This window comes from Salinigranum marinum (assembly GCF_024228675.1).
Classification (GTDB): Archaea; Halobacteriota; Halobacteria; order Halobacteriales; family Haloferacaceae; genus Salinigranum; species Salinigranum marinum.
This window is the reverse complement of record NZ_CP100461.1, coordinates 460,139-682,333: the sequence shown is the minus strand read 5'-3', so window position 1 is coordinate 682,333 and position 222,195 is coordinate 460,139. Positions and strand designations below refer to the sequence as shown.

Sequence of the window (222,195 nt, the reverse complement as noted above, 5' to 3'; positions counted from 1 at the left end):
CTTCGGGATCACCGACGAGAAGGTCCGCGTCGATTTCGCCACGTCGACCGACATCGACGACGCGACGCTCGTCGAACTGGAACGGCTGGTGAACCGGACGGTGTGGGACTCTCGTCCCGTGTCGTGGGAGCAACTATCCACCGAGGAGGCTCACTCCCGCGAGGACGTCGCGTTCAACACGAAGACCGAAGAGGGCGTGATGGCCGGATCGGACACGGTTCGGATCGTGACCGTCGACGGCTGGGACGTCGCCGCCTGTGGCGGGACCCACGTCTCCAACACGGAAGAGATCGGCCCCGTCGAAGTGCTCGATCGGTCGAATCCAGGGGAGGGGCTCACCCGCGTCGAGTTCGCCGTCGGCGAGCCGGGGATCGGCCGCCGCGCGACGGTTCACCGGGCGGCGCTCGACGCCGCGAGCGAACTCGGTGTCGCCGTCACCGATCTCCCGGAGACCGTGGTCTCGCTCCGTGACGAGAACGAGCGGCTGTCGGCGCAGCTCTCGGAGCTCCGTGGCGAGGTGCTCGACGGCCGCGTTCGGTCGTTCGAGAGAGTCGATCACGACGGCGCGACCTGGCGGATCGGGACGGTTTCGGGGTTCGATGCGAACGAGGCGGGTGAGGCCGCCAAACGGGTCGCGGGCGACGGGAACGACGTCGTCGCGACGGTCGGCGACGGGGAGCGTCCGTTCGTCGTGGTCGCGTCGTCGGGGGCGGTCCACGCCGGCGACGTGGTCGACGCGGTGACGGAGGCGTTCGGCGGCGGCGGAGGCGGTGGCCCGCCGTTCGCGCAGGGCGGCGGTCTCGACGCCAACCCCGAGGAGGTCGTCACGTTCCTCCGCGGATACGACCGTTCGGCCTGAGCGGGCGGTCGTGACGACGGGCTACTCGTCTTCCCCGCCCTCCGTCCACTCCTCGTCGACTCCACCCTCTGTCCACTCGTCGTCGGTCCCGCCCTCCGTCCACTCGTCTTGCCCACGTCGCCGCCGGAGGAGGACGAGCGCGAGCACGACGCCGAGCGCCGCGAGCACGGCGAACGGGGCGAGCGACCGCAGGCCGAAGCCCCCGTCCCCGGCGGGTGCCGCCGTATCGACACCGGTCGTCACGACATCGGCGTCCGTCTCCGCGGCCCCCGTCGACCCTTCGCCGACGCCGCGGACGGTCACCGCCGTCGAGGTCGCCTCGCCGCGGCGCGCACGGAGTTCGTGGTCGCCGGCCTCCTCGATCCGGACGGCTGCCTCGCCGCCAGAGTCGGTCTGTCCCACGCGTTCGCCGTCGAGGAGGAGCGCGACACCCCCGGCGGGTTCGCCGTAGGCGTTCGTCACCTCCACGGCGACGACCTCGCCGACCACGACCCGCTCGTTCAGTGTGGTGAGCGACAGCGACGGCTCACGGCTGAGCGAGAACGACGCCGATCCCTCGCTCTCGTTGACGGTGATCGTCTCGGTCACGGTCCCGTAGCCCGCCTTCGAGACCCGGACGCGGACGTCGCTGTTCACCGGGACGAGCGTGCCGACGGCTCCGCGTTCGTCCGTGGTGCGGTTCCCGACGCCCTCGATCGAGACGGTCGCGTTCGCGACCGGTTGGGCGGGGTCGAAGTGGGGATCCTCGACGGCGATGTCGTAGTCGACCCGGCCGCTCTCGATGTTGACGGTCTGTTCGGGCGAGCCGGCGACGACGATGTCCGTCGTCGTCCGGTAGTAGCCCGGACGCACGACGGAGAGCGTGTACCGGCCCTGCGCGACGGTCCCGCTCTGGAACCGCCCACTCGAATCCGTCCGCCCGGTCGCGACCGCGAGGTCGTCCTGCCGGAGCACGACGCGGGCGTCCCCGACGGGACCCTCGGCGTCGCGGACGACGACGTCGAGCTCCGCCTTCCGGGCGACCTCGATGGTGTGTTCCCGCTCGGTTGCGACGCGGATGCGGTAGGGCTCGTTCCGTGTGTAGTCGGAGTCGCCGATCGTGATCTCGACGGTCGCCGCCTCCGGGACGTCGAGGAACGCGCGGCCGTTCGACGCGGTCGTGGCGGTCGTCTGTCCGCCGTCCCAGCGGGCGACGAGCTCCGCGCCGCCGACCCGCTGGTTCGAGGAGGGGACCACCAGTTCGACCGTCAGCGTGACCAGCTCCGACTCGGACTGAGACTGTGCTCCGACCGGTCCCGACGCGCCGGCGAGCGACGCGACGACGACCAACGTGACAGTCAGTAGGGTACGCCACTGCATGGATACGTGACAGTCAGACATCCACGATTATAGTCGTGCGCGTTCCGTAAGTCACGTTGACGTGTGACGATATCTTGTGGTTCCGGTCGTGTCGCCGACGTCCGACAGGACGGGCGCAGGTTTTTCTTCGCCCGGTTGCGTGGGAGCCACATGGCACTGGCAACGACGGGCACACTCTCCGAGGAACAGCGGGCGATCCGCGACCTCGTCCGCGAGTTCGCCGTCGAGGAGATCCGGCCGACGGCGCGGGAGTCGGACGCGACCGAGACGTTCCCCGAGGCGGTGTGGGACGGGCTCGCGGACCTCGATCTGACGGGGCTCACGACGCCGGAGCGGTACGGCGGCTTCGACGTCGACCGCCTCACCTACAGCGTCGTCAACGAGGAGGTCGCCTACGGGCAACTCGCGGTGGCGACGGCGCTATCGGTCCACTGTCTGGCGACGTCGTGCATCGCCGAGTTCGGTGGCGAGCGCCTGAAGGAGCGGTACCTCCCCGACATGGCCGCGGGCCGTCCGGTCGGGATGTTCGCGCTCTCGGAGCCGGGTGCGGGATCGAACCCCGCCGAGATGACGACGGTCGCGAGGAGGGAGGGAGATGAGTACGTCATCACGGGCGAGAAGCAGTGGATCACGAACGGCGAGCGCGGCGAGGTGTGTATCGTCTTCGCCAGGACGGATCCCGACGACCCCGGCTCGGTGACGCAGTTTCTCGTCCCGAAGTCGGCGGGCATCGAGGTCGGGCCGAAAGAGCACAAACTGGGGCTCCGGGCCTCGGACACGACGGCCCTGACGTTCGACGAGGTCAAGATACCGGCCGAGAACCGCCTGACACCGGAGGGGAAGGGCCTATCTGCGGCGTTTCACATCCTCACCGGGGGTCGGATCGGGATCGCGGCGCAGGCGGTCGGGCTCTCGCAGGCCGCCCTCGACGAGGCGGTCGCCTACGCCAACCAGCGCGAGCAGTTCGACGGCCCGATCGCCGACATCCAGGCCGTCCGGCACAAACTCGCCGACATGGCCACGCGGGTCCACGCCTCGCGGCTGCTCGTCTACGAGGCGGCCCGCCAGGCCGACGCCGGCGCGGACCCCCGGATCGCGGCGTCGATGGCGAAGTACTTCGCCAGCGAGGCGGCCGTCGACGTCTGTAACGAGGCGGTCCAGGTCCACGGCGGGTACGGCTACACCACCGACTTCCCCGTCGAACGGTTCTATCGCGACGCGAAGATCCTCACCATCTACGAGGGGACCTCCGAGATACAGAAGGAGATCATCGCCCGCGGCGTCGTCGACTGACGGGTGGATGGGGCGGAGGGCACGGCCGAACCCGGCGAACGAAGCGCTCTTGCTCCCGTCGCCCCTGCGACGAGGTAGTGACCGACTCCGATCTCACGGCCGAAGCCCGGACGCTCGACTCGTTCGACGCGGTCGTCTACGATCTCGACGGGACGCTCGTCCGTCTCGTCGTCGACTGGGACGCCGTCGCCCGCGACGCCGCCGCGCGTTTCGAGACACACGGCGTCGACGCCGCCGGGTACGACCTCTGGGCGATGCTCGACCTCGCGGACGAGCGTGGACTCCGGGCCGAGATCGAGGCCGTCATCGCCGACCACGAACGGACTGGCGCGCGGGACTCCCACCGACTCCCGCTGGCTGACCGACTCCTCGACCACGACACCCCCGTCGGCGTCTGCTCGCTCAACTGCGAGGCGAGCGTCCGGATCGCCCTCGAAACGCACGACCTCCGGGACGGCGTCGACGCCGTCGTGGGGCGCGACACGGTCGCGACGCGCAAGCCGGATCCCGAACCGCTCTTGGCGACGCTCCGGTCGGTCGACATCGCCCCCAACCGTGCGGTGTTCGTCGGCGACTCGCCACGGGACCGGACGACCGCCGAACGCGCCGGCGTGGCGTACCGGTCGGTCGACTCGTTCTGACTCGCTGCGCACGCCGACGGGGACGCTCGCCCCGGAGACGGGGACGGCCGACCACCGGGTCGATACTCTTCGCGATTTGTCGGGTCGGGTTCGAGTACGTCCGCCAGTGGCGATACAACCGAACCGACGTCCCTGTGGACTCTCGGTCGTCGATCGTACCGCCACGAGCAGACGGACGTCTCGATCCGCTTCCCCACCATTTATACAACTGTGTTTGTGTTACTACAATCAATGTTGACTTTCAACCTCGTTCCAGGGAGTGACCCTCCCAGTGATCGCCAACCGATCGCGGGCCGGTCGCGACGGCGGGCGCACCGATGACCCGGGGAAGCGCCGTCAGCGGCGTCGTCCTCGTCGTGGCGCTCGTCACCGTCGCCGCCGCACCGGGACTCGGTGCCGCGGCGGGGATCGGCGAGTCGTCGATCACCCCATCGACTGTCGAGACCGGCGTCCCGACGACGCTGTCGATCGAGGTACCGGTCACGGGCGTGAACACCGGCGACGGGACCACCGACGGACGCGTCACCGTCGAACTGCCCGACGCGGTCGATCTGTCGGGGGCGAGCGTCACGAGCAGCGTCGCGACGCCGAACGCGACCGACGTCTCCGGGGCCGTCGACGCCGACGCTGGGACCGTCTCGGTCACCTGGGACGACGACGCCGGCAGCACGGAGGAGACGCTGACGGTCCGCCTCGCGGTCGACGGCGTCGCCGTCGACCGAACCGGGACGTTCGACGTCTCCGCTCGGGTCGACGCCGACGCGGACGGGACGGCGGACGTGACGACCGCAGTCGGCGAGATCACCGCGGCCGCTCCCGGCAGCGACCGGAGCGTCACCGGCACGGAGGGGACGCTCTACCTCGGCGAACGAGGCGTCGACGTGACGGGGCTCGACGGCGCGAACGCGGCGGGCGAGAGCCAGCAGTTCTACGGCGTCGGTGGCGACGCCGACGGCGTCGTCGCGGCGACCGATACGACGCTCTCGGTCGACGTCACCGCGGCGAACCGGTTCGTACCGGGATCGTACGCGCTCTCGTCGGCGGCTGACGACCCCGTCGTCTTCGTCCGGCGGCCGCGCGTGACCGACCTCTCGCTGTACGCAGGTGCGTCGACGTCCGCGCCCGACGTGACGAACCGGTCCGTCCCACAGGGGACCGACACGCTGACCGTCGAAGCCGGGTTCACCTTCGACGACGCGGAGAACGTGACGGTCTCCGTCGACGACTCAGACGGACTCGACGTCACCGAGCAACTCACGGCGTCGCCGACGATCACGGCGTCCGGTGGGACGGTCGCACTGGACGTGCGCGATCTGCCCGTCGGCCGGTACGAGGTGACGGCCGAGGGGGCCGACGACCTCGACAACGCCTCGCGGACCGTCCCGTTCCGGATCCGCGACCCCGAGAAGGCCGTCACGCTCTCCAAGACGCGGGTCGTCAGGGGGGAGAACACGATCGTCGCGGTGGCCGGCGCGCCCGGCGACGTGCGCTACCTCCGGCTCTCGGGGACGGCGCTTCGGGCCGGAGAACTGCTCAACACGGCCACCGCCCGCGAGGTGTTCGACCGAACGGGCCAGGTCCAGTCCGTCGGGGTCGACACCGACGCGAACGTCCTCTACGCCGTGGTGGCGCTCGACGACGACGGGATCTCCGAAGTCCGGCTTCGAACGGATCGACTCGTCAGCGACTCGGTCGACGTGGAGAGCGCGCCGGAGATCGACGCCCCTGTCGAGGACGACGTCACGCTCACCGTCGAGGAACGGGCCGTCACGGTCGCGTCGCCCCCGCCCACGGCGGTCGGCGACGACGTCACAGTCACTGGAACGGCACCGGAGAGCGAGCGGGTGAAACTGTACGCGGCGGTCGACGGGGCGTACGTCCCGCTGTACGACGATGCCGACGCGGAGACGCTCGCAGAACCCGAGGTCGCGGGCGACGGAACGTGGGAGACGGACGTCGACACGTCGGCGGTCGTCGACCTGCCGGAGACGTACCGCGTCGTCGCCGTCGGGGACCCCGATCCGGCGCGACTCGGGGGGACCGAGCCGATCGACTCCGAGACGCTCCGGGAACTCGATCCGCGGGAGTCGGCCACGCTCACGACCGTCGAGGGCGCGCTCTCGCTCGTCGCGTCACGAACCACCCTCGCGGCGACCGGCACGGACGAGTTCACGCTCTCGGGAGCGGCCGTTGCCGGGCGTGACGACCCGCGGCTGTACCACGTCGGTCCGCGCGGGACGGTCGACGCCCGCACCGTCGACGCCTCCGCGGACGGCTTCGAGGAGACGATCGACGGGATCGAGACGCGAGGGGTTCACACGTTCGTCGTCGTCGACCAGGGCCGCGACGGCGCGTTCGCGTACGCCGACGGCTCCGGTCCGTCGCCCGACGAACTCCTCTCGGGCCGCGAGACCCGGTCGGCCGCCGTCGCAACACTCCTCGATGCGTACACACAGCCCGGCTCCGACGATCCGATCGCCCGGGTCAACGTCACGGGCGTCGATCCGTCGGTGTCGGTGTCGACGCCGACCGACGGCGACCCGCTCCCAGCCGCGGCCGTGCCGGTCTCGGGCCAGTCGACCGCCGAGGACGGCACGACGGTGTTCGTCGAACTGATCGGCGGCGACGGGACGGCCGCGCGCACCGCCGAAGCCCCGGTGACGAACGGGACCTGGAACGCGACGCTCGACCTCTCGGGGGTCCAAACGGGGTCGTACCGCCTCGCCGCCGACGACGGGGCGGCCAGGGACTCGGCCGCGGTGACCGTCGCCGAGGACGTGACACCGGGGTCGAACTCGGCGGCGGGCGGGTCGACACCGGCCGAGGTCTCGACGACGGGGGAGGCGACGTCGACTCCTGCCGGCGCGACGTCGACTCCCGCCGGCGCGGCGACGACGACGGAGAGCGAGGCGCGGACCGGGCCGACGACGACCACGGCCGCGACCGCCTCGTCGACGTCGTCGACGAGGTTCCCCGGACTCGGGGTGGGTTCTGGTATCGGTGCGGTCGTGATCGTCGTTACCGCACTCGCCGTCCGATCGTGGCGCCCGCGTCGCCGGCGCTGAACGCGCCGTCGGGAGTAGCGACCCCGGAGAGGGCTGTTATCCCGGCGTTCACTGTTCGCTGCCCTGCGCCGGCTGGTCGGGCTGGAGCGCCTGCCCGGTGGCGGTCACGTTGCCCGCGTCGGTCGCGACGGTCACCTCGTACTGGCCCGCCGGCCCGAGGAGCCAGGCGCGACCGTTGACCGTCCGGCCGGCGGGTTCCCCGTCGAGAGAGATCGCGCCGTCGACGGCGTCTCCCGTCGTCGCGTCCGTCGTTCGAACCTGGATCGGGCCTCCGACGAAGCTCTGGTTCACCCGGAGCGTCGTTCCGTTCTCTTCGACCGTGACGGGCCGACCGTTCGGCATCCGGCTGACCGACTTGTACTGGATCTCGCGGAAGACGTCCTGGGTGCTCCCGTCGACGTAGCTCGTCAACTGCCCGTGCGTGTGATCAACGCTGATGCGGTAGAAGCCGTTCTCGAAGTTGGTGTACGTCCGAACGGAGGAGGTGTCGCTCGTCCAAGCCCAGGGGTACAGCGTGCCGATTCGATCGATGACCTCTCCCTCCGACGCGAACTGGTCCGACGCCCCGTCGTCGAGGTTCGCCGGGTCGGTGGCCTCCCTGATGTAGGTGTCGCCACGGAGCATCGAGAGCGCGACGGCCTCGCCGGAGACGGTGACGTGGACTCGCGTCGGGGCTTCGTCCCCGCGGAACACCTGCCCCGCGTGCGCCCGGACGGGGCCGTAGAGCGTCGCCAGTTCGACCTGCAGCGACTGGAGTTCGTCCGCCGTCGCCGAGACGAACTGGACCTGTGACGTCTCGTCTTGGAGGAGCGAGACGAGTTCGTCGGCCCGTCGGGCCTCCGTGTCGACCGTCGCGAGGACGCGGAGGAGTTCCTCCGCGGAGATCTCGCCGCGCTCGTACCGCGCCAGGGCCCGCTCTTCGGCCCGCTGGAGGTCGGCGACCTCCTCGGCGAGTCGTTCCGTCTCCTGTCTGAGCACCTGCCGCCGCCGGTCGACGGTCGAGGCGTCCCGGAGGCGGTTCTGCACGACGCGCTCTCGCAGGTCGATGCCGACGACCCCCCGCGCCGCCCCGACGACGGGCGCGATGTCGACGACCGACTCGGCGTAGCCCGTCGTCGTCTCGCCGGTGAGAAGCAGGACGCTCGTGGTGTTCTCCTCCGAGAGGGGCTGGACCTGTGCGGGTTGTGTGGCGGTGCCCGGCGCGTCGGAAGCAGCGCTCCCGACCAGCGGCGTCGACGCCGGGAGGAGGGCGACGACCACCAGGAGGGCACAGAGTAGTCGCAGGGACCGAATCATACTCTTCGTACGACACTGTTGCGGCGTAAAACTAGTGGTTCGTGGGCTGACACCGGTGTGGGTCGACGGCCGTCGACACGGGCGGGCGGGGCCGTCGGCCGTCCGGTCGCGACGAGGCTGAGGTGCACGGCTCGACGACGCCCCGGCACTCCCTGGCCACCCGGGCGAGCTGATCGCGGTGTCTCGCCAGGGAATCAGGCGCGAAACTCGGCCCACAAAGGTCTTACCTGTCGGTCGACAGGGAACCCCATGTATCGTTCTCGTGCCCTCGTGATGGCCGTCTGCGTCGCGGTTCTCACGGGCCTCCTGGCACCCGCGGTGGCGTCGCCGGTCGGAGCGAACGACACCGCTGCGACCGGCTTCGGCGCGGGCACCTACGAACAACAGGCGGGTGACGTCGCTCGATTCGGCCTCTCCGTGCCGAACGGTTCGACGACGACCCTCACGGTCACCGGGCCGGCGTACCACGCCCAGGTCGACGCCGTCGACGTCGACGGTGACGGTCACGTCGTCGTCCGTCTCAACACGTTCCTCGCCGGCTGGCGAGCCACGGAACGGCCCGCGTACGAGGCTGCCGGTGACGACCGGATCGCCGGCGTCTCCCGGGAGTCGCCGCGGCGACCCGCCCCGCTCGCCGCCGGACCGTACGCCCTCCGGCTGAGCGGCCCGGTCGACGACACCGCCGAGTTGGAACTCACGGCAGCCAGCTTCGACGCCGCAGTCCCGTACGCGGTCCCCGCGGACGCCCGTCCCGGGGGGCCAGCGGACCTCCGTGCGCTCACCGCCCCGAACCGGACGGTCGCCGACGGTGACTGGGCGGTCGTGACGTTCCACGCGAGCGGCCTCGGCGGCGTCGCACGCCCCGACGCTCCCCCGGCGGCGAACCTCGTCTACGCGACCGAGAGCGCGCCCGGGGCGGCATCGACGCACGTCGTCCGGCACGACGTCGCGGTGAACGGGTCGCCGTCGACGGTGACACTCGACTACGGCGCCGGCGACGGCGGGATGCCGGGCGGCTTGGCCCGGGTCTCGGAGGCCGCGCTCGCCGTCGGCTACGACACCGACGGCGACGGACGGATCGACGTGGACGTCACGCCGGCGATCAGACACGTCACGGTCCCCCGGTCGGGCACCCTCTCGATCGCGCTCGCGGACGCGCCACCGGCCGCCGCGGGCGACGTGCTCGTCGTCGAGCTCCCGGTGACGAACCCCAAGGCGGAGCGCGCCGACGACGTGGCGGTCTCGGTCGACGGCCGCCGGACGGTCGGCACGGTCGAGTACGGTCTCGCCGGGAGCGGCGCGCTCGGCAACGGGCTCGACCTCCGTCTCGCACCAGTCGGTGGTGATGGCTCGGTCGGAACGGCCGAGACGGTCTCGCCGGCGATCCACGAGGTCGTCCTCGACGAGCGACGCGACACCCTCTCGGTCGTCTTCGACACACGCGCGCTCGAACGAGGCACCCACGCGGCGACGCTGTCGCTGACGCCGGCGAACCCCACCGTGAGCACCCCCCGGAGCCTCACGACGACGTTCACCGTCGTCGACCGTCAGGTCTCGTTCGTCCGACCGGCTCCGTCGTTCGTCGTCGACGGCGACCCCGTCCCCGTGGCGGTCGAGACCACGCTCGCCCCCGGCTCGGAGCTCACCCTCCACGTCACCTCGCAGTCGAACCGGAGCGTGCTTCAGGTGTACGTGCTGACGGTCGACGCGAACCGCACGGCCTCCGTCGACGTCACGCTCGACCCCCGACTCGCGGACGACGAGGTCCGGTTCGTCGTCCGTGACGACGGCGTGGTCGTCGCCGGACCGCGCGTCGGCGGGCCCGCGTAGGCACCCGGCCCCACCCTCGATTAACTCAATTCCGTATAACAGTAGTATTATAACACATGCGGGCATACGTGCTGGTGATGCCCGAAATCACCGTCTCAGACAGTCTCTACAGACAGCTCGTCGACGCGTCCGGTGGAGAAGAGCTCGACCAGACGATGTGGCGGATGGTCCACAAGTACCAGCGCGGTAACAGCCCAGGCGAGTAAGTCACCCTCATTCTGCTCTCGACCACTCGGTTCGACAGCCGGCCGCATCGGCCGTCCGCGACGACGACACCGAGCGGGTCGTCGGTCGATACCGAACGATTCGTCGGTCGAGATCCGTGCCGGGCAGGCGCTCGAGCGGCCCGCCCGTCCCCGCCTGCGCCGGAATTCGTCGCCCCAGGCGGACACGACTCACCGCGCAGCGTGACGGAGCGCCGACGCGCGCGTATATCTTCGCTGGCGTCGTAGACCCGCCGTGGAAGAGAAGGACCACAAGCGCCTCGGATCCGTCTCGGGTCTCCCGGAGGAGTTGGGGATCGACGCGGACCTGGGTCGCGCCCAGCAGCGTCTCGTCGTCCGACACGACACGCGGCGGTACGGCAAGCCGGTGACGGTCGTCGACGGCTTCGACCTCGACGTGACGGCGCTCAAACCCGTCGCCTCCGAGCTGAAGCGCCGACTCGCCGTCGGTGGGAGCGTCGCGGACGGGCGAATCGAACTCCAGGGCCGACACGACGGGCGGCTCCGCCAGGCGCTCGACGATCTCGGCTTCGTCGTCGCCGACTGAGTACTACTGTCTCGGGGGTCGCCCGTCCGTGGACCGGCGAGCGGGTGGAAGCCTACCGCCGTTATCCAGCCGCGTGCGGGCGGCGGCCGGCCTCACCGAAGGAACGCCGTGACCCCGAGGCTCTCGGCGACGAGCCACGCGATGAACACGCCGTACAGGCCGAGGAGGACGTACGACTCGCGCGTCGTGAGCATCATCTCCGTCCGGAGGATGGCGAAGAAGGCGATGGAGCCGAAGGTGAGAAACGTCATCATCGGGACGACGGTTCCGAGGTCGACGGTCACCGCCCCGGCGGCGAGCACCCCGGCGGGGAGCGCGACCAAGAGCGCGAAGATGTTCGAGCCGAAGACGTTCGCGAGGCTCACGGAGGAGTTGCCGACCCGGGCGGCCGCGACCGAGACGAACGTGTCCGGGATGCTCGTCCCCGCCGCGACGACGGTCAACCCCCAGAGGAACGTCGAGGTGCCGAAGACCTCGCCGAAGCCGACGGCGGCGCGGACGAGCAGTTCCGCGCCGACCAGGATGACCACGAGCGACCCCGCGAGGATGGCCCACTGCTTGCCCACGGCGACCTGCTGTCGGGTCGCCGTCCGGCGGTGGTCGACGCTGTCGTGGTACTGGATGAAGACGTACAACCCATAGAGCGACAGCGGGACGAACGCGAGCAGCCACGTCATCGTTCCGTCGAGGGCGGCGGTCTCGGGGAGGGGATTGTACAGCACCGAAAGCGTAAACGCGAGGAGCACCACGGCGAGCGCGAGCAGGTAGAACTGCGCCTCCTTGTAGACGAGATCGCGGTTCGACGCCAGCCGTCCCTCGCTGGCGAGCGCCGACACCGCCGGGATGACGAGGATGTTGTACACCGCCGAGCCGATCACGGCACCGACGCCGAGTTCGAACGCACCGTACTGGACGGTGGCGATGACCGTGCTCGACAGCTCCGGAAACGACGATCCGACCGCCGCGATGACCGCTCCCTGGACGACCGGCGGGAGCCCGTAGTGGCCGCCGAGTCGCTCGGACGACCGGACGAGGTAGTCGCCGCCCTTCCAGGCGAGCACTCCCCCCGCGACCGCGAAGAAGGTGAGCAAGAGGAGGGTCGAAGCGCTCGGCACGGTCCCTTCGAGGGGAGGGGATGGGAAAAAACCGCCCCGTTCGTCGGCAGGGTGGCGGCTGTCGGAGTGGCTCAAAGCGGCGTCGGAGCTACCCGAAGTTCTTTCTCACGAGCCGCCGGCCAGCCGGGTATGCGATACGGCGTGCTTCTTGCCGTCGTCGTCCTCACGCTCGCCGGCTGTACCGGCTCCGTGACCGAGCAACCGACTTCGATCCCGAGCGCCGAGTCGTCCGTGGACGGCTCGCCGACAGACCGGGCGACGGACGCCGCGTCCGTGGCCGGAACCCCCGGCGTGTCGGACGAGGCGGCGGGCGAGCGGGCTATCGCCGCCGAGAAAGCTCGCGTCAGGAACGCCACGGCCTCCTGGTCGAACCTCACCGACCTCAGCTTCGGCATCCTCCGACCGGCCGAGTACGAGGTCCAGACGCGGAACGCCTCCGGCGTCGTCGTCCGGGTGACCGTCGGCTACAGCACGAGCTACGACTGCGGGCTCTCGGCCGACGGTGCCGCCACCGAGACGCGGTACTTCGTCACGCCCGAGCGGACACATCTCGTCGCCGTCGAGCAGGACGTCCCCGACTCGCCCGGATACTGCGAGTGACCGGTCTGCCGTCTCGTCTATGTGGTCCGACTGCTGCCCCCCACTGTGCGTGGGTCTCAGAACCGCTCCCTGAGGTACGGCTCCGGCGTCTCGCGCGGGAAGAGCGCATCGAGCCGCGCCGCCGCGTCGGCGTCGCCGTCGACGGCACCGAGCGTCGCCAGCGACGATGCGGACCGCGAACCAACCACGAGCCGCGAGAGCGCCCCGATCCCAACCGTGACCCCACCGTCGACCGACCCGCCCGCCGCAGCCCCGCCCTCTTCGATCCGGCGACAGGTCGTTTGGCCGCCGTCGGCGTCGACGACGAACGCCCCGTTGTTCCAGTCGTGGCGTGGCTCGCGGACATGAATCACGACACGTTCGTCCGCGGCCGGCGTCGGGAGTCCAGACAGCGCTGCTTCGACGTCGACCACGCGGACCATCGGCCCCGGCCGGACCGTCGTGTCGGCGCCGTCGGGGTCCGACAGCCGGTCGAGGAGGCTCGCGTCCCCGGCGGCGAGTCGAACCGTGGTGACCTGCGAGTCGTGGTTGCGGAGGAACGCGAGCAGGTGCCGGAGGGCTTCGTCGTCGGTGGCCCCCCAGTAGTCGACGACGAGACGGCGGCCCTCGTCGCCGGCGTCGCCGTCTTCGATGCGATAGGCGAGATACGACCGGAGCGTCTCCGCGTCGTCTTCCCACCCGTAGACGTAGCGCTCGTCGGTCCACGACCGGAAGATCCGGAGTCGCCACCAGTCGGCGGACCGGCGAAGGGCGAGGGGTTCGGACGCGGCGGCCTCGTGGAGCGTCGACAGCCCGTCGACGTCGTTGACGGAGAGCCGACGGGTCGTTCCCTCCTCCGAGGGCGTCGCCGCCGGTGCGTCGAGCGCCTCGGGCGGGAACTCGTGGGCGACGTCGTCGTTCGTCCGGCCGTAGCCGAACCGTCGGTAGAAGGGGTTCGAGAAGGGCCAGAGAGCGGCGAACGCGACGTCGCGCCCGCGGAGTTCGGTGTGCATCCCGGCGAGGAGCGTCCCGACGTGGCCGCGGCGGCGATGCTCCGGCGGCGACGCGACCGCGGAGATGCCACCGACTGGCCGCCACTCCCCGCGGATCCGCATCCGGAACGCCAGGAGCGCCCCGCAGACGACGAGGGCCGAGGGGTCGGCGTCGGCGACCGGCGGATGACCGTTCGTCGCGTCGGACGTTTCTGCGACGGCGTCGTCGGACCGGACGTACAGCCCCCTCGGCTCGAACTCGTCGGGTCGCTCGGGCGGGTCGTCGTCGTGGCTGGGCCCCCGCTGGGGCGCGAACGCGTACTGGAGGAGGCGGCGGTAGGCCGTCCGGTGGGCGTCGTCGTCGGGGACGGTACGGTACTCCAGGGGCATGGTTCTCGGACGAGCGCCACGCACAAAAACCGTCGCGTGCCTCGAACCGAGGGATTCAGGTTCGTCCGGTTCCGATTGCAGATATGGCAGACAGCGTCGACAGCACGGACGAGGACGGCGGCTTCTTCACCCGCGACAAGTTGCTCCTCGCCGTGATCATCGTGACCGGGATCGTCCTCCCGGGGCTGGCCCGGCGGTTCCTCGGCGAGGCCGGCTACGACGGCGTCGGCGCCGTCGTGTTCGTCCTCGGATACGCGGGGATGATCTTCCTCGTCTGGTACGGCTGGATCCGCCCGCTGGAGCTCACGGGACCGGTCGATCGCTGAGTCGCCGGCGCCGCCGATCCGCCACCGCGAATCGCGTGGGGACCGCCGCGCCGACCAGTCAGTCCTCCTGCTCCGTCGGTGAACTGGCCCGTGTCTCCCGTCCGGAGGCGCGATCCGCCGCGAGGTCGTCCTCGTCGTCGCGTCGGTCGCCGTTCCTGAGGGCGACCTGTGCGATCCCGCTGGTGTCGTCGAACACGTGGTGCTGGTGGGGGTAGGCCATCTCGACCTCGTCGCCGTCGGATTCGAGCAGCGCCCCGAGGTTCGTCAGCACACGCGAGCGGACGGTCCCGAGCTTGTACGGCTTCTTCGCCCAGTATCGGAGCGTGAGGGTGATGCCGTTGTCGGCGTACTGGTCGATGTACGCCGTCGGTCGCGCGGGGTAGCGCGCGCTGCCGATCCGGATGTCCGGACCCCCCTCGATGACTAGGTTGCACTGCCGGCCGGCCCGTTCGAGCAGGCCCCGCGCCTTGTCGATGTCCGACTCGTACGTCACCAACACGGGGAGTGAGAGGCGGGTCCGCTCGTCCTCGGCGGAGTAGTTGGTCACGTCGCGCTCGCGGATCGTGGCGTTCGGGATGACGAGGAACGTATTGTCGAGGGTGAACATCTTGGTGTACCGGAGCGTGATGTCGTCGACGAACCCTCGGGTTCCGTCGTCGAGTTCGATCATGTCGCCGATCTCGTACGGCTGATCGGCCAGGATGAACAGCCCGTTGATGACGCTCCCGATGATCGGCGCGAGGACGATCCCGATCACCGCCGAGAACACCGTCACCGAGAGGACGATGTTGCCCAGTTCGATGCCGACGACGTTGAGCCCGAACGCGCCCGCCAGGAGGATCGTGAGCACGCGGACCAGTTTGAGCATCGTCTGTGCGACGCTCTGGCGTCTGAACCGTCGCGCGATCGGTCGGCCGGCGAGACGGACGACGTACTTCGAGGCGTACGCCCCGACCACGAGGACGACCACGACCACGACGAGCCGCCAGCCGGGGAACTTGGCCCACGCCGGCAACAGATCAGCGAGCGTCTGGCTCTCGTCGATCGCGGTCTGCAGGGCCACGGCGACGGTGTCCATGCGCGAGGGTCGAGGTGTCCCGAAAAAAGGGTTGTCCTCCCGTCGTTCGCTCGCTTCGTGTGCCGCGGCAGACGGCCCGGTCTTCGCTCTGGGATCCGACACGACGCGGGGCACCGCTCCGGCCAGGGACGAACAACTAAGCGAGACGTGGTCGTACCTCGTGTACATGATCGATCCGGCACAGACGAGGCCCGACTTCAGTGTCTCACACGACGCCGAGCCGAGCGGCACGATCCTCGCGGGCTTTTCGACGTTCGGTCTCGCCGGTCTCACGGCGGTCGACTTCCTCATCGACCACCTCGACCTCGAACAGCACGGACACGTGACCGTCGAGGGGCTCCCGGCGATCACGCCCTTCACCGACGGACGGCCCCGCCACCCCACCCGGCTCTACTCGCGAGCGGACCTCGACGTCACCGTCCTCGTCGGCGAACTGTTCGTCCCCGTCTCCGTCGGGCGCGCCTTCGCCGACGCCGTCCTCGACTGGACCGAAGGCGGCGGCGTCGAGGAGGTCGCCGTCCTCGCCGGTGTTCCCGTCCCGCACGGACCCGACGCCCATCGGACGTTCCACATCGCGACCGAGGACTACTACGAACGCCGCCTCGCGGGCGGCGAGATCCCGCCGATGGGGAGCGGCTTCCTCGACGGGGTCAACGCGGCGCTGATGGCGCGGGGACTTGGCTCCCCGCTCGGCGTCTGCGTGTACGTCACGCCGGTTCACGCGCAAGCGCCCGACGTCGACGCGGCGATCCGGCTCGTCGAGGCCGTCGAAACCGTCTACAGTCTCGGGATCGACCCGGCCCCGCTCGCCGGGTTCGCCGAGCGGGTCCGGCGGTACTACGCCGACCTCGCCGCGCGGATGGAGACCCAGGAGACCGACACGCCCGAGGACCGGATGTACATGTGAGCGGCGGAACCCAGCTAGCGTCGCACCGTTCGATCCACCTGCCGCCCTGAGGGCGGGCACGCCGAAGACGCCGGAACCGACGGCGTCGTGTCAACTCACAAAATACGAAAACGGGTTCTCGTAACACTGTGCTACTCGATATATAATAAATGTTTTATCCGAGAGGACCAACGTCCGCGTATGGTAGACGATCTGCGGACGACACTGGAGCGGGTGGGCGACCGCTTCAACCTCGGGGAGTACGAGATCGAGGCGTACCTCGCGGTGCTCGAACACGGCCAACTGACGGCGAGCGAGATCGCGGATCGGACCGACATCCCCCAGCCGCGGGTGTACGACACCGTCCGGTCGCTCTCGGACCGAGGGCTCGTCGAACTCCGGGAGTCCCGGCCGATGAAGATCGTCGCCGTCGACCCCGACGACGCCTTCGGGAGCATCCAGACGTCGCTGACCGAGCTGGTCTCGGAGTTGGAGGCGCGCTACACCGCACCCGCTCGCGACACGGAGGCGGTGACCCTGGTCAAGTCGCGGTCGACCATCCTCCGGTACGTCGAGGAGATCATCGAGACCGCCGAGTACGAACTCGTGCTCTCGCTGACGCCGGATCTGCTTCGGCGGTTCCGCGACGACCTCGCCCGACAGATCGACGCGGGCGTGAGCATCGACCTGCTCGTGACGCCCGCCTCGCGCGCCCCCCACCCCGACGAGTTCGACTACCTCGACGTCGCGACCGTCGCCCGCGCCCGCCGCGGCATCACCACCCCGGTCCTCGCGGTCGCCGACGGCGACTACTCCATCTACGCCACCCAGGACGCGCTCAGGGACGACCGCGACCGCTACGGCGTCATCTTCAACCGCTCGGCGCTCGGCTTCCTCGTGAGCGGCTTCTTCGGCACCGTGCTGTGGACCACCGCCGAGACGCTCGACACCGACGGCAAGCGCCGGCCGTTCCCCCGGCGGTACGCGTCGATCCGCCGCGCCGTCAAGGACGTCCGCGAACTGGAGGGGCCGTTTTACGCCTCCGTCTCCGGCCGCGACGTCGAGACCGGTGAGGCCATCATCATCGAGGGTCGCGTCGAGACGTACACCTTCGAGGACACCGAGGAGGTGGCGTCGTTCGTCGTCGAGACCGACGACGGCCCCGTCGACGTCGGCGGCCTCGTCGCCGCGCTTGAGTCCGTCGAGGCCCAGGAGATCCTCCTCGGCCGCGACGGCGTGCCGGACCGGACGTCGCTGGACTGAGCGGGGCCGACGGACGGCGGACGGTTGCGTCGCGGTGACGTGGTCGACCTCCCCGAGCCGATCCTGTCGGTCACGGCGACCGCGTACGTGGCTCACTGGAAGTGCGATGCCACGCACCACCGCGCCGTGGTTTCGATCGCTCACCACGACGCGTCGGCGTACTATCCATCTCAGAGGACTCCCTCCGGCCGGCCTCAGAACTCGTACAGCGGTTCGCCGCAGTCGGCACAGGCGAGCACGGGCGTCTCTGGGTTGTCGTAGACGCCAGCCGTCCCGCCACAGCACGCTTTCACTGTCGTCTCCTCGACCGTTCCGCCACACACTGGACACGTCTCCAGGAAGAGCCGCAGCGGCGTCGCGGCCCGTGCGGCCGTCAGTGCATCGACGCGGTCGCCCACGGCGGCCACCACGGCCGTGTCGGCGATGGCGTGCGCCCGCGAGAGCCACACCTCGTCGCCCGCCTCGCCGTCGGGCGACCCGTCGTCTCCCGTCTCAGCCGTTCGCGTCACGACGACCCAGTCGCCGTCGCCTTCGACCCGCCCGTCGGCGGGGAACGGGGCGGCCGAGGCGGTCGCCGCCGCGAGTTCCCCCGCCGAGACGGTGCGGAGGCGGTCCATCCCGGCCCCCCACCGCCGACGGATCCCGTCCGCGAGGAACAGATCGCCCGACTCGTCGGCTGTCACGACGCCCGCCTCCGCGAGTCGACGGACGAGCGCGTCGCCGTCGACCTCGTGGTCGCCCGTGAGTGACTCCGACTCCCGACCGCCGTCGGCCCGGGGCGGGTGATCGAAGCCGAGGTCGACCGGGAGTTTCGCGACGAGCCGCGGCGCGAACGCGGGGGTGTACGGAACCACGTAGCCGCGGAGCGCGACCAGCGCGAACCCACAGACGAGCGCCACGGCGCCCAGCGGGATCGAGACGACGCCGAGGAGTCCGGCCGCGACGAGGACCACGGCGGCGTTCACGACGGTACAGGGCCAACACCGGTTCTCGCCGGTGTACGCCGGGCGGCGAAGCGTGGACGGGAGCATGACCGGACGTGCGGCGTGCGGCGGTTTGAACCTGTCTCTCGGCGGGCCCGTCGCGGGGTGGGTCGGCGGACGACGAGCGGGTCTCTCAGCCGACCGGCTTGAGCACGCGCCAGGCGACGCCGGGGCGCAGCAGTGTGGTCGGTGGGCGCTCCATCATGAGCACGCGGACGAACGCGTCCGTCAGCGTGCCGTCGGTGTGTGCGTGTCGGAGGAGTCGCCCCAGATACCAGTTGAAGAAGGCCGCTCCGCGGGGCTCGTCACCCTGCGTCTCCGGAAACCCGAAGTCGGCACCGACCGCCAGCGCCCACGCAACGTCGACGATCGCCGCGGCGCGGTGGAAGAACCGGGGGGCGAGGTCCTCGTGACCGTCCGCCAGGACGTGGTGGAGGACGACGGCTTCGAGGGCGGCGACCGACATACCCTGTGCGTACACCGGATTGAAGCTGGCGACCGCGTCGCCGACGACGAGCAGGCCACGAGGGAACCGATCGAGGTCCTCGTAGCGGTGGCGTCGGCTGGACGGGAAAGGGTACCGCTCGACCGAGTCGGACGCCCACGGGTGTTCGTCGACGAGACGCTGCAGCGCGGGGGTCGGGAGGCTCCCCGCGAACGCCGAAAAGTCCGCTCGGTCGGTCGGGGGGGCCGTCCCGTGGACGCCCTGGAGGTTCACGATCCAGCGGTTCCCCTCGACCGGAGCGGCCATCCCACCGCGGGTCCGGGGCGGTGAGGGCGGCACGAGGTACGTCCGACGGTCGCCGGCGGGTCGGTCGACGAACGTCGTGCTGTATCTCATCTCGATTCGAACCTCGTCGACCGCGGGCCGTGGGTAGCCGTGGGTCGCCAGCCAGGCCGGCGTCCGACTCGTCCGGCCGGTGGCGTCGACGACCAGGTCGGCGGCGAGTTCTTCCGGCCCCGCGTCCGTCCGCACCTCGACGCCCTCGACGGTCGTCCCCGCGTCGTCGAGCACGTAGTCCGTGCAGTGGCACCCAGTTCGGATCCGGACCCCTTCGAGGTCGGAGACGTACCCCCGGACGACGTGTTCGAACAGCGGTCGACTCGCCGAGATCGTCTCCAGCGGCACCGGCCCCTCTGCGAGGAACGCCCCCTCGTTGTAGAAGCCGACGTCGCTCGCGAAGTCGGTCACCACGCCGCCGGCCGCAACGACCGCCTCGCCACAGCCCGGAAAGAGGTCCTCGATCGTCGCTCGCCCGGCCTCCAACAGCGCGTGCGGGTGCCGATCCTGCGGGACGCCCCGGCGCGGGACCGGTTCGTCGGGCAGTCGGTCGCGGTCGACGACCGTGACCGCGGCGAACGCGTCGGCCAGGACGCGGGCCGCGAACAGCCCGGCCATGCTCGCGCCGACCACCACCGCGTGCGCACCCCACTGGGGAACCCGAGCGCCGTCGTACCGCGGGACGGTGCGGAGCGTCACGGCGACCACCCGCGTCGGTGTATCCGTTCGCTCCTGTCCCCGTGACGACTGGTCCGGTCGCCTCCCCGGCGCGGTCCGATGCGGTTCGTGTCATCCATCGCACTCTACACTCGCCCGGGAAGCGACATAGCCGTAATCAGCAGCCAGTTACTGTAATCTATCTTTTACTTCTCGGCGGACGATTCGCTGCGAGTCCGACAGGACGTCCGTCGGCACCCGCTAGCGTGGTGGATCCGGTCCCCGGGTCGCGTCCGGGTCCACGTCGACGACGGTGGCCGTCTCGTCGAGCGTGAGGTGGAGGCGATCACCCCCGTGTGTGACGGTTAGCCGGAGCGAGACCGGATCCGTCGCGAGGAGTTCCTCGCGCCACGCCAGGCCGCGGCTGATCGCCGCCCACGTGCAGGGGACGTGTTCGATCCCGTGGTCGTCGTAAAACGAGACGAGAGCCGGATGGCGAGAGACCGGCGCGTAGCTGGGGCTCCGCCAGGCGAACTTGCACGACTCACAGACGAAGGTGGCGATTCCCAGGAACTGCGAGCCGCAGGCGTCACAGACCCCGTCGCCGGCGTGGTGGTCCGTGCACACCGCGAGCGAGGCGTCGACGGCGGCGCTGCACTCCGGACAGACGCCGTGGACCATCGTCTCGAACCGGTGGATGGAGTAGACGAGGGTCGCGTCGAGGATCTCGTCGGCATCACGGTCGCGGAGCCCCGCGGGCGGGAGGCTGAACCCGAGGATCTCCCCCCTCGCTGTCGCCAGTAGCCCTCGCACACGGTGCACCGCGCCCACGTGGTTCCGTCCTCGTACGTTATCTCGACCGACCCCCCACACCGCTTGCAGGTGATGTCCACCGGCGTCGACGCCAGCGTCGGATCGCCGGTGACTCCGCCGGCGACGACCGCACGGACGATCCTGAGCCCGGGCGCGGCCAGTTCGTACCCGCCCTCCGACCGGCGGACGAAGTGATCGGCCAGTTTGCTCAGGTGGTAGTTGAAATTGCCCGTGTCGTCGACGCCGACCCGGTCGTAGAGGTCAGAGAACGAGACCGCGTTGTCCGTCGCGTACGGGTCGTAACAGTCCCAGAGCGCCTGCAGGATCCCGATTCGCGTCTCGTTCCCGAGGAGCGCGAACACGCGGTCCGGCGAGTGCGCCAGCGACTCCCCGTCGTCCACGTCCACTGTCATGTGTACACGTACCACGAACGGGCGAATAAATCCCACTCCCCACACCCTCTCGTCCGGTCGATCACCTCCCGGCGACGAACCCGACGCCGTCTCCGGGCCGATCTCAGTCGTCGAGGCGGACCGAGCGCCCCTCGGCCGACGAGCGGTAGATCGCGTCGATGACACGCTGGACCGCGAGTGCCTCGTCCACCGTGTTCCGGGCGAGCGTCCCCGCCTCGACCGCGCGGACGAACGCACGCTGTTCCTCTCGGTGAGTCACCGACTCCTGCGTGTCGACGGTCGCCGTCGAGAGGTGGTTGGCCCCGCCGACGCCGCCGTCGTACACCGTGAGTTCGTGGCTGTTGCGGTCGAGTCGCGCCCCGGCCTCGGTTCCCCGAACGACGAACTCGTCGGTGTTGGGACGGTTCGCCGCCCACGCGACTTCGAGCGAGACCGTCCGCCCGTCGGCACACCGGATGAACGCCGACGCCGAGTCCTCGACGTCGAACCCGCCCGGCCCCTCGTCGGTCCCCCACTGCCGGAGGAACGTGTAGTCGTCGCGGGTGCCGAACTCCGCGCGGGTCGTCCCCGACACCTCGACCACCTCGGGGAAGCCGAGGAAGTACAGCGCGAGGTCGATGGCGTGGACGCCGATGTCGATGAGCGCGCCGCCGCCGGCGACGTCCTTCGAGGTGAACCACGAGCCACGGCCGGGGATGCCGCGGCGGCGGACGTAGTTGGCCTCGACGTGCGTCACGTCGCCGAACCGTCCCGCCCGGAGGTCGTGTTTCAGCACCTCGACCGGGTTCGAAAAGCGGTTGTTGAAGCCGACCATGCAGATCGCCTCCGCGGCGTGGGCAGCCTCGACGATCCGTTCGGCACTCTCGACCGTGTGTGCGAGCGGCTTCTCCAAGAGGACGTCGACGCCCGCCTCCAGCGCCGCGACGGCGTACTCCTCGTGGAACCGGTTCGGCGTCGTGACGATGACGGCGTCGACCACCGAGAACAGCTCCGCGCGGTCCTCGTACGTCTCCACGTCGTACTCCTCGGCGAACGAACGGCGCGCCGTGGCGTCGATGTCGAGTCCTGCGACCACGTCGGCGGCGTCGACGTCCCCGAGGAATTCGGCGTGATAGCCGCCGATGTTCCCCAACCCGATGATTCCGATCCGAACCAGTCCGTCGTCTTCGGCGGTCATGCATCACCCGATACGGGCGTGGTGGTTACGTGTTGCGTGTTCGTCGCCCCGTGTCAACACTTCTCGAAGAGTTCGCGCCGTCGGGTGGCGACGCCGTCAGTACAGCTGCCGTTCCTTCTCCTCGCGTTCTTCTTCCTTCTTCTTCTCCTCTTTCAGCCGCCGCCGCCCGCGCACGTACTGTCTGCCCTTGGGGATGTAGATGTTCTTCACGTCCATGAGGAACCGGACGATGCCGTACGCCCAGAAAAAAAACAGCAGGGTCATGCCGCCCAAGAAGAGGTACCCCTCTTGCGTGACCATGGCCGGCGTTGGGTCGGGCGATACTTATATGTCGGTCATCGGATCGGCGAGCGGGACGGCGGACGCCACGGGTGCGACGGACACGAACGACCGTTACAATATTTTACTCAATATCGAGTTAATTCTTCGGAACGCTTATTACGAGCGGCGGCGTACCGTGAAATATGAGCCAGACACCAGTACAGAACCAGAAGCAGCGACAGTCCGGTCTGAACAGCGTGCTCGTCGCGCTCGGCCCGAGCGACGCCGACCGCGTCGAGCGCCTCGCCGAGGAAGCCATCGACATCGCGGGTCCCGCCGACGCGACCGTCGTCATCGGCCACGTGTTCACCCGCGAGGAGTTCGATGATCGCGTCGACGCGCTCGGCTTCGACCGCGAGGCCGCCGAGGTCGACCCCGACGACGTCGCGGGCCGGTACTCGTCGGTCCGAGAACTCGTCGCCTTCCTCGACGAGGCCGGCGTCGCATACGAGATCCACGGCCTCGTCGGCGACTACGCCGACGGCGTCGTCGCGCTCGCCGAAGAACGCGACGCCGATCTCGTCCTCGTCGGCGGCCGCAAGCGCTCGCCGACCGGCAAGGCCGTCTTCGGCAGCGTCGCCCAGGAGGTCATGCTGTCGGCCCCTTGCCCGGTGACGTTCGTCCGCGCTGACACGAAGTAAGACGCTCCGGCTCGACCCTCCCGTTTTCGGTTCGGAAGCCAGCCCGATAGCGCCGCCTACGGGCGGCTCCCCAGCTCACGTCCTCATGAGCGCGCGGTCCCGTGGGCGTGGTCCCGCCGTGGTGGGACGGCCGTGCCGCTCGACACGTTTTATCTGTCGCGCCGCGAACCACGCGGCGTGATCGTCGTCGCCACTGCCGACTTCGAACTCTACCACGAGGTCGTCGCCGAACTCCGCGACCGGGGGACCGTCTTCACCACGGTCGAACCCGGTGATCCGCTCCCCGACCGGGCGCGCGTCGTCGTCGTCTCCCCCGACGACCTCGACGCCGTCGACGTCCCGACGGGGACCGAGCAGGTGGTCGCGAGCGGCGACGACGCGCGGCGGGCGGTGGACGAGGCGCTGGCGACACTGCGCGGCGGCGGGGGCCGGACGGTCGTGGGCGTCGACCCCGGGACGCGACCCGGGATCGCGGTCCTCTCCGGCGAGGTGGTCGTCGCGGCGTTCCACGTCCCCCTGGCGGAGACGGTCGACACCGTCCGCCGGGAGATCGACGGCGAGGTCGACCCCCTCGTCAGGATCGGCGACGGGGCGCGGCTTCAGGGGGCACGCATCGTCAACGACCTCGACGACGTCCCGGTCGAACTCGTCGACGAGACCGGGACCACTCCGTATCTCGGCACCGGTGCACGCGGGATGGGCGACGTGCTCGCGGCAGTGAACATCGCCCGCCTCGACGGCGAACGCGTCGACTCCCGGGAGATCGAGCCCACGGCGGGCGAACTCCAGCGGATCAAAGACGAGTCCCGGCAGCGGTCGGGCGGGGACCGCACGATCGACGAGGAACTCGCGCGGCGCGTGGCGTCGGGGGAGCTGAACGTCGACGAGGCGCTCGACGAGCACGCCGGGAATGCCGACACCTGAGCCGCCGCGCGTCCGCCCGTCACACGGAAAGTCCCGCCGCTGCGATGCCGACACGCTCATCAGGGCTCCCGCGCTACCAACTGCCGAATGCCGCCCACCGCCGTCGCGTTCGACCTCGACGACACGCTGGCGGTTCCGACGCGGGATCGCCGAACCATTCTCCGCGAGGCCGCGCAGGTCGCGGGCGCGCCGCCGCTCTCCCGGCAGGCGTACCTCGCCGCCCACGCCGACTGTCTCACCGAGGAGACGCGCGAACCCATCTTCGCCGCGTTGCTGTCGGACCACGACACGTCTGCGTCGCCCGCCGCGGTGGCGCGCGCGTACCGCGAACTCACCGCCGAGGCGCTCAGACCCGTCCCCGGTGCCGAGCCCCTGCTCGACCGCCTGCAGGGGACGTACCGCGTGGGCCTGCTGACGAACGGTCCCGTCGTCGCCCAGCACGACAAACTCCGGGAACTCGGCTGGAGCGGAGCGTTCGACGCCGAACTCGTCACTGGCTCGCTCGCCGCGGGCAAGCCCGACGCCCAGGCGTTCGAGGCGCTGCTCTCGGAACTCGACACGGCCCCCGCGGAGACGGTGTACGTCGGCGACGACGTCCACGCCGACATCGAGGGTGCCGCCGGCGTCGGGATGGTCCCGATCCAGGTGCTGTTCGAGGGGAGCGCCGACCCTCACCCCGAGGCGGCCGCGTTCGTCGACCGCGACGAGCTGGCCACGGCGCTCCCGGGGGTACTGGACGAACTGTAGTCACGGCGCTCCCGGACGCTTACCCGCGGCGCTCGGCGTCCCCGACCGCCGCGACGACCGCCTCGAACACGGCGACGGCCCGCTTGACCGCGGCCCCGTCCTCGACGAAGACGAGCGTCCTGGGTGGCCGGACCGCCTTCGGGCGCACCCGCAACCCCTCGGCGTCGCCGGTCGCGGCGGCGACGTCCTGCGCCGCGACGAACTCCACGCGGGCGCGGTTGGGCTGGACGAAGACGACCGCGAGCTCTCGGACCCCGGGCGAGTCGTCGGCGTCGTCGGTGTCGTCGGCGTCTTCAGTCGACCCGCCACCGTGGAGCGTGACCCGGTAGGCGTACGCGCCCTCCGGCGTGGCCGCGGCGTCGCGGTCGGCGTCACCCACCGCGACGGCCGCGAGTTCGTCGCCGAGGCCGTCGAGTTCCGAGGCGAGCAGTTCGGCGATGCGTCGGCCGTCCGTGAGGCGGTCGTCGACCATTACTCCCCCACGAGCGACCGCCGCACCTCGCCGGTGAGGCCCCCGAGGTCGATCCCGCGGCGGCGGGCGGCGAGGACGGCGGCGGTCTCGATCGTCACCCCGAGTTCGTGCTGGAGGCGGTTGACGGCCGCGACGGCCTCCCGTTTGTCGACGCCGTCGGCGACGAGCGTCCCGAGGAGGCGCTCGAACAGCGACTGCGACTGGAGGATCGACTCGTCGGGGACGAACCCGTCGGGGATCTCGACCGCGCCGGGAGTGAACGTCGCCACCAGGTCACCCCCGTCGCGTTCGAGGAGGCCGCGGCCGGCGGCGATGTCGATGAGACGTTTCGCCTGGTCGGGCGAGAACCACTCGCGATCCAGCGAGAGCGCGACGACGAACTCGCCCTCCCCGAGGCGGTCCGTCCCGTGCTGTCGGAACGGCGTGGCGACCGTCACCTCGATACTCATACCCACCACCGTCCGTGCGAGGCGGTTAACGGTTGTGCCTCGGCCGAGACGACGCTGTGGCGTGTTCGCACGGCACGATCGAGAGGGGTGAAGTCGTGCGATTCAAGTAGTCGCTGGCTCTCTGACCACGCATGAAGTACCAGGGACGCTCCACGACGAAGCGGACGGGCGGTCGGATCAAACCCTCGCGGAACAAGCGCCGGTCGGAACTCGGCCGCGAACCCAGCGAGACGACCGTCGGCGAGCCGCGGTTCCAAGTTGTCGACGCCCGCGGCAACGGCACCAAGACGCGCGCGCTGTCGACGAACGTCGCACAGATCGCCGACGGCGACACCGCCGCGGAAGCGGAGATCCTCGGCGTCGAGGACAACCCCGCGAACGTCAACTACAAGCGACGGAACATCATCACGAAGGGTGCCATCATCACGGTCGACGTCGACGGCACCGAGCGGACCGCGCGCGTCACCTCGCGTCCCGGACAGAACGGCCAGGTCTGCGGCGTCCTCGTCGACGAGTAACGGACAACGGACGTGGTCGGCGGTCGGCCCGGCCGGTCTCTTCTCCTGTTCGGTCGCGCGCCGGAGGCGGCGTTGGGATGCAGTTCGAACCGGATTCGGATCAGAGAGCCCGCGGCACGGTCGTCGACCGGAGCGACGCGAGAACAGTCGAGAGCGGCACGGCGGAACGCGCGTAGTGAGACGAGACGTCTGCGGAGGAGCCTACGGCGTCGGCGCGGCCTTCTGCAGCGCCGTCTCGGCGATGTTGCCGCCGTAGTCGGCGCTTCGGGAGACCGAGTCGACGATGAGCCCGAGCACCTGCGCGCGGGCGGGGTCGAGGTCGCGCAGGTGTTCGTCGATGCTGCGTGCGCGCTCGTCGATCGCCTGGACGGCCTCGCGCGTCTCGTTCGCGAGGCGGGTCGCCTCCGAACTGTCCTCCTCGAACAGCGCGTCCATGCCGCCGTTGACGACGGCGGCGGCCTCCTCGTGTAGCTCTTCGAGCGCCGCGGTGATCTCCTCGGGCACCGGCCGTTCGAGGTTCAGCGTCAGGTGGGCGATCTTCGTCGCGTGGTCGGCGATGCGTTCGAGCTGGCGGGCCGCCGACTGGTAGTCGAAACACATCTCCCGGGGGAGGCCGAGTTCCTCGGCGGCCTTCGGCGTTCGGAGCGTGGCGCGGAAGATGCGCGAGACGACCATCCAGAGCCGGTCGACGTCCTCGTCACGCTGGATGACGTCCCGGGCCATGTCCTCGTCGAGGTCCTTCAGTGCCGCGAGGGCGTCCTCGAGCATCGATAGCGCGATGAGGCGCATCCGGGTGACGGCGTTGTGGATCGAGAGCTCGGAGGAGTCGAGCAGGTCGCGGATGACGACCCGGTCGCGCGTCTCCTCGAGTACCTCCAGTCCGACCAGGCTCTGAGTGGCCTTCCGGATGGTCCGGCGCTGGTCGGTCGTGATGCGCGCGCTCTCCAGGGCGATGATGTCGAAGCCCGAGACGTACATCGTCATCACCGCGCGCGTGAGTTCGTCGCCGGAGAGGTCCGTGACGTCGAGCGTCCCCTCGGTACGTTCTTCCTCGGATCGCGGCGTCAAGAACAGCGAGTCCCCCTCGGGGTAGAACTCGACCTCACTGCCGGCTGAGACGCCGTTCTCTGTCGCCCACCCTTTCGGGATCGACACGGTATACGTCGACCCGCCCGTGACCTGGACCTTGCGCGTTTCGACCATGTCGTCCGGTGGTCGGCACTCCACTATAAATTTGGCTATCGATATATATCAACCCGTCTCGGTGGGTACTCTTCTCGTCATGTGGGTTTTGATCGTCACGACAGGGGTCGGAACCGACGAAGTACGGAGACGCGCGATCGGGCGAAATCGACGTCTGGGTGGCTCTTGGCGGTGTAATTCGTCTATACTTATCAATCGTTCACGATACCGTTCACCACTAACCAATACTCAAACATAGAACTATATATCTATATTAGTAGAGTATTTACTTCACACTCGGCTCACCACAGACGATGACACACGAGGGCGATTCCGTCTCGCGGCGCAGGTTCGTGATCGGTGCTGGTGCGGTCGGTGCGGCCGGCCTCGCCGGCTGTACGCGACAGAACACGGGCGGCGGCTCGGGCGGATCGTCCGGCGGGTCGGACGGATCCGCCGGCGAGGATGAGACGGCGGCGTCCGACGGCGAGCTCTCGGGGCCGATCGACATCGCCGGCTCGTCGACGGTGTTCCCGCTGGCGACCGCGTTCAGCGAACTGTTCAAAGAGGAACACCCGGACGTCGAGTTCAGCCTCCAGTCGACGGGCTCCGGCGGCGGCTTCCAGAACTTCTTCTGCGTGGGCGAGACGGACTTCAACAACGCCTCCCGGCCCATCTCGCCCGAGGAGGAGGAACTCTGTGCGGGGAACGACGTCGAGCCCGTCGAACTCACCGTCGCCACCGACGCGCTCACCGTCGTCGTCAACAACGACAACGACTGGGCGGAGTCGCTCACCGTCGAGCAACTGCGGGAGATCTGGTCCGCCGAGGAGCCGCCGACGACGTGGTCCGAGATCGACCCCGAGTGGCCCGACGAGGAGCTCGAACTGTTCGGCCCCACCGACGCGTCGGGGACCTACGACTACTTCATCGAGGCGGTGCTCGGCGAGGAGGGACCGGGCCACCGCCAGGACTACTCGCCGACCGAGCAGGACCGCACCATCATCCGGGGAGTGGAGGGCTCGCAGTACGCGATGGGCTACCTCGGCTTCGCGTACTACAGCCAGAGCGCCGACCAGGTGAAGGCGGTCGCGATCGACGACGGCGACGGTCCCGTCGAACCGTCGCTGGAGACGGCGAAGTCCGGCGAGTACACGCCGCTGTCGCGACCGCTTTTCACCTACCCCGCGACGGCCTCGCTCGCCGAGGAGCAGGTCGCCGCCTTCGCCCGCTTCTGGATGGAGAACACGACCAACGAGGAGGTCGTCGCGAACGAGGTCGGCTACGTCCCGCTCGACGAGGAGCAGCAACAGGCACAGCTAGACGCGCTCGAAACAGCCATCGAAGCCGCACAGTCGAACTGAGCCGGGGTCCGGAGACCGACACACGAATAACGAGGCTTTTCAGTAGGCCACATACGATATATAGCTAAATGAGCACCGACGACATCACGAACGACCTCACGCGGAACACGGAGAACGCACCGCAAGAGCTCCTGACACGCTCGTTCTTCTTCCTGTGTGCGGCGCTCTCGATCGTCACGACGATCAGCATCGTGCTGTTGCTCGTGACCGAAGCGGCGAAGTTCTTCACCGTCACGGCACCGCTCATGGGTATCGAGGGGCCGACGGCGTCGATCGTCGACTTCCTCACCGGAACGACGTGGCAGATCAACAACAACGAGTTCGGCGTCCTCGCTCTGGTGTCGGCGACCCTGATGATCACCATCGGATCGGCGATCGTCGCGCTCCCGCTCGGGGTCGCCACGGCGATCTACCTCAGCGAGTACGCAAAGCCCCAGCATCGGGCCGTTCTGAAACCGGCGCTCGAGGTGCTGGCCGGCATCCCGACGGTCGTCTACGGCTTCTTCGCGCTCATCTACATCACCCCCGCCATCCAGACGGTGCTCCCGGGAGTCGGGACGTTCAACCTCATCTCGGCGAGTCTCGTCGTCGGCATCATGATCATCCCGATGGTCGCCTCCATCAGCGAGGACGCGATGTCGGCGGTCCCCGACGAACTCCGACAGGCCGGCTACGGCATGGGCGCGACGAAGTTCGACGTCTCGACGGGCATCGTCGTCCCCGCAGCGCTGTCGGGAATCTTCTCGTCGTTCATCCTCGCGCTCTCGCGGGCCATCGGCGAGACGATGGCCGTCACGGTCGCCGCGGGGTCGCGCGCGCAGTTCCTCAATCCGCTCAACCCCGCCGCGTACCAGGAGGGTGCGCTTCCGATGACCGCCGCGATGGTCCAGCTCCTCCTGGGAGACATCACCGGCGGCGGGCTCGCGTACCGCAGCCTGTTCGCCATCGGCCTGACACTGTTCGTCATCACGCTCGTCATGAACGTCATCAGCGACTTCGTCGCCCAGCGCTACCGGGAGGAGTACTGAGATGGCCACCGGGAGCGGGGACCTCATCGAGGGGTTCGGTCAGGTCGACAAGACCGTCGGCACCGTCTTCCAGTACGTCCTGCTGGCGGCGACGATGTTCGGGCTCGTCACGCTCGCCGTGCTGTTGGTGTTCGTCGCCAACGACGCGATCCAGCCGCTCACCGCCGACCCCGGCTGGCATCTGGCGTTCTTCCTGACGCTCGTCGTCCCGACGCTCGCGGTCGTGGGCTCTCTCGCCGTCCGTGACTCGTCCGCGCTCACCTTCGGGGTGATGGCCGTCAGCCTGCTCGGCGTCAGCCTGCTGTTCAGCGGCGGCGTGGCGATGGTGTTCATCGACATCGTCTCGCCGGTCACGTGGTTCGGCTACCTCTTCGCCCTCGCGGTGCCATCGGCGCTCGTCGTCGGTCTCGAACGGACCCGACGCCTCCCGTTCACCGTCAAACTCGGGCTCACGACCGTCCTGTTTTACCTCTCGCTGTTCGGCCTCCCCGGCCCCGCCGGTGGCGTCGTCGGCGCACCGACGCTGGTCCCGAGCGTTCCGGCGGTCTTTTCGACCCTTCCCGTTCTCCCGGTCGACTGGGTGCTGCTCGCGGGCTCGATCGGGCTGATCGCCGCGGCCGCCGTCGGCCTCTACGCGAAGACCCTCCGTGACGGCCGCGTCGGCGCGCTCGCCGGCGTCGGGACGCTCGCACTCGTCGCGGGGTGTGCGGTGGCCGGTCCGTTCGTCGGTATTGACCCCGTCCCGGCGACCGTGCTCGCGAGTGTGACCGTCGTGCCCACCCTGGCGTACACGATCGGCGGCGCGGTCTCCCGGCCCGCGGACCGCCCCGGCCTGCTCGTCCCCGTCGTCGTCGTCGGTGGTGCGCTGGTCGGCGCGCTCGTCGTCGAGACGATGGGCTACGCGGGCCCCCAGTCGTGGGTCGACTGGCAGTTCCTGACGAGCCCACACAGCCGCAACGCCGTCGACGCCGGTCTCTACCCGGCGATCGGCGGCTCGATCCTGCTGATGATCACCGTCGCCATCCTGGCGTTCCCCCTCGGCGTCGGTGCCGCGGTCTACCTCGAAGAGTACGCGCCGGACAACCGCTTCACCCGCTTCATCGACGTCAACATCTCGAACCTCGCGGGCGTTCCGAGCGTGGTGTACGGCCTGCTCGGCCTCGGCGTGTTCGTCACCTACCTCGGCCAGCCGACCGGGACGGTCGCCATCGGCGGAGCGACGCTCGCGCTGTTGATCCTCCCGATCGTCATCATCTCCTCGCGCGAGGCGATCCGGAGCGTTCCGAACGACCAGCGACAGGCCTCCTACGGCATGGGCGCGACCAAGTGGCAGACGGTGCGGCGGGTCGTCCTCCCGCGGGCGTTCCCGGGGATCCTCACGGGGACCATCCTCGCGCTCGGCCGCGCGATCGGCGAGACCGCGCCGCTCATTATGATCGGCGCGCCGACCGTCGTCTTCTCGCTCCCCACGGAGTTCTCCGCGAAGGCCAGCGCGATGCCGCTGCAGGTGTTCGCGTGGGCGAGCCTCTTCGCCAGCGAGGACTTCTACACCCAGGCCGTGCCTGCGGGCGTCGTCGTCCTGGTGAGCGTCCTGCTCGCGATGAACTCCATCGCGATCGTCCTCCGGAACAGGTTCCAAACCGAACAGTAACCGACTAGTATGACTGACGAAGAGACACAGACGACGATGGCCGAACGGACACACAACGAAACCGCGGACCCCTCGGACGACGACATGCTCGTTCAGACCGACGTCAGCGAGAGCGTCGAAGGGGGGAGAAGACCGCCGACGGAGACGGTTATTCGCGCCGAGGACATCAACGTCTACTACAACGACGTGCAGGCGCTGTCGGACATCTCGCTGGAGATCCCCGAGAACCGCGTCACCGCGATGATCGGTCCGTCCGGCTGCGGGAAGTCGACGTTCCTCCGGTGTATCAACCGGATGAACGACCTCGTCGACGCCGCGCGCGTCGAGGGCAACCTCTACCTCCGCGGGAAGAACGTCTACGACCGCGACGTCGACCCCGTTGCACTCCGACGGCGGGTGGGGATGGTGTTCCAGAAGCCGAACCCCTTCCCGAAGAGCATCTACGACAACGTCGCGTACGGGCTGGAGATCCAGAACAAAGGGGGCGACTACGACGCCATCGTCGAGGAGTCGCTCAAGCGCGCCGCCCTCTGGGACGAGGTGAAGGACAAGCTCCACGAGTCCGGGCTCGACCTCTCGGGAGGCCAGCAACAGCGGCTCTGTATCGCCCGTGCCATCGCCCCGGACCCCGAGGTGTTGCTCATGGACGAGCCGGCGTCGGCGCTGGACCCCATCGCCACCTCGAAGATCGAGGACCTCATCTCAGATCTCGCCGAGGAGTACACGGTCGTGATCGTCACGCACAACATGCAACAGGCCGCCCGCATCTCGGACAAGACGGCCGTGTTCCTCACCGGCGGCGAACTCGTCGAGTTCGACGACACACAGAAGATCTTCGAGAACCCCGCGAGCCAGCGCGTCGAGGACTACATCACCGGCAAGTTCGGGTAGCTCACGTCGTGTCCCCGCGCTGTCCGTCGCTCTCCCGTCACCCGTCGCTTCACCTTTTGCTCTCGCCCGGCGTCGGCCCACCAATCCGTCGGTCGGGGTGGTCACCACGCGTCCGTCCCCGGTAACCAAACAGTAATCCGTCGCTCCGGACAACCGGGTGACATGCCCCGCGACGCGTATCAGGAGGAACTCGCGACGCTCCGCGACGACGTCGTCGAGTTCGGAGCGACGGTCTCGGCGCGGCTCGAAGACGCGCTCGTCGCCATCGAGACGGACGACGACGGCCTCGCCACCGCGGTCATCGACGGTGACGAGGAGATCAACGAGCGGTATCTCGAACTCGAATCCCGCTGTGTCGACCTCTTCGCGCTCCAGCAACCGGTCGCCGGTGACCTCCGGTTCGTCACCGCCTCGTTCAAGATCATCACCGAACTCGAACGCATCGGCGACCTCGCCACGAACCTCTCGGCGTACGTCCACTCGGTCGCAGAGCCGCATTTCCCGGAGATGAGTCTCCTCGACGTGGGCCGGCTCGCCCGCCAGATGGTCGACCAGTCGCTCGACGCCTACGCGACCGACGACGAACGCCTCGCCGCGACGGTCGTCGAGCGCGACGACGAACTCGACGGCCTCTGCGAGCGCGTCGCCGAGACCGTCGTCCGCGACCTCGTCGAGACCACGACCACGTTCGAAGGCGAGGAGATGCAGCGGCTGCTCACCGAGGTGAACCGGCTGCTACTCACGCTCCGGGACATCGAACGCGTCGGCGACCACGCCGTCAACATCGCCGCGCGGTCGTTCTACATGGTCACGAACCGGACGACCCACCTGTACTGATCGCCGGCCCGGTCTCCGTATCCTGCGGACCATTGCAATAAATAGGCCTAAATAGCAATATTGTTCCGTGGGAAAGGGTTTTATCACCGGACCGACTCGACTCGCGTATATGGCCCGCCAGCAGTACCAGTCCCGCCTCCAGGGACTCCGCGACGACGTCCTCTACATGAGCGAACTGGTCGCCGAACAGCTCCGTCGGGGGCTCGACGCCCTCGACGAGAAGGACGAACGCCTCGCCCAGGAGGTCATCGAGGGCGACGGCGAGATCAACCGCCTCTACCTCGAACTCGAGAGCGAGTGCATCGACCTCATCGCGCTCCAGCAGCCGGTCGCCGGCGACCTCCGCTTCATCGCCTCGTCGTTCAAGATCATCACCGATCTCGAACGCATCGGCGACCTCGCCACGAACCTCGGCGGCTACGCGCTCTCCGCGGAGCGCGAGGCCTACCCCGAGGTCGACATTAGACAGATCGGCGACGCGACGCTCGAGATGGTCGAGCAGTCGATGGAGGCGTACGCGAACGAGGAGACCGACCGCTGTTTCGCCCTCGCCGAGCGCGACGACGAGGTCGACGCGATGTGTCAGGCAGCGAGCCAGACCGTCGTCCGTTCGCTCCTCGAAACCGACGCCTTCGACGAGGAGAGCGTGGTCGACGAGACGTTCCAGGACGTCTCACGGCTCTTTCTCACGATCCGCGACCTCGAACGCGTCGGCGACCACGCGGTCAACATCGCCGCCCGGACGCTGTACATGGTCGAACAGAACGACGAACTGCTGTACTGACGCCGCATCGCCGCCGGCCGAGCGGTTCGGTCGCGCGTGACTCGCGGCGAACCTGGACGAACCGACGGCGCTCGCGGCGTGACGGAAGCTATAACGACCCGCCGCGGCAACCCCCGACCGTACATGAGTCAGGAGGACAGCGAGCGCCCGCCGGATCGAATCGCTGGCCGACCGCTGGACGACGCCGTGGACGCGGTCGTCGCCGAGGACGACGCGCGCGACCCCTCCGAGGTGCGCGGGACGCTGTCACACGTCGCCGAGGACGGGATCGTGACGACCGACGCCGTCGACGAGGCGCTGTCGTACCTCTCGAACGTCGTCTCGACCCCCGAGACCCGCGCGGAACTGGCCGCGATCGAGCTATCGGACGCCCGCGAGGCGGCCGAGCCGGTCGCGGACCTCGACACCGTGCAAGCGCGCCTCGACGCGTTCGCGGCGCGGCTCGACGCGGTCGAGGCGCGGCTGCCCGAACTCGGGGCGGACCTCAGGGCGCTCGTCGCCGACGGCGCGGCGCACGACGATCTCTACGAGACCGCAGCCGAGATCCGGCGGCTCACCGTCGCGGCCAACACCGTCCAGGGGGCCGCCGACGAACTCCAGGTCGACGTCGAGGAGTTCGAGCGGTGGCTCGCGGATCCGACAGTGCGGTTCGAGGCGTTCGCCGAGGAACTGGACGCCCTCGACGGCTCGCTCGCCGACCTCGCCGAGGCCGTCGGATCGGTGACCGACGCCGAACGCGGGGCACACACGGTCGACGAGGCCGAGCCCGCCGTCGCGTGGGCCGACACGACGCTCCGTCATCGGTCTGTCGGGCTCCTCTTTCCCGACCTTCGGGCGGAGCTCGCGGACCTCCGCGTGTGGAACGAGCGCGAGGGCATCGACGCCGCCGACCGAACCGCCGACCTCGAACGTCGACTCGACGACCTCCACGACCGATGGCAGGCGACGGGCGACCGCCTCGACGACGTCGCCCGGCCGGCGTGGCGCGAGCGGTTCGGGGACCGGCTGTCGGCGTTCGAGGCCGCGCTCGACGCGTTCGAGCCGCCGATCGACTGGGGGACGGTACAGACGGAGATCGACGAACACCGGGCGGCCATCGACGAATCGACGTAGCGACCGTCGGAATCGTCGGAACCGTCGTCGAGGCATCTGGCGGTTCGACCGAAACGAAGCCGTCGCGTTCGACGGCGGCGACCCACTCACAGGTTCTCGGTCCGCGTGCGTGCCCGGAGCGCAACGTCGGCGACCGCTGCCCCGTAGTCGAGCGTCCGCACGAACGAGTCCAGCGTCCGCGCGACCGCGATCGCGTCGGCGGCGTCGGCGAGGGCGTCGGTCCACTCGTCTGTCAGCGTATCGTCGAGCGCGTCGAGCCGTGCCCGCGCCTCGTCGCGAGCGTCGAGCACACGGTGGACCGCGTCGAAGTCGCCCCCGTCGAGGACCGCGCCCGACGCGTCCTCGACGACCGTTCGGGCCGTGTCGGCGGCCGCTGCCACGTCGTCGGCGACCCCCTCGGGCAGGGGCCGGGAGAGCCGTCTCGTCGCCCGGGCGATGCCGACGCCCTCGCTGGCGACCGCCCGGAGCTGTCGGGCGGTCTCGTAGTAGTCGAACAGCTCCGGGCGGGTGGTCCCGAGCCGGTCGACCTCTTCGAGCGAGATGAGCGCGCGGGTGAAGTGACGCGACACCATCTCGAACAGTCGGTCGGCCTCTGACTCGCGTTCGCGGAGCCGGTCGTACGCCTCGTCGTTCGCCTCGGTGAGCGACGCGGTCGCCCGTCTGTGGATCGAGAGCGCGACGAACTGCAGCTGGACGACGGACTGACGGACGGAGACGTCCGACGCGTCGAGGAGGTTGCGCACGGTCAGTTCGTCGTCGCGTTCGTCGACCACCTCGGTGCCCACGAGCCCCCGCACCATCGCGTTCACCGCGCGGCGTTCCGCTGGGGTGAACGACGCGTCGGAGACGAGCGTGACGCTCTCGAACCCGACAGCCTGGGCCGCCCGGAGCGCCCGTCGAGCGCGGTCGGGTCCCTCTCCGTCGACCCCGATACGGACGGTAGCGAGGTTGCCGCCGTCTTTCGCGTGGCTCCGGACGACGATCGAACCGTCGAGGTGGGTGTACAGGTTGACCGCCGTCCCCGCTTCGAGCCCGTGGGTGGTGGCCCACTCTTTCGGGATCGAGACCGTGTACGTCCCCCCGCCGACCCGCTGGAGCTTGCGCGTCTCCATTGTCAGTCGCCGGCCCCTCCCGAGCCAGTCGGTCCCGCGCGACCGGACGCGACGACGGAGCGGCCGCTCTCACCGCGGCCGCGACTCTCACGCTGCATCGGACTCACCCGAACTTGCCGCTGATGTAGTCCTCGACGCGCTGGCTCTCGGGGTTCTCGAAGATCTTGTCGGTGTCGCCGTACTCGACGAGTTCGCCGCCGGTGAGAAAGACCGCGGTCTGATCGGAGATACGCGCGGCCTGTTGCATGTTGTGTGTGACGATCACGACCGTGTACTCCTCGGCGAGCTCGTGGATCAGATCCTCGATCTTCGAGGTGGCGATGGGGTCCAGCGCCGACGCCGGCTCGTCCATCAGGATGACGTCCGGGTCGACGGAGAGACACCGCGCGATACAGAGTCGCTGCTGCTGGCCGCCGGAGAGGCCGAGCGCGTTGTCGTCGAGTCGGTCGTGGACCTCGTCCCACAGCGCCGCGTCGCGGAGACAGCGCTCGACGAGTTCGTCCTCTTCGTCCTCGTCCGAGCGGCCGAGCACTCGCGCGAGGAGTCCCGTCTCCAGGTCGCCGTGCTTGCGGGGGCCGTAGGCGATGTTGTCCCGGATGGACTTGGGGAACGGGTTCGGCGACTGGAACACCATGCCGACGCGCTTGCGAAGTTCGACGAGGTTCACCCCATCCTGGTAGATCTCGTCCCCGTCCAGCGTGACGGAGCCGTCGATCCGCGCCGCGCCGATTCGGTCGTTCATCCGGTTGAGACACCGGAGGTACGTCGACTTGCCGCAGCCGGACGGACCGATGAGCGCGGTGACGCTCCTTTCAGGGATCTCCATCGAGACGCCCTTCAGCGCGTGGTCGTCGCCGTAGTAGACATCGAGGTCCTCGGCGACGAGCTTCGCCTCGCCCTCGAAGTCGTAGTCGATCCACTCCGCTCTCGTTCGTTCGTCGGTCTCGCCGGCCGTCGTCTGCAGGGGCTGTTCAGTCTCGCGTTCGGTCTCGCGTTCGGTCTTCGAATGTGTGGTTTCGCTCATGGGTCGTGGTCACTCGTGTCGGAGCTTGCTCCGGAAGTAGTATCTCGCGCCGATGCCGACGGCGTAAAACGACAGGACGACGATCAGGAGGACCAGTGCCGTCGCCCATCTGAAATCGTCAGGGCTCGCGACACTGTCGCCCAGGCCGACGCCGGCGGTGATGAGCGCGAACAGCTGGTACGGCAGCGCGGAGGTCGCCTGGAGGAGTTCGGGGTTCGCCACGAACGGCGGGGCCGCGGTAAACTCGAACCCGCCGATCACGTCGACCGTCTGCCCGCCGGGGACGAACGTCCCGCCGGCCATCGTCAGGAGGATCGGTGCGGTCTCGCCCGCGATGCGGCCCACCCCGAGGATGACGCCGGTGACGACGCCCGGCAGCGCCGCCGGGAGGACGACGCTCCTGATCGTCTGCCACTTCGACACCCCGAGCGCCGCGCTGGCGTCGCGGTACTCGTCGGGGACGGCGATCATCGCCTCGCGGCTCGTGATCACGACGAGCGGGAGGAGCATGAAGCCGAGCGTGAGCATCCCGGAGAGCAGCGACTTCTGGTTGCCGAACCGGGGGACGAGGAAGGCGAATCCGAACAGGCCGAAGACGATGCTCGGCGTGCTCCACAGGCCGTTGGTGGCGACCTCGACCGCCTGCGTGAACCGCCCGCGTTCGGCGTACTCCGTCAGGAAGACGGCGGCCCCGACGCCGAGCGGGACCGCGAAGAGCACGGCCCCGACGACCAGCCAGAACGTCCCGACGATCGCCGGCAGGACGCCCTGGAAGTCGTTCAGGAGCGCGACGCCGTTCATCACGAACGGGATCGAGACGGGCACGGAGAAGGTGAACCCGAGGATCGCCGACTCCGGCCCGACGCCGAAACCGACCTGCACGCCGGTGAGCAGCCCCGGGAGTCCCTTGAACACGGTGAACGCCAGGAGGACAAAGAGGAACGCGACGATCGAGATGGCGTTCAGATAGACCAGCACGTACGCGCCCAGGTGGCGACCGCGCGCACCGAAACCACCGTACGCCTTCGCCGCGGCCCAGCCGGCGAACAGCGCGCTAAACAGCGTCACGACCGGGATGACGAACTCGGCGGTGAGCGATGCCTGTTGCTCCCAGCCCAGGTTCCAGATCCACGTCGGGCCGACGACGCCCGTCAGGAACGCGACGCCGGCGACCAGCGGCAGAGCCCCGATCGGGACCGTCGACCCGACGTCCTCCCGCGGGAGGACCGTGGCCAGTAGCGCGAGTATCCCGACGAGGAGCCCGGCGACTGCGCCCCCGGTCGCACCCAGGCCGAGCGTCTCCGAGGCGACGCCGCCGGCGATCAGGAACCACGGAACGGCGGCGGCGAAGCCGGCGACGAGCCCCGCACTCGCTCGTGGCTGCGTCTCGACGTAGCCGAGCCGCGAGCCGACGCCGAACGACATCACCCCACCCCCAAGCAGGACGAGCAGCCCGCCGAGCAGCGTCACCGTCGGGACGCCGCCGATGGGTTCACTGATCGTCACCAGCTCGAACAGCGCTGCGAGCGAGAGCGCGAACAGGACGGCCGAGACGCCGATCGCCACCGCGGCGACCGCGTCCGTGCCGGAGGTGTCCTGGTCGACGAGCTTCGTCCCCGCCGCGCCCGCCATCAGGCGTCACCTCCCAGCTTGCGGCGCATCCGCCACTCGATGTACTGCGCGCCGATCGAGATGACCAAGACGGTGATGAAGAGGATCACCCCGGCGGCGAACAGCGCGTCCATCTGCAGGCCGTCCGCCTCGCCGTAGTTGCGGGCGATGAGCGAGGTGAGCGTCTCCTGGCCGTAGAAGACGTTCGCCAGCGGCTCCGTGAGCCGCGGGACCCCCCTGAGCATCACCGTGGCGGCCATCGTCTCGCCGATGGCGCGCCCCACCCCGAGCAGGACCGCGGCCGAGACGCCGGAGAACGCCGCCGGCAGCGTGATCGACGTCATGGTCTGCCAGTCGGTCGTTCCCATCGCCAGCGAGCCGCTCTTCATCGACTCGGGGACCGACGAGAGGGCGTCCTCGGCGACCGACACGACCGTCGGGAGCGCCATCAGGCCGACGACGATCCCGACGAAGAGGTACGTGCCCTGGCCGGTGAGCTCGAACTGGTCGGAGGCCCACGGGCTGAGGATGGTAAAGCCGATGAAGCCGTAGACGATGGAGGGGATCCCGGCCAGGATCTCGACGCCGGGCTTGACGAACTCGCGTACGACCGCGGGGGCGATCTCCGAGAGGAACAGCGCTGCCGCGACCCCGAGCGGTGCCGCCACGGCCGTGGCGATGACCGTCACCATCACGGTCCCGTGGATCATCGGGACCATCGAGTACCGGATCGGGCTCGAGACGGCGTCCCACCGAGTCTCGACGAACAGCCGCAGGCCGGGAACGCCCACGCCGAAGACGGTGGCGGTCTCGTACTGCACCACCGGAACCGCCTCGATGAAGATGAAGACGATGATGAGCCCGAGGATCAACAGCGTCGACATCGTGGTCGTCAGGGTCAACACGAGCGCGGTCTCCTCCTGGTGGCGGAGCCAGCCGTACCCCGACGCGGCGACGAAGACGGCGAACGGGGCGACCGTCAGCGACGAGACGACGAGGAAGCCGACGAACGTGGCCAACAGCGAGAGTGCTATCACTGCGACGGTGGCGAGCGCCCCCGGCTCCGTCTCCTCGACGAAGTCGCGTCCCCGGCCGAGTCGGCGTCGCGCCGCCGCCAGCAGATCGGTACCGTCCTGTTCTGTGACTGATGCCATGGTGTGAACGAATCTGTGTATGAGTGGTCAGAAAACGGGAACCGGGATCGACGAGTTGCGGCGTCCGTCCGGCCCGATCAGGCCATCAGCGGTTCGAGCTTCTGCCGCTCGCTCTCGATGTCGCTCGTCGGAAGCGGGATGTAGTTGTTCTGCTCGACGAAGACGGTCTGGCCGAACGTGCCGAGGAACATGTTGAGGAACGCGGCCTCACGGGCGTCCGTGCCGCCGCCGTTGGGGTTCGAGTCCTCAATCAGCGTGTACATGTGGAGGTCGCGGTTGAGCGGGTAGTCGCTGTCGAAGATGGTGTTCTCCGCGTCACGGTCTGGCTCGTACAGCGTCCCATCGAAATCAATGCCGATCGGGACGACCGTCTCGCTGGTGAACGCCAGCGCCATGTACGCGATTGCACCCTCGTTCTGGGAGACGAGCTGAGCGACCTGCTGGTTCTGGCCCTGGCGGGTGTCGACCTCCATCGGCGCGTCGGCGTCGCCGAGCATGTTGAGACGGAACGAGGTGTCAGTCCCCGAGCCCTCGGCACGGGCGATCACGTAGATCTCCTTGTCGTAGTCGATGCCCTCGAGCTCGCTCCAGTTGCTGACCTCGCCCTGGTAGATCTGGCGGACCTGCTCGCCGGTGAGCTGACTGACACCGGCCTCGATGACGTCGGAGCTGACGACGACCGGCTGGCCGTCGCGGCCAACGACGTGGTCGACGACGGTGCTGTCACGCTTCTCCTCGCTCCAGTCGAGCTCGGCCGTGATGGGGCCGGAGGAGTTACCGATGTCGACCAGGCCGTCGACGACGGCCTCACAGCCGGTCCCCGAGTGGCTCAGGCCGACCGTCGTCGGGAAGGGCGGCGAGGAGCGCTGCTCGGTCGGCTCGAAGCCGAACTGCTGGGCGTAGTAGTCCGCGATGAGCATGTCCGTCTGGATCTCGTCCCAGCCGGGGACGGTGCTCTCGGAGTTCGAGCCCCAGTACTCGCCGTCGCTCGGCGGCGCGTTGGAGTTCCAGTAGGAGCTCCCCTTGTTCGAGATGGGGTACACCGTTGAAGAGCCCTCGGCGGTGAGCAGCGACGTGCTCGACGAACTCGAGCTCGACGCCGTCTCGCCCTCCATCGACTCTCCGCCGCTACTTTCCGTGTCCGCACCGCCACTGTCGCCGCCACTGCCGCCGTCGCCACCCGAATCCGACTGCCCACTACAGCCCGCGAGGCCCGCTGCCCCGACAGCTCCGGTCGTCGCAATGAACTTACGCCGCGATACCCGGTCACTCAGACGATTGCGGTCGTCCGTCATCACGTGGACGAACCGGAGATTCAATTAAAGCGGTTTATAATACCCCTCTCACCCGCTCCGCAGTGTTCCGGGGATATAGATACTCCTAGAAGCAGTACGTTCCAATCAGAGCGTTCGATAGTCACCCGTGCAGTATATATCTTGCATCGGATCGACGACCGGGGCCGATCGTCAACGGACCACCCCGGTGCTGACCCGTAACGGTTGCAGTGTCGGAGCGCCAACCAGGGTGTGTCATGTCGAGAGACGACAATCCGATCGACCTGGCCGGGAAGCAGGCAGCGTACATCACGAACGAGTGGACCGACGACCCCGCGATCATGCAGACGCAGGCGCTGTGTTACGTCGGCCTCCAGCTCGAACGCATCGCGAACGCGCTCGAAGCGAACGCAGGCGAGGCGTCCGACCGGGACGGATAGCCGCGTTTCTCGGTGCTTACCGTCTCTTCACGACCGCGAGAACGCGGATGCGGACGCGGACGAGTCCCGATGGGTAGGGTAGTGGAGCGGCGGCTACTGGAAGCCGATCCGGCCGTCGCGGCGCTCGGCGAACGACTCGCGACCGCCGCCTTTGAACTCGTCCTGCATCCGCTCGTAGTAGTCCATCAGGTCGTCGGTGATTGTCGGCCGCACCGACTCCAGGGCCTTGCGGAAGTGGCGCATCTCGATCTCGTCGGCCTCGGTGTTCTCCCGGAGCGCCTCGATCGCCGCCTCGCGCGCGATCGACTCGAGGTCCGACCCGACGTACCCCTCGGTGATCTCGGCGATCTCGCGGAGGCTGACGTCGGGCGCGAGCGGGCTCGTGCCCGTGTGGATCTTGAGGATCTCCTCGCGCCCCTCCTCGCTGGGCTCGCCGACGAGGACGAGCCGGTCGAACCGCCCCGACCGGATGAGCGCCGGGTCGATCATGTCAGGTCTGTTGGTCGCCCCGATGACCATCACGTCGCCCATGTCTTCGAGACCGTCCAGTTCGGTCAACAGCTGGTTGACGACGCGTTCGGAGACGTTGTTCCCCATCTCCTGGCCGCGCGACGGCGCGAGCGCGTCGAGTTCGTCGAAGAAGATGACCGTCGGCGACACCTGCCGCGCCTTGCGGAACGTCTGCCTGATGGCCTTCTCCGACTCGCCGACCCACTTCGACAGGAGCTGGGGACCCCTGACGGAAATGAAGTTGGCGTTCGTCTCGTTGGCCACCGCCTTGGCGATGAGCGTCTTGCCCGTCCCCGGCGGACCGTACAGGAGGACGCCCTTCGGCGGCTCGATGCCCATGCGCTCGAACCGGTCGCGTTCGCGCAACGGCCACTCGATCGACTCTTCGACCTGCTGTTTCGCCGCCTCGAGGCCGCCGACGTCGTCCCACGAGATCTTCGGCAACTCGACCAGGACCTCGCGCATCGCCGACGGCTCGACCTCGCCGAGCGCGCCGTTGAAGTCCGCGCGCTTGACGATCATCCGGTCGATGAGCGACGGCGGGATGTCCTCCTCGTCGAGGTCGATCTCGGGGAGGTACCGCCTGAGGGCCTTCATCGCGGCCTCCTTGGTCAGGGACTCGATGTCGGCGCCGACGAAGCCGTGAGTCTCGTCCGCCAGCATGTCGAGGCTTACGTCGTCGCTGAGCGGCATCCCGCGGGTGTGGATCTGAAGGATCTCTTTCCGTCCCTCCTCGTCGGGGACACCGATCTCGATCTCGCGGTCGAACCGACCCGGCCGGCGGAGCGCGGGGTCGACAGAGTCCACTCTGTTGGTCGCGGCGATGACGATGACCTGCCCCCTCGTTTCGAGGCCGTCCATCATCGTCAACAACTGGGCGACGACCCGGCGTTCGACCTCGCCGGTGACGTCCTCGCGTTTAGGCGCGATCGAGTCGAGTTCGTCGATGAAGATGATCGAGGGAGCCTCCTCATTGGCGTCCTCGAAGATCTCTCGCAGCTGTTGTTCAGACTCTCCGTAGTACTTCGAGATGATCTCGGGGCCGGCGATGGAGAAGAAGCTGGCGGAAGTCTCGTTGGCGACGGCCTTCGCCAGGAGCGTCTTCCCGGTCCCCGGGGGCCCGTGCAAGAGCACACCCTGCGGCGGCTCGATGCCGAGCTTCTTGAAGATCTGCGGGTGCTTCATCGGGAGTTCGACCATCTCCCGCACACGCTGGATCTCGTTCTGCAGGCCACCGATGTCCTCGTAGGTGATACCGCCGCCGGTCTTTTCGAAGCCCGAGATGGGTTCTTCGCGGAGTTCGACGTCGGTGTCCTCGGTGATGAGACAGACGCCGTCGGGCTCGGTTTCGACGGCGATCAGCGGGATCGCCTGCCCGGGCGACCGCATGAACGGGTGGTTCGTCGAACTCATCACCGGGACGATGTCGCGTTCGACGACCGGCCGCTTGAGGATCTGCCGTTTCACCATCCCGGCGGCGTCGGAGCCGAACTGCACCGACGCCTCCTCGGGGGGTGCGAGGACGAGTGTGTCCGCCTTCTTCGCCTCCGCCTTCCGGATCGTCACGCGTTCGCCGATACCGACGTCCGCGTTCTGCCGCGTGAAGCCGTCGATCCTGACGGTGTCCGTGTTCCAGTCCTGCCGGTCCGCACGCCACACCTTCGCCGCCGTGGTCTCACCACCTTCGATCTCGATGATGTCACCCGGCGAGAGTTTGAGATGGAGCAACGTGTCCGGGTCGAGACGGGCGATACCGCGCCCCGAGTCGTTCGGGTACGCCTTCGCCACTTCGAGTTGCACTTCGTTCATGATTGACTCGCGGGAATTCCTCCGTAGATGTCCGCTTTTCGGCGACGCCGCGTGATAAGTGCTTTGTTAGGGGGGGTACCGGCCGTCTTCCGCACTGTCCACACGTGTGTCACTGTATCTCGGGGTATGGCTCGGGCGTATTAATCCCTACCGACGGGCGCGTCGGTTCGGCAACCGCGGGGGCTTTGACGCCGGACCTCCTGGCCCCGACCATGCGAACCCTCGCCTTCGACGGCCGGACCGGTGCCAGCGGCGACATGCTCCTCGGCGCGCTGGTCGCCGCCGGCGCCGACCCCGCACGCCTGGCCCCCGTCGAGGAGGCGCTCGACGTCCGCTTTCGCGTGACGGAGACCACGAAAAACGGGATCCGAGCGACCTCGGTCGACGTCCGTCCCCCGAACGCGGACTGCGACGAGGCGGAGTCCGACCCGGCCCCACGGAGCCGTAGCGACGACGCGAGCGACGGACAGGAACACGACCGCGGTCCCGATAGCAGTCAGGGCCACGGTCACGATAGCAGTCACGGCCATACTCACGGCCACGGTCACGACGGCGATCACGACCATGGGGACGGCCACGACCACGGAGACGAGTCGGGTGGGTCGGCCGAGGGCGCGGGTCCACACCGCACCTACGCCGAGGTGCTCGGGGTCGTCGCCGGCATGGGTCTCGACGAGGCGGTCGAGACGCGGGCGCGGTCGGCGTTCCGTCGACTGGGCGAGGCCGAGGCGGCCGTCCACGGGACCGATCTCGACGAGACGCACTTCCACGAGGTCGGTGCCGACGACGCCATCGCCGACGTCGTCGGCTGCTGTCTCCTCCTCGCGGATCTCGACGTCGACCGCGTGGTCACGACGCCGGTCGCCGCCGGCGGCGGCATCGTCCGGATGGGCCACGGGAGCTACCCCGTGCCCGCGCCGGCGGTCGTTGAGATCGCCGGCGACGCCGACTGGTCGCTCCGCGGCGGTCCGCTGGAGCGCGAACTCCTCACCCCGACGGGCGCGGCGCTTCTGGCCGAGTTCGCCGACGGCGTCGACGCGCTTCCGCCCCTGACGGTCCGCACGTCGGGGTACGGTGCCGGGAGGAAGTCGTTCGACGAGCACCCGAACGTCCTCCGGGCGATCGTCGGTGACGGCACTGGCCGACTGGTGCGCGACGAGATCACCGTCTTGGAGACGAACCTCGACGACGCCGCCCCGGAGGTGCTCGGCGGGTTGCACGAGTCGCTCGCCGACGCCGGCGCGCGCGACGTCTCGATCCTCCCGGCGACGATGAAGAAGTCCCGGCCGGGCCACTTGGTCAAGGTCGTCACCAGACCCGAGGACGCCGAACGGGTCGCCCACCGGCTCGCCGTCGAGACCGGGACGCTGGGCGTCCGCGAACACGGGGCGGGCCACCGCTGGGTCGCCGACCGCGCCTTCGAGACCGTGACGCTCGACGTGGCGGGGGAGGCGTACGACGTTCCGGTCAAGATCGCCTCGACGGCCGACGGCGCGGTGTACGACGTCAGCGCGGAGTACGACGACGCGGCGGCCGTCGCCCGCGAGACCGACCTGCCCGTCAGAGAAGTGCTCCGGCGGGCCGAAGCCGCCGCCGGCGACCGCCTGGAGACGGGGGGTGACCGGGAGTGACTCCTCGACCGAGCACGAGGCGGACGGATCGGGTCGGCTCCGCCGGCGGCCGGCTCAGCCGGTGGCCCGGACGGTGACGACCTGACAGTCGAGTTTCTCCTCGAGGAACGTCTCGATGTCGGGGTCGTCGAGGAACCGTCTGACCATCTGTCGCCAGCGCGAGGCCTGCTGTGAGCCGATAACGACGATGTCGGCACCCTCGGCGGCGACCTCTTCGAGGATGGTCTCCTCGACGAGGAAGCCGCGGCGGACGACGTAGCGCGCGCGATCGACGCGACCGACCGCGCGCTCGGCCGCACGCTTGAGATCCGCGCGGGTCACCCCGCGAGAGTCCTGATACAGATCGACGTGCAGTACGGTCAGGTCCGCGTCCCGTTCTCTGGCGATACGGACGGCCTCGCGGAGTGTCGCTTCGGAGGGACCAGTCAGGGGGTACCTGACCGGGACCACGACGCGCGTCATACGCAGGATGAAACGCCCCGGTGGCCTGAACGTTTCTGTTGCGGCTCACTTCTCGATGCGGCTGTCGACCGCGGCGTCGACCCCGTTCGCACGGGCGTACGACCAGAGCACCTCGTACTGGATGCCGACCTCGCCCGCGCGGTGGTGCTGGTCGAGCGTGGGGAACTCGTGGTCCGTGTGGAGGAGGTAGTCCGACGTGCCGACCGTGTACGTCGCCGCGGGGTCGAGGGGGTCGCCACCGACCCGGACCGACTCGACCGAGCCGTCGTCGACGGCGAGTTCGACGCCGCTGACGTGTGTGTGCCACCAGTCGGGGTCGCCGAAATCAACCGCCGAGCCGTCGGACTCGGCCATGATCCCCCGCAGTTCCGCGCCCGTCACCTCCGCGACGACGACCTGTTCCTCGAAGGGGACGACGCTCACCAGGTCGCCGGTGGTGACGTCGCCGCCGAGCGGCGGCCCCTCGCGGATGCCGCCGCTGTTCTGGAGGCCGACGTCCGCGTCGGTCGCCCAGCGGTACGCGTCGGCGACGAAGTTGCCGATCCGGCACTCGCCGCCGAAGACGGTCGCTCTGTCTCTGACCAAGGGCTCGTCGACGTGGGCGACGACCTCGTCGAGGTCGGCGGCGGAGATCCGCCCGCGGAGCGCGTCGACCAGGGGCTCGTACGGGTCGGCGTCGGCGGTCTCGTGGATCCTCGCGGTGCCGTCTTCGAGGTCGACCTCGACGACGGCCTCGCCGTTCACCCCCGGACGGGTACAGCGCGTGCCGTCCACCGACTCGTTCCGTCGGCTGTGGACGTGTCCCCCGAGGACGACGTCGACGCCGTCGACCGCGGCGAGGGCGTCGTCGCCCGCGCCGAGGTGCGAGAGGGCGACCACGTGGTCGGTCCGGCCGGCGAGCGCGTCAACGGCGTCGCGCGCGGCCGCGATCGGATCGGTGAACTCGACCGTGGCGGCCATCGGGTTGATCGAACCCGTCGCCGGGTCGGTGACGCCGAAGAAGCCGACGCGGGCACCGTCGACCAGTTCGACGGTGTGGGGGACGACGCCCGCCCCGGCACCGAAGCGCCCGCCGTCGTACCCCGTGTTCGCGCTCACCCAGGTCGGGTCGGCATCGGCCACCAGTTCGAGGGTGGCCTCGGGGCCGAAGTCGAAGTCGTGGTTCCCGAACGTCTCGACGGCGGTGTCGACGGCGGCAAAGAGGTCCAGCGCCTGCCGACCGCGCTCGACGAGCGCGACGACGCCCGGTGCGGCCGTGTCGCCCGTGCCGACCACGAGCGCGTCGGGACCGGCGAGCGAGCGGAGACGGCCGGCGAGACGGCCGGCACGCAGGGGATCGTCGTAGACGTTTTCCACGTCGGAGTACTGGAGGAGCCGAGGCATCGCTTCACTGACGACCGGCCCCGCGGGTAAAAAGCGGTTCCGTTCGCGCTTACGCCGACTCCTCGAGTTCGAAGGCGACCGTGACCTCGGCCTGGTACTCGCGGTCGGCGACGGAGGCGATCTCGACGCCGAGTTCGTCGACCTCTACCCAGTGGACGTTGTCGAGGGTGTTGTTCGCTCGGTCGATCGCGTCGTCGACGGCGCCGTCGAAGCTCTCGGGACTGCGCCCGATGAGCGTGATCTTCTTGTACACCATGACGTGCCGAGGTACGGTACACGGGAACAAAAAGTCACACCCTCGTCAGAACTGGCCCAGCGCCTCGGTCGCGGGGGACGCCGCCTCCCACGACCGCTCGATCCGTTCGCGCGCCCAGGCGACGCTGGCGGGGTCGGCCGCGTGGGCGAGCCCGATCGGCTCGCCCGTCTCGTCGTAGCAGACGAGGACGGCAGTCTCCTCGCCTTCGGCGTCGACCACGGCTACCGTCGTCCCACGGCAGTCGTCCGCGATCCGCAGGTCGTGCCGGGGTGAGGAGACGAGCGTCCGCAGTTCGGGCTCGTGGTACGCGCGCATCCGGTCGACGGTCTCCCGGCTCGTGAGGAGTTCCATCCGGAGCGTGTCGTCGTCCAGCAGTCGCTCTCGGACCGGCGTCGGAACGTCACCCCGGAAGACGGCTCCGGCCGAACACACCGCCGTCGCGTCCGTCAGGAGATCGACCAGAAAGCGGACCGGGCCGTGGCGGTCCTCGTCGGCGGTGACGACGGTGGCGTCGCGGAACAGCGCCGGCGGTGGGTCGAGGTCGGCGGCCGCGAGGAGCGGCCGTGCCTGCATGAGACCCTCGACGGTCGACAGCGTCTCGCACAGGTGCCGGCGCACGAGATCCCCGGCCGTCGTCGTGGTGTATTGCCCGTCGATCCGGTCGACGAACCCGTACGATTCGAGCGCCGACAGCGCGCGGTTGACCGTCGACCGTGAGACGTCCAGTCGACGAACGATGGAGGCCTTGTCGAGCGGCTGGTCGGCGAGCAATGCGAGCAACTCGCGACGGCGCGCGACCGTCTCGAACGCCTCAGCTGACTCCCCCCGTTTCATCCCTGATTATACGTTGCGAGAATCATGAGTATATATCTACCGGATTGCTAACTATTTCAATCCAGACAGTGAACGTTCTCCGTGGATCTGTTCACACGGTGACCAGTCCGTCGCGACCCGACGGGAGAGCCGAGTCGGCTCCCGGGGATCCACACGACGACTGAGGTAATGTCGCTCCACCACCGACAGTGATCGTGGGCGATCCACCGTGGCTCTCGGTGGGGCGTCCACCGACGAAGATGGGGGGAGGGGAGCTCGCTCCCGAGGGATGTCACACGGAGGGCGCGTCGGCCCGTTCGTGGCTGTCGGCGCGTCCGCGGCTTCTCGTGTCGACCGTCGACCGACGCCGAGCGGCCGCCGTCAGTCGGAGGTGCGACGGTCGAGTCGACCGGTGAGCGCGCCGACCACGTCGCCGAGATACGCCGTCCCCCAGAGCGCGACGACGAGTCCGCCGACCGTATCGAACACCAGGTCCAACAGCGTGTCTTCGAGCCCGTACTGGGTCAGGATCGCGTCGCTGCCGAGGAGCTCCGCGAGGCCGCCGACGGCGAACTCCAGCACCTCCCAGAGCACGCCGAAGGCGACGACGAACAGGAGGACGAAGACGAAGGTGAACTGCCACGGGAAGGAGACCTCGGCGGTGTGTTCGTCGATCGCGCGGACGGTGGCGTAGCCCGCGGCAGCGACGATCGACGACGAGAGGGTGTGGGTGAGGTGGTCCCACCACCCGACGCTCTGGTAGAAGCTGAGCTCCGAGCCGGGGAGGCCGACGGTTCCCACCGCGTGGAGGAACACCGCGGTCGTGAGCCACAGCGTGAGCCCCGCGTCCATCGGGATGTGGTGATCGCGTTCGAGAATCGCGGGGAGGTAGGTGACCGCGAGCGCGATGGCGCCGTTGGCGACGATGCCGACGTTACCACGATCGAGGCCGATGAAGACGATCCCGACGAGGACGACCTGCATCGCCCGCGAGAGCCGACGCTGGCTCGTCGGTCCGATGCCGAGGCGGTCGCGGAGCCTCACCGTCGTCCCCCCTCGCCGACGCCGCCGCTCGCCCGCCGCCGTCGGAAGTAGTACTCGAAGAGCAGTCCCGCCAACAGCCCCGCGAGCGTCGCGGCCACGAAGTCCCACATGAGCTCCGTCTCGATCACCGACTCGGGCCGCCCGTCGAGGAGCAACGATGTCCCGAGGAAGAGGTCGGCGGCCCACTGGACGACCGCCCAGACCCCCGCGGCGGCCGTCGTGGTGACGACGACGAACAGTAGGGCGAACGCGTCGTTCATCCGAACCGGGGTGAAGACGTCGAGTTCGACGGCGATGACGAGCGCGACGGCCGCGACCGCGAGATACGTCGTCATGCGCCCCGTGAGCGTGAAGCCGCCGACGCGCTGGCCGATCACGAGCGTCCGCCCGACGACCGGGAGCGACGCCACCAGCAACACCTCCCAGGGGAGCATCCGGAACGGATCACGGTACCGGACCGCGGGCACGACGGCGAGGACGGCGACCGCCGCGACGAACCCCGCCCAGACGACGCTCCCGCCGGTGACGTTCGCCCCCGCGGCGACGACGAGAAAGCCAACGAGGAGCCACGCGAGCGCGGCGTTGAGTCGCTGGCTCTCGACGATACCGCGTAGACCGGCAGGGTTCGACATGCCTCGTGGTACGGCCGGGTGGGGAGAAACCGTTTTCGACGGGCCGCGGGGCCGAGCGGCGGACCGCGTCGGTCACTGCCCACGCCATCCCTTCGCTCACAGGAGGAGATACGCCACGGCGTAGGCGGCCCACGCGACGGTCACGGCCGACAGCGCGGTGACGAGCGCCGTCGTCCGATCCGGGACCGACACCCGGCGGTCGCCGACGATCCGGATCCGGGGGACCGCTCCGACCGCCCCGACCGCGACGACGCTCAACACGAACGGGTACGAGAGGTCGAGCGTCGGCGGCGGGATGAGAAAGACGCTCACGGCGTACCCCGCCGCGACGGCGACCCGCGGGAGCGTCGCGTCGCGGAGCCGCGCGTCCGAGCGGTCGAACAGCACGCCCACCGCGAGCCAGACAGTCAGGAGTTCGACCGCGAACGCGGCGAGCAAGTGCAGCGTCGGATCGCCCGCGAGGGCGACGCGCTCGGCGAGCAAGACGGCGTCGAACGGGTAGAGAAACGCCGGCGGCGTTCCGGTGAACACGTCGCCGAACGGGTGCGATAGCAGGCCGAACACCGCCGCCGCGGCGACCGGGCCCACGCCGAGCGTCGTGCGCCGGATCGTGACCTCGCTGACCACGACCGCGCTCACGACGAACGCCACGGTGACCAGGCCGCCGAGCGTGCCGGCGACGGCGGCGATACCCGCGGCGAGAGCGGCCCCGAAGAGGGCCGCCGCGACGACGAGCGGGCGAGACCGCCGGCGCCGCCCGAGGACGTACGCGGCGGCGACGACGGCGACCAGGCCCGCGACGACGAGCGAGTGGGTCACGCCGCGGTGGACGACCGTCGACGTCGACCAGAACGCCGAGGCGAGCGCGAGCGCGTCGAGACGGGTGCCGAGGAGGCCAATGGGCGCGTACAACATGTCGATGTCGGGGACCGCGGCGAACGCGCCCGCGACGAGGCCGACCGCGAGGGCGTCCCGGCGTGGCCACTGCCAGCGCCGGGCGGCGAGCCCGGCGACGACCGCGAACGCGAGGGCGGAGTGGCCGACGAACACACTCGTATTTCGACCGTTCGAGGAATAAATCGACCGTGACGGATGGTACCGTGGACCGTTACGCCGGCACGGGGTCGGAGCCGTGGACGACCTCGTAGTCGTCTGCTCCCGATTCGACCCCGATGACCGCCCACTCGAAGTCGGGCGCGGACTGTCGGAGGCGGCTGGCGAGTTCCCCTGTTCTGTCGGCCCAGGTGACGAAACACTGGAACTGATAGTCACTCTCGCGGATCGTCCCGCCGTCGGCGAGTGCGCCGGCGGATCGGGAGGAGGTGGCGGTCACGCGGACGGTCCGCCACTTGCGTTCGGCCAGCAGTTCCGGGCCGTTCCCCGACACCTCGTAGCCGAGGCGGCGGAAGATCGTCCGGGCCTCTTCCACGGGTGGCATGGTAACAGGGGCCATGTACCCCCAAATACCACACATGTCGTGATAAAGTTTGTCACAGTTGTCAGGTTCTGCGAACACCCCGCTCGTCCGGCCCGCTGTCGCTTGCCATCGGTCGCGGGCCGCCCCGCGACCGACCCGGTCGTGACCGACAGCGGGCCGTCTCACTCGTGGGCGGCGTCCCACTCGTCCGGTTTGCGGACGTTCCGGCAGTCGTTACACTCGACCCTGCCCATCGTGTCCATCGCCGTGTCGAACGAGTCGCAGTTGCCGCAGCGGTACCCCCAGCGGACCTCCCGGTCGGGCGTGACGTAGACGACGTAGAAGGGACCTTTCGACCCGCGTTCGACATCGTTCCGATCGACGTACACCGTGTCGCCGGCCGTCGTCTCCACGGCTTCGAGTTGCATACGTACTCCACTCCCTGCCGGGATAAATAACGTCCCATCGACCGACCCGCCGGTCGAGCGGTGCTCGCCCGCACGACGACTGCGGGCCCGTCGTGTGGGAGCGCCTCGTCGATCTCGTCGATCTCGTCGGAGGTCGTTCGACGCCGAGCGTGCGGTCGGGATCGTTTCACGCACCTCACGAAAACGGCAAATTTCGTCTCCGACGAGACAAACTGTCAACACCAACGTACGCGTGGGCCGTCCTCACCCGGGGATCTCACATGAGCGCCGCGTCGAAGCTGCGACAGGCAGCGGTACTGGTCGCTGTCGCCGGGTTCGGCATCGTCGGGTACGGCTTGAGCGTCCTGTACGCGGCCTACGCCGGCACGGGGTTCGAGTTGGGCGTCGATGCCCTCGGCGGGGTCAGGAGAGCCGATCTCGCGGCGAGCAACCCGTAACTGCTCCACTACGTCGACCACCTGCACGTCGGCCTCGGTGGGCTCTTGATCGCGCTCGGTGCGCGCTCGCGATGCCTGGTTGGTACGGAATTCGAGCGGGGTACCGCTGGTCGGTGACGACGTGTCTCGTGGTCGCGCTGATCGCGCTGACGACGAATTTCCTGGTTCACGACCGCCCCGGCTTCGGATACGACTGGCTGATACACATCGCACCGAGCGTGCTCGTGACGCTCCTCGTCGGGGTGGCGCGCGCGCCAACCAGGGAGTCCAGCCAGCCGCCGATCCCTCGTAATCACGGTCGCGACGGCGGGGAGAATTCGCGGGGACCGCGTCGTCACTCGCGGTGGGTCGAGTACGGACTGTGGATCGGGGCTGACGACGCCGGCTACGTCCGGAACGACTCGCCGCAGCCGCACTCGCTCACTACGTTGGGGTTCTCGACGTGGAAGCCCGCCGCCTGGAGACCGCTCTCGTAGTCGAGGGTGGAGCCGCCGATGTACTTCTGCGAGGCGGGATCGACGAAGATCCGCAGGCCGTGGTGTTCGGTCACCGCGTCGTCCGGTTCGGGCTCGTCGTCGAACCGCATCCCGTACGAGAGTCCGGCGCAGCCGCCCTGTTGGACGAACAGGCGGAGGCCGGCGATGTCCGTGTCCAGCCCTTCTCCCTCCAGGAGCGACAGCGCCTCCGAGGCCGCGGCTTCGGTCACGCGAACGGGGGTGTCGTCCCCTTCGACCGCTTCTGCGCTCATACTCTCCCTTTCGGAGCCAGTGAGTTAACCTTGACGCAGGCGGCGGTCGGCCGCCGGCCGCCGGCCGCCGGCTCGTGAACCGTCGGTCACGGCGGGTGCCGACCGCCGCCTGGCTCACGGCTCGACGGGCGACGCCACTGGCTCACTCGGCGTCGCCGGACTCGTCGGCTCCGAACCGCGCGCGGACGCTCTCGGCGTGGGCTTCCAGCCCTTCCGCCTCGGCGAGCGTCGTGATCGTTCCCGCGAGATCGTCCAGCCCCTCCCGTGAGAGCCGCTGGACGGTCGACGATCTGAGGAACGTATCGACCGAGAGGCCGCCGTGGAGCCGCGCGCCGCCGCCCGTGGGGAGGACGTGGTTGGTGCCCGAGGCGTAGTCGCCCGCCGCGACGGGCGTGTACGGGCCCAGGAAGACGCTCCCGGCGTTCGTGATCCGGTCCAACAGCGCTTCGTCGCCGTCGGCCTGGATCGAGAGGTGCTCGGCGGCGTACTCCTCGGCGAACAGGACGGCTTCCGGCATCGATCGCGCGAGGAACACCCCCGAGGCGTCGTGCTCGAGCGCCTCGCGGGCGGTGTCGGCGCGGACGCGCTCGGGGAGTCGCTCGTCGAGTTCCGCGAGCACCGCTGCGGCCACGCTCTCGGAGTCGGTGACGCACACCACCGAGGCGTTCGGGTCGTGTTCGGCCTGTGCGAGCAGGTCCGCGGCGACGTACCCCGGCTCCGCGGAGCCGTCGGCGAGCACCAGGATCTCCGAGGGACCGGCGAGGAAGTCGATCTCCACGTCACCTCTGACCGCCGCCTTCGCCGCGGTGACCCACCGGTTGCCGGGGCCGACGACCTTCTGGACCGCGTTGACGGTGTCGGTCCCGTACGCGAGCGCCGCGACGGCCTGCGCGCCGCCGACGGCGTACACCCGGTCGGCACCGGCCTCGTGGATCGCCGCGAGGGTGACGGGGTTCATCTCGTCGGCGGGCGGCGTCGCGACGGCGACGTGGTCGACGCCCGCGACGGCGGCCGGTACGACACCCATGATCGCACTCGACGGGTACGCCGCCGCGCCGCCGGGCACGTAGACGCCGACGCGCTCGATGGGCCGGAAGCGCCGCCCGAGTTCCTTACCCCCCTCTTCGGCGCGCCAGTCCGCGGGGCGCTGGCGCTCGTGGAACGACCGGACGTTGTCGATGGCGGTTCCGATCGCCGCGAGCACGTCGTCGTCGACTGCGTCGACGGCGCGTTCGGCCTCGTCGGTGACGTCGATGTTGCCGACCTCACAGCCGTCGAACTCGCGGGAGAACTCGCGGACAGCGACGTCGCCCTCGCTCTCGACGCGGTCGACGATCTCGCGGACGTCGCTCCGGACGGCGGCGACGCCCGCGTCGCGCTCGAACAGCGCCTCGCGTTCGGCCGGGCGGAGGTCGCCGACGGACCGTACCTCGAGGTCCAGGTTCATACGTCGTCTTGGATCAGGGGGCGAAAAGACGTTCCGACTCGCCCCCACCACCGTCGGTGATCCCGCCGGCATCGACGCCGACAGCGCCACGCCCGTCGCCGGCACGCGTCGCGTCCGGGGATACACTTTCCACACTTGGTCCCGATGACCGGAACGATGCCCGAGCCACGAATCATCAGTGTCGGCCTCTCGGATCTCGGGAGGACCGACCTCCCCGGACGGGACCTCTTCTCGGCGGCGCTCGCGGCGGCGTTCGCGGACCTGCCGGATCCCGCGGAGGTGGTCGACGCGCTCTACGTCGGGAATCAGTCCGAACAGTACGAGAACCAGATCATGCAGGGGACGCTCATGGCCCAGTGGGCGGGGCTCAGAGCGATCCCCGCCGAGCGGGTCGAAGGCTGTGCGGCCGCGGGCGCGCTCGCGCTGAAGAACGCCGTCCGGGACGTCCGAACCGGGACCCACGACGCGGTGCTCGCTTGCGGCGTCGAGAAGATGACCGCCGGCGGCACCGAGGGGGCGACGAACGCGCTCGCGGCGGCGTTCGACCGCGCGCTCGAACAGCGCTCCGGCGTCACCGCCCCTAGCCAGTACGCCCTCCTCGCCCAGCGGTACCTCCACGAGCACGACGTCGGCGAAGAGGCCCTCGCGCGCATCGCGGTGAAGAACCACCGCAACGGCGCGCGGAACCCACACGCGATGTTCCAGCGGGAGATCGACGTCGACACGGTACTGGAGTCGCCGCCGGTCGCACGCCCCCTCAAACTGTACGACTGCGCGCCGGTCACCGACGGCGCGGCGGTCGCGCTCGTCGTCTCGCCGGCGGTCGCGGACGAGCTGGTCCCGCGGGACGAACAGGTCGCAGTCGGCGGGTCGGCCGTTACCGCGAACAACATCTCCGTGGCCGAGCGCGACCTGACGTTCGTCGAAGGGGCGAACCTCGCCACCGAGCGGGCCTACGACGAGGCCGGCGTCACCGCCAGCGACGTCGACGTGGCGGAGGTCCACGACGCCTTTACCGTCTGTGAGGCGCTCCTGGCGGAGTCGGTCGGCTTCGCGCCGCGGGGACGGGGGACCGAGTCCGCGTTGCACCCCGACGAACGGAGTCCCGGGTGGACCGACGTCCGCCTGAACACGAGCGGCGGGCTGAAGGCTCGCGGCCACCCGATCGGTGCGACGGGGGTCGCACAGGCCGCCGAAGCGTACGACCAACTCACCGGCCGGGCGGGCCAGCGACAGGTCGACGGCGCGCGCGTCGCGCTCCTCGTCAACGAGGGTGGGGTCGCCGACGCGGTGACGGCCGCGCACGTCCTCACGAGGCCGGACGGAGGTGTCCACGGATGACCGACGGCGGCTACCCGGAGGGACCGCTCGGACCCGACGAGATCACGGCCGAGAGCCCCTTCACGCTCCCCGGCTTCTTCGACGCGCTCTCCGACGCCGACCTCCTCGCGGCCGAGTGCAACGACTGCGACGCCGTGCTCGTCCCGCCGCGGCCCGCCTGTCACGCCTGCGGCAGTCGGCAGGTGTCGATCTCCGAACAGCCGCGGACCGGCACGGTGTACTCGTACACCGAGGTCCGGCGACCGCCCACGGCGTTCGAGGATCTCGCGCCGCTGACGATCGCGGTCGTCGAACTCGACTCCGGGGCGCGGCTGACCGGGCGGGTCGACGCCGCCTACGACGACATCGAGATCGGAACGCCGGTCGAACTGACGGTCCGCTCGCCCGACGTCGAGGAGGAAGCGATGCTCTCGTACGAACGGGAGTGGCCGCTCCACGTCTTCGAGACTCGGGACTGATCCGGCGGACGTCGCGGCTCCTCGGTCGCTCCGCGCGACAGAGTTAGGCGACTGACCCTCCTCGACGTGGTATGGAGCGTCCTACCGACGCGAGCACCGCGTGGCGTCGGGTCGCCCTGACGGGCGGTGTCCTGTTCGTCTCGACGGTGACGCCGGCGAAGCGACGCGACCCCCCCGAACCCCCGCCGTACGGGGTCGACAAGGTGGCCCACGCGGTCGCACACGCCTGGTTCGCGGTCACCCTGCTCGACGCGTTCGAGGCCACCGGGTGGTCCCGGGAGGCCCCCGTCGTGGCGGTGGGGCTCTCGGCGAGTTCCGGCGTCGCGCTCGAACTGCTCCAGCGGTGGGTTCCGGGTCGGCGCTTCGAGTCCGGGGACGTCGTCGCGGGCGTCGTCGGGAGCGTCGTCGCGGTCGCCGCGGCACGGCGCTGTGATCGGTCGACGCGGACGGCGGGTGACGGTCGCGACTGAGCCGGTGCCCGCCGCGGCGATGACCTCGCCAGCACCTGGTAACACTCGCGTCAGCAGAGACTCAAGTCGTTCCGGCCCGTATTCGGAGCCGATGACGACTCCCACTCCGACGCCGGGTATCCACCACGTCACGTGCATCGCCGGCGACCCACAGCGGAACATGGACTTCTGGGTCGAGACGCTCGGGCTGCGGCTGGTGAAGCGCTCGATCAACCAGGACGACCCCAGCACGTACCACTTCTTCTTCGCGGACGCCGAGGGAACTCCGGGGACGAGCATGACGTTCTTCCCGTGGGGTGATCTCCCGCAGGGGAAGGTCGGCTCCGGACAGGTCTCTCGCACCGCGTTCCGCGTCCCCGAGGGAAGCCTCGACTACTGGGAGGCGCGGTTCGACCAGTACGGCGTCGACTACGACGCGAGGGTGGAACGGTTCGGTGACGAGGCGCGAAGCGTCTCGGAGAACGCGAGCGGCGACGAGCCGCGAGCCGAGACGGTCCTCCCCTTCCGCGACCCCGACGGGCTCCCCGTGGAACTGGTCGAAGTCGAGATCCCGGACGACGACCCGACCGTCCCGTGGACGGAGTTCGTCCCCGATGAGTACGCGATCCGCGGCTTCCACTCGGTGACGCTGTGGGTGGCGGACCCCGAGCCCACGAAGGACCTGCTCCGGACGATGGGACTGGAGGAGATCGGGACCGAACAGGCACAGGGAGACACTCCGGGCGACGAGCGGACCCGCTTCGCCGCGAGCGGCTCGGTCGGGCGGTACGTCGACGTACTCCCGACCATCCAGGGCGGCCGACAGGGCCACGGCACGGTCCACCACGTCGCCTTCCAGACGCCGACTGACGAGGACCAGGAGTCGATGCGCGCGGCCGTCCAGTCGGAGGGGCTGCGTCCGACCGCCCAGATCGACCGCCACTGGTTCCGCTCGGTCTACTTCCGAGAGTTCGGCGGCGTGCTCTTCGAACTCGCCACGAGCGACCCGGGCTACGCCAGCGACGAACCGCTCGACGACCTGGGTGGGCGACTCGTCCTCCCCGGCTCGTTCGAGTCGCGCCGCGAGGAGATCGAGGCCGAGCTCCCCGACGTGACGATCCCGCGGGCGGAGCCGGTCGAAGCCGACGACTGAGTCCGAGCCGATCGGTGCGTCTCGGTCCAGTTCGGGGGGTCGTAACGGCACGGACTCGACAGCGAACCCGTCGCCGCGCCATCGTGTCAGTCCTCCCCTTCCGCGACTGCGGCCGACTTCGACGGAGTCGGACGAGAACACTGAAACACCAGTCGCCGCTGCTCGTGAATCGGGACCGTCGCTCGGGCCGCTATGTGATCGACACACGACTCGTGCCCGTCGACTGCCGGTGAATCGGTAATCCGGTGACGGGGAGGACGTAGTCCGGGGACGGGGAGAACGAGTGAGCGTTACCGACCCTCGGGGCTGACGTCCAACGTCCCCTCGGCTGCCGTTCGAGCGTCACGCCACCAGACGAGCTCGAACTCGATGCTCTGTTTCGCCTCGGTGTCGCCCTCGGACCAGTCCGACTCGCCTTCCAGTTTGAACGTCACCTGCCTTGTTGAACGCAAGACAGCGTCGGGGTGGGGTTGCTGATCTACAATTTTACGGCGCTAAAGACGGCTTCTCGCCCTCAGAAGATGCAGTAGCTGTCACTCACAGCGGTTGCTGATGAGTCAAAACTATGGTACCTTGCTCCATTGTTCCGGTGACGGCGGCGATGCCTCTCCCGGATACGTCCGGAGAAGGGGAGCAGACGGCGAGCCCTAACTCGCCGCCTGCGTCAGGTTATGCACGATGCACTTGCGAGTCAGCTCCCGGAACTGGCCATGCCAGCTCCGGGAGCGGAGCTTCTCGCCGTCGTCTTCCTTCAACTGCGAGAAACCTGTCTCGCTCATCCAGCGTTGGTTGTAGTCCTCGTTCATCCGGGCGTTGTGGGCCTTCTGCAACGGTGTCTGCTCCCTGTGCTTGATCAACGGTCGCGTTGAGTTGGAGCGACACTCCTCGCGGAGGTCGCTCCACGAATAGTTCGCATCAGCAACAACACACGCAGGTCTTCCGCGTTCCGGCGGAAGACCTGCATCCCGATGTGGCCGTCCCAGGCTTTCTTCGTCGTGAAATGAACGTCCTTGATCGCCAGCGAGTTCACGTCGATCAAGATCGTCGTCTTCATCGACTGGAACGAGTAATTCGCGCGGTCGCGGTAGTGGTAGCTGGTTTGATCGCGCTGGAAGCCACTCGCGTCAATCGCGGCTTCACCACTCCAGCCCGCCTGCTCCGCCGAAGCGCGGAGCAGGCGGCGCAGGTCACGCATCCGGTACTCTTGTTCCCACCGGCAGAACGAACTGTAGTGCGGTGCCTCGTCAAGTTCGAACACGGCGAGGACACCGGGCATCTCGTTAAGATAGTCTTCAGTCTCACGGAGGCTCTTCTCCAACTCGACGCGGTACAGAATCAAGGCGATCTGCACCCATTTCGCGTACCCGCCCGCGCCGTCCGGCGCGGCGGGTACTTCCGGGTCGTCAACGTGCTGTTTGGCAAGATCTCGACACATCCGTGCTAGCCGTCTGAGCGATGCCATATCGCCAGACGGCGTCCAATTACGGGTTAGCGTGACGGAATCTTCCCGTGAGAGCGTCTGAAGCTGCCGTTAGTCGACCGCAAAACAAGGCAACGTCACCGGGTTCGTCGGGCTCAATCGGACCTGCCGACCACCGAGTTCGAGCGTCAGGTCCCCGTCACCGTCGAGTTGGTCGGCGAACTCGCGGAGGGACGCTGCAATCTCCGACCGCGTCATCTCGGCTTCAGTTTCTAGCTCACCCATGCCAGGTGGTACGCCAGCCAGCCCGATAAGATGGGAGGGAACTCCTCGAACTCGGGGAACGTACTCGCCGCTAACTGGTTGTATCCGTCCGGAGCACTGCCGATCGGCGAGCGCCGGCCGAGTTCGATTCAGGCGCCGTCGCGTCGATCGATAGCACACCATTCTTTCTCTTCGCCCTCCTTCGGACACTGTGACCGAGACGATTCAGGGGCAAGTCCTGCACGTCATCCCCCCGGACGAACTGGACGACCACGACCTGACACCCGGTCTGCAGGAACTGGCCGAGTCACGATACGTGCTCGTCCTCCGGCGAGGGGGCCACCCCTCGATACTGGAACTCGTCGGAGCGTTCGTTCGTCGCAGACCGATCGAGGCGGTGACTGTCGTGACGAATCAGCGTGTCGATGAGGACGAGGAAGTCACGTTGACCGTCGAGACGACGGAGATGGCCGGCGTGTACGTCACGGCGGCCTCCGCCCCGGACAGATAGACGCGGCCGGGGCCGGTGTTTGCTCGGGGTGCAACCGGGGACTCGGCGGCCGGGGAGGACCGTATCGAACCGGGACGCTGAATCGTCTGTCGTGGCTGTCGCCTGTGAAAATACGGGATTGACGATCTCGCGAGCGTACTGATTCGAGGGCGCGAACCGGCCACCTCCGACGACAATTCGGACGCTCCGTCTGTCTCTCAGTTGCTGGATATTAGCCAATTGATTCCCTCGCATCAGTGTCCTACGCCTGCGAGACCAGCACCGTCGAAGACAACGAACTCGTCATCTGCGTCCAGCACGAGAGACCGAGCGACCCGAGGAGGCGAAGGACTGGCTGCCAGCACCCGAAGGTGTCTTCCGTTTTACTTCGTTCAGGTCGACGTCGGTGGTGTGCTTTCGGAATTCGAAATGTACGCCCGGAACACTAACGACCGGTCTCATCCCTGGGCTGCGTGCCGTGTCGACCGGGAAACCCTCGTGCCGGGCGACCCGCGTTCGGTCCGAACTGGACCAGGCGCGGGCGGACCTGTCTATCCCACACCGGGGTTCTCCGCGCGTCATCGCGCCCTCTTGGGCGTGCTCGGGCGGGGACTGCGGTGTGGATTGACTATAACGGACGCAGCGACAAACCAGTTGCGACAGCCGTCCGAGCCGCCGATATCCAGGAATATTTATATTTCGAATACGTGGCAGACGACAGATGAATTCGCGGATCACCGCTCTCGTGGTCGTGATCGTCCTCGTGGCGGGCTGTACCGGCAGTCCGGGTGGGAGGGATCTCGAAGGAAGCGTCGACGTCTACGTCGGGAACCAGGGCCAACCGGTCGAGGGGTTCGCTCACCTGAACGTGACGGTGAGTGACGTGAGCTTCGTCCCGGGCGACCGGGCCAACGGCGATCCGAACACCCCGGCGAACGGAACCGAGACCCAGCGGTTCGACCGAACGGTGAACCGGACGACGGTCGATCTGACGACCGTCCAGGGCGACTCGGCCGCGTTCGTCGACACGGTGGCACTCCCGGTCAGGGAGGAGTACACGACGGTCGTCCTCACCGTGACCGACGTCGAGGCGACGCTGGCGTCGGGCGAACGGGCGAACGTGACGCTCCCCGGCGGGACGCTGAACGTGAGCACCGGGTTCGGGGTCGAACCGGACACGGAGACGGCGCTGCTCCTCGACGTGAGCGCGTCCGAAGGCGACAACGGGACGTACACGCTCGCGCCCGTCGACGCCCGGACGGGACTGAACCTGACGACGCCGGCGGCTACTGGTGCGGGTTCCAGCGCGGACGCGACGGGGACGAACGGCGGGCAGGGCCAAGAACAGGAGCAGAGTCAGACGGCCGGCACGGGAACCGCCACGGCGGCCGAAGCGGCGAACGGAACCGAGACGACCTCGACGAACACGGCCGAGTCGTGAACGGGGCCGCTGCTCTGGGCTGATCGGAACCGAACCGCGTGTGGGTGACCTGGTCGGACCGAGCGTCAGGCGACGTCGTACTCGTCCTCGCGGATCTGGACGTACTTGCCGTTCCTGAACCGGAACTTGCGCTTCTTGTACGTCCCGACGAGCCGGGCCGCACTCACGCCAGCCCCCATCTTCGAGACGCTGAGCGAGCGGTAGCCCCCTTCGTCTGTCTGCAGTTTTCGAGCGGTCTTGAACGCCCAGTCCCAGTCGTCGGGGCCGTAGTCGTGGACGATGTCCGCCATCGCGACGTTCCGGAGGACCTCGTCGTCGATCGCCGCTTTCCACGTTCGGTTGTACGCGGAGAGGTCGCCCTCGCCCGCCAGCCGACCGGCGATCGTGCCCGTGCGGACCGCGACGTGGTCACCTCCCTCGTGGAACGCCGAGGTCGCGCCCATCGCCCCTCCGACGACCGCGATACCCGCCGCCGCGGGCGAGTCGATGGGCCGTGTCGACGAGATGGGATACGTCTCCGTCCCCTTCGACTTCCCGCGTTCCTCGACGAGCGGGAAGTCACTCTCGATGTCGTACTCGTCGCCGTACTCCCGTTCGAGGAGTCGACGGACGTACTCCCGACCCTGCGGGACGCGCTCGTCCTCGGGGCGGAGGAGCTGGTACTTCTCGCGGTCGTCGACCGTCGAGAGGTCCAGCCCGATGGGCATCGTCAGCCCCACGCGGCAGACGTTGTCGTCGTTCGGGAAGATCCAGGGGTACGCCGTGTGGCCCGGCATGTATCCCCACCAGAACTTGATCGCGCCCGACACCTCCTCGAACGCCTCCTCGGGGAACCGCCGGTGTTCCTGGTAGGCGATGTGGTTGGCCGTCGTGGAGGCCAGTCGGTCGGTGATGTCGAACGGGAGGAGCCTGTCGAGCACCTTGTTGGTGACCGTCCGCTGTGGGCCGTCGGCGAGGACGAGGAAGTCGGCCCCGACGTTCGACCCGTCGGCGGTCCTGACCAGGTGTCTGGGGTCGGTGCCGATGGGGTCGGTTTCGACGTCGCGGACGGAGACACCCGCGCGGTACTCGGCACCGCTTCGCTCGGCGCGGTCGCGGAGGAAGTCGTCGAACCGCGCGCGGTTGAAACAGTAGCCGAAGTGGTCGTACGAGGAGTCGATTCCCGTCGAGCGCATCGTCACGGACTCGGTCGGACCGATGAACTCCGCGCGGTCGAGGTGATGCACCAAGACGCCGTCGGGGAACTCGTCGGGATGGATCCCCATGATGTCGACCCAGTAGTCGAGGATCCCGGCGGCGTCCGTCGAATCCGGGCCCAGCCGATCGGGGCGGTCGGCCCGGGGAACCCCCTTCTCCAGTACCAGCACCGAAGCCCCGGTCTCCGCGGCGGCGTGCGCCGCTGACGACCCCGCAGGCCCGCCGCCGACGATGGCCACGTCCACGCGTTCCATACTCCTCCCCGTCGGTGCGGCGATATTAAATCCCATTCTTTGCCGCGAGGGTCAGTCGCCGCCGACGGACGCGTCACGTCGGGCCACGGGCCGGCTCTCGCCGAGCAGCCCGGCGACGAGCGCGGTGGCGGCACACGCGAGCAGGCTCGCGGCGACGAACGCAGCCTCGTAGCCGAACGCACCCGCGAGAACGCCGACGAGCGCCGGTCCGACGACGCCGCCGACCCCTTTGGCGGTCGACCGCAGCCCCATCAACTCCGACTCGCGTCCTGTGGGGGCGACGTCGCCGATGAACGCGAGCGCCCCGGTCGTCATCGCCGAGAACGACGCCGCGATGAGGACGAACGCGGCGGCCGCCACGGCGAGGCGGGCGTCGGGTGACGCGGGGACGGCGGCCGCGGCCGCGACGAGCGCGAAGACGGCGCTGCCGGCCATGCCGACGACGACGAGTCCTTTCCGACCGCTGTCGTCGGCGATCCGACCGAAGACGTACATGAAGACGACCTGCCCCGCCGGGTTGAGCGCGAGCAGCGCCCCCATCTCGAACTCCGACAGTCCGAGGTGGTCGGGGAGGTACACCGGCATCAGCGCGAGCACGCCGAGCACGGTCGCGTTGCGGAGCGCGAGCGCGACGTAGAGCCACCGGAGACCGTGCCGGCGGAGATGCGTCCGGTCGTCGACAGCGGGCAAGAGCCGCCGTCTGACCTCCGCCGTGACGGTCTCGATGTCGACGCGGCCCGCCGACCCCGAAGGCCCCCCGCGTGTCTCGACGAACACGGCCGTGACCGTCGACAGCAGGCTGAAGCCGACGACGACGGCGAACAGCGCCGACGGCAAGAGGAGGCCGAGCAGGACGCCCGCGGCGAACTGGCCGCCCGAGAGCCCGACGGCGCGGGCGCTGTTGAAGAAGCCGAGCGCGCGGCCGCGGCCCGACCCGCCGCCGCGCTCGCTCGACACGGCGAGCATGATCGGCATGAAGCCGGCCGCGAACGTCGCGTACAGCGCCCGGACACCGATCGAGAGCCAGGGGTCACGGACGACGACGAGCGGGGCGATCGCGAGGGTCGCCGCGGCGCTCGTCCCGACGAGCACCGCCTTCCGCCGCCCCGTCACGTCCGCGATCGCCCCCCACACCGGCGCGAAGCACATCAGGCCGACGAAGTAGGCCGTCGAGACGAGGCCGACCGCGAGATCCGACCCGCCGTTCGCCCCGATGGTGAAGCCGAGCGAGGTCCCCATCAGCATCCCGACGACGAAGTGCGTCGCGGCGGCTAGCGCCACCACGACCCGCTGTGGGACGCCCACGCGACCGAACGTCGACTCCGTGGACACGCGTCGGCGTACAGCCCGGGGCTACATAGGGGACGTGGAAGCCGACGACTCCCCTCGATCGCTCGGCGAGGAGACGGCGACCCCGGCCGGTTCGAACGCACTCTTGTCGGCGTCCGTCGAACCACGACTTATGACCGACACGCCACCGGACGTCGCCGTTCTCCGACAGAAGGTCCACGGAATGCCAGCCGCCGAGTACGCCGCCGCGCTCCGCGAGCGACTCCCGGATCACGAGGTGACGCTCGCCGCGACGCCCGACGCCGAACGCGCGGCGCTCGCCGCGCGCGTCGTCACCGGCCACCGTGTCGACCCCGACCACGTAGACGCCGGGATGGACGTGTTCGCGTGTACGTACGCGGGAACCGACCACCTGCCGACCGAGGAACTCGCGGCGGCGGGCGTTGCCGTGACGAACGCCGCCGGCGTCCACGGCCCGAACGTGGCCGAGCACGTCATCGGTGCGATGCTCGCGTTTACCCGTGGCTTCGACACCGCCTGGCGACGCCAGCGCGACCGGGAGTGGCGCTCGTTCCAGGCCGCGGAACTGCAGGGGTCGACCGTCACGGTCGTCGGCCTCGGCGCGATCGGAGAGGCCGTCGTCGAGCGACTCGCGGGGTTCGGCGTCGACACGATCGGCGTCCGCTACACGCCCGAGAAAGGGGGATCGACCGACGAAGTGGTCGGCTTCGACGCGGTCCACGACGCGTTCGCGCGGAGCGACTACCTCGTCCTTGCCTGCCCGCTCACGAAGACGACCGAGGGACTGGTCGACCACGAGGCGTTCGAGACACTCCCGCCCGAGGCAGTCGTCGTGAACGTCGCCCGCGGCCCCGTCGTCGACACCGACGCGCTCGTTCGGGCGCTCCGCCGGAACCACATCCGGGGAGCCGCACTCGACGTGACCGACCCCGAACCGCTCCCCGAAGAACATCCGCTCTGGAACCTCGGGAACGTCCTGATCACGCCGCACAACGCGGGCCACACGCCGCAGTACTACGAACGGCTCGCGGACATCGTCGCCGAGAACGTCAGACGGCTCGACGCCGACGCCGACACCGACGACCTCGTCAACCGCGTCGCCTGACCAGGTGTCAGAACGCGTCGCTCGTGACGATTTCGTTCCGGAGTGTGCCGACGCCCTCGTACGTGATCTCGACGGCGTCACCGGGCTCGACGAGTCCGGGGTTCGCGGGGCTCCCGAAGGCGACGACGTCGCCGGGCTGGAGCGTAAATCGATGGGAGACGAACGAGACGATCTCGTACGGGTCGAACAGCATCAGCTCGGTGTTGGCCTCTTGGCGACGCTCGCCGGCGACGTCGGTGTGCATGTCGATCGCCGTGGGGTCGACGTCCGTCTCGAGCCAGGGGCCGAGCGGCCCGGAGCCACGGAACGCCTTTCGGGCGGTCCGTCCCTGCTGGTCGAGCGCGTCCACGTCGTTCATGATGGTGTAGCCGCGCACGACGTCGGAGACGTCGTCGGGGTCGACGTCGCGGCACTCGACGCCGACGACGGCGGCGAGTTCGCCGGCGTACGTGAGCTCGGCGGTGAACGGCGGGTACGCGATCGGGTCGCCGTGACCGAGGAGCGACGCCGGCGGCTTGATGAAGAAGTCCGGCTCCTCGGGCCGCTCGTACGACATCTGTTCGAGCGTCGTCGCGTAGTTCCGGCCGACGCAGTACAGTGCGGTCGGCTCACACGGTGGGAGGAGCTCCTCCTCGTCGATCTCGTACGCGTCGTCGTCGGTTACCAGGCGGCCGTCGCGGTACTCGCCCGTGACGACACCGCCGTCCGTTCGGGCCCTCGCCAGTCGCATGCGGGGCTGTCGCGCTTCCCGGATCGAAAGCGTGTCGCTTCGCGGTGGCCGAGCGTAGCGAAACGGAGCGGGGGACGCTCGACAGTCAGTCGGACGACGGGGCCACGAGCGGGACGATCCGGGGGAATCGGCGGGACGGCGGACACGGCTGGCTGGCGCTAACGAGTGGTGAACAGGCGGTACACGCTCTGTTCCCGACGCGATGGACCGCACGACCGCAGGACGCGCCGGGACAGCCGTCAGGACATACCCCGGTGCGGCCGCCGCTTCCGGTTTGAACCCTCGGCCGACGGTTACGCCAGCGGCTCGACGAGTTCGACGACGTGACCGTCGGGGTCCTCGAAGAAGACGACGCGCGCGCCGGCCACCGACTGGTCCATCGGCCCCTTCACCAGGCCGTGGTGGTCGATCCGTTCCAGTTCCTCGTCGACCGAGTCGACGCGCAACGAGAGGTGATCCCAGGCGGTGCCCGGCTCGAACTCCTCGACCGTCGGATCGTCGCGGAGTTGGAGTTCGACGCCGTTCTCGTCGGCGACGTATCGGTTCTCGACGCCGTCGGCCTCGAACGACCACGACTCTTCGAAACCGAACTGCTCGTAGAACGCCTGGCTGGCGTCGGCGTCCGCGACGTTCAGACAGACGTGGAGTATCGGTGCCATACCCCAACACGGCAGGCGAAGTTCATAAATCCGGGTGCGGAGTGGCCGCCGCCGGTGAACTCCCATCAGCCCGAAGCGCGAAACACGGACGACCGACCGTCCGCCCTCCGTGACACTCGCGGGCGACGGATCGTCCGCGTCGACGGGGCGGAACTGACGCGTCGGTCACCACACTTTTATCACCATTTACCCGTAGGAATCCGCATGGCTGTCGACGACCCGACACGCGAGCCGTCGCCCGAGACCTCCGCGGCAACGCTGGGCCACGACCGGCCCGACGTCGCGGAGTACCGCGACCTCGCAAGCGATCTCCGCGACGTCCTCGACGGCGGCGTCGAGTTCGACGAGTACGCACAGGTACTGTACGCCACCGACGGGAGCGTCTACGGGGCCCGACCCGCGGGCGTGGTGTTCCCGACGGACATCGAGGACGTCCAGCGGGCCGTGGACGTGGCGACGAGCCACGGCGTCCCGGTTCTCCCCAGGGGAGCGGGGTCGTCGCTCGCCGGGCAGGCCGTCGGCCCCGGCTGCGTCGTCCTCGACCTCTCGCGACACATGGACTCGATCCTCGACGTCGACCCCGACGCGCGGCGCGCGACGGTCCAGCCGGGAGTCGTCCAGGACCACCTCGACGCGCGCCTCGAAGACCACGGGCTGAAGTTCGCCCCCGACCCGGCGTCGTCGGCCCGCGCGACCGTCGGCGGCGGGATCGGCAACAACTCGACGGGCGCACACTCCGTGCGGTACGGGATAACCGACGCGTACACGGAGGAGCTGAAAGTCGTGCTCGCGGACGGTTCACTCATCCGCACCCGCGAGGTCGTCATCGACTCCCCGGAGTACGAGGCGATCGTCGAACAGGACGACCTCGAAGCGCACATCTACCGCACGGTCCGCGGCGTCGTCGAGGACCACGCCGCGGAGATCGAGGAGCGATATCCCACGCTGAAGCGGTGCGTCTCGGGTTACAACCTCCACAAGGTGGTGTACGAGAACGACGACGGCGAGCGCTGTCTCAACCTCTCGAAGCTCCTCGTCGGGGCGGAGGGCACGCTCGGGGTTGTCGTCGAGGCGACGGTGAGTCTCGTCACCCGGCCCGAGGAGACCGCGCTCGTCCTCTACTGCTTCGACGACCTGGTCGACGCGATGCGCGCCGTGCCCGAGGCGCTGGAGTACGGTGCCTCGGCCGTCGAGTTGATGGACGACGAGGTGTTTCGGTTGGCGGCTGAGTCGACCGAGTACGCACAGTACGCCGAGGGGATCCCCGAGGGGACGACGGCGGCGCTCATGCTGGAGTTCGACTCCGAACAGCACGGGGAGTTCGAGGCGGCCATCGCCGAGACGAACGACCACTTCCTCGCCGACGACGCCGAACTCCTCGGGGAGGCACCGCGACGGCGCGAGACCGACGGCGGGGCGACCGCGGGACAGGCCCCGGAGCCGGCGGCCGCGGAGGCCTTCGCGGCTGTCGAGGCGTACACGCCCGAAGCGCAGGCGGACGTCTGGAAGCTCCGAAAGGCCGCGATTCCCCTGCTCATGTCGATGCAGGGCGACCCCAAGCCGTACCCGTTCATCGAGGACGCCTCCGTCCCACCCGAGGAACTCGCCGAGTACGTCCAGCAGTTCGAGCGCGTGTTGGAAGAGAACGGCACGTCGGCGGCGTACTTCGCCCACGCGGGCGTCGGCACGCTCCACATCCGCCCGATCCTCTCGCTCAAAGCCGAACAGGGCATCGAGACGATGCACGACATCGCCGACGCCGTCACCGACCTCGTGCTCGAACACCACGGCGCGTTCTCCGGCGAGCACGGCGACGGCCTCGCGCGGACGGAGTTCAACCCGAAGATGTACGGCGAGGAGCTGTGGACGGCGTTCAAGCAGGTGAAGACGGCGTTCGACCCCGACTGGCTGATGAACCCGGGGAAGGTCGTCTACCGCGACGACGACCCGACAGACATGCGCGACGACCTCCGCTACGGTGCCGACTACTCGTCGCTGGAGCCGCAGACGGCGCTGGACTTCTCCGAGGAAGGCGGCTTCTCACACCTCGTCGAACTCTGCAACGGCTGTGGCACCTGCCGACAGACCGAGTCCGACGTGATGTGTCCCACCTACCGGGCGTCGAAAGAGGAGATCCAGACCACGCGAGGGAGAGCGAACATGCTCCGGGCGGCGATCAGCGGCGACCTTCCCGAGGATGAACTGTACTCCGACCGGTTCCAAGAGGAGGTATTGGACCTCTGTGTCGGCTGCAAGGGCTGTAAGTCGGACTGCCCGACAGGCGTCGACATGGCCAAGCTCAAGACGGAGGTCAAACACCAGTACCACCAGCGCGAGGGGACGTCCGCCCGCGAGAAGCTGTTCGCCGACATCGACTCGTGGTCGCGGCTCGGCAGCACGCTCGCGCCGGTGTCGAACTGGGCGACGAAGGTGCCCGGCGCGCGGACCGTGATGGAGTCCGTGCTTGGGATCGCCAAGGACCGAGAACTCCCGACGTTCACCCGCGAGACGCTCGTCGACTGGTTCGAGGCACGCGGTGGCTCCCGCGTCTCCGCGAGCGAGGCCGCCCACCGCGTCCTCCTGTTCCCCGACACGTATACGAACTACTCGTATCCGGAGCCGGGACGAGCCGCAGTCCGCGTCCTCGAGGCCGCCGGCGTCCACGTGTCGATCCCGACCGATCTCGAGCCCTCGGGACGCGCGGCCTACTCCAAGGGCTTTCTCGACCTCGCCCACGAGCGTGCGGAGGCGAACGTCGACCGACTCCAGGGGAGCGTCGACGACGGCTGGTCGGTCGTGTTCGTCGAGCCCTCCGACGCCGTGATGTTCCAGGACGAGTACCGCGACCTGCTGTCGGGGCCGGCGGTCGAACAGGTCTCCGACGCGGCGTACGGGGTCTGTGAGTACCTCGACGTCCACCGCCTGGACGGGGAGTTACCGACGCCCGCGCCGGAGTCGGCGGGGTCGCTCACCTACCACGGCCACTGCAACCAGAAGGCGACGAACAAGGACCACCACGCCGTCGGCGTGCTTCGGAGAGTGGGCTACGCGGTCGACCCGCTCGACTCGGGCTGTTGCGGGATGGCCGGCTCCTTCGGCTACGAGGCCGAACACTTCGCGCTCTCGAAGGCCATCGGTCGCATCCTGTTCGACCAGGTGGCCGAGAGCGCCGGGGAGCGCGTCACCGCGCCGGGCGCGTCGTGTCGCTCCCAACTCGGCGACCGCGGCCGGGCGGCCGACGCGCCGCCACACCCAATCGAACTCGTCGCCGAGGCGCTTGACTGATGGGGCCCCTCCGCCTCACCGTCGCCGACGCCTCACGGGAGATCGAACTCACGGCCGACTGGACCGACGACGCCCCGCGGACGAGCGCGGCGCTCGCCGAAGCGCTCCCCGTCGCCGGCGACGCCGCGCGGTGGGGCGACGAACTGTACTTCTCGGTCCCGGTCGACGTCGGCCCGGAGAACGCCCGCGCGGTGGTCGACGTCGGTGCGGTCGCGTACTGGCCGGCAGGCTCGAAGCTGTGTCTGTTCTGGGGACCGACGCCGGCGTCCGAAGGCGAGGAGCCGCGGGCGGCCGCGCCAGTGAACGTGGTGGCACACGTTCGGGACGTGTCGGCGCTGACGGCGGTCGACGGCGGGGCGCACGTCCGGGCCGAGGAGGGCTGAGGCGGGGCGGCTCACCGTCGGATCGAGACGCCCGCGAGCGTGCCGACCGCGACGCCGAGGAGGTGTGCGAACTCGGCGGATCCCGAGCCACTGGTCAGAAAGAAGTCGTTGGCGATCAGCGCGAGCATGCCGACGCCGCCGGCGACGCCGAGGAGGTACGCGGCGGTCGATCGCTCCTCGGGACCCTCAACTGCGGTCCGAACGCCCACGAACGAGACGAGCGCGACGACGCCCGCGCTCGCGCCGACGGCACCGCCCTCGACGCCCGCGAGGAGGTAGCTCCACACCTGCGCGGCGGTCCCCGCGAGCGCGCTGACCGCGAAGAGCCAGTACCAGGTCGGCACCGAGAGGTCGGCCTCGGCGAGCGAGCCGTACACGAGTAAAAAGAGGAGGTTCCCCCCGAGATGGGCGAGCGAGGAGTGTGCGAGGGGGGCGAGGAGCCACCCCGGCGACGGCGACGCCGACGCGCTGAACCAAAAGTCGATCGCGGGGTAGCCGAACAGCCACCAGACGATCGACTCGACGGCGAAGGCGGCCACGAGGACGGCCGAGAGGGTCGACGTCGCCGGGTGCGCCTCTCGCCAGCGGCTGAGGTGACCCGCGGCCTCGGACACTCCCATCGCTCGACGGTGGGGGCGGCACCGAGAAAAGGATTCGTGGATCCGAGAAAAAGGACGCGTCGGCCTCAGACCCAGCCCTCTTCGACGAGGAGTTCGCCGTTGAGGAGGGAGGCACCGGCGGCACCGCGGATCGTGTTGTGTGCGAGACAGTTGTACTTCACGCCGTTCGTGGTCCCCTGGATCCCGCCCGCGGAGACGGCCATCCCGCCCTCGCGGTCGCGGTCGAGGCGCGGCTGGGGCCGGGCGGGGTCGTCGAACACGTGGATCAACTGCTCGGGCGCGCTCGGCAGGTCGACGCCCGGGAACGCGCGCATCGCCGCCGCGACCTCGTCGACTGTGGGGTCGTCGGCGAGGTCGGCGAAGACGTTCTCGAGGTGGCCGTCGAGCGTCGGGATCCGGTTGCAGGAGGCGGCGACGTCCATCCCGTGGAGTTCGACCTCGGCGCCGTCGAACGTTCCGAGCAGCTTTCTGGACTCCGTCTCCATCTTCGACTCCTCGCCGCCGATGTTCGGGAGCGCGTTGTCGATGATCTCCATCGAGGTCACGCCGGAGTAGCCCGCACCGGAGACCGCCTGGAGCGTGGTGACGTTCACGCGTTCGAGGCCGAACTCGTCGAGCGCGGCGAGCGTCGGGACCATCGTGATCGTCGAGCAGTTGGGGTTCTTTACGAGCGCGCCGTCCCAGCCGCGCTCGTCGCGCTGGACCTCGATGAGGTCCAGATGCCCGGGGTTGATCTCGGGGATCGTCAGCGGAACGTCCTCGGCCATCCGGTCGTTCGAGGAGTTCGAGGAGACGACGTACCCCTCCTCCAAGAAGCGCGGTTCGACCTCGGCGGCGACCGACGAGGGGAGCGACGAGAAGAGCAGATCGACGTCGTCCGGAACGTCGTCGGGGTGGGTGCGACCGACGGTCATCTCGGCGACGTCGTCCGGGATGGGCGTGTTGACCCGCCACTTCGCGGCCTCGCGGTAGGGTGTCCCCGCCGACGCCTCGCTCGCGGTCAGCGCCGCGAGTTCGAACGTCGGGTGGTCGTCGAGGAGCTGGATGAATCGTTGGCCGACCGCGCCGGTTGCACCGAGGATACCGATCCGTACAGTCATTGGCGTGTGCTTGTGTGGCACTCCCATAAGACGCTTCGGAATCGCCCCGATGCTCACGATCTTTCAGTCGAAGCCGCCTCTCGGAGAGATTACTGGACAAGAGTCTATGATAGGCGGGAAAAAGATCCGGAACAGACACTCGATCGTCGCGTACGGCGTGGTTGCGAACTCCGTGACGGACGAGACGCCTCGTTCGCTGATCACGACAGGGGGAATCGGCACCGATGTGGCGAACCGATAGAAACACGTAGGGCATGTGAGAAATAGCTCCCAAATGTTCAGCAAGGTCCTGGTGGCGAACCGTGGAGAGATCGCGGTTCGCGTCATGCGTGCCTGTGCGGAACTGGGCGTTCGAACGGTCGCCGTCTACAGCGACGCCGACAAACACGCGGGACACGTCCGCTACGCCGACGAGGCGTACAACGTCGGCCCGGCCCGGGCGGCGGACTCGTACCTCGACCACGAGGCGGTGCTCGACGCCGCGCGGAAGGCCGGCGCGGACGCGATCCATCCGGGATACGGCTTCCTCGCCGAGAACGCCACGTTCGCGCGCAAGGTCGAGGAGAGCGAAGTGGTGTGGATCGGTCCGTCGGCCGACGCGATGGAGCGACTGGGCGAGAAGACCAAAGCCCGGAAAGTGATGAACGAGGCCGGCGTCCCCATCGTCCCCGGGACGACCGACCCCGTCGACGACCCCGCCGAGGTCCACGAGTTCGGCGAGGAGTACGGCTACCCCATCGCGATCAAGGCCGAAGGTGGTGGCGGTGGACGCGGGATGAAGATCGTCCGCGACCCCGACGAGGCGGAGGAGAAACTGCAGAGCGCCAAACGCGAGGGCGAGGCGTACTTCGACAACCCGTCGGTCTATCTGGAGCGATACCTCGAAAAGCCCAGACACATCGAGGTCCAGATCCTCGCCGACCGTCACGGGAACGTTCGTCACCTCGGCGAGCGGGACTGCTCGCTCCAGCGCCGACACCAGAAAGTCATCGAGGAGGGGCCCAGTCCCGCACTCACCGACGAACTGCGGGAGAAGATCGGCGAGGCCGCCCGTCGCGGTGCCGACGCCGCGGACTACTACAACGCCGGGACGTTCGAGTTCCTCGTCGAGGAGGAACCGCGGGGAGCCGACGAACTCCTCGGGCCGGACGCGGACTTCTACTTCCTCGAGGTGAACACGAGGATACAGGTCGAACACACCGTCACCGAGGAGATCACGGGGATCGACATCGTCAAGTGGCAGCTCCGGGTCGCCGCCGACGAGGAACTCGACTTCGCGCAGGACGACGTCGAGATCGACGGTCACGCCATCGAGTACCGGATCAACGCCGAGAACCCCGCCGACGAGTTCGCCCCGGCGCCAGGCGGCACGTTCGAGACGTACGACCCGCCGGGCGGCATCGGCGTCCGACTCGACGACGCGATCCGGCAGGGCGACGACCTCGTGACGGACTACGACTCGATGGTGGCGAAGCTCATCGTCCACGCGAGCGATCGTGAGGAGTGTCTGGCGCGGTCCGAACGCGCGCTCCGGGAGTACGAGATCACGGGCTTTCACACCATCATCCCGTTCCACCGCCTGATGATCACGGACAAGGCGTTCACCGAGGGGACCCACACCACGAAGTACCTCGACGAGGAACTCGACCACGACCGGATCCAGCAGGCGGTCGAGCGCTGGGGTCCCGTGGAGTCGTCGGACGACGCGGACGAGGAGGAGGTCACCGAACGGGAGTTCACCGTCGAGGTCAACGGCAAGCGGTTCCAGGTGTCGCTCGAAGAGCGCGGCGCGCCGGCGATCGGGGTGCCCGCCGGCGGTGGGGGGCGGAGTCGCCCCGACGTCGCGACGAACGACGACGGCGGCGCGGCCGTCGCGGCCGACGGCGAGCAGGTCGCCGCGGAGATGCAGGGGACGATCCTCTCGGTCGAGGTGAACGAGGGCGACGAGGTCGCCGCCGGCGACGTCGTCTGCGTCCTTGAGGCGATGAAGATGGAGAACGACGTCGTCGCCGAGGCCGGCGGGACCGTCTCGCAGGTGCTCGTGGGCGAGGGCGACTCCGTCGACATGGGCGACGTCCTCGTCGTCATCGAGTGACCCTGCCGGAACGAAGACACTGCGACGCCACTCACGATGCCCTCCACGCCTGCGGACGGAGCCGACAGCGACGGCACGGAACCGGTTGACAGTCGTGATCCCGGTCATGACCGAGACGAGCGGGACGTGGCGGTCGAGACGGTCTCGGATCTCGTCACGGCGGTGAAACTCGTCGTTGTCGGCGTCGCACTGTTCGTCGCCGCGTTGTTCGGCGGTGCGCTCGGCGGCGGAGGCGGCCAGGTCGCCGTCTTTCTCGTCGACGGTGGACTGGCGGAACTCGCGTTGGGCTACTGGTCGCTCCCCGACGTCTGACGCAGGTCGGCGCTTTCATACCGACCTCGCGTCTCCTCCCTGCATGAACGAGACACGTCGCGCGTTGCTCGCCGAACTGATGAGCGGGCCGGTGGCCGGCCCCGAGTTGGCCGAGCGCCTCGAGGTCTCGCGCGCAGCGATCTGGAAGCAGGTCGAAGCCCTCCGCGACGAGGGGTTCGGGGTCGAGTCGACCGACGACGGCTACGTCGTCGCCACGGTACCGGAGTTCGGCGCGGCGGCCGTCGAGTACGGCCTCGGCGCGCCGTACACGGTCGAGTACCACGACACCGTCGGGAGCACGAACGACCGCGGACGCGAACTCGCGACGGCGGGCGAGAGGGACGTGGTCGTCCTCGCCGACGAACAGACCGGGAGCCGAGGGCGACTCCGCCGGGCCTGGAGCGCACCGTCCGGTGGCGTCTGGCTGAGTGTCGTCTTCCAGCCCGACTGTCCGCCCGCCCACGCCCCGATCTACACCCTCGCCGCGGCCGTCGCGACGGCGCGCGCGGCGCGGGAAGCGGGCGTCGACGCGTCGATCAAGTGGCCGAACGACGTCATCGTGAGCGCAGCGAACGATGGCTCGTCAGACCCGTCTGACGGTGTACTCGTCGACGCCGACGCGCCACGCGGCGGCCGCAAACTGGCGGGCATCCTCACCGAGATGCAGGGCGAGGCCGACCGGGTGTCGTGGCTGCTCGTCGGCGTCGGCGTCAACGCCAACGTCGACGCCGACGCGCTGCCCCCGGGCGCGACGAGCGTCCGCGCGGAGGCGGGCGACGTCGAGCGCCGGCTGTTCGTCCAGCGCCTCCTCGAGGAGTTTCACGACCTCCGCGACGCGCCCGAGGCGGTGCTCGACGCGTGGCGCGAGCACGCCGACACGCTCGGGCGTCGGGTCCGGATCGAGACGGCGACCGAGACGATCGAGGGCGAGGCGGTCGACGTCGCGTTTCCCGGCGCGCTCGTCGTCCGGACCGACGACGGAACGCGGACCGTCCACGCCGGCGACTGCGAACACCTCCGCCCGGCGTGAGCCTCAGAGGAGGACGCGTTTCACGTCGGCCTGTCCCGCCCGGCGGACCACGGCGCGGACGGGGTCGCGAACGCCGGCGAGGTTGTCGGAGTCGCCGTCGAGCACGAGCAGTTTCGCCCGCTTGCCCGCCGCGACGACGCCGTAGTCGAGCCCGGCGATCGCCGCGCCGTTGACGGTCGCCATCCGGAGCACGTCCCTGGCGCTCACGTCGGAGAGCTTCGCCGCGAACTCCATCTCGCGGAACATCGACGGCGAGTCGAGCATGACGTTGTCCGTCCCCAGCGCGACGGTCGTCCGCGCCGCGAGCGCCGCGATCGGCGGGACGCCGACGTTCGTGACGAGGTTCGACCGCGGGCAGACGACGACCGGCGTTTCCTCGCGGGCGACGCGGTCCAGTTGGGCGTCGGTGGCGTGGACCATATGGACGAGAAAGTCCGGATCGAGGTTGAGCGCGGCGTCGACGTCGTCGGGGTCGCGCTCGCCGGCGTGGATGCCGAACCGCTTGCCAGCCTCGCGAGTGGCCCGGCGGAGCGCCGCAAAGTCGCCGTCGCGGGCCCCGCTGGCACCGAAGCCGTCGCTCGCGTCCATCGCGTCGCGGCTCTCCCGACCGAGGACGACCGCCTCGATGTCGAGCCCGTCACGCGCGCGCTCGAACGCCTCGACGCCCGGGACGCCGCCCTCGCGGAACTCGATACAGGCGGCGGTCCCCGTCGCGCGCATGAACCGCAACGAGCGGCGCATCGCTGCGACCTTCTCCTCGTCTGGGGTCTCACGGAGGAGCCGGTGTTTGAGTCCGTCCGGGGGGGCGACGAGTTCGTCGAGCGACAGCCCCGCGCCGGCCTCCTTGGCGATCGAGTCGCCGATGTGGGTGTGGGCGTTGACGAACGCCGGGCAGACGATGTCCGTCGAGTCGGTCTCGACGCGTTCGACGGCCTCGATCCGGCCGTCGTCGACGACCACTCGCCCCTCGATGGGTTCGAAGTCCCGCCCGGTGAGAACGGTCCCCTCCACGTGCATTGGGTTCGATCTCGACGGGGAACGTGCTTGAAACTGTAGGTTCGCGAGTCCCGCGTCGGGGTGTCTCTGATCACGACCACGGGCCGCCGTCGAATCCGGCACGACCGCGATCAGTCGACGTCCGCGCCGCGGATCTCGAACCGTGCGCCACCGCCGTCGCTCTCGGTCACGCTGACGTCCCAGCCGTGCGCCTGGGCGACCTCCCGAACGATGCGCAGTCCGAAGCCGGTCCCCTCGGCGCTCGTCGAGTAGCCGGTCTCGAAGACGCGCTCGCGGTCTCTGGGCGGGACGCCGGGGCCGCCGTCGGCGACGAAGAACCCGTCCGGGAGCCCACCGACCGTCACGGTCACCGCGTCGCCGTCGGCGCTGTCGCTTCCGTCGGTGCTGTCGTCGGCCGCCGGCCGGCTGCTCGCGGAGCCGTGTTCCACGGCGTCCCCGCGAGCCTGCGATCGGGGGTTCGTCGAGCCGTGCTCGACGGCGTTCCTGAGGAGGTTCTCGACGAGCCGACGGAGCTGGCGCTCGTCCGCGTGGACGGTCGCGTCCGTCTCGACGACGAGCGTCGCGGTCCGTCGGTCGACGGAGCGCCAACACTCCTCGGCGAGCTCCCTGAGCGACACGTGCGTCGGCTCGGGCTCCGTCTGGCCCTGTCGAGCGAGCGTCAGGAGATCCCCGACTAGCCGCCGCATCCGGTCGTGGGCGTCCGTGACCGAGTCGAGGTGGTCGCTGTCGCACTCCTCACGGGCCAGTTCGAGCCAGCCCTCGGCGACGTTCAGCGGGTTGCGGAGGTCGTGGCTCACGATCGAGGCGAACTCGTCGAGCCGCTCGTTCTGCCGTCTGAGGGTCCGCTCGCGCTCGACCCGCTCCGTGACGTCGCGGATCATCCCGACGCGGCCGAGGTCGCTGTCGGGGTGCCCGACCGGGCCGAACCGAAGCTCCGCGGGGAACCGCTCGCCGTCGCCGGTCACGAACTCGTACTCGACCGTCCCGACGTCGCGGTCGCCGCTCGCGACGGCGGCGCGGAGTTCGTCGGCCTGCTCGACTGTCGCTTCGGTGACCCAGTCGTCGATGTCGGTGCCGAGGAGCTCCTCTCGGGAGACGCCCTTCATATCGACGTACCGGTCGTTGACGTACGCGATGGTGCCGTCGGACTCAATGGCGTAGACGGCGTCGGCGAGCGACTCGAGGACGACCTCGGCGCGTTCGAGTTCCCGCTGGCGGCGTCGGGCCTCGGTGACGTCGCGGCCGACGCAGACGACGGCCGTCGCAGGGTCGTCGGCGTCGGGAACGGCGTCGCCCGCCGCCGTCCGGAGCGTGGCGTCGAACGTCGTCCGGCCGGTCGCTGGGACGGCGGTGACGACCTCGCGGACGTGGTCGGCGTCGCCGAACAGGCGATCGAGCGACAGCGACGACAGCGTCTCGTCGGTGTAGCCGGTCGCCTCCACCAGCGCGCGGTTCCACCGGCGCAGCCGTCCCGCCTCGTCGAAGACCACGACCGGGTCCGCGATCGAGTCGACGAGCCCCGCCGACCACTCCCGGGCGGCCGGGGAGGCGTCGTCAGTCATCGGTGCTCACCTCCCGGTCGCGGCTGTGAGCGCCCCACGGAAGCCCTCGGACGGGTAGGGCCAGGGTCGGCCGTGGCGGTGGACAGCGTCGACTCACTGGAACTCGTCGAGCGTCGCGTTCAGCCCCGTCCGGACGTCGCTGACGAGCGCGCCCTCGACGTCGAGCCCGAGGGTGTCGACCGCCGCGCGGCCGACCCGCTCGGTCTCCGCACGCGGACAGTAGACGCCGAAACGCCACTGGCGTTCCTGGGCGGTTCGGAGCGCCGAGACGAGCGGCGAGGCCTTCCCCAGTTCGCGGATGTCGCCGTTGACCACGACCCGCGAGGTCGACTCGGTCATCGACGGGCGCGGGGGGACGTCGACGACGACCGTCGACTCGGAGACGTCGGCGCGGTCGGCGATTTCGCGCTCGAACCCCCGGAGGTCGGCGTGGGAGGCGTCCAGCAGTCGTTCGGGGACGTCGGCGTACTCGGCCCACACCGCGCGCTTGAACAGCCGGCGGGTGTCGAGCCGTTCGGCGTACGCGCTCGTGCGGCGCGTCGACCGGAGCGACGAGACGAAGTCGTGGTCGTCCATCCGCCGGAGGTCGGCCGCGGCGATGTCGGGCGCCTCCAGCAGTCGTTCGGCCGCCCGGCGGAGCATCGCCTTCGCGATGCGCGCGACGGGGTGTTGATACACCGTGGGGTTCATCAGCGCCCGCGCCAGGAGCAACGATTCGGCGGTCTGGACGTTCCCCTCCCGGAGGACGAGTTCGTCCTCGACGAACGCGAGTTCGCGGACGAGCCGTTCGTGGTCGATCGTCCCGTAGGGGACGCCCGTGTGGTGGGCGTCCCGCACCAGGTAGTCCATCCGGTCGACGTCGAGTTCGCCGGAGACGAGTTGGCCGTACCGCCCGTCGCCGCGGACGAGCCCCGCGACCCTCTGCGGATCGACGCCGTGGTCGTCGAGGACGCGACCCACCTCGCCCGTCGTGACGAGGTCGTCGACGTCGTCGTGGTACTTGCCCGTGTGGCGGTGGACGACGTCCTCGACGTTGTGGCTGAACGGGCCGTGGCCGACGTCGTGTAAGAGCGCGGCGGCGCGGACCCGTTCGGCGGTCGTCCCCTCGACGCCGAGGTGGTCCAGCGCACGGGTCGCGAGGTGGTACACGCCGAGCGAGTGCTCGAAGCGGGTGTGGTTGGCGGCGGGGTAGACGAAGCTCACGGTCCCCAACTGGGTGACCCGGCGGAGGCGCTGGACGGCGGGGGTGTCGATCAGCGCCTCGGCAACGCCCCCGACCTCGATGTGGTCGTGGACGCTGTCCTTGATAGCCAGCATGCCCTGACGTTCGCCGTCATCGGACAAAAACCGTCGGATGAGCCAGCGAGGCCGACACACGGCGAAACACGACGGACCGTCGACCGACGGCGTCGCCTCCGGCAGAGGAGCGGTACGGGTCCCCTCCGAGTCGCCCGGCGGACGGCGCGGGCCGGGTCCGTCTCAGTCGTCGGTGCTGGCCGGTTCGGCGGCACCGTCGTCGCCCTCGAACTCGTCGCCGACGGCGACCTCCCGGTCGGTGAGGTCGCCGTCGCGCCAAGTCCCGCGCTTGTACCACGCGAGCGCGAGCACGGCCCCGATCACGTTCGAGACGACGAAGCCGTACCAGATACCGACGGGGCCGAGCGACTGCGCGCCGAACCAGGCGATCGGCAGACGGACCACCCACAGCGTCACGATCGCGAGACCCGCGGAGGTCATCGTCTTGCCCGCGCCGCGGAAGCTCCCGCTGTACGCACGCATGATCCCGAGCATCCCGAACGTCGGCGCGACCGTTCGGAGGAACGTCACCCCCTCCTCGACGACGGCCGAGTCGGTGGTGAACACCGAAACGAGCGGCTCGGTGAAGACGAAGACGACGACGCCCATCGCCGAGAGGACGACGAACATCACCTTCGCGGCGAAGTCGGCGGTCTGCTCCGCCCGGTCGGGCTTGCCCGCGCCGATGTTCTGCCCGGACATCGTCTCGACCGCCTGTGCGACCGCGATCGCGGGCAGGAAGATGACCGAGAAGACCCGCGTCCCGATCCCGAACGCGGCGACGACCGCGGGGGAGAACAGGGCGACGACGACCAGGAGGAAGTTGACCGAGAGCGCCCGTCCCGTGACCTCGAACGACGCCGGCCCGCCCAGCGAGGCGATGCGCCGGAAGTAGTCGGGGTCGGGCCGCATCTGACTGAGGTGGATCCGCACACCGCGGTTCCCGCGGAACATGATCCCGAGCCCGACGATGAGCGCCAGCGAGCGCGAGAACACCGTCGCGTAGGCCGCGCCGGCGACGCCCATCTCGGGGAACACCCACCAGCCGAAGATGAGGAACGGGTCGATGACGACGTTGATCGCGACGGAGCCGAACATGACGAGCATTGGCGTGATCGTGTCGCCGTAGCCGCGCATGAGCGAGATGAACACCAGGAAGCCGAACAGGAAGACGATCCCCAGCGAGATGACCTCCATGTACGCCGTCGCCCCGGGGAGCACTTCCGGCGACGCGCCCAGCAGCCGGAGCACGTCCTCGACGAAGAGATAGCCGCCGGCTCCGAGGACGACCGAGGCGATCACGGCGAACGTCATCGTCTGGGAGGCGGCGTACTCGGCCTCGCGCTCCTCGCCGGCACCGATGTACTGCGCGACGAGCACGCTGCCGGCGATGGAGATGCCGAAGCCGAAGGAGATCAGCAGGAACACGAGCGGGAAGCCGAAGGAGATGGCCGCGAGCGCCTCCGTCGAGTACTGCCCGAGCCAGAACGTGTCGGCGAGGTTGTACGCCGTCTGGAGGAGGTTCGTGATGACGATCGGGAGCGCGAGGTAAAACAGCGGCCTGGCGATGCCGCCGCTCGTGAGGTCGAACTCGTCTTTGTCCTTGAACAGCCCCGACAGCCGGTCGAGGGCGCTCATCGGGACGCCCCCGCCGGTCGCGCCGCCGACGCGTCGTCGTCGTCCGTCGCCAGCAGCTGGGTGGCGACGTAGCCGTCGAGGACGGCCCGCGTCTCGTCGAGGTCGCGGCCCACCGCGACGTTGCGGGTGTGACCACCCGCGAGCACGTCGGCGACGAGTGCCGCCGTCGCGTCGGGATCGACCTCCCGGAACGTCCCCGCGTCGACGCCGTCGGCGACGATCTCCCGCACCCGCGTGACCAGCACCTCGTCGGCCGCCGCGAGTCGCTCGCGGTAGGCCTCGTCGTACGGGGCCTGGGCCTTGATCTCCAAGAGTGCGGTGTGGAACGCGGGGTAGTCGGTGTCGCTGTCGTCGGGGGAGAGACACTCGTCGAACAACGACGCCAGCCGTTCGGGCGCGTCGTCGCCGGCCAGCGTCTCCAGCCGGCCCTCGTACCACGACGTGAGCGCGTCGAGAAACGCGATCAGGAGGTCACGCTTGGTGTCGTAGTGGTAGTGGAGGGCGGCCTTGCTCAGATCGGTCTCGTCGGCGATGTCCTGCATCGTCAGGTTGGCGTACCCGTGTGCACAGAGCGCGCGGTATGTCGCGCGGATCACCGCTTCGCGAGGCTCGTCGGACATTCAGTGTTCGAACTGACTAACCAGTCAGTCAAATATCCACGGATTCGTCTCCGCCCCTGCGGACCGCTCTCGTGGTCCACGCGATGACTCGCCGGTCGCCGCGTCACGCTCGGCAGTCGGGTGTCCCGATCGGTGGCCCTGCGCAGAATATCCACGACGCGGACCAGTACGACGCCGATGCAGGAAGTTTCAAACCACCGGTCCACATAGCACGGTGCTATGGTGACGTTCCTCGCCGGCGGAACGGGGACGCCCAAGCTCCTCGACGGCCTCGGCTCGACGTTCGAGCCCGGGGCAGTGACCGTCGTCGGGAACACGGGCGACGACGTCGAGCTCGGCGGCCACCTCGTCTGTCCGGACATCGATACCGTCCTGTTCCACGGGGGCGGCGTCCTCGACCGCGAGCGGTGGTGGGGGATCGACGGCGACACGACCGCGACCCACGACGAACTCCGCCGACTCGCGGCAGAGAGCGGACTGGAGACGGGGCCTCGCTACCTCCCGGACGCCGCACAGACGCGAGGGAGAGAGATCGCCCGCTGGCGACGCTTCTCGGCGGTGGCTGAGTTCATGGAGATCGGCGACCGTGACCGCGCGGTCCACCTGACGCGGACCTCGCTCCTCGACGAGGGACACACGCTGACCGAGGTGACACGGACCCTGGCGGCGGCGTTCGACCTCGAGATCGATCTCGTCCCGATGAGCGACGATCCGGTCGCCACGATCGTCCACACCGACGAGGGGCCGCTGCACTTCCAGGAGTACTGGGTTCACCGACGCGCCGAGCCGACCGTCGAGGACGTCGAGTTCCGCGGAGCGGACGAGGCCGCCCCGACGTCTGCGGTCCGGGCGGCACTGTCGGAGCCGGTCGTCGTCGGCCCGTCGAACCCCGTGACGAGCGTCGGCCCGATGCTGGCCGTCCCAGGGATCGAGGCGGCGCTGTCGGAGACCGCGGTCGTCGCGGTGTCGCCGTTCGTCGGTCGCGAGGTGTTCTCGGGGCCCGCGGCCGAGTTGATGCGCGGCGTCGGACTGGAGCCGTCGACCGCCGGCGTGGCCGAGGCGTACCCCTTCGCCGACGCGTTCGTCCTCGACGGGGCGGACGACACCGAGCTGGATCGCCCGGTCGTCCGGACCGACACCCGGATCGACGACGCGGCCGACGCCCGGCGCGTCCTCGACGCGGTCGGCGACGCGCTGGCGCTGGTCGGGGAGCCGGAGGGACGAGCGCGGTGATCCGACGGACCGACGCTGGAGCGCCCGACCGCGGCGACGTCCGGCTCGTCCTCGCGAGCCTCTCCGGAGAGGCCGACGCACGGTGGGCCCACGACGGGAGCGACTTCGCCGACCTCGCGATGCTCGGTGGGGTCGCGCTCGACGCACGCTCGCGGGACGCCGCCCGTGCGCTCGTCATGCGCGAGCGGTCGGAGTTTCTACCGCCCGATCCACTGGTGTTCCTCGACTTCCAGCTCGCCGCGCTCGCGGAGTCGCCGATCCGCGCGGGCGTGAACGTCCGCAGCGCGACCGTCGGGCCGGTCGGCGTCGCCGCGCGGGTGTGTGCGGCCCACGACGCCCTGCTCGAAGTGAACGCCCACTGCCGCCAGGAGGAGCTCTGTCGCGTCGGCTGTGGCGAGACGCTCCTGCGGGACACGGAGCGGCTCTGCGAGTATGTCTCAGCGGCGGCAGACGCAGGGGCTCCGGTGAGCGTGAAGGTGCGCGCGGAGGTCGACGGCGTCGACCTCGCGGAGACGGCGCGTCGGGTCCGAGCGGCGGGCGCGGACGTCTTCCACGTCGACGCGATGGACTCCGAGGCGGTGATCGCGGACGTGGCCGAGGCGGCACCCGAACTCGTGCTCGTCGCCAACAACGGCGTGCGCGACCGCGTGACGGTGTCGGAGTATCTCGGCTACGGCGCAGACGCCGTGAGCGTCGGCCGTCCGAGCACCGACCGGGAGGCGCTTCGCCAGGTTCGGCGAGCGGTCGACGAGTGGTTCGCGGCCCGCAGGGGCATCGAGAAGGACCCCGACACGGATCACGCCGGCGACGCGGACGGCGTCGCCCGGCGGTTCGAGCGCGACCCGGCCGACCGCGTGTGAGGCGTGGTGGCGTGGCCCGCCAGGCGGCCCGCTCGCGTGCCGCCGAGCCTCCTCGGAAACCCTGAGCCGTGCCCGCCGCCGTCCAGCCATCGTGGCGATCTCGACCGCGCCTTTGGACTTATACTCCCGGCCTAAGTGGAAACTTTGAAGTCCCACAACTCACAACGATCTGATGAGGCGTCATCCGACTTCTCTCCCCCCACTTCCCCCCCACTCGGGTGGCCCTCGTTTTCACACCGAACCGAGCGGTAGCTCGGCCCCAATACACGGCCGTAATCAGCGCGCAGAGTCTTTACGTACCGCCGCGTTACGGCCGGTCATGCGAACCCCGGCGGACAACGCACAGCTAGCGCTCCTCCTCGAGGTGGCCGGCACACCCAAACCCGGCAACGTCGACCGCCACCGCGAGTACGACGACCTCCGTTTCGAGCACTTCCTCGCCGGAAGCGTCGGCGCGGGAGCCGGCCTCCGTGCGGCCGAGACGGACGCCAGCGTCGGCGCGGCCTTCGAGGAGTGCGTCGAGGGCATGAGCCAGCAGGGCGGCGGCAACACCCAGTTCGGCTGCCTGTTGAACCTCGTACCGCTCGTGCGGGCGGCCGCGGCGGAACGGCTCTCGCCGACGGGCGTCCGCGAGGTCTGCCGGAGGACGACCGTCGCGGACGCCTGCGGCTTCTACCGCGCGTTCGATCACGTCGACGTCGCCGTCGGCGACCCGCCGGCGGACCTCGACGTGCCGGACGTGCGACGCGGGGCCGACGCCGTGGACGAGATCCGCGAGCGGGGCCTGACGCTCTGGGACCTGATGGAGCTGTCGGCCCCGCACGACGGCAACGCCCGCGAGTGGACCGACGGGTTCCCGCGGTCGTTCTCCGTCGCCGACGGCGTCCTCGACGGCGAGGGAACGGCGACCGAGCGCGCCGCGCGGGCGTTCCTCGAACTCCTCGCCGGCGAGCCCGACAGCCTGGTGGCCGTCCAGCACGGGCCGGCCGCGGCGCGAGACGTCCGAGCGCGGGCCGCGGCGGTCGGGACGGACCTCGACGCGGCCGCCGAGCTGGCCGACGAGTTCGTCGCCGAGGGGATCAACCCGGGGACGACCGCCGACCTCACCGCGGCGGCGCTGTTCGTCGCGCTCGAACGGGGGTGGGAGGTGTGACCGATGCGGGCGATCGGGGCGGCGAGGCCGGGGGGAACGTCGGCGAGATCGACCGCGACGACGGCTGGCCGGTCGCGCTCGACGGCGTCACCGAGTCGGTGGTGACGACGCTCGGGCCGAACGGCCTGTGGAACGTCGCGGTGCTCGGGCTCCACGCGCCCGACGGCGGTCTCGACTGCTGGTCCCAAGAACCCGTCGAGGCGGTGACGTGGGGCAACACGCGGACGCGCCGGAACTTCCACCGGCGTGCCGGCGGGGTCGTTCAGTTCGTCGCCGACGCGCGGGACTTCGTCGACGCGGCGCTCACGATCCGGGAAGAGCCCGCGCCGGTGCTCGACAGCGCCGACGCCTGGGTCCGCGTCGCGGCCGAGCGGATCAACGCCGGCGAGGAGGGCGACACCGAGTGGGAGCGATGGCGACTCCGCCCCGAGACCGGTGCAGTCCGACGCCGACGGCCGCGGACGATCGACCGGGGCCTGTACGCCGTCGTCGACGCCACCGTCGCCGCGTCGCGGCTCGACGTGCCCGGCTACGACACGGCGCGGCTGCTCGACCGCCTCGCGTACTTCGCCGAGACCGTCGAGACGTGCGGCGGGGCGGCCGAGCGGGAGGCGTTCGCGCGACTCGACCACGAGACCGGCTGGCGCGACCGCCGGTGAGCCGGGCCGATCGCGCGGGTCGGTGCCGCGCGGTCGCCGGCCGTCGACCGGAGCCGGGTATCAGTCGCGATTCTGCGGACCAAAGAGTGATGCCGTTCGTCGCGGAGTCGTCGGTCGAGCGCCGGCCGGGGCGGCGACCGTGCCCCGCTGGCGAGGAACATGCGACGCAGGAGACGACACCGACGGACTGGCCGGACGGGGATCGCCGCCGTACTGATCGCGCTGTGCGTCTGGAGCGTGGTCGGCGGAGCCGTGGCCGTGCCGGCCGCCGGGACGGCGAGCGTGGACGGTGAACAGGTGGATCGACCACGCGACGGCGGGCTCCGGAGCGACACCGAGCGCGTCGTCGGCGCGACGCTGAACGTAACGGTGGCCCCGACGACGATCGCCGCTGGCGTCGGCGACGCCGTCGTGGTGTCGGGCGAGACAGCGGAGGTCGAGGACGTGCGGCTCTATCTCGTCGGGCCGCGCGGGCGGTTCCTCGACGCCGACGGCACGGCGGGGGCGATGGAGACCGAGTCCGTCACCGGGGGGACGTTCTCGGTGGCGTACGAATCCTTCGGCCGGCGGGGGGCGTACACCCTGCTCGTCGTCAGTCCGCGCGCGGACGGCGCGTTCACGACGACCGAGACGCTCGGCCGCGACGCGCTCCCGTCGGAGATGCGACGCCAGCAGGCGATCGACGTGGTGAAGAGCGCGTACGGTGGCGACGAGGTCGTCGAACTGACGATCCGCGGGGAGACCCCGTCGCTCGCGATCGACCCGTTCCCGGACGACGCCGTCCCCCGGGAGGAGGCGGTGACGGTGTCGGGGTCGTCGAACCGCGGCGAGGAGACGAGCGTCGTCGTCGACCTCCTCGACGGCGAGCGCCAGGTCGCGACCGGCGAAGTGGCGACCGTCAACGGGTCGACCGGCGAGTGGGCGGCTGAACTGGACACCTCGGAACTCCCCCCGGGAACGTACACGCTGTTCGCCGACGACGGCGCGTCGACCGCCTCGTCGGTGCTCGTGATCGACGACGACGGCGCGGGCGGCAACGGAACGACGCCAGCCGAGACGCCTTTCCCCGCGATCGACGGCGACCGGACCGCCAGCCCCGATGCGAGTGGGAGCGTCGCCACCGCGACCGGTGCCGCCGTCGAGAACGCGACCGGCGGTGCCGGGACAGAGCGGCCCACGAGCGCGACGACGACGAGCGGGACGGGCAACGCGTCGGGGACTGGAACGCCGCAGGGAACCGCCGGGTCGACATCGGAGGGGCTGCCCGGGTTCGGGGTTCCCGCCGCGGTCACCGCGTGCGCCGTCGTGGGGCTCGCCGCTCGACGGCGGGCGCGCGACTGAGCGGGTCGTTCACGATCGTAGCTCGGACGCGGACCGCCGCGTGGGTCGACGACGCGTAACGAATCGTTTTTGTGCGCCAGCGAGCAAACGTCGGGCATGGCGATCAAGCCCAAGTACGTGAAACAGCTCGGGAACCTCCTCCTCGAGCGGTATCCGCAGGCGTTCAACACGGAGTTCGAGACGAACAAGGACAGCGTCACGAAGCTCACGAACGTCGAGTCGAAAGGCGTCCGTAACCGCATCGCGGGCTACATCACGCGCAAGAAGGCCAGCGCACAGGCCGCATCGGCGTAACTCTCCTTCGAGGCTGACTGCGAACCGCGCCCTCGCCGACCCGCAGGTTCGTCACGCCCAGCGGCGGCGCTGTCGGGCCGTTCTTCTGCTCGGTCACCGACAGGAGCCGTCTCCGGCTCATCGCTCACCGCCGGTCACCGCGGCTGTACGGCGCGCGCCGGAGAACACCCTCGCGGTCATCGAACGGGCAGCACCGACGCCGAGAGATGGGTCAGTCGCCGACGCGCTCGACCCGTGCTGGGACGCCGTGGCGCGGCTGGAGCTCGCTGGCCGGGTGTTCACCGCGTCTCGGAGGGAGAGGAGGGGATGATCAGCCCCGGACGCCGCGCGTCGTGCCGCCCGGTGTCAGAACCGGTCCGCGCGGCTCGCGGCGACCCAGGCGTTCGTCGGGGTGCCGTCGGGGACGCGCGTCCGGCGACTCTGGAGCGCGTCGACGCGGCCGGCGAACCTCCACTTGCGGTCCTGCCACGTCTCTTCGGTCGCGGCCGCGGCGGCCGCGGCGGCCACGGCCTGGTCGCGCATGTGTGCGGAGACGGCGGCGGCGATGGCCGCGGCCTCGTCCTCGGTCGCGTCGTCGGGGAGGTCGAGATCGATCGACATTCAGATCGGGAGGTTCCCGTGTTTCTTGTCGGGCTGGTCGCCGCGCTTCGTCTTCAGCATCCGGAGGTCGTCGACGAGTCGCGCCCGCGTCTCGGTGGGCTCGATCACGTCGTCGACGAAGCCCCGATCCGCGGCCGTGTAGGGGTTGGCGAACTCCTCGCGGTACTCGTCGATGAGTTCCTGCCTGCGGGCCTCGGGGTCGTCGGCGGCGTCGAGTTCGCTGCTGTAGAGGATGTTGACCGCGCCCTGCGGCCCCATGACGGCGATCTCGGAGGTGGGCCACGCGTAGTTGACGTCGCCGCCGATGTGTTTCGACGCCATCACGCAGTACGCGCCGCCGTACGCCTTGCGGGTGATGACCGTGAGGAGGGGCACCGTCGCCTCCGAATAGGCGTAGAGGAGTTTCGCGCCGTGGCGGATGATGCCGCGGTGTTCCTGTTCCGTCCCGGGCATGTACCCCGGCACGTCGACGAACGTGAGGATGGGAACGTTGAACGCGTCACAGAACCGGATGAACCGCGAACCCTTCATCGAGGCGTCAACCGTGAGGGTGCCGGCGTTCGCGCGGGGCTGGTTGGCGACTACTCCCACAGAATGACCGTCGAGGCGGCCGAAGCCGACGACGATGTTCCGCGCCCACTCCTCGTGAATCTCGAAGAACGAGCCTTCGTCGACCACCTCGTCGACGACGCTCGTCATGTCGTAGGGCTTCTGTGCCGCGTCCGGCACGACGCCCGTGACGTCGGCCTCGCGCTCGGGGTCGTCCCACGGCTCGACTCTGGGCGGGTCCTCGACGTTGTTCTGCGGGAGGTACGACAGCAGGCGGCGGATGTTGTCCAGCGCCTCCTCCTCGCCCGCGAACGTCTTGTGTGCGACACCGGTTTTCGAAGCGTGGGTCTTCGCCCCGCCGAGTTCCTCGAACGAGACCTCCTCACCGGTGACCGTCTTGATGACGTCCGGCCCGGTGATGAACATGTGGGAGGTGTCCTGCACCATGAAAATGAAGTCGGTGATGGCGGGCGAGTACACCGCGCCGCCGGCACACGGCCCCATGATCGAAGAGATCTGCGGCACCACACCGGAGGCCTGCTGGTTGCGGTGGAAGATGTCGGCGAAGCCCGCGAGCGACTTGACCCCCTCTTGGATGCGCGCGCCCGCGGAGTCGTTGAGGCCGACGATCGGCGCGCCGACCTCCATCGCCTTGTCCATCACCTTGCAGATCTTCTCGGCCATGACCTCCCCGAGCGAGCCACCGAAGACGGTGAAGTCGTGGGCGAAGACGAACACCGTCCGGCCGTCCACCTCGCCGTAGCCCGTCACGACGCCGTCGCCCGGGAGCTTCTTCTCTTCCATCCCGAACTTCGAGGTTCTGTGCGTCCGGAACTTGTCGAACTCGTTGAACGTCCCCTCGTCGAGGAAGTAGTCGATGCGCTCCCGGGCGGTCATCTTGCCCTTGTCGTGTTGCTTCTCGATGCGCTCTTGGCCGCCGCCGAGCAGCGCACGCTCGCGTCGTTCGCGGAGGTCCTCGATCCGGTCTTCCATCGTCATGTCGGACCACCTGATGTCATTGACGGAACGTGAACGACCCGCATCAAAAGGATTCCGGGATTCGAAGCCTGTCCTTCGGTCTCACCCGCGAAGGGAGTCAGCGGATCGATCGGCGAAGACGGCGGTCCGCAGTCGGGATTCGATATCACGGAGCGACTGCCCGGCTCGACCGCCCGAACCACCGGCTCACACCCCGACCGCACCCGGTCCGAGCGTCACGAACGCGACGCCGACCACGACGAGGAGGCCGCCGGCGACAACCCCGCGGGTCACGCGTTCGAGGTCGCGGAGAAAGGCCGCGGCGAACACCGCGGTAAAGAGCGGCGCGGTCGCCACGAGCGGATCGACGAGCGCGACCCGGCCCTCGGGGAGGGCGAAGGCGGCGAACAGCGAGAGGAGGCCCCCGGCGGTGATGACGCCGCTGACGGCGAAGTAGCCGTACGTCTTCGGCGGGGCGCGGAGGTGGTCGGGGTTGCGCGCGAGGACGTACGCCGCGACGGCGACGAGCGCGGCCGTCTCGTTGATCGCGACGGCCTCCAAGGCGGTTGCCGGCGAGGTCGTCAGCCCGAACCGGCGGAGGACGTTACCGACGGCGAACGCGCCGGCCGCGGCGAGCGGGAAGACGAGGTCCCGGGGCTCCCACCCGCGGAGGTCGCCGCCGCGGGCGGTCGACAGCACCGCGAGGCCGACGACGATGACGACGATCCCCGCGCCCGTCGAGAGCGAGAACGGCTCGCCGAGGAACGTCAGCGCGAGCACGGTCGCAAAGAGCGGTCGGGCGCTGATGACGGCGCTGTTCACCGAGGCACCGACGCGCTGGACGCCCGCGAACACCGCGAGGCGGCCGATCGCGGTGCCGACGACGCCGGCGACGACGAAGACGACGACGATCTCCCGGGAGAGCGGCGGGAGGATCGGGCCCCCGCGCAGGACGGAGAGGCCGACGAGTCCGGCCCAGTACAGCGACGTGTCGACGAGCACGACGACGAGCGACGCCTGCACGGGCGTCCCGCCCAGCGAGAGGCCGCGCTTCGACACCACGGGCTCGAAGCCCCAGAGGAGCGCCGGGAGGAGCGCGAGGACGTACACTTCGAGCGGTGCAGCGATGAGACCGGCCATGTCGGCGGCGAAGGAGAGGAAGTGTAAAGCGACGGCGGTTCGGGCTCAGAGGACCGACCGCGGCGAGCGCAGCGCGAGGAAGGCCGCGACGCCGGCACCGACCGCGAGGGCGACGGTAGGCCAGAAGCCGACGCGCGTCTCGAGCCCGAGGCCCGTCAGGAGCGTGAAGACGAGAAAGAGGGGGAGGACGATGCCGACCGCGTAGAGCCACGGCACGGCGAGGCGAGCGGTGAGCGGCCCGGCACCGGCGCGGAACTCGGTGAGGGCGTCCCGACCGAGCACCCAGCCGACGTAGAGGAGGAAGGCGGCGAGGCCGGCGGTGAGGAGGCGGTCGACGAGCGTGACCGCGAAGAGCTCGAAGATGGCCGCGTCGAGCGCAGTGGCCGCGCCGGTGACGGCGAACACCGACAGCGAGAGCGCGACCGCCCGCCGCCGATCGAAGCCGAACTCGTCGACGAGGACGGAGACGGGGATCTCCAGCATCGAGATGGACGAGGAGAGCGCGGCGAGGGCGACGACGCCGAAGAAGACGGTGGCGACGAGTGTCCCCGCGGGGAGGCGAGCGAACGCCCCCGCGATGGAGACGAACAGCGCGCCGGGGCCGGGCGACCCGGGCTGGACGCCGAGCGAGAAGAGGAGCGGGAAGACGACGAGTCCCGCGAGCACGCCCACGAGGGTGTTGAGGACGGCGATGGTGCCGGCGTCGAACGGGAGCGAGCGGTCCTCGCCGAGGTACGACGCGTAGGTGATCATCGTCCCGGCCCCGAGCGAGAGGGTAAAGAGCGCCTGACCCGCCGCCGGGCCCAGGACGGAGAAAAAGTTCGCCCGCAGGGTCGCGAGGTCGAACGAGAGGTAGAAGGCGTAGCCGGCCGCGGCGTCCGGCTGTGTGGCTGCCCAGCCCGCGAGGGCGACCAGGAGGACGAAGATCGCGGGCATCATCACCGTGGTCCCGAGTTCGATCCCCCGGCGCACGCCGCCGAGGACGATCGCGCCGGTGAGTCCGAGAAAGAGCAGGTGGTACGCGAGCGCGTCGGTCCCCGTCGATGCCGAACCGAAGTACGCCCCGGCGTCGGTGGCGTACGGGAGCGGCCCGCCCCCGAGCGCGAGCGCGCTCTCGACGAAGTACCGGACGATCCACCCGCCGACGACGGAGTAAAACGACAGGAGGACGAGCGCGGTCAGGATCGAAAGGCCGCCGACGGCGGCCCAGCCGTTCGACCCCGAGAGGTCGCGGAGCGCGCCCACGGGGTTCCGTTTCGCCCGGCGGCCGATGACGAACTCGCCGACGAGTCCGGGGACGCCGACGGCGAGGATGACGAGCAGATACACCAGGAGGAAGGCGCTCCCGCCGTTTTCGGCCGTGACCCACGGGAACCGCCAGATGTTCCCCAACCCCACCGCACTCCCGACGGCGGCGAGGATGAACCCGATTCGGGTTGCCCACGTCTCACGTGTCATTACCTCTCGATGGCCGAAGCCGACGCAAGTGCGTTACGAAGCGAGGATCCGTCAGTCGCCGAAGATAACGGTTTTCGGTCGGTGGAACGGGTTCGTTGCCGACGACGAGCACGTGAAATCTCGCAGCGACCGAGAGATCGTCACCGGGTCGACGGCGGCTCTCAGGGGCGGCGGCGACGGGCAGCGCTAGCCAAGCGGTGGGAAGATGGCACCGCCGACGAACAGGGTCTGCAGGCCGAGCGCGAGCGTGCCGAGGACGGCCACGACGACGACGACCCGGACCGTCCAGAGCCACGCGACGCCGACGCCGTGACCGAGGTCGGAGCCGCGGAGTACCTCCGAGAGCGCGTCGCCGCCGATCCGCCAGCCGACGAAAAGCAGGATGCAGAGCACCGACAGCGGGAGCAACAGCTGGTACGCGAGCGTGTCGAACCAGCCGAGCCAGGCGGTCGAGAGCGCGGAGGGGACGCCGAGGACGAACAGGCCGCCACCGATCGTGACCGCCGCGGGGAGCCGCCCGATCCGGCTGTTGTCGACGACGTACGAGACGACGACTTCGAGGAGACTGATCGCAGAGGAGAGCGCGGCGACGAGCACTACCGCGAAGAACGCCGTCCCGAGGGCGCGGCCGGCGGGGAGATCGCCGAACGCGCCGGCAACCGAGATAAACACCGCCCCGGGGCCGCTGGTGTTGGGGTCGACGCCCTGGGCGAACAGCAGCGGGAAGACGACGAGCCCCGCGAGCACGCCCACGAGGGTGTTGAGGACGACGATCGAGCCCGCGTCGGCGACGAGGGAGTCCTCGCCGTCGACGTAGGAGGCGTAGGTGACCATCGCGCCCATCCCGAGCGAGAGCGAGAAAAAGGCCTGTCCGACCGCGAAGGGGACGATCTCGCCGAGGTTGCCACGCAGGGTCGACAGGTCGGGCGAGAGGAAGTACGCGTAGCCCGCGCCGGCCCCGTCGAGCGTGAAGGCGTAGGCGGCGAGCCCCACGAGGATCAGCAGCACCGAGGGGACCATCACTTTCGTCGCGCGCTCGATCCCGTTTTCCACGCCGAGGGCGACGACGCCGACGGCACACGCCATGAAGACGGCGTGACCAACGAGCGCGTCGGTGCCGGCCGAAACGGTCGAGAAGAAGCCGGCGGCGTCGCCGAAGTACGCGCCGCTGGGCGAGGCGACGAGGTAGCGGATGACCCAGCCGCCGACCACGGAGTAGTACGAGAGGATCCAGAAGCCGATGAACAGTCCGAGCGCGCCGACGAGCTTCCACCGGGGGCTGCCGAGCACGCCGAACGCGTCGACTGTGTTGCGTTTCGCCCGCCGGCCGACGACGAACTCCGCGAGGATGGCGGGGAGGCCGATCCCCACGGCGGCGGCGAGGTAGACGACGAGAAAGGACGCCCCCCCGAACTGTCCCGTCTTGAACGGGAACTGCCAGATGTTGCCCAACCCAACCGCGCTCCCGACCGCGGCGAGAACGAACCCGACCCGCGATGCCCACGTCTCACGTTCCGTCATAGCCGATCTAGACGAACTGGCCTTGATAAACGCGATGAATTCACTTCGAATGGCGATAAAATAGTGATATGACTCGATGAACGAAAATGAGGCGTGCTATCGGGCGGCACGAACCAACGGTGGTTCGTCGCTCAGACCGTGCTGACGGCGTCGCCGTCGCGGACGATCAGGTCGTACTCGCCGAGCGTCCCGAGGATGCTGAACAGCGCCAGTTTGGGCAGGCCGAGCGCCGTCCCGAGTTCGTCGACGGTCGCGGTTCCCCGGGTACGGAGGTAGAGGTAGACGAGTTTGGCCTGTGACGAGGTAATCCGGTCGGGGATCTCGATCGGGTCGATTCGGTCGCGGGCGGTGGGGTCGACCTCGGTGCGGGGAGTCGGTTCGAGCGCGCTGGTCGTCATCATGGGAGAACGTGACGGCAGCTTGGAAAATAAAGAGGTGACGTCGTTTCCAGTTTCGAGGAAAAGCGTCGTTCGAATGACATTCTCGGCCGGCGATGCGAACGGCCGGCAACTGGGGGGGAGGCGGCTTACGGCGCGATGACGAGTTTCCCGAGGATCGACTCCTCCATCACGGCGCGCTGGGCCTCGGCGGCCTCGTCGAGGTCATACGTCCGCGCAACCTCGATGTCGAGGTCGCCCTGTCCCATGAGGTAGGCAACGCCGGCCAGTGGGTCCGCCAGCCGCGGCGTGTTGAACATGCTCATGAACTGGTAGGAGACGTCCTTGCTCCGGGCGACGCCGTCGTTCGAGAAGCCCACCTCGGGATCGTTCTCGCCGATGCCCACGACCCTGCCGCCGGTGGCGGCGACCTCTGCGTCGAACTGGAGGTAGTCGTCGAGGCGGTGGTCGAGGACGACGTCGACGCCGCCGGTCTCGTCGACGACGGCGTCGGCGAGGTCCTCCCGTGCGTAGTCGAAGACGGCGTCGGCCCCGAGCTCTTTCACGCGAGCGTGGTAGTCGGGTGCGGCGGTCGTGACGACGTGCGCGCCGGTCGCCGCCGCCAGCTGGACCGCGGCGTGGCCGACGCCGCCGGAGCCGCCGTGGATCAGGACGGACTCGGCGGGTTCGAGCCCGGCGTGGTCGACGAGCGCGCGCCACGCCGTGACGGCGGCGACGCCCGCCCCGCCGGCGGCGACGAGGTCGACGCCGGCGGGGAGGTGTGCGAGGCGGTCCTCGGGGACCGCGGCGTACTCGGCGTAGCCGCCGAAGTGGTTCATCCCCAACCCCGTGCCGACGACGTGGTCACCGACGGCGTAGTCGTCGACGTACTCCGAGACGGCCACCACCTCGCCGGCGACATCGACGCCCGGGATCATGGGGAGCTGGAACGGTTCGTACGACCCCGCGCGGAAGTACGTGTCGACGGGGTTGACCCCCGCGCCGGCCACCTCGACGACGACGTCGTGCCCCGTCGCCTCGGGACGGTCGACCTCGTCCACCTGGAGGACGTCCCTGTCACCGTACTCGTGGAAGCGTACTGCGCGCATGACGTCCCCGAGGAGGGTCGGCGTGGCGATAAAACCGTGACTACCGGAAAGCCGCGGTCGCCGACGGCGGGGTCGGGAGCGTCGCCGTCGCGGCGACCGGCCGGGCTACTCCTCGGTGTCCTCGTCGTCCAGCGGGTAGACGCTGGCGTCCTCGACCCGTCGGGAGATGTCCAGGAAGTAGTGTTTCAGGATATCCCGGCCGATGAGCAGCGGGTGGGACATGTGGCTCCGGTCGACGATGTTGGCGGCGACGGTGTGTTGGGTCCCGCCGATCCCGACGACGAGGTCGACGACGGGCCGCGACTGGCCCTTCCGCGCACTCCCGCTCCTGACCGTCGAGACCGTGTGGATCGGCCCCGCACCGATCTCCGCGGCCAGACGGAGGTCGATGCTCGTCCGTGCGGCGCCCGAGTCGGCCTTGCCGATGACGTTCTGCGTCCCGGAGGTGCCCGAGACGACGACGCGCTCCGTGAAGCCGATGACCGGTGGCTCCTCGAAGTCGGTGGCCGTGGGCCGGGGCATACACGACGGCGGCGAGTCGTCGAGCGTCGCCGCGAGGCCCGCGACGCGGTCGTCGTCGACGTCGACACCCAGCCGTCGCAGCGCGAGCGCCGCGATGTACGGCGCGGGGCTCACGCCGGTCGCCCGGTAGAGCCCCCGGAAGCCCGCCGTCGGGTTCACTTCGAGGACGTACCAGCCGTCGTCGCCTTCGATCAGGTCGACGCCGGCGTAGTCGAGGTCGATCACCGAAGTGGCCGTCCGCGCGATCTCCCTGGGTCGGTTCGGGAGGCTCCCGGTGGCGTCCTCGACGTCGCCGCCGAGGTGGACGTTCGTCCGCCAGTCCTCCGCGGCCGCGTAGCGGTACATCGCGCCGACGATGCGGTCGCCGACGACGTAGACGCGGAGGTCCCGCGGCGGGTTCCGGTCGCCGACGAGTTCCTGGAGGAAGGCCCGACGCTTGCCGACCTTCGCCGTCAGGACGTCGTCGGTGTCCACCTTCCACGCGCCGCCCCCGTGCGTGCCGATGGCGGTCTTGTACACCGCCTCGGGACCGAACTCCTGTCTGTGGGCGTTGAGGTTCGAGCCGCTGAGCGCCAACAGCGTGTCCGGCACGGGCAATCCCTCCCGGGCGAGTAAGGACGCCGTCGCCATCTTGTGGGCGGCGACGGCGGTCGCGTCGGGGTGGTTGAGGATCGGTTTCTGTGCTGCGACGGTCCGGGCGATCCCCAACTCCTCCGTCGGCTGGTCGGTGTTCGACAACAGGAGCCGGTTGGCGATCACGTCGACGTCCGGTTCGAGTCGGACCTCGCCGTCGTCGATCGTGACGAGGGTGTTCTCCTCTCGCAGCCACTCCGGTCGGTGGCCGAGCGCCTCGACGGCGTTGCAGATCGCTTTCGACTCCTTGCTGTCGTGAAACGCCAACACGCCAACCCTAACTGCGGATGTCATACGATTATCATGAACTGGCGGGCGGGAAAGCCTACCGCCACGCCGAGCGTGACTCCGCGGGGGCCAGAGAGACCGGTCGCCCCGCCGCGAGCGCAGGCGCGACCGGTGAAAACGCATTTGTTCCCCCGGCGAAACCGAGAGGACATGGGCGTCCTCCGAGTCGGCATGCTGTGCTTCGGTGTCGGGCTGTTCGTCGCGAGCGTCGCGGGCGTCGCGTTCGGGGTCTCGTTCGGCTGCACCGAGGCGTTCTGCGAGAACCCACAGCCGACGGTCGCGGTCACGGGCGTCTCGCTCTCCGGGGTCGCGGTGTTCGACGGCTGTAACACCTGCCGGCTGAACCCGGCTGTCGTGGGCGGTATCGGGCTCTCGGTCGTCGGTGTGCTCCTCGGCGGAGTCGGCGTCGCCGGCGAGTTCCGAACTGAGGAGTGAGCGGCCCCAACGAAAGCGGACACGCATCCGAGTAAATCCCGACAGCGGCGGCCGGACTCGTCCGAACCGGCGGGATTTAAGCGTCGGCCTCTCCCGGTCACAGACGATGCGACTTCACGAGTACCAGGCGAAAGAGGTCTTCGCCGACGCCGGGATTCCCGTTCCGGACTCACAACTCGCCTCGACCGTCGACGAGGCGGTCGCGGCCGTCGAAGCGATCGGCTTCCCGGCCGCGATCAAGGCGCAGGTCCACGTCGGTGGCCGCGGCAAGGCCGGCGGAATCAAGATCGCCTCCTCGGTAGAAGAGGCCCGCGAGTACGCCGACGAGATCCTCGGGATGGATCTCAAGGGGTACCACGTCGACCGCGTCCTCGTCGAGGCAGGGGTGGACTTCGAGGACGAACTCTACGTGGGCGTGACGATGGACCGCGGCGAGGGACGCCCCGTCGCGATGGTCTCCGAGCAGGGCGGCGTCGACATCGAGGCGGTCGCCGAGGAGGACCCCGACGCCATCGCCCGCGAACACATCGACCCGGCGTTCGGTATGCACCCGTTCCAGGCGCGGAAGGCGGTGTACGACGCCGGCATCGACCGCGACATTGCACGACAGGTGTCGAGCATTCTCACGACGCTGTACGACCTCTGGGCGGACACCGACGCCTCCGACGCCGAGATCAACCCGCTGATGGTCACGTCGGAGCGGGAGGTAATCGCCGCCGACGCCGTCCTCAACGTCGACGACGACGCGCTGTTCCGCCACCCAGATCTCGCCGAGATGGAGGACGAAGCGGCGGGCGACGAACTGGAGGCGAAAGCCAACGAGTACGGCTTCGACTACGTCCGGCTCTCGGGCAACGTCGGCATCATCGGCAACGGTGCCGGCCTCGTGATGACGACGCTCGACCTCGTCGACTACTACGGCGGCGAACCCGCGAACTTCCTCGACATCGGCGGCGGGGCCAAAGCCGAGCGCGTCACCAACGCCCTCGACATGGTCTTCTCCGATCCGAACGTCGACAGCGTGGTGTTCAACATCTTCGGCGGGATCACCCGGGGCGACGAGGTGGCGAAGGGGATCAACGAGGCGCTCGAAGCGTTCGACGAGATCCCCAAGCCGGTCGTCGTCCGCCTCGCGGGGACGAACGCCGAGGAGGGGATGGAGATCCTCAACACCGAGTTGGTACAGGTCGAAGGGACACTCGAAGACGCGGTCCAGCGCGCGGTCGAAAACGCCCAGGAGGTCAGCCAATGAGATCTACAGTACACTCGCTCACTCGTTACACTCGTTCGCTCGTGCGCGGTAACCTCACGCTCACCACGGGGTGGTTCGCGTGAGCATCTTAGTCGACGACGACACGCGGGTGGTCGTACAGGGGATCACCGGCGGCGAGGGATCGTTCCACACCGAACAGATGATGGCGTACGGGACGAACGTCGTCGCCGGCGCGGTCCCGGGCAAGGGCGGCCAGGAGGTCCAGGGCGTCCCCGTGTACGACACCGTCCACGACGCGGTCGCCGAGGAGGACGCCGACGCCTCCGTCGTGTTCGTCCCGCCCGCGTTCGCCGGCGACGCCATGTTCGAGGCGCTCGACACCTCGCTCGACCTCGTCGTGGCGATCACGGAGGGCGTCCCGACGCAGGACATGTCGAAGGTGTACCGCCGGCTGTCGGAGACGGACACACACCTCATCGGCCCGAACTGCCCCGGCATCATCACGCCCGGCGAGGCCAAACTCGGCATTCTCCCCGGCAACATCTTCTCCGACGGGAACGTGGGACTGGTCTCGCGGTCAGGCACGCTCACCTACCAGGTCGTCGACAGCCTCACCCAGCGCGGGATCGGCCAGACCACGGCGGTCGGGATCGGCGGCGACCCCATCATCGGGACGTCGTTCGTCGACGCCCTCGAACTGTTCGAGGCGGACACGGAGACGAAGGCTGTCGTGATGTGCGGCGAGATCGGCGGCGAGGACGAAGAACAGGCCGCGCAGTTCATCGCCCGGGAGATGGACACGCCGGTCGCCGGCTTCATCGCGGGGCGGACGGCACCGCCCGGCAAGCGGATGGGTCACGCCGGCGCGATCGTCTCCGGCTCGGGCACGGGCACCGCCGAGTCGAAGATCGAGGCGCTCAACGACGCCGGCGTCCCCGTCGGTGACACGCCCGAGGAAGTCGCCGACCACGTCGAAGGCTTCCTCTCGTAACCGGCCCCGGCTCTCACGCACCGGAACGATCCACCGACGCGCGGTCCGCGCACGCCGGTGGTGAGGCGTTTCGGGCGATCTCTCGTGGACGTTGCTGAGAATCAGCGTCGATACCAGGGTGTCGGGGGGAGCACCGACGGCTCGACACCGCCCGGGGTCGTCGCGGCGGTGTTCAGCCGTCGAGCGAGGTGAGGCAGTTGCCACAGTAGCCGGCGAAGCCGGGGTTCGGGAGCCCGCAGGACGAACAGGCGACGAGTTCGGACTCCGACGGCCCGTCGACGGCGCCCCCCGTCAGCACGGCCGCAGGACCGGGCGCGCCGGAGGGCTGGTCGTCCACCTGCTCGAGGACCCGGTTCACCAGGTCGTCGTCGCGGAGGCGGTCAAGCCCGCGGACGAAGCCGATGAACAGCACCGAGGGGGCGATGATACAGAACACCGCCACGAGCAGTCTGAAGGCGATGGCGACATCCATACCCCGTGCAAGGAAGCCAGGAGTATGGGCTTGTCGGGTTTTATCACGGCTGATACCCGAGGGTCGAGGGTTAAGTATCACCGTGTACGAAATTCTGGAAATGCAGGTACGAGACGTGATGACGACCGGTTGCGTGACGGTCCCGCCCTCCGCGACGCTGGCCGACTGCGTCACACGGATGCTCATGGCAGGCACCGGGAGCGTCGTCATCGCCGACGACGCTCCGATGGGGATCGTCACCGAGAGCGACGTGCTCGTCGCGGCGCGCGACATCGGCGAACCGCTCGCGGACATCCCCGCCCGCGTCGCGATGTCCCAGCCGATCGAACGAATCGAGCCCGCGGCGACAGTACGGAAAGCCGCCGCCCGGATGCGCGATCACGGGATCAAGAAGCTGCTCGTCGCCGACGGCGTCGAGACGGTCGGCGTCGTGACGATGACCGACCTCGTGTGGCACTTCTCGGACTTTCAGCGCGAAGCCGGCGAACTGGCCGCCGAGGGCCGCGCGTGGAACCACGGGACGTAGCCGCCGGCTCCGACCGACTCGCATCGGTCCGTCCCCGCCACGTGTTTCGCGCCGGTCACGCCACCGGCGCGGCCCCGTCGGTCCCTCCCCGAGTCGGCAGCTTTTACTCGCCGTTCGGCAAGCCCCGATATGGAACAACTCCGCGCGTCGTTCGACGACGCCCCGATCATCGAGAAGGAAGGGGGTTACCAGTACGTCGTCCACCCCATCAGCAACGGGGTGCCGATGCTTCGCCCCGAACTGCTCCGCGAGGTAGTCGTCGGCGTCACCCGCGTCGCCGACCTCGAGCGCGTCGACAAGATCGTCACACCGGCGGCGATGGGGATCCACATCTCCACGGCGGTGTCGCTCACGACGGACGTGCCGCTGGTCGTCATCCGCAAGCGCGAGTACGGGCTGGACGGCGAGGTCTCGCTCCACCAGCAGACGGGCTACTCCGAGTCGGAGATGTACATCAACGACGTCGACGCCGGCGACCGGGTGCTCGTGCTCGACGACCTACTCTCGACCGGCGGCACGCTCGCCGCGGTGACGGCGGCGCTGGAAGACATCGGCGCGGAGATCGTCGACGTCGTGGTCGTCGTGCGGAAGGCCAGCACGGAGAGCGCGATGGCCGACGCCGACCACGAGGTCACGTCACTCATCGACGTCGAACTCGTCGACGGCGAGGTGGTCGTCCGCGACGAGTACCGCCGGGACTAGCGGCCGGGCAGTCACCTACGTCCGTTTTACCGTCCGCGCTAACTCGGCCGATTCCGATCGCAGTGACCGGTTCCGATCGCAGTTGTCGACACACCGACCCCGTGTCCATGTTGTCGGCGGTCAACGGGGAGAAGGGCGTTCGGTGGCGTTGGGTGGAGGGCACGCCGTACCCGACGCCGAATCGGGATCAGACGTTGTCGAACGGGTACGGGTCGGTCTCTACGTCGGACGGATCTCTGATCGTCCCACCGCGTGGATCGTGCGGGGCGAACCAGCCGATGATCGCTCCCTCGGGGTAGCGAGTGACGTCGTGATCGGTCAGGAGCTCCGACACGAGTCTGTCGGCGTCCTCGACGAGGTCGTCGGTGTCGCCGGTGAGTGTGACGTCGTCGCCGTCCATGTCGGTGACTTCCACGTAGACGCGGGAGCGGGGGTCGTCAGTGTAGTGGACCACGCTCAGTCGTCGCTGGTCGCCGTCTGGTTCACTTTCTCGGCGAACTTCTCGCGCACTTTCTCCACCTTGGGTTTGGCGTGGAAGTTACAGTACGCGTCGTTGGGGTTCTTGTCGAAGTAGTCCTGGTGGTACTCCTCGGCCTCGTAGAAGGTGTCGAGGGGCTCCAGCTCGGTCACCACGCTGTCGTCGGACTCCTCGTCGAGCGCCTCGATGTACGCCGCCGCGAGCCGCTTTTGATCGTCGTCGTGGTACAGGACGATCGAGCGGTACTGCGAGCCGACGTCGGGTCCCTGTCGGTTCAACTGCGTCGGGTCGTGGACCGCGAAGAACACCTCCAGCAGTTCCTCGTAGGAGAGCCGTGCGGGGTCGAATTCGACCTGGACGACCTCGGCGTGGCCGGTCGTCTCCGCGCACACCTCCCGGTAGGTCGGCGCTTCGGTGTGGCCGCCGGCGTAGCCGGAGGTGACCCCGTGGACGCCGTCGAGTTCCTTCAGCGCCGCCTCGACACACCAGAAACAGCCGCCGCCGAACGTCGCCAGTTCCGTCTCCTGAGACATGGACGTGGGTAGGGGCTCGGAGCGTAAAGCCCCTTGGCGTGGAACCGACTGAACCGAACTCGGTGTTGGCGGAGTGGTGGTTTCGGACTGTGTGAGCAAGCGGTGTTCTCCCGGCGCCGTGAGAGAAACCGATGCAGTACCCGGTACGCGGCGAGAGGCCTCACCCTGCCAACCGACTCCTTCGCGCGTCGACCCCTTGGTTTCGATCGCAGTGCGGTGGCGCGTGGCGTCGCGCGGTTCGTCCGCGCGACCGACGCGCGAGGGATGACTGAGCGAGTGAGTGGAACGAACGAGCGAAGGAGTCGGCTGGGGAGGTCGTGGCCTCACTGCCCTGGCGACTCCGACTCGTGTTTCGACTCACCGGTGTCGTCTCACGTGTCGGGGACCACATGTCATCTCACGTGTCGGGGAGCAAGTATCGTCTCGCGCGTCGCAGTCGGTGCGTCCGTTCAGAACACGCCACCGAACTCCACACACCCATCACCTCCACGACGAGAGACCTATGTACCGACCGCCCGAAATCAGTAGTAGATGACCACGGCACGCGAAGACCGCCCCGAACACACCTCCAAAACGAACGCCGACGCCGACCGCATCCTCGTCGACGTCGACGGCACGCTCGCGTGGCAACTCCCCCGGGCGTGCCAGTATCTCGACGAGCAGTACGGCGTCTCACTCGCCCCAGAGGACATCGCCGCGTGGGACTACGCGATCCCCGGGCACGACGCCCACGAACACATCGGCGAACTCATCGTCGAGGCGTTCGAGCGCGACCCCGGGTGGTACTTCGGCGGGATGCCCCCGATGACCGGCGCGGCGGACGCGCTCGCACGGCTCGGTGAGGACCACCACGTCGCCATCGCCACCCACCGTCCCCCCGACACGCACGACCACACCCGCGCGTGGCTCCGCGACCACGACATCCCCTACGACGAGTTCGTCGACGACGTGCCGGAGAACAAAGCCGCCCTCGCCGGGCGGGCGCTGGTCGACGACTACCACGGCAACGTCGCCGACGCGCTGGCGGCGGGGATGGACGGACTGCTGTTCGACCAACCCTACAGCGACCACGCCGCCTGCGACGGCGCGACGGTCGTCGACTCCTGGGACGACGTCCTCCGCGCGTTCGACCGCTCCTAACCGCCCGATCCGTCGGCCGACAGCTCCACGCGGTCGTGGATGGTTCCTTCTCTCGTTTTTAGGTGCTTCGGCTCGCGGCCGTTCTTCACCGCGAGCGCCTCGCTCACGATCGACAGCGCGATCTGGTACGGCGACCCGCCGCCCAAGTCGAGCCCGACCGGCGTGTACAGCCGGTCGAGTTGGGCGTCGGTGAACGTCGTCCCCTCCGCGGAGAACTCGTCGACCATCTCCTCGAACCGCTCGCGGGGGCCCATCAGCCCCACGTAGGGGACGTCGGTGTCCAGAAGCCCCTCGATCGCGAGGCGGTCGTCGACGAAGTTGTGCGTCGCCACGACGACGTACGTGTTCTCGCCGAAGTCGTACGCGTCGGTCATCCGCGCGGGCGAGGTCGACACCACGTCGCGGGCGGCCGGGAACCGGTCGGCCTTGGCCGCCGCGCCACGGAAGCCGACGACGGTCACGCGGAAGTCCGCCTGCGCGCCGAGTTCCGCGATCGGACCGACGTCGTGGCCCGTGCCGACGACGACGAGTTCCGCGGAGGCGGCGAGCCCGTCGACGAACACCGTGACGCCGTCGACCGTCACGGAGTCGGCTTTCCCCCGCGCCGTGAGTTCCGCCGCGACTCCCCGCACGTCGTCGGCGAGGTCGACTTCGAAGCCGTCGCCGCGGTCGAACGCCTGGGTCTCCGGATCGTAGTACGCCCGTGCGCCCTCGCGTTCGTCGTCGCCGTCGACGACCGTGAGCACGCCGACGTCCCGCCCGTGCCAGAAGGCCTCGATCGCGGGGCGGTACGTCTCGTCGAGCGGTTCGAGCAGGATGTCGATGACGCCGTTGCAGCCCACGCCGAGCCCCCAGACGTCGTCTTCGGCGTCGGCTTCGGGCATGAGGTCGTAGCGCTCGACGCGCGGCTCGCCCGCGGCGAGTACCTCGCCCGCGAGTTGCTGTACTTCGTCCTCCAGACAGCCGGCGGTGATGTGTCCCACGCCGTCGCCGTCCTCGGGGATCACCATCTTCGCACCCGGCCGTCGGTAGGCGCTTCCCTCCACGCGGATGACCGTCGCGAGGACGCCCCGACGGTCGCCGTCGAGGAGCGCGCGGGCACGCGCCATCACCTCGGTCTCGGGGACGCTCCAGTTCGCGTCCGTCTCGTTCACGTCGTGTGTGTCGTTCGTCATGATTCGGTGTCGGTGGGTTCGGTCGGTAGCTGTACGCCTGTCAGGTTCGCGTTCGAGGGGCGATACACCTTCTGCAGGCCGGCGTCGTGCAGGGCCGTCCCGCAGTCGCCGGCGACGATCCGCTCGCGGACGTGCTCGGCGTCGCGCACGCGCGCTCCGGCGAGGAGGTCGACGCCGCGGTCGAACGCGTGGTCCGGCCGGAACGAGGCGGTCGCGCCGATGAGGACGACCAGCGGTACTCCAGCGGCCGCCGCGAGGTAGTCGTCGACGCCGCCGTACACCAGCGTCGACCCGGTGACGAAACAGACGTCCGCGCCGTCGAACGCCGCCGCGGCCTCCGCGGGCGAGAAGAGCGTCGTCGGCACGCCCGCCGGCAGGGATGCGGGATCGATCGCCCCGGGGTCGCGCTCGACGACGCGTACCGCGACATCGCCGAACTTCTTGAACGCCGGCCGGAAGAGGCCGACGGTCGCCACCGTCTCAACCTCCGGGGAGAGCGACGCCATCGGATCGCCGACGAGCCAGTCGACGTCGGGGACCGACAGCGCGTTGAGCGTCGCCAGCCCCGCGGCGCGAGCGACGCTCCCCGCCGGGGCCGACAGCGCACCGTCGGCGAGGCGGGCGACGCCGCAGTCGGGATCGACGCCGTCGACCGGCCCGGCCGGCCGGTGGGCGACGCCCGCGAGCGCGCCGTGATCTGGGTGGGTACACTCGACGAGGACGACGCGGTCGCCGACGGTCACGCGGGGGCCGGTCGCCGCCGCCGCACGCCCCGCGAGCGCGTCGTGGACTGCCCGAAGCATCTCAGGCGACCTCCTCGGCGACCGTGCGGTCGCGGAAGTCGTGTTCGTAGCCGATCGGTCCTCGTGGCCCGTGTCGCGACAGCTGGCGCGCCACCTCGGCGAGATCCTCGGAGCCGGCGAAGGCGAACAGGCCGTCGACGTACGGCAGCGACGCAGCCATCCCGCGGCAGGTCGGCTCGTACTTCGCGGAAGCCGCGAGCGGATTCAGCCACACGACCGCCCGCGACCGCCCCGAGAGCCAGCTCATCCCGCGTTCGAGTTCGTCGACCTCGCCGACGTCGAGCCCGTCGCTGACGACGAGCGTGACCGTCCGGCGGTCGACCGCATCGGGCCACCGACGCCGGAGTTCGGTGACAGCGTCGCCGATCCGCGTCCCGCCGCCCCACGCCACCTCGGCGCGTTCGAGCGCAGCCGCGGGATCGCCCCGGGAGTTCGTGAACACGTCCGTCACCTCGCGGACGTCCGTGTCGAAGAAGAAGACGCGGACGCCGCGGCCCTCGGCGACCAGCGCGTCGAGGACGGAGAGGAGAAAGCCGCGGTCGACCGTATCGAGGACTGACTGACTCACGTCGACCAGGAGGCAGGCCCGGAACGCGGTCGGTTTGCGGTCGCGGGTCGGCAGCGAGACGACGGCCCCGCCGGTGCCCACGCTCGATCGAAGCGCCCGTCGGGCGTCGATCCGTCGGCCGTCGTCGGCCGTCCACCGGCGACCGGCGAGCGACGAGAGCGCCTGCTGGAACCGGGTGAGCGCGTTCCGGTCGAGCGTCCGGCCCGTCGTCTCGTCCTCGACCGCCGTCCCCGCGCCGCCCGCGCTGTACGTCGAGGCGCGGCTTCGCTCGCCGGTGCCGTCGACCGCCGCGTCGGCGTCGTGGTCGACGAGGCGTCGCTCGTACACCGTCTCGTCGTCCCCGCCGGCGTCACCGCCGCCACCGACGTCACCGTCGGCGTCGGCGGTGGCGGTCAGCTCGTCGGCGACGCCCCCGTCGACTTCGGCCCCGTAGAACGCCCCGGTGTTCGAGCGGTCCCCCACGTCGTCCGACGTGGCCGTCGCCTCCAGCCCCGTCCGGAGGCGGTACCAGAACTCCGGGAAGTGGGCCTCGAACGTCTCCGTGTCGCGGGCGTCGGCGACGAGCGTCGCGTGGGTCGCCGCCCGGACGCCGTCGCGGTCGGAGAGGCCGACCGCACAGAGCGCCTCCGTGGCCGACAGCGCCGCGTTCGCCGGGACGGAGAGGCCGTGGCGGCGGAGCCGTCGGGCGAACGTCACCACCTCTCCGAGCACGTGCTCGCGGGCGGCGACGAAGTCGGGTGTCTGCGTCTCGTCGAACCAGGTCACGAGTGGTCAGTCCCCGTTCGGCGCCCCGTCGTCGGGGGTCGGCGTGGCCTCGCCGTCGGCGGCGGCGCGGGCCTCCCGCGCCGCGCGCTCCAAGCGCTCCAGCAGCGTGGCGTCGACGCGCTGGACGTCCTCGACCTCCTTCAGGAGCGTGCCGATCGTGCGTTCGATCTCCGCGGCGGTCAGGTCGGAGTCGTCGCCGGGTGCCCGGAGTTCGGCGACCGCGCGCGCCCAGTCGAGCGTCTCGGCGACGCCCGGCCGCTTGAGGAACGCCTCCTCGCGGAGTTCCCCGACGATGGCGCACACCTCGGCGGCGACAATCGCGTCCAACTGCGGGACCTTGCGGCGGACGATCTCGACCTCCGTCTCGTAGGCGGGCGCGTCGACGTGGAGGTAGAGACACCGGCGTTTGAGCGCGTCCGACAGCCCTCTCGTCCGGTTGGAGGTGATGATGACGATCGGCGGTCGGCCGGCCGAGACGGTGCCGAACTCCGGGATGGTGACCTGGAAGTCCGAGAGCACCTCCAGTAAGAAAGCCTCGAACTCCTCGTCGGCGCGGTCGACCTCGTCGATGAGCAACACCGGCGGGGCGTCGCCGTCGTGCGTGAGCGCGCGCAACAGCGGCCGCTCGAAGAGGTACTCCTCGGAGAACACCGACTCGTCGGCGACCGAGCCCTCACCCGACTGCACGGCCAACAGCTGTTTGGTGTAGTTCCACTCGTAGAGGGTGTTCTCGGCGGCGAGTCCCTCGTAACACTGCAGGCGGATGAGTTCGGTGTCGAACCCCTCGGCGAGCACCTTCCCGAGTTCGGTCTTCCCACTGCCGGGTTCGCCCTCGATGAGCAGCGGCTTGCCCAGCCGGAGCGCGAGATACACCGTCGTGACGAGCGTGTCGTCGGCGACGTAGTCGGCCGCCTCGAACCGCTCACGGAGGTCGGCCTCGGTCACGTCGACCGACGCCTCGGCGTCGCCGTCGGTCGACGTCCCGTTCGCCCCGGTCATGGCTCTGCCCGCTCGACGAACCGGTCCGGATCATCGACGAACGCCTCCTGACACCCCTGCCCGCAGAAGTGGTACGTCCTCCCCTCGTGGGTGGCGGTCGCCGCCGCCTCGCCGACCGTCACGTCCATGCCGCAGACGGGGTCGGTCGCGGTCTCGTGATCGGGGTCGGCGCCGCCGGTGTCGTCTCCGACGTCGGCGTCGCCATCGGCATCGGGACCCTCGTGAGTCTCGACGGTCCCGCCGGTCGCGTCGGCGTGTTCGTGAGTCCCACCCGACCCCGCGGCGTCGCCGGCCCGCCGGACGGAGATCAGCTCGGCGAGGACGCTCACGCTGATCTCCTCGGGGATCCGCGCGCCGATGTCGACACCGGCCGGCGAGGTCACCGCGGCACGGACGTCCTCAACCGCGCGACCCGTTCTGTCGGCGACTCGTTCGCAGAGTTCGTCCGCGCGTCGGCGACTGGCGACGAGGCCGACGTACGGGACGCCCGCCGCGAGGGCGGCTTCGACGGCGACGTCGTCGGTCGCGCCCATCGACGCCACGACGACCCACGTCGCTCCGTCGAACGCCTCGGCCAGCGACGCCGCGTCGCCGGGATCGACCAGGCGGTCCGCGCCGGCCACGTCCGCACCGTCGGGGGCGACGACCGTCAGGTCGTACGGCAGGCCGGCTGCGAGGCCCGACACCGCCCGGGCGATGGGCGAGTCGCCGACGACCACCAGACGTGGGACGGGCGTCACCGGCTCGACGAACAGTTCGAGCGTCCCCTGGCTGTGGCAGGTCATCGGGAACGCCTCCAGCCCGGATCGGTCGATCGTGTCGGGATCGGGCGCGATGCCGACCAGTTTGGCGTCGCCGCGACGGAGCGCCGTCTGCGCCTCCCGCACCGCGACCGACTGCGCGCAGGCGACCCCGCCGATCCAGCCGGTGAGTTCGCCGTCGGGCGTCACGATCGCGCGGTCGCCGACACGCGCCGACACCGGCGGCTCCCGGCGGACGACCGTCACGCGGGCGAACGGCTGACCCTGTTCGGTGTACTGTCGGGCCAGCCGGTCGACCGTCTCCCGCGAGGCGGCGTCCGCGCGGGCGCTGTGTTCGTCTCGGTTCGTCTCTGTCTCCGTGTCGTCTGTCATCTGGTGTGCGTGAGGGGGTCGGTCACCCCGACCCGACGGCGAGCGCGGGCGCGACGCCGCGCTCGCGGCGGACGGGTCGGAACGACGCGGGTGGTCCGGCTCCGATGTCGACATCGACTCCGTCTACGACCTCCGGACCGAAGTGTGTGTCGACGTCGAATACGGTTACGAATCCTGTTCTGAAGCCGGATTCGATGCCGAATACAGTTACGAATTCGACACCGGCGCCGGCTCCCGTGCTCAGTCGTCCGCTTCGGCGTCCGTGCCGGCGTCGAAGTCGAAGTCGAACCGGTCGGCCGGGTCGAGCGCCAGCCCAGCCTCGTCCAGGACGGCCCAGACGCGGTCGGGCGTCATGGGCATGTCGACGTGGCGCACGCCGGCGTGGGCCATCGCGTCGACGACGGCGTTGACGATCGCCGGCGGCGACCCCACCGTGGGGGACTCGCCGACGCCTTTCGCGCCGATCGGGTGGTGCGGCGACGGCGTCACCGTGTAGTCGGTGTCCATGTGAGGGATCTCCATCGCGGTCGGGAGCAGGTAGTTCATGAAGTCTCCCGCGGTGACGTTGCCGTTGTCGTCGAAGGTTACTTCCTCGAGCATTGCCGTCGCGATCCCCTGTGCGAGGCCGCCGTGGATCTGGCCCTCGATGACCATCGGGTTGATACGGTTGCCGCAGTCGTCGAGCGCGTAGAACTGCCGGATGTCCACCTCGCCCGTTTCGCGGTCGACTTCGACCACGCAGACGTACGCCCCGAACGGGAACGTCATGTTCGGCGGGTCGTAGTAGTCGACGGCTTCGAGGCCGGGCTCCTCGTTCGCCGGGGAGTTCATGTACGACGCGGCGGCGATCTCCTTCATCGTCACCACGCGGTCGGGCGCGCCCTTCACCTGGAAGGAACCCGAGGAACGGTCCCAGACGACGTCCTCCTCGGCGACCTCGAGTTCGTTGGCGGCGATGCTCTTGGCCTTCTCGCGCACCTTCCGGGCGGCCACCGCTGTCGCCGCTCCTCCCACTGGTGTCGACCGCGACGCGTACGTTCCCAGCCCGTAGGGATCGGTGTCGGTGTCGCCGTGCTCGACAGAGATGTCCTCGACGTCGAGGCCGAGTTCCTCGGCGACGATCTGGGCGAACGTCGTCTCGTGTCCTTGACCTTGGGTCTGGACGCCGATCCTGACCGTCGCGTTGCCGGTCGGGTGGACGCGGATCTCGGCGGAGTCGAACATCTCGACGCCGGCGATGTCACACTGCTTGCCGGGCCCGGCACCGACGATCTCCGTGAACGTCGAGAGCCCGATCCCCAACAGCCGGTCGTCGTCCGCGTCGAGACGGCGCTGTTGTTCCGCACGGAGCCCGTCGTAGTCGACGGCTTCGAGCGCCTGGTCGAGCGCCCGTTCGTAGTCGCCGGAGTCGTACGTCCAGCCCGTCGTGGACTCGTAGGGGAACGCCTCCTTCGGGATGAAGTTCTTCCGCCGGAGTTCGGCCGGGTCCATGTCGAGTTCGTCCGCCAGCAGGTCGACCAGTCGCTCGATGAGGTAGACCGCTTCCGTCACCCTGAACGAACACCGATACGCGACGCCACCGGGGGCGGTGTTCGTGTACACGGCCTCCAGGCTGCTGTACGCCGCCGGGATGTCGTACGATCCCGTGAATATCTTGAAGAAGCCCGCCGGGAACTTCGACGGCTGCGCCACCGCGTTGTACGCGCCGTGGTTGGCGAGCACGTCCACGTCGACCGCGGTGATCTGCCCGTCGGCCGTCGCCGCGATGCGGCCGGTCATGTCGTAGTCGCGGGCGAAGTGGGTCGTCTGGATGTTCTCCGAGCGCTCCTCGACCCACTTCACCGGCTTCCCGAGAACGTACGACGCGGCGGCGGCGACGACGTACCCGGGGTAGATGGGCACCTTGTTGCCGAACCCGCCACCGACGTCGGGGCTGATGATTCGCACCTTGTGCTCGGGGATACCCGACACCATCGAGAAGAGGGTTCGATGCGCGTGGGGTGCCTGCGAGGTGAGGTGGACGGTCATCTTCTCGTTCGCGGTGTCCCAGTCGGCGACACACCCGCACGTCTCGATGGGAGCGGGGTGGATGCGCTGGTAGTTCATGTCCTGTTCGACGGTGACGTCGGCGTCCTCGAACGCCTGTTTCGTCGCTACCTCGTCACCCGCTTCCCAGTCGAAGATGTGGTTCGACTCCTGGCCTTCGATGTCGTCTCGAACCAGGGGGGCGTCGTCCTCGAGCGCCTTCTTCGCGTCGACGACGGCGTCCAGGGTTTCGTAGTCGACTTCGACCTTCTCCGCGCCGTCCTTGGCGATGTAGCGGTCCGTGGCGATGACGGCCGCCACCTCCTGAGACTGGAACTTCACCTTGTCGCCGACGAGGACGTCCTGGGTGTCGTCCATGAGCGTCGGCATCGTCGCCAGTTCGTGCTCGGCGAGGTCCTCGGCCGTGAGGACGGCGACGACGCCGTCGACGTTGAGCGCCCGGTCCTTGTTGATGGAGTTGATGCGGGCGTGAGCGTGGGGGCTCCGGACGAGTTCGCAGTGGAGCATCCCGTCCTTCTTGATGTCGTCGACGTAGTTGCCGCGACCCGTGATGAAGCGACGATCCTCCTTCCGCTTTACCTCTTCACCCATGCCACCACGACCGTGGCCGTGGGTGGCTTCGGGGTCCGGACCGCCGTCGTCGTCGTGTCGGTACTTCGCGTCCGGTTTCTCGGTCTCGCTACTCATCGCTCCTCACCGCCTTCGGTCCCGCTCTCGAACGTCACGTCACAGCCACATCCCGCTCCACAGTCGAACCCGCCGTCTGCGGCGGTCTCGCCACCGGACTCGGGGTGCTCGACGGGCGACTCTGGCGGTTCGCGGTCGTTGAGCACGTCCGCGGCGTACTGGATGGACTTGACGATGTTCTGGTAGCCGGTACAGCGACAGAGGTTGCCGCTAATGTTCTCGCGGATCGTCGCCTCGGAGGGGTCTGCGTCCTTCTCCAGGAGCGCTTTGCCCGCCATGATCATGCCCGGCGTACAGTAGCCACACTGCAGTCCGTGCATGTACCGGAAGCCCTCCTGAATGGGGTGGAGGTCGTCCATGCGGCCCATCCCCGCCTCGGGGAGGTCGGCCATGCCCTCGACCGTCGTCACCTCCGCGCCGTCGGCCTGGACGGCGAACATGAGACAGGACTTGACAGCCTCGCCGTCCTTGTAGACGGTGCACGCGCCGCAGTTCCCGGTGTCACAGCCGATGTGCGTCCCGGTGAGGTCGAGGTCCTCGCGGATGGCGTGGACCAGCAACCGGCGGGGTTCGACGCTGAGTTCCTTCTCTGTGCCGTTGACGGTGATGGTGATGTCTTTCGTGCTCATGATTACCTCGCGCGCTCCACAGCGTCCGCGAGCGCCCGTTGGGTCAGCACGCGGGTCATGTTCTCCTTGTAGTCGGCGCTGCCGTGTTCGTCCGACTCCGGATTGGCGGTCTCCGCCGCAGCCTCGCCCGCCCGCTTGAACAGGTCACCCGAGGGCGTCTCGCCTTCGAGGATCTCCTCGGCGTCCGGGACGGAGACGTTCGTGATGTCGACGGCGGTGAGCGCGACGCCAGCATCGGTGATGACACCCTCGTCCAAGACGACGCGTGCGGCGACGCCGACCATCGCGTAGTCGCCCACCTTGCGCTTCAGCTTGTGGTAGGAACTGCCCTCGTGTGCCGAGGGAGTGGGGACGCGAAGCTCCGTGATGAGTTCGTCCTCGCCCAGCATGTTGTCGTAGGGGAGGAGGAAGAACTCCGCGGCGGGCATGACGCGCTCGCCATCGGGACCGGCGGCGACGACCTCGCCGTCGTGCGCCAGGAGGACCGTCCCCCAGTCGCCCTTCGGGTCGGACTGGGCGACGCTCCCCACGACCGTTCCTCTGTTTCGGATCTGGGGGTCCGCGACCAGCGGCGCGGCGTCGGCGAAGCTGCCGTACTTCTCGGCGACGAGAGCGGACTCCTCGATGTCGACGTGTCGGCAGAGCGCGCCGATCCGGAGGTGACCGTTCTCCTCTTCGAGGAAGTCGAGATCGGCGATGTGGTTCAGGTCGATGACGGTCTCGGGGCGCGCCAGCCGAAAGCGCATCATCGGGATGAGGCTCTGTCCGCCGGCGAGCACGGTCGGTTCGTCAAGGCTCCCGAGGAGGCTCACCGCCTCTTCGACCGTCGTCGGTTCGTGGTGTTCGAACTGTGCGGCTTTCATGGCTTTAGAGGAGTCCGCTGAGGCGGTCCCGCATGCTCTTCGACTCCTCGCTCTCCTCGAAGCCGGTCATCTGCTTCTGGATGTTCTTGAAGAAGTTCGAGACGATCTTGTCGGCGACCGGGTTCATCACGCGCCCGCCGAGTTGGGCGATGCGCCCGGAGACGTCCGCCTCCGTACCCCACTTGACGATGGAGCCGCTTTCGGTCTCCTCGATGTCCATCCACGACTCCATCTCGAAACTGCTGTTCGAGGCGTCGCCCCCGCCGGTCGCGACCATGCGCGGGAAGGCGCGTTCGGCGATCGTGACCCGTGTCTCGAAGCGCGGTTTCACGCTGCCGACGCCGACCTGCATCAGCGCCGCGTAGACGACGCCCTCGTTGAACGCCCGCTCGGCGACGACGTCGGGATCCGCGTCCGGGAGGGTCTGGACGTCCTCCTCGGCCTCGTAGTCGTCGAAATTGAAGTCGTCGTCGTCGATGGGTGTGATGTACCGACACCCTTTGAGTGAGTCCCGTACTGCGATTGGGTCCGAGAGAACGATCCAGGCGTCCTCCGGCGATACGCCGTCCAGCTCGAATTCGCCACTGAATTCCATTTTAGTACTAACCCCTATGCGAGTCCTTAGACCCGTCTGTGCGTGTCAATCCCGTCCATCATCATAAAAGTTACTGGAAAACCGCACGATCGACCGGGTGACCGTGGTCACGGGCGGCGAAAAACCGGCTCACTGCGGGAGAACGCCGGACGAAAGGACGGCGACGGCGGGGCGGGGGTACGGCGTGGCACCGACCGCCCTGACGACGGCGGATCGGGGGCAGCGCGGCGAGGGGGGCGAGGCGGCGTCAGTCGTCGCTCGACGGCGCGGCCTTGCGCACGATGACGTGACCGTCTTCGACGTGCCACTCGATCCGGTCGCCCTCGCCGACGTCAAGGAAGTTCCGAACGGGCTTCGGCACGGTGGTGAGGTTCTTCTCCGAGACTTTGGTGTCGGTCAGTATTCCCATAGATGGTACCTAGGGCAGTCATAGCAACCCCACAAAATCAACGTTGTCCTCGGTGGCGACCCGCGCGGCCCGACCGCCGGAGAGCCACGGACGCGGTAGCCATCGGTATTAGGTCACGTCACCGTGTAGCGGGAGGGGATGGACTGCACACCCTTTTTCAGCGTCGTCGAGGAGTACCTCGGTGAGCACCTGGCCCGGGCCCGCCGGACCGAAACCGGCGGCCAGTGCGTCGTCGACTTCTTCCACCCGCTGACGGTTGCCCGCCTCGGCGACGACAGCCTCGTGACCGCTTTCAACAGGAGCGGGATCGTCTGGGCACCGCCCGCGCGCCGTCTCGGCGTCCAGCTCCGGGTTCCCGAGGCGCACGAGGAGACGGTCGCCGCGGCGCTCGCCGACGCGCCGTTCCCGGCCGAGCGCACCGACCACCGGGGTGCGTCGGCACCCGATGGCGAGATGGTGATGCTCGTCCACTACGCCGTCCGGGCGACCGACGTGAGCGACGAGGAGCTGCGAGCGACGCTCTCGGCGGTGTGGAACGCCCTCGCCACTCCCGAGGGGTGAGTGGAGGCGACGTACAGCGGACACCGCGTGCCTCGACCGTGCGTGAGAGGACTTAACTCGGCCCCCACCGAACCCGACCGCCGTGACAGGGAGTTCCGACGACGCCACAGACGCCGACCCGGTCGACGATCGAACCACGGACCCCCCGTACGACGTGATGCTCTCCCGGACGACGGCCGCCGATCGCGTCCACGCGCTCCGCCGCTCGGTGCTCGCCGACCGCGACACGGAGACAGTCCCGCTGTCGGCCCTCTCGGGGCGCACGCTCGCTGCCGACGTCGTCGCCGAGACGGATCAGCCGCCGCGGTCGCACGCGACGATGGACGGCTTCGCGTTCGACGCCAGGGACGACTACCCCCTCCGTCTCCGCGACGTCTCGGTCTACCCCGAGGACGACCCGCCGGAACTCGCCACCGGCGACGCCGTCCGCATCGCCACCGGCGCGCCGCTCCCCGAGGGAGCCAACGCGGTCCTCAAGCGCGAGGAGGCGACGGTCCGGAGCGAGGAGAACGGGACCGAGCAGCTCTCGGGGCCACCGCTGGAGCCGTGGACGTACGTCTACCGCCGGGGGAGCAACGTCGCCGGGGGGGAGACGCTCTTTTCGGCCGGGGAACGCCTCTCGGCGAAGGACGCGATCTTGCTCCGCGACCTCGGCCACGAAGCAGTCGAAGTCCACGAGCGCTTCTCGGTCGCGTTACTCGCGACCGGAACCGAGATCCACGAAGGGCGACACACGGATCTCGATTCACCGATGCTCGCGGCGCTCGTCCGGTCGTGGGGCCACGACGCCACGTACGAGGGGTCGGTCCCCGACGAGTACGGCGTCGTCCGCGACCGCGTCGCCGATCTCGCCGACGAGTACGACGTCGTCGTCACCACGGGCGGGACGAGCGTCGGCAAGAAGGACTACGCCGTCCGGACGCTGTCGGACCTGGGCTCGGTGCTGTTTCACCGGGTCCGGATCCGCCCGGGCAAGCCGATCGCCGTCGCCCGCCTCCCCGACCACGACGCGGTCGCCTTTGCCATCCCCGGCAAGCCCGTCGGCGCGCACACGATCGCGACGCTCGTCGCCCGGCCGTTCTTCACCGGGGACCGACCGCTCCCGTCCACGCCGGCGACGCTCGCCCGCGGCTTCGGGATTGGTGCCGAGGGGTTCGACTACGTCGTCCCGGTGACACTGACGAGCGACGACGGCGACGACGACGGAACCGGCGGGACGGTCGAGGCGTTCCCCCTCGGACACGTCGACTCCCCGCTGACGGTGTACGACGAGACGTTCGACCCGAGCGTCCTCTCGTCGAGTACGCGCGCGACGCGAGCCGACGGCTTCGTCGTGACCGACTCGGGGCTCGACGCCGGCACGTCGGTCGACGTCGTCCCGTACGACGCGGTCGAGCGATGACCGACAGGCCGGGGCTCCCGCTCGTCGATCCGCCGGCCAACGGGGAGAGAGAAGGCGAGGACGCGACGGGCGAGAGCGAGGGAGGAGCCGACGTGCCGTCCGTCGCCGGCGTCCTCCTCGCTGCCGGAACCGGCTCGCGGTTCGGCGACGACAACAAACTCCTCGCGAGGCTCGACGGCGAGCCGATCGTCCGTCACGCGGCCCGGACGCTCGTCGAAGCGGGCATCGACCCGCTCGTCGCCGTCGTCGGCTACGAGGCCGACCGGACCGCGGCGGCGCTCGACGGCCTCCCGTTCACGATCGTCGAGAACGACGCGTACCGCGCGGGCCAGGCGACGTCCGTCCGCGCGGGCGTGCGGGAACTCGAGGGCGACGGCGACGGTGACGCCGTGGCGGCGGCCGTCTTCGCCCTCGGAGACATGCCGCGCGTCGACCCGGCCAGCGTGCGGGCGCTCGTCGACGTCTACCGATCGGGGGCGTGGACGGCGCTCGCGGCCGCCGTCGACGGCGAGCGGGGGAACCCGGTGCTATTCGATCGGGGACACTTCGACGCGCTCGCGGACGTCTCGGGCGACCGCGGCGGGCGACGGATCCTACTCTCGAGCGACGGATCGGCGCTCGTCGAGACGGGCGACTCGGGGGTTCGTCGGGACGTGGACACGCCGGCGGATCTCGACGCGCTCGACTAGTCGTCGCTCGTCGGCCGTGCCCACTGGTGGACCGCGTGCTCCGAGAGGTGTTTGATCCCGCGCGGCGACGGGGCCGATCGTCGGAGCACGGGGCCGACGAGATACCGCCCACTGGCGTCGAAGTCCGGCGCTTCGACGAGGAGGTCTCGGTCGCACATCGTGCCGAGGACGTCCACGACGGTGTCTTCGCGGCCCGAAACGAGGTTCGCCTCCGCGATCACGCTGTCGACGTCCGCCCACCCCTGGGTGTACGCGAGGCGGATGGTGGCGACCCAGATCGGTTCCCGGTTGAGTTCTCGGCACATGTGAGCTGAACAGGCCCTGCCCTCGGGTCGGTGACACACCGCGTGGTCGGCCCCCGGGCTCCTGTCGTCGGTACCACGTTACCTGTGAGATACATAACTGGATCGCTTCCGTCAATATCACGTCGCCGGCGGTCCCGGCGGCAACACCCGTTCGGAAGGCCGTGGCAGCCGCATCTGTAGGCCGCGCGGTCGCGTCTGTGGAACGCGCGGCCACGGCGGCCGAGAGTGCGACTGAGACCGAGCGACCGCGGCACCGTCGGCTGGAGCACCCGTGGAGCCGCGTCGTCGCTCCGCAGGTGGCGGTCGGGGCGAGCGGTCGTGGAGACACCGCGAGCCTCACCCGCGTGCTGAGTGGAACCGAACCAGTGACGGGGTGTCTCGACAGCGGTGGAGTCGGTTCCGCGATCACCGAACCCATTATTATCCGATAACTTATCTTCAGTTTGGTTCACTCGTCGCCGCGAGCGAGGAGAGGAGAGAGGTGAGTACTGAAGAACAGTCTGATATTTTTTCCCACCCTGATGGTACTGCATTTTCTTTTTTTTGCGCTATTATTACTTTTCCATACAGTAGGGCAGCTATTTGGATAGGTATGAGAATTTCATGGGATCGCTCGACGATTCGGCCCGGAGCGTCGAATCACCGTCGGATCCGACACCGCCGGATCGATCGAATGAACCCTACAATCGATCGGTTCGTTCGGTGACCACCGGTGCCGGGTCCGTTCTCGGGTCGGGGGGGAACGGGATCCGCCACGTCGTCCGTGTCGTTCCGATTCACGGCGTACTATATAGAAGTGATTAGACGTTGTGATCCGCGACATCCATCGCCGAGCGCACGCGTCAGTCGGCGTCTATCCGTCGAGGTGTGCGTCCGCGATCGCCACGAACTCCCTCGCACGGCGTTCGATCTCGGCGAAGTCACCGTCCGAAACCGCGTCGTCCGGGGCGATCGAACTCCCGATTCCGAGCGCCGCCGCGCCGGCTTCGAAGAAGGCGGCCGCGTTCTCACGGCTGACGCCGCCGGTCGGGACGAGCGGAACCTGTGGGAGCGGCCCGCCCAGCGACGAGACGAACCCCGGGCCGAGCGAGCGCGCCGGGAAGACCTTGCACATGCTCGCGCCGGCCGCGTACGCATCGAGCGCCTCCGTCGGCGTCGCCACGCCGGTCAGCACCGGAACGCCGTAGCGGTTCCCGACCCGCACGACCCCTTCGTCGAACGTCGGGGTCACGAGGAACTCGGCACCCGCCGCGATCGCATCCCGTGCGGTCTCCCTGTCGAGAACCGTCCCGGCACCGACGGCTGTCTCCGTCCCCTCGCGCGACGCTGCGACGGACTCGAGGGTCACCCGGAAGCCGTCGGTGTTCGCCGTTATTTCGACCGCTCTCACCCCGCCACGGGTCACCGCGTCCGTGATCGAGCGTGATGCGTCCCGGTCGAACCCGCGAAGGATCGCGACGATCCCCGTCTCTCGAATCAGCTGCTCGGCGTCCATCGTCGGCTCTCCATTCGCAACCCCCCCGATTAATCCTCTCGTTCGACGCGCGGGCTGACGGGCGGCCCTCGACGGCCATCGGTACGCTCATACCGGCCCGTGGTGATCTGGAGGCCACCGCATCCATGCCAGAGTTAGTCACGTTCGGAGAGACGATGGTCCGACTGTCGCCGCCGGCTGGCGAACGAATCGAAACGGCCCGGAGCCTGGAGTTCCGAACGGCCGGGGCCGAAAGCAACGTCGCAGTGACGGCCGCACGCCTCGGAACCGAGACGAGTTGGCTCTCGAAGCTTCCGGATTCTCCGCTCGGCCGCCGGGTGCTCGGTGACCTCAGACGCCACGGCGTCAAACCGAACGTCTCGCTGACCGACGGGAGCCGCCAGGGTACTTACTACCTCGAGTTCGGTGGGGAGCCGCGGGGGACCGATGTGGTCTACGACCGCGAGCGCTCTGCCGTCACGACGGCCACCGTCGACGACGTCGACCTCGGCGCGATCCGTGACGCGGCGATGTTCTACACCAGCGGCATCACGCCAGCCCTCTCCGACACGCTTCGGGAGACGACCGCGACACTACTCGACGAAGCCCGCGCGGCGGGGACGCGAACGACGTTCGACCTGAACTACCGATCGAAGCTCTGGACACCCGAACGAGCGCGGGCGTGTTTCGTGGAACTCCTGCCCCGTGTCGACGTCCTCGTCGCCGCGGAACGCGACGTCGAAACGGTGCTCGGGCGCGACGGTGAGCCGGCGCGGGTGGGCCGCGAACTGCGCGACGAGTTCGGCCTCGAGACGGTCGTGTTGACGCTCGGTGCCGACGGCGCGTTCGCGGTCGACGACGCCGGGACGTACCGTCAGCGCGCGTACGAGGCCGACACGGTCGACCCGATCGGGACGGGCGACGCGTTCGTCGGCGGATTCCTCGCACGGCGACTCGAAGGGGGCTCGACCCCCGAGGCACTGCGGTACGCCGCCGCGACGGCCGCGATCAAGCGGACGCTCTCGGGAGACCTGGCCGTCGTGACCCCCGCGGAAGTCGAGGCCGTGATCGAGGGGGCCGCGGTGGGCATCTCCCGGTGAGCGGCCCGACACCGAGCCGTTCGGCTCTCGATCCCCTCGACAGCATTACAACGTGTTGTCGCCTCCGTGTGCGTCCCCTCGACGTCGGCGCCGACGCGGCGGCTGTCCCGCCGTTGCCGTCGCCGAGCGTGGGCTGACCGTCTGCGGAGGCGGCAGTTCAGTCTGAGCGGAGTTCCGTCCGTGTGCGCCCGTCCTCGGAGCGGATCGGCCGGGCGTACTCAACGAACGTGTGATCCTGCATGACCGCCGACCGGCCCCCGTCGACGAGGAGGCTGGCTCCCGTGACGAACGCGGCGTCGTCACTCGCGAGGAACGCGACCGTTCCGGCGACGTCGTCGGGCTCCCCGATCCGCCCGAGCGGGTGGATCTGCTCCACCCGCTGTCGGTCGTCGTCCGCCAGTTCGTCTGTCGTCCGTTCGACCTCGATCCACCCCGGGTTGACCGTGTTGACGCGGATGCCGTGCGGCCCGAGTTCGAGCGCCATGGCCCGCGTCATGCCGTTGATGCCCGACTTCACCGCGTTGTAGGGGAACAGTCCGGGCATCGTCGCGAACGCGTGGTTCGAGGACATGTTGACGATGGCTCCGCCCTCGGGCATGTGTTCGACCGCGTGCTTCGCGCAGAGCCAAAACGAGCGGAAGTCCGTCTCGAGGACGAACTCCCAGTCGTCCATCGTCGCCGCCGCGGCGGTCGTCTCGGTCTGGACGCCCGCGTTGTTCACCAGCACGTCGACCCCGCCGTACACGTCGGCGGTCGTCCGGACGAGCGCCTCGACGTCCTCGGGGCGGCGCATGTCCGCCCGGACGAAGTGGGCGTCACCCTCGGTCCCGTTCGCCGCCGCACGGCTCGCGAGGTCGGCGGCGACCGCGTCGCCCTCGTCGGCCGATCGGCCCGTGACCACGACGTTCGCACCCTCCTCGACGAGTCGGCGCGCGACCGCCGCGCCGATGCCGCGGGTCGAACCGGTCACGACCGCGGTGCGGCCGGCGAAGCGTCCGCGGACTCCCCTGTCGGTCATGGCGACTCACCCATGATACGGCCCGGGCTGGTCGTCGCGGGACCCGTCGACGACGGAGCCGAGCGACTCGGCGTCGACGCCCGGTGCGAGGGCCGCGAGTTCTTCGATCGGCGGTGGCGTCTCGTCTCCGACCACGTACCGCTGGAACGTCTCGTACTCCTCCGGTCGGTAGGGCGTCCCGTCGTCGTGGACGAGGTCGTGGAACCACGTGTCCGTGTCCTCGTCCTCGATGGCCTCGGCGATGGACGTCTGCGCCGTGCTCCACGGGAGGTGCGTCTGGAGCTTCCCGTTGACGAACCCCCAGGTGTAACAGCCGACGGCTTCGCGTTTGAAGTACGGGAGGTGCGTCTCGGCGAGGTTGTCTCGCGTCCGGGCCAGCCACTCGGTACAGAGGAGCGGTCGACCCCACTCTTCTTGGAGCGACTCGACGCGGTGTTTCGTGAAGCCGAAGTCGCTGTAGTCGTGAAAGGAGACGATGTCGGCCTCTTCGCTCCCGATCCGGTTCTGCTCCGACCGGTTGGGATCCCAGTTCACCCCGGCGGTGATCGGGTGGATCGGGTCCGCCTCGCGCGCCCAGGCGAACGACTCCCGCAGGAGGGGGTTGGACTGTTCGTCCATCTCGCTGTTGCCGGGTTCGTTGTAGGTGTCCCAGCAGAAGACCCGTTCGTCGCCGCGGAACCGCCGGATCACGTCGTGGACGTACTCGGCGAGCGCCGGCCAGGTCGACCGGTCGACGACGCGTTCGTGCCCCGGACTCGGCGTCCACTGGCTGTTGTGGGTGCCCGGGATCGGCTCCTTCTGCGGGCCGAGCGAGGGTTCGTCGCCCGAGAAGCCGACGTCGTCGAAGAGGACGAACATGGTCGAGAGCCCGTGGCCGTCGGCGATTTCCAGGAACCGGTCCATCCGGCGTTCGAGGCCGTCCGCGTCGTCCTGCCAGACGAGATACTGGAGGAAGACGCGGACGGAGTTCATCCCCCAGTCCGCTGCCCAACCGAGTTCCCTGTCGATCGTCTCGGGGTCGAACGTCGCCGCCTGCCACATCTCGGTCGGGTTGACCGCCGTCGACGGCAGGTAGTTACAGCCGACGGGCCACTCCTGTTCTCGGTACCAGTCCCACGCCGCTTCTTCAGTCCATCTGTCGCGTTCGGTCATGATTCGTGTTCTCGTATGGGTGTCGATCGTCGTGCGGTTCGTGTGCTCGTCTTCGGGGTCGCTACCACTCGGCGACGCTCCCGTCGTCGTGTCGCCACACGGGGTTGTGCCAGTCGACGTCGCCGGCACGAGCCTCGACGACGTCCTCGTCGATCTCGATCCCGAGGCCGGGGCCGTCGGGGAGGTCGACGAACCCCTCCCGGTAGTCGAACACCGCGGGATCCGCGAGATAGTCGAGCACGTCGCTTCCCTCGTTGTAGTGGATGTCGAGGCTCTGCTCCTGGATGAGCGCGTTCGCACAGACGCCGTCGACGGCGAGACAGGCGGCGAGCGCGATCGGCCCGAGCGGACAGTGCGGCGCGAGCGCCACGTCGTACGCCTCGGCCATGTCGGCGATCTTCTTCACCTCGGTAATGCCGCCGGCGTGCGAGAGGTCGGGCTGAATCACATCGACGACGCCCTGCTCGAACACCTGTTTGAACTCCCACCGCGAGAACATGCGTTCGCCCGTCGCGATGGGCGTCGACGTGTGCGCGGCGACTTCCGAGAGTGCGTCGTTGTGTTCGGGGAGCACGGGCTCCTCGACGAACATCGGGTCGTAGGGATCGAGCCGCTCGGCGAGGCGCTTAGCGATCGACTTCGCGACCCGTCCGTGGAAGTCGACGCCGATGTCGACGTCGGCCCCGACTCGCTCGCGCACCTCGCGGATCCGGTCGACCGCCGCCTCGACGGCGGCGGGGCTTTCGATCCGGCGGAACTCCGGCGTCGCGTTCATCTTCAGCGCAGAGAAGCCCTGGTCGACCTTCTCCGCGGCGGCGTCACCGACGTCCGTCGGCCGGTCGCCGCCGACCCACTGGTAGACTCGTATCTTCTCGCGCACGGGCCCGCCGAGGAGTTCGTAGACGGGCGCGCCGAACGCCTTTCCTCTCAGGTCCCAGAGCGCCTGGTCGATGCCGGCGATGGCCGACATGAGCACCGGGCCCCCACGGTAGAAGCCGCCGCGGTACATCGCTTGCCAGTGGTCCGCGACGGGGTGTGGGTCCTCGCCGAGGAGGGACGTCTCCATCAGCTCCTCGACCGCGCCGCGGACGGTGTGTGCGCGCCCTTCGACGACCGGTTCGCCCCAGCCGACGCGGCCGTCACTCGTCTCGACGCGGAGGAAGAGCCACCGCGGCGGGACCTCGTACAGTTCGTAGTCGGTGATTCGTGGCATCCGTGGTTTACTCCACGTGGGTGTCCCGCGCGGCGAGATCGGCGACGAGTCGGTCGAACAGCACCGTCGCGACCGCGTGGTCGCCGTAGTTCGTTCCGAGAGGGAACGTACAGGTGCAGGTGGTGCCGTCGCCGATCCGGCGGAACGCGAGCGGCGAGCCCCAGTTGGCCATCCACCCTTCGATGTAGCCGACGTGGACCTCGTCGGTGTCGCGGTGGAGATCCGTCGCGACCGCGTTCGGGAAGATACCCTCGAACGCCCAGCCGAGACGCTTCCCGTCGGTGAGGTCCGCGAGGAACGGGCTGTCCTGTGCGTACATCGCGGAGGCGAGGTTCCAGTTCTCGCCCGGCGGGAGTTCGTGGTAGCTGAAGAGGTTCGTCCGCGGCTGGAACTCGTCGGGGCCCGGAAGCAACAGCGCCGACGCGCCGCCCTCGACGAACTCGCCGACGTGGTCGCCGACGTGCGTGACGACCGCGACGTCTGCGGCGTCGATGTCGTCGACGATCGAGTATCGCGCGCCGCGGAGCCGCTCGGCCAGCGCGTCGTCGCCGACGAACAGGCGGACGTCCTGCCGTGCGGGGAGTGCCCGCGGTGCGACCACGACGTGTTCGCGGTTGGTCGTGCGCCCGACCTCGCTGTCGACGGTCAGCTCCACGGTGAGCCGCCTCGGTCCGTCGGGTGCCTCGGGAACGAACGAGACGGCTCCGAGATCCGTCCGGCCGAACGACGCGAGCGTGGTCTCTTCGACGCCGCTCTCGACGACGTCGTCGCCGTCGCGGACGGTCCACTCGACCGTCGCCGACCCACCAGTACCGGTGTCGTTTACGACGCTGAGGGCGAGCGAGAACGGTTCGCCCGCCCAGCCGACGTGCGACTCCGGCTCGGCGGTGACACAGAGCGCGTCGTTGATCTCGGCGAAGCGGTCGTGGAACGCCTTCTCCTCGCGCAGGTAGTCGATGATCCCGTTGAACTCCCACTCGATGTCGCTCCACTCCGTGACGACGTAGCCGGCGACATCGTCGTGCCGCCGGAGTTCCTCGATCTGGTCCTTCAGGGAGACGAACTCGCGCCACTGCCACGTCTCGACGGCCTCGTCGAAGCCGTCGAACATCTCCGGAAACGCGGTCTCCTCGTACCGCTCGTCGAAGCCGGCCGGGGAGCGTCGCACGCCGGATTCGAGATGGAGGTGGTGGCTGTCGAGGTCGCCGCCCCGGTGTTTCTCGGGGACGAGGAACGGGTGGTAGAACCAGGGCGGGTTCCCGTCGTAGAACTCGCGGAGTCGCCCCGTATCACAGAGCCCCCAGGTCCCGAACTCCGAGACGACGAGCGGCGTCTCGTGCGGGTCGGTCCACTCGGCGGCGTAGTTCTCTTGAGGGTGTGCGAGGACGTGGTCGAGCATGTCGGCCCACTCCCGCGAGCGGTCGGGGCTGGCGAAGTACTGGTGGTAGTCGTTGAGGTCGGTCGCGACGTGTGCCCACCCGGAGTTGTCGCAGACGAGCCGCGTCGGGTCCCACGCCTTCGCCTCCTCGTACAGTTCGCCGAGCGCCTCCTGCTTCTCGGGGTCGTCCCAGACGTACGTCTCGTCGTGGTGGTGGCCGATCCCCCACTCCTCGTTGTAGAGGCTCCAGGCGATCACCGAGGGTCGGTTGTAGTCGCGTTCGATGAGTCCGCGTGCCTGTTCGCGGACCTCGCGCTTCGACCGCTCCGTGTACCGCCCGGGGTTCGCGACCTCCTCCCAGACGAGGATGCCGAGGCGGTCCGCGGCCTCGACCCAGTCGGGGTGGGCCGGCTTGATGTGTTTGCGCAGCAGGTTGAAGCCGAGATCCTTCGCCGTCTCGATCTCGCGCTCGAAGAGGTCCTCCTCGAAGGGTCGGTACAGCGTCCCCGGGTAGTAGCCCTGGTCGAGCGCGCCACGGATGAACAGCGGCTCACCGTTCAGATAGAGGCGACGACCCTCGAAGGAGACCGAGCGCATCCCGAAGTAGTCCTCGTACGTGTCGACGGCTCCGCCCGGGCCGTCTTCGTCGACGAGATCGACGACGACGTCGTACAGCACGGGGTCGTCCGGGTGCCAGTAGTCGGGGTTGTCGAGGACGACCGTCGTCGTCGCGTGGCCCACCGTCGGGTGGTGGTCGTCGGCCGTGACCGCGACCGGGTCGGCCTCGGCGACGGGTTCGCCGTCGCGCTCGACGCGGACGCGTGCGGCGAGGGCGTCCGTCGAGGCGGCGTCGAAGCCGGCGACGTCGACGTCGACCCCGACGGTGTCGGCGTCGGTGTCGGGCGTCAACCGCACGTCGTCGACGCGCGTCCGTGGTCGCGTCCGGAGTTCGACGTCCTGCCAGATCCCGCTGACTCGCGTGTACCACGGATCGCCCTGCTTCCCGTGTGGGACGTCGTCGATGTTCTCGGGGTCGTCGACCCTGAGCGTCACGACGTTCTCGCCGGCTTCGAGCGCCTCGGTGACGTCCACCTCGAACGGGAGGTAGCCGCCCCGGTTCGAGCCGCACTCGACGCCGTTGACCCAGACGGTCGTCTCGTAGTCGACGGCACCGAACCCGAGGATCGACACCGCGTTCTCCGGGAGTTGCTCGACCGTCACGGATCGCCGATACCAGGCGACGCCGGTGTAGTCTCGACACGTCTCGTGCTCCTGCCAGGCGTGTGGGACGTCGACGGCGAGACAGTCGTCGTCGTGCCAGTCGGCGTCGGTCGCGGTCCACGCCTCCTCGACACCGACGTCGTCGGGGTCGAGACGGAGTGTCCAGGTTCCGGAGAGCGACCGCGACGTTCGTCGCGTCGCTGTCGATTCGTGTTGTTCGATGCTCATGGTTTCACTAGTTGGTTGTCGTGTTCTCGCATTCGTGGTATGAATCTTGTCATGCGTTCGGGCACGGCGGGTCGCCGCCGTGTGGGCGTTCTCAGACGGTTCGCGGCGCGGACGACCTCACTGTCGCGTTGCGGCGAAGCTCGGCAGTGACTCCTCGGAGCCGGTCACCGCGCGGACGACGACTTCGGCGTGGTAGGTGGCCGCGACGCCCGCGAACAGCAGGAGGAACCCGACGCTGAGCCCGAGCGTCGCGACGAGGACGATGCCCGTCACGAGCAGCAGTTGCAGGCCGGTCACCGGCGAACTCGCGAGCCAGACGTACGACTCGCGGAGCGCGACCTTGGGGTCGACACCGCCGGCCATCGAGACGAACGTCGGGATCATCAGCACCCCGAGATACAGCCCCGCGTACAGCGCACCGGCGGCGAACGCGGTGCCGACGAGCCCGGTCGCCAGCCCACTGACGACGTACAGCGACGCGATGCCGACGAACGTCACCGGGAGGAACCCCAGGAACGCCGCGGGGACGAGGTTCTCACGAACCGTCCCGACGACCCGTTCCCGATCGACGCGGCCCGTCTCGCGGAGCGACAGTACCAGCGAGTACACGCCCAGCGTGGCCGGGCCGACGGTGACGAGCGGGAGCGAACAGATCACCCAGAGGAAGCTCGCCGGGACGAGCGCCGTGCTGTGCCGATAGACGAACTGCAGCGTCGTGACGAAGGCGTTCGACCGCTCCCCGTCGTTCCGCTCGTCTTCGAGCGCGTCCGCGCCGCCCCGTCGGCGGAACATGGACTGCTCCGGGTCGGTGACCGCACGACGGGAGTCGGTGCGTTCCGATCGGCCGTCGTCCGCGCACGTGACACGGGACGTGGCCGTGGGCGGGGTGCTCCGAGACATTATCCGGTCGTCCCCTGCATCTGCACGGCGTTCACGAGGTGTTCCTGCAGGATGAGGAAGACGACGAACAGCGGGAGGACCGCGAGGAACGTCCCCGCCATCTCGGCGCCCGGCTGGAACACCTGCGTCGGTTGCATCGTGACGATCCCGACGGGCAGGGTGAACTGTTGTTGTCCCTGCAGCACGATGAGCGGCCAGAGGAACTGGTTCCAGGTGTAGACGAACGTGTACAGCGACAGCGCGGCGATGGCCGGCTTCATCAGCGGCAACACGATCTTGTAGTAGATCTGGAACGTCGAGAACCCGTCCAGTTTCGCGGCCTCGATGACCGAGTCCGGCAGGTCGTCGAAGAACTGCGTGAACAGGAACACGCCGATCGGCATCGCACTGAACGGCAGGATCACCGCCAGCGGGTTGTTGATCAGGCCGAAGTCGGTGATGATGGTGTACAGCGGCACCATGTTCGCGAACACCGGCACCATGAACGAGGCGACGATGATCGTGAACACGATGCGCTTGCCTGGCCAGTCCAGTTTCGTCAGTGAGAACGCGATCATCGAGTCGAGGAGGACCACGAGGACCGTCGTCGTCGCCGCGATGACGAACGTGTTGAAGCCCCACTGGACGATCGGCGCTCCCGCGAGGACGGCGTCGTACCAGCGGAAGGTGATCTCCGGCGGAATCCAGTACGGCTTGTTCGAGAACGTGAACTGCTCCGGCGTCAGCGACGTCGAGACCATGTAGGCGTACGGCACGAGGAAGAGTGCCGCTGCGCCGTACAGCGCGGCGTAGACCCCGACCGACCGGACCCGCTCCGACAGGAGTCGCGAGCCGACCGTGCTCATGCGGTGTCACCTCCGCTGACGAAGTAGTAGTTCCCCAGCGACACGGCCACCAGCACGAAGAACAGGAAGTAACCGACCGCGGCCGCGTAGCCGAACTGTCCCTCGTTGAACGCCATCCGGAACAGGTACATCACGAGCGTCTGGGTGGACTCACCCGGGCCGCCGTTGGTCATGATGTACGCCTGCCCGAACACCTGGAACGACCAGATGAACTGGACGGTCGTGACGAAGACGATCGCCGACCGCATCTGCGGGACGGTGATGTCCTTGAACGCGCGCCAGGAACTCGCACCGTCGATCTTCGCGGCCTCGTACAAGCGTTCAGGAACGCTCTGCCGGGCCGCGAGCAGGATGACGAAGTTGAACCCGACGGTCCACCAGATCGTCGCGATCGCGATCGCGGGCATCGCCCAGGTGAACGAGTTCAGCCACGACGGCGGGTTCTGGATCACGAACCCGACGTAGTAGTTGATCGCGCCGTACTGTGGGGCGTACAGCTCCGCCCAGATGAGCGAGACGACCGAGACGGTCAGCACGTACGGGCTGAAGAAGACCGTCCGCAGTATCCGTTTGCCTTTGACGTCGCGGTTGACGCCCAGCGCCAGCGCCAACCCCAGGACGACGAGCGTCGGCACGGTCAGGACGACGAACACGACCGTCGCGCGGACCGACTTCCAAAAGGCCGGGTCGCTCAACATCCGCGCGTAGTTCTCGAAGAGGATGAACTCGGACTGCGCGGGCGCGAACGCGTTCCAGTCGAAGAGGCTCATGTAAAAGCCCTTCACGAGCGGGTAGAGCAGGAACACCGAGAACAGCGCGAGATACGGCAGGGCGAACAGGATGCCGTCTCGCGTCTCGGCGTCGGTGAGGTCGATGGACCCGAACCGACTGCTGAACGAGAGCCTATCTTTCGTTGCCATCGGCTGTTAGCCCTGCAGGTTGTTCGTGACCTGCTCTGCGGCGCTGGGGATGGCGTCGGCGGCCGTCGCCTGGTCGGAGTAGATCTGCTGGAGCGCCTTGTTGACCGGCCGCTGGTAGTCCTGGTTGTTCTCCGTGCTCGGCATGTACGCGAGGGCACCGTTCTGTGCCATCTCGTTGTACGTCGAGAGCGTCATGTCCCAGACCGTCGCCGACTGGAGTTCGTCGGACTCGAGCACCCCGGAGGCCGCCGGCAGGTGACCGGCGTCCGTCCCCCACGTGAGGCTGTTCTGTGTGAGCCACTCGGCGACCTCCGTGGCGGCCTGAGCCTTGTCCGTCCCGGCCGGGACGCCGAGCGTGTGGCTGTTGGCCCACGTGAGGTCGACCTCCTGACCGGGACCGACGAACGGCTTTGCCATGCCCCAGCCGAAGTCCTGTTGCTGGAGCACGCCGAAGTACCAGGTCCCGTTGATCGTCATCGCCAGATCACCCGAGCGGAAGGCCTTGGTGCCGCGGTTCTCGGTCGCGTCGGCCTCGTCCCAGTTCCACTCGCCGGTGATGTTGCCGTAGAACTCACCGAGCGCCGTCCCGTGGGCGTCGCCGAACTCCGCGCTGGTCTTGTCGTCGCTGAGGAACGTGCCGCCCCGCCCACGGAGCCACGCGATGAACTGTCGCACTTGATATAGGTTGTACGGGTCCGGACTGAACGCCAGCTTGTCCGTCTCGGACTCGATCGTGCCGGCGGCCTCCTGCAGTTCCGAGAACGACGTCGGCGGGCTCTCGGGGTCGAGGCCGGCCTCCTCGAAGATGTCCTTGTTGTAGTAGAGGCCGTTCGGGTGTGTGTCGAGCGGGAGAGCGACACGCGACCCCTCGTACTGCGTCTGGTCCCAGATGGACGAGACGTACTGGTCACCCGCGCCGGACGAGAGCAGGTCGCCGAGAGGCTGCATCGCCTGGACGAATCGCTGCAGTTCCGTCGTGTGGAACACCGCGAGGTCGGGTGCGTTCCCGCCAGTCATCGCGGTGAACAGCTTGTCGTAGTACTCGGCGAACGGCTGGCGCTGGCGTTCGACCTGAATCGAGTCGTGTTCCGAGTTGAACTGATCCACCATCGCCTTCATCGCCTCGCCGTCGCCGCCGGCGAACAGCGTCCAGAACTGGATGGTCGTCGTTCCGGAACCGGAACTCCCGGCCGAACTGCCCCCGTTGCCTCCGTTGCCGCCACCACCGCCACCAGTACACCCGGCCAGGCCGACGATCCCGGCTGCACCGGCTGCTTTCATGAACCTGCGCCTACTCGCCGAAGAGCCTCTCTGCTTGCGAGCCATCGGCTTTATGATTTTAGATTAGGATATATAATAGTTGTTATCGACGGATCCTCCGTGGTCGTCTCCGGACGACGAGGGAGGCGTCCGCCCCGCGTGAGCGCCGCTGAGGCCTCCGACGAGCTGCCTCCGGGCAGCCGATCCGATTAGCAATGAAAAATTATATACGTTGTCTCACGACACATGCCAGCGGCAGACAATGAGCGGAGTCACATTCAGAGACGTCAAGAAGATGTACGGCGACGTCCTCGCCGTCGAGAACGTCGATCTCGAGATCCAGAACGGGGAGTTCGTCTCCGTTCTCGGTCCCTCGGGGTCGGGGAAGTCGACCGTCCTCCGGATGGTCGCGGGACTGGAGAGCATCAGCGAGGGTGAGATCCTCATCGGGGACCGCGTTATCAACGACGTTCACCCGCGGGACCGTGGCATCGCGATGGTGTTCCAGAACTACGCGCTGTACCCGCACATGACTGTCAAGGAGAACATGTCGTACGGACTCCGTCTGACGACCGACCTCCCCGAGGACGAGATCAGCACGCGGGTCACGGAAGCCGCGGAGATGCTCGGGATCAGCGATCACCTGGAGAAGAAGCCGGCGAACCTCTCGGGCGGGCAACAACAGCGCGTCGCGACGGGCCGGGCCATCGTCCGCGAACCCGATGTGTTCCTGATGGACGAACCGCTGTCGAACCTGGACGCGAAGCTGAAGATGCACATGCGGACGGAGCTCCAGCGCATCCAGGAGGACCTCGATACGACGACGATCTACGTCACCCACGACCAGGAGGAGGCGATGACGATGTCCGACCGGATCGTCATCATCGCCAACGGGACTATCCAGCAGGTCGGGACCCCGGACGAGATCTACAACCACCCGACGAACCTGTTCGTCGCCGACTTCATCGGCAGTCCGGCGATGAATCTCTTCGACGTTCGCCTCGACGGGACGACGCTCGTCGGCGACGGGTTCGAGTACGAACTCTCCAAAGAACTCGCCAGTGAGGCCCGATCGGAAGCGACCGGGGACGAACTCGTCCTCGGGATCCGGCCGGAAGACCTCCGGATCGCCACCGAGTCCGGGCCGAACACCGTCGAGACGCACGTCGACGTGGTCGAGCCCGTCGGTTCGGACAACTACGTCTACGTGACCCTCGGTGGACAGGAGTGTACGGTCCGTGCGGCCGCCGACGTCCGACCCTCGTCCGGCGACTCGGCCCTCGTGACGTTCGACGAATCGAGCGCCCACCTGTTCGACGCCGCGAGCGAGACGAACGTGCTCACCGGGGACGGCCGGGTCGTCGAACCCCCAGCTTGAGTGTCCGAACCGGTCGCGAACGCGATCAGAGGTAGATCGAGTTCACCTCGATGACGTTCGCCGCACCAGTGACGAGTTCGGGTATCCGCTCCTCGAACCGATCACCCTGCATCCGACTCTTCGGTGCGGTCACGCTCACCGCGCCGTAGAGTTCGCGTTCTTCCGTGACGACGGGCGCTGCAACGCACCGAATGCCCGGCTTCGCCTCCTGCCGATCGATCGCGTACCCTCGGTCACTGGTTCGATCGAGTTCCTCGAACAGCTCCTCACGGTCCGTGATCGTCTGTTCCGTGAACACGGGCAGGCCGTGTTCGTCGACGATCCGTTCGACCTGGTCGCGGGGGAGTTCCGAGAGGATCGCCTTGCCGAGCCCGCTACAGTGGAGCGGCTCTCGGAGGCCGATCTCGTGGGCCGTCTGGATCGCGTCGTTCCCGCTCGCCTTGTACAGGAGGACGTTCTGCCCGTGTTCGAGGACGCTCAAGAGCGCGAGTTCGCCGCTCTCTTCGGCGAGGTGGTCGACCTGTTCGGCCGCGATGTCGAAGATGCCGGTGTCGTACTTCACGCGCTCGCCGATGTCGAGGAACTTCAGGCCGTTCTTGTAGACGTCGCCCCGTCGGGTGACGTAGCCGTTCCGTTCGAGCCACGAGAGGTAGTGTTCGACCGTGGCCTCGGAGCGGTCGAGTTCCGACGCGATCTCTCCCGGAGTAGCCCCGCTGAGCCCTTTCAGGGCTTCGACGACGGCGAACGCCGCGGTAAGGCCCTCCGTCTCCCGCAGTGAGCGTCGGTACTCGCCGTCGTGTTTCTCGATACGCCCCTCCGCGACGAGCGTCGCGAGATGGCGGTGGACGGCGCTCTTCGACATCTCCAGCGCGGTCGCGAGTTCGGTGACGCCGGCCCGTTCCCGCGCACTCACCTCGTCCAGCACGCGGAACGTCGTCCGGGCTGTCTGTACCATGCGTCCCGCCCCGTCGCCGTTCGTTCCGTCCATACGCCCCGTACAGAACAGTGGTACAAATGTATTCCGCCATGGACAACGAGATTCGAACTGTTCTGTTACGTGGGACGTTGTCGAAAGAGAGTTAAGGGAGACGGAACGAACTATCACCAAAGACAATGCTCAACCGTCGAGCGGTCAACGAGACCACCCGAGCGCTACAGCGACCGTCCACACTCGTCCGCGCCGCGCAGTGCCGCCGCCACGTCCGCCGGCGTCGGGTCACCCGGCTGGTTGCCGATGGTCGTCCCATCCCTGCAGGCCGCCGCGGCGATGGCTTCGACGTGGTCCGTGGACGCGCCGATCCCGTCGAGCGTCACTGGGAGACCCACGTCGCTGGCGAACCGGGCGATATCGCGGAGCTTTGCGGTCGGTATCTCCTCGAGGACGAGCTGTGCGAGCAGGCCGAAGCACACCATCTCGCCGTGGGTGGCGGTGGTTTCGACCGCGGCCACGATCCCGTCGTGGACCGCGTGTGCGCCGGCGAGCCCACCGTTCTCGAAGCCCAGCCCCGAGAGAAGGATGATCGCTTCGACGGTCTCTTCGACGGCAGCCGTGACGGTTCCCGCGTCCACCGCCTCGACGGCCGCGGGCGCGTTCGCGCGGACGGCTTCGTAACACTCCTCGGCGAGTGCGACACCCGCTCTCGTTGGTGGCCCGCCCGCGACGGTCTGCCCACCGCTCTCGACGGTCGCGGCAGCCTCGAACCGCGTGGCGAGCGCGTCACCGACGCCCGAGACGAACCACCGAGTCGGAGCCGCCGTCACGACATCAGTGTCGACGAGAACCAGCTCCGGCCGCCTGTCGTGTACGATACCGCCCGCGATCCGGCCGTCGTCGGAGTACGTCACCGAGATCCCGCTCGTCGGTGCGTCGCTCGAGGCGACCGTCGGGAGCGAGACGAGCGCCCCACCGACCCGCCCACGGACGCCCTTCGCCACGTCGATCGCGTTTCCCCCACCGGCTCCGACGACGACGTCGGCCTCCCGCTCGCGAGCGATCGCCGAGAGGCGAGCGATCTCGGATTCCGTACACGGGCCGTCGAAGAGGGCGACGTGAAACTCCGCCCGTGTCGTCGAGAACGAACGGCGGACCGGATCGGCGATGAGGTCACGGACGAGGCCGTCGGTGACGAGAAGCGCGGTCGTGCCGAGACGGTCCACGTGAGAGCCGAGCTGGTCGACGGCCCCCGCGGCCTGGATGTAGCGAGGAGGAGAGACGAAAGAGCGTGTCATAGAGCGAACTTCGGCTGAGGAGGCCATTACTCTTGTGACACCCGATGGTGCGGCTTGTTCCGTAGAACGGGACGAGCTGCACGGATTCGCATTTACGGAACGGTTCCGAGACAGATCTCGCGGGACGAAACAAACCGTCGCCGACGACGCGTGACAGGTTCCCCCGAGTCGGACAGCCTATTACAGTCGTAGTGCTGTAACATCTCTGATCCGTGTTCCGGTACTCGCGCCTGACACCGCAGGGCGAGGCCGTGGGTGACCTCCCGAGGCGAGTCGCCTGCTCGGAACGGATAGATACAGCCCAGGCACTTTGATAGTATTTTTTGTATCGTCGCGTTTCGCCAATTTTGTCTTTCGTGTTTTAAACTGGCGAATGAATCTTATCTGATATATTAAAAGCTTTTTTAGCCACTGAGAGGAATAAAGAAAAAGCTGATATCAACGGATTTCGGACTATTTAACTAGATTTGTCCGATGGCGTTGATCGACGCATTCGAAGGGGCTCCCTTGACCCGGGTGAAGTCGAGTCTGATTGTCGGTGAAGAACGCAACGGCGTGTACGTCTCCGGCGGAGACCGAGAACGAGTCCGTCACGGACCGTGTGATCTTCGGCGAACGGGACACCGCATCCGCTTCGCTCGTCGGGAGTTCCAGAGAGAAGTGGTCCGAGGACTGCGAGACGAGGCGAAACATGGAGACCGCTTAGTCCGCTGTCCGGACGGCGTGAAGCCGCACTCGATTCGGCGCTCGTCGATTATTTATAGAGATTCGAGGAGAATATCCGCGCCTTTAGGCGCGGGATGAATCCGACAACCCCTCCACAACCCACCGTCGATGGCAAAGCAGGATATTCCACTCTCCTCAAACCGAAACTTTACAAGAAACACGAGTATAAGTGCTTATACAGGCGTTCACAATGCTGGAAGTCCACCGCACTCACCGAGCGAAAATCCTCAACCACAGTCAGGTAGAGGAACCGCTCGACCGGCACGGGTGGTCGGCCAGCAAGCTCTGGAACGTCGCCAATTACCATTCCCGCCAAGTGTGGGATGAAACCGGCGAGATTCCTGACCACGGCGACCTCAAAGACGAGTTGAAAGGTCACATCAAATACAAAGGACTGCACTCACAGTCCAGTCAGCGCGTTCTGGAGGAACTCGCTGAAGCCTTCAACTCGTGGGACGGCAAGAGGAAGTCAGACAGTCGAGCGAACCCGCCCGGCTACCGCAAGAAAAACTACTACGACGACCACGGCAACCGCGTCCACGAAGAACACCCCCGTTCGACGGTGACGTGGAAGCAGAACGGCATCAAACACGACACCAAGAACAACCGTGTCCGACTTTCAAAGGGCGCGAATCACAAGGAACACCCCCGAGCGTGGGAATACATCCTTGTCGAATACGAGACGCGGCCCGGAGTCACGGTCGAGAATCTCCAGCAGGTCAGAGCCGTCTACGACAAGGCAAAGGGACGCTGGGAACTCCACCTTGTCTGCAAAGCCGAAGTAGAGACGCCCAACGCACCCGGCGAGGAGACGGCGGGTATCGACCTCGGCATCTGTAACTTCGCGGCGGTCGCGTACAGTACCGAGGAAGCCGACTTGTACCCCGGCAATCGCTTGAGACAGGACGGCTACTCCTTCCCGAAGGAAATCGCCAAGTGCGACGACTCGGGGGGTCAAGAAGCCACTCGACTCCACGCGAAGTGGTCGGAGCGCCGTACTCACTTCTTCCACAGCCTCGCTAAACACATCGTTGAACGGTGTATCGAGAAGGGAGTGTGTCACATCAACATCGGAGAACTCGCTGGAGTCCGCGAAGAGGACGATAACGACGAGTCGAAGAACTGGGGGCGGCACGGCAATCTCGACCTGCACGGGTGGGCGTTCGATAGGTTCTCGAACATCCTCGAATACAAGGCGACGGTTGAGGGCATCGAAGTCGTAGAAGTGTCCGAGCGCGACACGAGTAAGACGTGTTGCGTGTGCGGTAGAGAAGACGACAGTCAGCGCGTTGAGCGTGGCTTGTACGTGTGTGAGAAGTGTGACGCGGCGTTCAACGCTGACGTGAACGGGGCGGAGAACATCCGTCTCGACATCAATCAAAGTAACTCCGAGTCATCCGGGCAGTTGTCCGGGGATAGGAGTACCGGCTGGTTGGCACAGCCCGGAGTCTATCTTCACGACCTCTCCCGAGGATTCCAACCTCGGACAGAGGTGGTAGACGCCAAACCCTAATATCCCAATCCAGCGGCGCGGTGCCGTGGGATTCCTCCGCGTGAACGCGGAGGAGGATGTCAAGCCGATCTCTCGGAACTGATCGAACCATGTTCTGGCTTTAATCGTCGAGCCGAATCGCTTGCGAAGCACGAAAAATACCGATTCGACGACAGACCGTCGATGGTACGTTTCATCATTAATCCGAACATTGTGAGCGGCATCGAGCGAGTAGAATTCTCGATGCTCGATCACTGGTCTAATGGATTCACCGAGAGCCGAAACAGCACTCGCCAGACCCGCATCTTCAGCGCCTGCTTCCGAGCACAAACCGTGGTGAAGTCCGATAACTCCTCGACCGATAACCCGAGTTTTTCCACGATATCAGGCATTTCACGAAGGATATCGAGAAGTCGGCGCTACGGAAGGTCGAGATACTCACGGAGTCTATGAATGGCGATAATCACCCAATCAGCGTAGACACCTTTCCTTTTGTTTACATTCTCATCTCCGCCACTCTTGACAACTTTTTGGTATGAATACACACATCGGTCGGTGAAGCGAGCAAGTCTCGGAGGCACATCGAACTCTGCTCGCTTCACTTCATAGAATTCCTGATATTCAGGCAATAATACTAGCGTCTAAACACGGCCCAGAGGCTGTATTCGGCAGTGGACGTTGTCGGCTCAGTTTCCCGGCTCTGTGCTGAATGACTCGACATCGAGCCGTTCGGCGTCGTTTCGATACGTCTCGACGATTTCGTGCCCCCATGACAGGACGGCATCGTTGTGACTCTCGATCACCGTGTATGGCTCGCCATACTCTGACTGGGTGTTTGCGATATACACCGTCTCATCGAAGATCATGACGTTACAGGGCACAGCATCGCTATAACAGTAGACGTTCGCACCAGCCTCGACATACTCCCGCCACCGGGTGAGCCGATTCGGGTACGCAAGAAGGTACGTGTATTCGCTCTCGGTGATCACGTGTTCCGCGCGCATCCCGCGCTCAATGACCCCGTCCCGCATGGCCTTCTCGAAGGATTCCGGCGGCGCCACACCGACGAGGCAGTAAAATTCAGATGCGGTACGAAGGTCTTCCACGTAGGCATTCACGGGCGCCATCGGATCAGCCGGGTCGGGTCGCACCACGGTTGCATCCGTGAGCTGGCCCATCCCGATCGGATTCTCTGTCGCCTGAAACCAGGCCACTGTTTCACCCAGCTTCTTGATCACCGACATCGACTCGACGAGTGGCATAAATTCCATCACGACCTGTTGGCCGATCGGGGTTGCCGTGTAGTTCCCATCGGCGGTCCGTTCGGTCCACCCACGCTCGGAGAACTCGTTGAGAATCCGCCCGATCGTCGTTTTGGCGACCCCCGCCATGTCTCCCAATTCCCGACGCGTGTACGACCCAGAGGCCAGAATCACGAGAAGTCGCACTCGGTTTTTCGACCGAGCAAAATACGCGATGTCTTCCAGCGCATCCTCGTGAACTGCACTGGACTGTAGTGTCATGAGATAACATACCATGGGGATCGGTATCAAGTTTCGGCCCGTGGGAAAACGCCGACGGGGTGGGAAACACCTCACTGGGTAAGTGCAAATGGCTGGTCGCTCATACTGAATGTGGACCCGACGGAGGTCATGACACGATGGCAACGACCAATTTGGAACAAACGACCGTCGACTCGTTCGCCAAGCAGCTACGCGGACAGGTACTCCAACTCGGCAACGACGGCTACGACGAAGCCCGATCCGTCTGGAACGCGATGATCGACAAGGAACCGGCCCTTATCGCTCGGTGTACCGGTACCGCTGACGTCGTCGCCGCTGTGGATTTCGCCCGTGATCTTGACCTGCGGCTCGCAATCAAGGGAGGCGGGCACAACGTCGCAGGGACGGCCCTGTGTGACGACGGTCTCGTGGTTGACCTGTCACCGATGGATGCGGTCCGCGTCGATCCCGACACACGGACGGCGCGGGTCCAGGCGGGAGCGACGATCGGGGATCTGGACCACGAGACACAGGCGTTCGGCCTCGCCACGACGGGTGGCATCATGTCCGAAACCGGCGTTGCCGGGCTCACCCTCGGCGGTGGCCTCGGGTACCTCGCCCGGAAGTATGGCCTCGCTCACGACAACCTCCGATCGATGGATGTCGTCACGGCCGAGGGCGAACTCGTCACCGCGAGCGCGAAGGAGCACCCGGAACTGTTCTGGGGGCTTCGCGGGGGCGCCGGCAACTTCGGCGTCGTCACGTCGTTCGAGTTCGAACTCCACGAACTCGGCCCCGAGACCCTCACCGTCCGGCTCATATATCCTCCGGACCAGATTCCAGAGACGCTCCAGTTCTACGACGAGTTCATGCGCGAGGCACCGAACGAGGTCGGCTGTTACGCGGCGATACTGGAGGGCAGTCCCGAGTACGGATTGCCCGAGGAGTTACACGGAGTGACGCTGCTGGCGTTCCGGGGGCTGTACGCGGGTGACGTCTCCGCGGGAAGGGAGGCGTTCCAGCCGCTCCGGGAGTTCGGCGATCCGATTGACGACATGACACAACGGATTCCGTACACCGAACACCAGCAACAGGCCGACGATCTCTACTGCGAGGGCCACCGGAACTACTGGAAGTCGAACTTCTACGACGAGATCTCCGAAGGACTCGTCGAGACGGTGATCGAGTACACGGCGTCGATCCCGTCGCCGTACTCGACGGTGTTCTTCGAGTGGATGGGGGGCGCGATCGCCGAGCGCGGCCACGACGCGACTGCCTTCCCACACCGCGACCGGGCGTTCGCGTTCACCGTCGCCCCGAAGTGGACTGACCCCGAGCGGGACGAGGAACACATTAGCTGGGCGCGTGAGTTCCACGAGGCATTGGAACCGTACGCGGCCGACGGCGTCTACGTGAACTACCTCAGTGACGACGAAACCGACCGAGTTTCCGAGGCGTACGGGGAGCGGTACGACCGCCTCCACGCCCTCAAACGGGAGTGGGACCCTGACAACCTGTTCCGCACGAACCAGAACATTACATAAGAATCCGAGGACATATCATGACACTCGCAACTGTTCCGCGGTACGACCCCGAACAGACCTCGGACCTCGGGGCCCATGCCGTTGTGGTCGGAGGGAGTGTGGCTGGATTGCTGGCAGCCCGCGTCCTCACCGATGGGTTCGATACCGTCACGATCATCGAACGGGATTCGATCCCCGACGATACATCCACCCGTCGTGGGGTACCCCAGGGCCAGCATGTCCACGTCTTGGAAACTGCTGGGCGAGACACGTTTGAGGACTTGTTCCCAGGATATGGAGAGGACCTCATTTCGTCTGGAGGGCTTATCATCGATCTCATGTCCGACTTTTATCACTACGAGAAGGGCGATTTTCTCGCCGCCGGGCCGAACCGTATGGTCATGTACAACGCGACCCGTCCACTCTTCGAAGAGGTCCTCCGGCGACGAGTTGCTGCATGCGACGACGTTGATCTCCGATCCCGCACCCAGTTCATTACTTATGCACTCGACGAGACAGCTTCCCGCGTCGAGGGCGTAACTGTGCGAGATGACAGTTCAGAGGAATCTACCATCCCCGCCGACCTAATAGTGGATGCCTCCGGGCGGGCGAGCAAGACCCCATCGTGGCTGGACGACCACGGCTTCGAGGCCCCGGCTGTCGAGGAGGTGCAGATCGACTTGGCCTACAGCACCGTGATGGTCGAACGTCCTAGAGACGATCGGCGGAATTTCTTTGTGCCACCTGAACCGGCTCGAACCCGGGGCGTTGGGATGTTTCCAGTCGAAGATGGCTACTGGCAGACGACCCTGCTCGGAGTCCACGGGAACCATCCACCAACGGAGGCGGACGAGTTGATCACGTTTGCGGAAGAACTTCCCATCTCCGTGGTTGCACAGCTCCTCAACAAGCACTCCTGGGTGTCAGACGAAGTCGCTCACTATCCATTTCCGTCCAATCGGCGTCTCAGGTATGAAGACCTCGACAGGTTCCCCGCCAACTTGGTGGTCATCGGGGACGCGCTCTGTAGCTTCAATCCGATCTACGGGCAGGGAATGTCGGTGGCTGCTCTCGAAGCGCTCCAACTCCATCACACGCTGGCGTCTGCTGGGCGGGAGGGTGTCGGACTCCGGTTTTTCGAACGGGCGGCAGAAATCGTCGATAGCCCGTGGTCGATAGCAGTCGGGGGAGACTTCGAGTTCCCTGAAACCACCGGGTCTAAGCCCCGGGGGACTGATTTCATCAACTGGTATCTGGACCGATTGGTGCGGGCAGCCCATTCAGACGGGAGACTCAGAGAAGCGTTAGTTCGGGTGTTCATGTTGGAACAACCTCCTGAGTCGCTGCTACGCCCACGGATTGTGTGGCGTGTATTCAAATCAACGTACTAGACCGATCCACTGGTGCGATATATTTCAAACAATCAATGAGATCCGACGGGAACTCCTCGTATCCAGTTGCTAATTATGAATCTCGTATCTCGCACAGTCGTTCTACCGATTACTCGATAGCACGTGTCTGTATGTATGGCTTCCTCGGCTCCCCCCGATCAGAGATAACAGCTGGAATCGGTGGTGAGACTCGCACCATCAGCAGGGTTTACACCGATGAAGGGTCTGCTTCTCTATTATCCTGATAAGGTGGTGAGGCGCAACCGGCCGCCGGATGAAATTGAGGTGGGTTGATGCGTGATCGCAACGCTGCGGGTGAACGGTCTACTCCAGAAAGCGACGGAGATTGGATGGGTTGGGGCGGATCGGACCGGTCGCCCGCGAGCCGTTCGGCCCGTGACTGAATGCCACGGAGCATCCTGCGTGTCATCACGAACGAGACTGGATCAAGTACCGACAGTGCAGCAAGACGAATCACCGTGTTTTCGGGCAAACGGATGCGCGAGCGCACGAGCAGTCGCGTAGTCGTCTCGTCGACCGGGTTGAGCACGAACGACCAAAGCCACCACGTCGGTTCGTCGGGCGTCTGTAGGACCAGTGACCGCTCCGGATCTATCGCGACCACTTTGAGGACCGCGTCGGGGAACCGGTCAGCACGGCCGAGTCGGACTGCATCCTCGACCGAAAGATCCTGCCACTCCGCGACGATCCGATCCGCGTTGTGGATGTCGAGCCCAACGAGATTCTCTGCCCACTCGTAGCTGTAGAACCCGCCACGGTCCTGTCCCAACTGACGAAGCCACGGCCACACATCGCTGGGTGATGCGTCGATATCGACAGCCATGGTCGATTGTGCGTCCGGGTCTGAAAGCAGACCGTCGCCTGGAAACTGCATGTCCACCTCCGACGAGGTCGCTCCCCAGGTGAGCATCCACTCCCTGAGTAGCGTCCAGTATACGGCCACGAAGAGGGCAGCCCCCACCGCCCATCGGATGCGTCGTCGCCGAGTTGCTTCCGCTCTCGGGGCAGGCTCGTTCGATGGCGACCGTCCCGTGTCACAGATATCGGTCATAATCTGTCTTCTCTGTCAAGATGTGGTATTGAATCGTTAAATCCTGTCAGGTGTTTCTTACTTCCCAAGAAATGTCTTCGCGAGTTACTGTCGATTGGAGCCGAAGTAAAAATATGAGCAGCGTCGTGACGAACTGGATCAGACGACACCGCATCGCCGCGTTCTTTCTCTTGGCGTACGCGATCTCCTGGAGTCTCGAAGGCGTGATCGTTCTGCTCGAGATGGAGCCCTCTTGGACGTGGTGGTTCATCGGCGGCTTCCTCGGCCCGCTCGCCCCGGCAGTCGCGGCTGGCGTCGTCCTCTACAGCAGCGGCGAGAGCGTCCGTGAATGGCTCGTAAGCATCCTCCGCTGGCGGGTCCATCCGAAGTGGTACGTGTTCGCGATCGCAGTCCCGTTCGGTATCGCATACGCGTCGGGTATCGTTGGGTGGCTCGCCGGTGATCCCATCGACTGGGCTTCGTTCACGTTCGACCCGTTCAGTATCGTGCTGGGCATCGTCCTGGGAACCCTGATCGGCGGAGGCCAAGAGGAGCTGGGCTGGCGTGGCTTCGCCCAGCCGGAACTACAAGCGCAGTACGGCGCACTTCGAGCTGCAATCATTATCGGTGTCTTCTGGGGCCTCTGGCACCTCCCACAGTTCGTTCTCCCCGGCGGGATGCGAGCAGATTGGCCTGTCGTTCTCGTCGTCTCCTACTTCACCGGCATCGTCGCGTTCTCGATCCTCTTGGCGTGGGTGTTCAACGGCTCGGGGGGAAGTGCCCTCCTCGCGATGGTGATGCACGGAGCCGACAACTCGACGACCGGCCGAGTTCCGCTCGACCTCGACGTCGTCCTCGTCGGAGACACGCTGAACTGGGAGTTGTTGACGGCGATGTACATGTCCCACGCGCTTCTCACGTGGGGTGTGGTCGGTCTCGTCCTCCTGATCGCGGGGACGAGCCTGTACGCTCGGCGGGTGGAGCGTCGTCCGACGACTGATCCAACGCGAATTTCACTGGAGGATTAACAATGTTCTCCGAATCCTCCTCACCAACATGGTTCGTTCGGTCTCGGGTGAGCGGGGTGAATCGATGAACGTGCGCCGTTTACTCTTCATCGTCCTCGTCGCGTTTCTGGTGGTCGTCGCCGCAGTCGTCGGTGGGCTGTTCCTCTACTCTCAGTCCCTCTATCGCGACAGCTACGGGAGCGAATACACATACGAGGTCCGAATCTCACCCTCCGCGACGATCACGAACGTTACTGTCCTCGTGCCGCTCCCGGACCAGGGTGGCAACTCAGTACTCGACACTGGCAACGTGCGACACCCGTTCACGCCAGACGGGTGGACGTACGACGTCGTCGCTACCGATTTTGGACCGATGCTCCGCGTTCAAGCGAACGAGATTCCGACGGAGCCGACGTACCACCACAGTGTCGTGAGAGACGACCGCCTCGTTCGCTGGGAGACCGTTTCACCCGACGAGTACGACCCAACGAACGAGAGTCACCTCCGCGTCGAGCACGACGACGTCGAGGTCGACGCCAGGGTCGAGAGCGAGGTCACCATCGAAACCCGATCACCGGCCACGAGCGAACCACTCCTGCGCCCCCACGAGAACCGCACCGAGACAGCCTGTTTCAGGGCTCGGGGAGAAGAGGAGACATGTTACGTGTACGACGGCCGTGCCTTCGTCTCGTACGATTCCGACCCCAACACAGCGGTGTACGTTTCGGTCGAACTCCGGGGGACGAACAGCTGGTGGGTGTTCGGCTGGAATTTCAACGAGTACACCGATCGTCAATCCGTCGAGGTGGTCGGCTCGCATGACGGGTGGGTGGTGACTGAGGGCGAATTCGAGACGGGACAGGGGAACTACCGCGAGCCGCCGGACAGACGGGAATGACCAGTATATCACTTCACAGGAAGTCCCCCACTCCGTGAGAACGGCCCCTGGTAGCTAACCAGACAGCATTCGAACCATTCTCTATGGTAGATCAAACTGAACTGCGCAACGCGGCAATCGGGGCAGTCGTAACGATCGGCCTCTCGTTCACGGGCTTTTCGCCACTGTTCGGTGGCGGAACAGCCGGATACCTCCAGCGGGAGCCCCCGAAACGCGGTGCGAGGGTCGGCGCCATCTCAGGTGGACTCGCGACTCTCCCCATCGTCCTGATACTGGTCTCCGGGTTCGTGCTGTACCTCGGACGCGCCTCGGTGTTCGGACTTCCTGGTGGCGTGGAGCTGGCGATTATCCTCTTCGTCATGTTTCCGCTGCTGTTCGCCTGGATCATCGGGCTGAGCGCCGTCGGTGGGTATCTGGGCGCATATCTGGCCCGGGAGACCCAGTCGGGGCGCAGTGGAGCCGCGTCCCCGAAAGGCGGATGAGTCTCACGGAAGGTGGTGCGGGGATGACGACTGGCGACGGGCTCGTCGCCCGCCTTCGCAAGAGTCTCAACCTGGGGGGCTACGTCGTCATCTATCTGGGTTGGGCGTGGCTCTTCTGGGGGCTCGTCATCCTCTCGGGCGAGAGCGTCTGGACGTTCCCGAACGTCCTCTTCTTCTATCTCGGGTCGTTGAGCCCGTTGCTCGGGGGAATCACGATGATACGTCGGTCCGATGGGATGGCCGGCCTCCGCGAACTGTGGGACCGGATCCGTAATCCTCGTCGCATCAGACCGCGCTGGTACGTCGTCATCTTCCTACTGTATCCCGGCCTCACGGTCGTCGCTGGTGGGCTTGCCGTACTGATAGGGGCCACGACACAACCGTTCGATCCGGTCTCGACGTTCCAGCGGCTCACGAATCCCCTCAGTCTGTTCGCGTTCTTCGGCTTCACAGTTGGTGCGGGAGTCGTCGAGGAGACGGGCTCCACCGGTTACTTTTTAGACCGACTAATGAGCATCTGGAGTCCGGTCGCCGCTGGCCTCATCAGCGGCGCCGTCTGGGCGAGCTGGCACATCCCGTTCTTCCTGATGGAGGGATACTACAGTCAGGCCTCATACCAGCCGGTCGTCTGGCGCTTCTTCGCGACGTTCGTCGTCCTCGAGACGCTATACGCGTGGATCTACGACAACACCTCCCGGAGCGTCCTCGCCGCCGTCCTATTCCATCTGATGATCAACCTCCCCGGCGAAGTGCTCGCACCATCTCAGGTCGTTCGCTGGTACACGTTCTTCTTGCTGGTGCTCGTGACTGTCGGTGTCGCCCTGTGGCGACGGAGCAAGACGACAGAGGTATTCGGCTGAGTGAGTCTATGTAGTGAGAGGCGAATACCCAACAACCAACTGATGACGATCTCGGAGACTGTACTGGTGCTGTGGCTGCTCCCCGTGAGCTGGCTGGTCCACGATCTCGAAGAGATTGCCACGATCGACAGGTGGTCTCGTCGATGGGGCCTACGGAAGAGTGACGACCTGACGCCACTGCAGCGTCGGCTCGTCGGGGTGCTCACCTCAACACGACGTCGGTTTACCGTTGCCGTCGGGTTCGTCGGCTGTGTCGTCGTCGGGGCGACCGCCGCTGGCACGTTCGACCCGAACGGGCCCGGTATCTTGATATACACCACGATACTCGGTGGCTACTTTCTCCACTCGTTCGTCCACGTGGGACAGTCGATCGTGTTCCGTGGTTATACGCCGGGGCTCGCCACTGCCATCTCGGTCGTGATTCCAGTGTCCATTTTACTCTACTGGCGACTCCTCTCCGCGGGCCTCGTCGATATCGGGACTGTTAGGATGACGGGTATCCTCGGACTCGTCCTGTTCGTTCCGTTCGTGGTCGGGGCAAACAGGCTTTCAAAACGGATCGATCGATGGATTGTGTAACCTGGTCCGCGTGAGTTCGACTGGGGAACATGTTTGGTCCCCGTCTAACGAACTGCGACCGATGACAGCAGTCGATAGCCGTGGACCGACTGATACGCCCGTTATCCTCTTCATACATGGCGCGGGGATTTCGCGGAAGATGTGGCTCCCACAGGTCGAGTCGCTCTCGGATACCTACCAGACCGTCGCTCTCGACCTCCCTGGGCACGGAACGAGAATCGATGAACCGTTTCACTTCTAGGAGGCCATCGATACGGTCGAAAGGATCGTGCAGCGTGCGAACGCGGACTGTCTCGTACTTGTCGGGCAGTCCCTGGGTGGCTACGTGGCGATCGAAGTCGCGGCTCGAAATTCGGACCTCATCTCCGGACTCGTGCTCTCGGGGAGCAGTGCCGGCTACCGGGGGTGGCTGGGACTTCGAACGAGGATCAGTAGCCTGTTGTTTCGACTCGGTGCTCACATCCCACCCATCACGAGTTGGTTCGAGCGGACGACTCGGTCCCGTCTGCGGTCACTCCCGCTCCCCGACGGCACTGTCGACTCGATTCTGAACGCGGGTCTCTCGTTCGACGCGTGGGGCCAGGCTGGGCTGGCACTCGTCGATAGGGATTTTCAGAAGCGTCTCGCGGCCTATCCGGGTCCGGTAATCCTGCTGAACGGCGAGAACGACCGCATCAACAGACCAGCAGCGGTCGAACGGAGCGTCGAATCGTCGGACGTCTCTGTGGTCGCGATCCGTGACGCTGGGCACACGGTGAACCTCGAACGGCCGGACGCGTATACCAGGGTCGTTCGCGAGTTCGTCGTCGATCAGTGCACGGAGGCGTCACCCGACTTCGAACCTGACAACTGACCGTCGGAGACAGTGAGCCGTCGACCGGTTCAGCCGGTGAGCGCAGCGTTCCTGTGCAGCACACGACCGTCCGAGAGGTCTCGGGATACGCTTATTGGGCTATGTGCAGCAATAATAATCATTATAATGATAACTCCGCGTTCGTTTGACCGACTGCTTCACACGTGGAGTCGAGACCCGATCAACCGGCTCGGCTTCTGGTCAGCCCTACTCGCAGCAGTGAGCGCCACCGTCTGTTCGGTCGCGGCGTTGTTGGAGCTGTTGGACGCGATCCCGCGGCTGCTCGGCATTCGGTTGGTCGATGCATCGTCGCTGATCCTCGCCGTTACCATCGTGGTCATGATGAGTAGCATCCACCACACGGTGTCCGGGGACCAGCGAGTCTGGAGTTTCACGGGGGTGACCTTCGCCGTCCTCTACGCGTCACAGGTGTCGCTCATGTACATCGTGCAGCTGTTCGTGTACCTCCCGAAAGCCCAGCGCGGAACGTTGAGCGAGATCGAGAGGATGCTCCTCGCAGACACCTTCGGGATATTCCTCCAAGCCGTCGACGGCTTGAGGTACCTGTTTCTGGGGCTGGCGACGCTGGCGGTCGCTCCGGTGTTTGCTGGTGGTGGACTGCGACGGTGGATCCGCCGGTTCTTCGTCGCCAACGGCATCGTCACGATCCCCGTCTTTCTCACGTACTTCGTCGACCCGGGATTTCTCCCACTGGCGGGTCTGTGGGTCGTCGCCGTCCCCGTCTCGACGTTCCTCGTCGCCGTGCACTTCCGACGGCAGCGTTACACCCTCGAAGAGCGAGGAAACCCTCACTCTGAAACGGAGTCCCCGACGTGACCGGGGCGTTCAGCCCGCGTTTTAATCCCGCGCATCATGCCGCGTTCCATGATGAAATGCGGAAGCTCGTACATCAGATACCGAACGACACGGTCGACGACCGACTGGTTCGCCGGTGTTCGTCCGCGCACGATGAACCGGGTCGTCTCCGCGCCGATCGGATCGAGGTGGAACGTCCACGTTCCACCGTCGTATCCCTGGAAGACGAGCGTTCGGCCCGGATCGATGCGTTCGACGGTCATCGTCGTGAGCGGACTCTGGAGCCAGTAGTCCTCCGTGGCCATCCGGATCGAGTCACCCACCTCCAGGTGTTGTAGTTCCGGGACGATCCGATCGACGTTGTGGATGTCCGCCCCGGCCAGGTTCTCCAGCCAACTGTAGCTGTAGAACCCGCCGCGGCCCTGCCCGAGTTGGACGAGCCACGGCCACACCTCGTCGCAGGGAGCTTCGATCGTGACTGCACGGGTCGTCTCGCTGCTCGCGGTCGGAACAATGTCGTCCCCTGGTAGTCGGCGCGCGATCTCTTCGTCGGTGGCACCCCACTCGAGATGCCACGGACGGACGAAGCGGTGATAAATCATCAAGAGAGCACCCGTAATCAGAATAGCGGTCCAGACACCACTCCGCCAGGTGGTCGGTTCCGTCGCGCTGCCCGGTCCCGTCGTTTCACTCACTCCGGTATCCTCCTGTCCGGTCCCTCGGGTCCCGTCAGAATAATGTCTGCTCCGTCGTCAGCAGAACGTCTGGCACGGACTCGGTCGGTCGGTCGGGACCGACGGTGCTGAATAACAAACTCCTTTCGTGAACGATCGCTTCGGCCCAGGTGAACTCCGCTTCGGATCGGAGTGGGGCCGGAGGTCCGCCGCTCCTGCACGCAGTCCCCGAGATGCGGAACCCAACGCTGACCATTGCCGGACCACGGAGTCCCACCGGTGGAATCCCGAGTAGCAAAGAGCCGCGTCGCCATCTATGCGGGGGTAGATGTCTCGCTGTCGCTCTCTGCCGTGACCGGCGTCTCCTCGGAGGGGAGCGCGACGAGCTGCTCGTACGCCGCGGCGAGCGTCGCGAGCGTGAAGACCGTCGTCAGTGCACTCCCGATCTGGGTAATGATGACGGCGACGACGCCGCCGACGATCCCTGCAACGCCGAAGACGGCACTCACGACGATGGCGACGACCGCGACGGCGACCCCGAGGAGGAACAGCCGCAGCCGGTGCCCGTGAGTCAGTCCCCAGCTATCCTGCATGGCCGCGACGAAGTTCTCGTCCTCGACGGCGACGTACACCGTCCAGAACGCGAGCGCGACGAGCAGGAAGATCCCCGGGATGACGAGGAAGACGAAGCCGAGCGCAACGACCACCCCGAAGACGATGGTGCCGACGAGGAAGTTCAGCCCTGGCCACACCATGTTCTGAGTGAAGTGCTCGCTCGGCAGGCGCTCGGTCTCGTCGCTCACGAAGGTCCGGAGCGCGCCGATGGTGAGGATAATCGTGGCCAGGCCCGCCAGGAGGGAGACGATGGCGCCTACGGCTGGAGGGATGGCGAACAGCGCAGCGCCCATCTCCCGTGAGATCTCAGCGTCCATCCCTCTCGAGAACGGGACGCCCATCGGGAAGACGCCACGGTTCGCTACCCACTGCTGAACGCCGAGTCCGACGATCGCGTTGATTGTCGAGACGACGTAGAGGACGGCTGCGAGCAGCAGACCGTTCCGGGCGACAGTGCGGTTGATACCTTTCCGCAGGACGGTTTCGATGTGTATCGGCATAGCGTATAGACATAAGCTGACAATAAACTAATAACAGTAGTCTGATTCCACACTGGCGGGAATGTCGAGGACACGGGGTCTCAGTCCCGCCGACCATTCCACTCGACCAACGAGATGTACTGGACTTAGTCGAGTCCAGAGAGAACCGCTCCGGTAGGTAGCAGCCGTGCTGACACAGGTGCAGATCAATGAGGGACACCGTGGTTCACTGCGTCTTCCCGAACATCAACCCGGATGGGAAACCGTTCCGAGGCGAACACATCGTCGTTCAGCCACGGGACGTACCGGTTGGCAGGGGTGGACGGGGCACGTCGCCGGTTTTTCTCAAGCTCTTCGCCCCCCAGATTACCGTAATGAGGACTGCAGTCAGGACCCAGGCCGGGTAGTAGTATTCGTCCGCGACCTCGACGGTATTGGACACGAAGTTCACCCATCCGTGCAGGAGGATGATGCCAAGGATACTCCGCGAGGTATGGTTGTACACCCACGTGAAAATAACCGACAGCGCGACGATGCCGATCATGAACAGCCAGAAGCCGCTCGTCGCGAATCCGACGAACTCGCGTTGAAACGATCCTTCGACGAAGAACAACGGGAGGTGCCAGACTGCCCAGACGACGCCTAACAGTACACTGGCGCCGAGCGCCGAGCGGTCCATCTGAAGCCGGTCCAACGCGTACCCACGCCATCCGAACTCTTCGAGGATCGGCGGGAGCGTCGCGAAGAACAGCGTCGGCAGGATCGCCAGTGGATTACGACTCAGCTCCCGAACGGCCTCACCCCAGGCAGTTCCCGAACTGCCCAGCAGTGACGCACCCACGGCAGCCACGATCGTCACCCCGACCGGGGTTAGCAGGATGACCAGGAACCATCGTACGCCGATTCGGCGGGGTTGTTTGATTCGATTCCAGAAGTCCGCGCGCCCTCGCTCATCGTAGACGAGATAGATGAATCCGATACCGGCAGCCCCAGGACCGAGAAGTGCCAGCAACTGCAACACCACGCCCTCGGCACTCTGAAAGCTCACTCCGAAAACGATCGCCAGTAGCAAGAAACTCCACGTGACGGCGTAGGTTACGCCGAAAAATATCCACGGGTTCCCGAGAGAGACCGACATCCTACCGAGTGATATGCGCCCTGGTTCTTGCATATCATATGCACAACTGTTAGGTATTAAACAGTTTCGCTACGTGCTACCATGTCGTTACAAACAGGTCGCATCCGGGTGAGGAACTCACGTGGGCTGGGTCCGCTCGTCGGTCGCCGGTGAGTCCGAACCAGGTATCGCGAGCAAATACGTGACGGCAAGCACCGTCGCGACAGCCGCTGGAAGGACCGTGAAGACGAGCGCAACGGGAGGAACGGTCACCGATCCACCGACCAACAACACGATCGTTATCCCGGTGATCGTCGGGGCGAGTAATGCGCCGAACACCAGCGCAACGCCGGCGAAGACGTACCCCCATGGGCGCCGGCGCCAGAGCAACCCACTGGCAACGATCAGCGCCGGCACAACGACACCCAAGTCGACGAAGTGCGACACCAGTGCCTGTGGACCGATCTCCTCGACGAGCAGTGGCGGGACCCCGCTGAGAGTCGCTGGAACGAGTTCCGCGAGCCAGACGAAGGCGAGTCCGACCGCGATCAGCAGCAGGAAGGTGGCATAGACCCGTTCGGAGAGACGCGGAGCAAGAACCCGACGGACCGTGTTCGCGTCAACCTCGACCGTCTCTGCGACGAACGTGAACAGCGAGAGGCTGAACAGGAAGACATACCCGAGGAAGAACCGGTTGAACGGGACCTGCAGCCCGGTGGACGCTCACATGTAGCTCATGTACGCCAGCGCGCCGAGGAAGGCGACACGGCCCCGCAGGGACCCTCGTGTCGTGTACCAGAGGCCGAGGATCAGCGCCGGAACACCGACGACGAGTACGACGAGGTCCTGGACGTAGAACTGAGGGAGCAGCTCCGGAGGGTAGTGGCCAGGTCGAAAGAGACCGAGGAGTGTCGAACCGATCGACAGGACGACGATCGTGACCGTCGAGACCAGTTGCCACCGAGAAATCGACGCACCCATCTGGGTATCACCACAGAGCGGTACATCGTTTCCGGGTATAGTTGTACTGCCCGATTCTCGTTGCGCGTTACGACTGCGTCGACCCGATTATGTCGCCTGGTGATGAGGTTCCACGTGATCAACTGTGCCCTCCCTTCGTGCGCTCGTCCGTCGACACCGTTTCGTGACGTTCGTCTGCCTCACGTTCGTATGGTCCTTTCTGAGGCGCGTTGGTTAAGACAGGGACGTCTGTTGGTTAAGAGAAAGATGTCCATCAGACGAGCGAGAAGGCGCTGTGTTGGATTGCACGATTGGATGTCCCGTCAGTCAGGGAAGTAGTTAGGATTCGTGCGAGCGCCGTGTGTTGCCCGAGAGATGGTTCACGACATCTGTGACAATCGTACTCATCGGTCATCCCACCACCACTTACTTCACTCACACTCGGTGCAAGCGTCTCTGTAGTTTACGTGGGTCGCCGTTCCAGTCGAGTGCTTCGACTCTCGGGTCGTCTCAACATCGGCTCCACGCTCAGGACACACGTCTTTCGGATGTTCATCAGGGTCGAAGGAGGTCATCGTTCTACTGAGCGCTGGACATCAAATCTTTTCATACCCGTGCATTGACTGTCACCAGTATGGTCAGTTTCCTCTCGCTGGAGGTTGGTCTACTCCTCATCAGTATCATCATCGCCTCACTTTCGTTCGTGGTATCGGGATTCTCGTACACAGGTCAGTTGACAGCGCAAACGCGTGAGACTTTGGAGCAACTGGATGATACGAACTTGGGTTCAACTTACAAGGTGAAATACTACTTTACAAATACTCGATACTTAATGGTACAACGACACTTAACCTTCGAGTATTAGCCGCCCCGTACTCTGGTGGTCGGGGAAGTCGGGTAGAAAAGCCATACAAGAGGATTGACGATGTTGGTGAAAACAACTATGATTCTGAAACCTTCGAGGATACAATTAGTCAAATTGGAACGAAACACTCTATTCCTCGAATATTTGACACCAGTAACGAAAATCGAGACGGAGCGAAACGATGTGTTGATCACCGTCGATTCCATCAACCCAATTAATGTCAGGAGGGTTTTCGATACAGTTACACATATTTTTCTGAGTATTTCTCCGAGCGTTTTAACTCGTATCGAATACCGCATTTACGTGGGTCGATTTCTGGTCACAGATTTTTTCGAGGACAGGGTACTTCATCTCGCTCAACTTTTCGGGGTACCATCCGTGTTAACTCTTGATACTCGATATACTCCATCCAGAAATTGACCAATTTTGTCTGACAGGTAGGCGTCTACGCAGAGTAATCGGGAAAATCTACAAAAAAGAAACTCCGGTCTCGGCAGAAGTGTATTCAGTCTGCGACGAGTATCGGGAAGTGATGGACGAACTAACAGACCTTCTTAAACCGGGAGCAGTCTTTCTGTTTGTCGTCACACTTTTCATTGTTGGTGCTTATCAAAAGGTGGACGTGAGTAGTGTCGATGGATCCACATTTTTCTTGTGTTCGTAGTAGTTGCGGTGATTGTGGTTGGGCTTGTCGATGGATTCACATCTTGCTGTGTCTCATTTTGATGATGGGTGACACTAATCGTCCAACGGAAACACTTTCGAACCTCGCCCGACAATCTCCTTTCGCACAATCACCGGACGGCGCATCCATCGAGACGTGCCACCCGTTCACCGGATCAACTGATGCCTCTCTGAAGGGGTACACACGGGGTGAATCGGCTCCCGTCTACTCCTTTGGTTGAAGTCGAAAGAAGGATGGGTTGGGGCGGATTCGAACCGCCGGCCTGCTCCGTGTGAAGGAGCCGTCATAACCGGGCTAGACCACCAACCCGCGCAGAACGACCTACCCGGGGACGAGACTTAAGAGTTACTTACTCCGCCGCGGGTTTCCGACGGTACTCGTCGATCCGTTCACGGGCCTTCTGCACCGGCTCGGTCGTGTCCACCTTTCGCAGTTCCGTCCGGAACCGGTCGAGCCGCGTCTGTTCTTCCGCCCCTTCTTCGGGTTCCTCCCAGCCGAACCGCTCGCGCATCGCCGACTCCAGCGGCGCGAGTTCCTCTTCGAGCCCGATCCGGAGGTGGTGGAAAGCGCGACCGAGGTAGTACCAGGCGTCCTCGAAGTGCTTGTTCATGGGTGTTCGTAGGTGAACAACGGAGATGAGCATTGTGGGACGTTCACTCGATCGAGAGAGTCAGAGCCGCGTGTACCAGTCGGATGCTGTCACGGCTCACTGCCGGCTTATTCCCTCGCCGCGCGTCCGTGAGGTATGGTCGCGAAAAGGGTGCTCGTCACCGGTGCGACGGGCCAGCAAGGTGGTGCGGTCGTGGACGCGCTCCGTTCGGGCGAGTACGGAGAGTACGCGGTGTACGGGACGACCCGAGACGCCGGGAGCGACGCGGCCGCGGCGCTCGACAGAGACGTCAGGGTGGTCCACGTCGACGTGGAGGCGTACCGCGCCGAGGGGGGCGACGAGATGGCCGACATGTACCGGTGGTTCAACGAGGGCGGGTACGACGTCGACGTACCAGTGTCGTCGTCGCGGATCGGCATCGACTACGTCACCTTCGCCGACTACCTCGACGCGCACTGGGCGTCGCGGCCGGCATCCCCGGCGGCCTGAGGTGCCACGGCGGTCACACGGACGACGGCGGAGCGGACGCGAGAGTCGCGTACGCCGACACCGACCGCGCGGGTCAGGCGAGCGTTCGTTCGACGTAGTCGACGATGTTCTCGCTCTCGGCCATCGTCACGCCGTGACCGTCGTCGACGAGCACGGGGACGCCGCGCTGGCCGCTCACCCGCTTGACCTCGTTCCGTTCGGAGTGCAGCGCGTCGACCCACTCGGTCTCGTAGTCGACACCGGCGGCCTCGAGCGCGTCGTGGACGGTCTCGCAGTACGGACAGCCGTCGAGTGCGTACAGGGTGAGCGTCATCGTCGGGGGTAGCGGTGCCGGGGGCAAGTAAGTTGGCCTCCGTCGAGACGCCGGCGGAACCCCACGAGGATCGCGAGGTCGGACTCCGAGACGAGGAACCAACATCTTCAACACCGTCGCCCGTCATCCTCGCTTATGAGCCTAGAGACGGAACACCACTGCCCCGTGTGTGGCGAGGAACGAACGTTCTGGCGGACCGCGAGCACCCTCGTCCATCTCGGTGAGAAGATCAAGTGGCGCTGTTCGGAGTGCGACTACAGCTTCGTCCGCATCGGTGACATCGACACCTCCGTCGAGGCCTGAGGCGGGGACGACCCGAGGTGGCGACGGCTCGACTCCCCGATCGAAGCCCATTTCTCCTCTGACTGAATATTCATTCAGATGGGGCCTCCCGAGATGTTCGCCGACGCGCCTCACGAGACGCGGACGGACATCATGCGAGCGACGTACGTCGCGTTGACCAAGTACGGTTACGCCGACCTGACGATCCAGCGGATCGCCGACGAGTTCGACAAGAGCAAGTCGCTCCTGTACCACCACTACGCCGGCAAGGACGCGCTCTTGCTCGACTTCATGGGCTTTCTCACCGATCGCCTGGAGGCGGAGATCGAGGCCACGAGCGACGTCGACCCCCGGCGACGACTTGACGAGTTCTTCGACCGACTGATCCCGCTCGCCGCGGCGCGGGAGCGGTGCGAGTTCGAGGGCGTCTACGTAGAACTCCGTGCGGCCGCGGCCCACGACGTGGCGTTCCGCGAGAAGTTCACCGAGACCGACCACGCGCTCCGCGACCGACTCGCAGACATCCTCCGCGCCGGCATGGAGTCCGCCGAGTTCCGCGAGGGCGACCCCGTTCGGATCGCCGAGTTCCTGCTCGCGACGACGCTCGGCACCATGGTGGGACGGGCGACCTCCGACGACCGGTGGGCGGCCGACATCCGGGCGGAACTGGACGCGTACGTCGACGCGCGACTCCAGCCACGCGCCGGCAGAGCCTCGGTCGAAGAGTGAGCCCGGCCCGGCGGCTCACGCCGTGTCGTCTGCGTCGTCACCGTCGAGCGCGTGCCACGACAGCCGCGGGTTCCGTGCCGCACCGACCTGATCGATCCGTCCGGCCGCCGTCCGCGTCGGCGCGTCGGCGAGCGTCTCTTCGTCCGCCGTCACCACGCTGTTGAACGCCGCCGCGAGGTCGTCGAGCGACGACCGATTCTCCACCTCTGTCGGTTCAGTGAGCATCGCCTCGGGGACGAGCTCGGGCCACTTCGTCGTCGGCGGGTGGACGCCGTGATCGAGCATCCCCTTCGCGAGTTCGGCGGCGTCGCGGTCGCCGGCGGTCGCGGCGAACTCGTGGTGGAAGGGGCCGTACGGGACATCGAGGTCGATCCGCGAGGCGAGGTAGTTGGCGTTCAACACCGCCTTCGCCGAGGCGTCTCTGAGCCCCGCGTCGCCGAGCCGTGCGATGTACGCGTACGCCTTGAGGAGGACGAGCCAGTTGCCCGCGTAGCCGTGGACCTTGCCGATCGACCGCTCGGGGTCGAACAGCTCGTAGCCGCCGTCCGACTCCCTGACCTGCGGGCGAGGGAGGTACTCGGCGAGGTCCGAGACGACGCCGACCGGACCGGCACCGGGGCCGCCCCCGCCGTGGGGCGTGGCGAACGTCTTGTGGACGTTGTAATGCATGATGTCGAACCCCATGTCACCGGGGCGTGCCCGGCCGAGCAGGGCGTTGAGGTTCGCCCCGTCGTAGTAGAGCAACCCCCCGGCGTCGTGGACCGTCTCGGCGATCTCGACGATGTCGCGCTCGAACAGTCCGAGGGTGTTGGGGTTCGTCAGCATGAGCGCCGCCGTCTCGTCGCCGACGGCCGCCGCCAGCGCGTCGAGGTCGACGCGGCCGTCGTCCCCGGAGGGGAGTTCGACGACCTCGTAGCCGGCCATCGCGGCCGACGCGAAGTTCGTGCCGTGCGCGGAGGCGGGGACGATCACCTCGGAGCGCTCGTCGCCGTTCGCCTCGTGGTACGCCTTGGCGACGAGGATACCGGTGAACTCCCCCGCGGCCCCCGCCGGTGGCTGGAGCGTCACGGCGTCCATCCCGCCGATCTCGGCTAAGAACTCCTGGAGGCCGTGGAGGACGGCGAGCGTCCCCTGCACCGACTCCGGCGACCGATCGGGGTGGACCCCGCCGCTCGGAAGCGCAGCGACGTCCTCGGTGAACGAGGGGTTGTACTTCATCGTACACGACCCCAGCGGGTAGGGGCCCGTCTCGACGCCGTAGTTCATCTGCGACAGCCGCGTGTAGTGTCGGGCGAGTTCGGGTTCGGACAACGACGGGAGCGTGACGGAGTCGCGGGTGAGGTCGTCGGGGAGTTCCGAGTCGACCTCGACCGCTGTCTCGTCTTTCTCCGACAGGAGCGGTTCGTAGACGCCGTCCGTGCTGTAGCGTGCCTGGTCGTACCTCATACTGCCTCCTCGAACGCCGCGACGAGGGCGTCCGCGTGTCGTTCGTTCGTCTCGGTGACGCAGACCTGGAGCCTGTGCTCTCCGACAGTGTGAACGGCGAAGCCGTCGGCTTCGATGTCCGAAGCGACGGCCTCAGCGGGCTGGTCCGTGTGGACGACGAACTCCCGGAAGTGGTGGCGGTCGTACACCGGTGCCTGGACGCCGACGACCTCGTCGAGGCGCTCGGCGAGGTCGCGCGCGTTCGTCACGCACCGCTCGGCGAGGTCGACCATGCCGTCGGCCCCGAGCGAGGCGACGTGCATCGCCGTCCGGAGCGCGACCCACGCCTGGTTCGTACAGATGTTCGACGTGGCGCGCTCCTTCCGGATGTGTTGCTCGCGCGTCTGGAGCGTGAGCGTGAACGCCCTCGTCCCGGCGGCGTCCTCGCTCGCGCCGACCAGCCGACCGGGGACCTGCCGCAGGAACGACTCCCGGGTGGCGAACAGCCCGAGCCCCATGCCGTAGCTCGTCGGGAGGCCGAGCGCGTCCGCCGCGCCGACCACGACGTCCGCGCCGACGGCCGCCGGCTCCTCGAGGAGTGCCAGCGCGACGATGTCGGTGCCGAGACAGAAGAGCGCGTCGTGGTCGTCGGCGACCGCACCGAGGCGGGCCAGCGACGGCTCGATCACGCCGCGGAGCGTCGGCGACTCCGCGTACAGCATCACCGTGTCGTCGCCGACTGCTCGCTCGACGGCCTCGACGTCGACCGCGCCGTCGTCCATCGGGTAGCGTTCCACGGTGAGGTCCGCGCCCGCGACGTAGTTGTCGAGGACACCCGCTTTCCCCTCGTGGAGGTGGTCGGGGACGAGCACCGTCGACCCGCTCGTCTCGCGCACGCGCCCCGCGAGCCGCGCCGCCTCCCCGAGCGCGGTCGCGGCGTCGTACATTGAGCAGTTCGCCACAGGCAACCCCGTGAGTTCGACCAGGAACGACTGGTACTCGAACAGGACCTGGAGGAACCCCTGCGTGATCTCGGGCTGGTACTGCGTGTACGAGGTGAGGAACTCCGATCGGCGCGAGAGGTCCGAGACCAGAGAGGGGACGTAGTGGTCGTAGTGACCCCGCCCGAGGAACTCGACGAGGTCGTCATTCCGCGCGAGCGTCGCCTCGATCTCGCGTCTGAGTCTCGCTTCGGATTTCGAATCGAAACCCAACGAGCCGTCGAACGTCACCGCCTCCGGGATGTCGAACAGTTCGTCCTCCGAGTCGACGCCGACGGCGTCGAGCATGGCGTCGGTCTCGGCGGCCGTGTGTGGTGCGTACGGACTCCCGGTCATTCGATCTGCTCGCGGTACTCCTCGGCGGAGAGGAGGTCGTCGGCTCCGTCCACCTCCGCGTCGAGTTCGAGCATCCAGCCGTCGCCGAACGGATCCTCGTTGACCAGCTCCGGCCGGTCGAACAGCTCCTCGTTCACCGAGACGACCTCGCCCGAGACCGGCGCGTAGAGGTCGGAGACGGCCTTGATCGACTCGACGACGCCGAACGACTCGCCCGCCGTCACTGAGTCGCCCACCTCGGGGAGTTCGACGAACACTACGTCGCCGAGTTCGTCCTGTGCGAACTCCGTGATGCCGACGCGCGTGGGCGCGTCGGTCGTAATCCACTCGTGCGATTCCAGGTACCGTCTGTCGTCAGGAACTTCGAACATGGGTGTGTTACTGGTCGATGAAGGGCGGGACGACGACTTTCCCCCGCTTGGGCTCGCCGCGGACGACGACGTTGACGCGGGTGCCGGGGTCGGCGTCGTCGACGGGGAGGTAGCCGAGCGCGACGGGCTTCGAGAGCGTCGGGCTCATCGTCCCGCTGGTGACGTGGCCGACGCGGTCGCCGGCCTCGTTCGTGAGGTCGTAGCCGTGACGGGCCACGCCGCGGTCGAGGAGTTCGATACCGACGAACCGCTCGTCGACGCCCTCGGCCTCGACGCGTTCGAGCGCGTCCCGGCCGACGAACTCCGTATCGAGTTTGACCGCGAAGCCGATGCCGGCCTCGTAGGGGTTCCGGGGCTCCTCGGTGGGGTGGAAGTCCTGCCCCGAGAGGAGAAAGCCCATCTCGATCCGCAGGGTGTCCCGCGCACCGAGCCCGCACGGCTGGCACGCGTCGTCGTCGACGAACGCGTTCCACACCGCCTCGGCCCCGCTCCAGGGGCAGAGCACCTCGAAGCCGTCCTCGCCGGTGTAGCCCGTCCGCGAGACGAGGCACCGCGTCTCCGCGATCGTCGCCTCGGTGGCCTCCGAGCGAACGATGTCCGGAACCGCGCCGATCGCGTCGGTGACGAGTCCGGGGGAGTCGGGCCCCTGCACCGCGAACATGGCCCACTCCTCGGTCGTGTTTTCGACTCGTGCGTCGAGCCCCCAGTCGTCGCGGTGGGTGGTCCAGCGCTCGGACATCTCTCCGTCGTGGCCCGCGTTCGGGACGAAGAGGTACGTCGGCTCGGCACCGTCGGCCGACGGGAGTCGGTAGACGATCGTGTCGTCGATGATGACTCCTTCGGCGTCCGTGATCGCCGCGTACTGCGAGTCGCCGGGATCCAACGCCGTCACGTCGTTCGTGGTGAGACGTTGCATCAGCGCCGTCGCGTCGGGACCGGTCACTTCGATCTCGCTCATGTGTGAGACGTCGAATATCCCCGCCCGCTCGCGAACGGCGGTGTGTTCACGTCTGATGGAGCCGAACTCCACGGGCATCTCCCACCCGCCGAACTCGGTGAACGTCGCTCCCCGGTCGGCGTGAACGTCCCGCAGCGGCGGCTTCCGAAGGGCCATACCGGGGGGATAGTGGGCGTCGAATTAATGCTTTGGTATCGGGAGACGCGGCGAGTCGACAGGACCGTCGCAGGCGGGACGAGTCGGCAGGACGAAGCGGCGTTTACAGGCCCTTCAGCGGTCGATCCCGGACGAGCGGCTCCCCGACGACCGAGTTCGGTCGAATCGTCGCCCGGAACAGTACAGTTATCACGCCGGACGCAGAGAAGTTACTATGGATGTAGTAACTATTTTTGGCGAGGGAGCGGGGAACGAGCCCCGCGCCGAACACCGACGAACTGCGACCTTCGCGGACATGTCGAGCGTCATGCGCCGGTGCTGAGCGGCGGCCTGTTCTCCTGCTGATCGCGATACGGGCCGGCGGTCGGGGGAACGTGGAACGAGAGGGCAGTCGGGGACGAGGAAGAACGACGAAGCGTGTGGGGGGCGAAGATGAAACGAGGGGACCCGAATCGGCGAGTCGTCAGACGCGAACGGGGGTGGGTTTGGCCGAGCCGGCGACGAGTTTCGTCGCCTTCCAGACGTTCGCGCGGACGCCGGCGCGCTCGACGGACATTCGGATCTGTGCGCCCTCGGTGAGCGAGGCGAGACGTTCGCGCGTCGTCCCGTCCTCGTAGTCGACGACGTGATACGTCGCGTGGCCGTCGACGGGCTGTACTGTGATAGCACCGTGGTCGTTCATCGAATCTATAACAATAAACGATGATGGGTCATTATCCCCCATACTGTCGTTCATATCAACTTCTGCCCCCTCCAACCACATAAGTGTAAAGATATAGCCTTCTAAACGGAAATAAGGTGTGATAGGCAATACTAGTGGTACTGAGCAACGGATGACTGGGCACCACGGGGTCGGCTCTCGACCCGGTTACGGATCGACCGGGCAGCCGTTGATGGACCCGCCCCGCATCCCGTCGGCGAGCCAGTACATCGACAGGACGAGCGCCACGCTCGCGAGGACCGCGAACTCCACGCCGTCGAAGGGGAGCAACAGCGCGAGCCCCGACGCGCCGACGAGCGAGAGCACGCCGGCGAGCACCGCCGACCCGCAGGCCGCACAGCCCGCTCCGAGCGCGCCGAGGACGACGCCCGCCGCACTGCCGCCGCTTCCCTCCGCGGAGAGGCCGTGTTCGCGGACGTGGTACGCGACCATCGCGAGATCGACCCCGGTGAGCGCCGCGACCACGACGAGCGCCGTTCCCGACAAGAGGCTGTACGAGGTCCCGACGAACGGGTACAGTTCGACGAGGACGCGGAGGCGGGCGGCGAGGGGGAGCGACCCACCGAGCACGACGTCGCCGACGAGCGCGAGGTTCTGCGAGAGCACGAACGCCGAGAGCGTCGCGAGGGCCACGAGCGTGGCGAACAGCGCGTACACCGGGACCGAGAGCACGAGCCGTGTGGTCCGGGCGACCAGCCGCACGTCCGACCGCGTCGTGGGAAGCCCGACGCCCAGCAGTCGCACCGTCACAGTCCCAGCGCCGACGTGAGCAGGTCGAAGCTGACGCTCCCGCCCGCGCGAGTCACGTACTCGCCGTCGCGGAACAGGAAGACGGTCGGGGTCGTCCGGCCGACGCCCGCGGCCTCGCCCGCGTCGAGATCAACCTGTACGGCGTCGTCGTACGCGCCGGCCTCGGCGTCGGCGACCACCGCGGCCCCGTCGAGATCGGTGTTCGCCGCGAGCCACTCCTCCGTCCGGGGGAGCACGTTGTCGGTCGAGAAGGCGTCCTGGTCGGCGAAGTAGTGTGCGAACAGCCCCCAGAACGCCTCCGACGACCGGGCGAACGTCGATTCGAGCGCCTGGACCGCGGGTTCGCCCCACGGGTAGACGACGGGGTAGGTCCGCGCGACGAACCGCGCCTGCCCGGTGGCGACGAGTTCGTCGCGGATCCGCGGTACGGTGTTCCGCTCGAACGCCCGACAGCGCGGACACGAAGGGTCCTCGAACGCGACGATCGTCGCCGTCGCCTCCCTCGGTCCGAGCGTCGGTTGCGCGTCGAGTCCCGCCGCGGCGGGGTGGCTGTCGAGGGACTCGCTGGACCCCGTCGTCCGCCCGTCCGTGTCGCCCGGCTCCGTCGCTCCCCCGCTCGTGCCCTCGGTGCCGGCTCCCGCCGAGCCCGTCCGTCCCGTACAGCCGGCGATCCCCGCGACCGCGAGCGCCGTGGCGGCGACGAACCGGCGGCGTGTCTGTCTCCTCATACCCCTCCCGAGGAAGCGGGGAGACATGGAGGTTGTCCGAACTCCGACCCAAATCGGGGTCGAATCACCACACATTTGTCCCGGTCGACGGTAGCCGTCGCATGACACTCCTCCGTCGGCTGTTCGCCGAGGAATCGGCGTCGGAGCCACGGGTGGCGCTGTTCGTCGACGGCCCGAACGTCCTCCGCGACGAGTTCGACGTCGACCTCGACGACCTGCGGGCGGCCGCCCGCTCGTACGGCCGCCTCGCCGCCACCCGGCTGTACGTGGACGAACACGCCACCCCGGGGCTCATCCAGGCCGCCGAAGCACGAGGCTTCGACGTGATCGTCACGAGCGGCGACGTCGATGTCAAACTCGCCGTCGACCTCACGCGGCTGGTCGTCGAGTCCCGGGCCGACGTCGTCGCGATCGCCTCCCGCGACACGGATTTCAAGCCCGCCCTCGAAGTCGCGAACGAGTACGGGCTCCGAACCGTCGCGATCGCGCCGGGTTCCCACGGGCGCTCCGACGCCCTCCCCAACGCCGCCACCGAACACGTCACGCTCGGAGAGTGACGACCGGCCGACTTTTGCTCCCTGCGGTCGTCCGTCACGTATGGCACTGCTCGATTCGCTCGTGGGGTTCGTCGTGAGCCTCCTCGTCGGTGGCTTCGGGATCTACGTCGGCGCGCGCGTCGTCGTCGACGAGGCCGACTTCGGACACGCCGTCGTCACGGCGCTCGTCGGTGCGGTCGTCTGGGCAGTCGTCGGTCTCTTCCTCGGCTGGATCCCGCTCGTGGGGGTCCTGCTCACGCTCGCCGCTTACGTCGCGGTGGTGAACTGGCGGTACCCAGGCGGCTGGGGGGCCGCGGTGGGGATCGGCCTCGTCGCCTGGGTCGCGTCGCTCGTCGTCATCGCGGTGCTCTCGCTGTTCGGGATCGGCTCGCTGTCGGCGTTCGGTGTCCCCGGCGTCTGAGCCCGCTGCCGCCGACGCGGGGTGGCAGTCCCCTGGCGATGCAGAGCGTTCTCCACAGAGCGACGGGGGGGAGATACTTACTCGCCGCCGCCACCGCCGCCGCCGTCGCCACCGTCGCCACCGAACCCGCCGACACCACCGTCGCCACCGAACCCGCCGTCGTGGACGTGGCTCGTACCCGTCCCCGACTCACCGCTCAGGACGAGGAAGACAGCCAAAACGGCGAGTCCGCCGGCGACGAGCGACCGGTCGGGCGCGGCCAGGAGGAAGCTCACGAATGCCGCGGGGGTACGGACGCCGGTCAAGAACGCGTCCAGCGCCGCCTCGTTCGCCCACCAGAGGTACAGCGTCAGTCCGAAGAACTCGACCATCACGAGGACGACCGCGAACTCGAAGACGACTCCCAGGAGCCGGAACGGAAGCGTCAACAGCCGGCGGATCACGGGCCGCACCTCCACGTCGACGCACGGTCGTCGGGCCGGCGTTCCACGGCCCCGTTCGCGGTGTGGCACGTCACTCGTCCGTTCGGAAACCCGCCGTCGAACCTCATACGTTACCGTGTTACACACTCTCACGAAAGTCTGACGTTTCGACGGGCGAACCTGGTCGTGTCGCGTTGTCGCCGGCGCCGGGACCGTCGTCGCCGCCTCCGGCCGGAGCGGCCGGGCGGGCGCTCCGACAGGCGCACCGACGACCGAGGCAGATACCCGTCCGCCTTTTGTCCACGCCGCCGAACGACCGGTATGGAACTCGGCACGCCGGTACTGGACAACCACCTGCATCTCGATCCCGAACACGGCCGGGGAATCGATGCCGTCGAGGACTTCGCCCGTCTCGGCGGCACCCACCTCCTCGTCGTTAACAAGCCGTCGTGGCACCTGGGCGTCGAAGCGGAGTCGGGCGAGGACTTCCGGGCGGTGTTCGAGACCACCCTCGCGGTCGTCGAGCGCGCGTCGACGGTGCTGTCTGGTCGGGCCTGGCCCGTCCTCGGTGTCCACCCCGGCCTCGTCTCGCGGCTGGTCCGCGACCGGGGCTTCGAGCCCGGGGCCGCCCGCGACCTCATGTGCGACGGCCTCGACGTCGCGGCGGAGTACGTCGGGGAGGGCCGGGCGCTCGCGCTCAAGTCCGGTCGGCCCCACTACGACGTCCCCGAGGCCGTCTGGGAGGCGTCGAACGACGTGCTCCGGCACGCGCTCGCGCTCGGTGCCGACCGCGACTGTGCGGTCCAACTCCACACCGAGACGACCGAGGACCTGACGGCGGTCGGCGCGTGGGCCGAAGAGCGCGGCCTTCCGAGCGAGAAGGTCGTCAAACACTACGCCGGGAGCACGCTGGCGGGGGTGACCCCGAGCGTGATGAGCGAACCCGACTGGCTCCGCGAGGCCGCCGACCGGGGCGAGCCGTTCCTGATGGAGACCGACTTCGTCGACGACCCCGACCGTCCGGGGGCGGTTCTCGGACCGAAGACCGTCCCGCGGCGCGTCCGGACGCTCCTCGACGAGGGGTACGACGACGCCGTCCGGCTCGCGCACGTCGAAACACCCCGGCGGGTGTACGGCATCGACACCGAATCGACGCTCGGCTGAGTCGATCGCGGACCGACAGCCCCCGACGATTTCGGCCGATGGGGGGACCGCACCGCGAGCGTGCCAGCGTGTCGCGGACGGCGCGACCCCGCGTCCGTCGTCGCTTTCGGGCGGCGAGAGTGAGATACACTCACACCGAACCACGGAGAGGAAAGGCCTTTGACGACAGGCAGAGACGGTCATGTATGACCGAGGCAGAGGAGACCTACTACACCGAGGAACGCTGGCAGAACTGGCTCTCACGGGTCGACGAAGAAGACCTCGACCCCGAGAGCGAGGAGTCGGCGCGGCTCCTGTTCAACATGCAGGACGACGCCGCCATCGCGGTCGCGAAGGTCCTCTCCGCGTACAAGGACGGGAGCATCGACGACGAGGTCGCCCTCGAAGAGATCCGCGACATCGGCGAGATCGTCCTCTCGGAGGCGGCGTTCGAGAGCGAGGAGAAACTCATCCTCGTCGACGGTGTCCAGATGAGTCTCCGCTGTGTGTTCGCCGCTGCCGAGGAGTACGTCGCCGGCGGTCCCGCTCCCGAGGGGACCATCGGCGAACACGTCGAGGCGGCCGTCGCCGCCGAGGAGGACGAGGATCTCGACACGGCCTTCGCCCACACGGTCCAGGCGGGGACGCTCCTCATCGAGGACGACGACGAACTCGACGTCACGGTCTTAGAAGACATCGAGTACGGCCTCGTCTCGGACTGGGTCTCCGGACTGGATTCGCTGCAGTCGGCGCTCGCGGACCCCGAAGTCATCGAAAAAGAAGACGACGAGTGACCGAGCGCGCCGGGTCACCGGCGTCGCTCACTTCCGCGCCGCGCTACAGCGGGACGGTGATGAAGTACGTCTCTTTTCCGGCCTCGTCGAACCAGACCGTCATGACGAACAGCGAGCCGGTCACCTCCGGTCTGTTCCCGTCGAAGTCGATCACCAGCGACGACTCCTGACCGGCCGGGAACGTCTTCGAGAGAGTGTTGGTCGTCCCGGGGATGTCGAACGAGCTCCCGTCGATCGTCGCGCTCGTCGCCGTCTTGCCCGACCCGCCCCTGCCGCCGCCGAAATAAAACGAGATCCGGATCTTCTCGATCGTCTGGTTCGCCGTGCCCGTGTTGTTGAACGTGATCCGGGCGGTCGATTTGTCACCGCTCTGTTGAGCGGACGTGAGCTGCACGTCGCCGCTCTGGCTCGGGTTGATGTCGTCCGTCCCCGCAGCAGCGTCACCCGACCCGCCGCCGGCTCCCGCGCGCGACACCTCGATCGTCGTCGAGTTGTAGGGTGGGAGGCCTGCCCCGTCGATCGCGGCGTCGAGCGTCGCCGAGTCGACGTCGTCGATGTCGAACGCGACGCTCGCACGGCCATCGCTACCGGTGATGACCGTCGAGTTGCCGTCGAGCGAGCCGCCGGTCGCGCTGAAGTCGACCGCCGCCCCCTCGACAGGGTTGTTGTAGCGGTCACGAACCTCGACGGCGAGCCGTCGTGTCCCGGTCGTCGGCACCGTCGTCCCGTTGGCGGCCAGCGGGACGAGATACTGCGGCTCGGTCTCCGCCGCCACCCCCGAATCGCCGCTGTCGTGGACGACGACGCGAGCGAGTCGGAGTTCGTACTGGCGGGAGCCGTCGAGGACGACGTCGGCGCGCGAGCCGTTAGGAACGATCCGTTCGACGTTGGGGTTCGTGTCGTTCAGCGTCTGCGCCTCCGACGAGTCGATCCACTGTTCGGCGGCCGCTTCGGTGCCGTTCCCGGGAACGGGGAGGGTCACGGTGACGTCGCTCCCGTTGCCCGTCACGGTGACCGAGCGCGTGGCGACGCTGGCGGGCGAGGCCGTCACCGACGTCGACAGGCCCGACGCGCCGAGGTCGCCGTCGACGGTGACGAGCGTGATCCGATTGCCCGTGATGAACGTCTGGCCGGCGATCGAGAGCGGACCGTTCGGCGTGAGTCGGTACGCCCCCATTCCGGACACTTCGACCGGCGGAACCTCGACCTCGTTGTAGCCGGGTGAGAACGAGACGCGCCGCGTGCTGTAGTTCTGTGCGCCCCGATCGGTGGTGTTCCAGAACCCGCGGACGTTCGCTTCCTCGCCCGAGACGGCCTCGACGCCCGCGATGGTCACGTTCTCCGACGCCGTGGTTTCGAGCGAGCCGGCCGGAGGACCGGGGTTGATCAACACCATGCGCGAGGGGTAACGGACGCCCGTCTGGACGGTCTCCGACTCCAGTCCTCCCCGGGTTCCGGCGGCGAGGAGACCGTTTCGGAGGGTCACGAGGTCGTCGGTCGCTTCCACGTAGCCGTTGAACTCGACGCCGCTGTTCTCCGACGGCACGACGACCGTCTGGAAGATCGAGAGGCTGATGACGAGCACGCCAAATAGCAGAATCGCGCCGATCTGTATCGACTGCCCGCGGTCGTCACCCCTGAGCATCAGTTGAACCAGACCGACGCCACATATATCATTGGCGACGCGGCTATCAATTCCGAGACACACCCGCGTTGGTTCGAGCGCGCTCGCACGAGAGACGGGCGGAGACAGCGTTACCAGCGTTGGTATCGGGAGGCCGAAGCATATATACCCGGTGTTCCTACGAGCACCGATGAGCGATGCCGACACGCGACGGGGACAGATCGAGGGCGTCGGTGTCGTCCTCCTCACGGGGCTCGTCGTCGTCGCGATCAGCACGTTCGGGGTGTTCTATCTCGGGTCGCTCGGTGACGACCCCGAGCCACGCGTGGCGCTCGACGTTGGCCTCACGCCGGCGGCGGGGAACGTCACCGTCACCGTCACCCACGGCGGCGGGACCGCGTTCGACACCGACGAGGTGTTCGTCGTCCTCCGTGACGAGGGTGGGAACGAAACGCGGCCGACGCTCTCCGCGGGCACCCTGACGGGATCGACAGCCGCGACGTTCGACGCCGGCGAGACGTGGACGTACACGTGGAACTCGACCGCGAACTACGCGGACGGCGACCGCCTCCGGGTGCTCGTCGTCCACAACGCCACGGGGTCGGTTCCGTTCAACAGCCCCGTGACGATCGACGACAAAGAGAGGGGAGCGCTCGCGCCGGAGTACGAACCGCCGACTGCCGTGGCTGGTGGTGGCGGTGGTGGCGGTGGCGGTGGTGGCGGTGGCGGTGGTGGTGGCGGTGGGACGCGCGACCCTGGGTCTGCGTACCTCGACTACGACGGAAACCGCCTCTACGACAGCGGGACAGCCGATACGAAGGTCGATCTCACAGACAACGACAACGGCGACGTCGCGTACAGCGCTCCATCGGGGCCGATATTGGTCGTTCCGGACAGTGTGAGCGGGGGCGAACTGCGGGCGCGGAACGGGAAGGTCAGGCTGGAGGCCGACAGCGTCGATGTCGACGTGGGGCTGACGTCGACGACGAGCACCGTCGACGTGGTCGCCCGAAGCGGGGCGGTGTACGTCGGCACCGGCGACACGCTATCCGGGCAGAACGGAGCCGTGATGATCGATGCTGCCGGCGACATCGTCGCCCACGGTGCGACGTTCGACTCGGACACGAGCGCAGTGTCGCTCACGGCTGCGGCGATGGCCCTTGGCGGGGCGACCGTCGATGCGCGGAACGGCCCGATCACGGTCGACGCCAGTGGCGACATCGACGTGAACGGGACGACGTTCGACTCCGCGACGAGCAAGATCGAACTCTCCGGGGCGACGCTCGACCTCACGGCCGCGACGGTGACCGCCGACAACAACGCCGTTCGGGTCGACGCTGGCGGCGACATGACCGCCGACGACGCGACTCTCAGTTCGGGGACCAGTGCCGTCGACGTGTCGGGCAACGCGGTCCACCTCCGCGGCGCCACCGTGACCTCGGACAACAATGCGGTGTCGATCGACGCGAGCGGCCCCGTCGAGGCGGCCGGGACCACGGTGTTCCGGTCGGCGAACACGCTCTCGATCACGGGAACGTCGATCGACGTGAGCGGCGGGGGCCTCGAAAGCACGAACCGGGGGCTCACGCTTACCGCCACGGCCGGTGACATCGACATCCGCGACGCTGATCTCGCGACCGCCTCCCAGTGGCAGGATGCGGTCGCCGACGTCACCGGTGCCGGGACCGTCTCCCTCGACGGGTTCAAACTCACCGGCGACAAGCGACTCGACATCCGGCCCGACGGCGCGTACACGCCGCGGTCGAGCAAGTACAAAAACACGGTCGAGTGAGGGGGTTCGACGACCGACGAAATAGCCATCGACAAACCCATATGCCCCTCCGCAGTAACACGCAGTCATGACAAGTGTGGGTATCGACGCCATCGAGATCTGGACCGGCAAACTCAAACTCGACCTCCCCAATACGTTCGCGCCGACGAAGGGGGACGACCCCGAGAAGTACACGAAGGGGCTCGGTCTCCACGCCTCGTCGATGCCCGACGTCTACGAGGATATCGTGACGATGGGTGCCAACGCCGCAAAACGGCTGATGGACCGCCGCGGGCTCGCGCCCGACGACATCGGCCGGATCGACGTCGCCACCGAGTCGGCGTTCGACAACTCCAAGCCCGTCTCGACGTACATCGCCGGCTGTCTCGAACAGACGTTCGAGGGCGATTTCCACCACGCGAACAAGGGCGAGCGGAAGTTCGCGTGCGTCGCCGGCACCCAGAGTATCGACGACGCGTACAACTGGATCAAGGCGGGGAGACACCGCGGCCGGTCTGCGCTGGTGATCGCCACCGACACCGCGCTCTATGCGAGGGGGGACCCGGGCGAGGCGACCCAGGGGGCAGGCGCGGTGGCGATGCTCATCTCCGAGGAGCCCGACGTGGTCGAACTCTCGACCGAACAGGGCTACGGGAGCGCCGACGAGACGGACTTCCTCAAGCCGAACCAGCAGTTCCCGTCGGTCGACGGAAAGCGGTCGATGAAGGTGTATCTCGCGCGCATGCGCGAGGCCCTGGAGGATTACGAGTCGGTCGTCGGCCGTACCCACTCCGACGACTTCGCGTACATCCCGTTCCACACGCCGTTTCCGGGGATGGTCCGCCGGGCCGCGCTCCTCGGCTACCGGCACATGACGCGCGACACCGAGATCGAAGACGACCTCGCCGCCGAGATCGGTCGCCAACCCCGCGAGGACGAGTTCGACTCCTGGGAGGCGTACGAGGACGCCATCCGTGACTACATGGACGGGCTCAAGGGCACGGAACAGTACCGCGACTGGTACGCCCGCACGATCGACCCGACGCTCACGCTCGCGGGCCAGGTGGGCAACTGGTACACCGGGTCGGTCCACATCGCGCGCGCGTCCGCGCTCAAGATGGCCGCCGAGACCGGCCGAGGGCTCTCGGGCGAACGACTCCTCGTCGGCTCCTACGGTTCGGGCGCGCAGGCGGAGATCCACGCCGAAACCGTCCGGGAAGGCTGGAAGGAGGAGATCCAGCAGCTGAACATCGACGAACAGATCGCCCGCCGGTACGACCTCTCGTTCGACGAGTACGAACAGGTCCACGACGTCCACAACCACGACAAGGAGATCGACGTCGAGGAGTTCACTCAACCCGGCGGCGAGTTCGTCTTCGCCGGCTGGGGCCGGATGAACGAGCGGAAGTACGAGTACGTCGCGTAACCCATCCGGTGCTGCCGGCCACCGACGCTGGCCTGATTTAAGTAGCCTTTATTAACGGTTCAAATACTTCTTATCAAAATAGATATTTTGAAGGCTGTGTTTTTCACCGGCGGCCCAGAACCGGGTGGCAGTGCAGTCGATCGTCACAGCCGCCGTGCCGGCCGTCCTGAAACTCGGGACTGAGACTCTCACCACAGTCGCCGCGCCACCGTGGTGGCCGACGGCGTTGCCGTCCCCGGACGTCACCGCCGCCGTGGTCGGTGCGATGGTGCTCCTTGCGGCGCTCGCAGTCGTGCTCATCGTCCGGGTCGTCGTCCCCGTGAGCGTCCGGCTCCTTCGCGCCCTCCGGCGCGGCTGGCGGCGCGTCGCGCCGAAGAGCACGTTCGGGAAAGTGATGGTCATCTTCTCGCTCCTGCTCGTCGTCGTGACCGCGCCGACGCTGGTGACGCTCGTCGATTCCAAAGGGGCACTGCAGGACGTCGCCGCCGGAACCGGCGCGATCGCCGAGATGGATGGCGACGCCGTCGATCTCTCGAAGGAGGCGACGGCCGACGGCGAACCCGTCGCCGGGACCGCCCTCCCGCGGCCCAGCCCCGACCGCGACGGCGACAGGCTCCTCGACGATTGGGAGCGTGCGGGCGAGACACCCGGCGGGGTGCCGTTGCCGAACGCGAGCGTCGGGCGAAAGGACCTCTACGTGCAGGTGCTCTACGGCAGGGGGATCGAACCCCTCGACGGATCCGAACGGGCCGACCTCCGGAGCATCTGGGCGGAGATGCCCGTGGAGAACCCCGACGGCTCGACCGGGATCAGTCTCCACGTCGTCGACGAACGGCAACTCGACCGGTCTGTCAGCGCGTACGAACCCGACGGGGAGACGATCCGGAGCCGGTACGACCGCGATCACCTCCAGGGGGCGACGTGCGTCTACTACCAGACCACGTTCGGCGAGATCACGCATCCACAGATGAGTGGCCGAGGGGCGCTCGGCGGTTACGTCTCCGTCGTCGACGGGACCGCGACGACGGTCAACGGCGGGCGGACGGACCGCGTGGCCTTCCTCACGCACGAACTCCTGCACAACACGGCGGGCCGGGTCGAGGGGCGCCCGCACACGGAGTCGGGCTGGCTCGCACCGACGTACGACGGGACGAACACCCGGCTCTCCCGGGAGACCGCGGCCGACCTCGAAGCAGGGTTCGCCCTCGGGGCGTACGAGGAACGTCGGATCTGCGGGCGGACATGAAGCGGGTTCTTCCCCCGACGTATCTCGCCCGTCGGCCGGTCGCTCCCGGCTCAGGCCAGCGCGCGGAGCTCCGCGAGCAACTCGTCGAGGTCGCGATCGGAGACCGCGAGCGAGAAGCCGTCGATGGTGGCGAGGGTGGCCGCGTGCTCCCAGAGGGCGTCCTCGGAGAGCCCGTGCAGCACGACCGCGTTCGGGGTCGGGTTCACCACGCGGAGCGCGACCAGTGGCGACTCCCCGCGGGTGACGTTCGTGAACACGAGCACCCGGTTGGTCGACTCGCCGTACAGTCGGTAGAACTCCTCGCTGGAGAGCCGCGTGATCGCCTCGATGCTGTCGATGACGGTGTGACCGCTCACGCGGTTGGTGTCGCCGCGGACGACTTCCGTCGCGTCCATCGCCTCGTACACCCGAGAGAGCCTGATCGCCGTCGGGTACTCGCGGAGGTCCCGGACGATGTCGCTCTCGAAGCCGGCTCCGACGACCCGAGCGTACTGTCGGATGCGCGACCCGCCGCGCGCCTCGTCGATGTCGAGCAGCGCGTTCACCATCCGGCTGACGACCCCGATCCCCGGGCTCTCCCGCCGGCCGGACTCGTAGTCAGAGACGACCGACGACGAGACGTCGAGGTGGTCCGCGAGCGCCGTCTGAGAGATATCGAAGTCGGTGCGCCACTTCCGGAGAGTCGCACCGGGGTCGGTACTGAGCGTGACTTCGCCGGCGATCCGGCGGGCCAGGTCGGCGCGCAGACCGTCTGTCACGCCGACTCACCCGTGATCACGTCGAATCCGCCCGCGGCCACGAGCGGGTGAGCGATCCGTCGACGGTCGAGCGTCGTCGTCCGGGCGAGCCGAGACGGCTTTGCCCCGGGAGCCCACGGCCGGTGCTGTCGCATGGCCGTTCTCCGACGACGGGGCACAAAACCGTACCGAAACCGACCCTCGACGAACGTCGAGACCCGCCGCTCCGCTCGTCGACGGCCGGAAGCCGGGGCCAACGCTCAAGCCGCAGCCAGACGGACTGCGGGTATGCCCTCGACACTCGTTCACGTCGCGATCGGTGGGCTCGTGGGTGCCGCACTGCTCACCACCGAGTTCGACGCGCGGGCCATCGCCTGCGTCGTCGCGGTCGCGGCCGTGCCCGATCTCGACGCCTTCGCTGGGCTCGTCCTCCCCGGGGCCCACCGCTCGCTGCTCCACAGCCTCCTGTTTCCGGCGCTCCTGGGGCTCGTCTTGCTGTACGAGACGACCCGGACGGAGTCGGTGCTTCGGGCCAGGTTCGGAACGCGCGGCGTCCGGATCGCGTGGGTCTCGCTCGCGGCGCTCTTCTGTGGCGGGATCCTCCCCGACCTGTTCACGAACGGCGTGAACGTCTTCTACCCCGCGGTCGACGCGTTCTACACGGTCGACGGCGAACTCCTGCTCTCCGATCAGCGCGGTCTCGTCCAGACGTTCGTCGAGATCCAGCCGCCGGCGCAGGCACAGCCACAACCGTCGACGCGGACGCTTCACTACAGCACCCCCGTCGATCCGAGCCCCGGGGGCGAGCCCGAAGACGTCGAGCGGGTCGCGCCGGTGTTTCAGGCGGGCTGGGAGCTGATGCTCGTCCTCGTGAGCACTGCCGTCGTCAGCGTCCGCCTCTGGGACGCGATGCGTCGCTGAGCACGAGGCACCGGTCGAGGGCCGACGGACCGGGGCCGACCGTCCGGCGGGGATGAGACAGGACCGGCTCCACTGGCGGTCGGGGTCGACTCGCGACCCGCACTGGATACCGGACTCGCAGCGAAGGAGTCGGTGGGAGTCGGTCCCGTCCACTGAAGCCTCGTCGGGCTCGCCCTGTTGGGTGCGCGTGAGCAGGTCCGGTTCGGGCTTCACGACGCCGGTCTCGGTCGCCATGGTAGCGACTGGTAGACCGAAACAGTGGTTTGTGACGTGATCTCCCGGCCCGAGTCGACGGGCGCGACTACTCGTCGAGGAACGCCGACGGGCGGACGATCGACGCGCCGCGTTCTTCGAGGAGAGCGTGGACGGCGTAGACGTCGGTCTCGCGGAGCCCCGCCCATGCGCCCGCCATCGACAGATCGGTGGCTCGTTCGCCGGTGGTCGTGTCGGTCGCCGTCCAGAGGCCGTCGTGGTAGTCGAGCGAGATCCCCTCCTGGGAGGCCGCCTCGTGGACCCGATCACCGAGGGTCACGAGTGCCTCCGTCGAGGGCCGGGTGACGGTGGTTTGACCAGTTTTACTCATTTCCGAGTCGGATTTGTGGCGTCCCGGTGTAATAGGTTTCGTGAATACCTACCCAAGGACCTAATATTTCCTATGATTACACGGTCCGATACGGGTCTGCTGTTGTCCCCCCCGTCCGTGCGGCCCAACCGGAGCGACGCGTGTCGGGTCGGTAGCGGACCGGAGACACGGTAGACTCCCGTCGACGGGCCGTGACCACCGGAAACGAGACTGAGCGGTACAGATCGCTGGCGGGGGCCGGCCGACGCGAACGCCATGGCGATACGAGGAGCGCAGCGAACGCCCAAACTCCGGGAGCCGGAGCGTTCGGGACGGCCACGGACCGATCTATCGGCCGGGCAACTGCGCCGAGCGCCACGAGATAAACCGCTTGCCGCGATAGAGAATCACCGAAGGTTGGCGGTGGGACGCGAACGGGGCCGCGCCGCCCCGGTCGAGACGACCACCGGAGGGGAGCGTTCACGTACCCTCGTCACGGTAGCTCGATCATGACCGAGACCACGGACGCGGGCGTGACGATCCGACTCTACGAGGAATCAGACGCCGACGAGCTCTGGTCGCTCAAGCGGGGGTTCGAGCTGGGACTCGGCGACGCGACCGGCGGCGAGGACAAGCGCGCGCGGTACGCGGCGAAGCTCAGCGAAGACTACCGAGAGAAGTGGCTGGCGTGGGTCGGGCGGTGCGTCGACGAGGATCCCGACTGTGTCCAGGTCGCCGCCCACGAGGAGGGACTGATCGGCTACGTCTTCGTCCTCCCCGCGTCGCTGGCATTCGTCTGGGATGCGGCCGTCCTGAACGAAGTGTATCTCGACCCGCCCGCGCGCGGGACGGGTGTCGCCGACGGCCTGATGGAGGTCGCCTTAGACTGTGCGCGCGCACAGGACCTCCCGCTCGACCGACTCGTGCTCGACGTCGACCGCGAGAACGACCGCGCCCGGGCGTTTTACGACCGCTGGGGCTTCGAACACTGGGGCGAGATGGTCGCACGGTCGCTCTGACACGTGAGCGCCGAGTCACACACATTCATGCTCGCCGACTCCCGAGAACGGACGATGTTGTTGCGAGACGCCCGGCTGCTGTCGGGTGCCGACGACCACGAGGGCGACCTTCGGATCGCCGAGGGCCGGATCGACGCCGTCGGCGATCTCGACCCACGGGCCGACGAACGTGTCGTCGACCTCTCGGGCAAGACCCTTCTTCCGGGGCTCGTCGACGCCCACGTCCACTTCTCGCTGTCCGGCGAGACGAGCGTCGAGCCCATCGTCGACATGTCGGACGCCGAACTGGCGCTCGTGGAGGCGCGCAACGCGCGCAAGACCCTGGCGGCGGGGATCACGGGTGTCCGGACGATGGGTGCACGGGGCGTCGATCTCGACCTCGAACGGGCGGTCGAACGCGGCGACGTGACGGGGCCACGCATGGTCACGAACAGCCGCTCGATCACGATCACGGGCGGGCACGGCCACCACCTCGGCCGTGAGATCGACGGCCCGATCGACGCGCGGAAGGCGGTCCGCGAGCAGGTCAAACGCGGCGCGGCGTTCATCAAGTTCATGACCACCGGTGGGGTGACGACACCCGGAACCGACCCCGACACGGTCGCGTTGACCGACGACGAACTCGACGCGCTCGTCGACGAGACCCACCGGCACGGCCTCCACGCGGCGACGCACGTCCACGGCGCGGAGGGGGCGAAGGCGGCCGCGCTCGCCGGCGTGGACACCATCGAACACGGGACGTTCCTCGACGACGAGGCGGTCGAGTTGCTCGTCAGCGAGGACGTCACGCTCGTGCCCACGCTCTCGGCACCGTACTACATCGTCCGGAACGTCGAGTGGGCGACGCCCGACTCGGCGCGTAAGACCGAACACATCTACGAACGGCATCTCGAATCGTTCGCTCGGGCGGTCGACGCCGGCGTCCGGATCGCCGGAGGAACCGACGCCGGGACGCCGTTCAACTACCACGGCTCGAACGCCGCGGAGGTGGGATTCATGATCGAACACGGCCTCTCACCGCGAGGGGCGATCACGGCCATGACCGAGACCGCCGCCGAGACGGTCGGTCTCGACGGCTGCGGCACGCTCGCTCCCGGAACCCACGCCGACCTGCTCGTCGTCTCGGGCGACCCGCTGGCCGACGCGACCGTCCTGAACGCCCCCGAAGCGGTGCTCCTCGGCGGGGAACTCGTCTCGGGACACCTGCCGGCCGACGAGTGAGCCGGCTCCGGGGGCGTGGCGTCGGTAGGGACGGTGGGGGTCAGTCGTCGCTCCGGGCCTCCTTCCGACCGGTGACCTCGGCGGTCGAGATCCGGAAGAACCGGAACGTGAGCTCGCGCGGGTGGCGCTCGAACACGTCGACGAGCGGGATGTGGATCCGTCGCATCGCCTGGACCACGTCCGAGTCGATGGCCGCCTCGGTCACCTCTTCGAGGCGCCCGGTGACGACGACGCTCCGCCAGCGGTCGTCGTCGGTGTCGTCGCGGTCGTACACGACGAGCGAGGCGCGCTTCCCGTCGTCGACGACGCTCCCTTTCTCGGTGTCGGGCCCGAACGCGAGTCGGAGGTAGAACTCGCCGTCCTCGGGATCGTAGCCGTACGACACCGGGAACGAGTAGGGCGCGTCGTCCGCACCCGTCGGGAACGAGACGACACCGGTTCCACCCGTTCCGAGGAACTCGGCTCGCTCTTCGCCGGCCATCCGCACCGAGCGCGTATCGTCCATGAAACACGTTCGCGCTCGGCGGTGAAAAGCCGTACGCCACCCTCGGCGCGAACCCCTCCCGGCCGACGTCGGCCCGCTACGTCTGTTTGTGCCCAGTGAGGTCGTCGGGCGCGAGCCGGAACAGCTCGAACTCCAACTCGCGGGCGGGCCGGTCGAACACGGTGAAGAAGGGGATGTTGACCCGGCGGATCGCCTCGACGACGCTGGAGTCGATCGCCGCCTCACCCGTCTCGCGCAGGCGGCCGCGGGCGACGACGCTCCGCCAGCCGTCGTCGGTCTCCTCGCTCACGACGAGCGACACCCTCCGACTCGGCCCAAGGTACTCCCGCTTCTCGCTGTCGGGGTGAAACGCCAGGCGGAGATAGAACGTCCCGTCCGTGGCGTCGAAGCCGTACGAGACGGGGATCGCGTACGATTCGTCGTCCCTCGCGAGCGCGAGGACAGCCGTCCCTTCGTTCCCGAGGAACTCGTCGATCTCGGTGTCGTCCATCAGTTCTGCGCGAGACATACGTCATCGGCACGACAGCCGGTCGTATAAAACCGCCCCCGTCGGACCGCTCGCCCGGCCGGACCGAGCCCATCGGGCCCGTATGTGACTACCGAACGACACGAACTCGTAACATACGACTATCACGTTCCGGGGCCAACGTGAGTCGATTCGACCGCGGCGCATCGAGCCGGTCGAATCGGAGACAACGATGGCAACCAGTCCAACGACGACGGATCACGACGAGACGCTCCAAGATGTCGAGGAGACGCTGGGTACCGTTCCGGAGTGGCTCGACGCCCTCCCACCGGCGGACGCCGTCGACGAGTGGCCCTTCTTCAAACGGTATCTCGTCGGCGAGTGGGAGATTCCACCGAAGTACCGAGAACTGATCGGGCTCGCGGTCGCGGCGAACGTCAAGTGCCCGTACTGCACGCACTTCCACAGCGAGGCAGCGAAGCTCCACGGCGCGACCGAGGAGGAACTCGCGGAGTTGTCGATGCTGGCGAGCGTGACCGCACGCTACAGCGCGATCTTACACGCGCAGAACTACGACCTCGACACGTTCGAGGCGGAGACGGCGGCGATCGGGGCGCACTTCGAAGCGCAGATGGCCGACGACTGACCACGGGGTCGGTCGTTTCGTATAGCGGGCGGGCGTTTATGGCGGCCGAATCGGACGGATCCGCGACTCGATCCCACCGCCGAGATAAACACTGTCGGGCGGTCAGGGGAACGCCCCGAAGAGGTCTCGATCGGGCCACGTCGACACCGACCGAGCGGCCTCCCAGAGGGTCCGGTCGAGAGCCGAGACGAACTCTTCGTCCGAGGACCGTCTGTTGAACAGCGCCGCCCACGAGAGGTCATGGCCGGTCCGGACCATCAGGCTGCTCGTGCCCGGCAGCGACCCCGAGTGCCACCAGTTGTCCATCGAGGGCCGGACCAGCCAGCCCATCCCGTAGTAATAGTCGGAGCCGTCCCAGTGGGCGGCGGCGGGGCGACTCGTCATCGTGCGGACGGTGCCGGACGACAGTACATCCGCGACCGGCCCGCGGCCGTCGACGTGAGTCACGAATCGGAGGAGATCGATCGGCGACGCGATCCAGCCGCCGTGAGCGTCCATCGCCTGTAGGTAGAACCCGCCATACGGAGTCGGAACAGTCCCTTCGTCCGGGAAGACGGAGTCGGTCGACTCGTCGTGATAGTAGCGAACTTCGTCGTCCGCTCGGTTCTCCAGACGGGTCGCGCCGATCCGCATACGAGAGACCTCCGTTCGGGACAGAACGCTGTTCCGCACGTACGACTCGTACGACTGTCCGGTGATGCGCGCGACGAGGCGGCCCAGGACGCAGTAGCCGAAGTTCGAGTACGCGAACTTCTTCCCGGGGTCGAAGTTCAGGTCTCGCTTCAGCATGAACCGGATCACCGTCTCCGCACTCGCGGGAGGATTCTCTCCCTCCTCTCGTGCGATGCGAACGGACTCGAACATCGGATCGAAGCCGAGTTCCTCGATGTCCCAGCCCCCGGTGTGCCGGAGAAGCATCCGGACCGTGATGTCGTCGATCCGCGGATCTGCCGGGCCGCTGGGCCGAAACTCGTCGAGGACGTCGAACACCCGGTCGTCGAGGTCGACTCGGCCGTTCTCGACCAATCGGAGGACGGCGGCCGAGGTGAGGGGTTTGGCGAGACTGGCGATGCGGAAGCGCGCGGTTGGCGTCACGACCGCCTGCGTACTCCGGTTCGCCAGCCCGTATCCACGGGCGAAGACGAGACGCCCGTCCTTGACCACGGCGACGGCCCCACCGGGGACGTCCCAGCGATCCATCAGTCGAGGGACGAGTCGGTCGAAGCTCTCCATCCCGGCGGCCGGTGGCCCGGTGATCCGCCGGGGTGCGTCGACCGGCGTCTCTGTGGCAGTCGCCATTGCCGTCTCGGTCGGCTCCGCGGTCGGCGTCGCAGTTCTGGTCGCGGTTCCGGTCGGCATCGTCGTCGTCTCGGCGGCCGCCGACGTCGGCGTTGCCGAATTCGAGGAGTCTCCCGCCGAACAGCCGGCGAGCACCGATGCGAGCGACGCGCCGGCCGCCGCCAGATATCTTCTCCGATACATTCTGTGAGTGGGTATTACTGGTGGTTGATAAGTCTACGTGAACGATTCGGTCCGTGGCGGACCAGTCGCCACGTGATCACGCAGGAGCCGCCAGCTACCCCGATCCCAACACCCGACGCTACTGTCCGCACGCTCGACTGTCGGCCCGCACACGGTCCGTTCGCTGGACGTCAGAGCAAACCCGTCTGACGTGACAGGAAGATGGGAGCACCGCTCCGCAGCCACTGAACCCGCCTCGCTCCGCCACCCCACAATGACGGCCGGACGTGTCGCTGTGCTTCGACGTCCTGCCGTTTCGTGTCGAGCTAACAGAGATCGTGGTAGCCTGGATTGGCGGGCGGTCGCTTGCCAGGCGACGGGTCGTCGGTCCTGTCGACCAGAACGATCCCGTGGCCAGTTTCTCCTCCATCGACATCGTGGGATCGAGAGTCCTCTTCATCGTCTCGGCGGTCCTCGTGACTGCAGTCGGCGGCCCTGAGGGCTGGTTACGTCCACTCGCGTTTCACGTCGCTTATACGACGTTGGCGGCTCGGCATTCGGAACGGACAGCTAGCACGAAGCCGGCCGCTTCGAGGCCATCGAAGCAGTAATATAAAATAAACTGAGTAACATGAAAATAGAAAATTTATGTGGGCTGTCCAATTACAGTGAGCAATGGCGCGAGAGGAGAAGAGAAAAGAGAGTGCCAACACCCGTGGACCGATACGGTCGGTGGGGGGCCAGACAATCCGTGGCCTCAAGCGCAACTCGCGGATCAGCGTGAACGCGTACGCTGGATTGGTCTTCGCCGCGGTGTGTTACCTCGGCCTCGGGACCGCGCTCACCGAGGTCGGAGCGCCAGCCGGGTGGCTGACGGGCCCGTTCACCGTCGCGGCGGCGCTGCTGGGCCCGTCAGTCGCTCTCGGTGGGGCTTTCGGCATCGTCCTACTGGCGCTGTCGCAGGCGGCGCTCGGCACGGGAACGTTCGTCGTGGGGGTCGAGTTCCTCAGCCTCGCGCTGGTCACGGCACTCACCTACGGTCGGCTCGGAGTCGTGAGCCCGAACGGTGGGGTCCGCCGGGCGCTCCTCGCTCGGGCAGTCGAGTACCTATGTGCCCTGCTCCTCGGGACGGTCTCGGCCCTGGCGGCACTCACCTGGCTCGTCTCGGTCGCCGAGATCGCGCCGTACTACGTCGGGTACTCGGCGACAGTGTCGACGGCCGCCGTCACGGCAGTACTCGGAGTGGCCGCCGTCGCCGGGGACGAACTCTTCGCGGACGACCCACCTCCGGGGGAGCCGTCGTCTTGGAGCGCTCAGAACAGGCGCACCGCGGCGGCGTATGCCCTCGTCGGCTTCGCGTGGTTCGTCGGCGCGACCGGAATCGCCGTGCTGGCACACGACCTCTCGAACTTCACGAACGTGGACATGCTGACGGCGTCGCTCGCGGACACGTTCGGCGATGGAGTGCTCGGGCGCGTCGTCAGCACGGTCTTCGTCACCGTCTACGCTTACGGCCGAGCGAGCGTGGCCGCCTCCGGTGTTCTCGGACTGCTTCTCACTGCCTGGCTGGTTCGGATCGTCCGAACCACGCCACCCGGGCGAACCACCGAGAGAGCCGGTTCGGAACGGTTCGACGAACGGCTGCTCCGGGTCGGGGAGGGGCATGGCGAAGATGACTGACGACCGCACGAGAGACGTGGCGCTCTCCCGACGCGAAGCGTTGCTGACGCTCGGAGGGATCGGCGTCGGGACGGCCGTCTTCGGCTCGCAATCGACTGGTTCGACCACTGGAGACGGTGGGACGGGATCGGATGATGGAGTTGCGACACCCGCACGGGTGGCCACCGTGACCGCCGCTGCGGAGGTTGTCTACCCCCCCAACGTGAGTGTCGACGACGTGTTCGTCAGGCAGTACGTGTTCGGACGGGTCGGGCCGACCGAGGACCACTTCGAACGGCTCGCAGCGGTCGTCGACACGGTCGACCGCGAGGCGCGCTTGCGGTTCGGGAAGCGCTTCGCATCGCTGTCGAAAGGCGATCGACGTCGTGTGCTCACGGGGCTGGGCACCTTCGCGGTCCACCCGAACCGACGCGGAACGACGGCCGAGCGGGTCCGGTTCCACCTCGTGAACGACCTGCTCTATGCCCTGTTTACACTCCCGAGAGGCGGGCGGCTCATGGGCGTCCCGAACCCCCCCGGCTACCCGGGCGGCAACGAACTCTACCAGCGGGGGCCGGATCGATGAGCCGTCAGGGCCCAACCGACCGTCGGCCGGTGGAGGACGCGGACGTCTGTGTCGTCGGTTCGGGACCGGCCGGTGCGGTCGTCGCCGACGCCCTCGCCGGACGGGGTCGGCAGGTCGTCGTCCTGGAGGCCGGCGAGCGCTACACCACGCAGGACCGCTTCCGGCGGATGGAACAGTGGCTCCGCGCGGACATCTCCCGGAACGTCTTCTGGCTCGACGAGGAGCGCGACCGGTACCGCTCCTCGGGAGACGTGTTCGCCCGGCTCAACGAGGTCCGGGCGAAGGGGGTCGGGGGGAGCTCGCTGCTCTGGAACGGGAACACCCCTCGACTCCATCCGAAGGACTTCGAGATGGGGGCGCGGTACGGCATCGCGCCCGACTGGCCGATCTCGTACGACGACCTGCGCCCGTACTACGCGGCCGCAGAGCGCGAGGTGGGTGTCTCTGGCTCGATCGACAACCCCCACGGACCACCGCGCGAGGAGCCGTTTCCGATGTCGGCGTTTCCGCCCTCGTACAGCGACTCGCTGTTCGCGGAGGCATGCGAGCGACTCGGAATCGGCCTCGGGAGCCAGCCGAAGGCCATCGCCTCGCAGCCGTATCGCGAGCGGCCCGAGTGCGACGGCTGGGGGGTGTGCAACACGTGTCCGATCGGGGCAAAGTACTCTTCGGAGGAACACGTAAATCGGGCCGAGCGCCGCGGTGCGACGGTCATCGACCGGGCACAGGTCCTCGAAGTCTTCCACGACGACACGGGCGACCAGGTCGATCACGTCGTCTACGCCACCCCGGACGGTGAGACTCACCGCCAGACGGCAGACGCGTTCGTGCTGGCGGCTGGCGGCATCGAGACTCCACGCCTCCTCCTGCTCTCCGACTCGCCGCAGTACCCCGACGGGCTGGCGAACTCGAGCGGGGCGGTCGGGCGGTACCTGATGGATCATGCGGAGGTAGAGGTCCGGGCCGAACTCCCCGACGAGCACACCTGGCAGAACAATATCGGGTTCGTCACCAGCCGATCCGACCAGTTCTACGAGCCCGCCGAGGCGACCCCCGGGACGTTCACGCTCGTGTTCCACAACCGGGCAGGACCGTCCCCCGGCAGGTCCATGGGAAAGGAACCGACGTTCAACGCGCTCAGAGCGGTCGTCACAGAGCGGGATCCGGAGGCCGTGTTCGACCTGCTCGAAGACCCGTTTAACGCCGTCCGGCTCGGCGACGACCTGCTCGAGGGTGTCGACGCCTCGGGGACCCACACGCTCGGCATCCGGTCGGTGATCGAGGTGCTCCCGCGGGCCGAGAACCACGTGACGCTCGACCGTTCGACCACGGACAACCACGGCCGCCCGATCCCGGACGTCTCACTCGATTACGGTGAGCACGAGCGCCGGACCTTCGAGCGGGCCGAGTCGGTCGCCCGCGAGGTGATGGACGAAGTCGGAGCCAGGGTGACGAGCGTGGGCGGGTTCGGGGATCAGACGATGGGTTCACACCACATGGGGACGACCCGGATGGGCGAGGATCCGGCCACGAGCGTGGTCGACGCGAACTGTCGGACCCACGACCTCCGAAACCTCTGGGTCGCCTCGAGCAGTGTGTTCCCGACGAGCGGAGCGATGAACCCGACGCTCACGATCGTGGCGCTCTCGCTTCGCCTCGCCGAAGACGTCGACGCGACGCTCTGATTCCGAATCGATCATCTCATCGCCGAAGCCTCCGAGCCGGGTGTTCTCGGTCTCACTCCGAGCGCCCACCGCTCCGTCCACGTACGTACACCGCGGCGAGATCTACGACTGACCGGAGTCGCGTGCTGCCGCCACAGCGATCCGAGCCGCTTCGTCGTCCGAGGCGGCTCGGGCCGTCGACGTTCTTTGCCGTCGCGTTCGGTCTCTCGTCGTCCGGTTACACGCTACGTCGGGAGCGGCTCGTGTTCGTCCACGGCGCCGGTGGTGGACGGAACGACCGTCCGGAACCACTAAACCCGCCTCACTCCTTCCTCCGGTAATGGCTGACTGGACGGAGACGTACCGCCCGACGACGCTGTCGGAGGTCCGTGGCAACGACACGGCCCGCGACGAGTTCGAGGAGTGGGCCGACACGTGGGACCAACACAGGGAAGCCGTCGTGATCCACGGCAGTCCGGGTGTGGGGAAGACGTCGGCGGCGCACGCGCTGGCGGCGGACAAGGGCTGGGAGACCATGGAGTTGAACGCCTCCGACCAGCGGACGGCGGACGTCATCGAACGGTTCGCCGGTCGGGCAGCGATGAACACGACGCTGTCAGGTGCGACCGACGCCAGCACCCGCGGACAGCGCGACCGGGGTCGTCAGCTGGTGATCCTCGACGAGGCCGACAACATCCACTACCAGAAGGATTACGGGGGCAAGCAGGCGGTGACGACGCTTCTGAAGGAAGCGAACCAGCCGATCGTCCTCATCGCCAACGACTACTACGACATGTCGCGGGGGATGCGCAACGCCTGCCGCGAGATCGAGTTCCGCGACGTCTCCGCGCGCTCGATCGTGCCCGTTCTCCGCGACATCTGCCGGCGAGAGAGCGTGGAGTTCGAGACGGAAGCGCTCCAGCGGATCGCGGAGTCGAACGACGGCGACCTCCGCTCCGCGGTAAGAGACCTCCAGAGTTCGGTCGGCGGCCGATCGAAGCTCACGGTCGACGACGTGACGTCGGGCGGGCGCGACCGCACGGTGGGGATCTTCGGCTTCCTCGACAGCGTGCTCAAGGAAGACGCCGCCGAGGAGGCGCTCCGGACGGCGTACGACACCGACGAGACGCCCGACGACCTCACGGCGTGGGTCGAGGACAAGGTGTCGATGGTGTACGACGACGGGGAACTCGCCCGCGCGTACGAGTTCCTCGCGAACGCCGACCGGTGGCTCGGCCGCGTGCGCGCGACACAGAACTACAGCTACTGGCGGTACGTCACGGACAACGTCTCGGCGGGCGTCGCCGCCTCCCGCGACCGGACCCGCGGGGGGTGGACGCGGTACGGCGGCGCGCCGTGGCGCTCGACGCGCGACGCCACGCGCGACGCCGTCGCGTCCCGCATCGCCGAGTCGGCGGGCGTGAGCATCGCCACGGCCCGCCGGGAGATCCTGCCGCTCCTGTCGGCGATGACCCACCACTGCAAGCCGCGGGAGCTGACGGTCGAGATGGCCGCATGGTACGACTTCGACGCGTCACACGTCTCGTACGTGACGGGGAGCGGCGAGTCGACGAACAAGGTCGAGTCGATCGTCGAGGACGCACAGGCCCGCCGCGAGGAGTTGGTCGAGGCACACGCGGGCGACGCGTTCGCGCGGCGGACGGACGACGCGATGGACAGCGGGGACGCGGACGCGGATGAGGGGGCGGCCGCGCCGACGCTCGACGACCTCGCCGGCGACGCGACCGGGGCGGACGACGGATCGGTCGACGAGGGCGAGGACGAGGGGCGCGACGACGGACAGTCAGGCCTGTCGGACTTCACCTGAACGCGGCGGCAGACTCTCCCCCCTGCCGCGGATTCGGCCGTCCGCACGTGCGTGGAGACACGGGCGGCGTAAGTTGAATATATCGACAGTATGAAACAAACACTTTATCTGTACCCGCAGTTTATAAAGAATAACCCAACATGACTGAAGGGAGTCGGATCGGGCGGGGGCGCGCCAGCGATGGGAACTCCGTTATTCACGTCCTCGTCGCCGACGACGACGACGTGATGTGCGAGACGACCGTCAGCCTGCTCGAAGCGATGGCACCGAGCCTGCGCGTGCGGGGCGTCTCCTCCGGCGCGGCGGTGCTCGACGCGCTGGACGACGGGGACGAACCCGTCGACTGCATCGTCTCCGACTACGAGATGCCCGCGACGGACGGCCTCGACCTGCTCGAGGCCGTCCGCGAGCGCGACCCCGACGTCCCCTTCATCATCTACACCGGCCACGGCAACGAGGACGTCGCGAGCGAGGCGATCTCGGCGGGCGTCACCGACTACGTGCGGAAGTCGGCGACCGGGGGCCACCGGATCCTCGCCACGCGGATCACGGCCGCCGTCGCCCGCCGACGGGCGGAAGCCGAGCGGGACCTCCAGGCGCTGGCGATGGAGGCGGTCGAGGAGGGGATCGCGGTCGTCGACGGCGACGGCCGGTTCGTCGAGGTGAACGACGCGTACGCCGATCTGTACGGCTACGAACGCGACGAGTTGGTCGGCTCGTCGTGGGAGTTGATCAACCCGCCCGAGGAGAACGAGCGGATGCATCTCCAGATCCTGCCGATTCTCAGGGAGGAAGGGATCTGGCGCGGGGAGTCGGTCGGTCTCCGAAAGGACGGCTCGACGTTTCCGAAGGCCAAGTCGCTGGCGGACCTCGACGGCGGCGGGTTCGTCTGTGCGGTCCGCGACGTGACGGAGCAGAAGGCGGCCGAACACGGTCTCCGCGAGCAGAACGAGCGCCTGCGGGAGTTCGCACGGCTCGTCTCCCACGACCTCCGGAACCCGCTGAACGTCGCCGAGGGCTACCTCACGCTCGTCGAGGAGTCGGCCGACGAGAGCCAGTCCGACAACCTCGAACGGATCCGGAACGCACACGATCGCATGCGCCGGCTCATCGACGACATGCTGCGCCTGGCGCGCGAGGGGCGCGTCGTCGACAACCCCGAGCGCGTGTCGGTCGCCGACGTCGCCGAGGCGGCGGCGCTGACGGTCGGCCTCGACCCCGACTCGCACGTCATCGAGGAGGAACTCCCGTGGGTCCGCGCCGACGAGGAGCGACTGAGCGCGCTGTTCGAGAACCTCTTCGGCAACGTCCGCGAACACGCCGGTTCCGACCCGACCGTTCGCGTCGGTCCCCTCGACGACGGCCACGGCGTCTGCGGCTTCTTCGTCGAGGACGACGGCCCGGGTATCCCCGAAAAGCGCCACGTCAAAGTGTTCGAGTCGGGGTTTACGACCGACCGCTCTGGCACCGGCTTCGGCCTCGCTATTGTCAAGCGCATCACGAACGCCCACGGCTGGACGGTGTCGGTCCGCGACGGGACCGACGGCGGCGCGCGGTTCGAGTTCCGCGGGGTCGACGTCGCAGGGACCGACGAGGACGCGAGCGGCCCACCGGCGGAGTCGTCAGACGCCGACTCGGGTGCGGTCGCCGACGGGGGCGATGGCGATGGCGGTACCGACACCGACACCGACGACGGCGACGACGCCGACGACAACCCCGACTGAGTGCGTCGGGGAGGACCCATTTCACCCCCGGGCTCGAACGACACCCATGCGCGCGGCCGTCCTCACCGAGTACGGAGCACCGCTTTCGATCAGAGAGGTCGACGAGCCGACCCCAGCGGCCGACGGCGTCGTCGTCGAGGTGGACGCCTGTGGGATCTGTCGGAGCGACTGGCACGCCTGGCAGGGCCACGGCGAGTGGGCCGACGACCGGGCCCCGGTCGGACAGATACTCGGTCACGAGCCCGCGGGTCGGGTCGTGGCCGTCGGCGACCGCGTGACCGCGCTCGAGGCGGGCAACCGCGTCGCCGTCCCGTTCAATCTCGGCGACGGATCGTGCCCGCGGTGTCTCGCCGGTCGGGGAAACGTCTGTGCGGACGGGGCCGCCCTCGGCTTCGAGTCGGCCGCCCCCGGCGCGTTCGCCGAGCGCGTCCACGTCCCACACGCCGACTACAACTGTCTCCCCCTGCCCGACGGGGTCGAACCGGTCGACGTGGCGGCGCTCGGCTGTCGGTTCATGACGGCGTACCACGCGCTGGCGCACCGAACGGAGCCGACGCCGGGGTCGTGGATCGCCGTCCACGGCTGCGGCGGCGTCGGCCTCTCGGCGCTGTCGGTCGCCGCCGCGACCGGCCACCGGACCGTCGCGGTCGACGTCCGCGAGGAGGCGCTGGGGCTCGCCCGCGAGGTGGGTGCCGACGTCACGGTGAACGCCAGCGACGAGGCCGTCGTCGACCGCGTACGGGAGACGACCGGCGAGGGCGCACACGTCTCCGTCGACGCGCTCGGGCGCGCCGAGACCTGTCGGAACTCGGTCCGGTGTGTCCGACCCGGCGGGACGCACGTCCAGGTCGGCCTCACCACCGACGCCGAACGCGGCGAGGTGTCGCTCCCGACCGACTGGATGACGCGGTGGGAGGTCTCGTTCGTCGGCTCCCGTGGCATGCCGCCGACGCGGTACGACGAACTGTTCGGCCTCGTCGAGAGCGGCGCTGTCGACCCCGCGGCACTCGTCACCAGGGAGGTATCGCTCGAGGAGGTGTCGGACCGGCTGGCGGCGATGACCGACTACGGGACGGTCGGCGTCGAGGTCGTCACCGACTTTTGAGCCGAGCGCCGTGGCGTCCCGCAGCGAGTTCGTCGGCGCTCGCACTGGCCACCCACCGCACTGAAACGTGGGGTGTCGTCGAAAGCGGACGGGGAAGACACGTCCCGGAGGATGGATCGATCAGCGGACGGTGAGGGTCGCGTCACAGTCGGGGCAGACGAGGAGGCGACGGCGACCGTCGCGCTCGGTCCGCCACGACTGGGGCGACGCTTCCCGGCCGCACTCACAGAACAGCACTGTCTTCGAGCGCGCGTCGGTGGTGGAGGACGAACCGGCGGAGCGGAACTGGCGGAGACGTTCGGGCGTCGATGCGAGTGTCATCACCGGTTTGGAGTGGAACTGTCGATATAAGTCTTCTTCCTCGGGTATCAATCGTGAATAGAAGTTCGGGGACGTTTCGCCTCAGAGCTGGCGGCTACAGCATCCGCGAGAGGAACCGCTTCGCACGCTCCGTCTCGGGGTCCTCGAAGAACTTCTTCGGCGGCGCGGTCTCGACGATCCGGCCCTCGGCCATCAGGACGATGCGGTCGCCGACCTCGCGGGCGAAGCCCATCTCGTGGGTGACGACCATCATCGTCATGCCGTCGTCCGCGAGGTCGCGCATCACGCCCAGCACCTCGCCGACGAGTTCGGGGTCGAGCGCGCTCGTCACCTCGTCGAACAGCATCACCTTCGGGTCCATCGCGAGCGCGCGGGCGATGGCGACGCGCTGTTGCTGGCCGCCCGACAGCTGGTTGGGGTACGAGTCCTTTTGATTCCCCAGCCCGACCTGCTCGATGAGTCGATCGGCGCGCTCACGGGCGGTCCGCTTGTCGACGCCGCGTACCTTCCTCGGGGCGAGCGTCACGTTCTCCAGCGCCGTCTTGTGCGGGAAGAGGTTGAACGACTGAAACACCATCCCGATGCGCTGACGGAGCCGATCGATGTCGGCGTCGGGCGCGGAGATGGACTGCCCTTCGAGCCGGATCTCGCCGCCCTGGATCTCCTCCAGCCGGTTCGCACACCGGAGCAGGGTCGACTTCCCCGACCCCGAGGGGCCGATGACGACGCACACCTCACCGTCTTCGATGTCGAGCGAGACGTCCTTCAGGACGTGGGTTTCGCCGAAGTACTTGTCGACCTGGTCGAACTCGAGGAGGGTGGTCATCGGCCGTCACCGCCCCAGTCGGAGCGATCCTCGAGGCGGCTGACGACGTAGCCCAGCGGGATGGTGATCCCGAGGTACGCCACCGCCGTCAGGACGATCGGCGTCCAGGGGTCGAACGTCGCGGAGTTGACGCTCCGGAAGACGCTGATGATCTCCGGGACGGCGATAACGGTCAAAAGCGAGGTGTCCTTGACGAGGATGACCTGGTCGTTGCCGATGGCGGCGAGTGCGTTGCGCCACGCCTGCGGGAGGACGACCTCGCGCATCCCCTGCGTGTACGACATGCCGAGCGACCGTGCCGCTTCGAGTTGGCCGTCGGGGACCGCGCCGATCCCGCCCCTGATGGCTTCGCCGACGTACGCGGCGTGGTTGAGCGTCAGCGCGATGATCGCCGCCGGGAGTTCCCAGTTCTGGATGGGGAACGTGCCGGTCCAGAGCGCCGGGATCCCGAAGTAGACGATAATGATCTGGAACAGCAGCGGCGTCCCGCGGAAGAACTGGACGTACCCCCGGGCGACGCTTCCGGTCGGGAACGTGTCCGAGACGCGCATGAAGCCGACGAACACGCCTGCGAGCACCGACAGAACACTCCCCGCGATGAAGATCTGTAACACGAGGATGTACGCGTCGACGAACCGGGGGAAGATCGTCACCAGGAGATCGAAGCTCACCTTCGCGTAGACGATGTAGCCGATGAGGCCGACCACGACGAGTGTGAAGAGGCTCGAAACGACGATCCCAGCGTACTTCAGCGTGCGGTCGTTGATCACCGACTCGTCGACCCGGTCCTCCGCCGGGAGCGAGTCAGTCGAGTATGATTCGGCCATTGATGTGGTGTGTTACAGTGTGACGTGAAAAGTGAGACGGTTCGCCGGGGTTACCCGGAGAAGTAGTTCGAGTAGATCTCGTCGTACTCGCCGGACTCGCGGATGGCCGCGATCGCCTCGTTGACCCGCTCGCGGAAGGCGTCGTCGTCCTGCCGGAACGCGATGCCGTAGTTTTCGACCGTGAGGGTGAGGTACGGCGGGGCGTTCTCGCCCTGTTCGGCGGCCGCGCCCTCGCCCTCGACGAACCGAACCCCGTCTTGATTGTTGACGAACTCGGCGTTCACCGTGTTGTCGTTGATGACGGCGTCGACCTGCCCGTTCATCAGCGCGTCGAACGCGCCCGTGATCTGGTCGTACTCCTTGAGGTCGAGGTCGCCGTCGAACTCCTCTTGCAGCTGTTCGGCCGCCCCGAGCCCCGTCGTCCCCTTCTGGACGCCGACGGCCCGGCCCATCAGGTCCTCCCGCGCGCTGATCTCGGAGTCCTCACGGACGATGATCGTCTGGTACGCGGTGAAGTACGGGTCGGAGAAGTCGACCTGCTCCGCACGGTCGTCGTTGATCGTCATCGCGGACATGATGACGCGGAAGTTCCCGTTGTTCAGCGAGGGGATGATCGTGTCGAAGGAGGTCTTCTTGAACTCGTAGTTCACGCCGAGTTGCCCGGAGAAGACCGCCTCGGCGATCTCGACGTCGAACCCCTTGAGCTCGCCCGCGGCCGTCTCGTACTCGAACGGTCGGTACGGGATGTCCGAGCCGATGACGACGTTCGCGGGGACGGCCGATTCGGTCGTCTCCGCGTCAGTCATCTCCGACTCGGTCGTCTCGGCGTCGCCGCCGGAACCACCGTCGGCTGCGGTGTCGCCGCCGGAACCACCGTCGGCTGCGGTGTCGCCGCCGGAACCACCGTCGCCGCTCCCGCCGCCACCGCCACCGGTACAGCCGGCGAGCCCCATGCCCGCGGCCGCTGCTGAACTGAGTTTCAGGTACGTCCGTCGATCCATATCTCCAACGTGGTACTGGCGTCCATTTAATGCTTGTTAGATCTTCCGCGACGGGGCCTTAGACACCTAGCATCGACCGATGATATACAAGGGCCTAATACAATCACGCTCGGGAGGACGGATCGGCCGCCGGGGTGGGTCGGTCAGTCGCTCGAAACGCCCCGTACGTCGGCCGGCCGTGAGACGTCCCGACGGCGAACAGCCCAGACGACGCCGCCGACGAGGACGCTCACGAGGACGAACAGTCCGGCGTTCACCAGCCGCCAGGTCGGGGTGTAGAAGACGAGGTCGCGCCCCAAGAGGAGCGCGACGAACGTCGCCGCGAGCGCCGCCCCGATCGGGAGCCGCAGGCGGGCGGCGGGCGTCCCCGAGAGCCAAACGATGGCGGCGACGAGCGCGGCGAACAGCGCCAGTGCGACGCCGTAGAAGCCGGCCTGCGCCGCCGGCGTGTACGGGACCACCGGCACGACCCGCGAGAGCACGACGGCGACGGGCACGAGGCCGAGCGCGACGACGAGTGCGTCACGGGCGCGGCGGAGCGGGGGCCGTGCCCACCGGTCGCGGTACGCCCGGAGTGTCGTCAGGACGAGCGCGGTGAAGATCGTGAGGGCGACGACGAGATGCGCACCCTGGGTCGGTGGCGAGTAGCCCTGCGGGAGCAGGCCGTTGAGCGTCACGGTGACGGCACCGATAGAGATCTGCAGCGGCAGGAGCACCACGGCGAGCGTCGCGGTCGTCTTCGTCCGGCGGTCCCCCGCCGAGAACGACCAGAGCGCGGTCCCGAGGATGAAGAAGCCGGCGATCATCGCGACCAGCCGATGGAACCACTCGATGAACGAGGGGATCGTCTGCGGGAGCAGTCCGTTGTCGCACAGCGGCCACTGCGCCGAACAGGCCAGCCCGGAGCCGGTCGCGGCAGTGTAGACGCCGAGCATCACGAGCGTCAGCACGAAGCCCGTGGTGAACGCCGCGAAGCGACGGAACGACAGCCACGAGGGGCGATACTGGCTCATTGTCCCCTCTCAGGACCGTCCGTACTTATGCCTGACTTTGTTTCTCGTCGGCTCGGAAGCGCCCCCGACCCGACGTCGCACCGGCCGATTCAATACGCCGGCATCACGACCCGTGGACATGACCCCCCCAGCGGCCCCCGACCGCGACGCGAAGCGACGGCGACTCGACGCGTACCTGCGTGACCACGGCCTCGAAGCCGTCTGGTTCGCCCGGCCGAACTCCTTCGCCTGGCTCACCGGTGGCGGGAACAACGTCGTCGACCGGGAGGCCTCCCACGGCGTGGCGGCCGTCGGCTACGACGGCGACGAAGTCCGCGCCCTCACCGACAACATCGAGGCGGGTCGGTTAGCGGACGAGGAACTCCCCCACGGCGACGCCGTCGAGTCGTACGACTGGTACGCGGGATCGCTCGCCGACGCCCTCGTCGACCGGTCGCCGACGCCAGCGGCGGCCGACATCGACGTTCCCGGGTGGGCGTCGGTCGACGCCGCGGCGCTCCGCCAGCCGCTGACCGAGGCGGACGTCGAGCGCTACCGCGCGCTCGGCCACGAAGCGGCGACCGCGGTTGAGCGGGTCTGCCGGGAACTGCAGTCCGACGACACCGAACAGGAGGTCGCCGCGGCGCTCCGCGTAGCGCTCTCCGCACGTGGCATCGAGTCCCCCGTCGCGCTCGTCGGCGGGGCCGACAGAGTCGGAAAATACCGACACTACACGCCCACGGACGCGCTGCTCGGCGACTACGCGCTCGTCTCGGTCACGGCCCGGCGCGGCGGCCTCCACGCGAGCCTCACGCGGACGGTCGCGTTCGACCCGCCCGCGTGGCTCACGGAGCGACACGCCGCCGCCGCACAGGTCGAGGTCTCGGCGCTTGACGCCACGCGGACGGCTGCCACGAACGCGGGCCGCGCCGGCAACGTCTTCGCCGACGTTCGGGAGGCCTATTCGAGAGTAGGCTGGGAGGGCGAGTGGCGCAACCACCATCAGGGTGGGGCCGCCGGCTACGACGGGCGAGAGTGGATCGCCACCCCCGACCACGAGGCACGAGTGTTCGAACCCATGGCGTACGCCTGGAACCCGACGATACAGGGGACCAAAAGCGAAGACACCGTGCTCGTCACCGACGACGGCTTCGAGACGCTGACCGAGACGGGCGAGTGGCCGACGCTCGAAGTCGACTCCGTCTGGGGCTCGGCGACGCTGGAGCGCCACGACGTGCTCCAGCACTGACCGCGATGGGGGCCGCGGCGGACGCTCGGCCACCGCCGTCTGCCGCCGCTATCGGCCGCCGCGGTTCGACAGTCGTCGAACGGTAAAATCGACGGACAGGAGTATCTATTTACGTACACAGGTAAACGTCCGCGTCATGGGATTAGACGACGACGCACGGGAGTATCACCGGGAGGATCCACCGGGGAAGATCGAGATCGCGACGACGAAACCGACGAACACCCAGCGTGACCTCTCCCTCGCGTACTCGCCCGGCGTCGCCGCCCCCTGTCTCGACATCGACGCTGACGTCGACCGGGCGTACGAGTACACGGCGAAGGGGAACCTCGTCGGGGTCGTCTCGAACGGCTCCGCGGTGCTCGGGTTGGGGGACATCGGTGCGCAGGCGTCGAAACCCGTCATGGAGGGGAAGGGCGTGCTGTTCAAGCGCTTTGCCGACATCGACGTGTTCGACATCGAACTCGACCTCGCCGACGCCGACGAGATGATCGACACGATCTCGGCGATGGAGCCGACGTTCGGCGGGATCAACCTCGAGGACATCAAGGCCCCCGAATGCTTCGAGATCGAGCGTCGCCTCCGCGAGGAGATGTCGATCCCGGTGTTTCACGACGACCAGCACGGCACGGCGATCATCTCCGGGGCCGCGCTGATCAACGCCGCCGAGATCGTCGACAAGGAGCTCTCGGAACTGGAGATCGTTTTCTCCGGTGCGGGTGCCTCGGCGATCGCCACCGCCCGCTTCTACGAGTCGCTGGGAGCGACCCACGAGAACATCGTGATGTGCGACTCGACCGGCATCATCACCGCCGCGCGGGCCGACGACGTCAACGAGTTCAAACGCGAGTACGCCCAGGACGTCCCCGACGGCGATCTCGCGGACGCGATGGCGGGCGCGGACGTCTTTGTCGGCCTCTCGGTGGGAGGGATCGTCTCCCAGGAGATGATCGCGTCGATGGCCGACGATCCGATCGTCTTCGCCATGGCGAACCCCGACCCCGAGATCACCTACGAGGACGCGAAGGCGGCCCGCGACGACACGGTCATCATGGCGACGGGTCGGTCGGACTACCCGAACCAGGTGAACAACGTGCTCGGCTTCCCGTTCATCTTCCGCGGCGCGCTCGACGTGCGCGCGACCGAGATCAACGAGGAGATGAAACTCGCCGCCGCCCAGGCGCTCGCCGAGTTGGCGCGCCAGGACGTGCCCGACGCCGTCGTGAAGGCCTACGGCGACCAGCCGTTGCAGTTCGGCTCCGAGTACGTCATCCCGAAGCCGCTCGACCCCCGGGTGCTGTTCGAGGTCGCCCCCGCGGTCGCACAGGCGGCCATCTCCTCGGGCGCGGCCCGCGAGGAGATCGACCTCCAGGAGTACGTCGAGCGACTGGAGGCCCGGCTGGGCAAGTCCCGCGAGATGATGCGCGTCGTGCTCAACAAGGCCAAGTCCGACCCGAAGGTCGTCGCGCTCGCGGAGGGCACGGACGAGAAGATGATCCGCGCGGCCTACCAGATCGAAGAGCAGGGGATCGCCCGCCCGATCCTCATCGGCCGCGAGGAGCGCATCCGGCGGACGGCCGCACGGCTCGGCCTAGAGTTCGAGCCGAGCGTCGCCGACCCCCGCGACGGCGACTGGGACCACTACGCCGACCGGCTGTACGAACTCCGCCAGCGAAAGGGGCTGACGCGGTCGGAGGCCGACCAGCACATCCGCACCGACAGCAACTACTTCGCGAGCGTGATGGTCGAGGAGGGCGACGCCGACGCGATGCTCACGGGGCTGACCCACCACTACCCGTCGGCGCTCCGCCCGCCGCTTCAGGTCATCGGCACCGCCGAGGACGCGAACTACGCCGCCGGAGTCTACCTGCTCACCTTCAGGAACCGGGTCATCTTCGCCGCCGACACGACCGTGAACCTCGACCCCACCGCCGAGGTGCTCGCGGAGATCACGAAACACACGGCGCAGTTGGCGCGGCGGTTCAACGTCGAGCCCCGGGCCGCGCTGCTGTCGTACTCGAACTTCGGCTCGGTCGACAACCAGGGGACCCGCAAGCCGCGCGAGGCGGTCGGGATGCTCCACGACGACTCCGAGGTCGACTTCCCCGTAGACGGCGAGATGCAGGCCGACACGGCCGTCGTCGAGGAGATCCTCGAAGGCACCTACGACTTCGCCGATCTCGACGAACCGGCGAACGTCCTCGTCTTCCCGAACCTCGAAGCCGGAAACATCGGCTACAAACTCCTCCAGCGGCTCGGCGGGGCCGAGGCGATCGGGCCGATGCTCGTCGGCATGGCCAAGCCGGTCCACGTCCTCCAGCGCGGCGACGAGGTGAAGGACATCGTCAACCTGGCCGGCGTGGCGGTCGTCGACGCCCAGACGGAGTAACCGCCTGTTCGCGTTCCGTTCGACGGAATCTCGGAACGCACGGTACGCCCTGTGAGGCGTCGCTCGCCGCCTCGACGCCCGGACGAACGGGGCGCGACCGCCGTCACGCGGGCGCCGGATAGAAACCGCCCCCCGCCGTAGCTCCGGGTATGGCCGAACCGGCCCTCCCCGGTCTCGACCGCGCTCGCCTCGCGTGGTGGCTCGTGGTCGTCGGACTGGGGATCGCGCTGGCGCTGTTCGTCGCGTCGTTCGTCGGGACGTTCGTCCTCGGACTGTTCGTCTACTACGGGGTGCGGCCGCTCCACCGCCGGGTGCACGCGCGGATCGATCGCCGCGGGCTCTCAGCCACGTTGACCGTGCTGTTCGTGGTGCTGCCGGCAGTCGCCCTGATCGGCTACGCGGGCGTGGTCGCGGTCAGAGAGTTCGCCGTCGTGGCGGGGCCGAGCCTGACCGACGTGGTACTCGGACAGCTCCCCGGCGACCCGCGAACGATCAGGGACGCGCTCCAGTCGCCGACGAAACTCCTCGCCCGCCTGCAGACCCGCTCGCGCCTGCGGACGTTCGTGCTGACGGGCGTCGACGCGCTCGGCGGCGCCGCCAACGGTCTGCTCCATCTGACGCTCGCGCTCGCGGTCTCGTTCTTTCTCCTCCGCGACGGCCCGCGCCTCGCGGCGTGGTTTCGCGGGCACGTCGCCGAGGCGGGCGGGGTCGCCGACGCCTACCTGACGGCGGTCGACACGGACCTGGAGACGGTCTACTTCGGGAACGTCCTCACGGTGCTGGCGGTGGGCGCCGCGTCACTCGTGATCTACAACGGCTTCAACCTCCTCGCTCCGACCGCGTTGCGGCTGCCGTTCCCCACGCTCCTCGCGCTGTTGACGGGGCTCGCGACGTTCGTACCGCTCGTCGTCGGGAAGCTGGTGTACGTCCCCACGACCGGCTACCTCGTCTTCGTGACCACGCGGGCGGCCGACGGTGCGGGGCTCTTCCCGTGGGTCGCGGGCTTTCTCGTCGTCTGCTTCTTGCTTCTCGACCTGGTCCCCCAGACGTTCGTCCGCCCGTACGTCTCCGGCCGGTCGCTCCACTCCGGGCTCGTGCTGTTCGCGTACGTCCTCGGCGCGGCGCTGTTCGGTTGGTATGGCCTCTTTCTCGGCCCGCTCCTCGTCGTGCTCGTCGCACAGGCGGTGAGCATCGTGCTCCCGGAACTGCTCCACGGCGACCGGCTGACGACGGCGACCGCCACGTCGATCGGCTCGGAACCACGGCTCGACGCGCCCGAGGAGTCGACCGAAACCGGGGACCGCGAGGCGACCGAGAGCGACGGAGGCGGCGACGGCGACGGCGACGAGGGCGAGCGCGACGACGGGTCGGCGCTCGCGCCGGCCGATGAGTGAGACCCCGCCGCACCGGCGAGCGAGACGCGCCCCCCGGGAGATCACCGGAGTTCGAGCCAGGCGACGCCCGCCCCGAACCCGACGAACGGAGGGACCGCGAAGAGGCCGAACGTCGCGACGTCAGTCGGCGAGAGGACTGCCGCGGCCGTCACGACCGCGAGGGCGGCGTACCCGCGCTGGCGCGTCGAGGTGTGGCGAGGAACGGCACCGGCTGCGACGCCCCCGACGAGCGCCGCCGGGAGCGCACAGCCGACACCGACGACGACGGGGAAAAAGAGCGCGAGTTCGACCAGTCCGACCGGGTCGACGGTCGCCGCGAGCGTCCCGCGGGTGCTCGCCGTCGACAGCGCGAGCACGTGGGGGACAGCGAGGTGTGCGGCCGCGGTGCCCGTAACGAACGCGACCGCGGCGACGGCGAGAGATGGGAGCCCACGTGCAGGTCGGACGCGCGGGTCGCGGACGAGGAGTCCCGCGGTCGCCAGCGCGGTCGACCCGGCCCCGCCCAGGAGTCCGACCCCGGCCGCGATGCGGAGCGCCGCGAGCGACCCGGTCACGGCGACGTCGACGGGGAGCGCCGGTGGGGGAGCGGTCGTGTCGACGGTGCCCAGGACGACGCCGGTCGTGGCGACCGTCGCGACGACGAAGACGGCCAGGAGCGGTCGGGAGTACCCGGAGAGGGCGTCGCCGAGCGGCGACGCGCGCCCGCCGCGGGCGACGACCGTGGGAGAGGCGTCGGGGTGCATCGCCCGGACGTCACTGGCAGGGCGTTGTCAACTTTCTCCCCCTCTCACGCCGGACCGTCGGTGTCCGACTGCGCTCACCGCGGCCGGGCGCGGCCGTCGCACGCCGGAGGTGTATTGATATCGCCGATGGCCGTCCCGTGGGGTAGATGCTCTCTCTCGCCCCGCTCTCTCCGTCGCTCGCGGCCGTGGTGTTCGGCATCGTCGTCCTCGGCGGTCTCGTGACCGGGGTGAACGGCTTCGGCTACTCCGTCATCGGGACGGGACTGACGGCGATCGTCGTCGAACCGCAGGTGGCGGTCGTCGTGATGATCCTGCCGATCCTCGCGGCGAACGTCTCGCTCGTCCGTGAACTCGACGGGACGGGCCTCCGGACGTGCGCCGAGCGGTTCTGGCCGTTCGTCGCGGCGGCGCTCGTGGGCACCGTCGCCGGCATGAGCCTGCTCTCGCGGGTGCCGACGCGACCGCTCACGGTCGCGCTCGGCCTCTTCGTCTTCGGCTTCCTCGCGTTCACACAGGAGCGGTATCCGTTGCCCGGCGAGGCGTGGGTCCGCGCGCACGTCTCCGACACGTTCGGCGTGAAACTCCTCTTGGGGCTGGGCTCGGGGCTCGTGTTCGGCGCGTCGAACGTCGGCGTCCAGGTGGTCGCCTACCTGAAGAGCCTCGACCTCGATCACACGACGTTCGTCGGCGTCGTGGCGATGGTCTTCCTCGGCATCTCCTCGGTCCGCGTGGTCGCCGCCGGGCTCTTCGGGCTGTACGAGGGTGGCGGCCTGCTCGTGCTGTCGGCGGTCGCGGCGGTGCCGGGGCTGGCCGGCGTCTCGCTCGGCAAGCGGCTCCGTCCTCGGCTCTCGCGGCGGGTTCGGCGGGCCGGGATGTTCCTCCTCCTGGCGTTCATCGGCGTCCGACTCCTGGGGAACGGCCTCGGGGTCTGAGCGAGGGGCAGCAAACAGATGACGGTGTCGCGTCAGTCGCTCCCGGCGCTGCCGACGCGGTCGGGGCGGTCGAACCGCGACGGCGGTGGGAACTGCGGGTCCGTGGCCTCGGTGCCGGCGTTCGCCGCGCTCGGCAGGACACACCGGTCGGGCTGTCGGTTGACGTGCGCGTACTCCGCGGGCGCGTTCGCGAGCGGGTGGGCGGGGTTGTCCCGCGAGTCGATTCGGGCGGCGCGGAGTTCGCCGAAGCCGGCGATACGCGCCTGGATGCCGCGCCAGTGGTGTTCGCTCCCGGCCGGGACCGACGGGTCCCCACCGGGTCGCCAGCCGGGCTGTTGGGTCTCCAACACGGCGCTGTTGACGTTCCCCGCGAGGTCGTCGTGGTCGACGAGGACGCCGACGAGCGCGTCGCGCGGCGCACGGGCGGCGAGGACATCGAGACCCAGGTGGAGCGCACGGTACTCGGCGACGTTGTTGTCGGGGGGTGTGTCCGAGAGCGCGATGCGGGCGACGCGTGTGCCATCGCGCGCCTCGATGACGGCACCGAGGCCGCCGCCGTCGGGTCGGTAAGAGCCGTCGGTGGCGACGTAGAAGTGACGGTGGTGGGTGCGCGGCGGGTGCGCGATGTGGGGCGTCGGGGAGTCGTCGAACAGGTCCCGGAGCGTCTGACGGCCGTGAACGGCCATACTCGGCTTTGGCAAGCGGGCTACTTAAACGTACGCCAGCGCAGGGGTGGGGGGGAACGGCGGTACCGAGTTCTTACGATGTTTAGCTTGAGATAGGCGCTAGGCCCACCCTCAACGAGTACCGCAGTCCGCGCCAGCAGACAAAGAACACAGTAGGGTGGGATTACAGCGCCGTCATCATCTGTCTTGCACGTTCTATTGCTGATCCACAGGCCCACGCAAGCAGTTATACTCACGACCGCCGGATAACCGGTCAAGATGGACGTTCCGACCTGTCAGCTTCGACTCGCTCGTCGTTCCATGCGGAGCGACTCGCTTCTTACGAAGGTGACAGACACGGATGGCGTTCAAACGCGACAAGAAGCGTGCGCTGTCCCATGGAACTTTCGCGTCGAGCAACTAGGAGTGGGACACTCCGAAGCAGCGCCTGTGGTGACTGCGCTCCCTGTGGATACACCCGTATCTGCAAAGCGCGTCGTGGAAGCAGGAAGTCCCACCCTCAGCGAGCGCGTCAGCGCGAGCAGGGTGGGGTAGTTCACACATAGCATATATACCTGTCCTGCGCAAAGGACGGCCTATGACCTCCGACGACACGCTCGGTAGGCGGAGATTTCTCGAACTCAGCGGGACGGCGGCGGCCGTCGCGGGCCTCGCCGGCTGTAGCGGGAGTGGTGGTGGCGGCGGCGGATCGACCCAGGAGTTCCCCGTCACGATCGTCCAGGGGAACATGCCCTCGGGGCTGGACCCCCACGACCACCGCGAGACGCCGACGGACGTCGTCATGCTCCACGCGTACGAGGGCGTGCTCACCCGCACGGCCGACGGCTCGATCACCGAGGCACTCGCGACGGGGTACGAACGGGTCGACGGCGAGAACACGGTCCGGTTCCAGCTCCGCGAGGACGTCACCTTCCACAACGGCGACGCGCTCGCGCCCGAGGACGTCGCCTACTCGATCAACCGGATCGTCCGAGAGGGCGTCGGCTTCGCCAGCCCCCAGAGCGACCAGCTCGCGGGCGTCACCGGTGCCGAGGTGGCCGACGACGGGAGTGTCGTGGTCGAAAACGACGGGCTCAACCCCATCGTCTTCTCCGAGTTCGCCACCTACTGCGACGTGATGCAGCAGAGCTGGGTCGAGGAGCGCTCGAAGGCCGAGATCGGTCAGGAGATGAACGGCACCGGCCCGTTCCAGCTGTCGTCGTACACGGAGGACGAAGAGGTCGTGTTCACTCCGTACGAGGACTACTGGGACGACACCGCCGCGGTGACCGAACTGACGTTCCGCGCCGCGAGCGAGGCCGGCACCCGTGTCAACCAGCTCCTCCAGGGCGAGGCCGACGTGGTCGTGAACGTCCCGCCACAGGAGGTCCAGCGGGTCAACGACAGCGACACCGCACGCATCGCCTCGGCACCGAGCACGCGCGTCATCTACAACGCGATGCGGTACGACGTCGAGCCGTTCTCGTCGCAGGCGTTCCGCCAGGCGATGAACTACGCCGTCGACCTCGACAGCATCGTCGAGAACGTCCTCGGCGGCTTCGGATCGGCGACCGGCCAGCCCACGCTCGACGGCTTCGTCGGGCACAACCCCGACGTCGATCCGTACGCGTACGACCCCGGCCAGGCCGAGCAGCTGGTCGAAGAGAGTGGCCACGCGGGCGTGGAGATCGAACTCAACACGCCCGTCGGTCGCTACCTGAAAGACCTCGAGATCGCACAGGCGGTCGCGGGCTTCATCGACGAACTTCCCAACGTCTCTGCGTCCGTCCGCCAGCGCGACTTCGGCTCGCTCGTCGACGAGCTCCTCACGGGCAACATCGAGGACAAGCCGCCGTGGTATCTCATCGGCTGGGGCGAGGCGACGTTCGACGGCGGCCTCGTGATGACCGCGCTGTTGACGAGCGACGGCCAGCTCACTTCCTGGAGCAACGAGGAGTTCGACGCGCTGTTGAGCCAGGCGGCCGAAGAGTCGGGGGACACGCGCGAGGCCACGCTACGGGAGGCGAACGCGCTCGCACACGACCAGGCACCGTGGATCTTCCTGAACCGCCAGTTCAGCGTCTACGGCGTCTCCGAACGGGTCGCCTGGGAGGCTCGGAGCGACGAGCGCATCGACGCGTACGCGATGAGCCCGCAGTAGGTCGTCGATGTCGCTGGCCAGGTTCCTCGTCAAGCGGGCCCTCCAGGGTGTCCTCGTCGTCTGGGGCGTCGTGACGGTCGTCTTCGCCCTCCGGTTCGTCTCGCCGGGCGATCCCGCGAACGTCCTGCTCCCACCGGACGTCGACCCTGCGGTCCGCCGGCAGGTCGTCGCGGAGCTCGGGCTGAACGACCCCCTGCACGTCCAGTACTTCGACTTCGTCACCGGCGTTCCGATGGGCGATCTCGGCTTCTCGCTCGTCACCCGAACGCCCGTCACGGCGCGGGTCGTCGCGAAGATCCCGGCGACGCTGGAGCTGGCGGTCGCGGCGACGGTCGTCGCGGTCGTCATCGCCGTCCCGCTCGGCGTCGTGAGCGCCACCCGGCGGCACGACCCCGCGGACTACGGCGCGACGCTGTTTTCGCTTCTGGGCATCTCGACGCCAAACTTCTGGCTCGGCGTGATGCTCATCATCATCCTCGCCGTCCAACTGGATCTGTTCCCGACGAGCCAGCGCCCGATCGGCCTCGACGGCGTCGTCGGACTGCTCCTCGCAGGGCGCGTCGCCGGCGCGGCCGACGGCCTCCTGACGTGGCTCTGGCACGTCACGCTCCCGGCGATCACGCTCGGGACGTACTTCACGGCGCTCATCACCCGGCTCACCAGGAGCGGGATGCTCGACGAACTGGGGAAGACGTACGTCCGTGCGGCGCGCGCGAAGGGGTTACCCGAGACGCTCACGCGCTACCGCCACGCGCTCCGCAACACGCTCATCCCGGTCATCACGGTCGTCGGCCTCCAGTTGGGGACGCTCATCGGCGGGGCGGTCATCACGGAGGCGGTGTTCGCGTGGCCCGGGCTCGGCACCCTGATCATCGACAGCATCAACGCCCGGGACTGGCCCGTCCTGCAGGGCTCGCTCATCGTCGTCGCCGTCGCGTTCGTCCTGGTGAACATCGTCGTCGACACGCTGTACGCGTACGTCAACCCACAGGTGGCGTTCGACTGAGATGCCTCCTGGACTCCTCACCCGCGTTCTCGGGTCGCTCAGGTCGGCCGTCTCGCCGCGCACGCTGCGGAACCTCAGGCGCGAACTCCGCCGAAGCGGCCTCGCGAAACTCGGCATCGCGGTCGTCGCGTTCGTCCTCCTGATGGCGGCGCTCGCGCCGCTCGTCGCGCCGTACAACCCCGGCTCGCAGAACCTCGAAGAGGCGCGCACACCCCCGCTGGGCTTCTCGACGACCGAGACGCGGGAGGTGACCGTGCGGGAGAACGGCAGCGTCGTCATCGAGGACGGGCAGGTCGTTACCGAGACCAGGCGGGTGTCGAACAACGCCACCGCCGCGCATCCGCTCGGTACCGACGGCAACGGCCGCGACATCCTCTCCCGGCTCGTCTACGGCGCGCGTACCTCGATGCTCGTCGGCGTCTTCGGGACGGCGCTCGCCGCGCTCGTCGGCGTCTGCGTCGGCCTCACCGCGGGCTACGCGCGCGGCCGCGTGGACGACAGCCTGATGCGGGCCGCGGACGTGATGCTCGCGTTCCCGTCGCTCGTGTTGGCGATCGCGCTCGTCGGCGTCTGGGGCCAGGCGCAAGTGACCTTCCCCGATCCTCTCGTGACCTCCGGGGTCGCCGCGGCTTGGCGCGGCGCGGTCGGCCTCCCCTCGGCGGGGGCGATGCCGACGAACGTCGTCCTCCCGGGGACGGTCGTCGTCGTCGTCGCGCTCGTCAACTGGGTCTGGTTCGCGCGCGTCTCGCGCGGCGAGGCGCTCGCGCTCAGACAGGAGGAGTACGTCAAGGCCGCGCGGGCGCTCGGAGCCTCAGACGCGCGGATCGTCTTCAGACACGTGCTCCCGAACGCGATCACCCCGATCCTCGTGCTGGCGACGATCCAGGTGGCGGCGATCATCCTTCTCGAGAGCGCGCTCTCGTTCCTCGGCTTCTCCGGGGCGAACGTCTCGTGGGGGTTCGACATCGCGCTCGGTCGGCAGTACCAGTCGACGGCGTGGTGGATCTCGACCATGCCTGGCCTCGCCATCGTCGTCACCGTCATCGGGCTCAACCTCGTCGGTGACTGGCTCCGCGACGCGCTCGACCCCGGCATCGAAGGGGAGGGAGGGGTATGAGCTCTGACTCTTCACCGGGCGCGTCGGCGGCCGCCGACGACCTGCTTCGGGTCCGCGACCTCCGGACCCGGTTTTTCACCGAGGAGGGCCAGGTCAACGCCGTCGAGGGCGTGAACTTCGACGTCCGCGACGGCGAGGTGTTCGGCATCGTCGGCGAGTCGGGGTCGGGGAAGTCGGTAACGGCGCTGTCGCTTATCGACCTCGTTGACGCGCCGGGGCGGATCACGGGCGGCGAGGTGTGGTATCGGGATGCACCACTCGCCGACGAGTTCCGCGACTCGACGCCCGAGGCGGTCGACGGGGACTTCGTCGACCTCCGCCGACTGCCCGGCGGCGTCCGGCGGTCGCTCCGTGGCTCGTCGTTCTCGATGGTGTTTCAGGACCCGATGTCGTCGTTCAACCCCTCGATCACCGTGGGGACCCAGATCGCCGAAGCCGTCGAGGTCCAGCGGCGCGCGCGGGCGAACCCCCGCCGGACGCGCTCGCGCACACAGGGGTACGGCCTCGGCCAGTACGTCCGCGACACGCTGCTCCCCTCGCGGGACTACGTCTCCGAGGAGAGCCGCGAGCGGGCGGTCGAACTGCTGGATCAGGTCGGCATTCCCGACCCCGAAGAGCGCGCCACGGAACACCCCCACCAGTTCTCCGGCGGGATGCTCCAGCGGGCGATGGTCGCCCAGGCGCTGGCGGGCGAGCCTGACCTCCTCGTCGCGGACGAACCCACGACGGCGCTCGACGTGACGATCCAGGCGCAGATCCTCAACCTCCTCCGCGACCTCCAGCGCGACCGGGGGATGAGCGTGGTGATGATCACCCACGACCTCGGCGTCATCGCGCGGATGTGCGACCGCGTCGGCGTGATGTACGCCGGCGAGATCGTCGAGCGCGGGACGCTCGAAGACGTGTTCGACCGCCCGGTCCACCCCTACACGCAGGGGCTGTTGGGATCGATCCCCGACATCGAAGACCCCGCGCCGCGACTGGAGCCGATCCCGGGCAACGTCCCCTCGCTCCTGGACAGCGAGATGGGCGACCGCTGTTACTTCGCCGACCGCTGTCCGAAGGCGATGGACGACTGCCTCGGTCGGGTCGCCGAGCGTCCGGTCGACGGCGAACACGCCGTCCGCTGTGTCCTCGCCGACCGGGGGTTCGACCCGGACGCGGCGCTCGGCGACGAGTACTTCGCGGGTGAGCAGCCCGAGGTCGAGGAGGGGGAGGCGACCGCCGATGACTGACCGAGCGCCGCTGGTCGAGGTGCGCGACCTGAAGAAGTACTACTTCGAGCAGGACACCCTCGTCGACCGCCTCCTGGGCAGGGAGGCACGGAGCGTGAAGGCCGTCGACGGGGTGAGCTTCGACATCCACGAGGGGGAGACGCTCGGCCTCGTCGGCGAGTCCGGTTGCGGGAAGTCGACGACGGGCGAGACCCTGCTCCGACTGCGAGAGGCGACGGGCGGCGAGGTGCGGTTCGACGGCGACTCGGTGTTCGATCTCTCGAAGACGGGACTCGACGCCTTCCGCCGGCGGGCGCAGGTCGTCTTTCAGGATCCCTTCTCCAGTCTCGATCCCCGGATGACCGTCGGCGACATCGTCGCCGAGCCGTTCGTCGTCCACGACCTGCCCGACGAGCCCGGGTCGAAGAGCAAGCGCGAATGGCGGCGCGAGCGCGCGAGCGACCTCCTCGAACGGGTCGGGCTCTCGGCGACACAGCTCGACCGCTACCCACACGAGTTCTCGGGTGGGCAGCGCCAGCGGATCGGCATCGCCCGGGCACTGGCGCTCGATCCCGAGTTCGTCGTCCTCGACGAGCCCGTCTCCGCGCTCGACGTGAGCGTCCAGGCGCAGGTGCTGAACCTCCTCGCTGACCTCCAGGCAGAGTTCGGACTCACGTACCTGTTCATCGCACACGACCTCTCGGTCGTCCGGCACCTCTGTGACCGCGTCGCAGTGATGTACCTCGGGAACATGGTCGAACTCGGCCCGACGGACGAGATCTTCGACGCCCCGGCACACCCGTACACCCAGGCGCTCTTAGAGAGCGTTCCACGGGCCAGCGTCGCCGAACACGGCCGGCGGGTCGACGCGCTCGCGGGCGACGTCCCCTCGCCACGCGACCCGCCCTCGGGCTGTCGGTTCCGGACCCGCTGTCCAGCGGTGATCCCCCCCGACGACGTCGAGATCGACCAGTCGGTGTACCGCGACGTGATGGACCTCCGCGACGCGCTCGAACGGGGTGAGCTCGTCCCCGAGGCGGCCTCCGAGCGGCTCGACGCCGCCGAGAGCGACGAGGCGGCGTTCGTCGACCACGTCCGCGAGTCGTTCTTCGACGGCTCCCTCTCGGGAGCGAACGCCCGCGTGGTCGACGAGGCGCTCGGCGCGCTGGCCCGCGGGGAGCGCGAGGTGGCGACCGCGACGCTCCGCGAGCGGTTCGAGAGCGTCTGCGAGACGCGGCGTCCCGAGCGCGTCGGCGACGGTCACGGGACGGCCTGTCACCTCGTCGCCGACGGCGAGACCGGGGACGATCGATCCCGGTCCGACGCCCCGGAGACGAACTGAAAGACACTTCTACACCCGCCGAGTGGAACCAGTGTGACCCGGTACCGGAACCTCGTCCTCTTCGTCCTCCTGGCCGCGGTGTGGGGCTCGGCGTTCATGGCGATCAAGGCGGGCCTCGCGTACTTCCCGCCCGTCCTCTTCGCGGCGATCCGCTACGACATCGCCGGGATCGTCATGCTCGCGTACGCCGCCTACGTGCTCGACGACCCGATCCCCCGCGGCCGCGACCAGTGGGCCGTGGTCGCCGTCGGTTCGCTCCTGTTGATCGCCGGGTACCACGTCCTGCTGTTCGTCGGCGAGACCGATCCGGCGGTCACGTCGGCGGCCGCGGCGGTCATCGTCTCGTTGAGCCCCGTCCTGACGACGGGGTTCGCCCGACTCTTGCTCCCCGGCGAGCGCCTCACCGCGGTCGGCACTGTGGGGCTCTTCTTGGGTCTCGTCGGCGTAGTCGTGCTCACCCAGCCGAACCCGAACGACCTGTTGGGCGGTGGTGCGGTGGCGAAACTCCTCGTGTTCGGTGCGGCGACGGCGTTCGCGCTCGGCTCCGTGCTCACGCGCCGCATCGACGCCGACGTCCCGATCGAGACGATGGAGGCCTGGTCGATGGTCGGCGGCGCGCTCGCCATGCACGCCGTCTCGGCCGCGATCGGCGAGTCAGTCGGCGCGATCGTCTGGACGACCGAGTCGATCGCGGCGCTCGCGTACCTCTCGCTCGCGGCCTCGGCGCTCGGCTTTCTCATCTACTTCGACCTGCTCGACCGGCTGGGCCCCATCGAGATCAACCTCGTCTCGTACGTCGCCCCGGTGTTCGCGGCGATCGCGGGCTGGCTGTTCCTCGCGGAGGTGCCCACGGCGTACACGGTCGTCGGCTTCGTCCTCATCTTCACGGGGTTCGTGCTGGTCAAACAGGGCGCGATCCGCGCCGAACTGCCCCGGCTTCGACAGCGCGGCCGCCTCGCGTTCGCGCGAGAGGACGACTGAGCCGAACCGAGGGCGTCGTCGACCGGGACGACACCCTCGGGAGCCGAGCCCCACGTAAATAGGGTTGGAGATAGAAGGATTACTATTTTAACACTTCGACCAGTACCATCGAACGGACCCTCCGAGGGCCGAACCGGAGGTCCCACTCGACGCGTCGGCCAGTGAGAGCACGGGGGAAGGGGGGAGATACCATGCTCGGAGGACACGAAGCGTCACACTGGCCACCACGTCCGGGTGTCACTCTTCGGGAGTCAGGAGGTCACCGAGAGAGACGTGGGAACGAGCACACGGTGACACGCCGCGAGCGGACGCCGACACGACGGACTTCGACGGCTGTGGGGACGCACGAGAACACCGCCGGCATCGGTTACGGAATCGATTGCCGCTTTTACGTCAGACGTTCATATCCAAACTCGTTCGACGAATAAAAGAGTTAGAAACGGTGATAAAACGTTAACGGACACTGGACGGAGTTATGAACGATTAGTTATCAACCCGATACGGTGCTGAAACAAGCTTAACCCTCGGGCGGTTATATGTACGCAGCCGTCGTGGCGACGAGTGAGGTAATCTCCATGTCGAACTCCTCGCCCTCGGTCTCCCGCGAACGCGCCTCTCGTCTGCGGGAGGTGGTACAGTCACAGTCCCTCCAACACGGCGTCCGGCTCGTCGCCGCACCCCTCCGGTTCGTCGGCTTCTGGGCTGCCGTCGCCCTGCCCTTCCTCTACCTTCCGCTGTTGGTCAGCGGTCTCGACGGGCAGGAGACGCTCGTCTTCGGACTCCTATTGGCCCTTAATGCGCTCGCGCTCGTCGTCGGCCACGGACACGGCCAGTGAGCAGTCGAAAGCGCAACCTCCATATTCACCGACTACTCACCTGCCCGTATGGGATTGAAACTCAGCAAGAAAGGGCTCGTGGGTGTGGTCCTCATGCTGGTCGGCACGCTGGCGTTTCTGCCCGGCCTCATACCCAGTTCGGGCCAGGCCGCCACGTTCGCGCTGCTACCGGCTGCACTCCTCTTGACGTACGGGACGTACCTGGTCGGAACTGACGGCGGCGGCCGCCCGGTCTGAACCCACGGCGACGCCCGCGGTTTCTCTGGGCCGTTCTCACCGCTTGCCGACCGCCAGGTGTACCGTGGCCGCACCCACACGACGCGGGCCCTCGGCGGTGTCGCATCGAAGTCGGAGGAGAAGATCCGAACGAGCGAAACGTTCGGCATGTCGAACGCGGGTACCGTCGGTCCCGTCGACGCCGGAACGCGTGCCTACTCCGTCTAACCGAGGCGGTGGTAATAAACACACCTCTCCGACTCTCCCTCCGGATAATCGGACGTCGTCACCGACGACTCCGGTCGCGGGGTCGCTCGGTCGCCAGAGCGCGACCCCAACCGACGGCCGATCGACGCGTCGAAACCCAGTCAGGGACGGTGGAGTTCACCGTCGCGTTCCTCCAGCACGCCGCGGTCGACGGCGCGCCCGATCACCTCCGCGGCCTCTGGCGCGGTGAGGTCGTACGCGCTCTGTGCGACGGCCTCCGCCTCCGCTCGTGGGATGGGGAACTCCCGGTTTCGGAGGAACCGAAGGAGTTTGTGATACACTCGGTCGAGGTCGTCACGCACGGGCGGGTCGTCGGTCGACGCGGACTCCGTGTCGGTGGCGTCGGGCGCATCGTCGGTCGACTCGCTTCGGGGCCCGGTCGCGTCGGTGTCGGTACCGCCGGGTTCGTCCGCTGGTCGGTCTCCCGCCGCGCCGTCCTCGTCGACGTCTTCGGACGCGTCGTCAACATCACCCCTGTCACCCGCACCACCCGCGTCCGCCGTGGATGTCGCGGTCGCCGGGGACGGTTCGGCCTCGGCGACGCTCGGCCCCTCCTCGTCGGGTTCGTCCGCCGGGGGGACGTTGCGTGGCGCGGGATCGGTCACGGGCGACTCCGTCGTCGCGTCCGCGTCGTCAGGCGTCGACACGCCAGTGAACGTCACGTCCGTCTGGCTCGACTCGTCGTCGGTCGGACCGACCGCCTGGTCCGGTTCGCTCGTCGCGTCCGCGTCCTCGTCGGCTGCGGTCCCGCCCGGTGAGGGCGCGTCGCGGGGGCCGTCAGCGTCTTCGAACCGTTCGACGATCGGTGTCAGCACGTTTGTGAGCTTCGTGTGACACCGGTCACAGAGGACGACCCGCTGGGACGCGTTGTGTTCCCGCAGGTCGCTCGGGAGTGTCTCGTACTCCGAAAGCGCCTCCGTCGTCCCACAGAAGTAACAAGACCGCAGTTGGACCATACGCCGCCAACGACCACGAGCCTGCTAAACGTTTCGCTCAGTTGTATCAGATGTGATAACCGGGCACCAACAGCTATACGCCGCGGACGCCACCCTTCACGTATCGAACCGCCCGGCAGCCGCCGACCCGCGTCCGGGGAGCGGACGACCGACAGCATCCACCGCAGCCGATGAGCGAGACACCCCCAACCGGTGACGACGCACCGCGGGAGCGACCGCCCCGCGCGGACGCGCCGCTTCGTCGGCTCCTCGCGACGGCGGCGACGCCGCTTCTCACCGCGGTCGTCGAACGGTTCTGGCAGGACCGCGGCTACCGCACCGCCCGAACCGACCGCAGCGGGCACCGGTTCGTGCTGGTTCGCGACACGGACGGCGAACCCGTCCACGTCGTCTGGGTCGACCCCGAGGCGGCGGCGACGCCGGGGCACGTCGAGCGGCTCGACCGAATGGCGGCGTCGTTCGGCGACGCCGACGCCACGCTCACGAGCGGCCGGGACTACGACGCCGCGGTGTACACGGCCGCCGAGGAACACGGCATCGAGTGTCTCGCCAGCGACCAACTCGTCACGCTCGTCGACCGTGCGGGACTGCGCGGTCTCGTCCGTGACCACGCCCAGTCGGGCGGGGGCACCGCCGTCGCCGACGGCGGCGCGACGGCCAGCACGACCCGGGAGCTCCAGCCCCCGGCCGACCACCCGGTGGCGGTCCGGGCCGGCCTCGTCGTCGGGGGAGCGGTGTTGTCGCTGTTGGCGCTGTGGGGCGGTGCCGCGCAGGTGACCGCACGACTCCAGACCTGCGGCGGGGACTGCCCGCTCCTCTGGGGGGCCAGTTTCCTCCCGTTGCTCGCGATGCTCCTCGGGAGCTTCGCGGTCGCGGTCGGCGTGTTCGACTGAGGACCGTCGACCACGCCGGTCGTCGCCCGGCCGTCGGGCGGAGGGTCGAAAGTCGAAAGATGGCGGCCGCGGGCTCAGGGCTTGTGCGTGAACAGGACGACCTGCCCGTCGTGGCTCGTCGTACAGAGATCCAGCGGCATACTGAGTTCGAGACTGTTGTACTCGTCCTCACAGACCACGAGGTCGTCGAACGACTCCCCGCACGCCGGGCAGGTGATGCTGACCGTGTTCCGGTACCGTCGGATGCCGCCGGCGGTCTCTTGGACCGTCAGCGACGCGAGCATCTCGTCGAAGTCTTCCATGGTCGGCGTGGGTTGGCGGACGGCATAAATCTCGGGGGCTGAGCGGGGTTCGTCCCGACGTTACTGTCGACGGCGCCCGTCGTCAGGGCTCGCCGGTCGCCCACTCCTCCTCGCCGAACGCGGGCGGGAGCGGGCTCCGGTTCGTCGTCGAGAACGTTCGCGGTGCGCCGGTTCGGCGGCGCGTCTCTCGGTCGGCCGGTGTCGTCGGTGTCGAGTCGGCGGGTTGGGGTGTTGTGCTCATTCGGTGAGTGGGGGAACGGATCGGGACGGTCGGGTGACGATGCCACAGCGGGGAGAATCAGACGCGTACGCGTACTTCGGACATCGTCGTTCGATTTCAGGTATATCATGAACTATAATAAAAGTTGTGTGAGGGGCGGTGTCGTACCACGGTCGACAGCCCGTGCGACCCACCCGATGCAGCCCGTCGACGCTCCCCATGACCCGGTGTTATCGGCGGCGGTTCGCCCGACGGACGAGCCGGTCGAGCCGCTCTTCGGTCGGCGGATGCGTCGAGAGCGGTCGGGTGAGCGGGTGGTCGTCGGTTCCCCGGACCGTCAGCGAGGAGAGGAGCCACCGGTCGGTTGCGACGTTCAGTTGCCGGAGCCCGCTGGCGAGCGCGAGCGGTTTACCGGTGACCCGCGCGGCGCGGTCGTCGGCCGCGAATTCGCGCCGCCGGGAGTGCGCGAACAGCGCCACGACCAGGACGAAGAGGAAGGCGCCGACGCTGTCGGAGATCACCCGGCGGAGTTGGGCGAACGGAGTATCCGTCCGGCGGACCGACCGCCCAGCCGCCCACGCGACGCCGCGAGCGAGGCCGACGAGCGCGAGTGCAAGCGGGAGCGAGCAGACGAACGCCACGCCCGTCACCGTCTGGACGGCGCTGTACGCGAGGGTCGTCCCGAACCGGTCGCTCAGGTAGCCGATCAGCACCTCGTGGCCGCGAGCACGACCCCGGTCGTCGGGAGATTCGTCGCGCCGTGGAACGCGGTCGCGAACAGCCGGAGGAGGACGATCGCCGCCGCGGGGTACAGCGTCGGCGACCGACAGCCCGACCGCGAGCATCGAACGCCGACCCGTCGCATGACTCGGCGTACGAGCCTGTCGGCCACACAGCTGTCGTCCCGTGCGACGCCGCCGGGTGACGACAGCCGTGTGACGGTCCAGCACAACTATCGATACGTTTTTGTGTGCTACTCGTCCACTCCCGGCTAGCCTCCCCCTTCGAAACAGTGTCTTGATGGGTCGCGTGAGAACGGGAGGCTCACGGGCACGCCGGTGGACCGCCGCTCCTGGCGATCCCCACCGGCCGTGAACGTATCCCGATACCGACTGGTGGTACGAGGTACTGAGCGGACACTCACCTGGACGGCAAGAGATAAGCCCGCGGCACATGAGTGGCTATCCGAGCTCATGTCCCCGGAACGAACTCCTCTCGGCGTAGTCGCCACGTTCGCGATACTCTGTCTCCTGTGTGGCCTCGCCGCGACCCCGACCCCGGCCGCCGCACAGTCGGCGTCGGTCGTCGTGACGAACGCGACCCACACGCCGACGACTCCAAGTGCCGGCGATACGTTCGAGGTCAGCGCGACGATCCGCAACGAGGCTGGGGCCGACGGCCCGTTCAGAGTCAGAGAGGTCGCGGTCCAAGTGCCCGGTCGCGGCCCGGCGGGCTACTCGAGCGCCGGCGACCTCGGGACGCTATCGCCGGGATCGTCGATGCAGGTCACACTCACGGCGACGGTCGACGAGCCCGGCTGGCACCAGCTTCGGGTGCTCGTCTACGGGCAGACGCTGACCGGACGGGCGGTCCAGGTGACGTACCCCGTCACCGTCCGAGTCGTCGACCAGCAGCGACCGCAGCTCGATCTCGACTTCGAGGACGGCGTCGTGGGGGCCGAGTCCGACGTCGACGTGACTGTGGCGAACGGGCTCACCGACTCGATCCGGAACGTCAGGGTCGAACTGGCGGGCGACGGCGTGCGCGTCGACCGACCGGGCCGCGTCCGGTCGGCGCTCGCGGCCGAATCGGAGGCGAACTACACGTTCGGCGTGACGCCCGAGCGCGCCGGCGACCGGCAACTCACCGCGCGGCTGACGTACACCGACGCCACCGGCGAGCAGCGAGCCGTCACGGAGCGGTTCCGCTACGTGGTCGAGCCCCTGGAGAGCGAGGTCCGACTCGACGTGGCGACCGTTCGCGGGGAGACGCCTGCCGTCGAAGTGACGGTCGTCAACCTCGGGAACGCACCGCTCGAGGACGTGGCGGTCACCGGCGAGAGCGGCGAGGCGAGCCTCTCGACCACGCTCCTCGACAGGGTCGACTCCCGCACCTCGGAGACGGTCCGGCTCAACGTCACAGATCTCGCCGCGGTCGGGACGGAGCTCACCGTCCGCGCCGACTATGAGGTCGGCGGCGAGCGCCGAGAGACGACCCGCGAGGTCGGCGGGGCGTTCGTCCCGGGACGGGTCGACCTCACCGGGATCGACGTGACGGGGACGAACGACGGAACGGTTCGTATCACCGGTACGGCGAGCAACGTCGGCACGACGGGCGTCCAAGCTGTCACCGTCCGCGTCGCGTCGACGGACTCGGTCACCCCGGCGAACCCCGGCAAGGAGTACTTCGTCGGCTCGATCGCCGCCAGCGACTTCTCGTCGTTCACCGTGAACGCGCGGCTCGACGGCGGGAACCGGACGACGATCCCGCTCGAAGTGACGTACCTCGTCGACGGCGAGGAGCGCACGCGAACCGTGCGGGCAACGTACGACCCGCCGGAGACCCCCAGCGGCGGCGGCTCCGGCTTCCCGCTCGTCGGCGTCGGCGTCGTCCTCGTGGTGGCCGTCGCAGGGGTGTTCCTGTGGAGGCGCCGCCGTGCTGCTTGAGGCCCGCGACGTCAGCCGGCGGTACGACGTCGGCGCGGAGGTGGTGACCGCGCTCGACGACGTGGACTTCACCGTCGAGCGCGGGGAGTTCGTCGCCGTCGTCGGCCCCTCGGGGTCGGGCAAGTCGACGCTGTTGAACGTGCTCGGCCTCCTCGACACGCCGAGCGAGGGGACCGTGCTCGTCGACGGCGTCGACTCCGGGGAGCTGTCGGACACCGAGCGGACGGCGCTCCGGCGTGAGACGATCGGGTTCATCTTCCAGAGTTTCTACCTCATTCCCACGCTGACGGCCCGGGAGAACGTCGCCCTGCCCCGGCTGTTCGTCGGGTCGGCCGCCGAGCGCAACCGGCGCGCGGTCGACCTGCTGACGCGGTTCGGCCTCGGCGACCGCACGGAGCACCGCCCGCCACAGCTCAGCGGCGGCCAGCAACAGCGCGTCGCAATCGCCCGGTCACTGATCAACGAGCCGGGTGTGTTGCTGGCCGACGAACCGACGGGCAACCTCGACCAGTCGACGGGCACGCAGATCCTCGGCGAGTTCGAGGCCATCACGGAGGAGGGCGTCAGCGTCGTCGCCGTCACCCACGACCGACTCGTGACCGACCACGCCGACCGCGTCGTCGAACTGGTCGACGGTCGACTCGGCGCGTCCTCCCGGGAGACACAGCATGTCTCGTGACGGCCCGTCGTGGCGCGCTCCGTCGGGGCCGGACCGCCCCGAGGACGCGCCGGGCGCGACGCTCGTGGACCGCTTTCCCGTCCTCGCGCTGGCCGCACGCAACCTCACGCGGACGAAGACGCGCTCGGTGCTCGCGGCGCTCGGGATCGCCATTGGCGTCATCGCCATCGCCTCGCTCGGGATGTTCGGCTCCGCGTTCCAGCGCTCGCAGATGGAGAACATCGGACAGATCGGCAACGACGTGGCGGTCGCCCCCGGCGAGGACCTGGGGCGGGACAACTTCACCGAGACGCAGTTGCGCGAGATCCAACGAGCGGCGGGCGGGACCGAACTCGTCGCGGTCAAACGCGACAGCCGGGAGGTGACCTTCCGCGGGGAGACCCAGAACCGAACGGTGTACGGCCTCGCCGATCCGAACTCCCTGTACGATGTCCGGCAGGGGTTCATCCCGGACCAGTGGCGCGACGGGGCTGTCGTCGGGAGTCAACTCGCGGCCGACGAGGGGATCCGCGCCGGTGAAGCACTGACGGTCGACGGGCAGACGTTCCGCGTCGTGGCGGTGCTCGACGAGACGGGCCAGGCCGTCATCGTCAACCCGGACAACGCGGTGCTTTTGCCGCCGGACCGGTTCGACGAGAACACGTACGCGCAGGTGGTCGTGCTGTCTGAGTCGACCGCCGAGGCCAATCGGACGGCGATGGACATCCGAACGGCGATGAACGGCCGGCAACAGCGCGTCCAGATCTTCGAGTTCGGCCAACTCGCCGACCAGATCAACCAGCTGTTCTTCCAGCTCAACCTCTTCCTCGTGGGGATCGGCGCGGTCTCGCTCGTCGTCGCCGGCACGAGCATCCTCAACGTGATGCTCATGTCGACCGTCGAACGCCGCGAGGAGATCGGCGTGCTCAGGGCAGTCGGGTTCGAGAAGCGCGCCGTCCTCCGCATCCTGCTGACGGAGGCAGGCATCCTCGGCCTCGCCGGCGGGACCGTCGGCGTCGTCGTGAGCTTCCTCATCGGTGCCGGCGTCAACAGCCTCTTTCTCGGCGACCCGCTGGCGTTCGACACGCTCAGCGTCTTCTACCTCGCCGCCGGCTTCGCCTTCGGCGTCGGCTCCAGCCTCCTGAGCGGGGCGTACCCCGCGTGGAAGGCCGCGACGCTCGACCCCGTGCAGGCGTTGCGGGGGAGCTGACCGACCGACCTCGCGAACGGGTTCGCACGGCGCTCCGGTCGCCGTTCGCTCGCGTCCGCTCCCTTTGCCCGACAGACGCCGCGATGCGGTGGCGCGCGGAAGCGAACGGAGTGAGCGGCGCGTGAGGGACGAGCGATCGAGCGACCGGCGGGAGCGAGTGGGCGAGTCGGCTGGGGAGGATCGTGGTCCCACCGCCCTGGCGACCACTCTCGGTCCGTCGCTTCCGTCCGTCTCCGCCGACTCACCGCTCGGTGACGCTCGCGGCGACCGTTCCGGGTTCTCCGCCCGCGTCACGGCCGGTCCGTGGAGACTCGTTACTCGCTGACGCGAGGACTCGTCCGAGAACATGGCCGGGGCGGGCTCCGAACCCGCGATCTCCGCATGGCCCAGGTCCGAGGCTCGGCAGGCCCCGTGGGGTGACGGAGGCTTCCAAGGCGGTACCGCACCGAATCTCAGAACCCTATGAGTGCGGCGCTATGTCCAGCTAAGCCACCCGGCCTCACTCTGCCGTACTGCGGTCCTGCCCTTCAACCTTCCTATCCTCGTCGGGCGAGTCGTATGCCATCATGCGGCGTGTGGGGACCCGCCATCGCCGTCGATCGGATGTGATCGCACTCCCCCGGCACCGGCGCGGCGTCGCGCGACGAGTCGGCGCGGCCGGTCGCGACCGACCGGCGTGCGAACGGCGGACGAGCGTCTGACGGCGGTGTTCCTGCGGGCCTCGCCTTTTGATACCCCCACCCACGGATTTATGCCGACCGACCGGGACGTGGAAACCATGACACGCCCGGACATCGTCCAGTCGGCGCTCGGCGATGAAGGGGTCGCCGCCCGCGTCGATCTCGGCGACGACGCCCTGTTCGTCACGCCGACGCGGACGATCCTCTACCACGCCGACAAACTCCTCTCCGACGAGTCGGTCGAGGAGTACCCCCACGGTGCCGAGCGGATCACCGTCTCGCCGGGGCGTCGCAAGTCCACGGTGACGCTGGACTACGGGCTCGACGGCGAACGGACCATGACGGTCCCCTCGAAGACGGTCGACAGGGCGCTGCACCCGGTGCTCGCGGGAACGCTCAACGCCGTGGGCGTCACGGACCCCGGCGAGACGATCAAGGAGACGTTCCGCTTCTCGGAACTCACGCTCGTCATCACGAGCGACCGCCTCGTGAAACACATCGGCAACGCGGTGTGGGACGAGGAGTTCGAGGAGTTCCACTACGACGACGTCACCGACCTCGCGTTCGAGGAGGGAAGCGTCGCCACGACGGTCGTCCTCACGCTCGCCGGGCGGCAAGAGCGGTTCAAAGCGCCGAACGAGCGGGCACGGGAGGTCCGCGAGCGCCTGACCGAGGTCGTCCTCGCCCACCACGGCGTCGACAGCGTCGCCGAACTCCGCGAACGGTTCGCGCCCGACGCCGACGCCGCGGACGAACCCCGCTCGTCGACGGTGTCGTTCGGCGACGGGCCGACGCCGCTGTCGGTCAACCCCGGTGAACTCGCCGAACAGCCGGCGAACGCGACCAGGAACGACGAAGACGCCGATACCGACGAACGCGAGCGCGAGGCGGTCGACGCGGCCCCCACGCCGTCGGCCGGAGGTGACACCGACGGGGAGCCACTGACCGCCGACGCGGCCAACGCCACCGGCGCGACCGCACCGTCCGAGACGACCCCTGACGAGGGGGAGGCCGCCGAAAGGGCGGGCACGACGGCGGCGGAGCCGACGGACGGGGAGACCGACGGATCGACCCGGACCGCCGAGTCGGCGGGAGAGTCGGAAGCGGATCGGGACGACGACGAGCGGACCAGCGGGCTCGACACCATCGAGACCGGCGACCTGCTCGGTCCACAGGACGATGGCGAGAGCCGGTCGAGCGCCGATCCGGGGGCGCGAGACGACGAACTCGCGGCGCTGGCCGCCGAGGTCGAGGCGCTCCGCGAGAGCGTCGAGGCGCAGAACGAGCGCATCGCCCGGCAGGAGGAGCTTATCGAACGGCTCATCGTCGAACTCCGCAATCGCCTCTGAGTCGTCAGTCGCGGCCGAGTACCTTCCGCACACACGAGGAGCCGAACGGCCCGAGTTCGCCCGCGTCGAACCGGACGAAGTGGCCGGTCGACAGCCCGGCCCCGCAGCGACGACACTCGAACTCTCCCTCTCTGACGACGACCTGGCTGTCGAAGCGGACGAACGTGCCGCCGCGTCGCGTCCGGACGCGCGCTCCCTCGCGGTCGATGATGCCTCTCATCTCCGCCCTGTCGAGGATCTCGCGAGTGAGCGAGGGGTCGGTCGTGACCGTCTCGATGCGGTCGACGACGTCCGCGAGGGGAAGTTCGTCGGTTTCGAGGTGGGCGAGCAGGTCGAGCGCGAGTTCGACCCGGTCGGAGCGCTCGGTCACGTCTCGGCGTTCTTCGGTCGCGGGAATAAGCGTTCCGCGCTCTCCCCGGGGACGCGGCGTCCGGCCGGTGTTTGCGACGAGAGCCGCTCGGGTCAGTCGCCGTCCCCGACCGTGTCGACGAACCGCTCGGTCGCGTTCACCAGCAGCCGTTCCGAGAACCCGGCGGCGAACGCGACCGCCAGGACGAGCCCACCGCCGCCGCTCTCGGTGACGAGCGCCGGGTTGAGGACGCCACCGACGAGCATGACGTAGAGCGCGATCGCCGCGATCACCCCGAACAGCAGGCGGGCGATCGTCATCTCGAGATCGATGCTCGGGTCGGGGAGCGACGGATCGGTGTCGATCCGTGTCGAGACCGCCCGTAGGGAGAGGATCGTGCTCGTCGTCGCCCCGAACAGGCCGAACAGGGCGACCTGCGGAATCGACGCCGCCACCGCAGGGATCGGAACGACCGACAACAGGACGACGAGGCCGACGACGCCGGTGAGGATGCCGACGCGCAGCAGCCGCGAGAGGGTCCGAAGCCGCTGTCCTCGTCGACGGTACGCGTCCTGGAGAACCATCGCCGCCTCCATGACCGCGCTCTCGTCAACGTCGGGTTTCACACGGCCGTCCGTCGTGGTCAGGAGCCGTCGAACGTACGCGACCTCGCGCGCCCCCAGTCGGCTCTCCGCGAGGTTCAGGAGGCGGTTGCACTGCGTCAGCAACCACGCCGCTTCGGTCTTTCCCCCGCGTCCGGACGTGTGGGTGAGGGTGGTCGGGCCGTCCGACACGGTGAGACTGACTTCCAGTTGTGGCTCGGAACTGCCGGGTCCCGCCTCCAGCGCGGCGATCGTCAGCCGGAGCGGGATGAACTGTCGCTTCGCCGTATAGTAGTGCTGGAGGAAGTCGTTCGTGCGACGCTCGTCGACCGCCTTCTCCGCGACCGCGAGGCTCGCCTTACTCGCCTCGATCGCTCGTCTCCCCTTTCGAGCCTGCCGTTCGATCGCCGGCAGATCGGCACCGGAGCCGTCCGACGCGGTTCGGTCCGCGACCGCCTCGTTCAGTCGTCGCTCGTGGCGCTCGACGACGCGACGGTACGCGTCGATCGCCGAGTACTGCTCGCCGGCCACGGATTCCCAGCGGTACGCCGGCGGGTGAATCAACACCGCCGTGAGCGCGCCGGTGACGAGGCCGACGGCGACGAGCGACGGGAGCGACCCCGCCACGAGGAGCACCGCCGTGACACCGCCCGCCGCGACCAGCCCGGTGACGAACGCGACCGCCGGCGTGGACCACGGCTGTGTCGGCCGTCGTGGCCGAGGGGTGAGACGGGACAGCGCCCCGCCGGCGATACCGCCCGCGACACCGACTGCCAGGACGATGACCGGAACCGACGCGGTCAGTTCCGTGACGATCCCGAACGCCGCGAGGAGTACCCCGAGCACGGCGACGAGGACGACCACCCGGAGCAACAGCACGTCGTGCCACCGCCCGGTCGGTCGCGTGCGACGGTCCTCCCCGGTCGAGTCACTCGACTGCTGTGAGTCCTCCGGTGGCACCGACCAAGCCGGCGTCCCCACGTCGATCTCGCTGTCCGTGTCGGTCCGCGACTCCGCGGTCACGACATCGGCCCGGCTCTCACGGTGACCCACCTCGAACGGGTCCGAGACGGCCGTACACGCCTCGACGATCGACGCTCGGTCCTGCGTTGTGTCATGAGATCACCTCTCGGATCGACAGTAATACGACGCCGAGGGACATATACGTGTCAGTCGATCGTTGACACTGCCTGGCGACCGCGACGGCGCGTGTGCGTTCGCGTCGAGAGCGAGGTAGGTTCGTGGTCGGGTCCAGGCGAGGAGGAACGAGCACAAAGCGTATACCCTCCCGTCGGGACACGTCGCGTATGCCACGGTCGCGCCTGTTGGTCGGGGGCGGGGTCCTCGCCGTCGTCGTCGCGGCGGCGCTCGTCGCGCCGCGGGCGACGCTCGCCCGGCTGGCGTGGCTCGCCGCCGACCCGCTCCGGTTCGGCGTGGCCCTGTTGATAGTGGCGCTCCTCCGCCCGCTCGTCGCCTGGCCCACGACGCTCCTGGCCGTCGCCGCCGGCTACGGCTACGGCGTCCTGGGGCTACCGTACGCGCTCGCGCTCATCACGCTGACGAGCGTCCCGCCGTTCGTCGTCGCCCGCCACCTCGGCCGCGAGTCGTGGGTCGCCGGCGCGGGCGAGCGCGTCGTGAGCGAGGCCGGCGGGCTCCGGAGCGTGGTCGGCTCGCGGCTCCTCCCTGCACCGTCGGACGTCGTCTCGGCCGCCGCGGGCGTCTCCGGAGTGTCGCTGCCGACGTTCGTCGTCGGCACGACCGTCGGGGAACTGCCGTGGGCCCTCGCCGGCGTGCTCGCCGGCACGTCGCTCGACTCCCTCGCCGACGCGTCGCTCGGGACGGTCGACCTCCGGGTTGTCGTCGCCGCCGGCCTCGCCGCGGCGCTCCTCCTCGCAGGTCCGGTGTACCGCGCGTTCTTCCGGCGGGCGGACGAGCCGATTCCCGGCGTCGACGCCGAGTGACTATTCGAGGAGCGACTCGCCCGTCATCGCCGCCGGCTGGTCGACGCCGACGAGTTCCAACAGCGTCGGCGCGAGATCGCAGAGCGACCCGCCCGCCCGGAGCGACCGCCCACCCGCGGAGCCGTCGGGCGCGAGGTAGACGATGGGCACGGGGTTTGTCGTGTGGGCGGTGTGGGGCTTGTCGGGCGTGCCCATGTCGTCGGCGTTGCCGTGGTCGGCGGTGACGAGGACGTGGCCGCCCGCCGCCTCGACCGCGGCGACGAGCCGTCCGAGTTGCGCATCGACGGCCTCGACCGCGGTGACCGCGGCGTCGAAGTCGCCGGTGTGTCCCACCATGTCGGGGTTGGCGTAGTTGAGCACGAGCACGTCCGGATCGTCGGCGTCGACGATCTCGATCGCGGTGTCCGTGACCGTCTCGGCGCTCATCTCGGGCTGGTGATCGTACGTCGGCACGTCTGGCGACTGGATGATCCGCCGGGTCTCGCCGTCGAACTCGACCTCGCGGCCGCCGTTGAGGAAGTAGGTGACGTGAGCGTACTTCTCGGACTCGGCGAGGCGGAGCTGGGTCTTACCAGCGTGAGAGAGAACCTCGCCGAGCGTGTCCTCGGGCTCGTTCGGCGGGAAGGCGACGGGGAAGTCGAACGTCTGGTCGTACTCGGTCAGCGTCACGAGTTCGATCTCCGGCGGCGAGGTATCGAACGGCCACTCGGGGTCGACGTCGCCGAGCAGTCGGACGAGCTGGCGGGCGCGGTCCGGCCGGAAGTTGAAGAAGACGACCGCGTCGCCGTCTTCGAGCGCGGGCCCGCCCTCGACGAGCGTGGGCTCGACGAACTCGTCGGTGTCGCCGCGGTCGTACGACGCCTCGACAGCCTCGACCGCCGTCGTGGCCGAAAACTCCGCCTCGCGGTCGACGATCGCGTCGTACGCGCGTTTCGTCCGCTCCCAGTTCCGATCGCGGTCCATCGCGTAGTAGCGGCCCGAGACGGTGGCGACGTCGCCCGTCCCGCGGTCGGCGGCGTGCGCTTCAAGGTCGGCGAGGTAGTGCCGGCCACCGTGAGGGTCGGTGTCGCGTCCGTCCATGAACGCGTGGGTGACGGCCTCGACCCCTCTGTCGGCCGCGATGTCGACGAGCGCGTGGAGGTGGCCCTGTTCGGAGTGGACGCCGCCGTCGGAGACGAGCCCCATGAAGTGGACCCTGCTGTCGTGTTCGGCGGCGTGGTCGAACGCCGAACTGATCGCGGGGTTCTCGGCGAACGAGCCCTCGGCGATGGCGTCCTCGATGCGGGTGTACGCCTGTTTGACAACCCTGCCGGCTCCGATGTTGAGGTGGCCGACCTCGCTGTTGCCCATCTGCCCCTCGGGGAGGCCGACCCGCCTGCCGGAGACGTCGAGCGTGCTGTACGCGCCGTGGTCGGCGAACCGGTCGAAGTTGGGCGTGTCGGCCGCCTTGACCGCGTCGCGTCGGTCGTGGTCACCGAGCCCCCAACCGTCGAGGATGACGAGCGCTGCCTGCATACCCGAGTGCTCACCGCCGAGCGGTAACTACGTGTCGCTTCGCCGAGCGGTGCCGACGCGTCGCTTCGCCGCAGTCCGGCTGCCCGACTCGCCCCCGATCGAAGCCAACAGAGACTTACCGGCCGACGCCGACCACGGTGCACACGATGGTCCCCGACGGCGGTGGCGGCGGTGTCGACGGTCCCGGGCGCGACGAAGAGCCGGCGGACGGCGACACAGAGACGGCCGCGACTGCGGGTCTCCCGCTCAGTCGCCGCGCGCTCCTCGGCGGGGCCGCCCTCGCGGGCGTCGGCGTCGCGGGCGGAGCCGCGCTCCTCGGTGGCAACGGGGATGGAGACGGAGACGCCGACAGGCCTACGACGGACACCACGCGGCCTCCCGACGGGACGCCGCCGGAGACGACCCCCGTCGCGGGCGACGAGGCGCGACGGCTCGCCGAGGCGTTCGCCCCGACCTTCTACTTCGGCCGGCGCGAACGGTGGTTCCCGACGGATCCTCGCCCGTACACCAGCGAAGTCGACGGCGAGACGGTCGTGCGGGGCTTCGACGCGCTCGACGGCTACGCCGCGGCGAAAGCCGGGTCGGACACGCCCGCGCCCGACCCGACCGTGTTCTACCACGTCCTCACGTACACCGATCGCCTCGCCGTCGTCCAGTACTGGGTCTACTCGGCGTTCGACCAGTTCTCCGTCAACTTCCACTGGCACGACTGGGAGCTCCTGCAGGTGTTCGTCGACCGCGACATCGAGGAACCGGCGTTGTACGCGGCGAGCGCCCACTCGCGGACGGTGCCGAACAACGAGTTCCTCGACCCGCCGCGGGCGCCGGCGGTCATCAGCGAGGTCGGCTCACACTCGTCGGCGCTCGGCGTGAACGACCAGCGCGACACGTTCCAGCGCGTCTCGATCGACGGCCTCTCGGCCGACGTGACGAACGGCGTGCTCTCGACGCTGACGGACGAGGCCGCGATCCCCTTCGCCTACGGGCTCCCGCGCGACGAGGGGCTCCGCCTCCCGTACGTCGTCCCCGAACTCGACGGTGCGCCCGTCACGGACCACCCCGAACTCCCCAACGTCTCGGCGGCCGACCTCGTTCCCGCGGAGCTGACGGTCCGGTCGTTCACCGACCTCGCCCGGCCGCCGACGGGGTTGCCGCTCCGCGAACCGGGGCCGGTGTTCGGTCCCGACGGCCGCGACGATGGGGGCGACGGAGACGCGGCGGTCGACGAGACGTACGCGCTCGTCCCGACCGCGGAACTCGAGGAGATCGCGGCGTTCACCGGACCGCAGTTGAGTTTCGAGTTTCTCGTTCCGCAGTTCGCCGAGGACGCGATCTCGTCGCACATCACGACGACGTCGACGCCGTGGGACCAGCCGCGGTACGACGACCCGCTCGCGGACGTGACCGACGACGACCACCGTGCGGCGATCGCCGAGCGGTTCGGCCTCGCTCCCGGCGACCGTGGCGAGACCGTCGTCGGGCAGGTTCAGACGGTCGCCCCGGCCGACGGCGTCGAGGACGGGGTGACGCTGAGCGCGCCGCCGGTCGAACTGGTGGCCCAACTCGCCTCGGATCCGGTCGCGGTTCCGACGTTCGGCGGGACCGTCGCCTTCGTCGACGTCGACCCCGGCGAGCACACGCTCACAGTCAACGGCCCGGGGTACGCGCCGTACGCACAGCGGATCCAGGTGGGAGACGCGGGCGGCGAGGCGTCGACCACCACCGAGGCCGCGACGGCGACCGCCACGACCGGGGAGCCGACACCCGACGCCCCCGAGGGCGGCACGAGGCCCGCCCGCCTCGGAAGCGACGGCCGTATCGGACTCGTCCCGAACGAGGACGCGGTGAAACTGGCGGTCGACGCGACCGACCGCGGCGGCGCGCGCCGCGTCCGCGTCGACGACGACCGGGCGGGACGAGTGTACG

At 68.1% G+C, this 222,195-nt stretch carries 219 protein-coding genes, 2 tRNA genes and 6 pseudogenes (2 of these 227 only partly in view); 107 read left to right on the top strand and 120 right to left on the bottom strand.

Annotated features, from left to right (window positions below; genetic code table 11):
- Positions 1 to 859, top strand: the 3' portion of a protein-coding gene (locus NKJ07_RS03230; protein WP_318569158.1) for an alanyl-tRNA editing protein. 356 nt of this gene lie to the left of the window's left edge; the window shows 859 of its 1,215 coding nt (coding positions 357-1,215); its start codon lies off the left edge, out of view; the stop codon is at positions 857 to 859.
- 21 nt (positions 860 to 880) lie between these two features.
- On the opposite strand, the gene NKJ07_RS03225 is transcribed toward NKJ07_RS03230, so the two are convergent.
- Positions 881 to 2,218, bottom strand: a complete 1,338-nt coding sequence (locus NKJ07_RS03225; protein WP_318569157.1) for a carboxypeptidase-like regulatory domain-containing protein — start codon at positions 2,216 to 2,218, stop codon at positions 881 to 883.
- 150 nt (positions 2,219 to 2,368) lie between these two features.
- Between NKJ07_RS03225 and NKJ07_RS03220 the strand changes: the two genes are divergently transcribed.
- From NKJ07_RS03220 to NKJ07_RS03210, 3 genes are all read left to right on the top strand, one after another.
- Positions 2,369 to 3,511 (top strand): acyl-CoA dehydrogenase family protein, encoded by a 1,143-nt coding sequence (locus NKJ07_RS03220; protein WP_318569156.1) that lies wholly within the window; start codon positions 2,369 to 2,371, stop codon positions 3,509 to 3,511.
- 77 nt (positions 3,512 to 3,588) lie between these two features.
- A complete protein-coding gene (locus NKJ07_RS03215; protein ID WP_318569155.1) occupies positions 3,589 to 4,152 on the top strand; it encodes an HAD family hydrolase in 564 nt (187 codons plus the stop codon).
- A gap of 317 nt (positions 4,153 to 4,469) precedes the next feature.
- A complete protein-coding gene (locus NKJ07_RS03210; protein ID WP_318569154.1) occupies positions 4,470 to 7,217 on the top strand; it encodes a hypothetical protein in 2,748 nt (915 codons plus the stop codon).
- 48 nt (positions 7,218 to 7,265) lie between these two features.
- Here the strand turns inward: NKJ07_RS03210 and NKJ07_RS03205 are convergent, their stop codons facing one another.
- Positions 7,266 to 8,513: a DUF7094 domain-containing protein gene (locus NKJ07_RS03205; protein WP_318569153.1), complete on the bottom strand. Its 1,248-nt coding sequence runs from the start codon at positions 8,511 to 8,513 to the stop codon at positions 7,266 to 7,268.
- 249 nt (positions 8,514 to 8,762) lie between these two features.
- On the opposite strand from NKJ07_RS03205, the gene NKJ07_RS03200 reads away from it, so the two are divergent.
- The 3 genes from NKJ07_RS03200 to NKJ07_RS03190 all read left to right on the top strand — a co-directional run bounded on the left by NKJ07_RS03200 (position 8,763) and on the right by NKJ07_RS03190 (position 11,114).
- On the top strand, positions 8,763 to 10,343 hold the full coding sequence (locus NKJ07_RS03200; RefSeq protein WP_318569152.1) for a DUF7827 domain-containing protein: 1,581 nt from the start codon (positions 8,763 to 8,765) through the stop codon (positions 10,341 to 10,343).
- 77 nt (positions 10,344 to 10,420) lie between these two features.
- On the top strand, positions 10,421 to 10,549 hold the full coding sequence (locus NKJ07_RS03195; RefSeq protein WP_318569151.1) for a hypothetical protein: 129 nt from the start codon (positions 10,421 to 10,423) through the stop codon (positions 10,547 to 10,549).
- 253 nt (positions 10,550 to 10,802) lie between these two features.
- A complete protein-coding gene (locus NKJ07_RS03190; RefSeq protein WP_318569150.1) occupies positions 10,803 to 11,114 on the top strand; it encodes an SUI1 family translation initiation factor in 312 nt (103 codons plus the stop codon).
- Positions 11,115 to 11,206: 92 nt separating this feature from the next.
- Here NKJ07_RS03190 and NKJ07_RS03185 read toward each other — a convergent pair whose 3' ends face one another.
- Positions 11,207 to 12,229, bottom strand: coding sequence for a sodium:calcium antiporter (locus NKJ07_RS03185; protein WP_318569149.1), 1,023 nt, complete (start codon positions 12,227 to 12,229; stop codon positions 11,207 to 11,209).
- 129 nt (positions 12,230 to 12,358) lie between these two features.
- On the opposite strand from NKJ07_RS03185, the gene NKJ07_RS03180 reads away from it, so the two are divergent.
- Positions 12,359 to 12,829: a hypothetical protein gene (locus NKJ07_RS03180; protein WP_318569148.1), complete on the top strand. Its 471-nt coding sequence runs from the start codon at positions 12,359 to 12,361 to the stop codon at positions 12,827 to 12,829.
- Positions 12,830 to 12,885: 56 nt separating this feature from the next.
- On the opposite strand, the gene NKJ07_RS03175 is transcribed toward NKJ07_RS03180, so the two are convergent.
- On the bottom strand, positions 12,886 to 14,190 hold the full coding sequence (locus tag NKJ07_RS03175) for a GNAT family N-acetyltransferase (RefSeq protein ID WP_318569147.1): 1,305 nt from the start codon (positions 14,188 to 14,190) through the stop codon (positions 12,886 to 12,888).
- Positions 14,191 to 14,273: 83 nt separating this feature from the next.
- Here NKJ07_RS03175 and NKJ07_RS03170 point away from each other — a divergent pair, with 83 nt between their 5' ends.
- A complete protein-coding gene (locus tag NKJ07_RS03170; RefSeq protein WP_318569146.1) occupies positions 14,274 to 14,516 on the top strand; it encodes a DUF7996 family protein in 243 nt (80 codons plus the stop codon).
- A 58-nt stretch (positions 14,517 to 14,574) separates the two neighbouring features.
- Here the strand turns inward: NKJ07_RS03170 and NKJ07_RS03165 are convergent, their stop codons facing one another.
- Positions 14,575 to 15,594, bottom strand: a complete 1,020-nt coding sequence (locus tag NKJ07_RS03165) for a mechanosensitive ion channel family protein (protein WP_318569145.1) — start codon at positions 15,592 to 15,594, stop codon at positions 14,575 to 14,577.
- A 166-nt stretch (positions 15,595 to 15,760) separates the two neighbouring features.
- Here NKJ07_RS03165 and NKJ07_RS03160 point away from each other — a divergent pair, with 166 nt between their 5' ends.
- A complete protein-coding gene (locus NKJ07_RS03160; RefSeq protein ID WP_318569144.1) occupies positions 15,761 to 16,501 on the top strand; it encodes a proteasome assembly chaperone family protein in 741 nt (246 codons plus the stop codon).
- A gap of 180 nt (positions 16,502 to 16,681) precedes the next feature.
- On the top strand, positions 16,682 to 17,743 hold the full coding sequence (gene trmB, locus NKJ07_RS03155) for an HTH-type sugar sensing transcriptional regulator TrmB (RefSeq protein WP_318569143.1): 1,062 nt from the start codon (positions 16,682 to 16,684) through the stop codon (positions 17,741 to 17,743).
- A gap of 194 nt (positions 17,744 to 17,937) precedes the next feature.
- Here trmB and NKJ07_RS03150 read toward each other — a convergent pair whose 3' ends face one another.
- The 3 genes from NKJ07_RS03150 to NKJ07_RS03140 all read right to left on the bottom strand — a co-directional run bounded on the left by NKJ07_RS03150 (position 17,938) and on the right by NKJ07_RS03140 (position 20,986).
- The gene (locus tag NKJ07_RS03150; protein WP_318569142.1) at positions 17,938 to 18,774 is read right to left on the bottom strand and encodes a DUF8054 domain-containing protein; all 837 of its coding nucleotides are present in this window, start codon (positions 18,772 to 18,774) and stop codon (positions 17,938 to 17,940) included.
- A gap of 85 nt (positions 18,775 to 18,859) precedes the next feature.
- Positions 18,860 to 20,206 carry an FAD-dependent oxidoreductase gene (locus tag NKJ07_RS03145; protein WP_318569141.1) on the bottom strand — a complete coding sequence of 449 codons (1,347 nt, stop codon included), beginning with the start codon at positions 20,204 to 20,206 and terminating at the stop codon, positions 18,860 to 18,862.
- Between the two features lie 219 nt (positions 20,207 to 20,425).
- Positions 20,426 to 20,986 carry a DUF7351 domain-containing protein gene (locus NKJ07_RS03140; protein ID WP_318569140.1) on the bottom strand — a complete coding sequence of 187 codons (561 nt, stop codon included), beginning with the start codon at positions 20,984 to 20,986 and terminating at the stop codon, positions 20,426 to 20,428.
- A gap of 63 nt (positions 20,987 to 21,049) precedes the next feature.
- Here NKJ07_RS03140 and NKJ07_RS03135 point away from each other — a divergent pair, with 63 nt between their 5' ends.
- On the top strand, positions 21,050 to 21,172 hold the full coding sequence (locus NKJ07_RS03135) for a hypothetical protein (RefSeq protein ID WP_318569139.1): 123 nt from the start codon (positions 21,050 to 21,052) through the stop codon (positions 21,170 to 21,172).
- Here the strand turns inward: NKJ07_RS03135 and NKJ07_RS24370 are convergent.
- The 3 genes and pseudogenes from NKJ07_RS24370 to NKJ07_RS03125 form a co-directional block, all read right to left on the bottom strand.
- Positions 21,163 to 21,390 (bottom strand): annotated as a pseudogene (locus NKJ07_RS24370) (winged helix-turn-helix domain-containing protein); the annotation flags it as partial. The gene NKJ07_RS03135 and the pseudogene NKJ07_RS24370 overlap by 10 nt on opposite strands.
- Positions 21,391 to 21,493: 103 nt before the next feature.
- Positions 21,494 to 22,567, bottom strand: a complete 1,074-nt coding sequence (locus tag NKJ07_RS03130; protein ID WP_318569138.1) for a Gfo/Idh/MocA family protein — start codon at positions 22,565 to 22,567, stop codon at positions 21,494 to 21,496.
- Between the two features lie 96 nt (positions 22,568 to 22,663).
- On the bottom strand, positions 22,664 to 22,867 hold the full coding sequence (locus tag NKJ07_RS03125) for a DUF8005 family protein (protein ID WP_318569137.1): 204 nt from the start codon (positions 22,865 to 22,867) through the stop codon (positions 22,664 to 22,666).
- 164 nt (positions 22,868 to 23,031) lie between these two features.
- On the opposite strand from NKJ07_RS03125, the gene NKJ07_RS03120 reads away from it, so the two are divergent.
- The 3 genes from NKJ07_RS03120 to NKJ07_RS03110 all read left to right on the top strand — a co-directional run bounded on the left by NKJ07_RS03120 (position 23,032) and on the right by NKJ07_RS03110 (position 25,200).
- A complete protein-coding gene (locus NKJ07_RS03120) occupies positions 23,032 to 23,529 on the top strand; it encodes a universal stress protein (protein WP_318569136.1) in 498 nt (165 codons plus the stop codon).
- Positions 23,530 to 23,706: 177 nt separating this feature from the next.
- A complete protein-coding gene (locus tag NKJ07_RS03115; RefSeq protein ID WP_318570526.1) occupies positions 23,707 to 24,453 on the top strand; it encodes a hypothetical protein in 747 nt (248 codons plus the stop codon).
- Between the two features lie 87 nt (positions 24,454 to 24,540).
- The gene (locus tag NKJ07_RS03110; RefSeq protein ID WP_318569135.1) at positions 24,541 to 25,200 is read left to right on the top strand and encodes an HAD family hydrolase; all 660 of its coding nucleotides are present in this window, start codon (positions 24,541 to 24,543) and stop codon (positions 25,198 to 25,200) included.
- A 19-nt stretch (positions 25,201 to 25,219) separates the two neighbouring features.
- Here the strand turns inward: NKJ07_RS03110 and NKJ07_RS03105 are convergent, their stop codons facing one another.
- Together NKJ07_RS03105 and NKJ07_RS03100 are read right to left on the bottom strand one after the other, a co-directional pair.
- Entirely contained in the window at positions 25,220 to 25,672 is a 453-nt protein-coding gene (locus tag NKJ07_RS03105) for a DUF7993 family protein (protein ID WP_318569134.1), read from the bottom strand.
- Positions 25,672 to 26,121 (bottom strand): DUF2240 family protein, encoded by a 450-nt coding sequence (locus NKJ07_RS03100; protein WP_318569133.1) that lies wholly within the window; start codon positions 26,119 to 26,121, stop codon positions 25,672 to 25,674. Before NKJ07_RS03100 ends, NKJ07_RS03105 begins: the two co-directional genes overlap by 1 nt.
- A 131-nt stretch (positions 26,122 to 26,252) precedes the next feature.
- Between NKJ07_RS03100 and NKJ07_RS03095 the strand changes: the two genes are divergently transcribed.
- Positions 26,253 to 26,639 carry a 30S ribosomal protein S8e gene (locus tag NKJ07_RS03095; protein ID WP_318569132.1) on the top strand — a complete coding sequence of 129 codons (387 nt, stop codon included), beginning with the start codon at positions 26,253 to 26,255 and terminating at the stop codon, positions 26,637 to 26,639.
- Between the two features lie 201 nt (positions 26,640 to 26,840).
- Here NKJ07_RS03095 and NKJ07_RS03090 read toward each other — a convergent pair whose 3' ends face one another.
- Entirely contained in the window at positions 26,841 to 27,842 is a 1,002-nt protein-coding gene (locus NKJ07_RS03090) for a phosphate uptake regulator PhoU (RefSeq protein ID WP_318569131.1), read from the bottom strand.
- Between the two features lie 293 nt (positions 27,843 to 28,135).
- On the opposite strand from NKJ07_RS03090, the gene NKJ07_RS03085 reads away from it, so the two are divergent.
- From NKJ07_RS03085 to NKJ07_RS03055, 7 genes are all read left to right on the top strand, one after another.
- Positions 28,136 to 29,185: a PstS family phosphate ABC transporter substrate-binding protein gene (locus NKJ07_RS03085; RefSeq protein WP_318569130.1), complete on the top strand. Its 1,050-nt coding sequence runs from the start codon at positions 28,136 to 28,138 to the stop codon at positions 29,183 to 29,185.
- Positions 29,186 to 29,253: 68 nt separating this feature from the next.
- On the top strand, positions 29,254 to 30,213 hold the full coding sequence (gene pstC, locus NKJ07_RS03080) for a phosphate ABC transporter permease subunit PstC (RefSeq protein WP_318569129.1): 960 nt from the start codon (positions 29,254 to 29,256) through the stop codon (positions 30,211 to 30,213).
- Between the two features lies 1 nt (position 30,214).
- Positions 30,215 to 31,864 (top strand): phosphate ABC transporter permease PstA, encoded by a 1,650-nt coding sequence (pstA, locus tag NKJ07_RS03075; protein WP_318569128.1) that lies wholly within the window; start codon positions 30,215 to 30,217, stop codon positions 31,862 to 31,864.
- Between the two features lie 9 nt (positions 31,865 to 31,873).
- Entirely contained in the window at positions 31,874 to 32,755 is an 882-nt protein-coding gene (gene pstB, locus NKJ07_RS03070; protein WP_318569127.1) for a phosphate ABC transporter ATP-binding protein PstB, read from the top strand.
- A 162-nt stretch (positions 32,756 to 32,917) separates the two neighbouring features.
- Complete coding sequence (phoU, locus tag NKJ07_RS03065) at positions 32,918 to 33,592, top strand: phosphate signaling complex protein PhoU (RefSeq protein ID WP_318569126.1); 675 nt, start codon at positions 32,918 to 32,920, stop codon at positions 33,590 to 33,592.
- A 109-nt stretch (positions 33,593 to 33,701) separates the two neighbouring features.
- On the top strand, positions 33,702 to 34,376 hold the full coding sequence (gene phoU / locus NKJ07_RS03060; RefSeq protein WP_318569125.1) for a phosphate signaling complex protein PhoU: 675 nt from the start codon (positions 33,702 to 33,704) through the stop codon (positions 34,374 to 34,376).
- A 123-nt stretch (positions 34,377 to 34,499) separates the two neighbouring features.
- Positions 34,500 to 35,489 carry a halo transducer protein gene (locus NKJ07_RS03055; protein ID WP_318569124.1) on the top strand — a complete coding sequence of 330 codons (990 nt, stop codon included), beginning with the start codon at positions 34,500 to 34,502 and terminating at the stop codon, positions 35,487 to 35,489.
- Positions 35,490 to 35,575: 86 nt separating this feature from the next.
- On the opposite strand, the gene NKJ07_RS03050 is transcribed toward NKJ07_RS03055, so the two are convergent.
- The 5 genes from NKJ07_RS03050 to NKJ07_RS03030 form a co-directional block, all read right to left on the bottom strand.
- Complete coding sequence (locus tag NKJ07_RS03050) at positions 35,576 to 36,601, bottom strand: AbrB/MazE/SpoVT family DNA-binding domain-containing protein (RefSeq protein ID WP_318569123.1); 1,026 nt, start codon at positions 36,599 to 36,601, stop codon at positions 35,576 to 35,578.
- Positions 36,602 to 36,704: 103 nt separating this feature from the next.
- Entirely contained in the window at positions 36,705 to 37,625 is a 921-nt protein-coding gene (gene pstB, locus NKJ07_RS03045) for a phosphate ABC transporter ATP-binding protein PstB (protein WP_318569122.1), read from the bottom strand.
- A 9-nt stretch (positions 37,626 to 37,634) separates the two neighbouring features.
- A complete protein-coding gene (gene pstA / locus NKJ07_RS03040; protein ID WP_318569121.1) occupies positions 37,635 to 39,257 on the bottom strand; it encodes a phosphate ABC transporter permease PstA in 1,623 nt (540 codons plus the stop codon).
- Positions 39,257 to 40,390: a phosphate ABC transporter permease subunit PstC gene (pstC, locus tag NKJ07_RS03035; RefSeq protein ID WP_318569120.1), complete on the bottom strand. Its 1,134-nt coding sequence runs from the start codon at positions 40,388 to 40,390 to the stop codon at positions 39,257 to 39,259. The genes pstA (NKJ07_RS03040) and pstC (NKJ07_RS03035) overlap by 1 nt, the downstream gene beginning before the upstream one ends.
- Positions 40,391 to 40,467: 77 nt before the next feature.
- The gene (locus NKJ07_RS03030; RefSeq protein WP_318569119.1) at positions 40,468 to 41,685 is read right to left on the bottom strand and encodes a PstS family phosphate ABC transporter substrate-binding protein; all 1,218 of its coding nucleotides are present in this window, start codon (positions 41,683 to 41,685) and stop codon (positions 40,468 to 40,470) included.
- 236 nt (positions 41,686 to 41,921) lie between these two features.
- On the opposite strand from NKJ07_RS03030, the gene NKJ07_RS03025 reads away from it, so the two are divergent.
- On the top strand, positions 41,922 to 42,104 hold the full coding sequence (locus tag NKJ07_RS03025) for a hypothetical protein (protein ID WP_318569118.1): 183 nt from the start codon (positions 41,922 to 41,924) through the stop codon (positions 42,102 to 42,104).
- Positions 42,105 to 42,197: 93 nt separating this feature from the next.
- Here NKJ07_RS03025 and NKJ07_RS03020 read toward each other — a convergent pair whose 3' ends face one another.
- Positions 42,198 to 44,423, bottom strand: a complete 2,226-nt coding sequence (locus NKJ07_RS03020) for a CDC48 family AAA ATPase (protein WP_318569117.1) — start codon at positions 44,421 to 44,423, stop codon at positions 42,198 to 42,200.
- A 212-nt stretch (positions 44,424 to 44,635) separates the two neighbouring features.
- Here NKJ07_RS03020 and larC point away from each other — a divergent pair, with 212 nt between their 5' ends.
- Positions 44,636 to 46,054 (top strand): nickel pincer cofactor biosynthesis protein LarC, encoded by a 1,419-nt coding sequence (larC, locus tag NKJ07_RS03015; RefSeq protein ID WP_318569116.1) that lies wholly within the window; start codon positions 44,636 to 44,638, stop codon positions 46,052 to 46,054.
- A 54-nt stretch (positions 46,055 to 46,108) separates the two neighbouring features.
- On the opposite strand, the gene NKJ07_RS03010 is transcribed toward larC, so the two are convergent.
- The 9 genes from NKJ07_RS03010 to NKJ07_RS02970 form a co-directional block, all read right to left on the bottom strand.
- Positions 46,109 to 46,516 (bottom strand): universal stress protein, encoded by a 408-nt coding sequence (locus NKJ07_RS03010; protein WP_318569115.1) that lies wholly within the window; start codon positions 46,514 to 46,516, stop codon positions 46,109 to 46,111.
- A gap of 45 nt (positions 46,517 to 46,561) precedes the next feature.
- Complete coding sequence (locus NKJ07_RS03005; RefSeq protein WP_318569114.1) at positions 46,562 to 47,899, bottom strand: bifunctional metallophosphatase/5'-nucleotidase; 1,338 nt, start codon at positions 47,897 to 47,899, stop codon at positions 46,562 to 46,564.
- Between the two features lie 49 nt (positions 47,900 to 47,948).
- Complete coding sequence (locus NKJ07_RS03000) at positions 47,949 to 48,155, bottom strand: dodecin (RefSeq protein WP_318569113.1); 207 nt, start codon at positions 48,153 to 48,155, stop codon at positions 47,949 to 47,951.
- A gap of 45 nt (positions 48,156 to 48,200) precedes the next feature.
- Positions 48,201 to 48,989, bottom strand: coding sequence for a helix-turn-helix transcriptional regulator (locus tag NKJ07_RS02995; protein WP_318569112.1), 789 nt, complete (start codon positions 48,987 to 48,989; stop codon positions 48,201 to 48,203).
- Between the two features lie 360 nt (positions 48,990 to 49,349).
- Positions 49,350 to 50,012, bottom strand: coding sequence for a DUF2238 domain-containing protein (locus tag NKJ07_RS02990; RefSeq protein WP_425504714.1), 663 nt, complete (start codon positions 50,010 to 50,012; stop codon positions 49,350 to 49,352).
- Positions 50,009 to 50,644, bottom strand: coding sequence for a hypothetical protein (locus tag NKJ07_RS02985; RefSeq protein WP_318569111.1), 636 nt, complete (start codon positions 50,642 to 50,644; stop codon positions 50,009 to 50,011). The genes NKJ07_RS02990 and NKJ07_RS02985 overlap by 4 nt, the downstream gene beginning before the upstream one ends.
- Before the next feature lie 96 nt (positions 50,645 to 50,740).
- Complete coding sequence (locus NKJ07_RS02980; protein ID WP_318569110.1) at positions 50,741 to 51,694, bottom strand: metal-dependent hydrolase; 954 nt, start codon at positions 51,692 to 51,694, stop codon at positions 50,741 to 50,743.
- A gap of 58 nt (positions 51,695 to 51,752) precedes the next feature.
- Positions 51,753 to 52,097: a DUF7116 family protein gene (locus NKJ07_RS02975; protein WP_318569109.1), complete on the bottom strand. Its 345-nt coding sequence runs from the start codon at positions 52,095 to 52,097 to the stop codon at positions 51,753 to 51,755.
- Positions 52,098 to 52,243: 146 nt separating this feature from the next.
- Positions 52,244 to 52,489, bottom strand: coding sequence for a DUF5816 domain-containing protein (locus tag NKJ07_RS02970; protein WP_318569108.1), 246 nt, complete (start codon positions 52,487 to 52,489; stop codon positions 52,244 to 52,246).
- Positions 52,490 to 52,749: 260 nt separating this feature from the next.
- Here NKJ07_RS02970 and NKJ07_RS02965 point away from each other — a divergent pair, with 260 nt between their 5' ends.
- A complete protein-coding gene (locus tag NKJ07_RS02965; RefSeq protein ID WP_318569107.1) occupies positions 52,750 to 52,926 on the top strand; it encodes a hypothetical protein in 177 nt (58 codons plus the stop codon).
- Between the two features lie 385 nt (positions 52,927 to 53,311).
- Here NKJ07_RS02965 and NKJ07_RS02960 read toward each other — a convergent pair whose 3' ends face one another.
- Together NKJ07_RS02960 and hisD are read right to left on the bottom strand one after the other, a co-directional pair.
- Complete coding sequence (locus NKJ07_RS02960; RefSeq protein WP_318569106.1) at positions 53,312 to 53,674, bottom strand: HesB/IscA family protein; 363 nt, start codon at positions 53,672 to 53,674, stop codon at positions 53,312 to 53,314.
- A gap of 142 nt (positions 53,675 to 53,816) precedes the next feature.
- Positions 53,817 to 55,121: a histidinol dehydrogenase gene (gene hisD / locus NKJ07_RS02955; RefSeq protein WP_318569105.1), complete on the bottom strand. Its 1,305-nt coding sequence runs from the start codon at positions 55,119 to 55,121 to the stop codon at positions 53,817 to 53,819.
- 156 nt (positions 55,122 to 55,277) lie between these two features.
- On the opposite strand from hisD, the gene NKJ07_RS02950 reads away from it, so the two are divergent.
- The 4 genes from NKJ07_RS02950 (at position 55,278) to NKJ07_RS02935 (ending at position 58,522) form a co-directional block, all read left to right on the top strand.
- Entirely contained in the window at positions 55,278 to 56,462 is a 1,185-nt protein-coding gene (locus tag NKJ07_RS02950) for a thiolase C-terminal domain-containing protein (protein ID WP_318569104.1), read from the top strand.
- On the top strand, positions 56,459 to 56,920 hold the full coding sequence (locus NKJ07_RS02945) for a Zn-ribbon domain-containing OB-fold protein (protein ID WP_318569103.1): 462 nt from the start codon (positions 56,459 to 56,461) through the stop codon (positions 56,918 to 56,920). Before NKJ07_RS02950 ends, NKJ07_RS02945 begins: the two co-directional genes overlap by 4 nt.
- Before the next feature lie 71 nt (positions 56,921 to 56,991).
- Positions 56,992 to 57,390, top strand: a complete 399-nt coding sequence (locus NKJ07_RS02940) for a VanZ family protein (RefSeq protein ID WP_318569102.1) — start codon at positions 56,992 to 56,994, stop codon at positions 57,388 to 57,390.
- A gap of 91 nt (positions 57,391 to 57,481) precedes the next feature.
- The gene (locus NKJ07_RS02935; protein WP_318569101.1) at positions 57,482 to 58,522 is read left to right on the top strand and encodes a VOC family protein; all 1,041 of its coding nucleotides are present in this window, start codon (positions 57,482 to 57,484) and stop codon (positions 58,520 to 58,522) included.
- Between the two features lie 290 nt (positions 58,523 to 58,812).
- Here the strand turns inward: NKJ07_RS02935 and NKJ07_RS02930 are convergent.
- The 3 genes and pseudogenes from NKJ07_RS02930 to NKJ07_RS02920 all read right to left on the bottom strand — a co-directional run.
- Positions 58,813 to 58,956 (bottom strand): annotated as a pseudogene (locus tag NKJ07_RS02930) (amphi-Trp domain-containing protein); the annotation flags it as partial.
- A 213-nt stretch (positions 58,957 to 59,169) separates the two neighbouring features.
- Positions 59,170 to 59,984, bottom strand: a pseudogene (locus tag NKJ07_RS02925) (IS5 family transposase).
- 69 nt (positions 59,985 to 60,053) lie between these two features.
- Positions 60,054 to 60,227, bottom strand: a complete 174-nt coding sequence (locus NKJ07_RS02920; protein WP_318569099.1) for an amphi-Trp domain-containing protein — start codon at positions 60,225 to 60,227, stop codon at positions 60,054 to 60,056.
- Between the two features lie 190 nt (positions 60,228 to 60,417).
- Between NKJ07_RS02920 and NKJ07_RS02915 the strand changes: the two genes are divergently transcribed.
- The gene (locus NKJ07_RS02915) at positions 60,418 to 60,717 is read left to right on the top strand and encodes a DUF7526 family protein (protein ID WP_318569098.1); all 300 of its coding nucleotides are present in this window, start codon (positions 60,418 to 60,420) and stop codon (positions 60,715 to 60,717) included.
- 700 nt (positions 60,718 to 61,417) lie between these two features.
- Entirely contained in the window at positions 61,418 to 62,137 is a 720-nt protein-coding gene (locus NKJ07_RS02910) for a DUF4382 domain-containing protein (protein ID WP_318569097.1), read from the top strand.
- Between the two features lie 65 nt (positions 62,138 to 62,202).
- On the opposite strand, the gene NKJ07_RS02905 is transcribed toward NKJ07_RS02910, so the two are convergent.
- Together NKJ07_RS02905 and NKJ07_RS02900 are read right to left on the bottom strand one after the other, a co-directional pair.
- On the bottom strand, positions 62,203 to 63,588 hold the full coding sequence (locus NKJ07_RS02905; protein WP_318569096.1) for an NAD(P)/FAD-dependent oxidoreductase: 1,386 nt from the start codon (positions 63,586 to 63,588) through the stop codon (positions 62,203 to 62,205).
- Positions 63,589 to 63,639: 51 nt separating this feature from the next.
- On the bottom strand, positions 63,640 to 64,920 hold the full coding sequence (locus tag NKJ07_RS02900; protein WP_318569095.1) for an MFS transporter: 1,281 nt from the start codon (positions 64,918 to 64,920) through the stop codon (positions 63,640 to 63,642).
- Between the two features lie 130 nt (positions 64,921 to 65,050).
- Between NKJ07_RS02900 and NKJ07_RS02895 the strand changes: the two genes are divergently transcribed.
- On the top strand, positions 65,051 to 66,004 hold the full coding sequence (locus tag NKJ07_RS02895) for a D-2-hydroxyacid dehydrogenase (RefSeq protein WP_318569094.1): 954 nt from the start codon (positions 65,051 to 65,053) through the stop codon (positions 66,002 to 66,004).
- Positions 66,005 to 66,011: 7 nt separating this feature from the next.
- On the opposite strand, the gene NKJ07_RS02890 is transcribed toward NKJ07_RS02895, so the two are convergent.
- Positions 66,012 to 66,734, bottom strand: coding sequence for a fumarylacetoacetate hydrolase family protein (locus NKJ07_RS02890; RefSeq protein ID WP_318569093.1), 723 nt, complete (start codon positions 66,732 to 66,734; stop codon positions 66,012 to 66,014).
- Positions 66,735 to 67,027: 293 nt separating this feature from the next.
- On the bottom strand, positions 67,028 to 67,393 hold the full coding sequence (locus NKJ07_RS02885; RefSeq protein ID WP_318569092.1) for a VOC family protein: 366 nt from the start codon (positions 67,391 to 67,393) through the stop codon (positions 67,028 to 67,030).
- Between the two features lie 204 nt (positions 67,394 to 67,597).
- Between NKJ07_RS02885 and NKJ07_RS02880 the strand changes: the two genes are divergently transcribed.
- Together NKJ07_RS02880 and NKJ07_RS02875 are read left to right on the top strand one after the other, a co-directional pair.
- Positions 67,598 to 70,678, top strand: coding sequence for an FAD-binding and (Fe-S)-binding domain-containing protein (locus tag NKJ07_RS02880; RefSeq protein ID WP_318569091.1), 3,081 nt, complete (start codon positions 67,598 to 67,600; stop codon positions 70,676 to 70,678).
- The gene (locus tag NKJ07_RS02875; RefSeq protein ID WP_318569090.1) at positions 70,678 to 71,061 is read left to right on the top strand and encodes a cyclophilin-like family protein; all 384 of its coding nucleotides are present in this window, start codon (positions 70,678 to 70,680) and stop codon (positions 71,059 to 71,061) included. Before NKJ07_RS02880 ends, NKJ07_RS02875 begins: the two co-directional genes overlap by 1 nt.
- A gap of 11 nt (positions 71,062 to 71,072) precedes the next feature.
- On the opposite strand, the gene NKJ07_RS02870 is transcribed toward NKJ07_RS02875, so the two are convergent.
- Both NKJ07_RS02870 and asd read right to left on the bottom strand, forming a co-directional pair.
- Entirely contained in the window at positions 71,073 to 71,681 is a 609-nt protein-coding gene (locus NKJ07_RS02870; protein WP_318569089.1) for a rhomboid family intramembrane serine protease, read from the bottom strand.
- Between the two features lie 65 nt (positions 71,682 to 71,746).
- Positions 71,747 to 72,781, bottom strand: coding sequence for an aspartate-semialdehyde dehydrogenase (asd, locus tag NKJ07_RS02865; RefSeq protein WP_318569088.1), 1,035 nt, complete (start codon positions 72,779 to 72,781; stop codon positions 71,747 to 71,749).
- Between the two features lie 274 nt (positions 72,782 to 73,055).
- On the opposite strand from asd, the gene NKJ07_RS02860 reads away from it, so the two are divergent.
- The 3 genes from NKJ07_RS02860 to NKJ07_RS02850 are packed head-to-tail and all read left to right on the top strand — an operon-like array spanning position 73,056 to position 76,218.
- Entirely contained in the window at positions 73,056 to 74,876 is a 1,821-nt protein-coding gene (locus NKJ07_RS02860) for an acetyl-CoA carboxylase biotin carboxylase subunit (protein ID WP_318569087.1), read from the top strand.
- A gap of 36 nt (positions 74,877 to 74,912) precedes the next feature.
- On the top strand, positions 74,913 to 75,188 hold the full coding sequence (locus tag NKJ07_RS02855) for a hypothetical protein (protein ID WP_318569086.1): 276 nt from the start codon (positions 74,913 to 74,915) through the stop codon (positions 75,186 to 75,188).
- A 43-nt stretch (positions 75,189 to 75,231) separates the two neighbouring features.
- Entirely contained in the window at positions 75,232 to 76,218 is a 987-nt protein-coding gene (locus NKJ07_RS02850) for a biotin--[acetyl-CoA-carboxylase] ligase (protein WP_318569085.1), read from the top strand.
- 3 nt (positions 76,219 to 76,221) lie between these two features.
- Here the strand turns inward: NKJ07_RS02850 and NKJ07_RS02845 are convergent, their stop codons facing one another.
- From NKJ07_RS02845 to NKJ07_RS02825, 5 genes are all read right to left on the bottom strand, one after another.
- A complete protein-coding gene (locus tag NKJ07_RS02845; protein ID WP_318569084.1) occupies positions 76,222 to 77,235 on the bottom strand; it encodes an amidohydrolase family protein in 1,014 nt (337 codons plus the stop codon).
- A gap of 110 nt (positions 77,236 to 77,345) precedes the next feature.
- Positions 77,346 to 78,797, bottom strand: a complete 1,452-nt coding sequence (locus NKJ07_RS02840; protein ID WP_318569083.1) for a PAS domain S-box protein — start codon at positions 78,795 to 78,797, stop codon at positions 77,346 to 77,348.
- A 93-nt stretch (positions 78,798 to 78,890) separates the two neighbouring features.
- Positions 78,891 to 80,114: an HD domain-containing protein gene (locus tag NKJ07_RS02835; protein WP_318569082.1), complete on the bottom strand. Its 1,224-nt coding sequence runs from the start codon at positions 80,112 to 80,114 to the stop codon at positions 78,891 to 78,893.
- Positions 80,115 to 80,276: 162 nt separating this feature from the next.
- Positions 80,277 to 81,731: an MATE family efflux transporter gene (locus NKJ07_RS02830; RefSeq protein ID WP_318569081.1), complete on the bottom strand. Its 1,455-nt coding sequence runs from the start codon at positions 81,729 to 81,731 to the stop codon at positions 80,277 to 80,279.
- A complete protein-coding gene (locus NKJ07_RS02825) occupies positions 81,728 to 82,351 on the bottom strand; it encodes a TetR/AcrR family transcriptional regulator (protein ID WP_318569080.1) in 624 nt (207 codons plus the stop codon). Before NKJ07_RS02825 ends, NKJ07_RS02830 begins: the two co-directional genes overlap by 4 nt.
- Before the next feature lie 219 nt (positions 82,352 to 82,570).
- Here NKJ07_RS02825 and cofD point away from each other — a divergent pair, with 219 nt between their 5' ends.
- From cofD to NKJ07_RS02795, 6 genes are all read left to right on the top strand, one after another.
- A complete protein-coding gene (gene cofD / locus NKJ07_RS02820; protein WP_318569079.1) occupies positions 82,571 to 83,584 on the top strand; it encodes a 2-phospho-L-lactate transferase in 1,014 nt (337 codons plus the stop codon).
- Positions 83,581 to 84,444 (top strand): tRNA-dihydrouridine synthase, encoded by an 864-nt coding sequence (locus tag NKJ07_RS02815; RefSeq protein ID WP_318569078.1) that lies wholly within the window; start codon positions 83,581 to 83,583, stop codon positions 84,442 to 84,444. The genes cofD and NKJ07_RS02815 overlap by 4 nt, the downstream gene beginning before the upstream one ends.
- A 319-nt stretch (positions 84,445 to 84,763) precedes the next feature.
- Positions 84,764 to 85,597, top strand: a complete 834-nt coding sequence (locus NKJ07_RS02810; protein WP_318569077.1) for a triphosphoribosyl-dephospho-CoA synthase — start codon at positions 84,764 to 84,766, stop codon at positions 85,595 to 85,597.
- A 47-nt stretch (positions 85,598 to 85,644) separates the two neighbouring features.
- Positions 85,645 to 86,256, top strand: coding sequence for a DUF447 domain-containing protein (locus NKJ07_RS02805; protein WP_318570524.1), 612 nt, complete (start codon positions 85,645 to 85,647; stop codon positions 86,254 to 86,256).
- 159 nt (positions 86,257 to 86,415) lie between these two features.
- A complete protein-coding gene (locus tag NKJ07_RS02800) occupies positions 86,416 to 87,597 on the top strand; it encodes a hypothetical protein (protein WP_318569076.1) in 1,182 nt (393 codons plus the stop codon).
- A gap of 96 nt (positions 87,598 to 87,693) precedes the next feature.
- Positions 87,694 to 87,891, top strand: a complete 198-nt coding sequence (locus NKJ07_RS02795) for a 30S ribosomal protein S17e (protein WP_318569075.1) — start codon at positions 87,694 to 87,696, stop codon at positions 87,889 to 87,891.
- A 345-nt stretch (positions 87,892 to 88,236) separates the two neighbouring features.
- Here the strand turns inward: NKJ07_RS02795 and NKJ07_RS02790 are convergent, their stop codons facing one another.
- The 4 genes from NKJ07_RS02790 to NKJ07_RS02775 all read right to left on the bottom strand — a co-directional run bounded on the left by NKJ07_RS02790 (position 88,237) and on the right by NKJ07_RS02775 (position 92,616).
- The gene (locus NKJ07_RS02790) at positions 88,237 to 88,491 is read right to left on the bottom strand and encodes a DUF8022 family protein (RefSeq protein WP_318569074.1); all 255 of its coding nucleotides are present in this window, start codon (positions 88,489 to 88,491) and stop codon (positions 88,237 to 88,239) included.
- Positions 88,492 to 90,033, bottom strand: coding sequence for an acyl-CoA carboxylase subunit beta (locus NKJ07_RS02785; RefSeq protein WP_318570523.1), 1,542 nt, complete (start codon positions 90,031 to 90,033; stop codon positions 88,492 to 88,494). It lies immediately after the preceding gene.
- 192 nt (positions 90,034 to 90,225) lie between these two features.
- Positions 90,226 to 91,158: an EamA family transporter gene (locus NKJ07_RS02780; RefSeq protein WP_318569073.1), complete on the bottom strand. Its 933-nt coding sequence runs from the start codon at positions 91,156 to 91,158 to the stop codon at positions 90,226 to 90,228.
- A 45-nt stretch (positions 91,159 to 91,203) separates the two neighbouring features.
- Complete coding sequence (locus NKJ07_RS02775) at positions 91,204 to 92,616, bottom strand: sodium-dependent transporter (RefSeq protein ID WP_318569072.1); 1,413 nt, start codon at positions 92,614 to 92,616, stop codon at positions 91,204 to 91,206.
- A 28-nt stretch (positions 92,617 to 92,644) separates the two neighbouring features.
- On the opposite strand from NKJ07_RS02775, the gene NKJ07_RS02770 reads away from it, so the two are divergent.
- Positions 92,645 to 92,806: a hypothetical protein gene (locus tag NKJ07_RS02770; protein WP_318569071.1), complete on the top strand. Its 162-nt coding sequence runs from the start codon at positions 92,645 to 92,647 to the stop codon at positions 92,804 to 92,806.
- On the opposite strand, the gene NKJ07_RS02765 is transcribed toward NKJ07_RS02770, so the two are convergent.
- The 4 genes from NKJ07_RS02765 to NKJ07_RS02750 all read right to left on the bottom strand — a co-directional run bounded on the left by NKJ07_RS02765 (position 92,803) and on the right by NKJ07_RS02750 (position 97,072).
- Entirely contained in the window at positions 92,803 to 94,137 is a 1,335-nt protein-coding gene (locus NKJ07_RS02765) for a sodium-dependent transporter (RefSeq protein WP_318569070.1), read from the bottom strand. The two genes, NKJ07_RS02770 and NKJ07_RS02765, sit on opposite strands and share 4 nt — an antisense overlap.
- Before the next feature lie 131 nt (positions 94,138 to 94,268).
- Complete coding sequence (locus NKJ07_RS02760) at positions 94,269 to 94,538, bottom strand: hypothetical protein (RefSeq protein WP_318569069.1); 270 nt, start codon at positions 94,536 to 94,538, stop codon at positions 94,269 to 94,271.
- A 125-nt stretch (positions 94,539 to 94,663) separates the two neighbouring features.
- Entirely contained in the window at positions 94,664 to 95,623 is a 960-nt protein-coding gene (locus NKJ07_RS02755) for an NADPH:quinone reductase (RefSeq protein WP_318569068.1), read from the bottom strand.
- A 105-nt stretch (positions 95,624 to 95,728) separates the two neighbouring features.
- The gene (locus NKJ07_RS02750; protein WP_318569067.1) at positions 95,729 to 97,072 is read right to left on the bottom strand and encodes a RimK family alpha-L-glutamate ligase; all 1,344 of its coding nucleotides are present in this window, start codon (positions 97,070 to 97,072) and stop codon (positions 95,729 to 95,731) included.
- A gap of 144 nt (positions 97,073 to 97,216) precedes the next feature.
- Here NKJ07_RS02750 and NKJ07_RS02745 point away from each other — a divergent pair, with 144 nt between their 5' ends.
- The 3 genes from NKJ07_RS02745 (at position 97,217) to sucD (ending at position 99,705) form a co-directional block, all read left to right on the top strand.
- Positions 97,217 to 97,501, top strand: coding sequence for a hypothetical protein (locus tag NKJ07_RS02745; RefSeq protein ID WP_318569066.1), 285 nt, complete (start codon positions 97,217 to 97,219; stop codon positions 97,499 to 97,501).
- A 106-nt stretch (positions 97,502 to 97,607) separates the two neighbouring features.
- Entirely contained in the window at positions 97,608 to 98,753 is a 1,146-nt protein-coding gene (sucC, locus tag NKJ07_RS02740) for an ADP-forming succinate--CoA ligase subunit beta (RefSeq protein WP_318569065.1), read from the top strand.
- Positions 98,754 to 98,832: 79 nt separating this feature from the next.
- Positions 98,833 to 99,705, top strand: a complete 873-nt coding sequence (gene sucD / locus NKJ07_RS02735; protein ID WP_318569064.1) for a succinate--CoA ligase subunit alpha — start codon at positions 98,833 to 98,835, stop codon at positions 99,703 to 99,705.
- A 172-nt stretch (positions 99,706 to 99,877) separates the two neighbouring features.
- Here the strand turns inward: sucD and NKJ07_RS02730 are convergent, their stop codons facing one another.
- Entirely contained in the window at positions 99,878 to 100,177 is a 300-nt protein-coding gene (locus NKJ07_RS02730) for a zinc ribbon domain-containing protein (protein ID WP_318569063.1), read from the bottom strand.
- Positions 100,178 to 100,277: 100 nt separating this feature from the next.
- Between NKJ07_RS02730 and NKJ07_RS02725 the strand changes: the two genes are divergently transcribed.
- Positions 100,278 to 100,703, top strand: a complete 426-nt coding sequence (locus tag NKJ07_RS02725) for a CBS domain-containing protein (RefSeq protein WP_318569062.1) — start codon at positions 100,278 to 100,280, stop codon at positions 100,701 to 100,703.
- Positions 100,704 to 100,832: 129 nt separating this feature from the next.
- Complete coding sequence (hpt, locus tag NKJ07_RS02720; protein WP_318569061.1) at positions 100,833 to 101,405, top strand: hypoxanthine/guanine phosphoribosyltransferase; 573 nt, start codon at positions 100,833 to 100,835, stop codon at positions 101,403 to 101,405.
- A gap of 187 nt (positions 101,406 to 101,592) precedes the next feature.
- On the opposite strand, the gene NKJ07_RS02715 is transcribed toward hpt, so the two are convergent.
- Both NKJ07_RS02715 and msrA read right to left on the bottom strand, forming a co-directional pair.
- Positions 101,593 to 101,859, bottom strand: coding sequence for a hypothetical protein (locus NKJ07_RS02715; protein ID WP_318569060.1), 267 nt, complete (start codon positions 101,857 to 101,859; stop codon positions 101,593 to 101,595).
- Between the two features lie 2 nt (positions 101,860 to 101,861).
- Complete coding sequence (gene msrA / locus NKJ07_RS02710) at positions 101,862 to 102,416, bottom strand: peptide-methionine (S)-S-oxide reductase MsrA (protein ID WP_318569059.1); 555 nt, start codon at positions 102,414 to 102,416, stop codon at positions 101,862 to 101,864.
- A 531-nt stretch (positions 102,417 to 102,947) separates the two neighbouring features.
- Between msrA and NKJ07_RS02705 the strand changes: the two genes are divergently transcribed.
- Entirely contained in the window at positions 102,948 to 103,556 is a 609-nt protein-coding gene (locus NKJ07_RS02705) for a 5' nucleotidase, NT5C type (protein WP_318569058.1), read from the top strand.
- On the opposite strand, the gene NKJ07_RS02700 is transcribed toward NKJ07_RS02705, so the two are convergent.
- The 10 genes from NKJ07_RS02700 to NKJ07_RS02655 form a co-directional block, all read right to left on the bottom strand.
- Positions 103,553 to 104,731 (bottom strand): XdhC family protein, encoded by a 1,179-nt coding sequence (locus NKJ07_RS02700; protein ID WP_318569057.1) that lies wholly within the window; start codon positions 104,729 to 104,731, stop codon positions 103,553 to 103,555. The two genes, NKJ07_RS02705 and NKJ07_RS02700, sit on opposite strands and share 4 nt — an antisense overlap.
- Complete coding sequence (locus NKJ07_RS02695; protein ID WP_318569056.1) at positions 104,728 to 105,534, bottom strand: Rossmann-like domain-containing protein; 807 nt, start codon at positions 105,532 to 105,534, stop codon at positions 104,728 to 104,730. The genes NKJ07_RS02700 and NKJ07_RS02695 overlap by 4 nt, the downstream gene beginning before the upstream one ends.
- A gap of 1 nt (position 105,535) precedes the next feature.
- Positions 105,536 to 106,867, bottom strand: a complete 1,332-nt coding sequence (locus NKJ07_RS02690) for a VWA domain-containing protein (protein WP_318569055.1) — start codon at positions 106,865 to 106,867, stop codon at positions 105,536 to 105,538.
- Positions 106,868 to 106,873: 6 nt separating this feature from the next.
- Positions 106,874 to 107,866, bottom strand: a complete 993-nt coding sequence (locus tag NKJ07_RS02685; protein ID WP_318569054.1) for an AAA family ATPase — start codon at positions 107,864 to 107,866, stop codon at positions 106,874 to 106,876.
- The gene (locus NKJ07_RS02680; protein ID WP_318569053.1) at positions 107,863 to 108,999 is read right to left on the bottom strand and encodes an XdhC family protein; all 1,137 of its coding nucleotides are present in this window, start codon (positions 108,997 to 108,999) and stop codon (positions 107,863 to 107,865) included. The genes NKJ07_RS02685 and NKJ07_RS02680 overlap by 4 nt, the downstream gene beginning before the upstream one ends.
- Positions 109,000 to 109,239: 240 nt before the next feature.
- Complete coding sequence (locus NKJ07_RS02675) at positions 109,240 to 111,732, bottom strand: aerobic carbon-monoxide dehydrogenase large subunit (protein ID WP_318569052.1); 2,493 nt, start codon at positions 111,730 to 111,732, stop codon at positions 109,240 to 109,242.
- Positions 111,729 to 112,361 (bottom strand): (2Fe-2S)-binding protein, encoded by a 633-nt coding sequence (locus NKJ07_RS02670; protein ID WP_318569051.1) that lies wholly within the window; start codon positions 112,359 to 112,361, stop codon positions 111,729 to 111,731. The genes NKJ07_RS02675 and NKJ07_RS02670 overlap by 4 nt, the downstream gene beginning before the upstream one ends.
- A gap of 2 nt (positions 112,362 to 112,363) precedes the next feature.
- The gene (locus NKJ07_RS02665) at positions 112,364 to 113,224 is read right to left on the bottom strand and encodes an FAD binding domain-containing protein (RefSeq protein ID WP_318569050.1); all 861 of its coding nucleotides are present in this window, start codon (positions 113,222 to 113,224) and stop codon (positions 112,364 to 112,366) included.
- Between the two features lie 4 nt (positions 113,225 to 113,228).
- Entirely contained in the window at positions 113,229 to 113,819 is a 591-nt protein-coding gene (locus NKJ07_RS02660) for an SRPBCC family protein (protein ID WP_318569049.1), read from the bottom strand.
- Between the two features lie 247 nt (positions 113,820 to 114,066).
- Entirely contained in the window at positions 114,067 to 114,228 is a 162-nt protein-coding gene (locus NKJ07_RS02655; protein WP_318569048.1) for an AbrB/MazE/SpoVT family DNA-binding domain-containing protein, read from the bottom strand.
- 138 nt (positions 114,229 to 114,366) lie between these two features.
- On the opposite strand from NKJ07_RS02655, the gene NKJ07_RS02650 reads away from it, so the two are divergent.
- The 3 genes from NKJ07_RS02650 (at position 114,367) to NKJ07_RS02640 (ending at position 116,880) form a co-directional block, all read left to right on the top strand.
- On the top strand, positions 114,367 to 114,789 hold the full coding sequence (locus NKJ07_RS02650) for a hypothetical protein (RefSeq protein ID WP_318569047.1): 423 nt from the start codon (positions 114,367 to 114,369) through the stop codon (positions 114,787 to 114,789).
- Positions 114,790 to 114,946: 157 nt separating this feature from the next.
- A complete protein-coding gene (locus NKJ07_RS02645) occupies positions 114,947 to 116,191 on the top strand; it encodes a molybdopterin molybdotransferase MoeA (protein ID WP_425504783.1) in 1,245 nt (414 codons plus the stop codon).
- Complete coding sequence (locus tag NKJ07_RS02640; protein ID WP_318569045.1) at positions 116,188 to 116,880, top strand: nucleotidyltransferase family protein; 693 nt, start codon at positions 116,188 to 116,190, stop codon at positions 116,878 to 116,880. Before NKJ07_RS02645 ends, NKJ07_RS02640 begins: the two co-directional genes overlap by 4 nt.
- Here the strand turns inward: NKJ07_RS02640 and NKJ07_RS02635 are convergent.
- Both NKJ07_RS02635 and NKJ07_RS02630 read right to left on the bottom strand, forming a co-directional pair.
- Positions 116,877 to 117,185, bottom strand: a complete 309-nt coding sequence (locus NKJ07_RS02635) for a hypothetical protein (protein ID WP_318569044.1) — start codon at positions 117,183 to 117,185, stop codon at positions 116,877 to 116,879. The genes NKJ07_RS02640 and NKJ07_RS02635 overlap by 4 nt on opposite strands.
- 853 nt (positions 117,186 to 118,038) lie before the next feature.
- Entirely contained in the window at positions 118,039 to 118,680 is a 642-nt protein-coding gene (locus tag NKJ07_RS02630) for a bifunctional 4-hydroxy-2-oxoglutarate aldolase/2-dehydro-3-deoxy-phosphogluconate aldolase (RefSeq protein ID WP_318569043.1), read from the bottom strand.
- A 125-nt stretch (positions 118,681 to 118,805) separates the two neighbouring features.
- On the opposite strand from NKJ07_RS02630, the gene kdgK1 reads away from it, so the two are divergent.
- Positions 118,806 to 119,759, top strand: a complete 954-nt coding sequence (kdgK1, locus tag NKJ07_RS02625; protein WP_318569042.1) for a bifunctional 2-dehydro-3-deoxygluconokinase/2-dehydro-3-deoxygalactonokinase — start codon at positions 118,806 to 118,808, stop codon at positions 119,757 to 119,759.
- A gap of 157 nt (positions 119,760 to 119,916) precedes the next feature.
- On the opposite strand, the gene NKJ07_RS02620 is transcribed toward kdgK1, so the two are convergent.
- The 8 genes from NKJ07_RS02620 to NKJ07_RS02585 all read right to left on the bottom strand — a co-directional run bounded on the left by NKJ07_RS02620 (position 119,917) and on the right by NKJ07_RS02585 (position 129,915).
- A complete protein-coding gene (locus NKJ07_RS02620) occupies positions 119,917 to 120,777 on the bottom strand; it encodes an SDR family NAD(P)-dependent oxidoreductase (RefSeq protein WP_318569041.1) in 861 nt (286 codons plus the stop codon).
- 6 nt (positions 120,778 to 120,783) lie between these two features.
- The gene (locus tag NKJ07_RS02615) at positions 120,784 to 121,929 is read right to left on the bottom strand and encodes a cellulase family glycosylhydrolase (protein ID WP_318569040.1); all 1,146 of its coding nucleotides are present in this window, start codon (positions 121,927 to 121,929) and stop codon (positions 120,784 to 120,786) included.
- A gap of 61 nt (positions 121,930 to 121,990) precedes the next feature.
- Complete coding sequence (gene dgoD / locus NKJ07_RS02610; RefSeq protein ID WP_318569039.1) at positions 121,991 to 123,142, bottom strand: galactonate dehydratase; 1,152 nt, start codon at positions 123,140 to 123,142, stop codon at positions 121,991 to 121,993.
- Positions 123,143 to 123,149: 7 nt separating this feature from the next.
- Positions 123,150 to 125,969 (bottom strand): glycoside hydrolase family 2 protein, encoded by a 2,820-nt coding sequence (locus NKJ07_RS02605; protein ID WP_318569038.1) that lies wholly within the window; start codon positions 125,967 to 125,969, stop codon positions 123,150 to 123,152.
- A 117-nt stretch (positions 125,970 to 126,086) separates the two neighbouring features.
- Entirely contained in the window at positions 126,087 to 126,761 is a 675-nt protein-coding gene (locus tag NKJ07_RS02600) for a hypothetical protein (protein WP_318569037.1), read from the bottom strand.
- Positions 126,762 to 126,868: 107 nt separating this feature from the next.
- On the bottom strand, positions 126,869 to 127,714 hold the full coding sequence (locus tag NKJ07_RS02595; RefSeq protein ID WP_318569036.1) for a carbohydrate ABC transporter permease: 846 nt from the start codon (positions 127,712 to 127,714) through the stop codon (positions 126,869 to 126,871).
- Positions 127,711 to 128,634 (bottom strand): carbohydrate ABC transporter permease, encoded by a 924-nt coding sequence (locus tag NKJ07_RS02590; RefSeq protein WP_318569035.1) that lies wholly within the window; start codon positions 128,632 to 128,634, stop codon positions 127,711 to 127,713. Before NKJ07_RS02590 ends, NKJ07_RS02595 begins: the two co-directional genes overlap by 4 nt.
- 6 nt (positions 128,635 to 128,640) lie before the next feature.
- Positions 128,641 to 129,915, bottom strand: coding sequence for an ABC transporter substrate-binding protein (locus tag NKJ07_RS02585; protein WP_318569034.1), 1,275 nt, complete (start codon positions 129,913 to 129,915; stop codon positions 128,641 to 128,643).
- A 241-nt stretch (positions 129,916 to 130,156) separates the two neighbouring features.
- Here NKJ07_RS02585 and NKJ07_RS02580 point away from each other — a divergent pair, with 241 nt between their 5' ends.
- Entirely contained in the window at positions 130,157 to 131,272 is a 1,116-nt protein-coding gene (locus tag NKJ07_RS02580) for an ABC transporter ATP-binding protein (protein ID WP_318569033.1), read from the top strand.
- Positions 131,273 to 131,297: 25 nt separating this feature from the next.
- On the opposite strand, the gene NKJ07_RS02575 is transcribed toward NKJ07_RS02580, so the two are convergent.
- Both NKJ07_RS02575 and NKJ07_RS02570 read right to left on the bottom strand, forming a co-directional pair.
- Positions 131,298 to 132,260 (bottom strand): IclR family transcriptional regulator domain-containing protein, encoded by a 963-nt coding sequence (locus NKJ07_RS02575; RefSeq protein ID WP_318569032.1) that lies wholly within the window; start codon positions 132,258 to 132,260, stop codon positions 131,298 to 131,300.
- A 164-nt stretch (positions 132,261 to 132,424) separates the two neighbouring features.
- Positions 132,425 to 133,501: a glycerol dehydrogenase gene (locus NKJ07_RS02570; RefSeq protein WP_318569031.1), complete on the bottom strand. Its 1,077-nt coding sequence runs from the start codon at positions 133,499 to 133,501 to the stop codon at positions 132,425 to 132,427.
- A gap of 916 nt (positions 133,502 to 134,417) precedes the next feature.
- Between NKJ07_RS02570 and NKJ07_RS02565 the strand changes: the two genes are divergently transcribed.
- Positions 134,418 to 135,740: an RNA-guided endonuclease InsQ/TnpB family protein gene (locus tag NKJ07_RS02565; protein WP_318570522.1), complete on the top strand. Its 1,323-nt coding sequence runs from the start codon at positions 134,418 to 134,420 to the stop codon at positions 135,738 to 135,740.
- A gap of 51 nt (positions 135,741 to 135,791) precedes the next feature.
- On the opposite strand, the pseudogene NKJ07_RS02560 reads toward NKJ07_RS02565, so the two are convergent.
- Positions 135,792 to 136,264 (bottom strand): annotated as a pseudogene (locus NKJ07_RS02560) (transposase); the annotation flags it as partial.
- Positions 136,265 to 136,405: 141 nt separating this feature from the next.
- The gene (locus NKJ07_RS02555) at positions 136,406 to 137,242 is read right to left on the bottom strand and encodes a helix-turn-helix transcriptional regulator (RefSeq protein WP_318569030.1); all 837 of its coding nucleotides are present in this window, start codon (positions 137,240 to 137,242) and stop codon (positions 136,406 to 136,408) included.
- A 137-nt stretch (positions 137,243 to 137,379) separates the two neighbouring features.
- Here NKJ07_RS02555 and NKJ07_RS02550 point away from each other — a divergent pair, with 137 nt between their 5' ends.
- Both NKJ07_RS02550 and NKJ07_RS02545 read left to right on the top strand, forming a co-directional pair.
- Positions 137,380 to 138,765, top strand: a complete 1,386-nt coding sequence (locus NKJ07_RS02550) for an FAD-binding oxidoreductase (RefSeq protein ID WP_318569029.1) — start codon at positions 137,380 to 137,382, stop codon at positions 138,763 to 138,765.
- 17 nt (positions 138,766 to 138,782) lie between these two features.
- Positions 138,783 to 140,135, top strand: a complete 1,353-nt coding sequence (locus NKJ07_RS02545; protein WP_318569028.1) for an FAD-dependent oxidoreductase — start codon at positions 138,783 to 138,785, stop codon at positions 140,133 to 140,135.
- Between the two features lie 208 nt (positions 140,136 to 140,343).
- Here the strand turns inward: NKJ07_RS02545 and NKJ07_RS02540 are convergent, their stop codons facing one another.
- Positions 140,344 to 141,030: a hypothetical protein gene (locus NKJ07_RS02540; protein ID WP_318569027.1), complete on the bottom strand. Its 687-nt coding sequence runs from the start codon at positions 141,028 to 141,030 to the stop codon at positions 140,344 to 140,346.
- A 290-nt stretch (positions 141,031 to 141,320) separates the two neighbouring features.
- On the opposite strand from NKJ07_RS02540, the gene NKJ07_RS02535 reads away from it, so the two are divergent.
- The 7 genes and pseudogenes from NKJ07_RS02535 (at position 141,321) to NKJ07_RS02505 (ending at position 146,702) form a co-directional block, all read left to right on the top strand.
- Positions 141,321 to 142,214, top strand: a complete 894-nt coding sequence (locus NKJ07_RS02535; RefSeq protein ID WP_318569026.1) for a type II CAAX endopeptidase family protein — start codon at positions 141,321 to 141,323, stop codon at positions 142,212 to 142,214.
- Between the two features lie 64 nt (positions 142,215 to 142,278).
- Complete coding sequence (locus NKJ07_RS02530) at positions 142,279 to 143,091, top strand: hypothetical protein (RefSeq protein WP_318569025.1); 813 nt, start codon at positions 142,279 to 142,281, stop codon at positions 143,089 to 143,091.
- Between the two features lie 83 nt (positions 143,092 to 143,174).
- A complete protein-coding gene (locus NKJ07_RS02525) occupies positions 143,175 to 143,573 on the top strand; it encodes a DUF5518 domain-containing protein (RefSeq protein ID WP_318569024.1) in 399 nt (132 codons plus the stop codon).
- Between the two features lie 23 nt (positions 143,574 to 143,596).
- Positions 143,597 to 144,433 (top strand): CPBP family intramembrane glutamic endopeptidase, encoded by an 837-nt coding sequence (locus tag NKJ07_RS02520; RefSeq protein WP_318569023.1) that lies wholly within the window; start codon positions 143,597 to 143,599, stop codon positions 144,431 to 144,433.
- Positions 144,434 to 144,475: 42 nt separating this feature from the next.
- Positions 144,476 to 145,012 carry an HXXEE domain-containing protein gene (locus tag NKJ07_RS02515; protein ID WP_318569022.1) on the top strand — a complete coding sequence of 179 codons (537 nt, stop codon included), beginning with the start codon at positions 144,476 to 144,478 and terminating at the stop codon, positions 145,010 to 145,012.
- A 61-nt stretch (positions 145,013 to 145,073) separates the two neighbouring features.
- Positions 145,074 to 145,865 (top strand): annotated as a pseudogene (locus NKJ07_RS02510) (alpha/beta fold hydrolase).
- Between the two features lie 36 nt (positions 145,866 to 145,901).
- Positions 145,902 to 146,702 carry a hypothetical protein gene (locus tag NKJ07_RS02505; RefSeq protein WP_318569021.1) on the top strand — a complete coding sequence of 267 codons (801 nt, stop codon included), beginning with the start codon at positions 145,902 to 145,904 and terminating at the stop codon, positions 146,700 to 146,702.
- Here NKJ07_RS02505 and NKJ07_RS02500 read toward each other — a convergent pair.
- The 7 genes from NKJ07_RS02500 to NKJ07_RS02470 all read right to left on the bottom strand — a co-directional run bounded on the left by NKJ07_RS02500 (position 146,675) and on the right by NKJ07_RS02470 (position 152,686).
- Positions 146,675 to 147,283, bottom strand: coding sequence for an SRPBCC family protein (locus tag NKJ07_RS02500; RefSeq protein ID WP_318569020.1), 609 nt, complete (start codon positions 147,281 to 147,283; stop codon positions 146,675 to 146,677). The two genes, NKJ07_RS02505 and NKJ07_RS02500, sit on opposite strands and share 28 nt — an antisense overlap.
- Positions 147,284 to 147,669: 386 nt before the next feature.
- Positions 147,670 to 148,470, bottom strand: a complete 801-nt coding sequence (locus NKJ07_RS02495; RefSeq protein WP_318569019.1) for a DUF7847 domain-containing protein — start codon at positions 148,468 to 148,470, stop codon at positions 147,670 to 147,672.
- A 268-nt stretch (positions 148,471 to 148,738) separates the two neighbouring features.
- Positions 148,739 to 149,620 carry a CPBP family intramembrane glutamic endopeptidase gene (locus NKJ07_RS02490; protein ID WP_318569018.1) on the bottom strand — a complete coding sequence of 294 codons (882 nt, stop codon included), beginning with the start codon at positions 149,618 to 149,620 and terminating at the stop codon, positions 148,739 to 148,741.
- Positions 149,621 to 149,704: 84 nt separating this feature from the next.
- Positions 149,705 to 150,013 carry a hypothetical protein gene (locus NKJ07_RS02485; RefSeq protein ID WP_318569017.1) on the bottom strand — a complete coding sequence of 103 codons (309 nt, stop codon included), beginning with the start codon at positions 150,011 to 150,013 and terminating at the stop codon, positions 149,705 to 149,707.
- A 276-nt stretch (positions 150,014 to 150,289) separates the two neighbouring features.
- Positions 150,290 to 150,547, bottom strand: a complete 258-nt coding sequence (locus tag NKJ07_RS02480) for a hypothetical protein (RefSeq protein WP_318569016.1) — start codon at positions 150,545 to 150,547, stop codon at positions 150,290 to 150,292.
- Positions 150,548 to 152,310: 1,763 nt separating this feature from the next.
- Positions 152,311 to 152,385 (bottom strand) — tRNA-Val (locus NKJ07_RS02475).
- 40 nt (positions 152,386 to 152,425) lie between these two features.
- Complete coding sequence (locus tag NKJ07_RS02470; protein WP_318569015.1) at positions 152,426 to 152,686, bottom strand: DUF7553 family protein; 261 nt, start codon at positions 152,684 to 152,686, stop codon at positions 152,426 to 152,428.
- Positions 152,687 to 152,821: 135 nt separating this feature from the next.
- Here NKJ07_RS02470 and NKJ07_RS02465 point away from each other — a divergent pair, with 135 nt between their 5' ends.
- Positions 152,822 to 153,175 (top strand): NmrA family NAD(P)-binding protein, encoded by a 354-nt coding sequence (locus tag NKJ07_RS02465; protein ID WP_318569014.1) that lies wholly within the window; start codon positions 152,822 to 152,824, stop codon positions 153,173 to 153,175.
- A 73-nt stretch (positions 153,176 to 153,248) separates the two neighbouring features.
- On the opposite strand, the gene NKJ07_RS02460 is transcribed toward NKJ07_RS02465, so the two are convergent.
- The gene (locus NKJ07_RS02460) at positions 153,249 to 153,488 is read right to left on the bottom strand and encodes a glutaredoxin family protein (RefSeq protein ID WP_318569013.1); all 240 of its coding nucleotides are present in this window, start codon (positions 153,486 to 153,488) and stop codon (positions 153,249 to 153,251) included.
- Between the two features lie 135 nt (positions 153,489 to 153,623).
- Between NKJ07_RS02460 and NKJ07_RS02455 the strand changes: the two genes are divergently transcribed.
- Together NKJ07_RS02455 and NKJ07_RS02450 are read left to right on the top strand one after the other, a co-directional pair.
- Positions 153,624 to 153,791 carry a DUF7838 family putative zinc beta-ribbon protein gene (locus NKJ07_RS02455; protein WP_318569012.1) on the top strand — a complete coding sequence of 56 codons (168 nt, stop codon included), beginning with the start codon at positions 153,624 to 153,626 and terminating at the stop codon, positions 153,789 to 153,791.
- A 78-nt stretch (positions 153,792 to 153,869) separates the two neighbouring features.
- Positions 153,870 to 154,499 (top strand): TetR/AcrR family transcriptional regulator, encoded by a 630-nt coding sequence (locus NKJ07_RS02450; protein WP_318569011.1) that lies wholly within the window; start codon positions 153,870 to 153,872, stop codon positions 154,497 to 154,499.
- 15 nt (positions 154,500 to 154,514) lie between these two features.
- Here the strand turns inward: NKJ07_RS02450 and gcvPB are convergent, their stop codons facing one another.
- The 7 genes from gcvPB to NKJ07_RS02415 all read right to left on the bottom strand — a co-directional run bounded on the left by gcvPB (position 154,515) and on the right by NKJ07_RS02415 (position 160,945).
- A complete protein-coding gene (gene gcvPB / locus NKJ07_RS02445; RefSeq protein WP_318569010.1) occupies positions 154,515 to 155,945 on the bottom strand; it encodes an aminomethyl-transferring glycine dehydrogenase subunit GcvPB in 1,431 nt (476 codons plus the stop codon).
- On the bottom strand, positions 155,942 to 157,261 hold the full coding sequence (gene gcvPA, locus NKJ07_RS02440) for an aminomethyl-transferring glycine dehydrogenase subunit GcvPA (RefSeq protein ID WP_318569009.1): 1,320 nt from the start codon (positions 157,259 to 157,261) through the stop codon (positions 155,942 to 155,944). The genes gcvPB and gcvPA overlap by 4 nt, the downstream gene beginning before the upstream one ends.
- Positions 157,258 to 157,632, bottom strand: a complete 375-nt coding sequence (gcvH, locus tag NKJ07_RS02435; RefSeq protein ID WP_318569008.1) for a glycine cleavage system protein GcvH — start codon at positions 157,630 to 157,632, stop codon at positions 157,258 to 157,260. The genes gcvPA and gcvH overlap by 4 nt, the downstream gene beginning before the upstream one ends.
- A gap of 7 nt (positions 157,633 to 157,639) precedes the next feature.
- A complete protein-coding gene (gene gcvT / locus NKJ07_RS02430) occupies positions 157,640 to 158,746 on the bottom strand; it encodes a glycine cleavage system aminomethyltransferase GcvT (protein WP_318569007.1) in 1,107 nt (368 codons plus the stop codon).
- 463 nt (positions 158,747 to 159,209) lie between these two features.
- On the bottom strand, positions 159,210 to 159,482 hold the full coding sequence (locus NKJ07_RS02425) for a DUF7999 family protein (protein WP_318569006.1): 273 nt from the start codon (positions 159,480 to 159,482) through the stop codon (positions 159,210 to 159,212).
- A 132-nt stretch (positions 159,483 to 159,614) separates the two neighbouring features.
- Positions 159,615 to 160,217, bottom strand: a complete 603-nt coding sequence (locus NKJ07_RS02420) for a hypothetical protein (RefSeq protein WP_425504712.1) — start codon at positions 160,215 to 160,217, stop codon at positions 159,615 to 159,617.
- Positions 160,214 to 160,945, bottom strand: a complete 732-nt coding sequence (locus NKJ07_RS02415; protein WP_318569004.1) for a DsbA family protein — start codon at positions 160,943 to 160,945, stop codon at positions 160,214 to 160,216. Before NKJ07_RS02415 ends, NKJ07_RS02420 begins: the two co-directional genes overlap by 4 nt.
- Before the next feature lie 101 nt (positions 160,946 to 161,046).
- Between NKJ07_RS02415 and NKJ07_RS02410 the strand changes: the two genes are divergently transcribed.
- Positions 161,047 to 161,502: an NYN domain-containing protein gene (locus NKJ07_RS02410; protein WP_318569003.1), complete on the top strand. Its 456-nt coding sequence runs from the start codon at positions 161,047 to 161,049 to the stop codon at positions 161,500 to 161,502.
- A 40-nt stretch (positions 161,503 to 161,542) separates the two neighbouring features.
- Complete coding sequence (locus NKJ07_RS02405; protein WP_318569002.1) at positions 161,543 to 161,902, top strand: hypothetical protein; 360 nt, start codon at positions 161,543 to 161,545, stop codon at positions 161,900 to 161,902.
- A gap of 77 nt (positions 161,903 to 161,979) precedes the next feature.
- Here NKJ07_RS02405 and NKJ07_RS02400 read toward each other — a convergent pair whose 3' ends face one another.
- Positions 161,980 to 162,360: a hypothetical protein gene (locus tag NKJ07_RS02400; protein WP_318569001.1), complete on the bottom strand. Its 381-nt coding sequence runs from the start codon at positions 162,358 to 162,360 to the stop codon at positions 161,980 to 161,982.
- 285 nt (positions 162,361 to 162,645) lie between these two features.
- Between NKJ07_RS02400 and NKJ07_RS02395 the strand changes: the two genes are divergently transcribed.
- Positions 162,646 to 163,488 (top strand): TatD family hydrolase, encoded by an 843-nt coding sequence (locus tag NKJ07_RS02395; RefSeq protein ID WP_318569000.1) that lies wholly within the window; start codon positions 162,646 to 162,648, stop codon positions 163,486 to 163,488.
- A 185-nt stretch (positions 163,489 to 163,673) separates the two neighbouring features.
- Positions 163,674 to 164,261: a DUF2150 family protein gene (locus NKJ07_RS02390; RefSeq protein ID WP_318568999.1), complete on the top strand. Its 588-nt coding sequence runs from the start codon at positions 163,674 to 163,676 to the stop codon at positions 164,259 to 164,261.
- 43 nt (positions 164,262 to 164,304) lie between these two features.
- On the opposite strand, the gene NKJ07_RS02385 is transcribed toward NKJ07_RS02390, so the two are convergent.
- Positions 164,305 to 165,906 carry an Ig-like domain-containing protein gene (locus NKJ07_RS02385; protein ID WP_318568998.1) on the bottom strand — a complete coding sequence of 534 codons (1,602 nt, stop codon included), beginning with the start codon at positions 165,904 to 165,906 and terminating at the stop codon, positions 164,305 to 164,307.
- Positions 165,907 to 166,075: 169 nt separating this feature from the next.
- On the opposite strand from NKJ07_RS02385, the gene NKJ07_RS02380 reads away from it, so the two are divergent.
- The 3 genes from NKJ07_RS02380 (at position 166,076) to NKJ07_RS02370 (ending at position 170,328) form a co-directional block, all read left to right on the top strand.
- Positions 166,076 to 167,677: a type IV pilin domain-containing protein gene (locus NKJ07_RS02380; protein WP_318568997.1), complete on the top strand. Its 1,602-nt coding sequence runs from the start codon at positions 166,076 to 166,078 to the stop codon at positions 167,675 to 167,677.
- 67 nt (positions 167,678 to 167,744) lie between these two features.
- A complete protein-coding gene (gene hmgB / locus NKJ07_RS02375) occupies positions 167,745 to 169,082 on the top strand; it encodes a hydroxymethylglutaryl-CoA synthase (RefSeq protein WP_318568996.1) in 1,338 nt (445 codons plus the stop codon).
- Positions 169,083 to 169,212: 130 nt separating this feature from the next.
- Positions 169,213 to 170,328, top strand: a complete 1,116-nt coding sequence (locus NKJ07_RS02370) for a hypothetical protein (RefSeq protein ID WP_318568995.1) — start codon at positions 169,213 to 169,215, stop codon at positions 170,326 to 170,328.
- Between the two features lie 50 nt (positions 170,329 to 170,378).
- Here the strand turns inward: NKJ07_RS02370 and NKJ07_RS02365 are convergent, their stop codons facing one another.
- On the bottom strand, positions 170,379 to 171,086 hold the full coding sequence (locus NKJ07_RS02365) for a helix-turn-helix domain-containing protein (protein ID WP_318568994.1): 708 nt from the start codon (positions 171,084 to 171,086) through the stop codon (positions 170,379 to 170,381).
- Positions 171,083 to 171,220, bottom strand: coding sequence for a hypothetical protein (locus NKJ07_RS02360; protein ID WP_318568993.1), 138 nt, complete (start codon positions 171,218 to 171,220; stop codon positions 171,083 to 171,085). The genes NKJ07_RS02365 and NKJ07_RS02360 overlap by 4 nt, the downstream gene beginning before the upstream one ends.
- A gap of 133 nt (positions 171,221 to 171,353) precedes the next feature.
- Here NKJ07_RS02360 and NKJ07_RS02355 point away from each other — a divergent pair, with 133 nt between their 5' ends.
- Positions 171,354 to 171,986, top strand: coding sequence for a metal-dependent hydrolase (locus NKJ07_RS02355; protein WP_318568992.1), 633 nt, complete (start codon positions 171,354 to 171,356; stop codon positions 171,984 to 171,986).
- 301 nt (positions 171,987 to 172,287) lie between these two features.
- Here NKJ07_RS02355 and NKJ07_RS02350 read toward each other — a convergent pair whose 3' ends face one another.
- A complete protein-coding gene (locus NKJ07_RS02350) occupies positions 172,288 to 172,569 on the bottom strand; it encodes a hypothetical protein (protein WP_318568991.1) in 282 nt (93 codons plus the stop codon).
- 488 nt (positions 172,570 to 173,057) lie between these two features.
- Between NKJ07_RS02350 and NKJ07_RS02345 the strand changes: the two genes are divergently transcribed.
- Positions 173,058 to 173,567, top strand: a complete 510-nt coding sequence (locus tag NKJ07_RS02345) for a GNAT family N-acetyltransferase (protein ID WP_318568990.1) — start codon at positions 173,058 to 173,060, stop codon at positions 173,565 to 173,567.
- 54 nt (positions 173,568 to 173,621) lie between these two features.
- Positions 173,622 to 174,788 (top strand): metal-dependent hydrolase family protein, encoded by a 1,167-nt coding sequence (locus tag NKJ07_RS02340; protein ID WP_318568989.1) that lies wholly within the window; start codon positions 173,622 to 173,624, stop codon positions 174,786 to 174,788.
- Between the two features lie 40 nt (positions 174,789 to 174,828).
- On the opposite strand, the gene NKJ07_RS02335 is transcribed toward NKJ07_RS02340, so the two are convergent.
- Together NKJ07_RS02335 and NKJ07_RS02330 are read right to left on the bottom strand one after the other, a co-directional pair.
- Positions 174,829 to 175,293: a pyridoxamine 5'-phosphate oxidase family protein gene (locus NKJ07_RS02335; protein WP_318568988.1), complete on the bottom strand. Its 465-nt coding sequence runs from the start codon at positions 175,291 to 175,293 to the stop codon at positions 174,829 to 174,831.
- A 76-nt stretch (positions 175,294 to 175,369) separates the two neighbouring features.
- On the bottom strand, positions 175,370 to 175,801 hold the full coding sequence (locus NKJ07_RS02330) for a pyridoxamine 5'-phosphate oxidase family protein (protein WP_318568987.1): 432 nt from the start codon (positions 175,799 to 175,801) through the stop codon (positions 175,370 to 175,372).
- 190 nt (positions 175,802 to 175,991) lie between these two features.
- Between NKJ07_RS02330 and NKJ07_RS02325 the strand changes: the two genes are divergently transcribed.
- Entirely contained in the window at positions 175,992 to 176,405 is a 414-nt protein-coding gene (locus NKJ07_RS02325; protein WP_318568986.1) for a carboxymuconolactone decarboxylase family protein, read from the top strand.
- 102 nt (positions 176,406 to 176,507) lie between these two features.
- Here the strand turns inward: NKJ07_RS02325 and NKJ07_RS02320 are convergent, their stop codons facing one another.
- On the bottom strand, positions 176,508 to 177,704 hold the full coding sequence (locus tag NKJ07_RS02320) for a serine hydrolase domain-containing protein (protein ID WP_318568985.1): 1,197 nt from the start codon (positions 177,702 to 177,704) through the stop codon (positions 176,508 to 176,510).
- On the opposite strand from NKJ07_RS02320, the gene NKJ07_RS02315 reads away from it, so the two are divergent.
- The 7 genes from NKJ07_RS02315 to NKJ07_RS02285 all read left to right on the top strand — a co-directional run bounded on the left by NKJ07_RS02315 (position 177,691) and on the right by NKJ07_RS02285 (position 186,432).
- Entirely contained in the window at positions 177,691 to 177,894 is a 204-nt protein-coding gene (locus NKJ07_RS02315; RefSeq protein ID WP_318568984.1) for a hypothetical protein, read from the top strand. The two genes, NKJ07_RS02320 and NKJ07_RS02315, sit on opposite strands and share 14 nt — an antisense overlap.
- Positions 177,895 to 178,541: 647 nt before the next feature.
- Entirely contained in the window at positions 178,542 to 179,546 is a 1,005-nt protein-coding gene (locus tag NKJ07_RS02310; RefSeq protein WP_318568983.1) for a hypothetical protein, read from the top strand.
- Complete coding sequence (locus NKJ07_RS02305) at positions 179,539 to 180,111, top strand: gluconate 2-dehydrogenase subunit 3 family protein (protein WP_318568982.1); 573 nt, start codon at positions 179,539 to 179,541, stop codon at positions 180,109 to 180,111. The genes NKJ07_RS02310 and NKJ07_RS02305 overlap by 8 nt, the downstream gene beginning before the upstream one ends.
- A complete protein-coding gene (locus tag NKJ07_RS02300) occupies positions 180,108 to 181,796 on the top strand; it encodes a GMC family oxidoreductase (protein ID WP_318568981.1) in 1,689 nt (562 codons plus the stop codon). Before NKJ07_RS02305 ends, NKJ07_RS02300 begins: the two co-directional genes overlap by 4 nt.
- A gap of 319 nt (positions 181,797 to 182,115) precedes the next feature.
- Positions 182,116 to 183,603, top strand: coding sequence for a replication factor C large subunit (locus NKJ07_RS02295; protein ID WP_318568980.1), 1,488 nt, complete (start codon positions 182,116 to 182,118; stop codon positions 183,601 to 183,603).
- A gap of 140 nt (positions 183,604 to 183,743) precedes the next feature.
- Entirely contained in the window at positions 183,744 to 185,327 is a 1,584-nt protein-coding gene (locus NKJ07_RS02290) for an ATP-binding response regulator (RefSeq protein WP_318568979.1), read from the top strand.
- Between the two features lie 46 nt (positions 185,328 to 185,373).
- Positions 185,374 to 186,432 carry a zinc-dependent alcohol dehydrogenase family protein gene (locus tag NKJ07_RS02285; protein ID WP_318568978.1) on the top strand — a complete coding sequence of 353 codons (1,059 nt, stop codon included), beginning with the start codon at positions 185,374 to 185,376 and terminating at the stop codon, positions 186,430 to 186,432.
- A 120-nt stretch (positions 186,433 to 186,552) separates the two neighbouring features.
- On the opposite strand, the gene NKJ07_RS02280 is transcribed toward NKJ07_RS02285, so the two are convergent.
- The 5 genes from NKJ07_RS02280 to NKJ07_RS02260 all read right to left on the bottom strand — a co-directional run bounded on the left by NKJ07_RS02280 (position 186,553) and on the right by NKJ07_RS02260 (position 190,354).
- Positions 186,553 to 186,753: a DUF8106 domain-containing protein gene (locus NKJ07_RS02280; protein WP_318568977.1), complete on the bottom strand. Its 201-nt coding sequence runs from the start codon at positions 186,751 to 186,753 to the stop codon at positions 186,553 to 186,555.
- A 94-nt stretch (positions 186,754 to 186,847) separates the two neighbouring features.
- Entirely contained in the window at positions 186,848 to 187,579 is a 732-nt protein-coding gene (locus NKJ07_RS02275) for an amino acid ABC transporter ATP-binding protein (RefSeq protein ID WP_318568976.1), read from the bottom strand.
- Complete coding sequence (locus NKJ07_RS02270; RefSeq protein ID WP_318568975.1) at positions 187,576 to 188,406, bottom strand: amino acid ABC transporter permease; 831 nt, start codon at positions 188,404 to 188,406, stop codon at positions 187,576 to 187,578. The genes NKJ07_RS02275 and NKJ07_RS02270 overlap by 4 nt, the downstream gene beginning before the upstream one ends.
- 50 nt (positions 188,407 to 188,456) lie before the next feature.
- On the bottom strand, positions 188,457 to 189,212 hold the full coding sequence (locus NKJ07_RS02265) for a basic amino acid ABC transporter substrate-binding protein (RefSeq protein ID WP_425504782.1): 756 nt from the start codon (positions 189,210 to 189,212) through the stop codon (positions 188,457 to 188,459).
- Positions 189,213 to 189,550: 338 nt separating this feature from the next.
- Entirely contained in the window at positions 189,551 to 190,354 is an 804-nt protein-coding gene (locus tag NKJ07_RS02260) for a COX15/CtaA family protein (RefSeq protein WP_425504781.1), read from the bottom strand.
- A gap of 184 nt (positions 190,355 to 190,538) precedes the next feature.
- Here NKJ07_RS02260 and NKJ07_RS02255 point away from each other — a divergent pair, with 184 nt between their 5' ends.
- The 3 genes from NKJ07_RS02255 to NKJ07_RS02245 all read left to right on the top strand — a co-directional run bounded on the left by NKJ07_RS02255 (position 190,539) and on the right by NKJ07_RS02245 (position 195,428).
- A complete protein-coding gene (locus tag NKJ07_RS02255; RefSeq protein WP_318568972.1) occupies positions 190,539 to 191,648 on the top strand; it encodes a M24 family metallopeptidase in 1,110 nt (369 codons plus the stop codon).
- A gap of 136 nt (positions 191,649 to 191,784) precedes the next feature.
- Positions 191,785 to 194,034: an NADP-dependent malic enzyme gene (locus tag NKJ07_RS02250; protein ID WP_318568971.1), complete on the top strand. Its 2,250-nt coding sequence runs from the start codon at positions 191,785 to 191,787 to the stop codon at positions 194,032 to 194,034.
- 149 nt (positions 194,035 to 194,183) lie between these two features.
- Positions 194,184 to 195,428 carry an AI-2E family transporter gene (locus NKJ07_RS02245; RefSeq protein WP_318568970.1) on the top strand — a complete coding sequence of 415 codons (1,245 nt, stop codon included), beginning with the start codon at positions 194,184 to 194,186 and terminating at the stop codon, positions 195,426 to 195,428.
- Positions 195,429 to 195,469: 41 nt separating this feature from the next.
- On the opposite strand, the gene NKJ07_RS02240 is transcribed toward NKJ07_RS02245, so the two are convergent.
- Positions 195,470 to 196,171, bottom strand: a complete 702-nt coding sequence (locus NKJ07_RS02240; RefSeq protein WP_318568969.1) for a twin-arginine translocase subunit TatC — start codon at positions 196,169 to 196,171, stop codon at positions 195,470 to 195,472.
- 146 nt (positions 196,172 to 196,317) lie between these two features.
- Between NKJ07_RS02240 and NKJ07_RS02235 the strand changes: the two genes are divergently transcribed.
- Positions 196,318 to 197,103 carry a TSUP family transporter gene (locus tag NKJ07_RS02235; RefSeq protein ID WP_318568968.1) on the top strand — a complete coding sequence of 262 codons (786 nt, stop codon included), beginning with the start codon at positions 196,318 to 196,320 and terminating at the stop codon, positions 197,101 to 197,103.
- 32 nt (positions 197,104 to 197,135) lie between these two features.
- Here the strand turns inward: NKJ07_RS02235 and NKJ07_RS02230 are convergent, their stop codons facing one another.
- A complete protein-coding gene (locus NKJ07_RS02230; RefSeq protein WP_318568967.1) occupies positions 197,136 to 197,789 on the bottom strand; it encodes a ribonuclease H family protein in 654 nt (217 codons plus the stop codon).
- Between the two features lie 342 nt (positions 197,790 to 198,131).
- On the opposite strand from NKJ07_RS02230, the pseudogene NKJ07_RS02225 reads away from it, so the two are divergent.
- The 9 genes and pseudogenes from NKJ07_RS02225 to NKJ07_RS02185 all read left to right on the top strand — a co-directional run.
- Positions 198,132 to 198,323: pseudogene (locus NKJ07_RS02225) on the top strand (RNA-guided endonuclease TnpB family protein); the annotation flags it as partial.
- 43 nt (positions 198,324 to 198,366) lie between these two features.
- A complete protein-coding gene (locus NKJ07_RS02220; RefSeq protein WP_318568966.1) occupies positions 198,367 to 199,929 on the top strand; it encodes an ABC transporter substrate-binding protein in 1,563 nt (520 codons plus the stop codon).
- 7 nt (positions 199,930 to 199,936) lie between these two features.
- The gene (locus NKJ07_RS02215; RefSeq protein WP_318568965.1) at positions 199,937 to 200,935 is read left to right on the top strand and encodes an ABC transporter permease; all 999 of its coding nucleotides are present in this window, start codon (positions 199,937 to 199,939) and stop codon (positions 200,933 to 200,935) included.
- Between the two features lies 1 nt (position 200,936).
- Positions 200,937 to 202,052: an ABC transporter permease gene (locus tag NKJ07_RS02210; RefSeq protein ID WP_318568964.1), complete on the top strand. Its 1,116-nt coding sequence runs from the start codon at positions 200,937 to 200,939 to the stop codon at positions 202,050 to 202,052.
- Positions 202,049 to 203,287, top strand: coding sequence for an ABC transporter ATP-binding protein (locus NKJ07_RS02205; protein WP_318568963.1), 1,239 nt, complete (start codon positions 202,049 to 202,051; stop codon positions 203,285 to 203,287). The genes NKJ07_RS02210 and NKJ07_RS02205 overlap by 4 nt, the downstream gene beginning before the upstream one ends.
- Positions 203,280 to 204,608: an ABC transporter ATP-binding protein gene (locus NKJ07_RS02200; protein WP_318568962.1), complete on the top strand. Its 1,329-nt coding sequence runs from the start codon at positions 203,280 to 203,282 to the stop codon at positions 204,606 to 204,608. The genes NKJ07_RS02205 and NKJ07_RS02200 overlap by 8 nt, the downstream gene beginning before the upstream one ends.
- A gap of 33 nt (positions 204,609 to 204,641) precedes the next feature.
- Positions 204,642 to 205,589 (top strand): DMT family transporter, encoded by a 948-nt coding sequence (locus NKJ07_RS02195; protein ID WP_318568961.1) that lies wholly within the window; start codon positions 204,642 to 204,644, stop codon positions 205,587 to 205,589.
- Between the two features lie 575 nt (positions 205,590 to 206,164).
- Positions 206,165 to 206,425, top strand: coding sequence for a DUF8028 family protein (locus tag NKJ07_RS02190; protein ID WP_318570521.1), 261 nt, complete (start codon positions 206,165 to 206,167; stop codon positions 206,423 to 206,425).
- Between the two features lie 48 nt (positions 206,426 to 206,473).
- Entirely contained in the window at positions 206,474 to 206,662 is a 189-nt protein-coding gene (locus NKJ07_RS02185; protein ID WP_318568960.1) for a DUF8178 family membrane protein, read from the top strand.
- 347 nt (positions 206,663 to 207,009) lie between these two features.
- On the opposite strand, the gene NKJ07_RS02180 is transcribed toward NKJ07_RS02185, so the two are convergent.
- On the bottom strand, positions 207,010 to 207,864 hold the full coding sequence (locus NKJ07_RS02180; RefSeq protein WP_318568959.1) for a hypothetical protein: 855 nt from the start codon (positions 207,862 to 207,864) through the stop codon (positions 207,010 to 207,012).
- A gap of 170 nt (positions 207,865 to 208,034) precedes the next feature.
- On the opposite strand from NKJ07_RS02180, the gene NKJ07_RS02175 reads away from it, so the two are divergent.
- A complete protein-coding gene (locus tag NKJ07_RS02175; RefSeq protein ID WP_318568958.1) occupies positions 208,035 to 208,757 on the top strand; it encodes a hypothetical protein in 723 nt (240 codons plus the stop codon).
- 74 nt (positions 208,758 to 208,831) lie between these two features.
- Here NKJ07_RS02175 and NKJ07_RS02170 read toward each other — a convergent pair whose 3' ends face one another.
- The 4 genes from NKJ07_RS02170 to NKJ07_RS02155 form a co-directional block, all read right to left on the bottom strand.
- Positions 208,832 to 209,059: a DUF7385 family protein gene (locus NKJ07_RS02170; RefSeq protein WP_318568957.1), complete on the bottom strand. Its 228-nt coding sequence runs from the start codon at positions 209,057 to 209,059 to the stop codon at positions 208,832 to 208,834.
- 82 nt (positions 209,060 to 209,141) lie between these two features.
- Entirely contained in the window at positions 209,142 to 209,300 is a 159-nt protein-coding gene (locus NKJ07_RS02165; protein WP_318568956.1) for a hypothetical protein, read from the bottom strand.
- A 209-nt stretch (positions 209,301 to 209,509) separates the two neighbouring features.
- The gene (locus NKJ07_RS02160; RefSeq protein ID WP_318568955.1) at positions 209,510 to 209,992 is read right to left on the bottom strand and encodes a M48 family metallopeptidase; all 483 of its coding nucleotides are present in this window, start codon (positions 209,990 to 209,992) and stop codon (positions 209,510 to 209,512) included.
- Complete coding sequence (locus NKJ07_RS02155; RefSeq protein ID WP_318568954.1) at positions 209,986 to 210,144, bottom strand: hypothetical protein; 159 nt, start codon at positions 210,142 to 210,144, stop codon at positions 209,986 to 209,988. The genes NKJ07_RS02160 and NKJ07_RS02155 overlap by 7 nt, the downstream gene beginning before the upstream one ends.
- Positions 210,145 to 210,472: 328 nt before the next feature.
- Between NKJ07_RS02155 and NKJ07_RS02150 the strand changes: the two genes are divergently transcribed.
- Genes NKJ07_RS02150 through NKJ07_RS02140 form a run of 3 tightly spaced genes read left to right on the top strand, consistent with a single transcriptional unit; the run spans position 210,473 to position 213,813 of the window.
- Positions 210,473 to 211,945 carry a COG1361 family protein gene (locus NKJ07_RS02150; RefSeq protein WP_318568953.1) on the top strand — a complete coding sequence of 491 codons (1,473 nt, stop codon included), beginning with the start codon at positions 210,473 to 210,475 and terminating at the stop codon, positions 211,943 to 211,945.
- On the top strand, positions 211,935 to 212,624 hold the full coding sequence (locus NKJ07_RS02145) for an ABC transporter ATP-binding protein (protein WP_318568952.1): 690 nt from the start codon (positions 211,935 to 211,937) through the stop codon (positions 212,622 to 212,624). The genes NKJ07_RS02150 and NKJ07_RS02145 overlap by 11 nt, the downstream gene beginning before the upstream one ends.
- The gene (locus tag NKJ07_RS02140) at positions 212,614 to 213,813 is read left to right on the top strand and encodes an ABC transporter permease (RefSeq protein ID WP_318568951.1); all 1,200 of its coding nucleotides are present in this window, start codon (positions 212,614 to 212,616) and stop codon (positions 213,811 to 213,813) included. The genes NKJ07_RS02145 and NKJ07_RS02140 overlap by 11 nt, the downstream gene beginning before the upstream one ends.
- A gap of 347 nt (positions 213,814 to 214,160) precedes the next feature.
- Here NKJ07_RS02140 and NKJ07_RS02135 read toward each other — a convergent pair.
- Positions 214,161 to 214,312: transfer RNA gene (locus NKJ07_RS02135), tRNA-Met, on the bottom strand.
- A 279-nt stretch (positions 214,313 to 214,591) separates the two neighbouring features.
- Between NKJ07_RS02135 and NKJ07_RS02130 the strand changes: the two genes are divergently transcribed.
- The gene (locus tag NKJ07_RS02130) at positions 214,592 to 215,842 is read left to right on the top strand and encodes a DUF7115 domain-containing protein (RefSeq protein ID WP_318568950.1); all 1,251 of its coding nucleotides are present in this window, start codon (positions 214,592 to 214,594) and stop codon (positions 215,840 to 215,842) included.
- Positions 215,843 to 215,846: 4 nt separating this feature from the next.
- On the opposite strand, the gene NKJ07_RS02125 is transcribed toward NKJ07_RS02130, so the two are convergent.
- Positions 215,847 to 216,212: a DUF5830 family protein gene (locus tag NKJ07_RS02125; protein WP_318568949.1), complete on the bottom strand. Its 366-nt coding sequence runs from the start codon at positions 216,210 to 216,212 to the stop codon at positions 215,847 to 215,849.
- 92 nt (positions 216,213 to 216,304) lie between these two features.
- Complete coding sequence (locus tag NKJ07_RS02120) at positions 216,305 to 217,846, bottom strand: hypothetical protein (RefSeq protein WP_318568948.1); 1,542 nt, start codon at positions 217,844 to 217,846, stop codon at positions 216,305 to 216,307.
- Positions 217,847 to 218,100: 254 nt separating this feature from the next.
- Here NKJ07_RS02120 and NKJ07_RS02115 point away from each other — a divergent pair, with 254 nt between their 5' ends.
- Entirely contained in the window at positions 218,101 to 218,754 is a 654-nt protein-coding gene (locus tag NKJ07_RS02115) for a TVP38/TMEM64 family protein (RefSeq protein WP_318568947.1), read from the top strand.
- On the opposite strand, the gene gpmI is transcribed toward NKJ07_RS02115, so the two are convergent.
- The gene (gene gpmI, locus NKJ07_RS02110) at positions 218,755 to 220,269 is read right to left on the bottom strand and encodes a 2,3-bisphosphoglycerate-independent phosphoglycerate mutase (RefSeq protein ID WP_318568946.1); all 1,515 of its coding nucleotides are present in this window, start codon (positions 220,267 to 220,269) and stop codon (positions 218,755 to 218,757) included.
- Between the two features lie 146 nt (positions 220,270 to 220,415).
- On the opposite strand from gpmI, the gene NKJ07_RS02105 reads away from it, so the two are divergent.
- A protein-coding gene (locus tag NKJ07_RS02105) for a hypothetical protein (RefSeq protein WP_318568945.1) crosses the window boundary here: on the top strand, positions 220,416 to 222,195 show its 5' portion. Its footprint extends 818 nt past the window's final position; only the first 1,780 of its 2,598 coding nucleotides appear in the window; the start codon lies at positions 220,416 to 220,418; its stop codon lies beyond the right edge, outside the window.

Excerpts from the sequence above, each read along its gene's own strand:
- NKJ07_RS02995 (WP_318569112.1), bottom strand. The coding sequence starts at position 48,989 with ATGAAACGGGGGGAGTCAGCTGAGGCGTTCGAGACGGTCGCGCGCCGT.
- phoU (WP_318569126.1), top strand. The coding sequence starts at position 32,918 with ATGCCCCGCGACGCGTATCAGGAGGAACTCGCGACGCTCCGCGACGAC.
- NKJ07_RS03090 (WP_318569131.1), bottom strand. The coding sequence starts at position 27,842 with ATGGTCGAAACGCGCAAGGTCCAGGTCACGGGCGGGTCGACGTATACC.
- NKJ07_RS02600 (WP_318569037.1), bottom strand. The coding sequence starts at position 126,761 with ATGTTCCGCCGACGGGGCGGCGCGGACGCGCTCGAAGACGAGCGGAAC.
- NKJ07_RS02595 (WP_318569036.1), bottom strand. The coding sequence starts at position 127,714 with ATGAGCACGGTCGGCTCGCGACTCCTGTCGGAGCGGGTCCGGTCGGTC.
- NKJ07_RS02910 (WP_318569097.1), top strand. The coding sequence starts at position 61,418 with ATGAATTCGCGGATCACCGCTCTCGTGGTCGTGATCGTCCTCGTGGCG.
- NKJ07_RS02310 (WP_318568983.1), top strand. The coding sequence starts at position 178,542 with ATGGCGCGAGAGGAGAAGAGAAAAGAGAGTGCCAACACCCGTGGACCG.
- NKJ07_RS02515 (WP_318569022.1), top strand. The coding sequence starts at position 144,476 with ATGACGATCTCGGAGACTGTACTGGTGCTGTGGCTGCTCCCCGTGAGC.
- NKJ07_RS02320 (WP_318568985.1), bottom strand. The coding sequence starts at position 177,704 with ATGGCGACTGCCACAGAGACGCCGGTCGACGCACCCCGGCGGATCACC.
- NKJ07_RS02230 (WP_318568967.1), bottom strand. The coding sequence starts at position 197,789 with ATGGCCGTTCACGGCCGTCAGACGCTCCGGGACCTGTTCGACGACTCC.
- NKJ07_RS03085 (WP_318569130.1), top strand. The coding sequence starts at position 28,136 with ATGACACACGAGGGCGATTCCGTCTCGCGGCGCAGGTTCGTGATCGGT.
- NKJ07_RS02280 (WP_318568977.1), bottom strand. The coding sequence starts at position 186,753 with ATGACACTCGCATCGACGCCCGAACGTCTCCGCCAGTTCCGCTCCGCC.
- NKJ07_RS02480 (WP_318569016.1), bottom strand. The coding sequence starts at position 150,547 with ATGGGTGCGTCGATTTCTCGGTGGCAACTGGTCTCGACGGTCACGATC.
- hmgB (WP_318568996.1), top strand. The coding sequence starts at position 167,745 with ATGACAAGTGTGGGTATCGACGCCATCGAGATCTGGACCGGCAAACTC.
- larC (WP_318569116.1), top strand. The coding sequence starts at position 44,636 with ATGCGAACCCTCGCCTTCGACGGCCGGACCGGTGCCAGCGGCGACATG.
- kdgK1 (WP_318569042.1), top strand. The coding sequence starts at position 118,806 with ATGCCAGAGTTAGTCACGTTCGGAGAGACGATGGTCCGACTGTCGCCG.
- NKJ07_RS02550 (WP_318569029.1), top strand. The coding sequence starts at position 137,380 with ATGGCAACGACCAATTTGGAACAAACGACCGTCGACTCGTTCGCCAAG.
- NKJ07_RS02345 (WP_318568990.1), top strand. The coding sequence starts at position 173,058 with ATGACCGAGACCACGGACGCGGGCGTGACGATCCGACTCTACGAGGAA.
- NKJ07_RS02750 (WP_318569067.1), bottom strand. The coding sequence starts at position 97,072 with ATGACATCCGCAGTTAGGGTTGGCGTGTTGGCGTTTCACGACAGCAAG.
- NKJ07_RS02220 (WP_318568966.1), top strand. The coding sequence starts at position 198,367 with ATGACCTCCGACGACACGCTCGGTAGGCGGAGATTTCTCGAACTCAGC.
- NKJ07_RS03030 (WP_318569119.1), bottom strand. The coding sequence starts at position 41,685 with ATGACGGACGACCGCAATCGTCTGAGTGACCGGGTATCGCGGCGTAAG.
- NKJ07_RS02810 (WP_318569077.1), top strand. The coding sequence starts at position 84,764 with ATGCGAACCCCGGCGGACAACGCACAGCTAGCGCTCCTCCTCGAGGTG.
- NKJ07_RS02840 (WP_318569083.1), bottom strand. The coding sequence starts at position 78,797 with ATGACTGACGACGCCTCCCCGGCCGCCCGGGAGTGGTCGGCGGGGCTC.
- NKJ07_RS03160 (WP_318569144.1), top strand. The coding sequence starts at position 15,761 with ATGATCGATCCGGCACAGACGAGGCCCGACTTCAGTGTCTCACACGAC.
- NKJ07_RS02700 (WP_318569057.1), bottom strand. The coding sequence starts at position 104,731 with ATGACGAACGACACACACGACGTGAACGAGACGGACGCGAACTGGAGC.
- pstB (WP_318569122.1), bottom strand. The coding sequence starts at position 37,625 with ATGAGCGAAACCACACATTCGAAGACCGAACGCGAGACCGAACGCGAG.
- NKJ07_RS02210 (WP_318568964.1), top strand. The coding sequence starts at position 200,937 with ATGCCTCCTGGACTCCTCACCCGCGTTCTCGGGTCGCTCAGGTCGGCC.
- NKJ07_RS02360 (WP_318568993.1), bottom strand. The coding sequence starts at position 171,220 with ATGCGACAGCACCGGCCGTGGGCTCCCGGGGCAAAGCCGTCTCGGCTC.
- NKJ07_RS03195 (WP_318569151.1), top strand. The coding sequence starts at position 10,421 with ATGCCCGAAATCACCGTCTCAGACAGTCTCTACAGACAGCTCGTCGAC.
- NKJ07_RS02935 (WP_318569101.1), top strand. The coding sequence starts at position 57,482 with ATGACGACTCCCACTCCGACGCCGGGTATCCACCACGTCACGTGCATC.
- NKJ07_RS02830 (WP_318569081.1), bottom strand. The coding sequence starts at position 81,731 with ATGAGCGCCCTCGACCGGCTGTCGGGGCTGTTCAAGGACAAAGACGAG.
- NKJ07_RS03130 (WP_318569138.1), bottom strand. The coding sequence starts at position 22,567 with ATGACCGCCGAAGACGACGGACTGGTTCGGATCGGAATCATCGGGTTG.
- NKJ07_RS02325 (WP_318568986.1), top strand. The coding sequence starts at position 175,992 with ATGGCAACCAGTCCAACGACGACGGATCACGACGAGACGCTCCAAGAT.
- NKJ07_RS02875 (WP_318569090.1), top strand. The coding sequence starts at position 70,678 with ATGGGGCCCCTCCGCCTCACCGTCGCCGACGCCTCACGGGAGATCGAA.
- NKJ07_RS02390 (WP_318568999.1), top strand. The coding sequence starts at position 163,674 with ATGACCGAGGCAGAGGAGACCTACTACACCGAGGAACGCTGGCAGAAC.
- NKJ07_RS03110 (WP_318569135.1), top strand. The coding sequence starts at position 24,541 with ATGCCGCCCACCGCCGTCGCGTTCGACCTCGACGACACGCTGGCGGTT.
- NKJ07_RS02245 (WP_318568970.1), top strand. The coding sequence starts at position 194,184 with ATGGCCGAACCGGCCCTCCCCGGTCTCGACCGCGCTCGCCTCGCGTGG.
- NKJ07_RS02985 (WP_318569111.1), bottom strand. The coding sequence starts at position 50,644 with ATGTCGAACCCTGCCGGTCTACGCGGTATCGTCGAGAGCCAGCGACTC.
- NKJ07_RS03100 (WP_318569133.1), bottom strand. The coding sequence starts at position 26,121 with ATGAGTATCGAGGTGACGGTCGCCACGCCGTTCCGACAGCACGGGACG.
- NKJ07_RS02605 (WP_318569038.1), bottom strand. The coding sequence starts at position 125,969 with ATGAGCATCGAACAACACGAATCGACAGCGACGCGACGAACGTCGCGG.
- gpmI (WP_318568946.1), bottom strand. The coding sequence starts at position 220,269 with ATGCAGGCAGCGCTCGTCATCCTCGACGGTTGGGGGCTCGGTGACCAC.
- NKJ07_RS02290 (WP_318568979.1), top strand. The coding sequence starts at position 183,744 with ATGACTGAAGGGAGTCGGATCGGGCGGGGGCGCGCCAGCGATGGGAAC.
- NKJ07_RS02885 (WP_318569092.1), bottom strand. The coding sequence starts at position 67,393 with ATGGCACCGATACTCCACGTCTGTCTGAACGTCGCGGACGCCGACGCC.
- cofD (WP_318569079.1), top strand. The coding sequence starts at position 82,571 with ATGGTGACGTTCCTCGCCGGCGGAACGGGGACGCCCAAGCTCCTCGAC.
- NKJ07_RS02760 (WP_318569069.1), bottom strand. The coding sequence starts at position 94,538 with ATGATGACGACCAGCGCGCTCGAACCGACTCCCCGCACCGAGGTCGAC.
- NKJ07_RS02775 (WP_318569072.1), bottom strand. The coding sequence starts at position 92,616 with ATGACACGTGAGACGTGGGCAACCCGAATCGGGTTCATCCTCGCCGCC.
- NKJ07_RS02640 (WP_318569045.1), top strand. The coding sequence starts at position 116,188 with ATGACCGACAGGCCGGGGCTCCCGCTCGTCGATCCGCCGGCCAACGGG.
- NKJ07_RS02680 (WP_318569053.1), bottom strand. The coding sequence starts at position 108,999 with ATGACAGACGACACGGAGACAGAGACGAACCGAGACGAACACAGCGCC.
- NKJ07_RS02355 (WP_318568992.1), top strand. The coding sequence starts at position 171,354 with ATGCCCTCGACACTCGTTCACGTCGCGATCGGTGGGCTCGTGGGTGCC.
- pstC (WP_318569129.1), top strand. The coding sequence starts at position 29,254 with ATGAGCACCGACGACATCACGAACGACCTCACGCGGAACACGGAGAAC.
- pstB (WP_318569127.1), top strand. The coding sequence starts at position 31,874 with ATGACTGACGAAGAGACACAGACGACGATGGCCGAACGGACACACAAC.
- NKJ07_RS02650 (WP_318569047.1), top strand. The coding sequence starts at position 114,367 with ATGGACTGCACACCCTTTTTCAGCGTCGTCGAGGAGTACCTCGGTGAG.
- NKJ07_RS02155 (WP_318568954.1), bottom strand. The coding sequence starts at position 210,144 with ATGCGACGGGTCGGCGTTCGATGCTCGCGGTCGGGCTGTCGGTCGCCG.
- NKJ07_RS02725 (WP_318569062.1), top strand. The coding sequence starts at position 100,278 with ATGCAGGTACGAGACGTGATGACGACCGGTTGCGTGACGGTCCCGCCC.
- NKJ07_RS03010 (WP_318569115.1), bottom strand. The coding sequence starts at position 46,516 with ATGACGCGCGTCGTGGTCCCGGTCAGGTACCCCCTGACTGGTCCCTCC.
- NKJ07_RS02470 (WP_318569015.1), bottom strand. The coding sequence starts at position 152,686 with ATGAACAAGCACTTCGAGGACGCCTGGTACTACCTCGGTCGCGCTTTC.
- NKJ07_RS02500 (WP_318569020.1), bottom strand. The coding sequence starts at position 147,283 with ATGATTTATCACCGCTTCGTCCGTCCGTGGCATCTCGAGTGGGGTGCC.
- NKJ07_RS03020 (WP_318569117.1), bottom strand. The coding sequence starts at position 44,423 with ATGAACGAAGTGCAACTCGAAGTGGCGAAGGCGTACCCGAACGACTCG.
- NKJ07_RS02870 (WP_318569089.1), bottom strand. The coding sequence starts at position 71,681 with ATGGGAGTGTCCGAGGCCGCGGGTCACCTCAGCCGCTGGCGAGAGGCG.
- NKJ07_RS02205 (WP_318568963.1), top strand. The coding sequence starts at position 202,049 with ATGAGCTCTGACTCTTCACCGGGCGCGTCGGCGGCCGCCGACGACCTG.
- msrA (WP_318569059.1), bottom strand. The coding sequence starts at position 102,416 with ATGTCTCAGGAGACGGAACTGGCGACGTTCGGCGGCGGCTGTTTCTGG.
- NKJ07_RS02965 (WP_318569107.1), top strand. The coding sequence starts at position 52,750 with ATGAGCGCCGCGTCGAAGCTGCGACAGGCAGCGGTACTGGTCGCTGTC.
- NKJ07_RS02250 (WP_318568971.1), top strand. The coding sequence starts at position 191,785 with ATGGGATTAGACGACGACGCACGGGAGTATCACCGGGAGGATCCACCG.
- NKJ07_RS02755 (WP_318569068.1), bottom strand. The coding sequence starts at position 95,623 with ATGCGCGCAGTACGCTTCCACGAGTACGGTGACAGGGACGTCCTCCAG.
- gcvH (WP_318569008.1), bottom strand. The coding sequence starts at position 157,632 with ATGTTCGAAGTTCCTGACGACAGACGGTACCTGGAATCGCACGAGTGG.
- NKJ07_RS02895 (WP_318569094.1), top strand. The coding sequence starts at position 65,051 with ATGACCGACACGCCACCGGACGTCGCCGTTCTCCGACAGAAGGTCCAC.
- NKJ07_RS02580 (WP_318569033.1), top strand. The coding sequence starts at position 130,157 with ATGAGCGGAGTCACATTCAGAGACGTCAAGAAGATGTACGGCGACGTC.
- NKJ07_RS02940 (WP_318569102.1), top strand. The coding sequence starts at position 56,992 with ATGGAGCGTCCTACCGACGCGAGCACCGCGTGGCGTCGGGTCGCCCTG.
- NKJ07_RS03165 (WP_318569145.1), bottom strand. The coding sequence starts at position 15,594 with ATGGACACCGTCGCCGTGGCCCTGCAGACCGCGATCGACGAGAGCCAG.
- NKJ07_RS02295 (WP_318568980.1), top strand. The coding sequence starts at position 182,116 with ATGGCTGACTGGACGGAGACGTACCGCCCGACGACGCTGTCGGAGGTC.
- NKJ07_RS02730 (WP_318569063.1), bottom strand. The coding sequence starts at position 100,177 with ATGGATGTCGCCATCGCCTTCAGACTGCTCGTGGCGGTGTTCTGTATC.
- NKJ07_RS03025 (WP_318569118.1), top strand. The coding sequence starts at position 41,922 with ATGTCGAGAGACGACAATCCGATCGACCTGGCCGGGAAGCAGGCAGCG.
- NKJ07_RS02535 (WP_318569026.1), top strand. The coding sequence starts at position 141,321 with ATGAGCAGCGTCGTGACGAACTGGATCAGACGACACCGCATCGCCGCG.
- NKJ07_RS02660 (WP_318569049.1), bottom strand. The coding sequence starts at position 113,819 with ATGGAATTCAGTGGCGAATTCGAGCTGGACGGCGTATCGCCGGAGGAC.
- NKJ07_RS02960 (WP_318569106.1), bottom strand. The coding sequence starts at position 53,674 with ATGAGCGCAGAAGCGGTCGAAGGGGACGACACCCCCGTTCGCGTGACC.
- NKJ07_RS02425 (WP_318569006.1), bottom strand. The coding sequence starts at position 159,482 with ATGAACGACAGTATGGGGGATAATGACCCATCATCGTTTATTGTTATA.
- NKJ07_RS02405 (WP_318569002.1), top strand. The coding sequence starts at position 161,543 with ATGGCACTGCTCGATTCGCTCGTGGGGTTCGTCGTGAGCCTCCTCGTC.
- NKJ07_RS02845 (WP_318569084.1), bottom strand. The coding sequence starts at position 77,235 with ATGCACGTGGAGGGGACCGTTCTCACCGGGCGGGACTTCGAACCCATC.
- NKJ07_RS02575 (WP_318569032.1), bottom strand. The coding sequence starts at position 132,260 with ATGGACGGAACGAACGGCGACGGGGCGGGACGCATGGTACAGACAGCC.
- NKJ07_RS02590 (WP_318569035.1), bottom strand. The coding sequence starts at position 128,634 with ATGGCAACGAAAGATAGGCTCTCGTTCAGCAGTCGGTTCGGGTCCATC.
- NKJ07_RS02490 (WP_318569018.1), bottom strand. The coding sequence starts at position 149,620 with ATGCAAGAACCAGGGCGCATATCACTCGGTAGGATGTCGGTCTCTCTC.
- NKJ07_RS02180 (WP_318568959.1), bottom strand. The coding sequence starts at position 207,864 with ATGGTCCAACTGCGGTCTTGTTACTTCTGTGGGACGACGGAGGCGCTT.
- pstA (WP_318569121.1), bottom strand. The coding sequence starts at position 39,257 with ATGGCGGGCGCGGCGGGGACGAAGCTCGTCGACCAGGACACCTCCGGC.
- hpt (WP_318569061.1), top strand. The coding sequence starts at position 100,833 with ATGGAACAACTCCGCGCGTCGTTCGACGACGCCCCGATCATCGAGAAG.
- NKJ07_RS02340 (WP_318568989.1), top strand. The coding sequence starts at position 173,622 with ATGTTGTTGCGAGACGCCCGGCTGCTGTCGGGTGCCGACGACCACGAG.
- NKJ07_RS03095 (WP_318569132.1), top strand. The coding sequence starts at position 26,253 with ATGAAGTACCAGGGACGCTCCACGACGAAGCGGACGGGCGGTCGGATC.
- NKJ07_RS02585 (WP_318569034.1), bottom strand. The coding sequence starts at position 129,915 with ATGAAAGCAGCCGGTGCAGCCGGGATCGTCGGCCTGGCCGGGTGTACT.
- NKJ07_RS02530 (WP_318569025.1), top strand. The coding sequence starts at position 142,279 with ATGAACGTGCGCCGTTTACTCTTCATCGTCCTCGTCGCGTTTCTGGTG.
- NKJ07_RS02665 (WP_318569050.1), bottom strand. The coding sequence starts at position 113,224 with ATGAAAGCCGCACAGTTCGAACACCACGAACCGACGACGGTCGAAGAG.
- NKJ07_RS02795 (WP_318569075.1), top strand. The coding sequence starts at position 87,694 with ATGGCGATCAAGCCCAAGTACGTGAAACAGCTCGGGAACCTCCTCCTC.
- NKJ07_RS02880 (WP_318569091.1), top strand. The coding sequence starts at position 67,598 with ATGGCTGTCGACGACCCGACACGCGAGCCGTCGCCCGAGACCTCCGCG.
- NKJ07_RS02565 (WP_318570522.1), top strand. The coding sequence starts at position 134,418 with ATGCTGGAAGTCCACCGCACTCACCGAGCGAAAATCCTCAACCACAGT.
- NKJ07_RS02330 (WP_318568987.1), bottom strand. The coding sequence starts at position 175,801 with ATGTCTCGCGCAGAACTGATGGACGACACCGAGATCGACGAGTTCCTC.
- NKJ07_RS02455 (WP_318569012.1), top strand. The coding sequence starts at position 153,624 with ATGAGCCTAGAGACGGAACACCACTGCCCCGTGTGTGGCGAGGAACGA.
- NKJ07_RS02215 (WP_318568965.1), top strand. The coding sequence starts at position 199,937 with ATGTCGCTGGCCAGGTTCCTCGTCAAGCGGGCCCTCCAGGGTGTCCTC.
- NKJ07_RS03170 (WP_318569146.1), top strand. The coding sequence starts at position 14,274 with ATGGCAGACAGCGTCGACAGCACGGACGAGGACGGCGGCTTCTTCACC.
- NKJ07_RS02705 (WP_318569058.1), top strand. The coding sequence starts at position 102,948 with ATGACCACGGCACGCGAAGACCGCCCCGAACACACCTCCAAAACGAAC.
- NKJ07_RS02745 (WP_318569066.1), top strand. The coding sequence starts at position 97,217 with ATGGGCGTCCTCCGAGTCGGCATGCTGTGCTTCGGTGTCGGGCTGTTC.
- NKJ07_RS02115 (WP_318568947.1), top strand. The coding sequence starts at position 218,101 with ATGCCACGGTCGCGCCTGTTGGTCGGGGGCGGGGTCCTCGCCGTCGTC.
- trmB (WP_318569143.1), top strand. The coding sequence starts at position 16,682 with ATGGTAGACGATCTGCGGACGACACTGGAGCGGGTGGGCGACCGCTTC.
- NKJ07_RS03200 (WP_318569152.1), top strand. The coding sequence starts at position 8,763 with ATGTATCGTTCTCGTGCCCTCGTGATGGCCGTCTGCGTCGCGGTTCTC.
- NKJ07_RS02240 (WP_318568969.1), bottom strand. The coding sequence starts at position 196,171 with ATGCACCCCGACGCCTCTCCCACGGTCGTCGCCCGCGGCGGGCGCGCG.
- NKJ07_RS02495 (WP_318569019.1), bottom strand. The coding sequence starts at position 148,470 with ATGCCGATACACATCGAAACCGTCCTGCGGAAAGGTATCAACCGCACT.
- NKJ07_RS02520 (WP_318569023.1), top strand. The coding sequence starts at position 143,597 with ATGACGACTGGCGACGGGCTCGTCGCCCGCCTTCGCAAGAGTCTCAAC.
- NKJ07_RS03050 (WP_318569123.1), bottom strand. The coding sequence starts at position 36,601 with ATGGAGACGCGCAAGCTCCAGCGGGTCGGCGGGGGGACGTACACGGTC.
- gcvPB (WP_318569010.1), bottom strand. The coding sequence starts at position 155,945 with ATGAGGTACGACCAGGCACGCTACAGCACGGACGGCGTCTACGAACCG.
- NKJ07_RS02460 (WP_318569013.1), bottom strand. The coding sequence starts at position 153,488 with ATGACGCTCACCCTGTACGCACTCGACGGCTGTCCGTACTGCGAGACC.
- NKJ07_RS02275 (WP_318568976.1), bottom strand. The coding sequence starts at position 187,579 with ATGACCACCCTCCTCGAGTTCGACCAGGTCGACAAGTACTTCGGCGAA.
- NKJ07_RS02790 (WP_318569074.1), bottom strand. The coding sequence starts at position 88,491 with ATGTCGATCGATCTCGACCTCCCCGACGACGCGACCGAGGACGAGGCC.
- NKJ07_RS02415 (WP_318569004.1), bottom strand. The coding sequence starts at position 160,945 with ATGAGGAGACAGACACGCCGCCGGTTCGTCGCCGCCACGGCGCTCGCG.
- NKJ07_RS02170 (WP_318568957.1), bottom strand. The coding sequence starts at position 209,059 with ATGGAAGACTTCGACGAGATGCTCGCGTCGCTGACGGTCCAAGAGACC.
- NKJ07_RS02380 (WP_318568997.1), top strand. The coding sequence starts at position 166,076 with ATGAGCGATGCCGACACGCGACGGGGACAGATCGAGGGCGTCGGTGTC.
- pstA (WP_318569128.1), top strand. The coding sequence starts at position 30,215 with ATGGCCACCGGGAGCGGGGACCTCATCGAGGGGTTCGGTCAGGTCGAC.
- NKJ07_RS02555 (WP_318569030.1), bottom strand. The coding sequence starts at position 137,242 with ATGACACTACAGTCCAGTGCAGTTCACGAGGATGCGCTGGAAGACATC.
- NKJ07_RS03205 (WP_318569153.1), bottom strand. The coding sequence starts at position 8,513 with ATGATTCGGTCCCTGCGACTACTCTGTGCCCTCCTGGTGGTCGTCGCC.
- NKJ07_RS02450 (WP_318569011.1), top strand. The coding sequence starts at position 153,870 with ATGGGGCCTCCCGAGATGTTCGCCGACGCGCCTCACGAGACGCGGACG.
- pstC (WP_318569120.1), bottom strand. The coding sequence starts at position 40,390 with ATGGCATCAGTCACAGAACAGGACGGTACCGATCTGCTGGCGGCGGCG.
- NKJ07_RS02540 (WP_318569027.1), bottom strand. The coding sequence starts at position 141,030 with ATGCAGTTTCCAGGCGACGGTCTGCTTTCAGACCCGGACGCACAATCG.
- NKJ07_RS02890 (WP_318569093.1), bottom strand. The coding sequence starts at position 66,734 with ATGCGACTGGCGAGGGCCCGAACGGACGGCGGTGTCGTCACGGGCGAG.
- NKJ07_RS02270 (WP_318568975.1), bottom strand. The coding sequence starts at position 188,406 with ATGGCCGAATCATACTCGACTGACTCGCTCCCGGCGGAGGACCGGGTC.
- NKJ07_RS02620 (WP_318569041.1), bottom strand. The coding sequence starts at position 120,777 with ATGACCGACAGGGGAGTCCGCGGACGCTTCGCCGGCCGCACCGCGGTC.
- NKJ07_RS02185 (WP_318568960.1), top strand. The coding sequence starts at position 206,474 with ATGGGATTGAAACTCAGCAAGAAAGGGCTCGTGGGTGTGGTCCTCATG.
- NKJ07_RS02630 (WP_318569043.1), bottom strand. The coding sequence starts at position 118,680 with ATGGACGCCGAGCAGCTGATTCGAGAGACGGGGATCGTCGCGATCCTT.
- NKJ07_RS02130 (WP_318568950.1), top strand. The coding sequence starts at position 214,592 with ATGACACGCCCGGACATCGTCCAGTCGGCGCTCGGCGATGAAGGGGTC.
- NKJ07_RS02465 (WP_318569014.1), top strand. The coding sequence starts at position 152,822 with ATGGTCGCGAAAAGGGTGCTCGTCACCGGTGCGACGGGCCAGCAAGGT.
- NKJ07_RS02200 (WP_318568962.1), top strand. The coding sequence starts at position 203,280 with ATGACTGACCGAGCGCCGCTGGTCGAGGTGCGCGACCTGAAGAAGTAC.
- NKJ07_RS02670 (WP_318569051.1), bottom strand. The coding sequence starts at position 112,361 with ATGAGCACGAAAGACATCACCATCACCGTCAACGGCACAGAGAAGGAA.
- NKJ07_RS03125 (WP_318569137.1), bottom strand. The coding sequence starts at position 22,867 with ATGGTCACGCAAGAGGGGTACCTCTTCTTGGGCGGCATGACCCTGCTG.
- NKJ07_RS02685 (WP_318569054.1), bottom strand. The coding sequence starts at position 107,866 with ATGACCGGGGCGAACGGGACGTCGACCGACGGCGACGCCGAGGCGTCG.
- NKJ07_RS02300 (WP_318568981.1), top strand. The coding sequence starts at position 180,108 with ATGAGCCGTCAGGGCCCAACCGACCGTCGGCCGGTGGAGGACGCGGAC.
- NKJ07_RS02635 (WP_318569044.1), bottom strand. The coding sequence starts at position 117,185 with ATGTGCCGAGAACTCAACCGGGAACCGATCTGGGTCGCCACCATCCGC.
- gcvPA (WP_318569009.1), bottom strand. The coding sequence starts at position 157,261 with ATGACCGGGAGTCCGTACGCACCACACACGGCCGCCGAGACCGACGCC.
- NKJ07_RS02785 (WP_318570523.1), bottom strand. The coding sequence starts at position 90,033 with ATGGAAGACCGGATCGAGGACCTCCGCGAACGACGCGAGCGTGCGCTG.
- NKJ07_RS03180 (WP_318569148.1), top strand. The coding sequence starts at position 12,359 with ATGCGATACGGCGTGCTTCTTGCCGTCGTCGTCCTCACGCTCGCCGGC.
- NKJ07_RS02645 (WP_425504783.1), top strand. The coding sequence starts at position 114,947 with ATGCTCTCCCGGACGACGGCCGCCGATCGCGTCCACGCGCTCCGCCGC.
- NKJ07_RS02800 (WP_318569076.1), top strand. The coding sequence starts at position 86,416 with ATGCGACGCAGGAGACGACACCGACGGACTGGCCGGACGGGGATCGCC.
- NKJ07_RS03120 (WP_318569136.1), top strand. The coding sequence starts at position 23,032 with ATGAGCCAGACACCAGTACAGAACCAGAAGCAGCGACAGTCCGGTCTG.
- NKJ07_RS02385 (WP_318568998.1), bottom strand. The coding sequence starts at position 165,906 with ATGCTCAGGGGTGACGACCGCGGGCAGTCGATACAGATCGGCGCGATT.
- NKJ07_RS02905 (WP_318569096.1), bottom strand. The coding sequence starts at position 63,588 with ATGGAACGCGTGGACGTGGCCATCGTCGGCGGCGGGCCTGCGGGGTCG.
- NKJ07_RS03175 (WP_318569147.1), bottom strand. The coding sequence starts at position 14,190 with ATGCCCCTGGAGTACCGTACCGTCCCCGACGACGACGCCCACCGGACG.
- NKJ07_RS02945 (WP_318569103.1), top strand. The coding sequence starts at position 56,459 with ATGACCGACGGCGGCTACCCGGAGGGACCGCTCGGACCCGACGAGATC.
- NKJ07_RS02835 (WP_318569082.1), bottom strand. The coding sequence starts at position 80,114 with ATGCTGGCTATCAAGGACAGCGTCCACGACCACATCGAGGTCGGGGGC.
- NKJ07_RS02780 (WP_318569073.1), bottom strand. The coding sequence starts at position 91,158 with ATGGCCGGTCTCATCGCTGCACCGCTCGAAGTGTACGTCCTCGCGCTC.
- NKJ07_RS02695 (WP_318569056.1), bottom strand. The coding sequence starts at position 105,534 with ATGCTTCGGGCAGTCCACGACGCGCTCGCGGGGCGTGCGGCGGCGGCG.
- phoU (WP_318569125.1), top strand. The coding sequence starts at position 33,702 with ATGGCCCGCCAGCAGTACCAGTCCCGCCTCCAGGGACTCCGCGACGAC.
- NKJ07_RS02140 (WP_318568951.1), top strand. The coding sequence starts at position 212,614 with ATGTCTCGTGACGGCCCGTCGTGGCGCGCTCCGTCGGGGCCGGACCGC.
- NKJ07_RS03000 (WP_318569113.1), bottom strand. The coding sequence starts at position 48,155 with ATGGTGTACAAGAAGATCACGCTCATCGGGCGCAGTCCCGAGAGCTTC.
- NKJ07_RS02825 (WP_318569080.1), bottom strand. The coding sequence starts at position 82,351 with ATGTCCGACGAGCCTCGCGAAGCGGTGATCCGCGCGACATACCGCGCG.
- gcvT (WP_318569007.1), bottom strand. The coding sequence starts at position 158,746 with ATGGCCCTTCGGAAGCCGCCGCTGCGGGACGTTCACGCCGACCGGGGA.
- NKJ07_RS03220 (WP_318569156.1), top strand. The coding sequence starts at position 2,369 with ATGGCACTGGCAACGACGGGCACACTCTCCGAGGAACAGCGGGCGATC.
- NKJ07_RS02190 (WP_318570521.1), top strand. The coding sequence starts at position 206,165 with ATGTCGAACTCCTCGCCCTCGGTCTCCCGCGAACGCGCCTCTCGTCTG.
- NKJ07_RS03225 (WP_318569157.1), bottom strand. The coding sequence starts at position 2,218 with ATGCAGTGGCGTACCCTACTGACTGTCACGTTGGTCGTCGTCGCGTCG.
- NKJ07_RS02570 (WP_318569031.1), bottom strand. The coding sequence starts at position 133,501 with ATGACACGCTCTTTCGTCTCTCCTCCTCGCTACATCCAGGCCGCGGGG.
- NKJ07_RS02970 (WP_318569108.1), bottom strand. The coding sequence starts at position 52,489 with ATGCAACTCGAAGCCGTGGAGACGACGGCCGGCGACACGGTGTACGTC.
- NKJ07_RS02395 (WP_318569000.1), top strand. The coding sequence starts at position 162,646 with ATGGAACTCGGCACGCCGGTACTGGACAACCACCTGCATCTCGATCCC.
- NKJ07_RS03150 (WP_318569142.1), bottom strand. The coding sequence starts at position 18,774 with ATGCTCCCGTCCACGCTTCGCCGCCCGGCGTACACCGGCGAGAACCGG.
- dgoD (WP_318569039.1), bottom strand. The coding sequence starts at position 123,142 with ATGCCACGAATCACCGACTACGAACTGTACGAGGTCCCGCCGCGGTGG.
- hisD (WP_318569105.1), bottom strand. The coding sequence starts at position 55,121 with ATGAACCTGGACCTCGAGGTACGGTCCGTCGGCGACCTCCGCCCGGCC.
- NKJ07_RS02850 (WP_318569085.1), top strand. The coding sequence starts at position 75,232 with ATGAACGAGACACGTCGCGCGTTGCTCGCCGAACTGATGAGCGGGCCG.
- NKJ07_RS02285 (WP_318568978.1), top strand. The coding sequence starts at position 185,374 with ATGCGCGCGGCCGTCCTCACCGAGTACGGAGCACCGCTTTCGATCAGA.
- NKJ07_RS02860 (WP_318569087.1), top strand. The coding sequence starts at position 73,056 with ATGTTCAGCAAGGTCCTGGTGGCGAACCGTGGAGAGATCGCGGTTCGC.
- NKJ07_RS02765 (WP_318569070.1), bottom strand. The coding sequence starts at position 94,137 with ATGACGGAACGTGAGACGTGGGCATCGCGGGTCGGGTTCGTTCTCGCC.
- NKJ07_RS02150 (WP_318568953.1), top strand. The coding sequence starts at position 210,473 with ATGTCCCCGGAACGAACTCCTCTCGGCGTAGTCGCCACGTTCGCGATA.
- NKJ07_RS03005 (WP_318569114.1), bottom strand. The coding sequence starts at position 47,899 with ATGCCTCGGCTCCTCCAGTACTCCGACGTGGAAAACGTCTACGACGAT.
- NKJ07_RS02655 (WP_318569048.1), bottom strand. The coding sequence starts at position 114,228 with ATGGGAATACTGACCGACACCAAAGTCTCGGAGAAGAACCTCACCACC.
- NKJ07_RS02675 (WP_318569052.1), bottom strand. The coding sequence starts at position 111,732 with ATGAGTAGCGAGACCGAGAAACCGGACGCGAAGTACCGACACGACGAC.
- NKJ07_RS02975 (WP_318569109.1), bottom strand. The coding sequence starts at position 52,097 with ATGGCCCCTGTTACCATGCCACCCGTGGAAGAGGCCCGGACGATCTTC.
- NKJ07_RS02855 (WP_318569086.1), top strand. The coding sequence starts at position 74,913 with ATGCCCTCCACGCCTGCGGACGGAGCCGACAGCGACGGCACGGAACCG.
- NKJ07_RS02545 (WP_318569028.1), top strand. The coding sequence starts at position 138,783 with ATGACACTCGCAACTGTTCCGCGGTACGACCCCGAACAGACCTCGGAC.
- NKJ07_RS03210 (WP_318569154.1), top strand. The coding sequence starts at position 4,470 with ATGACCCGGGGAAGCGCCGTCAGCGGCGTCGTCCTCGTCGTGGCGCTC.
- NKJ07_RS02175 (WP_318568958.1), top strand. The coding sequence starts at position 208,035 with ATGAGCGAGACACCCCCAACCGGTGACGACGCACCGCGGGAGCGACCG.
- asd (WP_318569088.1), bottom strand. The coding sequence starts at position 72,781 with ATGACTGTACGGATCGGTATCCTCGGTGCAACCGGCGCGGTCGGCCAA.
- NKJ07_RS02525 (WP_318569024.1), top strand. The coding sequence starts at position 143,175 with ATGGTAGATCAAACTGAACTGCGCAACGCGGCAATCGGGGCAGTCGTA.
- NKJ07_RS02235 (WP_318568968.1), top strand. The coding sequence starts at position 196,318 with ATGCTCTCTCTCGCCCCGCTCTCTCCGTCGCTCGCGGCCGTGGTGTTC.
- NKJ07_RS02265 (WP_425504782.1), bottom strand. The coding sequence starts at position 189,212 with ATGACTGACGCGGAGACGACCGAATCGGCCGTCCCCGCGAACGTCGTC.
- NKJ07_RS02350 (WP_318568991.1), bottom strand. The coding sequence starts at position 172,569 with ATGAGTAAAACTGGTCAAACCACCGTCACCCGGCCCTCGACGGAGGCA.
- NKJ07_RS02615 (WP_318569040.1), bottom strand. The coding sequence starts at position 121,929 with ATGACCGAACGCGACAGATGGACTGAAGAAGCGGCGTGGGACTGGTAC.
- NKJ07_RS03135 (WP_318569139.1), top strand. The coding sequence starts at position 21,050 with ATGTCCACCGGCGTCGACGCCAGCGTCGGATCGCCGGTGACTCCGCCG.
- sucC (WP_318569065.1), top strand. The coding sequence starts at position 97,608 with ATGCGACTTCACGAGTACCAGGCGAAAGAGGTCTTCGCCGACGCCGGG.
- NKJ07_RS02335 (WP_318568988.1), bottom strand. The coding sequence starts at position 175,293 with ATGGACGATACGCGCTCGGTGCGGATGGCCGGCGAAGAGCGAGCCGAG.
- NKJ07_RS02255 (WP_318568972.1), top strand. The coding sequence starts at position 190,539 with ATGACCCCCCCAGCGGCCCCCGACCGCGACGCGAAGCGACGGCGACTC.
- NKJ07_RS02165 (WP_318568956.1), bottom strand. The coding sequence starts at position 209,300 with ATGAGCACAACACCCCAACCCGCCGACTCGACACCGACGACACCGGCC.
- NKJ07_RS03105 (WP_318569134.1), bottom strand. The coding sequence starts at position 25,672 with ATGGTCGACGACCGCCTCACGGACGGCCGACGCATCGCCGAACTGCTC.
- NKJ07_RS03055 (WP_318569124.1), top strand. The coding sequence starts at position 34,500 with ATGAGTCAGGAGGACAGCGAGCGCCCGCCGGATCGAATCGCTGGCCGA.
- NKJ07_RS02410 (WP_318569003.1), top strand. The coding sequence starts at position 161,047 with ATGACACTCCTCCGTCGGCTGTTCGCCGAGGAATCGGCGTCGGAGCCA.
- NKJ07_RS02920 (WP_318569099.1), bottom strand. The coding sequence starts at position 60,227 with ATGGGTGAGCTAGAAACTGAAGCCGAGATGACGCGGTCGGAGATTGCA.
- NKJ07_RS02950 (WP_318569104.1), top strand. The coding sequence starts at position 55,278 with ATGCCCGAGCCACGAATCATCAGTGTCGGCCTCTCGGATCTCGGGAGG.
- NKJ07_RS02305 (WP_318568982.1), top strand. The coding sequence starts at position 179,539 with ATGACTGACGACCGCACGAGAGACGTGGCGCTCTCCCGACGCGAAGCG.